Here is a 230,686-nt window from a genome sequence, read left to right as displayed (position 1 = left end):
TGATTTGTTTGATATACTATTTGTAGTAACTTGAAAGGAGGAACTTACATGAAAACAAGAGCTGAATTAAAAAGTGAAGCTAAAGGGATATTACGTAGACGTTGGAAAGATAGTGTATTGATGTGTTTGGTGCCTACATTGATTTCCATAGCAATTGGACTTCTTTTATTTTTTATATTTTTGATACCCACTATTACATTCGTTCAAAATAACTCAGATTTATTAAACAACACTGCAAGCTATGATGGCAACTCTGGTGGAGGCGGTGGAAGCTTTATTGGTGGAATCATTGGAGCATTGTTTAGCGCCGGTATCTCTTGGACATTCCTTGATCTTTTACGAGGAAAACGACAAGAAATCCGTCCATTCTCAGATGCATTTCGTGGCTTTGCCGGACCAGTTATTTTGGGTGTGATCTGTATATACTTATTAATGGCACTGTTTATTTCATTGTGGTTGCTATTATTAGTAATTCCCGGAATTATCAAAGGGTATTCTTATTCTCAAGCGTACTTTGTTTATTATGATGCTTATGAAGAAACGGGCACACGTCCAGGCTTTCTGAATTCTATTACTCGCAGTAAACATCTGATGAAAGGCTATAAAGGTCAATTATTTGTATTGGACTTAAGCTTTATCGGTTGGCATCTTTTAGCAATACTAACATTTGGGATTGGTTATTTATGGTTAACGCCATACATTACTGCGACTAAAGCAGCTTTTTATGAAAATTTACCGAAAACAACAGTGGTTTAAACAATCGATAGTACCCGTTTGGGTTACATTTATTTCCGATGTTTATTCTTACCTAGATTTGGAGCAAAAAGTGATCTTTACTTTTGCTTCAAGCTTTTTTTGTATCCTAAAAAGTTCATTTTTAATTGGTTTATAGAATTGTTTATAATTTGTTTATTTTCTCTTAAGCAGCTGTTTACATCCTCTATTTATAATAAGGGTAGCAACCAGAAGAGTTATCCAATCATAGGAGGGGAAAATTATGAACAATAAAAAAATCATTGTAGGAATTTCAAGTTCACTATTATTACTAGCAGGATGCAGTGTAGGAACACAGGAAACTCCAAAGACAAAAGAAAGTAAACAACAAACAGAACAATCCAAAGATAATAAGAAAGAAAGCAACGGTGACATAATATGATGCAGAAACAGGACGTTATGAATTTTTTGATGCACAAACAGGTGAAAGTAGAGGAGATCTTGGCACGTTTTTTATCACAAATGATAGTAAAAAAGGAATTTTGATTTCAGAAACAATCGACTATCAAGCAGTCGTGGATCTTACCGAGCTGACAACTAAAAAATTTACTTACACAAGAAAAGGTAAAGACAAAGAAGGAAATGAAGTAGATGTATTTGTTGAGCATATCCCTTATAATAAAGAGGCGTTAACGTTTACTGAAAGAGAAGAACCATTAGATACAACAACTGGAACAATCGACACTAAACAGTCAGTAACTGAACTATTAGCCCAAACTTTATGGAATGGTACAAAAGTGGTCGATGAAGCTGGCAACGATATAACAGAATTCAATCAAAATTTTATCAGTTTAGCTAAATTTGCGGCTGATACCAATAAATACGAATTTTTCAACTTAGAAACTGGCGTTAGTCGTGGTGATTTTCGGTTACTTCGATGTCTTGAATCATAACAAGATTCGAGCTCATGTATCAATCGGTCAAAATAAATATGGCACAGCACTTGAGTTAACGCAGCTTAACAACAAAAAATTTACGTATAAACGAATGGGCAAAGATGAAGCTGGCAATGATATCACCGTATTTGTTGAGCATGAACCTTACACTGGAGAATTCAACCCAGAATTTAGCTTCTAAAAAAGTTTCTAATAAAAGTGCAGCTGATTGATTTGAGCAGACCATTGTTTTCGCGTAAATAAAGCAAAGGAGAATAACATGACAAATAAAAAAACGATTTCTCATTTCATATATTGGCGGGATTGCAATTGCGTGTGTATCACCATTTTCAATCATCTGCATTGTTTTTTATGTAACAACGGGGAAAATACCTAGCCCTGGGACATTATATAAAACATTTACACAACAGCGTTCCTTAAGCCCCGAAGAAGAGTTAGCATATATCAAACTTCGTGGGGTAGCCAAATCAGATCCAGATCAGTTACTTGCACCTAGCGGAGAGTTAAAGAAAACCATTCAGCAATTTGAAGCCGAATCATTGGGCGTGGTGGTGCGTAAAGAAGAAGCAATTGCCTACTATTCACAAGACTTAGTAGAAAAATCATTGGTCGTCCATTTCCCTAAATTTGATGCGAACAACATTGAAACAAGAGGAACGATCGATAATGCTGGACGCTTGTATCGCTATATGAAATTTGATTTTTATTTTAACGATCAAGTGCCTGGCAGTTTGTTAGTTTTAAAGAAAGAAAATAACTTTCTGGAATTTATGACAAGATGGGGTGTTCTGATCATTGTGACGATTTTACTTGTCTCCATCGGTGGGTTACTTTTTTTAAATCATCTATTAAGGAAAACGATTATTCGTCCACTAGAAAATCTAGGTTCTGGGATGTCTGAGATACGGAATGGTCGCCTTGAAGTTTCAGTGACTGAACCTGTCAAACAGACGGCATTGGAAGTAAAACAACTGACTGATGACTTTGAAAAAATGCGGGAAGCTTTGGTCTCTTCAACAGAAGAACAAGCCAAACTTGAAAATAACCGTAAGGAGCTCGTTGCTAGCATCTCACATGACTTAAAAACGCCAATCACCTCAATCATTGGGTACGTAGAAGGCTTGTTAGATGGTGTAGCAGACTCTCCTGAAAAACAAGATAAATATTTACAGACGATCCATGCAAAAGCGATCTCATTGAATGAACTGATCGAAGAATTATTCCTTTGTTCTAAATTGGATGCTTCTGCGGTTTCATTTCATTTTGAGCGAATTGATATCAATGAATTTTTAAAGCATATCATCGAAGAATTTCAGTTGCAAGATAACCAAGTTTCCCTTCAATTATCTAATCAACAAGTACCATTTAGTTATGTTTTAGCAGATCGAATGCAGTTAAATCGGGTCTTTATCAATTTGATTGAAAACAGTTTGAAATTTAAACATCCAGATCGTTCACTCTCTATTCTGATCGACGTGTCTGAAACTGCAGAAATGATAACAATTCGGGTATCAGACAATGGGCAAGGGATTTCCAGAGAACAATTGCCTTATGTTTTTGATCATTTTTATCGAGGGGAAGAAGAACGTCCAACACATACTGGTGGTAGCGGCTTAGGTCTTGCAATTGTTAAGCAAATCATCGATATGCATGAAGGGAAAGTTGAGATCGAAAGTAAGCTTCACACAGGAACCACCGTTACGATTCATTTAAAAAAAGCCTGAGGAGGACAGCCGAATGTTAAACGAAGTATCACGTATTTTATTGATCGAAGATGATGCAAGTATTGCTGAGTTACAAAAAGATTATTTAGAAATCAATCATATGGAAGCTGAGATTTCAAGGGATGGGCTGGCCGGTCTGAATCGGGCATTGAATGAAGACTTTGATTTGATTGTGATCGATATTATGCTGCCCTCAATGGATGGTTTCGAGATTTGTCGTCCAATCAGAGAGAAGAAAAATATTCCGCTGATGATCGTTTCGGCCAAAAAAGAAGATATCGATAAGGTTAGAGGATTAGGTTTAGGGGCGGACGATTATATGACGAAACCTTTTAGCCCAAGTGAGTTAGTTGCCCGCGTTCAAGCGCATATCAAACGGGTATCAGTTATTGACTGGAACCGATCAAGCTAATGATACTGTCGAGAGCGGCCAAATCAAGATCGACAAGAGTGCCCGCAGAGTTTTTGTTTTAGGAGAAGAAATCATTTTCCCTACAAAAGAATTTGATTTACTACTATTCTTTATGGAACACCCAAACCGAGTTTGGATGAAAGAGCAGCTGTTTCGTCAAGTATGGGATATGGATGATCTAGATAGCGATATTTATACTGTCGTTGTTCATGTGGGACGTATTAGAGAGAAATTGAAAAAAGGAAAGCTATCAGAAATTCCAATAGAAACAATTTGGGGCAGCGGCTATCGCTTTAACACCTAAGACGCAAACAAAGGAGTAAATCTATGAAAAAAAGCCATCTCTTTGCTGTTTTTATTTTATGCAGTATAGTTGGTCTTTCAGGATGTAAACCGGATCAAAGAAAAGACGCAGAAAAATCTGATGCCGCATCCAGGCCAGCTATTTTTAATACCGCTTCATCAGAGACAGCAGCCTCAACTGAGAAAAAGACGGAAAAAACAGTTAATGATGTGACCTTTGAAAATACCTCGTATAATTATGATGTGGTTACCGGAGCGACCCAGACAACATTCGGTTCAAATCCGAAGCCTCTATACACTTACGAAGAAAAATTAAAGAAAATGTTCTGGTCAAATCAACCTCCAATAGGCTTGATGGAAGGAAATTATTTTACAAATGACGGTTATTTTGATGTTGGAAATAAAGGAATCGTCGAGATCGTTACCGATGACACGAATAAAATCATCAATGTTGAATTCAATGAATATGGTGCTGAAAATTATTATGCATCAAAATATGCAGGAGCGAACAAACGCCTTTCTGACTATGCTTTTTTTCAAGCACAAAATCCAAGAACAGATACGACATTAGTTACCGTGGTCAATGGAATCACATTTGTAGAAAAACAAATGCGTGAAGAAAATCGGATCGAAGGAAATTTTGAAACAGTCAAAGGCTCTTCCACTACAGCGAGACAAGGATTAATGGCAATTGCGACTGAACTAAAGGATGAAATCAAACAACCATCAAAAACAAAATATATCGGATATGCTGAAGATTTTGGTGACGGATTGATTGGTAGATTACAGCTGACTGTCACCGATGGGAAAATCGAGACTGCACGTTATGATGAGTATTTTGCAGATCAACCCGAAAAAATTGTTGAAGATCAGTTGAAAAAATATTATCGTCAATCAAAATATTTCTCTTTAGATTACAATGAGGAAACAAATAACGATTTTGTGGCATTTGCTGATAAATTGACCAAAGAAATTGTTGACCAACAATCACTATCAGTTGAGAATAGTGAACTGACAAATCATCTATCATTTGGCTCCTATCAAAAACTGAGCAAACATATCAAACTGTAGCATGACTCAAATGATTTTTCGACACACTTTTGACATATTTTCATTTTATAATAAGGGAAAATAAGTTAGGAGCGATTATATATGGGTTATTGTTCAAATTTTTTTAGTGGAAGCCGCAGCATGATGAGAGGAGGGGTGTTTGGTATGGGTATTCTTTGGTGGATATTGGTTGCTATTGTGGTTATCGGAGTTGTTTATTTTTTGAAAAACAGACCGAATCGACAGGTGGAAACAATCAATTAAGCTCAGGCGGAATCGTCACATCAAGCAACTCGGCTATCAGCTTTTGATCTGTTGGATGAAGAATTTGCTAAGGGAAATATCACAGAAGAAGAATATTTGCATAAAAGAGAAGTATTGAAGAAATAAGAAAAGACAAAAAGTTGACGAATGATTAGTCGTTAATTTTTTGCCTTTCTTTTCGACTTATTTTCTAGAAATAGATCTAACTTTCTATTATTATTAAGTCTATCTTTTGATTCATTCGTCTTTAATTAATTTTTTGTTCATAATATTCTCATTTCAAGCTTCATTTCTGGAAGCGAATATATTATACTTAGGAATAAAGAAGTGTTTTAATATGTTGGATATGGTTTGGAATAGAGTGACTGGATGAACTTGGGCTAACTCTTCGGAAAAAAGATAAATTATAAATGAGGCAAAAAGCACCTCAGTTATAATTTCCTATTTTTCTGACAAGGCTGAACGAGCCCATTCCGCATTTAATGTTATCTAGCTTTGCAGGCTAGCCTTTCGGAAAAAAGACAAATTATAAATGAGGCAAAGAGCACCTCAGTTATAATTTCCTATTTTTCTGACAAGGCTGAACGAGCCCATTCCGCATTTAATGTTATCTAGCTTTGCAGGCTAGCCTTTCGGAAAAAAGACAAATTATAAATGAGGCAAAGAGCACCTCAGTTATAATTTCCTATTTTTCTGTCAAGGCTGAACGAGCCTGCACGCTTTTAAATTAAGGAGGACATATGGAGAAAAATGAAACAAAGAAGACTGGGTTATTGTTAATTGCACTGTTTTTGGGTTATACCATGGTTTACATCGATAAGCTTTCCGTTGGGTATTCGCTGATTCCGATTTCAGTGGAATTTGGCTTGGAACCAGCTGCGAAAGGTATGATCATGAGTGCCTTTTTCCTTGGATATGCGATCATGCAGATTCCGATGGGGCTGGTCATCAATAAAGTCGGATCACGGGTTGTTTTGATTGGTTCAGTTTTAGGTATGGGATTATTTTCGTTCTTATTCGGCTTTGGAACGTCATTGATCATGTTTATGTCCTTGCGCTTTTTAACTGGATTACTCGCTCATTCGGGTTACGCATCATCAGCGAGTAAGGAAGTCACGATGAATTTTCCACCAGAGAAACGAACCTTCGCACAAGGGCTTTTGTTATCATCTTCTGGGGTAGCAGGTTTTATTGGACCGTTGGCTTTATCTCCGATCATTACAAATGCTGGTTGGAAAAATGCGTATATGATTTTAACTGTGTTGGCTGTAACAATTGCTATTTTTCTGATTATCGCGATTCCTAGAAATGAAAAAACAAAGGAAAAAACGGTAGCAATTGTGACAAAAACGGATAAGATCTCAATCTTAGTCATTTGGGCAGATATTCGGGTTTGGATTTTATTTTTAAGTTCATTTTTCATCAATTGTTTGTTATATGGACTTTCAAGTTGGGTACCAAGCTATCTGACTGGTGAACGTGGATTGGATTTAAATGGAGCAGCTGTGATCAGTAGTGTAGGCGGTTTGTTCATGCTGATTGGTTCAATTGGCGGTAGCTATGTTGTCGGAAAATATTTCCAGCATAAGGAAAAAACAATCGTTGCGATGACCGCTATTTTAGGTGCACTTTGCGCATTCGGTTCTTATTATATCGGCAATCTTGTTTTATTGTCGATCATAATGGGCATGGCAAACTTTTTCTTGATCATCTCATTTGTTACGATGATGAGCATTCCATTAAGGATTTTTGAAGGTGCCAAATTTGCGCCAAGTTATGGAACACTTGCGACAGGAGGAATTCTAGGTGGTTTTGTTTCACCAACTCTTATCGGAAAATTAGTTGAGCTGTCAAATGGGCAGTATATTTCGACGTTTATTTTCTTTTTAGTTGTGGGCTTGTTGACTGCTGTGACGATTATGTTTATTAAACAAAAATAGAGCAATCGTTTATTTCATTAAAATGAAGAAGCTAAAAATACTTTTAAGCCAAAGGGAGGAATTACAATGACAAACATTCAAGAACAAATGCCTCAAACAGATATGATTAAATGGAGAAGACATTTACATCGTCATCCGGAATTATCATTTCACGAAGTTGAAACAGCAAAATACATCCAAAAGGTTTTGGCTGATTTTTCGAATTTAGAAGTTAGCTCGTTAACTGAAAATAGTGTGATCGCTATTTTAAAAGGCAGTAAACCTGGCAAAACGATTGCTTTAAGAGCAGACATCGATGCATTGCCAATCATGGAAGAAGCTGATGTTGATTTTCCATCCGAAAACCCTGGCGTGATGCATGCTTGCGGACATGATACACACACTGCAATGCTGTTAGGTGCGGTCAAAGTCTTGAGCGAGATGCAAGATAAAATTGCGGGTACCGTGAAATTTATCTTCCAGCCGGCTGAAGAAGAACCGCCAGGAGGCGCAAAATTATTAGTCGAAGCGGGTGTGATGAATGATGTAGATATGGTTTTTGGTTTACATATCGCGCCGAATATTCCAGTTGGAATGGTGGGGACTAGAAAAGGCGCGGCTAGTGCAGCTTCTGATGTCTTCACATTGAAAATCCAAGGAAAAGGGTCACATGGCTCCACGCCTGATTTATCTGTTGATCCAATTATGATCGGAGTCGAGATCATCAATAATTTAAATAATATTGTCTCAAGGAATATTAGTCCTTTCGACAATGCAGTTATTTCGATCGGTGAATTTAATGCTGGGAAAACGGCTAATGTTATTCCTGATACAGCCCAAATTCAAGGAACTGTTCGTACGAATAAGAAAGAAGTTCGTGCCTTTATCAAAAAACGGATTGAAAAGATCATCGATGGAATTTGTAAAATGTACGATGCTACTTACGACTTAAATTATTTACTAGGCTATAGTGAAGTAAATAATGATAGTGATGCAACAGATATCGTTATGGCGGCGGCTGAAAAAGTGGTCGGTAAAGAACGGATGTTTGAAGCGCCTAAAATGATGGGCGGCGAAGATTTCTCAGCATATACGGATGTAAAACCAGGCTCATTCTTTATTTTAGGTGGTGGAACAGCGGCAGAAGGTTGCGGCTATATGAACCATCATCCAAAATTCAAAATCATGGAAGAATGTTTCAAGGTTGGTGCTGGGATGCATGCTCAAATTATTTTGGATATATTGGGACAAGGATAAATTTTAGAAAAAGAACTTTAACAATTGCGTTAAGGTTCTTTTTATTCACTATGAAACTCTTAACTAAACAGAATTGAAAGCTTAAAATTTAATAAACGTTAAAAGAGCGATATAATGGAATCAGATAGTAAAAATACCTAAAAAAGGATGGACTAAAATGGTAGCGAAAAAACCTAGAATTTTTACAATGTCTTTTGCAAGTGTTTACCCGCTCTATATTAAAAAGGTAGAAAAAAAGGGTAGAACGAAAGCAGAAGTCGATGAAATCATCTTTTGGCTAACGGGTTATGATGAAGCAACACTACAAAAACAAATCGAGGCCGAAGTCGATTTTCAAACGTTCTTTGACGAAGCACCAGAATTAAATCCAAATGTTTCAATGATCAAAGGTGTGATCTGTGGTTATCGTGTGGAAGAGATAGAAGATGAACTGATGCAGAAAATTAGATACATGGATAAGTTGGTCGACGAATTAGCTAAAGGAAAAGCAATGGAGAAGATACTAAGAAAATAACCAAAAATAATAAATAATTTTTAGAAACGGTCCTATCATTTTAAGCTAGAAAACTCTAGCGTTTACAGTTGATAGGGCTTTTTTTCTATTCAAATACATTGGAACTCCCAATATAAAATTCTTAAGGAATGAAAAAAACAACAAAAAAACTTAAAAAAGTGATAATAACTGAGGTAACGTAACATCGAAATTGCTTTTTAAATTAGTCTTAATATGTGATATTTAAAATAACGAAGTCAGGAGGGACAAACATGAAGGAACACTTTTTTTACGATTGTCGAGTAAATAGCTTCTTTGATGAAGGAAATGTCTCGGCAAATCAAACGGTAGAATTAGGGGTAAATGGGCTTGTTACGTAGTTTTTTATGAAATGTTATAAAGAAGTTTATACATAAAAAACGTTTTGAAGGTAGGAAGATAATTTATGGAGATTGGAAAATTATTAAAAATCTGCAGAGAACAAAAAAATTTAACGCAGCAGCAAGTTGCCGCCAAGTTTCATGTGACGAGACAAACAGTCTCACGTTGGGAAAATGACAAATCCTATCCTAATATCGATACTTTAGTTGAGCTAAGTTTCTTTTTTGATTTTTCTCTTGATGAAATTTTAAAAGGGGATGATCCGATGCATGGTGTAGGAAGTAAACATGGTGATGATTTTTAGAACATGAATAGTGTGCTAACTGTTGAAGAGTGATAGAAGAAGCTTACATGTAAAATTTTTTTATATGCAGGCTTCTTCTAGTTTAGGTTCATCTATCAATCACTCTCATATCCAGCTGGATGATTCGTATGCCATTTCCAAGCACTATCAATGATTGAATTTAAATCAGTGTATTGAGGTTTCCAACCTAAAATCGATTCGATTTTTTTACTTGAAGCAATCAAAGAATGAGGATCACCTTCTCTACGATTGCCGTATTTTACAGGGATCTTTTTCTGCGTATAGTCTTCGACTTTATTAATAATTTCCAATGTTGAAAAACCCGTCGAGCTGCCGACATTGAAAATAGTACTTTCTTTTCCTTCTAGTAAATAATTCATCGCCAATAAATGAGCATTAGCTAAATCCACCACATGGACATAATCCCTGACTGTTGTCCCATCTTTCGTATCATAATCATTTCCAAAAATGGTAATAAAGTCTCTTTTGCTTAGAGGAACTTCTAAGACGATAGGAATCAAATGGGTTTCGGGTTGATGATCTTCACCGATTGCCCCAGATAAATCAGCCCCAGCCACATTGAAATAGCGCAATACGACATAATTGATATCATAGGCAGTATGGCACCATTGAATGATCTGTTCCATCATCCGTTTACTTTCCCCGTAAGGATTCTTAGGAATGGTCTCAGTATCTTCTGTGATCACCTCTTCTGAAGTATCTCCGTAAACCGCGGCGGTGGAAGAGAAGATGATCGTTTTTACAGCAAATTCATTCATGACTTCTAAAAGAGTAATCAGACCCGAAACATTATTATCGAAATAGAGTAAAGGATCTTTCATGGATTCTTCTACAGACGAATTAGCGGCAAAATGAAACACAACATCAAAGGATGTCTCGGTGAAAAGATTTCTAAGTAAGGGTTTGTCTTTTACATTTCCTTTGATGAACATTGCTGGTTCGGTTACAGCTTTGGCGTGTCCTGTTTGTAGATTATCTAGAACGACGACTTTGTGGTTTGAGTCTATTAATTGTTTGACGATATGTGAGCCGATGTAGCCAGCTCCTCCGACGACTAAAATATTCATGGTAACCTCCTGAATTAAGAGCTAGTCCTGTATTAAAAAAATAGTTGTATCTGCTTTCATTATAAGTTATCAAAATTTATATGGATAGATTCAGCACTTGTAGTTATGAAATCATTAATAAATTCAATTAAAGAGTCTGATTCCCGATTTGGAAATCCGTCGTTTTATGGGCTGATCATAACCAAGGAATATCTTATGCTAAAATAGCAGTAAGGAATAAAAGTATAGTTCGTAAATAAAAATAAGCGAGGAAATAAAATGAACCAAACGTTGTTGGTAGTGCAAATGGAACAATCAGAAATTAAAAGTGTGTCTATAGCAATCAAGTATTGCTATAAAAAAATTATATTTGATCAAGAAAACCGACTAACATATACAAAGTATCTTGAGCAGATTCTAGAAGAGCAGACACCTAAAGAATTTTTAAATACGTTTAAACAATTACGTGCTTTTTCTTATGGTCAAAGTGACTGGAATTGGTTTGATATAAATGAATCAATAGTCCTTAGTCTATCATCTAACAACTCTGCCTCATTTTGGTCGTGGCTAGCTTGCCATCCAAATGGCTATGTCAGAGAATTTGCATTGAAAAAATTGGGTGCAGAATCCTGTTCCAATACATTACCATTTTTACTTATTACGTTAAATGACCATGTTGAAAATGTAAGAGAACTCGCAAAACAGGAAATCAGTAACAGTTTTATACAGGAAAATAAAGAAACTATTCTTTTTTCATTCCCATTAATTAAACGATTGAAATCTTTAGAACAGAAAGAAAACTTAGTAATTTATGATCAACTCAACAATTATTTATTAGATGACTTTGACTTATTGCAAAAAGCGCAAGAAAGCCAAGATATTTATATTTCTCGCTATGGATTTGAATTAAGTTTTAGAATTAAGGAACAATATAGAACGGAAGTACTAAAAAACGGCTTAAAAAAAACAGATAGAATTATTTTGAGTTGGACATTTAAAGAAATCCAAAAAGAAGAACATTGGGAAGAACAGTATTTGCCTCAGTTGTTGAATCACCCGCAAATGATTATTCGAAAACTGGCATGTGAGTGGTGCTATAATAATCGAGATAAAGAGGAACGGATGATTTCAACATTATTGGATCAAACAACATCAATCAAATATTTAGCACTGGATTATGTGGAGAAGCAATTTCCAGAAATAGATTGTAGAGAGTACTATCTACAGCATTTAAAAGAGAATCCAATCAATGCGATCCATGGATTAGCAATCTTACAGGATAAGAGAGATCAAGAGCGGATGTTGCCGCTGATCAACTCACATAAAAAGAAAATCAGAGTATCTGTGTTTAATTGGATAGGCTGTTTATCTTTTGAAGAACAACTGCCTGTATATATTGACTGTTTATCAGATCCTTCCAGAGATGTGAGAAATAAAGCAGTAGATCAGTTGATGAATCATTATTCATTGCCTATCAAGGAGCAGTTGATTCCTCTATTTAAAGAGAAAAAAGAAGCACGTTTCCAATTGAGTATCATCAAAATTCTTGGTGAGGAAAGTCGTAAGGATTATTTTTTTGACTTGGTTTCATTATATGTGTATGCGGCAGATCAGTTAGTGAAAGATAAGATTGAACAACAGCTTGTTGGATGGATGCTTAGCTGGAATCGGCGGTTCTTTTTTAGGTTTTGTTTGAAGGATAAGGTGGAGTTGGCTTTTTTGGTGAATAGGAATTATGAAGAATATTCGTCGGGTGTTTTAGATGTGATGTGGAAGGTTTTGAGAGCTAAGTAAACGGAAAAAGTATAACAGAACAATAACTGATTATAGAAGGAAAGAGCAAAATTTTACTACAATAGTATTATTTTGCTTTTTTTTATTAATTTAGTTAATGATAAGATTGTATTGTATAACTAAAAGTTAAAAGGAGTTTTTAAATGACAAAAATCAGTACGGACCAAGGAGTTGTTAGTGACATTACGAATAAATTTACCAGTAGTCTATCAGATGTTTCTTTTTCATCGAAAAAATCATTTTCCTTCTCTCAAAGTTCTGCTGCTTCTGGATTAAAGAGTAGCTTATCCTCTTTATCCTCAAGTATCAGTAATTTTGAAAGCTATGCATCTAGTGATGTGGGAAAGCTTAATACGATTCATCAAGCAATTGAAATAGCTGAAAGAGGAAAAGGATAGAGGATGACTGAAGACAAGAAAAGAACACTAAGATGGCAAGTAGAAGAAGTAGAAAATCATGTGAGAGACTTGAAAAAGAAAGAAAAATGAAACAACTCATCTTATACAGGATATTGCCCGTTTACATCAGCGACAAAGAGAAGTCTTGAATGAAATCCTATATTACAGCAAAGGAACCCATGCAGAACGTTCCGCAACGATTGATTTGGAGGATTTAGAACAAGAGCATCATTCAGCCATGCGCCATTTCGAAGAAGGGCAAGAGGAATTACATACATTAAGAAAATCAGAACAAACAAAGCAAGATCAACTAGAAGATGACCTCCTCATGCTACAGAGAAAAGAAGAGGAGGAACAAAATGTCGAAAATTGATTACAGAGAATGGACTGAATTATCAGCTGAAATCACCACACAACGACTAAAAATCGTCAGCCAGTTTAAATCATTCAATCAAGCGCAGCAACATTTCAAAGGAGCTACAGAACTATCTGGTACGGGTTGGGATTCTTCTAGAGATTACTTTGACGGTTATACAACGGTGTCAGAGGCGATTTTTAATGCACTCTATGAAGTGGATGATGCAACAACTGAATATGTCTCGGCGTTTACATCAGAAGTCGGTGCGGCTGAAAACCAGTTGGATACAGATCATTTGGAACGATTAAAATCAGAATTACGGAGTTTACAAGCTGAGAATGATATCTTAATGGAAGTAGCTGCGAAAGCTTTTGAAAATATTCCGTTTATCAATAAGTTTTTCATGGAACGAAGTATGCTTGGAAAAGCGAAAGAAATCGAAATTTTGGAAAAGTATCAAGCCTTTGAAGCAACGCACGGAAGTGATTTTGCGGAAGTCCAAAGCGTTATTTCTTCTATCGAACATGGCTTAGCACTACTTGGAAACTCTGGCAATTTTATTGGTGGTGCGAATGGTTATAAGAAAATTTCATGGAAAGAGCAAGACTGGTTTAAAATTATTCAAGCATTTAATGAAAAGAATAAAGAAGATCGTTATGAAATCGTTGTGATTCATGAAGATCATGATGGAAAACAGTTTGCGATTTATAAAAATGGAAAACTGGATGAAGGACGAACGCTTGATTATAATAAGTTGTTAGGGAAACAAGATTGGGAAATGTTGATGAAGCTTGGACCTGAAACCATAAAAATGTTACTTAATTTAGATGATGTGGAAGTTTTACTGGATGATGGATCAAGTACTGGGCAAAAAGTGAAGTCAAGTATTTTTCTTATTTTAGCAATTACACCTGCTGATAAAGTGAAAGATCTTATTAGGGCAGCGAAGTTGTTGAAAAGAGGAGACCACGTATTAGATGGTGTGAAGTTAACCGCCAAAGAGTTGGATATGTTAAGGGATTTGGAAAAATCTGGTGAACAGGTTAAGATAGTGGAGAAGGCAAGTGGACTTAAATTTGGAAATGCAGAGAAATTAGAAAGTCATTTTTTAAAACACGGCTCTGAAATGAAACATGCTTTAAACAAAAATAATTATACAGTAGTTGATTATTTAAGTGACGCAAATCATGTAATTAAGGAAGTACAATTTGTTCCTGAATGAACGGATATGTCAAACTTGTTGGTGGTGAAGGAAGTATTAAATATGCATTTGTAGGATTAGATAGAGCAACGAGTAATATTACTACCTTACATTTAAAATCTATAAAAGAGCTCGCCAAAAGAGCACCTAGTTTAGGTTGGATACCATAGGAGGAAATAAGATGATTATTGTAAAAAAAATTAACTGGATAGATGAAGACTCAGAAGAGGCAGATATTACACTTTCTGATGGAATGTATTCTATCGAATGTTTTTGTAGTGATTGTAATATATCAGAAGGTGATATATTTTCAGATATCATATACGGATTTAATGTTAAAGATATTGTTAAAAGCTTTAATAAAGAATATGAAATAGGTAAAAATGATAATGGTTATCACATTCAAGGTCAACTTGTAGATAAGGCAAGCGAAATTATGCAAATCGGGGAACTTAAAATAGATTTATCTCATGGCGATATTCCTAAGGACATTAAACAAAACGATTATATAGAAGTTGACATTTCAAGAATTGATATTTATTAAAGGAAGTAAAATTCTTTGATAAGTAAACTAGAACTATACTAATCAATTACCCAAAATATTGTGATCAAAGCAGTACGTGATAATAAGGAACATATCGATGTAAATACAGAAACTTGAACGAATAAAAAAGTTTATGTTAACAAAGACAAACTAAAAGAAGTCTATAATTTAGCATTAGATTTGAATGAAGAAAATTACAGTGTGCATTCATGGTCAGTTTTAATGATTAAACTTGCGGATGCAAAATACGTATATGATAACTTTGATGCTAGTCAACTGGATATTGATAATGCTACACTAGCATTGCAACAGGCAATTAATAACTTAGTTTAATAGCAATAAGTTAGAGGTAGTAGGCATAAAGGCTTATTATCTCTTTTTTTCAATCTAACTTACCAAAGAAGCTGATAGTTTTTTTTAACTATTGTGAGTGGTTCTTGTGTAACCCATATTAAAATGGGTTAAACGCATGAAACCTAGTCATATAATATCTAATAGGAGAGTAGATAACTATCTTGAGCAAGATAGAAAAAATGCTAAAAATGATAAGAAAATAGAACATAAAAACAGGAAATTTGTTATAATTAGATATTAAGTAAGATAATAAGTGATGTTTATGAAACTAAGGAGGAGTTAAAAAATGGGTGTTAAAAGTAGTACAACTGTTGCAGGCAGTGTATCCGCTTCATTTAGCAAATCTGCTAGTGCATTAAATAGTATTAATGCCTCTACGAGTGTGGCATCAAGAACAAATGTTGCTGGAAACGAAGTAGCAAAAACTTCTACAGTTAATTATGGAAAAGGATTAAAACAACTATCTACAAGTATTGTTTCGGCAGGTGCTGCTATTCATTCAGTCGCAAAAGACTTTGCTACTATAGACCAACAAGCTTCTCAACAATTTCAATCTAATTCTTTAGGAAGTTGGCTTAAATAAATGGAGATAGATTATCAAACAAAAATCCGTCAAATTCAAGATGAACAAGATTCAATAAGACAAAAAATTCGCTAAGTTGAACAACAACAAGAAGAATTTTTCTCCCTACAACAAGAGGAACAAGGTCTTTACTCAGAAATAGTAGAAACAAGTCCACCAGAAGAACGTCAATATTTCAAAAGTAGAGGAGAAGATAGTTTCTCTTTAGCCAAAAAAGCACAACGGCAATTGGAAGAACAAGAAGATGAACTGAAAAATACTAGAAAACAGCTGATTGATAAAGAGGAAGAATTATACATTGAACAAAGAAAAGAACAAGTGAAAGAAAAGGAGCAGTAGGATGGGGCTAAAATTTTATGTAGGAGAAATACAGCAACAAGGAAATGAAGCTTCCAGAATGAATAATCAAGCAAGTCAAGCCATTTCTTCCTTGCAAAGCAGTATTTCACAATTTTTATCTGCACCACTTTCTGGTAAAGCTTATGATTCAGCAAAAAGTTACTTTGGTACTGTGTATACACCACTTTGTCGGTCTGCTATTTTAACTGGGGAAGCTCTTGAAAATGCACATAAACGATTGTTGAGCGAATATCAAGGAATGGTCAGCAGTATAGATATGGATGAAGACCAAATTAAAAGCCAAATTCAGCGGTTTGAACAATTAAAACGAGAATTAGAAAGACAAATGCATGTGGCTAAAACCATGCGACCAGATTTGGAACGACGATACATGAACGCTTGTGATGTTATTTCCAAGAAGAGAGAACAATTGGAGAAATTCCATGCGTATAATGCTCGTTCAGCCAGTATTTTTGCGGAATATGAAGCGTGTCAGCAAGAATTTAATAATGGTTTAGCACAGGTTAAGGATTGTAAAGCTTGGAATTCAGCTTCTGGAACTTTTGACATTGGTCGGTTAAACATGACATGGGCAAGCCCTATTAATGCACGATGGCAACAACGAGAGAAAATGAAACAAGAAGCGAAGAATCGAGAAATGAAACAAACAATTGCGAGTTTAAATGGTTATACTATTATTTGTAGTACCTTAGGAACTAAAAAAACGTGGTACCTGATGAAAAATGGCAAAATTGTATCGCCAAAAGCGCATCCTAATCTTTATAATCAATTAGAAAAATGCAAAAATTATCTAGGAAAAGACCAATATAAAGTTGAAGAAGTAAAAGTAATGAGAAATGAAATGCCATTATCACCTGCTTTTGGAGGAATATTAGGAAACATTGGCAAAGTAGGTAAAGGTATTGATATAATAAGAAAAGGTGCAGGAACTATTAAAGTTGGACAATCTATTTTGGGTAAAATAAACAATGTACCTATTATAAATGCCTCTGAAAAAGAAACTGAGTGGGAAAAAGATAATAGAGTTCCTAAAGATAATGAGACTGTTTTGGGTGAGAAAGATTTTAAAAGAACGAAAAAGAAAGTAAAAGGAGCAGTCGTGTACGAGAAAGATGGGAAATTTTATCATAGGGATACCCTTCATAAAGGTAAAGGTTCTCATTTAGAAGTGTATGATAAATTAGGAAATCATTTAGGGGAAGCAGACCCCATAACAGGTGAAATTATTCCAGGAACACGAGATAAAAACAAAAAGTTACCAAAATAATTTATAGGAGTATGTTTATGGAAAAAAATATTATGAAAAATGACGTCTATATTTTGAAAACAACTCAAAATTATATAATTTTGAACGACAACTACGAAGGTTTAATAGTTTTAGATAAAAATCTTAATTTTAGTAAGAAGATATATGTTGCAGAAGATCTTTTTATTTATCAGGCATATTCTTCTGAATTAAACGATTATGTTGTAATTCAAGATGTTGAAAATGATATTCTATATTCAATTAATATTGAAACAAACGATATAAAAAAAAGGAATTGGAAAGACATCTTCTCAATATACTATTATGTTGAACAGGAGCAATTTTCACTCAATTCAAAGAAAACTAAGTATCAATTTTTTTACAATGAATTAAATGAGGTAGTGTATTTTAAAGAAGAATTAGTAAACGGGACTATACTTTCAAACTGTCAAGAAACAATATTATATAATACAAAAACAAATGAATTAAACTATAATGACAAAGTTATTCAAAGCCCTCCAACAAAAGTAGAACAGTATAAAGTAGACAAAGACTTAATACTAAGCTACTCTGAAAAATACTTATATGTGTTTTTTCAAGGAAACTGGAATCTACTTTATGAAGCGGAGGAACAATTTTCAATTAGAGAATGTTCTTTTAGTTTGGGACTCATTTATGTTCTTGTTAACAACAAAAGCAATATTGAGCAAAGTTTAGTACAAGTGATATCATTATAAAATTAGGAAACAAATAGTTGAAAATTTCAGCTTATTTCCGAAGGAGTTGCTTCTGCTCCCACCGTTTATTCGGATTCCTTGAGGCTGAGATATGACTCGTAGAGTTATGTCCCAGTCTCTTTTTATTTGGCTGAAAAAGAACCGTGCCAAAGCATAAAGAAATTCTCAATTTAAAATTATAGAAGTTACGGAAACCATAGGCATTTATCTTTAGTACTTTTATATGGTTACTCAAGCATTCTAACGGTCCGTTCGAATACGGTAAATCCAACGCATTTTTAATGCCAGTTGGTATTAATGGTCGTTTGATAATAAGCTGGAAACATTGAATAATCTTGTTCTAATAGCACCTGAAACCTTGTGTAATTTCTTGTCTGTATGGCGTAGAGAAAATCCTGATAACAGGTATAGCCAGCTTTTTGCTCATCCAACTCTCGATAATCAACTAGAAAAATGCTAAAAATTATTTAGGAAAAGACCAATATAAAGTTGAAGAAGTAAAAGTAATGAGAAATGAAATGCCATTATCACCCGCTTTTGGAGGAATATTAGGAAACATTGGTAACATAGGTAAAGGTATTGATATAATACGAAAAGGTATTGGAACAGTAAAAGTCGGTAAATCTGCGGTAGAAGCAATAAATTCTGCTAGAAGTGTTGAAGCAAGTAAACGAGTAAGAGCAGTTAATCCAGAAGATTTATTACCACAACAAGGATTAGTTACAGGTGAAGTTGAAGGTGCCCCTCCAGTAGATGCTGGTAAACAGGGAAAACATCAAGAAGGTCATAAAAATAATGAACAGTCAACAGAAGATAAATCAACATGGATTGATGGAGAAAATGGTGTAGCAGACACACAAGAGGCTTGGGAAAAAGGAGATTGGCAAAAAGGAAGAGAAGGAACTGTTAAAGAATATGATTCTGGTAGAGTAGTTGGTAGTGATGGGGTAACAACTGAAATAAAGGTTCATATTGATGGAAAAGGCAATATTCATGGCTATCCTAAAATACCTTTAGGAGATAAATAAGGGGATGATAAAATGAGTAACACTGAACATGCAATTAACTTCGTGAATAGAAGTTTAAAAGAAGGTAATTATGGTTATGTATTAAGAAAGTATGTAAAGGGGAATCAATGGGATTCTTATTTATTAAATCACATGGAGGAGATTATATTTAAACCTATGACAAGTTTTGAATATAGCCGGTGCTTTTCTTACTATTTTATGGAAGATATCCAATTATCCAAACCATTTTTTACACTTGAAGCAAAAAATGAAGTTATAAAACGTGGTTATATAGAGTTTATAAATTTACAAATTTCAGCAATAAGTCCATTTTTTATAATCGAAAAAGCACAGTATCAAAAAACTGAAGAAGGTATAACTCTTGATATAATCGATTTAACAGAATTCAAAAATAAGAAGTTGGAAAAAAAGTATACAGAACTAATAGAAGTATTAACCGAACGGAAGCTAATTTTGGTTGACAGGGAAGAATTAAAAAAAGTACTTTTAGACATTCCATTGGAAAACTATGAACCAGAAGAAGTGAATTACGCGAGTTACCTGTTTGAATAATAACAAATTGAAGAGCTTGGGACGTAAGTCCTAAGAAACATAAAATAGCAGACCGAAAATCATAAGAATGATTTTCAGTCTGCTATTTTTTAGATTATAGGGAGAATCATCCTTGGTTATCAGCTTACTTAGCCTATATTTCCTTAAATTGACCGCCATTAGCGCGAATCCAATTTCACTGTGTGTCTGCTTTTTCCCTCGAACAGAGAAAATGCTCTCCTCATGCTACAGAGAAAAGAAGAGGAGGAACAAGATGCCGAAGATTGATTATAGCGAATGGACTGAATTATCAGCTGAGATCACAACACAACGATTAAAAATCGTCAGCCAGTTTCAATCATTCAATCAAGCGCAGCAACATTTTAAAGGAGCTACATAACTATCTGGTACGGGTTGGGATTCTTCTAGAGATTACTTTGACAGTTATACAACGGTGTCAGATGCGATCTTTAATGCACTCTATGAAGTGGATGATGCAATAACTGAATATGTCTCGGCCTTTGCATCAGAAGTCGGTGCGGCTGAAAACTAGTTAGACACAGACCATCTGGAACGATTAAAATCAGAATTACGCAGTTTACAAGCTGAGAATGATATCTTAATTGTAAAGATATTCGGTCTTTTTTCTATATATTGAAATAAACTAGGATAATCATGCAAGTTTCCTTAAATTATGCTATATTTATATCGTACATAAAGTTTTTATAAAGGGTGGATATGATTTTGGCAAATTATGAAGTAAATAACATATCAGTAGAATCAATTTTAGGTTGGATTAGAGATGGAAAAGTGGCAATTCCGGAAATCCAACGTCCATTTGTTTGGAAGGCAGCGAAAGTGAGAGATTTAATTGATTCCCTTTATCGTGGATATCCGACAGGCTATATTATAACATGGAGTAATCCCGATACTAGGCTAAAAGATGGAACAATTTCTTCAGGAAAAGAAGTCATTATTGATGGTCAGCAACGAATTACAGCTTTAACGGCTGCATTAGCTGGTCAACTAGTCGTGGATAAAGACTATAAAAAGAAACGAATCAAAATTGCTTTTAATCCTATTTCTAAAAAATTTGAGGTTGCTAATCCTGCAATAGAAAAAGATAGTACTTGGATCGAAGATATCAGTACCTTGTTTGTAGAAGGTTTTAATTCTTGGCCATATATCAGTGAATATGCAACAAAAAATAATGTAGATGCCGGTGAAATTAACACTGTATTAGATCCGTTATTACAAATAAAAAAGAATAATCTAGGCATTATTGAACTATCTGATTCTCTAGAAATTGAAACGGTTACCGAAATCTTTACCCGAATCAATTCTAAAGGAGTCACACTTTCTCAAGCGGATTTTGTTATGTCTAAAATTGCTGCGAATACGGAATTAGAAGGAATCTTTATTCGAAAAACGATCGATTATTTTTGTCACTTACTTGAACGTCCACAAGACTATGAAAATATTGCGACAAATGATATAGATTTTGTTGAAACTGACTATTTCGATAAAATTAAATGGGCTGTTACTAATCAAAGTAATGTCTATGTTCCAAAGTATTCTGATATTTTACGTGTTGTATTTACGTATAAATTTCACCGTGGAAAATTGTCTGATCTAGTTCAATTATTAACGGGTCGTGACTTTAAAACACGAGGCTTTTAGAGGAAATAGCTGTGAATAGCTTTTCAGAGTTAAAGGCTGGAGTTTTGGCGTATTGCAATAAAACAAATTTTCAAGGTTATTTGATGATTCTGGAATCTGTTGGGATTGTTTCACCGAAATTAGTGCAGTCTCAAAATGCATTAAATTTTGGTTACGTTTTATATTTGTATTTAAAAGAACAAAAAACGCCATCGAAAGTGATTGAAAAATCAGTTCGTCGTTGGGTGTTGTTATCTATTTTAACACAACGTTATTCTGGTTCAGCTGAATCAAAATTTGACGAAGATATCCGGAAGTTTACGACTGCCACTTCACCACTTGAAGTAATTGATAATGAAGAGAAAGGTGTGTTATCAGATGCTTTTTGGAACAATATTTTAATTGATAAATTGACAACAGCGAAAATGAATTTTGCGTTTCATTGTTATTGGATGGCGCAAATCAAAGCGAATGATCAAGGCTTTTTATCGGATGAAATTACTGTTCGCTCAATGCAACTGAATTATGGGGATATGCACCATATCTTCCCAAAAAACTACTTGAAGAAAAATGGAATAAATAAACAAAATGACTACAACCAATTAGCAAATTATGCAATGGTACAAAAAGAAATCAACATTCAAATTAGTGATAAAGCGCCGATGAATTATTTGCAAGAATATGATAGAGATACCAAGAAAATACAAAATAATTTTAAAGAAAACGCAGTGCCGTTAGATTTATTTGAGATGGATGTCAATGATTATCAAGTCTTTTTATCTGAGAGAAGGAAATTTATGGTAGAAAAGATTCGTTCGTTTTATGAATCGTTTAAATGAAATGAGGATATCTAGAAGTGCAAAAATACAAGGTGAAGTTGGAAAGAAAAAAAGGTTGGCCAGTTTATGGTTATTTTGAAGTTGAAAATGCTGAAAAAATTGATGAAATCATAGCATTGATTAATACATACTATCAAAATGATTCTGAAGTAGATGAATTTACTATTGATGACAAAGAAGATGTTAGTGACAACCTCAAAAAATGGATTAAGAAAAAGAGAATAAGAAGTTTTAGTGACTGGAAAAGAAGAAGAAGGAAATTATTGAACTATAGTCATGAATTGAATAATATTCTTTTGCTAGTCTCACTAGGATTTAGTATCATATCAGTTAGTTTATTATTATTATTTTTCAAAAAAGAAGTAGCGAATGTTCTTTTTTCTAAAATTAGTTTATTTGAGATGACCAATATTGCATTAATAATCTGTGGAGTCGCAATCATTTTAGAAGGATTAAAGAGTATTAATTACCTCTCAGGAACTAATTTATTCTTTCTATTTGCTGCTCCGGGTTTTCTTCTCCCAGGTCTATTTATTATGAGTGAAAGTTACATGAATGTTTCTATCATTAGGTGGCTACCTGTCTATTTTATACTAACATCATTAATGTGGTTTACAATAGTAGCATCTGCTAGATTACTAGGACAAGGATATCAATTATTTCAATCTACAATTAAAGATCAAAAAACAAGACTGGAAATTTTACTTACTGTATTTGGAGTGATTATTTCATTAATTGCATTATTTAAATAGAGTTTAGCTGGAAGGAAAAAATAAGAACGGGGCTTCTTGAGGAACAATATATTTACTATGAGCGATTATTAAGTCTCCAATATTGGGCAACAAGAGAATTGAATCATAAGTTAAATAAAGGAGAATTAAGAGAAAAATTTATCAAACGATTCGTTCGTGAGAAAATTCCCAATTGTCAAATTGGGGATGGGATTATTTGTGGGTCTGAAAATTGGCAATCAACACAAATGGATTTTATAAAACTAAATACTGCTGCGACAAGGCATACCAATATCCATGAAGTTGAACATTGCTTACTAACGATTGAAATTAAGAGCAACGCAAGAAAAAGTGAGCTTGAAAAGTTGAATGAAATCTCGGAGACTTTAAAAAAGCAGAATCCTCAAATAATGACAGGAATATTTTGCTATAGAACTGAATTAGATGCTAATACTATTATTAAAAAATTTGGTATTCCGTTTGATGATGAAATTGAAGCTTATGAAGTATATAATAGAAAGAAAGATATCTTTAAGAATATTGATTTCTGTTTTTCTTTAGATATTGATGAGGAAGATTATTTTAATCCAAATCCTTTTCTAGTTCTACGTGATGCAAATAAGAAAGAATGCCAGCTTTTCAAGGGAGAAGACGGTAGAGCAATGCGATCATTTATTGAGATGTTAAAATACGAAGGAGCACAAACATGATAACAGGCGAAATTAAAAGTAAAATTGACAATATTTGGACTATTCTTTGGACAGAAGGTAGTACGAATCCATTAACAAATATAGAACAATTAACGTATCTTTTATTTATGAAAGATTTAGATAAAGCAGAGTTAGTAAATGAACGAGATAAAGCGGCGCTAGGTTTAACCTATAAGAGTGTTTTTCCAGAAGATAAGCAAATGTATCGCTGGAGTCAATTCAAACAATTAGGAAACAATGATGAGTTGTTTGAATTAATGCAACAGAAGATTTTTCCATTTATGAAGAACTTAAAAGGTGATGACGATGAAACAGCATTTTCTCGCTATATGAGAGAAGCAACGTTTCAAATTAATAAACCATCAACCTTGCAAAGAGTCATTTCGATTTTAGATGAGTTACCAACAGATGATAAAGATATGCAAGGGGATATTTACGAGTATCTGTTATCAAAATTGCAACAAGCAGGAACAAATGGACAGTTTCGTACGCCAAGACATATTATTAAGATGATTGTTGCAATGATGCAACCAAAGCCAGAAGATACAATTATTGATCCGGCGATGGGATCAGCTGGGTTTTTAGTAGCAGCGAGTGAATATATGAGAGAACATCATAATGACTTATTCATCAATGATCAGCTTTCTGAGCATTATCATAACGAAATGTTTCACGGAAATGATATGGATAGTACGATGTTGCGCATTGGTGCAATGAACATGATGCTTCATGGTGTGGACAATCCGCAAATTGCTTATCGCGATTCATTGTCCCAAGAGAATGTTGAAGCTGATAAATATTCGCTAGTATTAGCCAATCCACCATTTAAAGGCTCATTAGATTATGATTCAGTGGCAAATGATTTGTTAGCAACGGTTAAAACGAAAAAAACAGAGTTACTCTTTTTAGCTTTATTTTTACGAATTCTAAAACCTGGTGGTAGAGCTGCTGTTATTGTTCCCGATGGGGTACTTTTTGGTTCATCAAAAGCACATAAAGAAATTCGGAAAACGTTATTAGAAGAGAATCAATTGAATGCAGTTATTTCAATGCCAAGTGGTGTTTTTAAGCCGTATGCTGGGGTTTCTACGGCAATTTTGATCTTTACTAAAACAAGTTCAGCGAGTAAAACAGAAAAAGTTTGGTTTTATGATATGTTGGCAGATGGCTATAGCTTAGATGATAAACGTAGCTCGATTGAAGAATCGGATATATCAGATATTATTCAACGTTTTACTCACTTGGAAGAAGAGAACAATCGTCAACGAAAAGATAAATCATTCTTTGTATCATTTGAAGAAATTGAAAAGAATGAGTTTGATTTGAGTATTAATAAATATAAAGAGATAGATTATGACGAAATAGAATACGAGAATCCAGAGAAATTAATAAAAAAATTGAATATGCTAGAAGAACAAATAAAGTCTAATCTTAAAAAATTAGATAATATAGTAAAAGGAAATGATTAGATTGAATATACAGCCTTTGAAAAAATTACTAATATCACTTGAAACTGGGAAAAGACCTAAAGGAGGGGCACAGGGGAAGGGAGTTCCTAGTTTAGGAGCAGAGCATCTAAATAATTATGGTGGTTTTAATTTAAAGATTGAAAAAATGAAGTATATACCTTCTGATTATTTTAGCAAAATGCAAAAAGGACGAATAAAAAAAGGTGATATATTACTAGTAAAAGATGGTGCAACTACAGGAAAAGTATCTATGGTAAGCAATGATTTTCCATTTGAAGATGCATCAATAAATGAACATCTATTTTTGCTTAGATGTGACCAACAGATTATTTTACCAAGATTTCTTTTTTACTATTTATATTCTTCATATGGAAAATTAGAAATTTTGAAAGATTTCAGGGGTGCTACAATTGGAGGGATATCACGAAAATTTTCTGAAATGAAAATTTTTTATCCGTCGATGGATATACAAAAAAGAATAGTAGATACCCTAGATAATGCTCAATCTTTAATCGAAAAACGGAAAGAACAGCTAACTGAAATGGATCGATTGATTCAAAGTGTGTTTTATGAAATGTTTGGTACCTCATTTTCAACTAAATCAAATTGGAAAACAAAAAAAGTTGGCCAAATTTTTACGGTAAAATCTGGTTCAACTCCTAGCAGAAATGAAAAAAGATACTGGGAAAAAGGAACAATTCCATGGATAAAAACAAATGAGGTTAAAAATAATGTTATTTTTTCATCGGAAGAAAAAATAACTGTATCTGGAAAAGAAAATTCTAGTGTAATTTTATTTCCTAAAAATACTATATTGATTGCCATGTATGGACAAGGAAAGACAAGAGGAAGAAGTGCAATTTTAGGTATTGAAGCAACGACAAATCAAGCTTGCGCTGGTTTATTACCAACCGATAATGTAAATACACTGTTTATTTGGCATCAGTTGATGCAAAGGTATAATGAGCTGAGAGCTTTAGGACGTGGGGGAAATCAACCTAATTTAAATGCTGGGTTGATTAAAGACTTCAACTTGATTGTGCCTCCCGTTGAGCTTCAAAATAAATTCGCTACTATCGTAGAAGAAATTGAATCACAAAAGAAAGTAATGGAACAAAGCCTAATCGAAATGGAAAATAACTTCAACGCTTTACTGCAAAAAGCGTTCAAAGGGGAATTATTCCCAGAATAAAGGATGTACTAAGAAAAAAGGAGGTTGCGTATGTCAAATTTTAGTTTCTTGGAAAAAGATAAGGATTTTAAAGATTTTTCAAACGCTTGTATCGAAGCTGAAACATACATTGGAACTGATACAGTTGTTTCTGCTGTTTGGTCACGCAGAGCATTAGAGTTAGCAATCAAATGGATGTATAAATTTGATAACAGTTTAAGCGTTCCATATAAAGATAATTTAAATTCCTTAATGAATGAACCAAAGTTCAAAAAGATACTTGATCCTCGTTTGATACCATTAATAAACTTTATACGTAAACTAGGAAATGCCTCTATTCACAGCGGAAAGTCGGTAAAGAGAGATGAAGCTGTTGTTTCTTTACGAAATCTATTTGAATTTGTAAACTGGATTGATTATACCTATGGTGATGCTTATCAAAAGAGAACCTTTGCTGAAACATTATTACCAGTTACTACGCATCTAATTGTAAAATCTAAACCTGCTAAAATGCAACAAGTTCAAAAAGAAATCTCTGCAAATGATCTTTCATTAAAAGAATCACGTGAACAAGTATCTATAGAAAAACGTCAAGAAATAACCCATAAACGTGAAGTTGGTCAACGTTTTGAAGAGGTTTATCAAGTAGAGACACTTTCAGAAGAAAAAACAAGAGAGCGCTATATTGATGTTGAGTTAAAATTAGTTGGTTGGGAAATTGGCGAGAATGTTCAAGAAGAGCGCTTTGTTCAGGGGTTAAATACAACACCTTCTGGAACAGGAGAAATTGATTATGTTTTACTTGGAGAAAATGGTCAACCAATTGGTATTATTGAAGCAAAAAAAACTGCTCTAAGTCCAGAAAAAGGACGAGTACAAGCGTTAGACTATGCTCAAGGTTTAGAAAAAGAAACTGGAATTTATCCATTCATATTCTATACAAATGGTTTTGAAACATGGTTTATTGAAGCCGCATATCCTGCGAGACAAGTTGCTGGTTTCTATACGCAAAATGAATTACAACGATTGCTTATCCGTCGGAAAACAAAGAAATCATTTACTTCGGATCAAATCAACGACGCTATTACGAATCGACCGTACCAAAAAGAAGCGATTGCACATGTATGTGCTGATTTTGAAGCAAAACGTCGGAAAGTTCTTTTAGTTATGGCAACAGGTTCAGGGAAAACACGAACAGCAATTTCTTTAGTAGATGTATTAACGAAAAATAATTGGGTCAAAAATTGTTTGTTTTTAGCTGATCGCACAGCATTGGTCAGACAAGCTTACAAGAATTTTAAGCATCTATTGCCATCTGTTACACTGTGTAATTTGTTAGAAAAAAATAAATCTGCAACTCCAGAAAGTAGTCAAATGATTTTTTCCACGTATCCAACGATGATGAATGCAATCGAAACAATCAAAACAAGTGAAAATCAACCGTTGTTTACACCAGGGTATTTTGATCTAATTATCATTGATGAATCTCATCGAAGTATTTATAAAAAATATGGGGAGCTGTTTACTTACTTTGATGGTTTATTGGTTGGATTAACAGCAACACCAAGAAGTGAATTTGATAAAAATACGTATGAACTATTTGAATTAGCTGACAATATTCCTACGTTTGCTTATGACTTAGATCAAGCTGTAAATGAACATTATTTGCTTCCATATCATACAGTTGAAGCAGTATTGAAAATTCCTGAACGCGGAATTCATTATGATGAGTTACCAGAAGCAGAAAAAGAGCATTTTGAAGATGTTTTTGAAGATGATGCTGAAGAAATGAAAGATATTGACGGCGATGCAGTCAATAACTGGCTATTTAATAGCAAGACGATTGATATCGTTTTAAATCAACTAATGACTAAAGGAATTCATGATTCAAGTGGGGATGAAATAGGGAAAACAATTATCTTTGCTAAAAATCACAAACATGCAAAGATGATTAAAAAACGTTTCCGAATCCTTTATCCTGAAAAAGGAGAAAGCTATCTTGAAGTGATTGATTACCAAGAAGATAAGCGAGAATCATTGATTGACGATTTTTCTGTGAAAGAAAAAAATCCACAAATTGCTGTTTCTGTTGATATGCTAGATACAGGAATTGATGTTCCAGAAGTTGTCAATCTAGTCTTTTTCAAACGTGTTCGTTCAAAAGTGAAATTTCTTCAAATGATTGGACGTGGCACACGAACATGTGAAGATCTGTTTGGACCTGGGATTGATAAGACTCAATTCTTAATTTTTGACTATGGTGGAAATTTTGACTTCTTCCGTTTAGATAAGAAAGAAGCTGGGACATCCGTTGGTCGATCGCAAACAGAAAAAATCTTTGCCATAAAAGCTGAGATGATTCGAGAGCTAGAAAATTTGGACTATCAAACGGATGAATTAATTGCCTATCGTTCAGAATTAGTAGATGAGTGGCAAAATGAAGTTAGCCAGTTAGATGACAATTCTATTCGAGTGAAGCAGCGATTGAGATTTGTCCACAAATTTAGAAATCCCGAAATCTGGCATTCACTAACAGCTATTGCAGTTGATGAATTAAAACGTGAGTTGGCACCAATTCTTCCATCAATACAAGATAATGAGCTGGCGAAACGTTTTGATTATACCGTTTATTCAATTGAATTTGCTAAGTTAGCGGATAAGAACGGAACACGCTATATAAAACAAGTGATGGATACCGTTAAGGATTTGGAGAAAAAGGGAACCATTCGAGCAGTTCAAGAACAAAAAGAAATTATTTCAAAAGCAAAAGATGAAGCCTTTTGGCAGACGACGACAATTCCCGAGATGGAAGAAATTCGGTTGTTATTACGTAATTTAGTGCAATTTACTGATAAAGAGACAAAAAAAGATTATTACAGTCATTTTGATGATGAAATTATTGATGTGAAAGAAGATTTTGCTCCACTTTTAGATATTAATGAGTTAGATGACTACAGAGAAAAAGTTGAACATTTTCTTAAAGAAGCAGATGATATGGTCGTGTATAAATTACGACATAACCGCACATTAACGAAACAAAACGTAGCTTCACTAGAAAAAGTACTTTGGGAAGAACTAGGAACAAAAGAGCAATATATCCAAGAATTTGGTGATCAATCGGTTACTCGATTGGTTCGAAATATCGTTGGTCTAGAACCGCAAGAAGTAAATGATGTATTCTCAGAATTTTTATCTGGTAATCAGCTAAACCGTGAACAAATTACGTTTGTAAAGAAAATTATCGAGTATGTTGTTAAAAATGGGTATCTTGAAAAAGAGAAGTTTACACAAGAACCATTTAAAACAGTAGGAAGTATCACGGAATTATTCACTGATGAACAAAAAGAAATCCGTGAAAAATTACTTGAAGCAGTTGACCAAATTAATAGAAATGCTGAATTTATAAGTTAACGAACATTTATTAAGTATATTCTCTAATAGATTAAACTAGGAACACTCAACGAAGTGAACCTAGTTTATTTTTTTCTTAACACGTCACTTCTTCAAAACTTCACCCGAAACCTTCCTCTCCCCATCCAACTTCTTCACCTTCTCCTCCTCAATCGCCATCAACCGCAAAAACTCCTCAAAAAAAGCATGAAACAAATGCCCACAAGCATAATACTCCTTCACTACCTGTTTCTTATTAATCGGACCTTTCCGAAACTGAAAAAAATGATCTAACACAGCAAGCGGCTCCTCCCAAGACTGCAACCGATCCAACGTATGCTGCAAATCCGTAATATCCTGATAAGGAATCACCTTTAAACTCTGACCTTCTTTTTTCATAACCCGTTTCCTCCCTTTTTAAAGTACTCTTAAAACCAGTAACATGAAGCGCTGAACAACAACATCCAACGCCCCAATACATAACTCATTTATCTACGCATTGACCAAGGCAACAATGAAACAAACCAGTGACAAAAACGACTTCCATATGATTTCTCTAAGCCTGTCCGTATTCCTATCACTGTCTTCTCAAAGCAAAACAAAAAACGCTATTGCAGTAATCAGTGAGAAAAAGCCAGCTTTTCGACAACTTCCCAAAAATGCTTCAATACGAAAAGCGTATTGCCTCATTTTTAGTCCAGTTGCTCAAACCTTAACGACTTTTTATCATCCTAACCTAACCACCAATACCGTCATCAATCCCCTAGATAAAGCCCAACCCTCCATAAAATACAAAATCCCAACCAAAAGTTTCCAGACAGACTAGAAAATCCCAGTAAAATTAGGTACAATAAAAGAGCTAGTGCTTTTGTGCTAGTAATTGGCAACTTGTATAGATAGTTTACGCTGTCTATGCAAGGCTTCATCACCTGATTGCTGTCAGATGATGAAGTGCCTTTTTACTTTGCACCACTACGTTCCACTTCGATCTCATCAATTTCTAAGAGCTAAAGCTCTAGGAATTAAAGGACCACGACCGACCTAAGGGCAGAGTGGATGATGCAAAGTACAAGGTGAACGAAGTTGAACGTTGTTTCCTTGTCTTATATCTATCATTGATCATTTGCTTTACTTTGAACGAAACCTCCTTTGACTAAATTTGTAGAATAGAAAAAAACGATATCAGGTAACCTCACCCAATATCGTTCACAATAGTCCCAAAGAATCATCTACCACTTTTTCAGCATAACCCAAAGAGAATCCAAGAAACCTATAGAAAAATAGGCAAACTTTAGGTACAATGAAGAAGCTAGTACATGTTGCTAGCACTATTGGCAACTTGTTTGGTCAGTTTACGCTGTCTTTACAAGGCTTCAAATGCTTGGTTGCTGCCAGGCTTTGAAGTGCCAATTTATTTTTATATTCAGATTTGAACAGTTCATACCAATATGAGCTGTTTTTTATGCACATCACAGCGATTACTTGAAGAGCTGATGATGCGCAATACTTGGCGACTGAAGAGAGAGAAGTTCCCCTCGTTCTATTCTACCTCTTAAGTATAGCCGAAAAGAATACGAACACGCAACATATTTTTTCTTACGAAGGGCATTAAATAACACCAAAAATCGCTCTCTTATATATAAGAAAAAATAACAAAAAATTTTTTTTCAAAAGGCTATTTTTAGCCTCAAATGACAGCTATATAAAAGTGAAATCGTTCGTTTAAAAAGTTTAATTAGTATGATATACTTTTCATTATAGAGAAGTTATGACGGTGGCGACTTCCGAGAGGTGGTGGTGCTTATGGAGATAAGTACTGAAATTTCGGAAGAAGCAACGCTCCTAAAGTCGCCTTGTACTGTTCAACATCAGTTCATAAAACCATTCACTGTGTTTCTCAGCAAAAGGAGAAAGCCTTTTGTCAGCATTGGATACAATTAAACTAATCCTAAGCTTTGGTATGTTTACCATCGCTTTAATTCGTTTAGTTGTAGAATTGCTTAAAAACGACAAAAAGAAATAACCAGTCATTAACTTTAGCAGGTTAACTGGTTATTTCATTGCCTAAAAACTTCGCTACCGTCTTAAACGGCTCTACATAGGAGAGGTATGTTCACGCATATCTCTCTTACCACTTGCATTATAGCATAAAACATACTTTTTTTCCATATCCACTTAAAAGAGTATTTTCTAATTCTTGCTTAGAATCCGTTTATAGATGATCGGTCTATCAAACCCAAACACTCGTTTATCGCCATTAAACATTTCCTCTTTTATGACTAAAGCCTCATCAGATAGTTCTTGCTTTAAAATAAACGCTGTTTTCTTCGTAAACATACTATGTGATTCACCAGAAAACGTGCCATCATGTTCCTTATAGCGCAATGGAACAAATTTATCAGATACTGAAAGAACCGTAAAATCAATTTCTTTTAGTTCATTAAATTTAGTGTTCATTAATTCTTTTGGCACAGTAATCGATTTTAACACAACCTCACCAGATTCATCCGTTGAAAAAAGAAAAATATCTGATTTGAATTTCTCTTTGTTGTTCAACGTATAGTAGCTTTCTTCATGCAAAAACACCCCATTAAATTCTTTTGGACGATTCACAATCAAGTCATCTAAAATAGTATTAGTGTGTCTGGCAAAGGGAAAATGCTCTTGTTCTTCTTTCGATAGAGAATGAAACTGTTCACTATTATCGAAATTTCCACTTAACAGTTGAACAATTTTCTTCAAGTTTTTCATACCGCTCACTCAGCTTTCTTTTTAATTGACAGTAATAGTGCAATCGTTTTTTTCTATTTTATCAAAAAACGAAATAGAAAAAAGAGACTCAAAAACAATAATTAGCGAAACGATTAAGGTAACTGGGGGAAATAGTAAAATGAGAAAGAAATTTATACATGGACTACCAATTGTACTGCAAGAAAAGATCAAGCAGATCGTTTAGTCAGTAGTCATTTGTATATCTTTACGTTCTAATTAACTAGGAACTCTTCAATTGGAATCCCTAGTTTTTTTTTTCACAAGATAAGGTAAAAAAACTCTTTTTTCATTTAATAGAACTTAAAAAAGATTAACTAATTTAAATAGCGACGAAGTTCTTTTGATAAATTCATCCATTCTATTTCACCAGGGATTGACGAAATTTGAATTGATTTGACCTTAGAAAGATCTTCAGGAATTGCAAAATTTGCGACAACAATATCGATATTTAGAAATCGAATTAACTCTTCTGTGACAGGTTGGTTGATCACGAAATGAATTTGGACCTCTTTTGGTGATATAGATGTTGCAATATTTTTTAGGTATTCTGAGATAACAGGAGTGCTAGATAGAGCAAATAAAATAATATGATCTCTTTTTAAATTGGTTTCGGTCAATAAAGTTAATGACGTTGCTATATCCTCTTTGAAATGAAAATCAGAGTATTTTTCTAAGTAATGTACCCAATTTTTGTAGGTTTTAGGGTATTCATGGATAGCGATATTTTTTAAATCTTGCTGTTCCGTTTGAAAAAGAGAAGAAAATTTACTTAACATGTCTAAATTAGATAAATAAGATTTTAAAATCAGATTGAGTTCAACGTTTGCGGAAAAATTATAATGTAAATCCTTAAAGAAATTATCAACTATTGTATTGAAGGTTTTTAACATAGGTAACAAATCATCGAGAATATAAAAAGAATCTTTTCCGTAGATTACTGAATTTATAGCAATAATGTAAATATATATAATTTCAGAATCAGATAAATCAGTATATAGAGTATCATTTCTTGAAATCCAATCAATGGCGTTTCGAACCGTTTTAAAACCAGCATGGGTGCTATAGGTTGAAAGAAGTGAAGTGTCAAAAGAGACTCTTTTCTTTTGAGCAATTCTTTCGCGAGAAATTTTTATTAACTGAGCAAATCTATAGTAATCAACGGTCAAGACCTGCTTGTAGTTATCTCTGATATAGCCAAATAAGTTGTCTACGATTTTAAAATCTGAATCTGTAAATGTATTCATCCAATTTCTATGGTTATTGTTAAAATAATGAAAAAAGAAGTGGCGAATATCTATTTCATATCCGATAAGTTCAAATGGATTGGTATTTAACGTTAAATGATAATCAGCTAATACATCTTTCAATAAATCAATATGTTTTCTTAAGGCTGATTGAGAGATAAAATGATTCTCAGCGAACGTTGCAACTTTTTCTTTTTTTCCTTCATACAGTGAATCCACTAATATAAATATAGGATTGTGTTGTATTAAATCATACATATACGTTTGAATAGGCTTTGGTGAACCGATTCTCTTGATGGACCAATTACTAGATTTTGTTAGTTCCACATTTGAAGAAAGAGCATTTTCTATTGATAAAAAATCTTGTTGCAATGTTTTAATGGATACATCGTAAATTTTTTGTAAATCAAAAACAGATATAGATTCGTTGGAATCTGTTAATAAAGATAAAATATGTAGCCTACGTTTTAATATATTATCAAATATTAATCTTTTTTCTATCTCGTTCATTCAATTAATCACTCCTTATTCACATTATAATCCAATTTTTATATTGTATATATTTTAAAAATTCTAAATTGTAGAAGAAAATAAAGCGAATAATATGCTCAGTTATGAACGAAGAGAAGGTATTTTCTCTTAAAATCGTTCTATATCGCCCTATTATATATAGGAAGAAAATAGAAAAAAAACAGTTTTTTTTTTTTCTATTTAATCGAAAAAAAAAGAATTTAAAATAAGCTAATTTGTTGTATATTCAATAAAGACAAAAAATAAAAGTAAGGATGAATAACAATGACATATAAATCTGTTGCTATTACAGATAGAGAAGACAGTCGATTAAAAGACATACTATCTTCTTTTGACTTGTTAGATTTAAATTTTGCTACAGAAACAAGCTTAGATATTTTAAACATAGATGCAGACCTTATTATCATAGAAGAAATCAAAACAATTAACTCGATCAATATAATAAACTTATTATTTGAACTGAGAAAGAATTTTTCTGGACTAATTTGGGTACTATCAGCTAAATATGAAGAAAAAAATGAAATTTTGTATTACAAAATGGGGGTCGATGGAATTTCATATAGTGATAGGCCATCCGAGTTGATTCATTTACAACTTACAAATGCGCTTAAACGTAATTTTAAAATAAGTACAAATAGTTCTACTATCAGTAAAGGTAAAGGTCCTTCTTTGACGTTAAATCCAATAAACAGTAGCGTACATAAAGAAGACGGACAAGAAATTTCATTGACTCGAAGTGAGTACAATGTTTTGAACTTATTAATGGAAAACCTCGACAATACAGTTACTTATGAAGAAATGCTGTCTGCAATCTGGAATGATGATAAAAGAAGTAATAAGTATAGAATCAGTAATCTGATTTTTCATTTGCGAAGTAAAGTCGAGAGTGATTTAAAAAAACCTAAATATATAAAGACTGTTCGATCCAAAGGGTATAGGTTGAAAAATTCTTAAGACCACTTAATTTAAACAGAGGGGTAAAAAAGTTTAATCAGAAAGATGGTGAGAATAAAATGATAAATAAAAAAAACGTGTTGTTTTTTCTGATAGTAATGGTTAGTTTCCAGTTTATGTCTATAGATACAGAAGCCGCTGAGAATGTTGAAAGTGTTCCGCTAGACAATATTTTTAAAGTACCGCAAATGGCGAATAGTTATGTTGATGGTAATAACGTTATTATTACCGATAAAAATAAGAATCAGAAGGGTAGTATTTTTTCTACGGATGCCAACAAGCTAGATTTGACGAAAGACTTTAATGCAGAAATGTGGATCAATATAGATGGAATAGCTGATGGTGTTACTTTTGTCATGCATAACGATCCAATAAAAATGATATATTTTTTTGGAAGTGGTTCACAGTATTTGGCAGTATATGGATATGCTCTTTCATCCAATTTTGATTTTGTATCTGGAAGTTCTAACCTTAAGAATAGTTTTGCTATTGAATTTGACACTTGGCACAACGGTATAAGTGGAGATAATTTTGATGGTGATGTAGATATAAATTCTGGGAAAGGCCATATTGCGTACACTTTTCCTAACCGGCCTTCTACTTATGAGTCGGAAAGAAGTGGCGATTTTAAGATAACGAAAGTTAATCATCTTGGCGTACAGTATCCTAGTTTCTACCTTGGAGATGGGCAATGGCGATTGCTGAAAATTAAATGGAAAACTTGGGACTCAAATAATAATGGACAGCTAACGTATCAATACGGAGACCTTAATCCTGTGACAGCAACGATTCCAAGATATATTTTTGACACTGATAGTGTTTATTGGGGATTTACTGGGACTACTGGAACTACAGATGAAAAAATTGAAAAAGCAATGGTTGCTTTTAAATCTGTACCAGGATTAGTAAATTATACAGATAATCTTACATTTTCAAATGCTAATGGAGACAAGATACAAAGTATTACTCAAAATTCTGAGATAACCGTTGATTACAGTGGCGAATATACTGGTGGTAAACAAAACATGCTACAGCCAACCTATACATTTTCTTTATCTCCTTATCAAAAGTATCAATACGGCACATTTAAGTTGAACGGTGTATCTGTAACACCGACCTATACGAATAATGAATTGAGTATTCCGTTATCCAAAGACTTAACGGTAGGAGATGGCAAAGTTGATATCCAGTTTAAAGTAATAGATATCGGCGTGAGTCAAGATACTGATTTAACACTGACAGCGCATTTGAAAGCACTAAATTTCCTGTCAGATAACGATTATACTTACAAATTAAATTACGATAAAGAAGGACCAACAGGAACAGGTAAACTAACGTTTGTTGATGTTGGTGATGAACAAGTAATAGCGAATGCAACAGATTATCGTCCCTTTTTATCAGAGTATCAGGATGACTATTCATCAAAGGATAATATCAAAGTTGAATTAAAAGCTGGACAAGACATCGCTACACTAGTCAAAACAGTTGGTCCCAGTAGTGTCCAACTAACGCTTACCGATGAAAAAGGGAATGCACGTGATGTGACGGTTCCACTCTTTATTCAAAATCAGGATGTTGTCAAAAGTAGTCAGTACATTCTCTATGGGAAAGACTTTAGTGTAAATTCAAAAGATTATCCTACAACAGATGCAGCATTGCGCTCCTTGATTTTAGAACAAACAGAGTTGAAATTATGGCAGTATGACGACGTATCTGTAACGGCAATGAGTAATACGCAACTGAATCTCTCAATAGATAAACTACCTCCCACGTCCAATACTGCTCAAGCAGGCGTCTATGAAACAACCGCTTCTTATGGCAGTGGGGCAGCTAAAGTAGTTAAGCCAATTAATGTGACGGTGCTACCAAGTATTGCACCAGTAACGATCCAATTCGTTGATGAAAATAATCAACCCATTGTGAATGAAGTGACGTTTGAATCAAACGTTGGAGAATCAATTGACTTAACCCAAAATACGCAAGTCCTCGAAAAGCTTAAAGCTGCCAAAGCGTTGAACTATCTTTTGGATACGCCCCCTACAGATGAACAAAATCTGTTGGTCGAACCTGAAGGCGTCACACGGAAATATACGTTTAAAGGAACGCTGTTTATTCAATCAGCACCTAATACCATTAATTTTGGGGATCAAAATGTGAGTGCCTTTGATAAAACCTATGACAACCCAGAGTATGATCAAGATTTAATCATATGGGATAATCGTCAAACGCTAGGAACTTGGAAAATTACGTTAAAACAATCACAAGATTTTAGCATCCCAGAAGACCCATCACAGAAATTATCTGATGTGCTGAGTTATCAGACTTCCGAGGGAGAAAAAATGATTTCTATAAATGCTCAAGAAGTTTTTCGCTCCAATCACCAGTTCTCAGGGAAATATGATATTAGTGAAGAAACATGGGGACCAGAAAAACATGGGCTGCGTCTAAACGTTCCAGTCGGTTCAGTGAAACAAATAGGGAAATATGAAACGACACTGACTTGGCAAATAGAAGAAGCCTATTGATAAGTGCGCGTAAAAATAAGTTGGATAATCGTTTGAAACAGGTAGACAATCAGTTTTTATCTCTATTCACAAAATAATTTTAAATATTTAATTTTCTATAAAGTTGAAATAACAGTAGGATGGTACATCTCTTAGATTTATCCATAGTCATAAATCTTTGAATCTCTTGAATATGGATAAGTTAGAAGTAGAAAGGAGGTGAGAATAAAATGATAAATAAAAAAATGGTATTGGCTTTTCTGGTAGTAATGGTTAGCTTTCTGTGTATGCCTAAATATGTAGAAGCAGTTGAAGATGTCGCAAGTGTACCAATAGAAAATATATTTCAAGTACCTGAGTCAGGTGATAGCTACGTAGATGGAAATAATGTAATCATAACTGAGAAAAAGACGGGACAAAATGGTGGTGTTTTTTCCACAGAAGCAAATATGATAGATCTTTCAAAGGATTTTGCTGCAGACATTAATGTGAATATTGACGGGGATGGTGATGGGTTAATTTTTGCTCTTCACAATGATCCAATTAAAACTCAGCGCTATTCCGGAAATAACGGACAAAACATGGGAATCTACGGTACGAGTTTTTTTTATTCTAGTGGCAAACGTGTTGTAGATGGTGATCCCTTAAGAAGAAGCGTGGCAATTGAATTTGATACGTACTTTAACCGTACAGTTAGAGCATGGCCACAAACGCTACCTTATGGGACATGGGGTTACGATCAAAAGGTTGAGGAGAATGCAGGAAATGGGCACATTGCCTATACATTTCCTGATCAAGCTAGTAGCTACGGATTTTTAACGAGTGGAGCTACTAGTTACATTAATCATTCTGGAGTACAATATCCATCATTCAAACTTGGGGATGGTCAATGGCGCTTACTAAAAATTAAATGGACAGGATGGGATAGCTCAAATAATGGCAACCTGACCTATTCTTATGGAGGCTTAGCACCAGTTTCTGTTCCTATTTCTAGAGATACTTTTGGGACTGATACCGTATACTGGGGATTTATTGGTACAACAGCTGAAGCTGCTGAAAAGAATGTTGTTTCTTTTAAGTCTGTGCCGGGATTAGTTAATTATACAGACAATATTGAATTTAAGAATGCTGATGGTGAAAAAATCCAAAGTGCCACGCAAGATTCCGAGGTAACGGTTCATTATGCTGGTCAATACACCAGCGGAAAACAAAATATGTTACAACCAACCTATACATTCACTTTATCTCCCAATCAAAAGTATCAGTATGGCACATTTCAGCTGAATGGTGTAGCTGTAACACCAACTTTTACGAACAATGAATTGAGTATTCCATTATCAAAAGATTTAACGCTAGAAGAGGGCAAGGTTGATATCCATTTTAAAGTGAAAGATATCGGTGTGAGCCAAGATACTGATTTAACGCTAACTGCGCATGTGAAATCCCAAAATTTCCTATCAGATAACGATTACACGTACAGATTGAACTACGACAAAGAAGCACCTACTGGAACAGGAAAATTAACAATTATCAATGCTGAGGATGAACAAGCAATAGCCAACGCAACAGATTATCGTGCTTTTTTATCAGAATACCAAGATAATTATTCGCCTAAAGATAAAATTACTGTGCAATTAAAAGAAAATCAACCTATTGCAGACATTGTTAAGACTGTTGGTCCTAGTAGCTTTCAAGTGACCCTTACTGATGAAAAAGGAAATACAGGTGATGTCACGATTCCAATTTTTATTCAAAATGAAAATTGTGTCAAAAGCAGTCAATATATTATTTACGGAGATGATTTCAGCGTAGACTCAAAAAATTATCCAAAAACCGATGAGTCGTTACTGACTATGATTCGTGAAAAAGCAGGTCTTAAATTATGGCAATATGACGATTTGTCGGTAAAAGAATTGGCAAATACGCAACTAAATCTATCTGTTAAGAATTTACCACCAACTTCTACTTCTTTTGATCCTACTGAAGGAGGGGTTTATGAACTGACGGCTTCGTATGGTAGTGGAACTGAGAAAATTGATAAAAACTTGAACTTGACCGTGATTCCAACGATTACAAATGTAAAGATCGATTTTGTGGATGAACAAGGAACATCAATCGTTGAAGGAATTTCATTTCAGGCGACAGTTGGGGAATCTATTAATTTATCTAACAATTTGCAAATAAAAGAAAAAATTAATGCTGTTAAATCACTAAACTATGTATTAGACAAAGTACCAATAGGCGAGGAAAATCTTTTAGTCACTCCAAATATTAACCCAAAATATACGTTTAAAGGAACGCTATTTATTCAATCAGCACCGAGTAGCATTAATTTTGGGGATCAAAAGGTAAGTGCCTTTGACAAAACCTATACCAATCCAGAGTATGACCAAGATTTAATCATATGGGATAATCGTCAAACGTTAGGCACTTGGAAAATAACACTAAAACAATCACAAGATTTTAGTATCCCAGGAGACCCATCACAGAAATTACCTGATGCGCTAAGTTATCAGACTTCTGGGGAAGAAAAAATGATTTCCACAGATGCTCAGGAAGTTTTTCGCTCCAAACACCAGTCCTCAGGTAAATATGATATCAGCGAAGAAACATGGGGACCAGAAAAACAAGGGCTGCGTCTGAACGTTCCGGTCGGTTCAGTGAAACAAATAGGAAAATATGAAACGACACTGACTTGGCAAATAGAAGAAGCCTATTAATGGAGAGGAGACAACGATGAAAAAACAGCGAATGATTTGTTTTGTTCTAACTCCTTTGATTTTTATTGCCGTGTCTTTCGGTACGATCAATGAGGCAGCAGCTGAGGAGGGTGGACAAGTACAGACAAATGCAGGAATCGTCCTTAAAGAATCAGATTCCTCAACCGCTCAAACAAAGGAATCAACACACAATGATTCTTCAAGTAGTGAACTTCCAAACACTGGCAAGAAGCCGACAGGACGATTGCCAAATACTGGGGATTTAATAAAAGTTAGCATGCTCTTCACAGGGGGCGCACTTATCCTAATTGCGTTGATCGTCTTCTTTTGGAAGAAGCGAAAACGCGTAAAAAGGGAGTGTGGATAAGATGAAAAAAAAATTACTCATCTGCTGCTTACTATTTCTCCTTCTGTTAATGACTCCAGTGACGAGTCAAGCAGAAGAGTCGAATTACTCTGGTGAAGGAACCATCCAATTTAGTGGGAAGCAACCACTGCAAGTGATGGACCCTGAACATCCAGAAAAACCTGCTGATCCAGGGAGCAGTCCTCATACAGATAATCTATTGAGGATTGATTTTGTCCCTCAAATTACCTTTTGGGATGCAACGATTTCTGAACAGGATCAAACGTATTACGGAAATGCCCAACTTTTCAATGATGATACCGGAGCGAGAGGGAACTTTATACAAGTATCCGATTTTCGAAACGACAGCCAAGGCTGGACTTTACAGTTAAAGCAAGAAACGCAGTTCCAGAATCAATCGGCGAAAAGCAAGGAGTTAAAAGGAGCAGTGCTGTCCTTTGACAAATCATGGGCAAACTCCATAAATGACCAAACAACCGCACCTACGGTTTCAAAAGAAGTGATTCGTCTTTCGAATATTGGTGAAGTCTATAACTTAGCTGAAGCCAAGCCGAAAAAAGGTGAGGGAACCTGGGCAATTGCCTTTGGAGCATCTGTTACGAATACCAATCAACAGGCAGATACATTAAGGCCTAAATTGGGCGAACAGAATAATCCAATCGTAGATCCAGCATTTAATAATCAACCAATCTATGAGAATCAAGCAATTTCTTTATTCGTACCCGGTAAAACAGAAAAAGAGCCGGGCAACTACCAAACGGTGTTAACTTGGATTTTATCCGAGCTACCATAAATTATAAAAACTCTAGGAGGAAACACAAATGAAATTAACACACAAATTATGCGCAGCTACGCTATTAGCAGTACTAGGAGCAACAGTAGCAGTGCCAAATGCAGTACAAGCAGCAGAGGAAAACCCGCTACAAGTCAGCGGAAAAGGTTCAATCAACTTTTTAGAAGATGATGGCGTAGACACACCGACAGATCCAACTGACCCAACAAAACCAGTTGATCCAGAAAATCCAATTGTCACTCCGCCAGTCAATCCAGCAACAGGACCATTAAAAGTGATTGCAGTAACGGATTTAGATTTTGGTACAGATAATAAAGTAACGCCAGCATCTGGAAGTGGTTGGGAATATTCAGCAAAAGCTGCTCAAATTGAATACAAAGACGGTACTAAAGTTGCTAGTCCAAATTTCGTTCAGTTTAAAGATACACGTGCAGATAACAAAGCAAATAAACACACAGTAACTGCTAAAGCAACTACGTTTACAAATACAGAAAATCAAGAGCTAAAAGCAGCGCAATTGAAATTTAGCAATGTGAAATTAGTTAATGCAGCCGATCAGAATCAAGTAAATGAAGCTGGCGTTGCAGCAGCACAAACTGTTGAAACAGATGGTACAACTCCTGCAACATTTGTGACACAAGATGCAGATGATAAAGGTTTTGGTCAATTTACCTTACAATTCGGAGATACGACAGATAATACGGCAGATGATTCAGTTAAATTATGGGTTCCAGCCGAAGGAAATAAATTATCAACAAGCAGCAGCTATTCTTCAACAATCACTTGGACAATTGCTGACGCAAGATAATTCAAGTAAAAGATAAAAAGTATTGATGAAAGAGAACAAACAAGTCCGCCTGTATTAGGCGTACTTGTTCCTCTTTTTAAGAAAGGGCAATCATAATGAAAAAAACGAGTTTAATATGCTTTGCAGTTATTTTATACATAGGTTTGATAATCGGTATTTTACCTACAACAGGACAAGCAGCACAAGAAGATGGAAGTGGGTTCACATATAAAGTCATTCAGCCTGAAAATCAACACAATAAAGATGTCGGCTATTTTGATCTCCGAATGACACCAAGTCAAGAACAAACCGTTACCATTAAAATGAACAATAGTTCAGCTGAAGAAATCACAGTAGACGTAGCGCTTAACAGTGCAAAGACAAATACAAATGGTGTAATCGAATACGGCCCATCTAAATTAGAAAAAGATGATTCGCTTAAGTATGATTTTGCCGATTTGGTAAAAGGTGAAAAAACAGTTAAGATCCCTGCAAAACAAAGTGTAGAATACAAATTAAACATAAAAATGCCAGAATCCCAATATGACGGCGTGATTTCTGGTGGTATCTACATGATCCAAAAAGGGCAGACGGAAAGTCAAAAAGCGATGATCAAAAATGAATATGGCTATATGGTGGGAATGATTTTGACCGAAACAGATACTACGATGACGCCTGAGCTAAAACTCAATAAAGTTTTCGCTGATCAGCAAAATTACCGAAACGCAGTGTTCATCAATTATTCAAATACACAACCTGCCTACATCGATGATATGACCGTGGATGTTCAAGTCATGAAAAAAGGGTCGAGTGAAGTTCTTTATGATACAAAACAAAATAAAATGAGAATGGCGCCTAATTCACAAATTAATTTTCCAGTTCCAATGAATGGTGAAAAAATGGTTGCAGGTGAGTATGTGGCTCATGTTGTAATCACAACAGAAAATGATGGTAAATGGACTTGGGAACAGAACTTCGAGATCACAAATGAAGAAGCAGATAAGTTTAACCAAGAAGATGTTAGTTTATTACAGGAGAGTCGTATAAATTGGACAGTGATCATTATAGTGGTCGTTAGTGCGTTAGGGATTATATTGATTATATTCTTTGCGGTTCGTTTCTTGAGAAAAAAGAATCGAAAGAAAACAAAAAAGAAAAAGAAATCAAGTAACAAAAAAAGATAGTAGCACAAAATGGGGATTAAAAGTGAAAATGTAAGGGTATTGAAATAGAGTAAATAATTAATTATTTTTGGAGGATAGAAACATGTCGATATTAGATTGGCTATTCATTGGGATACTTTCAACGGCAATCCTCTGTATTATTTTTGCGATTGTTTTCCTAATTTCTTATTTTTTAACGAAGAAAAAGAGACTAGTATTAAAACAACGTCGAACAAAAAATAAAAAGAAACGCAGAGTTTTAAAAAAGAAAATCCATTTATTGAAGCAAAAAAGTAAAAAACAGATGCAATCAGGAGTGATTTTCTTGATTTTAGGGGTGATTTTAGCAGGAGGCGCCGCATTTTCCCGCTATCATCAAGCCACTAATCTAGGAAATCGTGACTCTGACGCTATCGTAGAAGGGTATTATTTATTAAACAAAACATCTGAGCAGTTAGGAACAATTGAAGGAACCACAAATGTTGAAAAAACAAGAAAAAATTTGCGTGAGTTAGCAGCAAAACTTTCTGGTTTTGGGGTTCGTTACGCTGATCCAAGGCTAACGGTAGACGGACAGCAACTGTTAAATAGGTATTATACGCAAATGAAAGAATTAGGTCTTAACTTGAACAATCAATCGATCGAAAGTCTACAGGAAAAAACAACCTATGACAATTATTTAGCAGATATAAAAAAAGTCAAAACAATTCAAAAAAAGGTTTTTACGTATTTTAATGTGAATGAATCAGCGTTAAGTCAAAAGAAATAACATGTTAAGAAATGGCTGTGAAGCTAAATGACGAAAAAGAAAGTAAGGACTAAGAATAAAAAAAGAAGAAAGAAACAACGACTTCTTAAAGAACTCTGTAAAGAATTAGGCATAACTTTTTTGATTGTATTGTTATGCTTATTTCTACTTTCCAAAGTTGTTTTTGCATTGCCCAAAAATGAAGGATATGGGATGAGGGAAGCGTTGAATGAAGGCGATCGTGTATATGTGGATCGACTTGGTACGCCCAAACGTTTTTCATTGATTTATTTCAAGCAACCCGATGGAAATGGGGCCTCCTTACGGCGAGTCATTGGGTTGCCAGGAGAACGAATACTCTATTCCAAGGATGAACTTTACGTCGATGGACGACTTGTTGTAGAACGTTTTTTACAGAAAAAGGTAGCGCAAGCTAAAATAGATGATGTAATGATTACCGAAGATTTTGATTCCAGTGCTATTTTAGGAACAACAGATGGCATTATTCCAAAGGGCAAATATCTTGTGCTTGGAGATAACCGTAACTACGCCACAGATAGTCGTTACTATGGTTTAGTTGATCAACGAGATGTGATTGGGATTGTAAAACTACGATTTTCACCTTTTTATCAGATAAGTATCTATTGATCTGATTAAAAAGTAAAAATAAGGTGAGTGAAATATTAAGGTAATGAAAGTTTAAATTAGAGAATATAAGTAAAGAAAACAGAGTATAAATTCTTTAAAAGGGATTTAGAATAATAAAACAGTATATCTTATTGGTTTATAAAGGTAAATAAGAGTATGATATTAAATTTGTTGAAGCCGATTGAATATTAAAAAATATTTTCACTTTCTAATAAATAAGGTATAATGAAATGTATTTTGTAGAAAGAAGGATGGAAAATGAAAAGAAAGGCACTCTCTCTATTACTTTTAAGTTTTACAGCTGTTTTAGCTGTTGGCTGTACATCAAACAAAAGTACTAGTGACGCATCTGATAAGAAAGATGCTAAAACAGAATCAACAACACATGCAAAAAAATCTGAGCATATTGATTATGATGATCAAAAAGATTGGGAATTCTCTGCTGGAAAGATGCAGTCACCTATTGATATCGTTACTAAAAAAGCTGAGGTAATGACACCAGATACTGGAACAATTACAATTGATTATGGAAAAGAAATTACAAAAGCTGAGAATAATGGTCATAGTGTTCAAATTACAGATGGTGGTACATCTGTGATCAATGGACGAAACTTTGCATTAAGTCAGTTTCATTTTCATGCAGAAAGTGAACATACCGTTGACGGCAAACATTATCCAATCGAAGCACATTTTGTAAACACTGCCCAAGATGGACGGATTGCAGTTATCGGGGTATTCTTTAAGGAAGGTACCGAAAACAAAGGGTTTCAAGAAGTTTTGGATGATGTAAATAATGATAAAAACGATCCAATTAGCGACTTAGATTACATGATTCCGTCTAATAGAAGCTATTATCATTATTTAGGTTCGTTGACTACGCCGCCACTAAATGAAAATGTGGAATGGTATGTAATGAAAGAGCCAGTCGAAGTATCTTCAGCTCAAATCGAGGACTTCAAAAAATTGTATTCACACAATAATAGAGAGGTTCAACCGTTAAATGATCGATCAATTTTAGAACATAATGAATAATTCAATTGTTCGTTATCTCGACCGCATTTAACAATTATCAGGTTTTACAACAGAATCATCTACCATTTTTTTAGTAACTTAAGAGGATTCAAGAAACCTATAGATTTTAGGGATAATGAAAGAAGCTTGTAGATGTTGCTGAATATTGATGTACTAAGTTATTTTTATAGTCTGATTTAAACAGTTCATTTCATAATGAGCTGTTTTTTAGTACAAATCACAGCAATTATTTGATGACCGAAGAGTGAAGGCTTCCTCGTTCTAGTCTACCTTCTAAGTATGCCAAAAAAAATTACGAACACGCAACATAATTTTCATACTAAGGGCATTAAATAACACCAAAAACAGCTCCCTTATATATAAGAAAAAATACAAAAAATTTTTCAAAAGACTATTTTCACCCTCGAATGACAGCTATATAAAAGTGAAATCGTTCGTTTAAAAAGCCTGATTGGCATGATATACTTGTCATTTCAGGAAAATTATGATGGTAAGATATATCTTTGCCAAAGATTGAATCTCTTTGGTTAAGTACTATCGGATATGAGACGAGGTATTGCTGGTTTTAAACTAAATCGAAGTAACAAAAAATGAAACAGAGAATATAGCAGTACGCATAACACTATATTGATTCCGCTTACATGTTATACTATATACAGACTAATATACTAAAAAATCTCAACAATAAGATGCAAATGGAGGATTTACAATGAAACATATCAAAAAAGAATTCTTACTTAATTGTGCTCCCGAAAAGGCTTGGCAGCTTGTCGTAGATCGTAGCAAATATGAACGATGGGCGGCTGCTTTTCAAGCAGGATCAACCTATTCTGGTGAGATGAAATTGAACGAAACGATTTCATTTGTTGATGAGACAGGGAATGGCTTGGTTTCTAAAGTGGTCGTTTTTGAACCAGAAAAAGAAATCAAATTCGCATTCTTAGGAGAAGTTACAGATGGTAAGTATGTGGAAGTTCCTGAATTTGCAGAAATGCTTGAGCACTATCTATTTGAGCCTGTGGGCAATCAAACGAAAATGCTCGTGGATGTTGTAATGGATGATGAGTATTATGATATGATGAATGATTTATGGGATAAAGCAGGAACGGAACTGATAAGATTAAGCAATTGATGCATGAGAAGAGTTAAAACGATAAAAATTAAGACGAAAAATAAAAAAAGTAAGACAATGATCGAAAAAAACTGATTATTGTCCTACTTTTTTCAATTTAAGAGTACACAAAGCGCACTCAAACCTGTAGAATTAAAATAAGGTTTGCAACAGAGAGCCTAATAAGAATTTTAGGTTATACAAAGAAGGGATGAAATCCACATGAAAAAGAAAATCTATTTAGTCAGCGTTTCATTACTTTTACTAATCAGTTTTGTAACATTTACTGTCTATAACAAAACAAAAGCACAGTCTCAACATAACGAAGAAACAAAACTCAAAAACCAAAAACTAGACAAAGAATCAATTGAACATTTCAAGAAAAAATTAAGTGCGAAAAAAACAGAAGCCTTTTCAATTGACCTTAAAAATGCTGACGCTGAAACGATATACAAAACATTTAACGGACCAAATACAGACGAAATTATCAATCTTGTAGAAATGGATCATGATGATTCAGATCGAATTTTAGTATCTCAAGATGGGACGATAGTAACAGGGCAAATAGGTATAGATGAGAACGGTACGAAAGTCGATTCTAATACAGATAAAAATAGTATAACGGTTAAAGAGTTTAAAGACTTAATTCTATTACACAAACAAAAGATCGATGAATTATCGGCTCAAAATAGTCCAATAGAATAGTTTAGGTTGTAAGACCTAAGCCCTTCTCACTACATTCTAAAATAATTGAAGTAAGTCTTAAAAGGAGCGTTACGAAAAAGGGTGGTAACTATATGAAAAAGAAAAACGTAAAAAAACAACTGATGATTTGTTCACTTTACATACTAGTTCCCCTAGTCTTAGGAGCCTTAGCAAGCATATGGATCAAACTATCGATTTTAACTATTACAGCTATTATCTATGGCATCATGTTAGTTTTTATGATTCCGTCAGATGTTTTTTCAGTAGCACGCTAGATTATAATATCAAATCTGTTAACCCAAGCTACAAGCATGAGACACCAGATTTTATCGGTGGCACTAGACAACAGCTGCTTCATTTTGGTGTCGTTGCGATGTCTTTCATTATTTGTTTATTGCTTAGTTTAACAATGTAATTGAAATATTGAGTAAAAAAAGTAATGTCAAGAAACCAGATTCATGTTTGATAAGACCTGAATCAACAAAAATTAGTAAGGAGGATGATTGATGGATAAAAGTTTGTATATGTTATTTTTTATTATAGCGGTATTTAGAATAGTTGTGCTTTTTATTTCCAAACGTCATGAAAAAAAATTAATTGATACAGGTGCTAAAGAGTACGGCCAAAAGGTATCAAAACTATTAGCTATTTTGCACACCTTGTTTTATTTTAGTGCTTTTTTTGAGGGGATTATCAAAGGCGTTAAGATGGATGTAATCAGCTATATTGGCATGTTTCTTTTACTTGTTTCATTTATAGCCTTAATCGTAGTCATCAAGTCTTTAGGGAAATATTGGACAGTTAAACTTGTCATTGCCGAAAATCATGAATTAAATACGAATTGGTTGTTTAAATATATCAAACACCCAAATTATTTTTTAAACATAATTCCCGAATTAGTCGGCGTAGCGTTATTATTTCATGCGTGGATCACATTCTTAGTTTTCATCGTTCCGTATAGTATTTGTTTGTATTTAAGAATCAAAGAAGAAAATAAACTATTGTCTTCACTCTAAACAAGATGACAAAACATATAAGGGTATCCCGTTTTAACTTCAGCCGCTTTCATGAAAAAAAGACCCAAGCAAAATCAACATAAGAATCCAACAATACCTGTATAATAAAATCATCGGGATATAAGGGGGATGATCATGAAAGACGGCTTGTACTATGCAACACAATTTCGAGAGAAAAAACTGAGTGTGATAGAATGGATCGATGCTCGAGCGCAACAAGTAAAGAAGCTAAATCCTGAACTAAATGCATTTGTCGATTGGGATGTAAAAGCAGCGAAAAAACAATACGAAGCTAGAGGAGCAGAAACTGGTCCTTTTTTTGGCTTACCTATTCCTTTAAAAATGCTAGGTCAAGACAAAGCAGGAATGAAATCTTCATCTGGTTCTCGTTTATTTAAAGAAAATCGTGCCGCTTCTACGGATAACTTTGTCAAAGGCTTGGAACGATTAGGCTTCATCCCTTTAGGAAAAACGAATGCTCCTGAGTTTGGTTTTAAAAATATTTCTGATCCAGCTATTTATGGACCTGCTAGAAATCCGTGGAATCTTGATCATTCACCTGGTGGCTCAAGTGGAGGTGCGGCAGCAGCAGTAGCTAGTGGTCTTTTTCCAATTGCTGGAGCAAGTGATGGCGGTGGTTCGATTCGGATTCCAGCATCTTTTAGTGGGTTGGTTGGTCTAAAACCAACACGGGGCAGTATGCCAGTTGGTCCTAATGGTTGGCGTGGTTGGCAAGGAGCTTCGATCGATTTTGCTTTAACTGTTTCTATGAGAGATACGGAGACACTATTCTATCATTTACGTGGAACAGAAAAAGCTGCACCGTATCTAGCTCCAAAAGCAGAGTGGACTCATCAATCAGCTTCAGAGAAAAAGGTATTGAAAATTGCGTTTCTAACAGAATCTCCGGTTGGGACATCTGTTTCAGCTGAGGCGATAAAAGCAATTCGTAATGCAACAACCTTTTTAGAACAACAAGGACATGAAGTAACTGAAATTCCTTATCCTGTGAACGGTCGTCAATTGATCGATAGCTATTATCTAATGAATGGCGCAGAAACGGCTGCAATGTTTGAAGAGATACAACAGGGATTTCAAAGAATGCTTACTAAGTCAGACATGGAATTGATGACTTGGGGGATTTACCAATATGGATTACGTTTACCAGCAAGCCAGTATACACGATCGCTTCAACTGTGGGATCAAGCGGCGTATAAGATGGAGCAATTATTTGATAGCTATGATTTACTATTAACACCGACCACAGCAGATATCGCCCCAAAAATCGATGCTGAGTTGCAAAGTGATCAAATCCGCAAAGACTTAGCACAGGCAGAATCCTTATCTGTATTACAGTTACAAGACTTAGTTTATGATATGTTTGAAAAGAGCTTGGCAATTACACCTTTTACCCAGCTTGCAAATTTAACAGGACAACCAGCCATTAGTTTGCCTACTCATATAGCTGAATCAGGTTTACCGCTAGGCATTCAATTTATGGCATCAAAAGGCAGAGAAGATCTCTTGTTCCAAGTTGGCAAGTTATTTGAGCAAGAACAGAAATTCTTATTACCAAAATTTTATCGTGAATCATAGGAGGTTCAAATGAAGAAGATATTTTTTAGTTTTAGTATTGTTGCATTGATTTTAGTGTTAGTCGCTTGTGGTGGACCAAAAGATAAGACGGCTGGAAAAGATGAAAGCTGGAAAAAAGTAGAGGATGCAAAGAAATTAACCGTTGCGACCTCAGGAACGCTATTCCCCTCTTCTTATTATAATGATGAAAATAAATTAACGGGGTATGATGTAGACGTGATCAAAGAAGTTGCTAAGCGTTTAGACCTCGATGTTGTGTTTAAAGAATACAATGTCGATGGGCAAATCACTTCAGTGGATAAAGGGGAATCAGATTTAGCGGCCAATGATTTTGGTTTATCGGGGGATAGAGGAAAAAAATTCATCTTATCATCTCCAATCAAGTATTCGTTTGACAGTATGATCGTTCGAAAAAGTGATGATTCTGGGATTGCTTCTCTTGAAGATTTAAAAGGCAAAAAAGCCGCTGGAGAGCCAAATACGAACTACATGAAAATAGCCGAAAAATATGGGGCAAAATTGGTATCCTACGATAATGCGACAAACGATCAATACTTAACAGATGTTGCCAATGGTCGGACGGATGTCATTTTGAACGACTATTATTTACAGAAAATGTCTGTAGGTGCGTTACCAGATATTCCAGTGAAAATTTTAGAGGATGTCTATTTTAATGCAAACTTTACTGGATTTTTAATGAAAAAAGACAGTGTAGCATTAAGCAAAAAAATTGATGGCGCATTAAAAGAGATACAAGAGGATGGAACCATGAAAAAAATCTCTGAGAAGTATTTCCAAACAGATGTTTCTGTTGAGCCGAAAGAAAAAGTGACAGAAAGTGTTTCAGCAGAATAGATGTATATACCAAAAATTGATTTTCAATTAATGATTGATTCTATTCCGTTTATTCTAACTGGTTTGCCTTATACGATTGGGATCAGCTTAGTGACGTTTTTGATGGGAAATATTCTTGGTATTCTTTTGACCGTATTAGGGATGCTGCCGTCGAAAGTGGTCAGAGGGTTTGTGCGTCTTTATATTTCCTTTTTACGAGGAGTTCCAGGTTTGGTCTTGTTGTTTCTTTTGTATTTTGGTTTGCCTTATCAATTAAGTGCATTAACGGCAGCGTGTATTTGTTTTAGTTTGACGAGCAGCGCCTTTATTGCCGAAATCTATCGAGGGTCGATCGCAGGAGTGGAAGCAGGGCAATGGGATGCGGCTTATGCGTTAGGGTTGCCGTTTGGAAAAGTGATGCGTAAAATTATTTTGCCGCAAGCATTTCGGATTTCGATTCCTGCTTTAGGAAATGTTGCGATGGATTTGTTAAAAGGCACGTCATTAGCTGCAATGATCACGATTCCTGATATTTTTCAAAAAGCAAAAATTGTTGGTGGAAGAACCTTTGACTATATGTCGATGTATATTTTGGTGGCCGTTATTTATTGGCTGCTTTGTGTGGCGATCGGCTGGGGACAAGGTTGGTTAGAGCGACATTATATCGAGCGTTATAAGGGAAAACCTGAAGTACGAGTGTAAAATATTCTGTGTAAGTAGCTAGTATTAGAGGAGCTGCTTATACAGTTTTTATTTTTGCTTGAAAGGAAAACGGGAATGACTAATTATTGTTCGTTTATTTTAAAAAAGCGAGTATAATAAACAGTATAGAAATTTAATTGAGGTAGGAATGATATTGAAATGGCTTTGATCTTATATTTATTATTAGGCATAATATTTGCGAATGGAATTCCTCATTTTGTTAAAGGGATCACGGCACAAGAGTGGGATGTACCATGGGAAAAGCCTGCAAAAGCTACGACAAATGTGTTATGGGGCGTGACGAATTGGTTGATCACAGTGCTTTTATGGGCTATTTTTGAACCAGTTTTGACTATTTTAGGCGTAATCATGTTCTTTATCGGCATGGCAATTACAGGTTATTTACTTGCATTACATTGGTCAAAAAAAGAATAGAAAGTTGGAAGAATAATGGATATGAAAGAAATAAAAGAGACAAGTCAATTTTTAGTTACGGAATATAAAGATAGTCTTATGAATGGATTTGTTGAAACACCTAGTCAGTTTATGATGCGTATGAATGTAGAGCCAAAAGTTGAAAATTACGTACGTCCTTTATTAAATCAGGTAGAAGAAGAATATAAAAACAGTCAAAAATAACTGAGCTCAAAAGTGGTTTTCATAAATTATCTGTCTTGATGTTTTAGGAAAGTACTCTTGTATTTCGAATAGTCTTAAAAGTTATAGAACCCGCTATTTTAAAGGTGCCAATTTATTTTGCTTGCTTTAGTGCAAGCTTTTTTTGCGTGATTTTTTCCTCTTTTTACGTGATAATAAATGTGAGGTGATCAAAATGACAATTGGTGAAATTTTAAAAGAAAAGAGAGAACAGCTTGGCTATACTCAAAAAGAAGTGGCTCAAAAATTATATGTATCTAGACAAACAATTTCTAATTGGGAAATTGGAAAAACGTATCCAGATATAGAAAAATTATTGAATCTAAGTGATTTTTATGATGTTTCTTTGGATGAATTAATTAAAGAGGATTACAGAATGGTTGATAAGCTAAAAAAAGATACATACGAGCAGAAAATTCGAGTATATGGCTTTTTATCAGAACAACTATCCGCTATGATCCTTGGTTCAATTCTTACTTGTATCTTTTTCGGCGTCCATTTTTCAACGACAGTTCAAATTATTCTTATTGTGATGACACTTGGTTGTTTTGTTTTTCTTTTATGGCGGACTGGACTTTTTGAAAAACTGCTAAAGTAAGAAGTTATCGACGCTGATCTGTTTGTCTTTCATTTTGGCATTGACAAAAATAAGAATGTATTTTATATTTATGATATCGATATCACACGAAGGAGAAAAAGATGGCCACAATCAAAGATGTTGCAAAAAAAGCTGGTTTATCGGTTTCGACAGTTTCTCGTTTTTTAAACCATCATCCATATATTTCTGATGATAAAAAAGAACGAATCCAAAAAGCAATGGATGAACTAAACTATGCACCGAGTGCGATAGCGACACAACTTCGCTCAAAAAAATGTACGACGATCGGTGTGCTGATTTCAAGAATCACCAATCCATTTTTTTCTTATTTAGTCGATGCAATCGAAAAGCAAGCTAAAGAACAGGGCTATCAGTTGTTGATCATGCAAACATATGATGATCCAAAAGCAGAGCTGAAAATGCTAGAGTATCTAAAACAACAAGTTGTCGCTGGTGTAATTATGACATCCATTGAAAGCGATTCACAAGTGATTGAAAACTATTCGAAATATGGTCCAATCGTATTGTGCAATGAAAAACTTGAAGGAACAAATATTCCAAACATTTCGACCAATCAAGAAGAGATCAGTTATGAAGCAACTAATTATCTCGTTCAAAAAGGCTACCGTAAAATCGCCTATTGTACTGGCGGGAATTTAACCATAGGCGGACATGGGCAGCGACGAACCAAAGGTTTTGAACGGGCACTTTCTGAACATGATTTGTCGATCAAAAATAAGTGGATCTTCAAACAAGTCCATAACATGGATGACGGTCGAAAAGTAGCGAGAGAAATACTCGCTTTACCTAAAAATGACAGACCAGATGCTGTGTTTAGTGGTAGTGATGAAGTTGGTATTGGGATCATCCAAGAAGTGCTTCAGCAAGGATTACGGGTACCAGAAGATTTGGCGGTATTAGGTTTCGATAATCAACCGAGTACGAGTATTATTGCCGTTCCTCTAACTACGATCAATCAGCCAACAACGGCATTAGGAATCGAAGCAACGAAATTAATGGTTGCTCTGATCGAAGGCGCAACCTATGAAGTAAATACAAAAGAACTTATTTTATCATTAATTGAGCGTAAATCCACGTAGGTGGATTTATTCTTATGACGATATGATATCGATACCACAATTGGTGAAAGGATGAATAAATAGTGAGTGTAGAGAACAAAGACAAAAAATGGTGGGAAAAAGAAGTGATTTATCAGATTTATCCCAAAAGTTTTAAGGATTCAAACAATGATGGAATCGGTGATATTCAAGGGATTCAAGAAAAGTTACCTTATTTAAAAGAGTTAGGGATCACAACGATTTGGATTTGCCCAATTTTTACTTCACCGATGGTCGATAATGGGTATGATATTTCTGATTTTGAAGGAATCAATCCAGAATTTGGCACAATGGCAGACTTTGATCGTTTACTAAAAGAGACCAATCAATTAGGGATAAAAGTGATTTTAGATTTAGTTATCAATCATACGTCAGATGAGCACCCGTGGTTCCAAGCCGCATTAAAAGACAAAGAAAGCCCCTATCGAGCTTATTACATTTTTAAAGAAGGAAAAACAGAACCCAATAATTGGCGGTCGATTTTTGGCGGTTCTGTTTGGGAAAAACTTCCAAACGAGGATATGTATTATTTTCACGCATTTGATAAAAAACAACCTGATCTAAACTGGGAGAATAAAGCCTTGCGCCAAGAGTTGTACGGGATGATCAATCGCTGGTTAGAAAAAGGCATTGCAGGATTTAGGATCGATTCGATTACCTTTATCAAAAAAGACCAAGACTTTGCTAGTTTACCAGCTGACGGGGTAGATGGTTTAGCATCATGTAAAAGTAAAACACGAAATCGTCCTGGTATTGAAGTATTTTTAAATGAACTGAAAAAAGAGACGTTTGAAAAATATAACTGTGTAACAGTGGGAGAAGCGCCTGGTGTCCCTTATGAAGAATACGGTGATTTTATTGGAGATGATGGTTATTTTTCAATGATTTTCGATTTTAACTATTCTGATATCGATGTTGAATCTGGTTCAGATTGGTTTAAACGGACGAATTGGACGACGAAGGAATTCAAAGAAAAATTAAAACGATCGCAAGAAGTATTACAGAAGAATGGTTGGGGGGCTAATTTTATTGAAAACCACGATCAACCACGTGCTGTCTCTAAATTTATCAAGCCTGATTATCAAACAGATGAAGCAGCGAAAGCAATAGGGATGCTGTATTTCTTTTTAAGAGGGACGCCATTTATCTATCAAGCACAAGAATTAGGAATGCAAAATGCTGAACGAAAAACGATCGATCAATTCAATGATATTTCAAGTATCGACAATTATTATCGTTCGATTCAAGAAGGATTTACACCAGAAGAAGCGATGACATTTGTGAATCAGCGTAGCCGAGATAATACACGTACGCCATTTCCTTGGGATGACAGTCAATACGGCGGTTTTTCAAAGACAACGCCATGGTTAGCGATGACAGAAGAAAATCCAAGTCGAAATGCACAGAAAAATCAGGTGCTAAATCATTATAAACAGATGATCGGACTGAGACAGTTTGGCGCAGTAAGTGAGGTTCTAACGAATGGTACTATTACTTTCCTAGAAAATGTACCAGACAATGTGATTGCGTATAAACGTACTTTAAATGAAGTAGAAGTCTACTGTTATACGAATTTAAGTGAGACGCAAGAAATGATTTCACTGGAAGGAGAGAACATTCAGATTCTTTTAAATTCTCATGATGATCTATCAAGTGAAGCAAATGAATTAGCGCTACATCCTTATCAAAGTATTTTATTTAAAAAAATCAACGAGGTGAGTGACAATGGCAATTAATTATCAACTAATCGGGGAAGAAATCATAAACGTTGTCGGGAAAGAGAACATTACAGGAATTACCCACTGTGCGACACGTTTACGCTTAGAAGTGAAAGACCGTGAAGCAATCGATGATAAAAAAATTGAAAAAATCGATCAAGTAAAAGGTGTCTTTTTCAATGCTGGACAATATCAGATTATTCTAGGTACGGGAATCGTCAATAAAGTTTATGATTCTTTGGTTCAAAACAACAATGAATTATTAGAAAAGCAGACGTCTTTAGAAGAAATGAAAAAACCAAGTAATCCAATTAAGTATGCGATTCGGACACTTTCTGATATTTTTGTACCCATTATTCCAGGAATCGTTGCAACGGGGTTATTTTTAGGACTAAAAGGGGTCTTTTTAAACGAAAGTGTTCTTTCTTTTTTTGGAACATCAACAGATAAGATCCCCGAATTTGTCTTGGTTCTTTTAAGTGTTTTGACGGATACGGTATTTGCCTTTTTACCAGCGTTGATTTGTTGGTCGGCCTTTAAGAAATTTGGTGGAACACCGATCATAGGTTTTGTGATCGGGTTGATGTTAGTGTCACCAATGTTGCCGAATGCTTATTCTGTGGCGGATATCAATAGTGGCGTTGAACCTTTGATGGCATTTGGTTTTATTCCAATCCTAGGTTACCAAGGAAGTGTGTTGACGGCATTAGTGATTGGTCTTTTAGGCGCAAAATTAGAAAAGATTCTACGTAGAAAAATGCCGAATTCTTTGGATTTGATGTTTACTCCTTTTGTGGTTATTTTGGTTATGCTGTTAACTGGGTTATTGGTATTAGGCCCAATCTTGCACTTTGTCGAAAATGGTTTGGTTTACTTGATTACTGGCTTGATCAAATTACCTTTTGGGATTGGTGGTTTGTTGATTGGATTTTTATATCCATTAGCGGTTATGACCGGAATGCATCATCTATTTATCATGATCGAAACAAGTTTACTTGCAACAACGGGGTTCAATCCATTGATTACATTGTGTGCGATGTATGGATTTGCTAATGCTGCTGTGAGTTTTGCAATCAGTGTGAAGGCGAAAGATAAGAATGTGAAAGTTATCGGAACCAGTGCAGGCGTGACACAGCTTTTAGGAGTAAGTGAGCCAGCTTTATTCGGGATAACGATTCGTTATGGTACAAAACCGTTAGGCATTATGTTAGGGTGTTCTGCATTAGGTGGAGCTGTTTTGTCTTTATTAAATGTGCAAGCGAATTCATACGGTTTAGCAGTGATTTTATCACCAGTGATGTACATTTATAGCTCGTATCAATTAGTGACCTATATTATTGTTGGCATTTGTATTTTCATCTTATCCTTTGTTTTGACGTATCTGTTTGGTGTACCCAAAGAAGTGATGATGTCAGCTGATGAGTATTTAGGAAAGAACAATGAGCTGGACAAATGAACAACGATATCGCCCAATAACAGATGCTAAAGATGAAGAATTAGAACAATTAGAAGCGGAAGTGGCAAAAAGTACCTGGCGGCAAAAGTACCATATTCAACCCAATTACGGATTACTCAATGATCCAAATGGATTTTGCTATTATAATGGAAAGTATCATTTATTTTATCAATGGTTCCCATTTGGTGCCGTTCATGGGATGAAACATTGGTATCATTTAACGAGTACTGATTTGATCGAGTGGAAAGATGAAGGCGTTGCCTTGATACCGGAATATCGACATGAATCACATGGAATTTTTTCGGGAACAGCTTTAGTAAAAGAGGATCAGCTATATTTATTTTATACGGGAAATCATCGGAATTCAGATTGGGAACGGCGATCTTCTCAATGCTTAGCGGTACTTTCAAGCGATGGTACAATAGAAAAAATGCCTGAACCGATCATTAGTGAACCGCCTAAAAAATATACACACAATTTTAGAGATCCTAAAGTTTTCAAAAAAGGGGATCGTTATTACATGTTAGTCGGTGCGCAAAGAGAGGCCTTAGAAGGTTGTTTATTATTATATATGTCAGATGATTTAAAGAAATGGCAATTTAAACAGGAACTAAAAACCAATCATGAATCATTTGGTTTTATGTGGGAATGTCCTGATTACTTTTCACTGCAAGGAAAAGATGTGTTGTTACTTTCCCCACAAGGGTTAAAGCCTCAAGGTAATGATTTTCAAAATATCTATCATTCAGGGGTTTTTATTGGTGAATTCAATGAAGAGAAAGGCGTTTTTGATACACAAGACTTTCAAGAGTTGGACAAAGGCTTTGATTTTTATGCACCGCAAACAACTCAAGCACCTGATGGTCGGCAAATTCTGATTGGGTGGATGGGCTTACCGGATACGATTTACCCCTCTGATGGGGATAGCTGGGCGAATTGTTTGACGATACCAAGAGAACTATCTATAAAAAACGGAAAAATCCAGCAAAAACCAATCCGTGAATTAAAGCAAAAACGAACGAGTGAAAATCACCAGCATCTAGAAATAGCCAATGACCGACAACGATTGACAACCCTCTTTTCTGAACCTGGGGAATACCAAATTACGATAAATTTGGAAGCTGCAACTCGAGCAGGGATTGCGTTTAGAGTTGGTGAAGAAGAGGAAACAATCTGTTTATTGGATAAAACAGCTGAATACTTTTGCTTAGATCGTACACATTCTGGACAACCTGTGGCGACTGATTATGGCACAGTTAGAAAAATTGCGTATAATCAATCAGTCATTCATCTAACTGTTTTTTTAGATCAGTCATCGCTAGAAATTTTTGTTAATGATGGCGAGGCTGTATTTTCTAGTCGGATTTTTCCAGAAAAGGACAGCCGTTTTATTGAAATATTTGCAGAAAATGGAGTAGCTCAAATCGAAATAAAACAATGGCTTTATGAGGAAGAAAATAAATGAAATAGGCGCCGTAGAATGTTTAAAAATCCCCAAAACAGCAAAGAGCGCTGCAGAACTAACAATAGTTTTGCAGTGCTCTTTAACTTTAAAAAAATATGTTTTAGGATAACAGAGTACTTCTGTTAATTAGAAACTAAAACAACTGAAGCACTAGTATTTCCTTTAATATCTTTATTAATCATGTGTAAAATAGTACCCGTTTGTTGTTTAGGAATCGTTAAACTAAAATTACCGTTGCTATCTGTAGAACTTTCTAGGATCATTTCACTATTTGCTGAAAGGATTTGAACAAGGGTTTCTGGTTCTCCCTGTCCCTTAATCAGCGTTTCTTCAGAATTATTTACGATCTCGCTTACTTTAACTTGTTCCGGGGCTGTTTTATCTGCATTTATTAGTTTTACATTGGATAAATGCATGATCGTACTTGTACGTCCAAATAGGCTGTAGTAAGTCATTTCTGAACCCAAGATGATCTTTTTTGGACCAGTAGTTTGAGGTGTAAAAGCCATTTTTTTGTTGATTATATTTTTTGATGTTTGCTTTTCTTGTTTGAGTGTTTGATCAAAACCATATTTAATTACTTGCTGACTATATTCCGTTGGATTTGGATTATAAGAGTCAAAACTCAGTTCATAAGGTTGACCTTTTAAGAGAGAGACTTCTTGTGCTACATAAGCAGCAGAACCTTTCCATTTTTTGTAGAATTTTAATCCATTATGATCTGTAGAAAGAGTCGAAATAATGTCTTTTTTATATCTGCTTAAGACAAATTCATAAGGAGTAGATTCAGTAATAGAATTAAAATTGATGCCGTCATTACTCAATTGCCAAGCATTAAAACTTGTTTGCGCTTCGTTTCGTTTGAATTCAGGATTAATCAGTAGGTTTTTATCTTCAGCAAGTTGTGGACGCAATGTTTTTATCTGACTGACTGTCCCTAAAAATGAGCGTACTTTTTCTTTATAAACAGTGCCGCCGACTTGTAAATTTAGCGAGTGACCGGCATCTGGAATTGCCAATTGTTCTTTATAACCTAAAGCAGCTGTGAATAGTTTGTCTTTAGCAACTGGTGGGATAAACCAATCTGCTGTACCGTGGATAAAAAGTTTAGGAACATTCGATTTTGAAACGGCATCAAGAGGCGAAATAGAAAATAAGTCGATTTTCAGAATAGGTTTTACAAACTCGTTATTAAGTGCGTCAATCAATTCATTTTCACAATTGTACCAATCAATTTGATTAACTAAAGGAATATATTGCAGTTTAGATGTAAGCAGGCGCATAACATCTCGTGCTTGTTGTTCTATAGAATAATAACCGCAATCTTCAATGATGGCTTCTACATTCGGATGAGGTGTTTCTTGTGACATCATAACAGTTGCGGCTCCCATTGAAACACCAAATAGCAAGAATTTTTGATTTGGTTTTGTCTCTAATTCTTGATTGATCCAAGCATTGATATCGTTTCTTTCATAAACGCCAAAAGTAATATAGCTGCCTTCACTTTTTCCATGTGAGCGAGCATCTGGAATGATGACATTGTAACCTAGCTCGTAAAGAAACTCTGCTTCCATCATGAGATTCATAGGATTAGAGCGATAGCCGTGCTGAACAACGGCTGTTTTGTCAGATTGGTTATCTATATAGTAAGAATGTAGCTTTAAATTTGTTTAAGTTGGTTCATCAAAAACTGTGAGGAATCGATCACTCTTACCAGCAACATTCTCAAACCAAGCACTTGTCTCACTAGTTCCCGTTAATCCGGCCAAATCAGAAATCATCGTATTGTCTCTTCTGATGGTAACATCGAAAACTAAAGAAGCAATCAATTTATTTAGTGTAGAGCCAAAATTACGTGCATTTGGATTTGAGTTCTTAGTTAGATATTGTTCGATTTGATCAACAATTTCCTGTTCTTTTTGCGGTAATTGTTCTCTTTCTGCTGATGTTTTTGCTTCAAAGGGTGCATTTTGTTGTTCTTGAACCATATTTCTATTCGTAAAGTTCAGCTGATTGTTCGCTTCGTCTGGCTCTCCGATAACCAGAATATTTTCGTTGGCATCTACATTAGTTGGAAATAGAAAACTAAGTAAAAGTAACCCAACAATAAATTTCGTACTCTTTTTCATTTCTCATCGTACCCTTTCTATAAATCCATAATAAGTAATAACTAATAGTATAATATACTGTACAAAAAAGTCAATAAAACATTCTGATAAAATAATTTAATAAAAAAATTATATGATATGAATTACAAGGTAGTATTTGTTTATATGGTAAAGAAAATGTTTAGTAAGGTTTGATGTTTTATAGAACGAGAAACCTCATTTTGTAAAAATATATAGACTTAAATACATTTATTCGATAGTATAAATACATATGTAATTTTATTTATAAAAAAGTATAATTTGCATATAAAGTTTTTTAATTAAGGAGGAGTTATAGGGTGAAAAAATCAGTAAAATCATCAATGATTGTGTTGGCGTTAGGTTTGGGGTTATCAATTGGAACATCTGAAGAAGTAGAAGCGATGTATGAGTCACCTTATTCCTATTTTAATGATTATGGAATAAGACAGGCAGGATTTTCTGGTGTAAACGAAATCTATTCCAATCGTTACCGAGTTGAGGTGGACAAGCTACGTGAAGATCATGAAAACGGCTTGATCACTGATGATGAATTTGATAAATTATTTGAACAACTGGACGAGGCGAATGAAAAGAATTTACTTGAAAGGGAAACATTTTTTAATACGTATGGATTACTAAAAAAAGCGGACATGAAAAATATGACCCATTTCGACACGGATTTTGAAGATTATTCTTCTCTTGCCGGATTCGAAAAAATGACAGCCTTAGAACAAATTCAAGGAGAAGGCGGGAACTTCAATAGCTTTAGAGAATTGGGAGAATTAAAAAAATTGAAAACAGTTATGTTGGAAGCGAATAACCAACTAACATTAAATAGTTTTAAAAATTTAACTGACTTGGAAACAATTATTTTGAGGTTTGATGGATTCGAAAATGATGATGAAAGTCGAATTGGAGAATATACCCAAGCGTTAACAACAGATATTTCTGCATTATCTAACTTGGATAAATTAAAAGAATTAAGAATCAGTGCTAGAGGAAGAATGGCAACGATCACTTTAAAAAAAGGGACATCATCCTATCAATTATTTGATCCAATCGTACCATCAAAACAATTTGATGGTGCCCAAATGAAGTATTATTCAAACATTACAAGTAACGAATCATTGGAATGGAACAATTTAACAGGGGCTGAAAAATACTTAAAATTTAGCTGGCGCATAGAAAAAGGAAGAGATATCTCTTATACCGGAGACGGTCAAATTCCGATTCGTTGGAAGTAGCAAAATAGGCAAGAAAAACTCACTGGAATGTTGTAGTGAGTTTTTCCATTTCATTCACTAATTCTCATAAATTTCGGTAATAATCCAAGGAATTGAGTAGTTTTACTAATGAATTAAGAGGTATAATTAAAAAAGCGACAAAAGACATAGTAACGACTCTAAAGAATTTGTCTAATGACATTAAAAGGAGCGAAAACATGATTCGAAGTGAATTAAAAAAGAAAGCCCAGGCTCATCTGCACGGTCACTACGGAAGCTGGAGTTTGATTGCACTAATCCCTTGTGCGGCTTTATTTATCTATTTTTTTTCTATAATGGTGCTTTTTCAATCATCAGCAGACATTGTAGATCAATCAAATGATTATAGATCTTGGCAAGAGGATTACTCTGAAAAATCTAACCGTTTCAATAATGACTATGAAAGTGGCTATGATGATGGTTATTCAGATGGCTATGACGACGGTTTTTATGAAGATGATTCTTATGGTAAAGACAACTACAATGAAAAAAATCTCGATTCTTTGGCAAATAGTCCAGCAGTATCGTTGAAAAATACGGAGCGGACAATTACCTATACGCAGACATCCACTATGGGAGCAGGAATTAGCGGTTTTATTGGGTTTTTAGTTGGGACGATGTTATTACTTGTTACGATTTTGTATCGTGGATTAGTTCAGTGGGCAGCCGTGGATAATGTGGAAGGACGTGCTTTTAGTCTTAAAACAGTCTTTGTCTCATTCATTAGAGAGAACGGTAAAAGAACGGTAATTGCCAACATCTTAGTGGCATTATACACCTTTTTATGGTCATTATTGTTGGTTATTCCTGGTGTTATCAAGCAGTTATCATATGGTATGACGAATTATTTATTGAAAAAAGATCCAGAACTAACACCCAAAGAAGCGATGGAACTTAGCCAAGTACTGATGAAAGGGTATAAGTTGGAGTATTTGATTTTTTCTTATTCCTTTATCTTTTGGCAGTTTGCCACATTATTTAGTTTTGGTTTAGCTAGCGTTTATGTTATTCCTTATTATGGCGTATCAGAAGTACTATTTTTTGATCAAATCATTGCGGAAAAACATCATTTATTTTCTCAAGAAAAAGAAGCAGGATTTGCCGATTTTTAATTGAATTGAATAAAAAAGTGTGAAAACCTATAAAAAGGTCTTCATACTTTTTTTATTTTATGAACCAGAGCTAACAAAAGGGCTGATCAGACCAGCTAAACCTTCGATATTTCTTGTTTGAATCATGATCGTACCTGTACCGTGGAATTCATTGACCACACCTTCGCCAGTCGTGAAACCAAAGAGTCCAGAAGCCACTTTGATCGTGTAATCTAATGATTCAGACCAAGCGACAACGTGTTGGTTATCCACAACAAATGGTTTCGTCCCATCTAAATGAATTTCGACGATATCTCCATAGCTATTGATCAGCAATGAGCCTGAACCAGCTGTTTCCATTACGAATAACCCACCCGTACCGCCAAAAATAGCGCCGCTAAGTTTTTGACGTTTCATATTATAAGACACGCTAGCATCACAAGCTAAAAATGCGCCTGTATTTAAGCGCCAATGTTCTGCTCCAACTTGAAGTTCTTTGATCGCACCTGGTGTTGCAGGAGCTAAAGCGACTTTGGCTGTGTCTGTTAAGCCGGATGCTTTTGTGATAAAGAAACTTTCACCACTAGACATTGAACGACCTAATGCTCGAATCGCACCGCCAAACCCTGACTTTCCATTGCTGTTCATTTTTCCTTCAAGATTGATCTCACCATTGTGATAAACCATTGCACCACTTTCTAATTGAATGCTTTCACCTTTACGTAAATCCACTTCTACTAATGGAAAAACGGTATTTTCTGTCATTTTATAATCCATTAAAACAACCTCCTTTGATAGTTCATATTCTAGTATACCTTATCTATAGGCTATTTTCTTCAGAATTTTTTGATTTTTGCTAATAGGCTTGTGTTATAAAACCAATTAATAGATAATTTTGGTAAGCAGGTATTTACCAAACGGAATAGAAATTAGAATTTTGTTGATTCTGTTTTTTTTTTTGAGAGAAGCTTAATTATTTTTAAGGGGATGAAGTGTATGAAAGAGGAAGCGTTTCTTGAGTATTTAACTGTGGCATTAAAAAACTTAGGGTATACTAAAGCTGGTATTTTTAACGTTGAAGGAGAAGTTAAAAGACTGCTTAAAACGTATTCACTTGAAGAAATAAAGATGAAACTAGGTCAAAATAAATAAATCTTAAATAAACGACGTACACTTATTCGTGTAGGTCGTTTATTTTTTTATCTCAATTTGTTCGGATCGCGTAAGAATCTAATAATATTCTCGCCATGATAGATAAAGGCAATCTTGAACGAACTTCATATTCTGGAAAATAAGAACCTTCCGATTTAAAACCAGTGAAGACGATTTCGGATAGCTGAGCTAAAGAACTACCTGAATTTGCGGTTAAGCTAATCGTACTAACGTCATTTTTTAAACAATTTTTCACAGCAGTAACTAATTCTGGGGTTTCACCATTCAAAGAAATCAATAGTACGATATCATTACTAGTGATTTTTTTACTCATACTGGTAATGATATTGGGATCTGCATGCATTTCACAATATTTTCCTGACAGTTGAAATTTTACCGTCATTTCTTGGGCGATCAATTCCGAAAAACCACGGGCAAAAATCACGATTTTTTGTGCTGCTTTGATTTTTTGAATCGCATCTTCAATACTTCCGCTATCAAGCATGTTGATCGTGCGGATAACTTCTCGTTCATTTTTTAGGATCGCTCGTTTGATTTCTGCATCGATTTTTTCAACACCAGAAAAGTTGATCGTTGTATTGGATTGGTCTTTTAAATGATGTTTGAAAGAAGTAAACCCTTCGTAGCCCTTCTTTTTCATCGCACGAACAATCGTTGCGGTAGAAACATTCGCTTTTTCACTTAGTTTGACGATGGAATAATTGGGGATCTCAACAAGATGCTGATCAATAAAATCCCATAAATATTTTTCTGATTCACTTAAGGCTTTTTCCATGCTGAAGACTCCTCCATTCTACTAGGTATTCCTTTGTCCATCATACCATTTTCATCCTAGAGAAATAAAGATTGTATCGTTTTTCAGTCGGTTTCCGTGATTATGAAAACATTTACATAAGAAAGTAGTCGATAATACAAGTGTGAGGAAAGGGGGAGGAAAATGGTTCAACTATATACTTGTACAATGAATTTAGCGATCGATCTATTTATCGAAATTGAAACAATGAAACCAAAAGTAGTCAATCGAACGATCGATGATGATATTCAAGCCAACGGCAAAGGGGTCAATGTATCGCTGATACTCAAAAAACTAGATATAAACAGCACGGCGATTGGTTTTAGTGGCGGTTTTACAGGTCGATACATTGAAGAGTTTCTGCTTGAAAAAGAGATTACCACACAATTTATCCATGTGCCAGAAAATACTCGAATCAATGTGTTCACTCAAGTCAATCAAGAACAAACGGAATACAAATTAGTCAATAAAGGACCTAAGATTCCTAGGGAAAAAATCAATGAACTTTTAACATTGATCGCAACGATCGAATCAGGTTCTTATCTTTGTGTGTCGGGGAGCTTGCCGCAAGGAATTTCAGAAACGATTTTGCCGGAAATCAGCAGAATCGCACAAGAGCAGAAGTTTAATTTAGTGCTGGATAGTAGTTACCACAGTGTGATGGATTGCTTAGTTTATCAGCCTTATTTACTCAAACCAAATGAAGAAGAATTAGCGAGTTGGTTCGATCAAAAAGAAATTTCTCTAGAGGAAAGTCCAACGTATTTAAAACGATTAATTAACAATGGGGCTCAAAGAGTGCTGTTGTCATTTGGCAGTAAAGGGTGTTTCTATGCAGACAAAAACAGAATTATTTACGGAAATTCACCCAAAGGAAAAGTCGTTAACACAGCTTGTGCAGGAGATACCTTATTAGGAACCTTCATTAGTGGGTTGTTAAAAGGGGAAGCGCTGGATGAAACTTTGAAACAAAGCATTGCAGCTGGCAGTTCAACAGCTTTTAGAAAAGGTTTGACTGATTTTAGTGATACGGAAGAGTTAGAAAAACAAATTGTGATCAAGACAATAGAAGGGAAGATCTAATATGACAAAGTATCAATTGATTGCAGCAACGGGTTGTCCCACAGGAATTGCACATACGTATATGGCACAAGAAGCGTTGGAACAAGCAGCGAAAGCAAAAGGTATCACGATCAAAGTGGAAACGCATGGACAAATCGGTGTCGAAAATGAATTGACGAAAGCTGAGATCGAAGCAGCTGATGCAGTCATTATAGCGGCGGATAAGGATGTTCATGCAGAACGTTTTGCAGGAAAGCGCGTCATCGAAGTTCCCGTTAGTAAAGGGATCAAGGAAGCTAGTCAGCTAATTGATGAGGCACTTGCTGGAAAAGGGAAAATTCTTGGCGGTGAGAAGCCGATCAATGTAGCTGATTTAGAAGAAAAGGAAAATGAAGTGAAAGGAATCGGTCATAGCATTTATAAGAACTTGATGAATGGTGTTTCACATATGTTGCCTTTTGTGGTAAGTGGCGGGGTACTGATTGCTATTTCATTTTTATGGGGGATTTATTCTGCAGATCCTGAAAGTACACAATTCAATCAATTTGCAGCGACGTTAAAAGAAATTGGCGGTTTGGCAATGGGGATGATGGTACCGATTCTATCTGCTTATATTGCAGAAGGAATAGCAAAACGTCCAGGTTTAGTCGTTGGATTTGTGGGTGGATTAGTCGCAAGTAATGGCGGGACTGGCTTTTTAGGTGGTATTGTTTCTGGTTTCTTGGCAGGATATGTTGTGCTGGGATTGATCAAAGTGTTTAAAGTTTTACCAAAATCTTTAGACGGTTTAAAGGCAATTTTCTTATATCCAGTTTTGGGTGTCGCAATCACGGGTTTAATCATGTTTGGTATTGCTGGACCGATGTCTGCGATCAATGAAGGAATGATGGATTTTCTCGCTGGTTTTGAAAACTCAAGTCCTTTGGTTTTAGGCATCATTGTTGGATGTATGTGTGCTTTTGATATGGGTGGACCAGTGAATAAGGCAGCTTATGTGACTGGAACAGCGCTTTTAGCCCAAGGCAATACAAGTTTTATGGCAGGCGTTTCTGCAGCTTGTATTGCACCACCGCTGATTACAGGCTTTGCGGTTTTATTTTTCCGTAACTATTTTGATACAAGTGAACAAAATGCTGGGTTGGTCAATTTTATTTTAGGCTCGACGCATATTACAGAAGGAGCTATTCCATTTGCGGCTAAAGATCCTTTGCGAGTATTGCCAACGATGATGTTAGGTTCCTCGATTGCTGCGGTTTTAACGTATATGTTTAAAGTTCAAGTGCCAGCGCCGCATGGTGGATTCTTAGTATTACCTGTTGTGACACATGGTTTGCTATGGGTATTGGCTATTTTAGCTGGCTCGATCGTGGGTGGATTTTTGCTAGGAATCATTCAAAAACGTCGAATCGAGAAGATAGAAGCAACAGTTTAAGTGATAGAAAGAGGTTGAAAACAAATGGATTTATTAAACGCACAACACGTTTTTATTGAAACATCAATTGGAACAAAGGAAACGGCCCTTCAATTTTTAGCTCAAACCGCTCAAAATTTACAGATTACGACCAATGGCGCAGATGTTTTAGCAAGTTTTAATGATCGTGAAATGCAAGGCAGTACAGGGATGATGGATGGTTTTGCTATCCCCCATGCAAAGAGTTCTGCCATCAATGAAGCAAGTATTCTGATTGTAAAAACGAAAAATCCAATTGAATGGGACAGTTTAGATGGCAAACCAACCGAAGTGATCATCGCTTTATTGATTCCTGAACAAGAAGCTGGAACTACCCATCTAAAATTATTATCCAAAGTTGCACGGCTATTAATGAAAGATGATTTTAAAACACAGTTGAAAGAATTAGAATCAGCAGCAGAAATCGCTGAATACGTGAATCAACAATTAATTGAGGAGTGAGCACTAACGATGAAAAAAATGACAGAATCTAAATTAACAGCAATGAATCAAATGTGTAATAAAGACGGAATCATTGCCGCACTTGCGATCGATCAACGAGGATCATTGAAAAAAATGATTGAAAAATCTTGTGGACACGAAGTAGATGAAGAAATGATCATCACTTTTAAAGAAATTGTCTCTCGTGAATTAACACCCTATGCTTCAGCGATCCTTTTAGATCCAGAGTACGGATTACCAGCAGCAAAAGTCAGAGATCAACAGGCAGGATTATTAGTAGCGTACGAAAAAACTGGATATGATGCTAGTGAACCAGGACGTTTGCCTGATCTTTTAAATGATTGGTCCGTTAAACGTTTAAAAGAAGCCGGTGCTGATGCAGTAAAATTTTTGCTGTATTATGATGTGGACGAAAGTAAGGCGATCAATGAACAAAAACACGTTTTTATGGAACGAATCGGTTCAGAATGTGTTGCTGAAGGGTTGCCATTTTTCCTAGAATTAGTGTCTTATGATGCACAGATCACGGATGGAGCAAGTAAAGAATATGCCAAAATCAAGCCGCACAAAGTCATTGAAATGATGAAAGAATTCAGTAAACCGCGATACAATGTTGATGTGTTGAAAGTGGAAGTTCCTGTAAATATGTCCTTTGTAGAAGGATTTGGTGAAGAAGCTTGTTATTCAAAGGAAATGGCGAAACAATTATTTAAAGAACAAAGTGAAGCAACTGAGCTGCCATATATTTTTCTAAGTGCTGGTGTTAGTAGTCAGTTATTCCAAGAAACATTGTACTTTGCAAAAGAAGCAGGTTCGACATTTAACGGTGTTTTATGTGGTCGAGCAACTTGGAAAGAAGGGGTAGCAACTTTTGCTAAAGAAGGAAAAGCAGCTGCCGAGCAATGGATGAGAACTGCTGGCAAAGAAAATATTAAATCCTTGAATCGGGTTTTAAAAGAAACAGCGACACCATGGATGAATAGATAAAACAAATCTTCATAAAAGACAATCTGCTACTATTAGGGATTGTTTTTTTTGTACATAATCAGTTGTAAATAATCAAAATTTTGATAAAGTAAAGAGTAAGAGAAACAATCGGAGGCTGAACATGAGTGTATATTTAGAACGACCAGAATTTGAAGAAAATATTCTTTTTCGAGCATTTATCAATGATGGCATGACGATCGTATATCCTCATTGGCATAAAGAAATCGAAATTATTTACTCGATACGAGGAACAGTCAATATCGGTGTAGGCGATGAAATCGTTCATGTAGCTGAAGGAGAAATTTATTTTTTCGCTAGTGGTGAACCGCACTACTTTTTAGCTTCTCCTGATAGTGAACGGATCGTTTATCAGTTTGATTTGAGTCTATTTAATGAGAAGCAGTTAAAATCTGTAGAGGATTGCTCACTGATCGAGTTGTTTGAAACAGGGGAAAAACACAGTTCAAACTGGTCGAAGTCTTTAGTTTTAGATGTGAAAAAAATATTACAACGGTTATTTGAAGAATATGAAAAAGAGAGGCAGGGGAAAAAATATGAGTTGTTTAGTTTACTGTTTCAATTGATCACAATGTTCTACCGAAGGTTACCTCAAACAAAAGTGAAAGTAAAAAAAGGTGCAAAAGCTTCCACGATTAAATACAAAGAAAACTTAGAACAGTTGGATCGCATCTTTACCTATGTTGAAAATTATTACGAAGAATCGATTACATTGGAAGAAATTGCAAAATATAGCGGTTTTAGTTCATACTATTTCACTCGCTTTTTCAAGGCTAATACTGGGACAACGTTTATGAGTTTTTTAACGGAATATCGCATCAATCAAGCAAAGTTTATTTTGGCTAATGAAAAAGTTCCAATGATCGAAGTAGCTGAAAAATCAGGTTTTGCCAGTGTGAAAACGTTTCATCATGTGTTTAAAGAACAGGTAGGTGTCTCACCGTTGAAGTATCAGAAAAAAATCTTTTAAAGTAGAATAGTAGCGTATATGTAATAAAGTGGAAGCTAATACAACAAATTAACGATTTATTAAAACAGCTCATTCTAAGGGGAGTATGTTGAATATAAAGTAGAATAATAATTAAAGCCTCTAGCAGGGCTTTTTTTAATAAATAGTACTTGCATTTTCTTATTGTTAATGTTACTATTACACCTCTTAAATAGTAAGCATTACGATTTGTGTGGAGGTGAAAGAAAACATGGCTAAAAAATCAAAAATTGCCAAAGCAAAAGAGCAACAAGTATTGATTGAAAAATACGCTGAACAACGTATTGAGTTAAAAGCGAATAAAGACTATGAAGCTTTAGCAAAATTACCAAAAGATTCCAATCCAAATCGCTTAAAAAACCGCGATTTGATCGATGGACGACCAAGAGCATATATGCGCAAATTCGGCATGTCACGAATTAATTTTAGAAAGTTAGCACATCAAGGACAAATTCCTGGTGTTCATAAAGCAAGCTGGTAAAGAAATCGAAAAATAGATGCAAAGAGGTGATTTGATGGAGAAACAAGATCTTTCAAGTGCACGTAGACGATTGAAATGTACAAACCGAAAAACAAGAAAACGAGCACTGAAAATTATTCAGCAGTATAAACGGGAACAAAGACATCGAGTGATGGCTTCTGGTAGTGTTGGCTGAGTGTATCATTTTTAAAAGTAGAGAATAAAGTTCTTCCTTTTTAGTATAGAAGGGAAGGGCTTTTTTTGTTGAGGTTATTAGGCTTGTAAAGTTTTTTTTATTTATGCTGCTCCGTTTCTATTTCTATGGTGTGATTAATTTGGCGTGATCGAAACTTCTTTCTGGTGATTGTTAAGAACTGTTTAAGACTAGTTTGGAATAAGGCGTTTGGTGATTCACAAGTAATGAAACTTCTCTTCCGTTGGTTGTTAAGAACTGTTTAAAATCAGTTTGGAATAAGGCGTTTGGTGATTCACAAGTAATGAAACTTCTCTCCCGCTGGTCGCCAAGTACTGTTCATCATCTGCTCTGGCGAAGCCAGTCGCAGTGATTCACAGCAATATCCGGGAACTTTTCAACCGAAATCTAGGAAGAAAGCTCTTTCATAATTTTGTATAGTAAGAGTGTAGAAGTGGAACCGTTTTATTTTTTCCACAAATTAATATTAGTAGATTACTGGAGGTTTTTTGATGACGTTGAAAGTAGGAATTATTGGTTGCGGCGGGATTGCTAATGGCAAACATTTACCGGCACTTGCACAAGTAAAAGAAGTAGAAATGGTTGCTTTTTGTGACTTGATCATTGAACGAGCAGAAGAAGCAAAAATGCATTATGGAACGTTGACAGCAAAAACATTTACAAATTATCAAGAGATGCTTGAAGACATGGACTTGGATGTGGTTCATGTTTGTACACCAAATAGCTCGCATGCAGAACTATCGATTGCAGCAATGGAAGCTGACTGTCATGTGATGTGTGAAAAACCAATGGCAAAAACATCTGCTGAAGCACGCAGTATGATCGAAGCAGCAAATAAAACAGGAAAAAAATTAACAATTGGCTATCAAAATCGTTTCAGGAAAGATTCAACTTATTTACATGAGGTTTGTGAAGAAGGGGAATTAGGAGATATTTACTTTGCTAAAGCTCATGCCATTCGTCGTCGTGCAGTGCCAACTTGGGGTGTTTTTCTCGATGAAGAAGCTCAAGGTGGTGGACCATTGATTGATATCGGCACGCATGCCTTGGATTTGACGTTATGGATGATGGACAATTACAAACCGAAATATGTAGTAGGAAAAGCCTATCATAAATTAGCTGAGACTAATAATGCAGCCAATGCTTGGGGCTCTTGGGACCCCAAAAAGTTCACCGTCGAAGATTCAGCATTTGGTTTTATCATGATGGAAAACGGCGCAACGATTTTTTTAGAATCTAGCTGGGCATTGAATAGTTTAGATGTAAAAGAAGCCAAAACGACTCTTCACGGTACGAAAGGTGGAGCTGATATGAATAATGGCTTAACCATTAATGGAGAAGACCACAGCACACTTTTTGAGAAAAAAATCGAATTAGAACCTGGTGGTGTTGATTTTTACGATGGCGCTGGCGACAAACCAGAAGTTTTAGAAGCACAATCATGGATCGATGCAATCATCAATGACACAGAACCGATTGTTAAATCAGAACAAGCTTTAGTTGTAACAGAAATTCTTGAAGCCATTTACAAAGCATCTGAAACGAATCAACCTGTATTTTTCAATTAAATCAAGATTATCTAGCTTCACGGGCTAGTCTCTCGGAAAAAAAATAAATTATGAATGAGGCAAAAAGCGTCTCATTCATAATTTCCTATTTTTCAGTCAAGACTAAACGAGCCCGCTACGCTTTTAAATTAGGGAGGAAAAATAATGATCCAAGTCACAGTATGGAATGAATTCCGTCATGAGAAAACAGATGAAGCTGTAAAAAAAGTATACCCAGAGGGCATTCATCAACAAATTGCTCGTTTTTTAAAAGAAGATGATTTTTCCGTTCGAACGGCAACCTTAGACGAACCAGAACATGGGTTAACAGAAGAGGTTCTAGCGAATACAGATGTTTTGATTTGGTGGGGACATGTCGCGCATCAAGAAGTATCGGATGAAATCGTTCAACGTGTCTATCAATGTGTGTTAGAAGGAATGGGATTAGTCGTACTTCATTCAGGCCATATGTCAAAGATTTTTATGAAACTAATGGGCACATCTTGCGATTTAAAATGGCGAGAAGCTGAAGAACATTGCCGCATATGGACCGTTGCGCCAAGTCATCCGATTGTCGAAGGAATCGGCGAGTACATTGAACTAGAAAAAGAAGAAATGTACGGCGAACATTTTGATATTCCAACACCAGATGACTTGATTTTTATTAGCTGGTATCCTGGCGGAGAAGTCTTCCGTAGTGGTTGTACCTATCATCGTGGCAATGGAAAAATCTTTTATTTTCAACCAGGACATGAAACGTATCCTTCTTATTATAATAAAGAAATTCAAAAAGTCATTAAAAACGGCGTTCATTGGTGTAAACCAACACAAAATGCTTATCCAAATTACGGGCATCACGAACCATTAGAATCTATTACGAACGAGAAAGGAACTAAACAATGAAATTAGGTGTATTTACTCCATTATTCAATAATTTAAGTTTTGAAGAAATGATCGATACAGTCTCAAAAGCAGGATTAGAAGCAGTTGAAATCGGAACAGGTGGTTCTCCTGGAAATGCACATTTAGATATTGATAAATTATTAGCAAGTTCTGACGCTAGAAAAGAGTATTTAGCAAAACTGGCTGATAAAGGGTTAACGATCAGTGCATTGAGCTGTCATAATAATCCGATTTCTCCATTAAAAGAAACCGCCCAAGAAGCAGACCAACTATTACAAAAAACAATCAAATTAGCTTCTTTAATGAATGTATCAGTAGTCAATGGTTTTTCTGGTGTTTCAGGAGGAAACCCAACAGATACACAAGTCAATTGGCCTGTTTTGCCTTGGCCAACTGAATATGATGATAACTACAATTACCAATGGGAAAAGAAATTGATCCCTTATTGGAAAAATATCAATACGATCGCAGAAGATGCAGGGGTGAAAATAGGGATCGAACTGCATGGCGGCTTCTTATGTCATACACCTTATACAATGTTGAAACTCCGTGAAGCAACGGGCAACGCAATCGGCTGTAATTTAGATCCAAGTCATTTATGGTGGCAAGGCATTGATCCAGTTGCAGCAGTTAAAATTTTAGGTGAAGCAGGTGCGATCCACCATTTTCACGCAAAAGATACGTATTTAGATCAAGACAACATCAATATGCACGGACTGACGGATATGCAACCATATGGAAATGTTAAAACCCGCGCATGGACGTTCCGTTCAGTTGGATGCGGTCATGATTTAAAAGTCTGGTCAGATATTATTAGTACACTTAGAATTTACGGATACGATTACGTTTTAAGTATTGAACATGAAGACCCGATCATGTCGACAGAAGAAGGTTTGAACAGAGCGATTACTAATTTGAAAAGTATTATGATCAAAGAACAACCTACGGAAATGTGGTGGGTGTAATCAAAAGCTGAACGAACTCGTTCAGCTCTTGAGCAAATTAGGAAATTTTTTCAAAGATGCTTTTTATCTTTGAAGAAAATTTGTCTATTTGCCGAAAGAGCTAGTTCGTGAAGCTGGATGTCAAAGAGAAGAATACGACAGTTTCTGACCAACTCTTTCACCACCAAAAATCAATCATCCTCAATAATAGAAAGGACTCAAAAAATGACAGCAATCAACTTTGCCGTAATCGGCTACGGCGGTATGGGTTCTTACCATATCCATAACATTATGCCTAACGAAAACGAACGAATCCACGTCGTCGGAACCTACGACATTTCCGGTGAACGTCAACAAATTTCCAGCCAACACAATCATAAAGTATACACTTCACTTGAAGACGTACTAACAGATGATACCATCGAAGCTGTTTTGATCGCTACACCCAATGACTCCCATAAAGACTTAGCGGTCCAAGCATTAAAAGCAGGAAAACACGTTGTCTGCGAAAAACCAGTCACAATGAATGTAGAAGAATTAGACGACGTATTAAAAGTAGCCAAAGAAACAAGCAAAACCTTTATGGTCCACCAAAACCGCCGTTGGGACCCAGATTTTCTAATCACTCGAGAACTCTATAAAAATCAACAAATCGGAGAATTATTCCAAATCGAAACTCGTGTACAAGGCGCTAACGGAATTCCTGGTGATTGGCGCCATGAATTAAAACATGGCGGTGGAATGCTTTTAGACTGGGGTGTCCATTTACTAGATCAGCTATTATTTTTAGTTGATAGTCGGATTGAAAAAGTATCAGCCGATTTAAGCTACATTCTTGGCGATGAAGTAGATGACGGCTTCATCACGTATATTATTTTTGAAAATGGTGTCCGCGCAATCATAGAAGTTGGAACAACGAATTATACTAAACTCCCACGCTGGTATCTAAAAGGAACACAAGGAACAGCTGTCATTCATGACTGGGATTTATCAGGTGAAATGGTCATCGAATCAGGGAAGAAAAATATCCAAGCACCAAAACCAATCCAAGCAGGGGTCGGCTTAACCAAAACAATGGCGCCACCCTCAGAAGAAGCAACGGAGACCTTACCATTACCAAAAGCTTCTGCTGAATATGACACATTCTATAAGAATTTCTATAAAGTTGTACGAGAACAAGCAGAACCAGTCGTCAAAAATGAAGAAGTTCGTAAAGTGATGGTTCTGATCGAGGAAATTTTTAAAGCAGCCAAAAGATAATCAAATGCAACGTAAAGCTTCTCAATGCAGGAGCTTTACTTTTTTGTCGTCTAAGCATAAAATATTAAGGGACGTATTAAGGAAAGAGAAAAGGGAGAATGTTGTGAAGAAAAAATTGCAGATAGTCAAGAAAAAACCAGTTAAATATACACTGATCGTGATAGGATTACTGTTGTTAGTTTTGATCAGCACTCTATATTTACAATGGTGCCAAAATGAATTATCACTGGATTTAGTAGTCAAATTTGCGTTTTCATGGCATACAGAAAAATTTATTCTAGGTAGCGTAGTCTTGCTGATATTTTTATTATTTCTATGTAGTTTGTCAGGATCGCTGGCTTTAGGAAGTGTACTTTATGCAATTACGATCGGTATTTTAGGCTTCGCTGATTATCAAAAAATGTTTTATCGCTCGGAGCCGATTTATCCTGATGATTTAAAAATGATCACTGAATTTGGTTTACTAAGAGAGATGATCGGAACGATTCCATTCTTATTTATTCTACTCGTGGCAGTCGTTGGTTTGTTCTTCTTTGGGCGAGCAATCTACAAAAGTCGGCTGCTATCGAAAAAAATGCAAATCGTCCGTATCTCAAGTTTCATTGTGACACTGCTTTTATTGATTTATGTAAGTAATTTTAATAGTCAAAATAATTTATTGAGAAAAGCCTATGATCGAACGGCACTGTGGATTCCTTATAGCCAAAAAATGAATTACTATAACACAGGATTTATGGGTGGTTTTTTATATAATTTAAAGGTAGAAGCAATGGACAAACCAGAGAATTATTCAAAAAAAACGATTGAAAAAATCACCAATAAATACACGGATAAAATAAAAGAGACAAATGCTAGCACACAAGAAGAACAACCAAACATTATTTTTGTGATGAGTGAAAGTTTTTCTGATCCGCAGAATTTAAAAGGTGTAACCGCCGATAAAGATCCTTTAAAAGACTATTATGACATAGCCAAAACGACTTATAGCGGTAAGATGTTATCACAAAATTACGGTGGTGGAACGGCTAATATTGAATTTGAAGCACTAACTAGCTTTTCAATGGAGTTGTTCAATCCGCAAATGACAACGCCTTATACTATGCTGATTCCAAAAATGACCGAAATTCCGTCGATCGTTTCACTGCTAAAGGGGCAAGACTATCAAGCAACCGCTATTCATCCTTATAATACTTCGATGTATAAGCGCAAAGATGTTTATAAAACAGTAGGTTTTGATCAATTTATCAGCGAAGATACAATGACTTATAAAGAAAAATTACAAAAGAATCCTTATATCTCGGACGAATCTGCCTACAAAGAAGTGTTGGATCTGCTAGAAAATGATGATGATCCACAATTTGTCCATTTAGTCACGATGCAAACGCATATGCCGTATAGCGATAAATATACTAAGTCAGATTATTCTTCTCAAAGTCTAGGCAATAAAACAGCAATCGATAGCTATATGCAGGATGTTGCATACAGCAGTGAAGCGTTGAAACAATTTACGACAGCTTTAAAAGATGTAAAACGGCGAACGCTAGTTGTTTTCTGGGGAGATCATTTACCAAGTATTTATTCAGATGAAATCAAAGCAGAAAACGATGAAGTCCGCATGCATGAAACGGAATTTTTGATGTATGACAATCAAGATAAGTTAAGTGAGAAAAATACCCATGATGCGCTTAGCAGTCCATTTTACTTTGCACCAACGTTGTTTGATCAAAGTGGTATGCAAATGACTGGATTCTACCAATTATTGACCGAGCTTGAAAAACAAGTTCCTGCATTTGAAAAAGGCTTCTATTATAAAGATAACCAATGGAGCAAAACATTATCATTGAATGAATCACAAAAAGAATTATATGAAGACTATCGTTTGATCCAATACGACATTGTTTCAGGTGAAAGCTATAGTTTGAACACCGATTTTTTCAAATAAATTCAGTGAGCAAAAAAGGAGTATACAATGAGTTTTAAAAAGAAAGACAATCAGACCTATTATAACCCGATTCGCCGTGCAATCTTGAATCATCAAATGATTCAGCCAGGTGATAAAGTGGCAATCGGAATGAGTGGTGGGAAAGATAGTACAAGTTTATTGTATTTTCTAGATATGATCAGTAAACAAAAGCGGTTAGGCTTTGAATTTGAAATCGTGCCGATCACCTTAGCAATGGGATTTGAGATGGATATCACACCATTACAGAAATTTGTGACAGGCTTAGGGTATGAATTGGATGTTGTGCCAACAAATATTGCGCAAGTTGTGTTTGATATTCGGGAAGAACGCTCACCTTGTTCGTTATGTGCCAAGCTACGTAGAGGAATTTTGTATAAACGAGCTAAAGAAGTTGGTTGTAATAAAGTCGCTTTAGGCCATCACTTGGATGATGCGATCGAAACGTATTTTATGAATTTTCTATTCCATGGTCAAATGGCTAGTTTTGACCCACTCAGCTATTTATCAAAAACAGATATTACACTGATCCGTCCATTACTTTACCTTGAAGAGAAACAGATTATTCAGTTTGTTCAACGAGAAGAATTGCCTGTGATTTTTAACCCCTGTCCCGTTGATAAGAAAACCAAGCGAGAAGAAATCAAACATCTGGTAAGTGGATTGGCACAAAGTTATCCTGATATCCGAGAAAAATTTATTATGGGTATGGAACAAGGTTTGCCTGACAATTTCTGGACGAAATCAATGAATCAAGAGTGAAGGTTACTTTTCTAGTAGACATCATCACACCCCGACTGCTCAGTAATATTTGGGCATTCGAGGTGTTTTACTGTTTAACTGATAAAACTATCTCCTTAAAAAAGGCAATGAAAAATGCCTTCTATCAAATAACGTAAGCCTTTTTCAAACTAAACAGAAATTTTTCTGAAAATCAATACGATTTCATTTGAAAAACACTAAAAGAACAGGTATAATTATTTTATCAATAATAGTTGGTGAAGGACTTGTCCGTCGCCAGGTTATTATTTCATGAGGGAGTAACTGGCGGCGCTAGCTGCGGCAACATCACCAACTCCGAAAGAAATTTCTGGTGTTGTCTTAAACGGTGAGACTTATGTATGTTCTATTTAGCATACAGAGGTCTATTTTTTTTCGTTTTTGTTACGAACGAATAAGTCCAAAAACGTGTTCGTTTCGTTATAATGAAGTAAAATAGATTTAAGTAGCTGCAAATTATAAGGAGGAAGAACATGTCAGAAGAGAAAAAGGTTCAATTATCTGAAGCATTTTACACGCAGTCAGATGAAGAGGTCTTGCAAAAATTTGATACGACAGTCGATGGACTATCAAATCAAGAAGCCAAGAAGAGGTTAGAAAACTATGGGGCTAATGCTTTAGATGAAGGGAAAAAGAAATCGATCGTTGTGAAATTCTTTGAACAGTTTAAAGATTTTATGATCATTGTATTACTATTTGCGGCTGTGATTTCGGCAGTCTTTTCAGGGGATTTTGTTGATTCGATTATCATTTTACTCGTAGTTATCTTAAACGCAATCTTTGGTGTAATCCAAGAAGCCAAAGCAGAACAAGCGATTGAAGCATTAAAAGAAATGTCTTCACCAAATGCGAATATTCGTCGTGATGGTCATGTGATCACGGTTAAAAGTGACGAATTAGTACCAGGAGATATCGTTTTATTAGAAGCAGGAGACGTTGTTCCTGCAGATTTACGTTTATTAGAAGCAGCTAGTCTAAAAATCGAAGAAGCAGCACTAACTGGTGAATCTGTACCAGTTGAAAAAGAAGCAATCGTTTTAGAAGGAACATCTGATGATATCGGCATTGGTGACCGTATCAATATGGCGTATTCAAACAGTAATGTCACTTATGGCCGCGGAATCGGTGTGGTCGTTGGTACAGGAATGAATACAGAAGTCGGTAAAATCGCCGGCATGTTAGCCAACGAAAAAGAAACGGAAACACCATTAAAACAAAATTTAAATCAATTAGGTAAAATGTTGACGATCGCTATATTAGTGATCGCAGCTGTGATGTTCGTTGTCGGTATGATGAATGGCCGCACATGGATCGACATGCTATTGACGTCTATCTCATTAGCCGTTGCAGCAATTCCAGAAGGATTACCAGCAATCGTAACAATCATTTTAGCATTAGGTACACAAAAAATGGCGAAGAAAAATGCGATCGTCCGCAAACTGCCTGCAGTTGAAACATTAGGTAGTACAGACATTATCTGTTCTGATAAAACTGGAACGTTAACATTAAATCAAATGACCGTTGAAGCTCTTTACACAGATAATGAAGTAAAACCTGCGACAGATGCTGTTGCAATGGACAATATGGCATTAAAAATCATGAACTATACAAATGATACAAAAATTGCACAAGATGGTACGTTGATCGGTGATCCAACCGAAACAGCTCTTGTCCAATACGGTTTAGACCACGATTTCAACGTAATCGAAAAAGTTGCAGCTGAACCTCGTGTTGCTGAAATTCCATTTGATTCAGACCGTAAATTAATGACAACTGTTCACCAATTAGCAGATGGTAAATTCCTAGTTGCTGTCAAAGGTGCACCAGATGAATTATTAAAACGTTGTAACCAAGCCTTATTAAATGGTCAAACACCAGCAATGGATGACAAACAACGTCAAGAAATTTTAACAACCAACACAAAATTAGCCAAACAAGCACTACGTGTCTTAGGAATGGCATACAAAATCGTTGAAGCAGTTCCTGCTGAAATGGATTCTGATTTAGTCGAAAAAGACTTAGTATTTGCAGGTCTTGTCGGCATGATCGATCCAGAACGTAAAGAAGCCGCAGAAGCCGTTAAAGTTGCTAAAGAAGCGGGGATTCGTCCAATCATGATCACAGGTGACCACAAAGATACAGCAGAAGCAATCGCTGCTCGTCTTTGTATCATCAAAGAAGGCGACGACGATGCTGTTATTACAGGTGCTGAACTAAACGAATTAACGGATGAAGCATTTGCCAAAGTGGTTGAACATTATTCCGTTTATGCTCGTGTTTCTCCTGAACATAAAGTTCGTATCGTTAAAGCATGGCAGCAAGAAGGTAAAGTTGTAGCCATGACAGGTGATGGTGTGAACGATGCTCCAGCATTGAAAGCAGCCGACATCGGTATTGGGATGGGGATCACTGGTACAGAAGTATCAAAAGGTGCCTCTGATATGGTCTTAGCGGATGATAACTTCTCGACAATTATCGTGGCAGTTGAAGAAGGACGAAAAGTCTTCTCAAATATCCAAAAAACGATTCAATATCTACTTTCTGCCAACTTAGGGGAAGTATTAACACTATTTATCGCAACAATGTTAGCTTGGGATACCTTACTACCAGTTCACTTATTGTGGATCAACTTAGTAACGGATACCTTCCCGGCAATCGCTTTAGGCGTAGAACCTGCTGAACGTGATGTAATGAGCCATGCTCCTCGTGGAAAGAAATCAAACTTCTTCTCTGGCGGTGTCTTGAGCAGTGTCATTTATCAAGGGATCACACAAGGTGCCTTGACTCTGATTGTCTATAAAATGGCGATCGAATTCCCTGCACATACGGCGGCAAATATGCCAAACTTATCTGCAACAGCCTTGTATGACTTACAACATGGCGATGCGTTGACAATGGCTTTTGCCACATTAGGTTTGATCCAATTGTTCCATGCATTTAACGTAAAATCTATTTACCAATCAATCTTTAAAGTTGGCTTGTTCAGAAACAAATCATTCAACTGGGCAATTTTAGTATCGTTCTTATTACTAGCAGCAACGATTCTAATTCCAGGATTCAATGACTTGTTCAGCGTAACTTCTTTAGACGGTTACCAATGGGCAATCGTTGCCGGAACATCATTTGCGATTATACCAATCGTTGAGATCGTAAAATTTGTTCAACGTAGAATGGGTAAGAGCTAAATTAAATAAGTTTAAAACAGAAATGCGTCGGAAGATGCATTTCTGTTTTTTTATAGGTGAATGCCGTAATTAAAAAAAAAAAAATTTAAGGTCAAAACAAGTCAAAAAAGTGGACAAATTTTCAGATTGCGGTATTATTAATATAGACATTTTGCTTTAAAATATGGAGGTTATCAGTTATGAACTATTTAGATGAAAATGAAGAAACAGAAGAAAAACAACAACCAAATGCGTTTATGAAAAAATTATTTGAAGAACGAACAATTTTGATCTACGGTGAAATCAATCAAGATTTGGCACGAGAAGTAACGTCTCAATTGCTTTTACTTGCAGCGATGGGTGATGAGCCGATCAAGATTTTCATTAATAGCCAAGGTGGACACGTTGAAGCAGGCGATACGATCCATGACATGATCAAATTTGTGAAACCAGAAGTCATCGTGATCGGAACTGGTTGGGTCGCAAGCGCTGGAATTACGATTTATTTAGCTGCTGAAGCGAAAAATAGATACAGCTTACCAAATACTCGTTATATGATCCATCAACCTGCTGGCGGCGTTCAAGGACAAAGCACAGAGATTCAGATCGAAGCCAAAGAAATCATCCGTATGCGTGAGCGTGTGAACCGTTTGATTGCTGAAGCGACAGGTCAGACTTATGAAAAAATCGCAAAAGATACAGATCGTAATTTCTGGATGTCAGCTGATGAAGCCAAAGATTATGGCATGATCTCTAAAATCGTCAAAACAAGTGATGAAATTAAATAAAGCTCTAAAAACTGCAGACAACAAAATGTTTGCAGTTTTTTTTGTCTTAAAAATTAGTAGAAAAATATACTTTTACAGATTCCACTTGTCATCCACCTATGAAAAAGTGTAAAATTGAGTGATTACTAAAAGAAAGTAGGAAAGATAGTGAAACCAAATTTAGGCTATTATGTTCAAAACATCAATGATATTGTAAAAGAAACAGAAGAAGTCGGCGAAAAAATGAACGACTATTACGAAGAAGTTCGTAAAGTGATCGATGAAGGGAAAACTGCTGAGTTAGCACCAGAAAGAATAGCTGAAATCAAGCGTGTCTTTGAAGATGGAACCAAAGAATATACACTCATGTTGGAAAAAGTCACTCAATTACGTCCACCAGCACGCGTTATGGGAATCCACAAAAAATTCGAACGCTCTTATATCGAATATCTAGCTGGATGCAACGAAATGATCTTATCTTTAGATCCTGAAAAAGGTATAGATGTTGATTTATTCAATAACTCAGAAGAAAAACAAGACAAAGCAACAGACGATATTTCATTCGCAATTACACGAATGAGCAACCTTTTATTGAAAAAATGAAAAAATAATCAGAAATCTGACCAAAAAAAGATGGAATCCATTTGTTTTTAATGTTATTTTTAGTAGACAAATAAAAAAATGTGTTGTATTATGTATTCATACCAACAACAACCTTTTTATTTTTCATTTTACTCTTATTGAGTAATACTCCTTTTCCATCGGCCTTTTCAGCCGATGGTTTTTTTGTAATTTATTTTCCGTAAATTTATATAATTTTAATAATATATGTTTATTATTTATATATTGTTAGTTATTTTATTTATTTAAGTATGTTTTTATTTAGTCGATTATTTTATAAATGATAAAAAGTCGGACGAATCAAACAGATAGAAAAAGGTCTAAAGCAAAACGTTTAAGTTCTGCTTTAGACCTTCAAGATCTTATTGCAATTATTTGTATCAATTTTCTACATTACGAACATAATCATCAAAATACTGAACAAGATCGGATTTGATCTTCTGATATTCCGCTTCTGTATATTCACGTTCTTCGATCGTTCCATTAAAAAATGGAATCTCCAACTCTTCGCGCAAGCGATCTAAAACTTCGCTTTGATCCATTTGGGCACCTTCTTTACCTGTTGTCTACTCTATTATAAAACATTAAAATCATTCGTCAACTGCTCAAAGGAATCTTTCATAGCCGTTAACTTATTATAAAGTAGGATGCTATCATCATCTTCAAGTAAAAAGACTTGTTTTAATTCAAAATAAAAATCTTCAAATGCTTTAAAAAAAGGGTGAACCTCTGATGCCGTAAGCTCACTGTTACTGTAGTAAAAAACACGTACACTATGATAATAGGTGAATACTTCATTGATATTCAACAGAATACGAGTATCCTCAGGACGTGGACGGCTAGTGACTAAATCATAGAGCGTTAAACTTTTGGTATGAATTTCCGAGAGATAAGATAAGAGTAGTTCCACTTTTTCATTACTTGCTGACATTAAATCGACCTCCAATTTCCCTAATTATAATAAAAAACAGTGAGAAAGAGAAATAGGACACTCAACTGTAAAGAAATATTTACGAAAAATGAAAATAAAAGAAAAAAATGTTGACAAAAAAATGAGTATGCTCTAATATTGATTTCAATAATAAAACTCATTGAAAAGAAGAGTACACAAGCAGACATTGAAATCTAGCTGATTATTTTAGCTTTAGCTAGAACAAGAGAGCTTTCGTTTGGTGAAAGAAAGCAATGAACACTTGTCGAAAATGATCTTGGAGAGGAAAAATCAGCTTGATTTTTACGGCAGCTACCGTTAACAAGGCACCAAATCAAGAAGAAATTCTGCGTTTGGGTCGAGATGGAAGTTGTTTCCAATAAAGGTGGTACCGCGATAGTCGCCCTTTACTAGCATAGGCTGGTAGAGGGCTTTTTTGTATTATTCGTGAGAAATTCTAATGAGAATAAAAATAGAAAGAGGGGATCATTGTGCAAGAAGGTGATATGTGTTTTAACAGAACAAAACGAATAAACCAACCCAATAAAAGAAAAGGAATGAAGCATAATGACAAACTCTAACTATCAATTCGAAACGATCCAAATCCACGGTGGACATACGCCAGACAAAGACACTAATTCTAGAGCAGTCCCTATTTACCAAACAACATCCTACACTTTCGACGATACACAAGATGCAGCCGAAAAATTTGCATTATCCAAAGCAGGAAATATCTACACTCGTATCACAAACCCAACAACCGCAGTGCTGGAAGATCGCTTGAATGAATTAGAAGGCGGCGTTGGTGCAGTTGCAGTCGCTTCAGGAACGGCAGCAGTCACGTACGCCATTCAAAATCTTGCCAGTACTGGTGATCATATTGTCTCAGCTTCAACCTTATACGGTGGAACATTTAATTTATTTGCCCATACATTACCAGAGTTCGGGATCACAACAACCTTTGTTGACCCAGATCGATTAGCGAATTTTGAAGAAGCCATCAAGGAAAATACCAAAGCAATCTTTGTAGAAACAATCGGCAATCCAATCACAAATGTCGCAGATTTAGAAGCGATTGCAGAAATTGCTCATAAACACGAACTTCCGTTGATCGTTGATAATACGTTTGCAACTGCCTATTTAAATCGTCCGTTTGACTATGGTGCCGATATCGTCGTTTATTCCGCAACAAAATTTATTGGAGGGCACGGTGTTGCTTTAGGGGGGATCATCATCGATTCAGGCAAGTTTAACTGGGCCAATGGCAAATTCCCTAAATTAGTTGATCCAGACCCAAGTTATCATGGATTATCTTATACAAATGATGTTGGAGCAGCAGCTTATATCACGCGCTTACGGGTTTCTTTACTAAGAGACACAGGTGCAGCGATTTCACCATTCAATAGCTTCTTATTGATTTTAGGACTAGAAACATTATCTTTACGTCTAGAACGACATGTAGAAAATGCGCAGACTGTAGCGGAATTTTTAAATAAACATCCGAAAGTTGAATGGGTCAATTATCCAGGTTTACCTGATAACAAATACCATGACTTAGCAGAAAAATATTTACCTAAAGGAGCTGGTTCAGTCTTTACTTTTGGCGTAAAAGGTGGAGCCGAAGCAGGAAAAAATTTGATTGATCATGTCGAATTATTTTCACTATTAGCAAATGTTGGAGATGCAAAATCATTGATCATTCATCCCGCTTCAACAACACATTCGCAGTTGGGTGAAGAGGAACTAAAAGCCTCAGGTACAGCGCCAGAATTGATTCGATTGTCAATTGGGATCGAGAATATAGCGGATATTTTAGCCGATTTAGAACAGGCCTTAGCTTAAACTATAATAAGAAGATGAAAGCTGAGAAGAGACTTTTTCTCAGCTTTTCTTAAAAAAATTCTCATAAAACTATTGACTTTAATTAAGAAGTTCTGTATCTTTAACACTATAGTTTGAATTATTCAAAAATTCTGACAATAAAGGATGTTGAAGAGTATGAACAAGCAGACAACGACAATTACATTCTTATTATTACTGAAGGACTCATCACACTGATTTCTAGAAACCAGCTGCAATACAGCTTTTTCTTATCAGACGTTGAGAGTCCTGTTTTCGCATTGCATGAACGGGATGACAGAACATCCCATATTCGTGGGATGTTTTTTTATTGCAAAACACAGCGACTGCTTGCAGAGCAGATGTTGCGCAATACTTGGCGAACGGAGAGAGAGAAGTTTCCTTCGTTTAAAACACAGCGACTGCTTGCAGAGCAGATGTTGCGCAATACTTGGCGAACGGAGAGAGAGAAGTTTCCTTCGTTTAAAACACAGCGACTGCTTGCAGAGCAGATGTTGCGCAATACTTGGCGAACGGAAAGAGAGAAGTTTCCTTCGTTTTACCTAACCAAAATAATGAAGAATACTATTAACTCAATTCAGAAGGGACGTATGAAAAATGAAAAATATCCAATTCTTTGACACCACTCTAAGAGACGGCGAACAAACGCCTGGCGTAAATTTCAACACCAAAGAAAAAGTCCAAATCGCCAAACAACTAGAAAAATGGGGCATTGATACGATCGAAGCGGGATTTCCAATCGCATCAGTAGGCGATTTTGAAGCAGTCAAAGCGATTGCCGAAAATGCAGAAAAAATGACTGTCGCAGGACTTGCTCGATGCCAAAAAGCCGACATTGATCGTGCTCATGAAGCCTTGCAAAATGCCAAGCACCCACAAATCCATGTATTCCTAGCAACAAGCCCAGTTCACATGGAATACAAATTAAAAATGACACCAGATGAAGTGATTGCTTCTATTAAAGAACACGTCAGCTACGCTAAAACCAAATTCGATAAAGTCCAGTTTTCACCAGAAGATGCAACGAGAACCGATAAACAATTTCTACTAAAAGCCGTTCAAACCGCCATCGATGCGGGTGCGACGATCATTAATGTCCCAGACACAGTTGGCTATTCCAACCCAACGGAATACGGTGCACTTTTTAAATTTTTAATCGAAAATAGCCAAAGTGACGAAGAAATTATTTTCTCTTCTCACTGTCACGATGATCTAGGAATGGCGACGGCCAATACCTTAGCAGCTATCGAAAATGGCGCACTTCGAGTTGAAGGAACAATTAACGGTATCGGCGAACGAGCTGGCAATACCGCGCTTGAAGAAGTCGCTTTGGCGCTATATATCAGAAAAGATTTCTACGAAGCAAAAAGCAATATCACATTAAACGAAACCAAAAGAACCAGCGATCTCGTCAGTCGACTATCTGGTGTAGCTGTACCAAGAAATAAAGCGATCATCGGAGCAAATGCCTATGCGCACGAATCAGGCATCCACCAAGACGGCGTGCTGAAAAATCCAGATACATACGAAATCATCACCCCATCACTTGTTGGGGTAAATGAAAACTCATTGCCATTAGGAAAACTTTCAGGCCGTCATGCTTTCGCTACAAAAATGGAGACTTTAGGCTACCAGCTAACAGAAGACGAACTAAAAGATGCCTTCAAGCGATTCAAATCGTTAGCTGACAAAAAGAAACAAGTCACAGAAGATGATCTGATCGCGCTAATGGTTGGACAATCACAAGAAAGCAGTGAAGATTATCGCTTAGAACGTGTCCAACTACAATACGTTTCTGACGGTAGCCAAGGAGCCATCGTTTCTATTAACACAGGAGAAGACGAAAGCAAAACAGAATCAGCGATCGGCTCTGGTAGTATCCAAGCAATCTACAACTCGATCGATAAAATATTCGTCCAAAAACCAGCGCTACAAGAGTATTACATCAAAGCCATCACAGGCGGAGAAGATGCACAAGCAGAAGTACATGTAACCTTAGCAGACACTGAAAACAACAAAAAATTCAACGGCATCGGCATCGATTTTGATGTCTTGCAAGCTTCAGCCAAAGCTTACGTCAAAGCCAGTGAACAATTTCAAAAAGAAGTGGGGAAAGCCTAATGAGTGAACGAATCGTAGCATTGCCAGGTGATGGTATCGGAGCAGAAATCATGGATAGCGCACTACAGATCTTAGCCGAAATCATGGTGCAAGATAATTTGGATTTTGATATTGAACGGTTTGCGTTTGGTGGAGCTGGTATCGATGAACAAGGCGATCCCTTACCAGAAGAAACCTTAAAAGCCTGCGAAAAAGCCGATGCGATCTTACTAGGAGCAATCGGCGGTCCAAAATGGGACAATGCGCCTAAACGTCCTGAACAAGGCTTACTTGGTTTAAGAAAAACTTTAGGCCTTTTTGCAAATATCCGTCCAATTTCTGTGCCGGATGCAGTCGTTCATTTATCTCCATTAAAAGAAGAAAATGTTCGAGGCGTTGATTTTGTAGTCGTGCGTGAACTAACAGGCGGCATCTACTTTGGTGAAAAACAATTAGGCGAAACTAAAGCTTCAGATCTATGTACGTATTCAAAAGCTGAAATCCAACGCATTATCAGAAAAGCCTTTGAAATCGCTCAAACTAGAAATAAAAAAGTCACATCCGTCGATAAAGCCAATGTGCTAGCGACTAGTAAATTATGGCGTCAAACAGCAGAAGAAGTGGCACAAGAATTTCCAGATTGTACATTAGAACACCAATTAGTCGATTCAGCGGCAATGGTCATGATCCAAAAACCAAAAGCCTTTGACGTGATCGTCACAGAAAATCTATTCGGCGATATCCTAAGTGACGAAGCATCGGTAATTCCTGGCTCACTAGGAATGATGCCAAGCGCCAGTCATAGCGAGTCAGGTCCGTCATTATACGAACCAATTCACGGTTCAGCACCAGACATCGCCAATCAAAATATCGCCAATCCAATGTCGATGATTTTATCGGCTGCGATGATGTTACGTCAATCGTTTGGCTTAGAAAACTCAGCACAGAAAATCGAAACTGCTTGTGATCGTGTCATGAATCAAGGCATCCTAACAACAGACTTAGGGGGTAAATCGACAACAACAGACTTTACCGAAGCCGTAATATCAGAATTGAGAGGTGCTTAATATGGGAAAAACACTATTTGATAAACTTTGGGAACAACATGTGGTATCAGGCGTTTCTGGAGAACCGCAACTGCTTTACGTCAATCTTCATCTAATCCATGAAGTAACGTCGCCACAAGCATTTGAAGGATTAAGAGAAGCAGACCGAAAAGTCCGCCGACCAGATAGAACCTTTGGCACGATGGATCATAACGTCCCCACACAAGATATCTTTAACATCACAGACTTGGTGGCAAAAAAGCAAATCGAAGCCTTGCAGAAAAACTGTGAAGAATTTGGCGTAACCCTTTGCGATAACGGCAGTGACCGTCAAGGAATCGTGCATATGGTCGGACCTGAAACAGGGTTGACACAACCAGGAAAAATCATCGTTTGTGGGGATTCTCATACAGCGACACATGGCGCATTCGGAGCGTTGGCATTTGGTATCGGAACAAGTGAAGTGGAGCATGTTTTTGCCACACAATGTATTTGGCAAAATAAACCAAAATCAATGGGTGTTAAAATCACTGGAAAACTAGCAAAAGGCGTGTATGCCAAAGATATTATTCTAGCCTTGATCGCAAAATACGGCGTTGATTTTGGTGTGGGACATGCGGTTGAATTTTACGGGGAAACGATCGAAAATCTAACGATGGAAGAACGCATGACCATCTGTAACATGGCCATCGAAGGCGGCGCAAAAATGGGGATGATGGCGCCAGATGAAAAAACCTTTGAGTATGTACGTGGCAGAGAATACGCGCCAGAAGATATGGAAGCGGCAATCGCTGATTGGAAAAAACTACCAAGTGACCCAGACGCAACCTACGATGTGGATCTAGAATTGAATGCGGAAGAATTGGTTCCCTTCATCACATGGGGCACCAATCCAGAAATGGGCATCCCGATCACGGGCACTTTCCCAGAAATCAAAGATATGAATGACGAACGCGCTTATAACTACATGGATCTAAAACCAGGTCAACGTCCTTCAGATATCGAAATCGGCTACGTCTTTATCGGCTCATGTACAAATGGTCGACTGTCCGATTTGGAAGAAGCGGCGCGCATCGTAAAAGGAAAAAAAGTCAAAGCAGGCATTACCGCAATCGTAGTACCAGGTTCAAGACCCGTTCGAAAAGCCGCTGAAAAAATCGGTTTGGATAAAATCTTCACCGAAGCAGGCTTTGAATGGCGTGAACCAGGCTGCTCTATGTGTTTAGGTATGAACCCAGACCAAGTACCAGCCGGTGTTCACTGTGCCTCAACATCTAACCGAAACTTTGAAGGGCGCCAAGGAAAAGGGGCCAGAACGCACCTTTGCAGCCCAGCGATGGCGGCAACTGCTGCGATCGTTGGAACATTTAGAGACATTAGAGAGGAGCTTGGTGCATAATGGAGGCATTTACACAACATACAGGAACCACGGTTCCACTAATGAATGACAATATTGATACGGATCAAATCATCCCGAAATCATTTCTAAAACGAATCGAAAAAACAGGCTTTGGTGAGTTTTTATTTGATGAATGGCGTTACTTGCCAGACCGTACACCAAATCCTGATTTTACGTTGAACGAACCACAATACAAAGAGGCGACTATTTTGATTTCTGGTGATAACTTTGGTTCTGGCTCATCGAGAGAGCATGCGGCTTGGGCGTTGGACGATTATGGGTTTAGAGCAGTTATAGCAGGAAGTTTTAGTGATATTTTTTATATGAATGCCACAAAAAATGGGTTACTGCCAATCGTGTTGAAGCATGAAGAATTGGATGTATTGGCAGGACTTGGAGCGGATGAGGCGATCATGATCGATTTACCTGCGCAACAAGTCATCACGCCGAATGGAACATATTCTTTTGAAATCGACAGTACATGGAAGCATAAATTGGTGAATGGGTTGGATGATATTGCGATCAGTTTGACACATGACGATGAGATTGCGGCTTATGAAGCGAAGATTCCGGCTTATTGGCAATAAGAAATAGTAAGAATGCTGCATCGATGAATAAATTTCGATGTAGCTTCTTTTCATTACATCATTAGGAGCGTGAAATCAATGGAATGGGATGCAAAAAAATACAATACGACACATGATTTTATTTTTAAATATGGGGCTGGTTTGTTGGGATTATTGCCGGAAGAATCGAAAAAAATATTGGATATTGGTTGCGGGACAGGCGAATTGACGAATCAAATGGCGGAACTTGGGCATGAAGTGACGGGGATCGATCAATCGGTCAATATGATCGATCAAGCAAAAGAAAGCTATCCTGATTTGATGTTTTTACAGGAGGATATCTTAAATCCTTCTGATCAAATTGGATTGTATGATGTTGCTTTTTCAAATGCAGTTTTTCATTGGATATCGGACCAAGAGTTATTATTGAAGAATATCAGCGAACATCTTAAGGCCAAGGGACAGTTGATTTGCGAGTTTGGTGCTGTTGGAAATGTTCAGGCTATTAGAGAAGCTTTCGGGCGTGAATTGCGTATGTTGGTCGTAGCTTTTGAAGAGCCGTTTTGTTTTACAGCAGTTGAAGACTATCGGGTTTTACTTGAAAAGAATCATTTTGAGGTTGTGGAGATTTTAGAATATGAACGTCCGACACCGCTTAAAGGTGGCGAATCTGGTTTGAGAGCGTGGATGGAACAGTTTTATGCTACTGAATTTGGGGAATTGACAGATGATCAGAAAGAAAAGCTACTGGCGAATATGGAGCGAGATTTGAAGCCGAAATTGTGGAAAGAGGATCATTGGGAAGCCGATTATCGGAGATTGAGGATAAATGCTGTGAAATTGTAGATAAATTTTTAAGATGAAGTACGGGGAGCAGGTATTTTGGAAAATTGCGATTTTCTAGACTACCTGTTTTTACATATGGATTAAAAACTAAAAATATAACTAAAACTTGGTTAGAAAATGTATTTTATAATTTCCTTTTAAGTAATCATACAAAACATTTGAAAATTATATATTTACATTGAGTTCTCTAAGAATTACAATTAAGTATATATACTATCATACAAATTTAGTAGCTATTAACGATAGGAGGATAAAGAATGTCAAATAATATAAACAGTAATTCCGCAGTAGCACAAGCTGTAGCTACTTCTATAGCATCATCTGTAAGCTCTCTAAATCAAGGGACAACGATCACAAAGGATACCCAAACAACGGTTGCAGGCAATAGCAATGCACAACAGGCTATCACGCAACTAACAACGTTTAACACGTCACTTGTCCAAGCCATTACGCAAGCAAGTAATAATATTCGTTCAGTTGCAGCCGAATTCGAAGCTGTGGATGAACGAATTGCTCAAATCCAATATAACCAAATGCTTCCTTAAACTGAAAGGAGGAATAAATTGTGTCTAACCTTGAAGAAATCAGACGACAGAAAATTCAAATCGAACGTGAACAAGAGGAACTTGAAGACTTAAAAAGAGACATCAATAAAACAGAAGAACATTATGAAGAATATTTTTTCTATCAAAAGCAATTATTCAATGAATTACAAGAAGAATTTGCCCAAAGCCAGACAGATATGTTGTATCAAGACATGGCCGAACAAATCAATTGGCAAAGCCGAGGTGTTCAAGACTTTTTAGAAGAACAACAGCAAGAACTAAAAAAACAAACAAGAGCGTTAGAAGATCAACAAGATGACCTACATTGGCAAGAAATAAAAACAAAAGAAGAAATGGAGGAAAAGCATGAGTATTGATATGTACCTCGGTCAAGCGAGAAGCCAAGCATCCAGTGTTAAAAGTGCATGTAGCCAATTAGCACAAGGCTATACGTCTTTGATGCAAAGCAATCAACAATTTATGAGTGCAGGTGAATTATCAAGTAAAGGCTATGACTCTGCCAAAGAATTCTTTGCGGCAGTGATCCAACCTTTAGTTCATGGTGCCGAAGTAGGCGCAGACATGACAGCAGAAGCCTGTCAAAAATTTGTGGATCAATATACGTCTGACGTTGATAGTATTGACTTGAAGTCAGATGAATTAGAACGACGAATTCAGCAGATCAATACGTCAATTCTAAATATGGAGAATATTAATCGAGGGTTGCCGAAGCTTCCGACTGGAACGAATCCTTTGGAACAAGCCAATCGGCGAATTATTGAATCGTTAGAGACGACTTAGCGGGATTTAGAGAAGAAGTTAGAGAAATTAATGACGTTTAATGGGACGTCACCGGCTATTTTTGATGGGGTGAATAGTTTTTATTCGACATTATCGCAAGGTTTGCAGCAGGCGAATAGTGGTTTTAATCCTGCGACTGGGACGTTCTCGGTTCCGAAAGGGAAAGATTTGGATTGGGCAAGAAAAGTTTCGAAGCAATATTTAGAAACTAAAATGAAAAAAATCATGGGGAAAATACCTGATATTACTTCAAGTGATTGGGAAACTATCTTAGAGTTTGCCAAAAAGAATCCAGATGCCGAAGTTCCAAAAGAGCTACAAGTATATTTGAAAGAAAATAAAGACGATATCATCTCTGATATTAGAAATGATGAGTTATCTAATTTTATTGAACAATTAGGTATGGGAATTTCAAGATTTGCTGGTTTGATTAACGTTCTAGAAGGCATAATGGGTCCGAATGCTTCTAATTCTTTTATCATGGTAAACCCAAACGGTATTGGAACTCAGATTTTGAAATACGGAAAAAATATTACTACTGCTGGTAAAGCTCTAGGCTATGGGTTTATGGCAGCTGGTTTTGGTTTAGGAATGTACAATGATATTTCTAATAATGGTAAGACATTTGGCCAAGCACTTTCACATAACGTTGTTTCCACTGGAGTTGGATTTACAGCAGGCTGGGCTGGGACTGCAGGTGTTGGTTTATTATTGACAAACCCAGGAGGCTGGGCTGTTCTAGGTGGAATAGCGGTTGGTACAGTTGCATCTGTTGGTTTAGATTATATTTACCAAAATAACATCTTAGGTGTTCAAGATAAACTAGATTGGGTAGGAAACAAAATAGATGATGGTTTAGATTGGGCTGGCGAAAAAATCAATGATGGCTTTAACTATGCAAAAGAGAAATTGGATGATGTAGGGGAAGCAATAAATGATCTAGGTGATGCAATCAATCCAATGAATTGGGCGTGGTAAGATGAAGAATAGCAATTTAAAGGCACCTTATAAAAATAATAGATATAGAGTGATATGCTCGGATTCTAAGCAGTATTTAATTGATGCTGATTCTCCATGGTTTGGATATGTCTTTTTTGGATTAAGTTGGTTAGTGCCACAGAAAGCTTATATTCTAGACGAGCGAGATGCCGATGATTTATTGGTACGTCATGTTGACATTAAAAACAATAATAAAATGAGCTTAATTTGGCTATCTTTGATAATTTTAGGTTTTAATATAATACTACCCAATTTAGTTAATACATTTTATAGGAATTCTACTATTAAATATAGCCAGATTCATCAATTTGGTGACTCAGTTACAATAATTCCATCAACTATGCATAGTTTATTATTACTGATTTTAGCATCATTTCCAGCGATAATAATTAGAATATTTTTAGCTCAGCGATCCAAAAGAGGAATAGTCAACAAAATACAATATAAAAATCTACCTTTTACTAAAATTAAGATTATTCCTGCTACGATCTCCATCGTTATAAAAAATATTGTAGTGTATTTTTTTCTTGCATTATTGGTTATAACGGCAGGATTCTTTCTTGTAATATCTGAGGGATATTGGATCATATCATTAAGTTTCACTTTATTGTTGCTATTTTTTCTATTAACGAACAATTTAGCATTGAGTAATGATAAATATAAAATACGTGAAATTAAGGAGAAATAAATGTTACCCATCGGAAGTGTTATTTATTTAAAAGAAGGAACAAAAAAGATCATGATCTTGAACAGAGGACCTTTGGTTGTTATCGATAATGAAACGAAGATGTTCGATTATTCAGGTTGCGTGTATCCTATAGGTTTAGTTCAGGATCAGGTTTTATATTTTAATCAAGAAAATATAGATAAAGTATTATTTGAAGGATTTACGGATGAAGACGAGTCACGCTTCCAAGAGCTTTATCAAGAATGGAAACAAATTAATACAGCAGAAGTAAAAAAAGGCAAAGTGGATAAACCATTATAGCGCTTTGGGGGCAAGTTAGTGTAACAATAATAAAGTCAGTAACTAATCTGTTATTGGCTTTTATTATATAGATAGCAGGTGAGAAAGCTACAATGTGGAAACGATACATTACTATTTACAATGGTGAAGCATGGAGTAAGAGTATATTTTTAGATACATTGACTAAGAAATTAATTGTTGTTGAAATTGGGATGACTTCATATAAGTCAACGTTGATTTCTGGATTTTTAGGAGTGGTCATCTATTCCTTATTTGGCAACATTCTTTTTAAAGCTTCATTGGCTCCTATTACCTTAGTAACTTTAATTCTAATTATCGGTATCTTAGGTGGAATTATATTTAATATCTTAGTGAATAAAATTGCTAATAGTGATAAAAATAAATTAGAATACTTAACTAACATTGATGAAGAGGAGCTAACAAGTTATCTGGTTAAAGGGAAGAAGCAATCACAAAATAATTTCTTTATTATTATTTTTCTCTTTGCTATGTTGTTGATCTGTTTGCTTCCAATCTATTTTAAAACTTATTCGTTGTTATTGTTATTTGCATCATTCTTTTTCACAACGCTTTTTGCTTTTTTTATAGGAGTTGTCTCACCATTAAAGAGAATAAAGGCATATAGATATATTGAAAATAATAAAAAATCGATCTTATACGATAATAAAGGAGAAACAAATTCATGAAATTTTTACCGTTAGGCAGTGTTGTAAAACTAAAAAAAGGAACACAGCTCTTAATGCTAACATCTCGATTTCCTTTGTATAATAACGAGGGAAATATAGGGTATTTTGAATATCTTGCTTGTTTATATCCAGAAGGGGTGAAAGATCAGGAAAGTTTCTTTTTTAACCATGAAGATATTGAAGAAGTCCTTTTTGAAGGTTTTAAATCAGAGCAAGAAGAAGCTTTTCAGAAAAAAATTGAAGAAGCGTTGCCTGATATAAAATATCCTAGGCTTACAATTTTGTAGATATAATGAAAGTTTATGAATCTACAAATAAAAGATACAAACTAGCTGAACTAGATACAAACTATTACTTAATAGATATGGATAGCAATATCTTGGCTTATTTTTTGCCAACTTTAGTTTGGTTCTTCCCTTTTAGAGCAGTTGAGATAGATAAAGGAGAGTTTAGTAAACTAGTGTCCAATGGTCCAAAAGAATATGGCATTATGACTAGTGTTGTTATATCAATGTTTGTTGGAAGGCCAGTTTATAAACTATCGACTATTTTTTTTCAAGAGCTTGATGTTACTTCTGAAATAGATAAACGTGCAGTCTATTTACTGATAACGTTTGGATGCTTGCTGATTTTTAGATCTATCGTTATGTTCTATAATAAGTATAAACTTAAAAAAATATTATCTGAAATAGGTTGCAATGCGATAATTGAGATTGATAAAGGGAGTATCACTACATATTACAAGAAGAACAGTATTATTCGATTGATTTTGATCCTTGTGATTGCTGTTGGGATAATCTATACAATAATTTTTTATCTGTTTGATTTAATTGTAGTTTTTATTTTAGGTGTGCTTATTTTTATATTTATGAATAGAAGTTGTTTATTTCCTTATGGTAGTCGTTTTCGTATAAAAGACTAGGATAGTAGAAAAATTAAACTTACAAAGAAGAGTCAATAACTTTATGGTTATTGACTCTTCCTCTATACAGGATGAAGACGATTGACTTCTACAAACTAAAGTAAAACAATATTAAAATGGATTGGATATGATAAAACTGAATAGCGTAATGATAAAAACACATATAAAAATAATCGTTATAGAATAATACATTATCACTCAAATTACTATTTAATTGATAAAGATAGTTCATGGTTAGGTTACTTCTTTTTCGGATTACATTGGCGGATACCACAAAAGGCTTATATCATAAATGAAAGCCAAGCTGAAGATTTGCTAGTTCATCGAGTTAAAACTAAAAAAAGAAAAGTGCTAAGCTGTATTTTAATAGTCTAATGATTTTAATTTTTAATATAGTATTCTCCAAATTGTTACCTCTTTTTATGTTTCGACTAGTACAGAAAATAGTCAACTTATTGAAATCGGAAATACATTTATGATGATGCCATCAAGACTTTACATATTTTTGATGTTGCTTATAATATTAAATCCAAAATATATTACAAGAGGTAACCGTTCAATAGTCATTGATAGAAATGTATGATAGGAAAAAAATCTTTTTTATAAGTGACATTCCACAGTGTAGAACAAGTATATCTCATTAACATGGCACTGCGATAGGCTTATTTTTGTATAATTTTGTTGCAAAATTATACAATTCTTTCCTCAAGTTCGACGCTCTTGATCAGTAAGATGTAGAGTTCAGGTACATCCTCAACATTGTTAAACGACCATTTAGCCGATCTGTATACTGTTAACCAATCCAACTATATTACTTTCTGATAGTATAATTTGATCCTTATAAAAACCCCCTTTACATTGAAGTACCTAAAGGAGGAAAAAATATCTTATTTGATGAAATCACCGTTGTCAGAGTGAGTGTTTTTCCAAAAAACATAAAATGAATATATCGAGTATGTTATCAAAACTGCAAAAAATATTTTGCTTAGATAGATCATAGAATTTCCTAAGTCATAATTGATAGAAAACTCTTTTTGCAGTTTAAATTTTTCTGCCATTGTTAAAGTTTCAGGGTCTTGAATAGGTAAAAAGTTCAATGTCAGAAAAGTTCCAACAACTTTCAAAACTATAAATAGACAACTAAGTGTAATGATTAGCAACTTATTATATTTTATGAAAACTCACCCCTGTCCTAACTTATCTTGACATAGATCTTACTATTTCGATTTTATATGGTTTTATATAGCCACGAGATTGCATAGCATAGCAATAGTTATTCCCAAAACCGACAGCAAAATTATTACTATATCCATTTGGTTCCCAAGCAAAATCAAATATATCAGTAACTTTTACAGTAGTAAAGTAATTTCCATTTGCTTGTCGTTTATAGGACACTGTATAAGACACACCTCGTAAAGCTGTGAGCAAATGTCCACTTGTGAACGTATGTGACCCTGCGAAAGTTCCTGAAGCTCTGCCTCCTCGGAAAGCTTCAGCTTTTAGACGACCGTAGTAAGAGCGCATTAAGTCTTCACTGTCTACCATTTTAGCCCAAGTATCATTAGTATTGTAATACGTTGCTGGTGTATATGCTGAGTTGACTCTATTTGCTGGAACAATAGCACGTCTCATATAATTAGCAGTCTGCCAATGCCCTCTCCGTTCTACCAGTTTAATTCCAGCAGCGTATGCTCCTAAAGCGATATCATAAGGTGTTGCGACTAAAGCTCTAGATGTTGGAGGTAAGTTGCTATCCAAAGATAAGTCAACATTTTCCTCAGCAAATTCAAGCTGATTTTCTAATTTTTCATCTTGATTATGATCGTAGTTTTTTAGCTCAACTAGAACTGAATTTAAAAATGAATTAAAATCTTCACTAGAATCATTTTCGGAAGGTACCTCATAATACATATCAATAGTGCTATTGATATAATCTGAATTTGCAGGTTCCGCTGAGGTGAGTTCCTCAATCAGATTAGTATTATTCTCACTAATTTTATACTTTTCTTGAGCCTCAACATTTGTAGCAAATCCAAAACAAACGAATAGTGAAATTCCCCATAAAACTTTTTTCATATAATTCTAATTATTCTTTCATTTATTATTTTAAGTGTATTATATTGTTCTTTTAGTGTCAATATTAATTTTATTTGTAATCATTTGTATAGTGCTGATTTTATAATACAGACATTTACTATTTAGGATTTGTAAATACATGATAGTTGATTTCTTTATTTCAGTAAAAAGGAGAAATAACCGAGAATTGGTAGCCATACTGACATACTTGTCACATTTAAAGAATGTTTTTGTGTTAAGAGGGGAGGTGCTAAAATGTGGAAACGATATGTTGCAGTATATAATAATAGTGAAGCAGGAAAAAGAGTATATTTTTGGATCAATTTAAAAACTAAAAATATAACACATAATTAAGCTGATAAATGTATTTTATAATTTCCTTTTAAGCAAGCAAACGGAACATTTGAAAATTATATATTTACATTGAGTTGTTTACGAATTACAATTAAGTATATACACTATTATAAAAACTAAGTCGTTAGACATTTACTTTTTAATTATAGGAGGAAAAAACGATGCCAAAGGATATAAACAGTAATTCCGCAGTAGCACAAGCTATCGCTACTTCTATAGCATCATCAGTGAGTTCTTTAAATCAAGGACCTATGGACTTTATACAGTCGTAATTACGTCTCTAATTTCTTTTCTATGTACTCATACAAAGTACTTAGTACGCTTAGTCTATCTACTTTGTTGATACAGATTTTCTTTATGATATTTTTCTGAACAGATAGAAATTCGAAATACACACGCTCATCTTCTAATTGATTTTCCCTTTCACGAAGTTTTCATTTGAGAAGACGAGCACCAAAAAAACTATCTTTTCCTAGGATATTTTGATTTCATAAATAAAGATTGCTTACGTTTACTTGAAAATAAAATAAGAGTACCTGAGAATTTCAGTCTATGATAAAATTATACATGACTAAAAGTTAAGTAAAGGAGTGTTACAATGGTAAATATAGCTTCAGATATTGGGGTTGCTACTGGGGCAGTTTCAGGTATAAATGCTGTATCTGTCAATAAAGGGACACAAGTATCTTTAGGAAAAAGCAATGTCAGTAGCATGAAACAAGGTTCAGAAGTAAATAATCAGTTACTTTCAGATCTATCACAATTGATTGAATGCGTGAAGGAGCAAAGCCAAAAATTCCCTAAAATCGCTGAAATAATCGCCATAGAGGATAGCAAAATTAAATTCTAAGGAGAATGTTGTGGAGAATAAAAATGATCAAGAGCGAGTAAAATACAGCCGTTTGATTACAGAAAAAGAAAACATCAACGATGAATTGAAACAAGAACAACGAAAAATAGAAGACAGTTTACGAAACTTACAAGAAGATTTACAGCGAGGCTATCGTACCTTAGCAATGATAAATGAAGAAGCAGTACATAGTAAGAACCATGAAGGTATTCGGATGCAACGAAAAAATGAAGAACAAGAAAGATATTTTGGACGCCAATTACAAGAGGCAGAAGAAACGTTATCTGATCATTATGCAGAACAACGAAAAACACTCGATAAAGAAACTGAGGATCTTTATAAAAAGAGAGGTGAAATTCCTTGGGATTAATTTATTCAAGTTCCGATTCGTCGCAATTAATGTCTGCACTAAAGCAAAATCTACAAAGCGGAAAAGAAGCCTCTGAACAGTTAAAAGCAGGAAGTCAAAAAGTAATTTCTGCTGTAGATGGTAAAACACTTTCTGGTGCAGCTTATACAGCTGGAAAAGGATTATTTAGCGAGTTAATTTTACCAACTATTAGTAAAGTAACCTCTGCCATCGATACTATTGAAAGCGAATTGCAAACTTACGTATCAGCAGATCTTTTAGTTTCATCAGAAGGAACGCTAGATGAGGACAAATTAAACCAACAAATTGCAACTAAAAAAGCAATGAAAGCTTCTGTGGATGCTTCTGCAGCAGTAGCAAGAGCATTATCTAGAAATAATCCAGTCGCTAAAGTCTTAGATGCGTTATTAAATGTTCAGTCAAGCTTGACTCGTATGTCGAATGATTTTGAAGAGGATATTCGAGAATTAGAGAAGAAGCTAGAGAAACTACAACAATTTTCTTCACAAACAAATGGACTTTTTAGCAATAGCTTGAATGATATGAAAATTTCTATGCAGGGTGTAACAGTATTGAATAATACGATAGTCAATAGTGATGGGACCTATCAATTACCTAAAGGTGTTGATCTTAGTTGGTTTAATTCTTTAAAAAATTCTAATGATATAGATAAAATGGAAAAAACGGCTTTAGAAAAGGCAATGAAAGAAATCAATGATCTGTATTCTAAAAATCCAATGGCAGCAATTGAGAAAGTAAAGAATAACAACCGTCTATTTGAGTACCTTATTACATTCTTAGATTCGGAAAAATTACCTAAAGGTATACAGGATGCTGTATTGGATATCTTCATAGCGCAAGAAAGTTGGAATAAGTTACCTAAAGATTTGGCAACAAAAATTTTAAATAATCCAAAATTTGGTCTATATTTGATTGATCAATCCATAGATGTGCAAGCTAAAGTATATGGAGTGTTGATAAATTTGAGTGATAAGGGTTGGGAGGTATTAGCACCTATCGGTCATATGACCAATCTATTATCCAAATCATCAGCGGGAGAAGCCCTTATCGCAGGAACAAAAATAGGATTCAATAAGTTTAAAAAGCTAGGAAAAGTAGCCGACTTTTTAAAGAAATACAAAGCAGTTGGAGAAGTTGTAGGGGTAGCAGGAGATGGCTTTAGTATAGGCAGCTTAGCATACAATGAATATATCAATCCTGATAGTCCAGCTTACGGAGATATTAGTAAAGCGTTGTATGGTGGTCAAAATAAATTTTTTGCATCAATTGGTCCTTTAGAAGGGGCACAATACGGATTCATTCCAGGAGCTATCTCCGGTACAATGAATTATTTTTTACAAGGTGGTGGAATATCCGATATACCTCTACTAAATAAAATACCAATAATTAAAAACAGTGATGACTGGCATACTTGGGTTAGTAAAAAGGATATTGACAAATGGATAAATGAACAATATGAAATTTATGATAGAAGACATGAAAATTTGGAAAGTGGAAATTTTGGAGCAATAAAAGAAGACTGGTTTGGGAAACAAAATGGTCGTGTTGATACTGGAGATTTTAATACAGGATTACCTAAGTGGTAAAATAAATTAAGTAGGCGGATTTATGAAAAAAATAGAGGACTATGTTAACAACATCAGTTTTGAAGAAGCGTACGTCAAAATAGATCGAAATAAAATTGACTATTTAATTAAAGGAAATTCTGATGCAAAATTTCCAATTAGATTAAAAAAGATAGGTTTTTTAGTCATAAGCTTATTTATGCCTATTATGATGATAGTGTCTTATACAAGTGCTAAAGATAACATAGTAACAACTTTATTCTCTAGAACTATAGCAGTAACAACAGCCATAAGCTTTATTTTAATAGCACTATTTTCATATTTTAAAAGTAGACACTATTTTAAAAACTATGGTTACAAAGAGTTTATATATTCTAGTTTGAAAATTTTATTTTTATCTTATATTTGTGGTTCCATAGGAACTGTAGATTCTAATTATATTATTAATTTGGTTACTATAATTATCTATGTGCCTACTTGTCTATATCTATATTATGCCGTGGAAAAGAATATGTTAATAGAGTATATTAATGTAACGTTTGAAAAAGAGTATAAAACCAATAAGAATCTTTCTCTCTTGATAAAAATAGCTGGAATAGTAATGATTTTAGGAATAGTAATTGTTCAGCTATATAGAATAAATAAAAGTTGGATAGATAAAGGCAGTATAAATGACTCAATAAATGGTTTAGGTATAAGCATGACGTTAATCGTAATTGCGGGGGCATTTTTTATGATAATTATTTCTTTGATACCTACTTATATCAGCTTCAAAGCTGATTTAAGAATTCAAAATAAATTAGTAACGAAATATTCAGAAGAATTTAGAGAAATATATGGGTATTATAAAGAAGAATGGTATGGAGAATAATGACTAAGATAATCCATTTTTAGTCCTGAAAGTGGCACAGGTGATCATATCTCAAAAATAAAAGTTTCGAGGAAAAAACTAAAATATTGGAAGAATTGAACGTGCTAAGAAGGGTTAATAACTTTATGGTTGTTGACCCTTCCTCTATACAGAGCATCAATGATTGGACTTCTCCTAAAACAAAGTTAAACAGTTTTTAAATGGGGTGGACGTGATAAAACTGAATAGTGTAACGATAAAACAAATCTATAAAAATAATCGTTATAAAATAATATGTTCTCAATCAAATTACTATTTAATTGACAAAGATAGTTCAGTGTTAGGTTTCTTCTTTTTCGGATTAAATTGGCTAATGCCACAAAAAGCTTATATCTTAAATAAAAGCCAAGCTGAAGATTTACTAGTTCATTGAGTTGAAACTAAAAATAGAAAAGTGTTAAGCAGCATTTTAATCGTACTAATGATTTTAATTTTTAATATAGTATTACCGAATTTATTAACTCTTTTTTATGCTTCATCAAGTCTAAAAAAGAGCCAAATTATTGAAATTGGAAATACAATTATGATGATTCCATCAAGTCATTACATATTTATGCTGTTACTTATATCACTATTTCCAGCCTTGATAATTCGAGTATTTTGGTCTTTTCAATCAAAGAAATCCATGCGGAAAAGAATTAAATATGATGAATTGTCTGTTACTCAAATTAAGGTGAGACCAGTTGCGTTAGTTGATACTTTAAAAAAATTAGGTGTGTACTTTATGTTTCTATCATTAGTGATTATAGCGGGATTTCTTCTTGTGATAACGGAAGGCCATTGGATTATCTCTTTATGTTTTATGATGTTGTTTTTATTATTTCTATTGACTAATCATCTATCAATAGATACAGGGAAATACAAAATATATTAAAAGAGGTAGCCGTTAAATAGTTATTGATAGATACATTTGTCGCATTTAGAGAATGTTTTCGAGTTAAGGGGTGAGTAGCTAAAATGTGGAAACGATATGTTGCTGTATATAATGGTGAAGCAGGGGAAAAGAGTATATTTTTAGATATAGTAACAAAAAAATTAGTAGTAGTTGAAATTGAGATGACTTCTTATAGATCAACGGTATTGTCAGGATTTTTAGGAGTGACTATTTATTATGTATTTGGACATGTACTTTTTAAATCTTCTTTGAGTCCTGTTACTTTAATAGCACTAATTTTAGTTATTGGTTGTTTAGGAGGTACTTTCTTTAATCTGTTAATAAATAAGATTGCTAATAGTGATAAAAATAAATTAAATTATCTAACTAACGTTAGCGAAGATGAACTAAAAGCGTATCTTATTAAAGGAAAAAAACAAATGTGGAAAAATTTTCTACTAATTATTTTTCTTTTTGTTATGTTAGTAATTTCGTTTCTTCCCATTTATTTTAAAAAGTATTCGTTGTTATTGCTTCTTACCTCAATTTTTTTTACTGTACTGTTCATATTTTTTATAGGTGTTGTCTTGCCAGTTAAGAGGATAAAGGCTTATAGATATATTGAAAAAAATAAAGTTTTAGTTATATGTACTTAGTGAAGGTGATATAAGCTAAAAGGGTATCAGTTTTTTGTGCTTATCAGGAACATCTATGAGAATTTTTCGAGAGATTAAAATAGAGTAAAATTTATCTGTAGGAAATTCCATAAAAAGGATATTATAAAATCTTAAAAATCATATATATATATACAGTGTATGTAATGAAACATCAAAAGTGGCTAAATAGAGATGAAAATTAATACGAAAATACGTTTGGTTTATTTCCCACTTTCACTTCAATTTATGTTATAATTGCCTAGTAATTTTAGTAAAGGGGAATGATTATGAGCAAAACTAAAAAAGTCATAAGTTTCTTCGCTGGAGTTGGAGGAATTGATCTTGGTTTTGAGAAATCAGGAAAGTTTGACGTGGTTTATGCAAATGAGTTTGATAAAAATGCTAAATCAACATATGAGAAAAATTTCGATTCAAAAGTAGAGTTAAAAGATATTAGAGATGTTGATGTAGAAAAAATACCCAATGCGGATGTCCTTCTTGCTGGTTTTCCTTGCCAGCCATTTAGTGTTGCTGGCTATAGAAAAGGTTTCGAAGATGATAGAGGAAGTTTGTTTTTCGAAACATTAAGAATAATTGTTCATAAAAAACCTGAAGTGGTTTTTTTAGAAAATGTAAAAAATATGGTTACGCATGACCATGGGAATACGTTTAAGGTTATTCGTGAAGGACTCGAACAAAATGGTTATTATGTTAAATGGAAAGTCTTAAATGCAAAAGATTATGGTAATATACCTCAGAATAGAGAGCGTATCTATATAGTAGGATTTCTTTCGAAAGAAGCTTATGATCGTTTTGAGTTTCCTTCAAAAATTGAATTAACCAATCCATTAACAAAATACATTGATTTTAAACTAAAAGTGGATGAAAAGTATTATTATAATAAAGAAAAAAATCCGACGTTCTATGATGAATTAGAAAAAGAGATTGTTAGTCAAGATACAGTTTATCAATGGAGAAGACAGTATGTACGAGAAAATAAAAATGGAGTTGTTCCGACACTAACTGCAAACATGGGAATGGGCGGTCATAATGTACCTTTGATTTTATCCGACACCGGTATAAGAAAACTCACGCCTCGCGAAACATTTAATATCCAAGGATATCCTGATAAATATGTGCTTCCTGAGATTGCTGATGGACAATTGTATAAACAAGCTGGAAACAGTGTAGTAGTCCCAGTCATAGAGAGAATTGCAAATAATATTGGACGAGCTATACAAGGTACAGAAGTTTTAAATGATAGAAAAAATGGTAAATTTGCTTTAATTTATACAAAAATGTATGAAAGAAGCTGGGGAGAATCATTTGTTGAAAGGTATTTCGATACCTATCAAGAAGCTGTTCAGTACACAACTAATAACTCTGAATTACCACTATTATCCGATGAAGAATATACTAGATTAGTAAAACGAAATGGACAACATGAATTTTATTCTATTAATGCAAATTTTTAATATTTATATGAAGAGGTGCTAAGGTACCTCTTTTTTTTATAAAATAAAGTGATATGATTAATTTGTATTAAATATATTAATTAAGGTGTAAAAAATAAAAGGTAGGAGATTTTTTATGAATGGAATTATTTGGAAAAACTTTTCTAAAGAAGAACAAGAAAACTATATTGAATTTCTTAAAATCTTTGGAGCTTTGTCTGGATTATTTAAAGATAACCAAGAAGGAGCTAATGCTAAAAAACCATATTTATATTATAGAAACCATGAGCAACTTTACTCTAGAGTCTTCAATGTAGAAGATTTAACTAGAAAAGATTCAGCATTTGATGCTTTAGCTAAATTTAATGGTGAAAATATAGGAGTTGGATTAAAAACATGGATACATACTCGCGATAAAACATATCAAAAAGTGGCGGAATTTAATAAATTAGCACCAATTGAAATCCGCCCCTTGATTGATCAATCATCTCCAGAAGAGGTTATACGAAAAGTATCTCAGTTGAGAAATGACAGAATATTGCTAGATAAGAGACTTTATAATACAAAACGAGACGTATATCATTACGTCACTAGAAATAATAATGAGATGAACATAGTTGAAACTAATTATGACTTAGTACAGTTAGATTCTTTAGAGTTAATTAAATCAGATGGTAAAACTTTTTCGTATACAGATGGTCTAAGAAATTATAAATTTTATGTTAGTAAAAGCGTTCTACTTGAAGAATTTGATGCATCTGCACCACAAATTATAACAAAGGTCCCGATACTTCAATTTGATGATCCTTTTGAATTGATAAAGATGATTCAACTGCCCAGTCCATTCGAACAACCACAAGTCGAAGAAACTATTTATTTGCCTATTTATTCTGATAGTGACTGGAAAGTTAATGAAAAGTCTGGATTTAATGCTTGGAATGCAGCACCTAAAAATAAAGGTTCTAATACTAACAGACCTGATTTTGAAGCTTACGTTCCGATTCCTGCTTGGATTCATCATGTATTCCCCAATTTTTTTGGATTTAATGCGCTAGATAAAGTAGAAAGAAATGATTCAGACTATTTTAATTTACATTTACCTGACGGGAAAATAATTAATGCTATCATTACCCAAGATAATGGTAAAAGTTTGCAAACTAATCCTCAGAGTATTCTAGGTAAGTGGATTCTACATGATGTATTTGACTTAAATGCTAGGCAACTCTTGACTATGGATAGATTAATCGAGTTAGGCGTGGACTCTTTAAAAATTGTAAAAATAGACAATCAAAACTTTAAAATTGAGCTAGCTGAGACAAATGCATTCGAAAATTGGAAAATTGATATCCAAGAGAAAATAGAAGATGCTTTTACTCAGAATAATTTTCAAAAGCCCAAAATAAGAAATTTACCAGATGACTTACTTTAAAAGTATTATTTAATTAAACAAAATTTATAGTTCGGGAGGTGAAAGCAAAATTGACTGATCATCTATCGAAAGAAAAGCGTAGTTGGAACATGTCTAAAATCAGAAGTACTGATAGTAAACCGGAAGAAATTGTTAGAAAATTTCTCTACTCCAATAAAATTGGCTACCGAAAAAATGTGAAAGAACTTCCAGGTAAACCAGATCTTGTTTTAAAAAAATACAATACAGTAATTTTTGTTAACGGTTGCTTTTGGCATTGCCACCAGGGGTGTTCTCGATTCAGATTACCTAAGTCAAATCAACAATATTGGTCAAAAAAATTAGCTCATAATGTTGAAAGAGACAATTAAGTTTATAAAAAACTAGAAGATTTAGGCTGGAATATATTAATTATTTGGGAATGTGAGCTAAGAAAGAAAGTTGCTGAGTCAAATCTAAAAAATATAATTCAACAATTAGAGATAAATAAATCAGGAGTTGATTTTTTCATGGATGAAGAAACACATAGACAGATTTTATTCAAATTTCAAGCGTTGAAAGGACAAGTAATTTATGGCAAAGAACAAATAAAAGGTGTTGATAAACAGAGAGTCTTACCTGATAAATATGTTGCTACCAATCATATAATGCATGATTTGATAAGAGGATTTTATAAACCTAAAGGAAAAAACTTTATGTTATCCTACCAAGCCACTGAAAAGGACGAGAACTATGGCCATCAAATTAATGGATTGAATGAAGATAAAGGCACATTTGAATCCATTAATATGCGACCTCAGAGTAGTAAGAAAGATAACAGGAAGAAAAGTGATGTAGAAGCCGCTAGATTTAATTTGAAATATAAAATTCCAATTGGGATTCTGCATAGAATAAAAAAAGGAGTAAACCAGATACTTGGTTTAGGTATGATAGTTTCGGAAAACAAAGTCGGAATCTTTGGTGTTATTCCTTATGAATTTAATGATATAGGGAATAACTTAGAATAGATTTTTTAGTATCATTTTGAGGTGAGAATTTTATTGTTTTAATTTTCATAAAGCAAAAATAATCTTAAGAGGGTCGGAACATTGTTTCCATCCTCTTAATACATATACATAAGCCTACTCAAAAATATGGATATACTTAATTTATTCAATCTGAAAGGACTGCACACTAAAATGCTAAACAACCTCATAGAAATAATGACAAAAAACGACTCCATTTTCGCCAAAAAAGAAGACGGAACAAACGTAAATTACTACATCTTTCCCGAATTCGAAATCCATCTAAACTCAGTCCCAGGAAACACAACCCAAGGATGGCACACCCATCAAAGCATCGAAGAAATACTAGTAATAACCGATGGACAAATTAGAGTTGAAACAATAGCAGACGGTAAAAAATCCCATAAAGATTGTCAAAAAGGTGATGTAATTCGCATGAATAGTAGTCTATACAGAATCCTAAATCTTCAAAATACCGAAGCAACGTTTGCTGTATTCAGATTTGTTCCTCAAGGAATGGATAACCGAGAAATAATAAAAAATGACAAAATAGAATATAGTGAAAACGAAGCAGCGACCATTTTAAACAGGGAATAAAGCAACATTCAGAGGATGGATCATCTCCATCCTCTTTTATAACATACGCAATCTATTCCAAATCCATTTTCCTAACCTCAAACCCAGTCCCAACCTTCTCAGCCCTAACCATCTCCATCACCAATTCATCCCCCAACTCAATCAACCGATTATAATCCTTATAAAAAGCATGAAACATCTGCGCCCGCGCATAATACTCCTTCACAATCCGTTCCTTATTGATCGGCCCAGACCGAAACTGAAAAAAATGATCCAAAATCGCCAAAGGCTCCTGCCAAGAAGCCATCTTCTCCATAAAATCCCGTAACTCAACAATATCCTGATACGTAACCGCCTTTAAATTCTGTCCTTGTTTATCCATTCTCCTGATCTCCTTCAAATAAGGCGGAGAAAAGCCGATAAGCGCCAAACGAAACCCAAGCCCAAACCCAACTTCTCCCACCAGTTTTCCCGCTGAATTTCGTGCTTCAGCGACTCTTTCTCTATATACGCATTGACGAGGCAAACCCATAACCCAGAGCTAAAAACGACTTTCAAAGCCTTGCGGTATTTATAACGCCTTCTCCCAGAGTAAAACAAAAAACGATACCGAACCAGTCAATACCGTCATCAATCAGCCAAACCCAACCCACAATTCACTCCTAAACAACCATCAATCCCAAGAAATTCCCAAAACCAACTAGAATTTCAAAAGAAAATTAGGTACAATAAAGAAGCTAGTGCTTCGGTACTAGCAAATTGGCAACTTGTGTAGACATGCTTTGGGTGTCTATTCAAGGCTTCATCATTCGGTTGCCGCCAAATGGTGAAGTGCCTTTTTGTTTTATCCAGTTTTTCATCGATTCTTAAAATATTCCTCCTTTCAAAAATAGTTGTAGGACAGAAAAAAACGGCATTGAGCAGATGCCCAATACCGTCGACAATAGTCTAATCTCATATACACAACAACCAATCATCACCGAAAAAAGCAAAGATTCCCTAGAAATCCCAACCTATTTTAGGTACAATAAAGAAGCTAGTACATGTTGCTAGCGCTATTGGAAACTTGTTTGGACAGCTTTGGGCGTCTTAACAAGGCTTCGATCGTAAGGTTGCCGCCGAACGATTGAAGTGCCAATTTTTATTTATCTTTCTAAATCCATTGACCTCAAACGATCAACGATCTTTATTTCTATCCTACACATTTTATTATACCGAAAGACACCACCCACCGCAACGAAATTCGGCATTTCCACCCATTAAATAACATCAAAAACAGCTCCCTTATATATAAGATAAAATAACAAAACTTTTTTTGACCCTCTCCACGAAATGTCAATAAATTCATTCTTTTTCTACCCACCCAAAAATGATACGATAAAAGAGGTACAAATAAAGAAAAAAGGAGAAAATAAATGGAGTTGGGAAGGTTATATTCTAATGCGTATCGCAGAGGAAACATGTTGGGCGTGTTCTTTTTATTTCCAGTCGCACTGTGTTTTGGATTGATTATTTTTGCCGATGTCGATCGACTTGGCATGCAGATGGGGTTGATCGGTGGCGCGTTTTTTACAGTATTAGCAATTTTTCAATTTGTCTTTGGAAAAGATGGGCTGTATTTGTATGAGAACGGCTTGGAGCTGGTTCATTTTAATCGAAAGAAAGTCCTGATATATGAAGATATCCGCTATTTTACGATCACTAGCAACTGGAATCTAGCTAGGATCAGTACAAGTTTTATCTCATTCAAAAAATCACCGCATATCGTCATTCGACTAAAGAATGAAAAAATGACCAAATTATTTTTTGAAGCAAATCAGTTTGCAGCAAGCGAGTTGGCAAATAAAGTAACATATGTAAAATCGTAGTATAGCTAAGAGCTTGTCAGGATTTTTGACAGGTTTTTTTAGTCTAATCGAAAATAATTAGTAAAGTGAAGCGTTTATGTTTTTAGAAAATGACAAGTACAAGTCCTAGTTATGCAATTTTTTACGTCACAATGAAACAATGGGAATTAGTTTGTAAAAAGAAAATCGAAGAAGAAGTGGAAAATAGGATATGCCCAGATAGTTAGTGCTTAAGTATGAAGTTAAAAGTAAATCATTGAGGCTGTATAAAGTTTATACGGATAAAAAAAACTAAAAATGAGCGGCAAGCTAAAAATCTGCTGTTCGTTTTTTATTTTTAACAACGTATAGAAATTTAATTTCAAACGAAGTTCTATATTTTTAATGTAATTCCGTTAATTAGTATGAATAAATGAACTTTATCCGATTTATTCTCAAGTTTTTTGAAATTTTATTTCGTTTTTTATATAAAAATGTTGAAAAAAAAGTTCTTTAACTGTATGATGGGGTTGTCGACGAGAAGAAAATCTGATTATCGACGTGTTTTGAGTACGAAACGAACAGTAAAAACGGAAAATGAAAAAATAGGAGGGAAATAGCATTAAAGCTGTTTAAATAAATTCGTAATTATTGTTTCGTTTAGTGAATCAAATAAAGAGGAAATGCATTCATGCAATTATGTGGTTATTCAAGTGTTAGTTTTAATTTGTATTTTGTAAGGGCTTTTATAAATACTTTAAATGTAAAATAGGAGATGAATACATTGAAAAAGTTTACTGAGTTTATTGAAGAGCATTTAGCAGGTCCAATGGCAAAATTGGCGAATCAGCGCCATTTACGTGCGATCAGAGATGGGATCATCGCGACATTGCCATTGATTATTATTGGTTCGTTTTTCTTGATCATTGCCTTTCCGCCACTTCCGGCAGATTGGGGTGTTACACAATTTTTAACGTCAAATGCAGCGACGATTTTATTGCCGTACCGTATGACGATGTACATCATGACTCTTTACGCAACGTTTGGTATTGGGGCAAGTTTATCTAAAACATATAATTTAGACGTTATTTCAGGTGGTATTTTAGCAACGATTGCCTTTCTTTTGACATTTGTGCCAGTGAATATTCCCGCAGAAGCATTAGATGCGGCTGGTACTGCTGGGTTTGTATTGCCGATGGCTAACTTAGGTGGCGGTGGTATGTTTGTTGGGATCATTACATCGATTTTGGCTGTGGAAATTTATCGTATCACGGATAAATCAAGGTTCAAAATCACGATGCCAGAACAAGTACCACCAGCTGTGGCGAGATCTTTTGAAACATTGACTCCGACATTGATCGTTATTTTAGGAATTTCTACACTAACGTACTTTATTGGGTTTGATTGGCATTCAACGATTTCTAAAATTGTAAGCCCTTTAGTAAGTGCGGCAGATAGTTTACCAAGTGTGTTATTACTGATTTTCATGATTACGTTCTTTTGGTCTTTTGGGATTCATGGTGTATCGATCGTAGGTTCTTTAGCTCGACCATTATGGTTGCAATTATTAGATGGAAATACTGCGGCGATGGCAGCTGGCAAAGAGTTACCGAATATTGCAGCTGAACCTTTTTATCAATGGTTTATCTGGATCGGTGGGTCAGGTTGTACGATTGGTTTGGCGTTATTATTAGCCTTTAAAACAAAATCTCAATTTGCATCAAAACTTGGTAAAGCGACTTTAGCACCAGCGATTTTCAATATCAATGAACCGTTGATTTTCGGAACACCGATCGTGCTGAATCCGATTTTAATTATTCCATTTATTTTAACACCGATGGTTACAGCAACGATTGCTTGGTTTGCGACGCAACTTGGCTTAGTGAATCGTGTGATCTTTACCGCTCCTTGGACATTGCCTGGGCCGATTGGCGCATATTTAGCTACAGGTGGAGATTGGCGGGCCGCTGTGTTAAACGTTGTTTTGATCATTATTTCAGTGGTGATTTATTATCCATTTGTCATGATTTATGATAATAATGAATTAGAAAAAGAGCACGCTATCGCAAAATAGTTTGAGTTGTTCAGATAGAAAACGATTGGAACGAGAAGGTCATTTAATGGATTTTCGTTCCATCGTTTCTTTTAAAGTACAAGTTAGGAGGCTAAAAAAATGACCAAAATCGTGTTTTTGACAGCAAGTATTTTATTTATCATCATCGGTTTGTTACTGACACATTATCTAAAAAAGAAGAACCTACTGCCTAATCGCTGGCTGATCGGTTGTTCCGTTTTTTTGATTGCGTTAGTTCCAAGCTTATTATTTCCAACGATGCCAGAAATAATCAAACAAACAATTTATGGCATCAGCGGTTTATTAGCTGTTGTCTTTTTTGAAAGTAGCCGTTTACTCGTAGAACAAAATAGAATGGAGCAGAATCAATGAGAAAATTAGGCATTTCAGTTTACCCAAATCATAGCAGTGTAGCCGAGATCAAAGCCTATATGGACTTAGCGGCGAAATATAATTTTAAACGTGTTTTTACTTGTTTGCTATCTGTTGATGAAGACAAAGAGCAGATCGTAAAAGAATTTACAGAAACGATTTTTTATGGAAAAGCGTTAGGTATGGAAGTGATTGCCGATGTTAGCCCTAAGGTTTTCGGCGAATTAGGGATTAGTTATGATGATCTCTCATTTTTTAAAGAAATCGGAGCGGATGGGATTCGTTTAGATATGGGCTTTACTGGAAATGAAGAATCGATCATGACATTCAATCAACAAGGCTTGGAAATTGAGTTAAACATCAGCTCTGGAACACGCTACTTAGAAAATATTCTAAGCTATCAAGCAAATCCAGATAAACTATTAGGCTGCCATAATTTTTATCCACATCGTTATACAGGATTAAGCTACGATCATTTCTTTGCGACGACCGAAGTGTATAAAGAACATGGCATTCGCACTGCAGCATTTGTTAATTCTCCCACAGCAACGATTGGTCCGTGGCCAGTAGAAGAAGGGCTGTGTACATTAGAAATGCATCGAACATGGCCAATCACAACACAAGCCAAACATTTATGGGCAACAAACGTGATTGATGATGTGATCATTGCCAATGCATTTGCTTCAGACGAGGAGTTAAAAGCTTTGAGCGAAATCGATCCTTATCGTTTAACGTTTGATTGTGTGATTGAGCCTGAAACGCCAGAAGTGGAAAGAAAAATTATTTTAGAGGAGTTCCACTTTAATCGTGGAGACATCTCTGATTATGTTGTACGTTCAACGCAAAGCCGAGTAAAATACAAAGGACATGAATTTACGCCTTTTAATACTGTCAACATGGAAACAGGAGATATTATCGTAGAAACATCGTTATATGCCCATTATGCAGGGGAGTTACAAGTGGCATTATTACCGATGGAAAACTCTGGCAAATCAAATGTTGTAGGCAAAATCACAGAGTCGGACAGAGTATTGTTACCTTATTTAAGACCATGGCAGAAATTTGCTTTTCATGAAGTTGAACAATAATAGAGTAGAGGTGGGAAAACATGGTTTATGCAGTTGGATTAATGTCAGGTACCTCTCTAGATGGAATTGATGCGGCATTGGTGGAAATCTCAGTCAAAAATGAAGCAACATCTGTTAAACTAATCGACTTTTTAACGGTGCCTTTTAGTGAAGGGACGCTACAAAGAATTCGAGAAGCTTTGTCGTTAGAAAGCTCAGATGTAGAAAAAATTTGTTCGCTGAATATTGAATTAGGTGAGAACTTTGCAAAAGCTGCATTAGATGTTTGTGCGAAAGCAAAAATTACTTTGGAGGACCTAGCCTTTATCGGCAGTCACGGTCAAACGCTATTTCATATCCCTTTTGCTCGGAATGATTTTTACGCATCGACGTTGCAAATTGGTGATGCGGCAGTTATTTGCGAGCGGACGAAAACAACGGTCGTCTCGAACTTCAGAGAACGGGATATGGCAGTTGGTGGTCAAGGGGCACCCATTGTTCCTTACTCAGAATATGTACTCTATCAAAAGCCTGAAACGACAAGATTGCTCCAAAATATTGGCGGGATCGGTAACGTCACGGTGATTCCTAAATCTGGAAAAATAACAGATATGATCGCTTTTGATACAGGACCAGGCAATGTGATTATGAATGAACTATGTTTGTATTTCTACAATCAAGAGTATGATAAAAATGGTGAGTACGCTAGTCAAGGGAAAGTAAATCAAGCGTTGCTAGAAGATTTGATGGCGCATCCTTATATTCAAAAACCTTATCCAAAAACAACTGGACGTGAGGATTTTGGCAAACAATTTATGACAGCACTATTAGAAAAATGGTCACTTGAGCCAAAAGATCTAATCGCCACCGCAACAAAGTTTACCGCTAAATCGATCGCCAAAGCAGTTCAACCGTTCATCCATGGTGAAACAGAACTGATCGTTGGAGGTGGTGGAAGCTATAATCAAACCTTGATTACAATGATCAAAGCTGAGCATCCAGAAGTTGTTGTGCTGATTCAAGAGGAAATTGGTTTTTCCTCAGAAGCCAAAGAAGCAATCGCGATGGCTGTTTTAGCCAATCAAACTTTACAGCATTGTCCAGGTAATGTACCAAGTGCAACTGGGGCTAAAAAGTCAGTACCATTAGGAAGTATTACCTATTATTAAAGTGTGGTTGAAATTAGTCTTTGTCTCAACTACTCACAATTGGATTGTCAAAATGTAACAATAATACGCTTTGCAAACACTACACAAGATTCAGGAGTCAAAGGCAGAAGTTAGGAAATATGAGAATGAAAAAAGTGACGCAAAAACTTAATAGTTTTGCGTCACTTTTTTCATTGTTCTATTTAAAATAAACACACACGCATTCTGGTGCGTAAACATCTTTTTGAATCATCTCTAAAAGACCAGTTTTTTCATCACGACGATAAAGCGTTAAATTATCTGTATTTTGATTCGCTGCAACTACAAATTTTCCAGTTGGATCCAAATCAAAATCTCTTGGAATGTCGCCTTCTGTAGAAATCAATTGTACACGTTCCACTTTACGACCATCTTCTGATGTGGCGAAAACGGCAATCGAATCATGACCACGGTTTGATGCGTAGACAAAACGGCCATCAGCCGAAATACGAATCGCGGCACCACCATTAAATTCATTAAATCCATCAGGTAAAGTCGATACTTTTTGAACTTGTTCAAATGAACCATCGGCTGCATTATAAGCTAAAACAGTCACTGTACTGTCTAATTCACCAAACAGATAAGCAAATTGATTATTGGGATGGAAAACTAAGTGACGAGGACCGGTTCCAGGTTCTGCAACATATTGAGCAACCTCAGATAATTTACCATCTTCGCTAACATCATACGTATAAACTCGATCCGTTCCAAGATCACAAACCGCTAAACGGCGATCTGGAGTTAAATCAGTGTAATGAACATGCGCGTTGTCTTGATTTTCATGAGGACCAGTTGCTTCATCATGGACGATCTTATCTGTATCTTCTAAATGTCCATCAGCTAAAATGCGATAAACATGAACGATTCCTTGATGATAATTCGCACCAAAAACCAGTTGTTTTTCTTCGTCAATCGCTACATAACATGGAGGAGCGCCAGCTTCGGTTACTTTATTGATCAAATCAAAGTGTCCGTCGTTGTTTTTGTAAGCAGCCATGCCACCTTCACCATCAACAGAGGTAACATTGAATAAGTCACCTTTTTGATCGATCGCTAAGTATGTCGGGCTAGTTTCTTCTACTAATAAAGTTGCGTCAGTAAGTGTTTCTTTCTCAGTATCTAGTGTAATCTGATAAATTCCTTTACTTTCTCTACGTGTATAAGTCCCTAATAAAATTTGTTCCAGCATGAAATTCCCTCCATTTTTTACTGCTGATTTCAAAGAAGCAGCAATTGATTTTCATCTTTTAGTATACCATAAGAATTCATTTAATTATCAAATCTTTTCAAATCCAATGTTCGCATTTTCACTTGATTTATGCTATCATATCTTAAGACTGTAACGACAGTCATTTTTAATTTTAGAGGGGTGACACGCATGTACGATAACACAAATAGCAACAATGGTGCAGTTCGCTGTTCATTCTGTGGTAAAACACAAGAAGAAGTGAAAAAAATCGTTGCTGGACCGGGTGTCTATATTTGTAATGAATGTATCGACTTATGTAAAGAGATTATTGATGAAGAATTTTACGACGAAGCCGTACGTGAACTAACGGATGTCCCAAAACCCCAAGAAATTTTGGAAGCCTTAAACGAATATGTAATTGGACAAGATCAGGCTAAGCGCTCATTAGCAGTTGCGGTCTATAATCACTATAAACGTGTAAATCAATCAGAAAATTCAAGCTCTGAAGAAGTGGAACTACAAAAGAGCAATATTTGTTTAATTGGATCAACGGGTTCTGGGAAAACATTTTTAGCTCAAACATTAGCTAAAACATTGAATGTACCATTTGCGATTGCAGATGCAACTAGTTTAACAGAAGCAGGATATGTGGGAGAAGATGTAGAGAATATTCTATTGAAGCTATTACAATCTGCTGATTTTAACGTAGAACGTGCTGAAAAAGGGATCATTTACATCGATGAGATCGACAAAATCGCCCGCAAGAGCGAAAATGTATCGATCACAAGAGATGTGTCTGGTGAAGGGGTTCAACAAGCTTTGCTTAAAATCTTGGAAGGAACAGTTGCCAGCGTGCCACCGCAAGGCGGACGCAAACATCCTCATCAAGAATTTATCCAAATCGACACAACCAATGTCTTATTTATTGTCGGCGGAGCTTTCGATGGTATCGAAAATATGGTCAAAAATCGTCTAGGCGAAAAAACGATCGGTTTCGGTCCGAAAAATAGCAAGCTGAATGAAGACGAAAGCGTTATGCAGCAAATTATTCCGGAAGATTTATTGAAATTCGGTTTGATTCCTGAGTTTATTGGGCGCTTACCAGTCACAGCGGCTTTAGAGAAGTTGACGACAGATGATTTGGTTCGTATCTTGACTGAACCAAAAAATGCATTAGTGAAACAATACCAAAAACTATTATCTTTAGATGATACAGAATTAGAATTTGAGCCAGAAGCATTGCTTGCGATCGCCAATAAAGCAATCGAGCGTAATACAGGAGCTCGTGGATTACGTTCGATCATTGAAGAAATCATGATGGATGTTATGTTTGATGTGCCATCTGATAACACGATCGAAAAAGTCATCATTACAGAAATGGCTGTTGAAGGCACTGGCAAACCAGCAATCGTTTATAATAAAAAAGACAAAAAAGCTGGTTAATTTTAAAAGACTAAAAAGTAGAGATGCGTCTCTACTTTTTTACTGATTTTATGAAATAAAGGTATCTAGTTGTTCGGGCTAGCCACTAGGCTCGGCTTCGATTGCCTCAATTCCTAAGAGCTAAAGTTCTAAGGATTGAAGGTCTCAGTCACGTTTTCCTGTTGTGGCTGAATGAGCTTGTTCAGCTGTTAAACTTAGGAGGTTAGTAAAATGAATGTTCATAACGCAGAAATTATTATTAGTGCTGTTTCACCAAAACAATATCCTGAGACCGAACTTCCCGAAATTGCTTTGGCAGGTCGTTCAAACGTTGGTAAATCATCATTTATCAATACATTGATCAATCGTAAAAATCTGGCTAGAACGTCTGGCAAACCAGGGAAGACGCAAACTCTGAATTTTTACCTGATCGAAGATGCGTTGCATTTTGTCGATGTTCCTGGATATGGATATGCAAAAGTTTCAAAAACGGAACGAGCTAAATGGGGCGAGATGATCGAAACCTATATGACGACAAGGGAACAATTGAAAGCTGTCGTTTCGTTGGTAGATTTACGTCATGCACCAACACAAGAAGATATTCAAATGTATGAGTTTTTAAAATACTATGAAATCCCAGTAATTGTTGTTGCAACTAAAAAAGATAAAATCCCTCGTGGTAAATGGAACAAACATGAAAGTGTCATCAAAAAAGCGCTTAATTTTGATAAATCAGACGACTTCATTCTTTTTTCTTCACAAACAAAAGAAGGAAAAGAAGAAGCATGGCAAGCCATTGAGAAGTATTTATAATAAAAAATAGCTTTGACATCTCTTTAGAGGTGTCAAAGCTATTTTTTTATTTTTCTTTTTTCTTCTTTTCTTTTTGTTGCGCTTTTTCTGCTTGTTTTTCTAGTTCTTCTTTTGGCATTTCTACTTTTTTAGGATCTAACGCAAAAGAATCGAATAATTTATCTAAGTCATTTGTACTTTCAAATTTTAAGCCCATTGTTTACATGCTCCATTTCGTTTTAGATTGAGTAGAAGTCGTGTTGTACAACCTCTTTTCTCTAGTTTAGCACCCTTTTAGAAATTTGAATAGTTTTCTTTTTCAACTGTTACTAATTTTTATAAAAATAGTTTTACTTTCAATTTGTAAGCTTGCATTCGATTACAAAACAAGGTATAGTTTTTTCGGATAGAGAAAAGAGGGACGAAATGGCAGGAAATATTTTTATCGGAATGGTTCGTGGGTATCAGCGTTTCATTTCACCAGGCCTTCCAGCTAGTTGCCGCTATCACCCAACGTGTTCACAATATATGATCGATGCCATCCAGACACACGGCAGCATCAAAGGAATAACAATGGGAACGGCGAGATTTTTACGGTGTCATCCACTAACAAAAGGCGGGATCGATTATGTGCCGCTGAAGTTTAGTTTAAAAAGAAATCCGGATCAGGAATATCATGGTCCCTATAATTATAGAAGAAACAAGCATAATAAATAGATGAAGGTGGGCTTAAGGGATGGCGATTTTAGCATTTGATTTTGGGGGTTCAGCAGTAAAATATGGGATTTGGAACGGTCAAGAAATAACCGACAAAGGAAAATTTACAACACCGAAAACATGGGACGAAATGAAAGCGTCTTTATTTTCCGTATATGAAGGAATCAATCAAAAAGTAGAAGGTGTAGCTTTTAGTGCACCAGGTGTAGTAGACGTTCAAAAACAAATGATCAACGGAATTTCAGCGATTCCTTATATCCATAAATTCAATATATTTAAAGAATTAGAAGAGCTATTTAATCTTCCTGTCGCAATCGAAAATGATGCGAATTGTGCAGGAATAGCGGAAATTTACGAAGGTGCTGCTAAGGGCAAAAAAGAAGTGGCGTTCGTTGTTGTGGGGACTGGAATTGGTGGTGCGATTTTCCATAATGGGCAAATTACTAAAGGCGCTCACCTTTATGGCGGTGAATTTGGCTTGATGTATCTAAGTGAAGGTGAAACGTTTAGCAAACTTGGAACAGCAGTCCAAATGGCTTGGCGTTATTGTGAACGAAAAGGTGTAGAGAAAGAGACTTTTTCTGGGGAAGACGTGTTTGCGTTTGCTGAATCTGGTGATGAATTGGCTATAGAAGAGGTCAATAATTTTTACGAGTATTTGACACAAGGACTATTTAGCATTCAATTTTCACTTGATCCAGAGATGATCGTTTTAGGTGGCGGTGTGTCTGCTAAAAAAGGCTTGATCGATGAAATCAACCAACGTATGAAAGAAAAACTAGATCATTTTGACTTACATGATTTTATTCCGAAAATCGTGACATGTGAGTTTAAGAATGATGCCAATTTGATCGGAGCGGCTGCTAATTTTTTGGCAAACCAAAATTAAAAATAAGCACTAAATGAAAACGTCAATTGCAGCTTGCAAGGAGGCGTTTTTTTACGTAAAGAAACCGAATAATCCAACTGTATAAGTAACGAACGATTTTTAATAATTTGAATTATAGAAATTTTCTGAAAATTCATTGACATTTCATCTATTTTTGATTATATTTGTATACATACTTCTTTAATAATTATATATGCGAAGAAAATTATCTGGCTTTACGAATTCGTTCAGCTTTAAAATCATCTAGCTTTTGTGCTAGCTCTTCAGGAAAAAGATAAAAACTGATTGTGGTAAAAAGCACCACATTCTGTTTTTCCTATTTTCCAGTCAGAGCTGACCCGCACAACAAGCTTTAAAATCAAGGGGGAAACAAAATGAAAAAATTCAGTTTTTTATTTGCTAGTCTATTCTTATTAGCAGCATGTGGTCCAGCAGCTGGCGGAGGCGCAAGCGGTGGTGGAAATAAGGTTGAGGGCGACACGATCAAAATTGGCATGAATATGGAACTTTCCGGAGATGTTTCAGCTTACGGGAATGCTGAAAAAGAAGGAATTACCTTAGCTGTTGAAGAAATCAACGAAGCCGGTGGCGTTCTTGGCAAGAAATTAGAATTGATCGAAAAAGACAACAAATCAGAAAACGGTGAAGCAACTTCTGTTGCGGCCAATCTGACAGCAAAAGACAAAGTAGTTGCAGTCGTGGGTCCAGCAACATCTGGTGCAACGAAAGCGACAATTCCAAATATGACAAAAGCAGCGGTTCCTGTGATCACACCTTCAGGTACTGACGACAGTATTACGGTTGTAAACGATAAAGTGCAAGAATATATTTTCAGAGCCTGTTTCCAAGATACTTTCCAAGGAGTTATCTTAGCGAATTTTGCACAAGACAACTTAAAAGCTAAAAATGTTGTGATCATCGGTGATAATTCAAGTGATTACGCGATTGGTTTGACAAAATCATTTAAAGACACATTTAAAGGCAAAATCGCCAAAGAAGAAACATTTACAGCTGGAGACAAAGATTTCCAAGCTATCTTAACGAAAATCAAAGACCTTGATTATGATGCCATCTATATTCCAGGTTACTATGCAGAAGCAGGATTGATCATCAAACAAGCACGTGAAATGGGTATCGACAAACCAATTCTTGGCGCTGACGGATTTGGCGATGAAAAATTAGTTGAAATCGCTGGAGCAAAAAATGTTTCTGAGGTTTATTACACAGGACACTTCTCAGAAAAAGCACCAGCTACAGATAAAGTAAAACCATTTGTAGAAGCATTCAAGAAAAAATATAATAAACAACCGTCTGCATTCAACGCATTAGGTTATGATTCAGTTTATATGTTGAAACAAGCGATGGAAGAAGAAGATTCAGCTGATTCAAAAGACATCACAGAAGGATTAGCTTCATTGAAAGACTTTGTCGGTGTTACTGGAAAAATGACGATGGATAAAGACCACAATCCTGAAAAATCAGCTGTAGTATTAGGCTTAACTGAAGGAAAAGAAACGTCTGCGGACGCTGTCAATCCTTAAAATAACCATTATGTATACGTAATTTAAAGAGGGTGAGACAAGGTTCCACGTTTTGTCCATCCTCTTTTTTCTTTAATCAAACAGCAATTATTCTAAAATATTGGAAGTGATAATCATGGAAGTAGTGATCCAACAACTAGTAAATGGGCTTTTTCTAGGTAGTATTTATGCTTTATTAGCATTAGGGTATACAATGGTTTATGGCATTATTAAATTGATCAACTTCGCCCATGGAGAAATCTATATGTTAGGCGGATTTATGGGGTATTTCTTTATCAACAAATTAAGTTTAGGTTTTTTCCCAGCGTTGATTTTATCTATGGCAGGGGCTGCTGTGATCGGTGTAATTATTGAGTTTTTAGCTTATCGACCGCTAAGAAAATCTACAAGGATCGCCGCTTTGATTACAGCAATCGGTGTTTCGTTTTTACTGCAAAACGGGATGATTTATTGGTTAGGACCAGAAAAAAAATCATTTCCACAAGCAATAGAATTTAAAAATTATCAATTAGGTTTTATTCAGATCTCAAATATTCAAGTACTTATTTTAGTTATCTCATTAGTGTTGATGATTGCATTACAATTGATCGTTAAAAAGACAAAAATGGGAAAAGCGATGCGAGCCGTTTCTGTTGATGCTGATGCAGCACAATTGATGGGGATCAATGTCAATCGTACAATTTCATTTACGTTTGCTTTAGGTTCTGCTTTAGCAGCAGCAGCAGGTATGCTGATTGGATTGTATTATAATTCCATCGATCCAATGATGGGGGTTGTTCCAGGACTTAAATCATTCGTTGCGGCAGTCTTAGGTGGCATTGGAATCATACCAGGAGCGGCCCTTGGAGGTTTTGTCATCGGCTTATTAGAAACAATCACGATTGCGCTTGGTTTTTCAGATTATAAAGATGCGGTGGTTTACGCATTGTTGATTATTATTTTATTGATTCGTCCTGCTGGCATTCTCGGCAAGAACATCAAAGAGAAAGTGTAGGTGGCAAACATGAAAAAGAATTTAAAATATAATCTTATTTGGCTTCTAATTGCCGCTTTAGCTTATGCTTTTATTTACGTATTATATGTAACAGGTGTGATTACACCGTTTACTGAATATACCCTGATTACGATTGGGATCAATATTATGCTAGCGTTGGGATTGAATTTGATTATTGGTTTTTCAGGTCAGTTTTCTTTAGGACATGCTGGATTTATGGCGATCGGTGCATATAGTGCGGCAATTATGTCTGTTAAGTATCCTACAATGGGCGGTTTTTTAAGTGGAATTTTACTTGGGATCGTGTTATCAGGAATCGTAGCATTATTAGTTGGTATTCCAACCTTGAGATTAAAAGGGGATTACTTGGCGATTGCAACACTGGGGATTTCAGAAATCATTCGGATCATTATTATCAATATGAAAGAGATAACGAATGGTCCAGCTGGAATTTTTGGAATTCCGCCAATGGTCAACTGGTCGATGGTATTTGGCTTTGTGGTTATTGTAACCTTGATCATTGTTAATTTTATTCATAGCGGACCAGGGCGTGCGACAATGGCTATACGGGAAGATGAGATTGCAGCGGAATCAATGGGTGTGAATACAACCAAATATAAAGTAATTGCGTTTATCATCGGTGCTGTTACTGCAAGTGTGGCAGGGGCGATTTATTCAAGTTATGTTCAAACGATTGCACCAAAAGATTTTGGCTTTATGAAATCGATCGATATTTTGATCATCGTCGTTTTTGGCGGGATCGGTAGTGTTACAGGAACGTTTATTTCAGCAATTGTGCTGGGGATTTTGAATATGTTCTTGCAAGATGCAGGTGCGCTTAGAATGATCATTTATGCACTAGCCTTGATCATTATCATGATTTTCAAACCTGGTGGACTGCTTGGAACATGGGAATTTTCCGTAAAAAAATTATTCAATAAAAAGGAGGACAAATCAAATGCCTCTATTGAACGTTAGTAATTTAACGAAGAACTTCGGTGGACTTGCAGCTGTTTCTAATGTCAATCTTTCTTTAGAAACAAATGAGTTGATTGGACTAATTGGGCCAAATGGTGCTGGTAAAACAACCTTATTTAACCTATTAACTGGTGTTTATGAACCTAGTGAAGGTGAAGTTACATTAGATATTCTAGGCAAAGAACATGTATTGAATGGCATGAAACCTTATAAAATTGCAGATATGGGTTTAAGTAGAACCTTCCAAAACATTCGTTTGTTCAAAGATTTAACCGTGATGGATAATGTTCTAATCGCGATGAACAGTAAAAATAAAGAAGGCATTCTTTCTAGTATTTTACGCTTACCAGCTTTTTATAAGAAAGAAGCTGAGATGGAAAAAAAAGTATTAGAGCTACTTGCAATTTTTGGCCTAGAAAATAAAGTTCAGACATTAGCGAAAAATCTTCCTTACGGGGAACAAAGACGCTTGGAAATCGTTCGTGCTTTAGCGACTCAGCCAAAAGTTTTATTTTTAGATGAACCAGCAGCTGGAATGAATCCACAAGAAACCGCAAATTTAACGGAACTAATTAGAAAAATTCAAAAAGAATTTCAAATCACGATCGTATTGATCGAACATGATATGAGTTTGGTCATGGATGTTTGTCAAAGAATTTATGTTTTAGAGTATGGCAGAATAATTGCAGAAGGCAAACCAGAAGCAATTAAGAATGATCCTCGTGTGATCGAAGCCTATCTTGGAGGTGAACTATAATGTTAACAATTGAAAATTTGTCCGTTCATTATGGTGTGATACAAGCAGTTCGGGATGTGAGTTTTCATGTAGAACAAGGAGAAATCGTATCTCTGATTGGAGCAAATGGCGCCGGTAAAACCACGATCTTAAGAACAATCTCTGGGTTGAATCGTCCGTCAAGTGGTAGTATTACGTTTGAAGGGCAGCAAATCCATAAAATGGTTCCCCAAAAAATCGTAGCGTCAGGGCTATGCCAAGTACCAGAAGGCCGACATGTTTTTGCTGGCTTAACTGTTCAAGAAAACCTAGAGATGGGGGCATTTTTACGCAAAGATGGCGACCTGAAAAAAGATTACGATATGATTTTTGATCGATTCCCTATATTAAAAGAACGTAAAAATCAAGATGCTTCAACTCTATCTGGTGGAGAACAACAGATGCTTGCGATGGGCAGAGCGCTTATGTCTAAACCAAAATTGCTATTATTAGATGAACCCTCTATGGGACTAGCACCAATTTTTATTCAAGAAATTTTCAATATCATTCAAGAAATCAATAAGCAAGGAACAACGGTGTTATTGATCGAGCAAAATGCAAAAATGGCGTTGTCGATTGCGGATCGTGGCTATGTTTTAGAGACGGGTGAAGTGGTTTTGAGCGGTCCGGGCAAGGAATTATTAGAAAGTGAAGAAGTGAAAAAAGCATATCTAGGAGGCTAATAGCATGAGTGTAAGTGATTTTATGACAAAAAATTTAGTCGTGGCTCAACCAGAAATGAAAATTTTTGATGCGGTCGATTTGATGAAAAAAAATAATATTCATCGTTTGCCTGTAGTTAAAGGAGAGCAAGTCATTGGGTTGATCACAGAAGGAACGATTCAATTAGCGATGCCGTCAAAAGCTACAAGTTTAAGCGTTTATGAGGTGAATTATTTACTTAACAAGACGACTGTAGCAGATATAATGGTAAAAGAGGTTCAAATAATTAAGCCAGAAGCCTCTTTGGAGGATGGTATTTTCAAAATGCGCCAAAATAATATTGGTGTTTTACCTGTTGTTGATGTAAATAAAACACTTGTGGGTATTATAACAAATAATGACATTTTTGATGCTTTTCTAAAAATTACTGGATATAATGATGGCGGGACTAGAATTCAACTACGTATCCCAGAAGATCATAAAGGGATTCTAGCGGATATTACCAAATTGTTGGCTGACAATGATTTTAGTATTTTAACTGTTATCGTAAACCGAAAAGAGCTGGAAACAATTATTGAGATTCAGATCGAAAGTCGTGAAACACAACAAATTGAGAAAATTTTAAAAGAAGCGAATTATGATGTTTTTGAAGCGACGTTTATATCTAAAAAAATTCCAAAAAGTGAATAATAACAAGAGATAGACGGATTTTTTTACTGAAAAAGAATTTGACTATTATAAGAGCATATGATAGTTTTATATAGTGAAGTAAATAATTTATCTTCTTATGTAGGGGTATTAAAGTATTTTGTTTCTTTGATATCTTTTCATTATGTCCTAAAACCATTAGGGGTGTTGTTGTTGGTATAACCATTACAGATATTCTGTAATTGATTATAAATATTTAAGATAGGAGGAAAAAAAATGAAAAAAGTTATTGGATTTATCATTGCTGTGATAGCAACTGTAAGCTTTGCAACTAATGCTTCAGCTGATGGTGCTATTTCAACAGCAGAGCAGTCTATTCTGAATGAATTGAATGCTGGCGCAACAATCGGCGGCAAAAAATTTAATTTTGATGCGGCTGAGACAAACGCAGCAGCAAATCACTTGAAACGTGTTGATTTAACACAAGCTCAAGCAGATGAAGCTGTAAAAAATATCCAAGCAGCACGCGGATTAGTTGAAGGAGTATCTGTTAATACTTCAAACGCTAATTCACTTGCAAGTGCAATTAAATTATTGCCGGCTAATGTAATTTCTCAAGTACAAAATTACGCGGTTGCTGCCGGAAATGCCGTTGGCGTAAAAATCACTTTTGGTAGCGGAAGCTACTCTGCAGTGATGATTACAGATGCTAATGGTGCGCCTGTTTATACAGCTGGAACGCCAGTTAAAAATACAGGATCAAATTACGCGTTAAGCGGAATTACTTTTGGCTCATTGATCGTCGCTGCAGCAGGTGCAGTATTCGTGAGCAGAAAGAACAAATTAGCATAATATGAAACAACTAAAAAGAGTAGGGGCATTTATTTACGTGCCTCTTCTCTTTATGTTTTTTGGCTATCTCATTATTTACATAATTGGTGCACCTGTCATTAACTTCGCTTCTTCTGCAGTTGAATTGATCTCATTGAATGATGCTCCATCTTTTGATCAAAAAGGAACAAATCTTTTTGAAAAAAGAAATGATAATAAAGAGCAAGTTTCATCAGACGAGACTACAGATAAAATCGATAAACAGACAACTGATGTATCAGATAAAAAGTCGACTAAAGCAGTTGCGGCTGGAATGGAAGTGTCTGAAAAAGGAGAGTTATCCTCTTCGAATATGGTCTATCCAGTAGGAGGAGATCAGTTTGGTGAGGTAGTGATCGATAAAGTCGGAATTAATGAACCATTATATTACGGAGATAGCGAAGAAATTTTGCGTTTAGGCGCAGGACAATACATCGGCAGTATGATTCCAGGTGATCTTGGAACAACATTGATTGGTGGGCATAATCTGCCTTCCTTTGGAAAGATTTATTACTTAGAACCTGGAGATAAAATCAATATTCATACTCATTATGGTGATTATACGTATCAAGTAACAGAAGTAAAAGTTGCTGATTACAAAGATCCAGCCGTGAATACAAAATTAGGCGACCGCACGAAAAGATCACTGATCCTTTATACTTGTTACCCATTAGATGCGATTGGTTTAACACCAGAACGTGTTTTTGTTTCAGCAGATTATGTATCTGGACCAATCATCGATGAAAAGTCATAAAGGAGGAGAATTAGTCAGGTGAAAAATCATGGTCGTTTAATGAAAGTAATTTCTCGCTTTTTTATTGCTTTTTTATCCTCTGTATTTTTATTTGCATTTTTGATTCTATTGACATTAAGACTCACTCTGTTTAGTGAGAATTATATTGCAAAACAAGCAGCTAAAGCAGATTATTATTCAGAATTAACTGAAGAAATCAATCGTCAAGTCGAAAATAGTGCTTTGGGGAGTAACATTCCAGAAGGTGTTTTAAATCAATCAATCAAAAAAGAGTTAGTGAAGACGGATGTAAATGCATATTTTGAAGCAATGTACAATACAGGGACAAAATATTCTATTTCTAATGAAAAAGAAATCCATGATGCTGTTTCTAAAGCAATCACAGATTATATGAAAGAAAAGAATATCCAGACAACACCAGAATCAGAGCTGGCTGTAACGAAACTTTCTGACAATGCTGTAACGATCTATAAAGGTTATATCGAGTTGCCTTTTCTAGTTTCTTATGGACGCAAAGTTATGAATTATAAATCAAAATTGGTCATTTTTATGGTTGTCTGCGGTGTTTTATGGGCCGTATTAAGTTTCTCTCTCTATTCTTCATTAAGAGGCTATTTTCATCGCTTATTGAGATACTGGTCCTATATTTGGGTGGGCAGTGGCTTGATGATGGTAGTCGTTCCTGCAATCATTTTAATGCAAGGCTTTTTAAAGAAGCTAGGAATTCAATCGAAAGCAATGTATGATTTTATTCAAACCTATTTATCGAGTTTTTTATGGTTGTTTATTATTATAGGCATGATTTCTATTTTGGCAGGCATTATTTTCGGAATACTTAGCGAGGTCAAGAGGAAACAATTATTTAGTACGTAAGTAGATAGAAGGAATTTTATGAACTTGGGATAAAAGTGCGTGATGTTCCTTTGAAAAGAAGCTAAAGTGGAGCAAAACTTAGTAGGTTTTGCCCCACTTTCTTTTTTTCACGTAACGTGATAACATAGATGTTTGGAGGGATGAAGATGTCAAAGAAAAATAAAGATATAGAAGTAAAAATTGAAGAAGCAGAAAAAAAAGTAAATGGTGAAACAATCACTGTAAGCACCTTAACGATTGGCAAAAAAGAAATTGGTCAAGTCTTAGCACAAGACACCAAAAAATTTGCTGTCGTAATCGATAGCCGTAATGAAGCGACTGTAAAAACGCTAGATGAAGCGATCGAATACATTATTCGCCAGTGGAATTTAAACGACTAAAATAAATAACAACTTTTTTTCGAAAAAGGCTTGCATTTTATTCAAAAGTTTTGTATTATAACTAAGTCAGGTTTTTTACTAAAACCTTTTGGAGGAATAGCGAAGTGGCTAAACGCGACGGACTGTAAATCCGTTCCTTAGGGTTCAGTGGTTCGAATCCACTTTCCTCCATTTTAACCTTTGGGGTATAGCCAAGCGGTAAGGCAACAGGTTTTGATCCTGTCATGCGTTGGTTCGAATCCAGCTACCCCAGTTTTTTATTAGAACAACTCAGATGGAGTTGTTCTTTTTTTGACTAAAAAAAAAGATAGTAACTTTTGTTCTCTTTTTTTGAATTATGTGATAAAGTGAATGAAAAAGTAGGAGGAGTGAGCCAAATGAATATCAAAGAGAAAATAACTGAAACAGCTGAAAAAGTCTACGACTTAGCGCGTGAAGGTAAATATGATGTTAAAGTAAATCTTTTTTCTAAAGAGAAAAATAAAGACAAAGCAAAGGGCATTCAAATTGTGTCTGCCAGAGACACTGCTCATACAAAAAAATGGCGTGCGAAGAACCGCTAAATCATTTTAAAATAGCCTACAACAACATCGTCTATATGTTGTTGTAGGCTATTTTCCTTTAGGTAGGTCTTATTTATCGATTTCAAGTCCTAGAACTGTCAGATGACCATTTCCAACGAGTTTAATAACCAGCCTAGCTAAATGATTAGGAGACATGTCTGTGTCACTTGTGATCCACCAATGAAGCGTTCCGATAAATATAGAGGTCATATACTCAATAATAAAATCAATCGGCACTTCAATGTCATTCTCCGTGATTTTTAGCTTAGAAAAGATATCTGCATATTTTTCATAAATAATATCTGCTAACTTCTTCCGCAACAGTTCATTTGAACTACCATCCATGATCGTCAGAAAAAAATTTTTATTTTTTTGAATATTAATGTAGATATTTGTCAGTAGAAATTCAATCTGTTTTACCTTGATCCGATTGCTGACAATAATCTGTTCCGTATCGATAACAGATGTAAAAGCATTGATCGCAAAATCGAAAATTTGTTCATAAAGGTCTTGTTTGTCTTTGAAATGAGCATAGAACGTCGCACGGTTGATCATTGCTTCATCTGCAATGTCTTGGATCGTTATACAATCATATCCTTTTTCATCTACTAAATGAAAGAAAGCTTCAATAATCATTTTGTGTGTCCGCATTACCCGAAGGTCGGTTTTCTTTGACATAAAAAATTCCTTTCGAAATAATCAACAGTTTTCAAAAGTTTGTTGCTTATCTCACAAATTTGGGTGTTTTGCTTGTTGCAATTAAATTAGAATCTTTCTAAAATATACATAAGTATTATATCAGACACCTTGTAGGATAATCAACAAAGTGTTGTGAAATAAAAGGGTATGTAATTTAAGGAGATAAAACTTATGACATTAAGAGCAGGAATAGACGTCGGTTCGACAACTGTGAAATTAGTAATTATTGACGAAGAAAATCATAAAAAATTCGCGAAATACGAACGACATTACTCAGATGTAAAAGCCGCAACCGAAAAAGTTTTGAATGAAGCGATGCTTGATTTAGGTGAAGAAACACCGATCACAATGACGATTACAGGTTCTGGCGGCATGGGGCTGGCAGATGTTTTGAATATTTCTTTTGTTCAAGAAGTGATCGCCTGTACAAAAACAGTAGAAGAAATCATTCCAGAAACAGATGTAGCGATTGAACTGGGTGGTGAAGATGCAAAGATCACCTTTTTTGAAGGTGCATTAGAACAGCGAATGAATGGGAGCTGTGCTGGAGGAACTGGCGCTTTTATCGACCAAATGGCGGTTTTGTTAAAAACAGATGCTAACGGGGTCAATGAATTGGCTAAAAATTACCAAACAATTTATCCAATTGCTTCAAGATGTGGTGTTTTCGCTAAGACAGATGTTCAGCCTTTGATCAACGAAGGAGCTGCCAAAGAGGATATTTCAGCGAGTATTTTTCAGGCAGTAGTTAACCAAACTATTGCAGGGCTTGCCGCAGGTCGGAAAATCAAAGGTAAAATCGCTTTTTTAGGCGGCCCACTTTTCTTTATGTCAGAACTTAGAAAACGATTCATTGAAACCTTAGATGTGAAACCAGAGGATGTGATTTTTCCAGAAAATCCGCAATTATTTGTAGCGATGGGGGCTGCAATTTATTCGGAAGGTGCTAATCCAACAACCTTAGTAAATTTGATTCACCGTTTGACAAAAGGAGATCAAGAACAATTAAAGCCAACAGATACACTAGAACCGTTATTTCAAGATGAAGCTGATTTAAAAGAATTTAGAGCGCGGCACGCAAAAGCCCAAGCACAAGAAAAAGCGTTAGCTGATCATCATGGTGTAGCCTTTTTAGGGATCGATGCAGGATCTACGACCACAAAAGTTACCTTGATCGATGAAGAAGGCAATCTATTATTTTCATTTTATGGAAACAATCAAGGGCAGCCCTTGGAAACCACAATGCGTGTTTTGAAAGATTTATATCAACAATTACCAAAAGATGTATTTATCGGAAAATCCGCCGTTACAGGATATGGAGAACATTTGATCAAAAATGCATTGAAGGTCGATATTGGAGAAGTCGAAACTATGGCTCATTACAAAGCGGCAGATCATTTTCAGCCAGGTGTTGATTTTATTTTAGATATCGGTGGTCAAGATATGAAAGCGATGACCATCAAAGATGGCGTATTGTCTTCGATCCAATTGAATGAAGCCTGTTCCTCAGGGTGCGGTTCGTTTATCGAAACATTTGCCAAATCATTGAATTTTGATGTAAAAGACTTCGCACTCGAAGCGCTAAGTTCTAAAGCACCTGTTGATTTAGGCTCTCGTTGTACCGTATTCATGAATTCAAAAGTCAAACAAGTTCAAAAAGAAGGCGCATCAGTTGGGGATATTTCCGCGGGATTATCTTACTCTGTAATTAAAAATGCGATTTACAAAGTAATCAAAGTTCGACGTCCCGAAGAATTAGGGAAAAAAATTGTTTGCCAAGGCGGAACTTTTTATAATGAAGCTGTTTTGCGTGCGTTTGAAATGATCAGTGAACGAGAAGTTGTCCGTCCTTCTATTGCTGGGTTGATGGGCGCATATGGCGCTGCCTTGATTGCGTTAGAAAATTATGAGCTAGGACAAGAAACAACCATCCTCGGTTTTGAAGAGCTAGATACTTTTGCAGCAGATAAAGAGTTTACTCACTGTGGTTTATGTGAAAATAATTGTATGATGACCGTTACGATTTTTTCTGACGGACGTCAATTTGTTACAGGAAATCGTTGTGAGCGCGGTGCCAGAATCAAGGTAAAAAAAGAAGACCGCAGAGTCAATCTGGTTGACTATAAATACCGAAAATTGTTTAAATATCGTCCACTGAAAGAAAAAGATGCAGTCCATGGCAGAATCGGGATTCCTCGTGTTTTGAATATGTATGAAAACTATCCACTGTGGCATACGTTCTTCACTGATTTAGGTTTTAGAGTTGAGTTATCACCACGGTCGAATAAAGAGTTGTACGAACAAGGGATGGAAACGATTCCTAGTGATACAGCCTGTTATCCAGCAAAAATTTCTCATGGCCATATTCAAGCATTGATCGATTCACAAGTACCGATGATTTTTTACCCAGGTGTGGTTTTTGAACGTCAAGAATCGGCAGAAGCAGATAATCATTTTAACTGTCCAATCGTGCAAAGTTATCCTGATGTTATTCGTAATAATGTAGATGACATTCGTGATGGTAAAGTTGATTACCGTAATCCGTATATTAATTTAGCCAATGAAGCATCAGTTGCCAAAGTTTTAAGCGAAACATTTGCGGATCTAGGAATCTCGGTAGAGCAAGTGACTCAAGCATTGCGCCATGGATATGAAGAATTAGATGCATTCAAAGAGGATGTCCGTAAAAAAGGGGAAGAAACCCTCGTGATGCTGAATCAAAAAGGGGAAAAGGGAATCGTTTTATCCGGTCGTCCTTATCATCTAGATCCAGAAATCAATCATGGTATTGCTGATGTTATAACGCAAGAAGGCTTCCATGTATTGACAGAAGATTGTGTCTCTCATTTAAGTGATGTCGGAAATTTACGTGTTGTCAATCAATGGGTTTATCATTCGCGTTTATATGCAGCAGCGCGTGTTGTAGCGAAATCGAAGAATCTTGAATTAGTTCAGCTGAATTCATTTGGTTGTGGTTTAGATGCTGTTACGACGGATCAAGTGGAAGAAATCATGGATCAATATGGAAAAATCTATACTGTCTTGAAAATCGATGAAGGTTCGAATTTAGGTGCGATCCGTATTCGTTTACGTTCCTTGAAAGCAGCCGTTGGTGAGCGAGAAAAAATGAATTTTGAGCCAAAACTGCAGCATGAAGAGCCAGAGAAAATCATCTTTACCAAAGAAATGAGAAAGACACATACCTTATTATTACCGATGCTTAGCCCCATTCATCAATCTGGTTTAGTGGATGTTGCTTTAAAAGCTTCCGGCTATAATGTGGTTTGTTTACCAGCAGACGATCGAGAAGCTGTAAATGTCGGTCTGAAATATGTGAATAACGATGCGTGTTATCCAGCGATTATTTCAATCGGCCAATTAGTTGAAGCGCTAGAAAGCGGGGAATACGATTTAGATCATGTTAGTGTGATGATGACACAAACAGGCGGTGGTTGTCGTGCAACGAATTATATCCCATTGCTTAGAAAAGCCTTGAACGATGCTGGATTCCCACAAGTTCCTGTGGTTTCAGTTTCGATGGGAAATAAAGGGGTTGAGTCTAATCCAGGCTTTAAATTTACACTACCGATGTTGAAACGTGTCGCTGTAGCCTTTTTATATGGAGATTTATTCGAACGAGTTGTTTATCGCACTCGACCTTATGAAACTAAAGTCGGTGTGATTGATGCACTTCATGCTAAATGGCTAAAACAAATCGAGAAAAATGTCCGCAATGGTTCATTGACCTTATTCAATCGAAATATGAAAAAAATCATCAAAGAATTTGATGAAATCCCATTGAATGAAGTCAAGAAACCGAAAGTTGGGATCGTTGGCGAAATCTTGGTGAAATACTCACCAACTGCCAATAATGATATCGTTCGTTTGCTTGAAGCGGAAGGGGCAGAAGCTGTTGTGCCGGATATTGTTGGATTTATGAATTACTCTTTGTACAATCAAATTTGGAAATACGACAATATGGGGATGTCTAAACAAAGTAAAACCTTAGCTCAATTTGCGATCCGGATCATTGAATATGTTGAAAAACCAATGGACAAGGCCTTGAGAAATTCTAAACGGTTTGAAGGCCTGAGCTCTATTCATGAATTAGCAGAAGATGCTGGGAAAATTCTTTCAATTGGAAATCATACTGGCGAAGGTTGGTTTTTAACAGGGGAAATGATCGAATTGTTGAAATCAGATGTGAATAATATCGTGTGCATGCAGCCTTTCGGATGTCTACCAAACCATGTTGTGGGTAAAGGTGTAACGAAAGAGTTGCGTCGTCAATATCCTAAAGCCAATATTGCGCCAATCGATTATGATCCAGGTGTGTCGTTGGTGAATCAACTGAATCGGATTCGCTTGATGATGGCAACAGCACATAAAATGATGGATGAAGAAAAAGTCCGTTCGTAGGTTGATGTGATCAAAGGAGCCAAATTTTTCGCTATTTACTTGGATTTTGAGTGTGAAACGAAACTTATTTTTAGTTTTGTTTCACACTCTATTTTTATATAAGCAAAGTCTCAAGCAAAGAAATTTTTAATTTTGTTAATTTTTCTTTCTTTTTGTCCGTACTTCGTTATACAATAAACATAATAACTAAAATATTTTCTTATTTAAAACAGCTTTGATTTTTACCTGAAGCATACCAAATTGTTTCTATAAACGTTTGCATAGCTATATTTTGGAACTTTTGGTTGTTTATGAGGTATATACCAGTTATAATGGAAGGGAATAAAAAGGAGGAAATAAGATGGTTTCAAGCTTACCAGTTTATATTCAAATCCACGATAAAATTAAAGATGACATTGAACATGGCGTTTGGAAGATTGGAGACCGGCTTCCATCAGAACGTGAGCTGGCGATCCAGTTCAGTGTTAGCCGAATGACGTTGAGACAGGCGATCCAAACACTTGCTGATGAGGGGATTTTGGAACGGAAAATCGGTTCAGGGACCTATGTTGCCCGTAAAAAAGTGCAAGAAAAAATGACGGGAACAACTAGTTTTACAGATATCATGCTTTCCCAAAATCGAGTACCTTCTAGTCGTACCATCTCCTATTATGTAGCTAAACCAAGTTCCAGTGAGATGGAAAAGTTAAATTTGAAAGAAAATGAACAAATCGTACGCATGGAGCGAGTTCGGTTTGCAGATGATTTACCAATCTGTTTTGAAGTTGCAAGTGTTCCGTATTCATTAGTTGATCAATATAGCAAAACGGAAATCACAAATTCTTTTTATAAAACATTAGAAGAAAAAGGCGGCAACAAAATCGGCCATGCGAATCAAACGATTTCAGCTATGCAAGCTTCAGAACAAATTGCAGATTATTTAAAAATCAAACGTGGAGATGCTATTCTTCGTTTACGCCAGATCTCCTATTTTGAAAATGGCACCCCTTTTGAATATGTAAGAACACAATATGTAGGAAACCGTTTTGAATTTTATTTAGAAAAATAAACGAAAAAGGAAATGAAAGCTTTCAGCCCTTCTATAATGAAGAGTCGCCAGTTTTCATTTCCCTTTTTTATTTCGTTAAATCGATTTTTTCACTGATCCAGTAAATTAAAATACCGCCAACGGTCATAGATAACAGTTCACCAATAGCAACTGTCAACCATGTATAGAAAAACGGCAGATGATAAAAATAAGCCAATTGTCCAGCCACCGTAAACATTGAAAGTGAACAAATAATTGCTGTTAGGATCATTTTTTTGATTGGGCTTTTTAGCCGTTTTGTTCCATAATAAGATAAAAGTAAAACGACAAACGTCGATAAGCTGCCGATAACGATATCAACAAGACCTAATGGTGAAGCCACATTTGAGATGGCTACTCCTAAAGTCACAGCTAGAATGTAGCGTTTGTTAAAGAGCGGTAAATAGTTAAATAACTCTGAAAACCTGAGTTGAACTGCACCAAAACTAAAAGGTGCCAAAAAAATAGTGACAACGACATAGAGTGCCGTGATCAAAGCCATTTTCGTCAAAGCAATGACCGACCAGGCTTTAGTCTGTGAGTTTGGGTTATTCATTTGTGTTCTCCTTTGTAAAACAGATTTTCTGTTTTAGTAATAACTATGACCAAAGGAAGTGACAGGAAAATTCTGCCAGCTGAAGTGTCATAGTGTGAATTACTTCACTGTTTTTTATGGTATCGAAAATTGTGGCATTTGTAAAGTAGGCTGTGGCATTTCAATACAATATTATTTTTCCAACCAGCCACCATCGATCGTCATTACAGTTCCATGAATATAATCTGCCTGCTCACTTGCCATAAAAAGAGTCAATGAAGCAACTTCTTCTGGTTTGGCCCAGCGTCCAGCAGGGGTCTCGTTAGCGACCCACTCAGCAATTTTGCCATCACCAGCAAAGTCAGCAGCATTCATAGGTGTTTGAATTGCGCCAGGAGCAATCGAATTTGCTCGTATACCTTGTTTGATATAATCATGATCTAACTGTTTGGTATAACCGATAATAGCATGTTTTGATGCTGTATAAGCCGCGCCGCCTCCACCGGCAACCATACCTGCAATTGAAGCCATATTGACAATTACACCATGTTTTTGTGCTAACATTTGCGGTAGAATTTGATTGGTTACTAAAAAAGTTCCTTTTAAATTAACGGATAAAACGCGATCCCACATTGCCTCAGTCGTTTCTAAAGTCGGTGTGTAATCATCCAAAATGCCAGCTGTGTTCAATAAAATATGGATCGGGCCAAATAAGTTGTTTGCTTGTTCAACTGCTGCGGTGATATCACTTTTTTTTGTAACGCCACCAATACAAGAAGAAAATTTTCCAGCAGAACTTTTTGTTTTTTCAATCGTTGCAGCCAATCCTCTTTCATCAAGATCCAATCCAAATACATGGGCACCTTGTTGTGCAAAAGCGATTGCTTGGGCCTGTCCTATACCAGAAGCTGCTCCCGTTATAAAAATCGTTTTTCCTTTGTATTCATCGAAATGCATACGTGTTCCTCTTTTCTTGATTCTATAAAAAAAGCTAGAGCGACTTGTTTTAAGTGTTCTAGCTTTGTATAGAATCTTAATCTGTAGTTACGATTTTCCAATCTTCTGCCAAAACATCACACGGTGTTGGTGAAAACATACTATATCCTTCATCAGAAGTCTTGATCAAAAAGTAGGGCGTAACTTGGAGGAAAGTCCCATCGGATGTGCCGATTTCATCTCTGAGTTCAATGTACAATTCAAAACCGCCCCAACCTTCTCTTACAGCTTTTGCCCCTTTTTTTATATGAGGTAATATTTCTTCAAATGTCATCTTCTTGCTCCTTTTTTTTGATTGGTAGTTCATGATAAGAACATTCACCTTCTTCAAATGTAACTTGTCCATTTAATAGTTCAACGATTTCTGCCATAAATTGTTCAGATTTCGCTTCATCTACAAGGCAAATAACGTCAACATGTTCTCCATAAATCGTGTCTTTTAGTGTGTAGTGTTTGTTTTCTAGGAAATTTTGAACATTTCCTAAATTAGGATAACTGATCGTTAAACGAATTTCCTGTTGTAATTTTCCTTCGACCAATCCGATGTCACTTAATGCATGAGAAACAGCATGGCTATATGCTCGAATCAAGCCGCCAGCGCCAAGCTTAGTTCCGCCAAAATAGCGAGTAACAACAGCTGCCACATTGATCAATTCTTGTTTTTTCAAAACCTCCAGCATAGGAACGCCAGCTGTTCCACTTGGTTCTCCATCATCGTTGCTGCGCTGAATATCACTTTTTTCACCGATCACAAAAGCACTGCAATTATGATTGGCTTTCCAATGCTCTTTTTTCTTTTGAGCAATAAAATCTTTTGCTTCATTTTCTGAATAGACTCGTTTTAGAGAACAGATAAAACGGGATTTTTTGATCTCGATTTCACTTTCTCCATCAGAGCGAATGGTAAAATAATGATCAAGCATTTGCTCAGTCCTTTACTACATAATGCTTTAAGTATAAAAAAAATAAAGGTGAGAAGCAACTATTCTCTTTAAATTAGATAAGAGACCTTCATTTGCTTCTTCAACTTTTTATGAGATAATCATTAAAAGGAAGAATAAATTTAAAAAAGTAGTTCGTTATAAGCAAAGCGATAATAAAAATAAGGGAGTGAATGATTTGGCAAAAGAGCGTCAAAAGAAATATGATAGCGTTACCCATTATTTAACGACCAATGGTGGTTCACAAGTAACTTTAACGTTTACTCAATTTGACGAGTTACTTTTTCCACATTCAGGACTTCCTAAAACGGCATGCACAGATATCGATTGGTGGGCAAACGATCTTAAGCATCCTGAAAAAGGCGCATATGGTTGGCTCAATGCTAGTTATCAAGTTGTACAAGTCAATATTGAAAAGGAATATGTGGTTTTTAATAAACTGCTTAAATCTAAATGGCTTTTTTAAACAACTAAATTAAGATAGCTCACAAGCGGGAAGCGTTGACAAAAGTCAGTTTTTTACTATACTAAAGTTAAAGAGAATATAAAATGTGTTATGTTATTAGTTAAAAAAAAGGAGATGGCTACCATGGCTAAAAAAACAATTATGCTTGTATGTTCTGCTGGAATGAGTACAAGTTTGCTCGTAACAAAAATGCAAAAAGCTGCTGATGCACAAGGCTTGGATACGGATATTTTTGCAGTATCAGCTTCAGATGCAGATAACAATTTAGAGAGTAAACCTGTAGACGTGTTATTATTGGGTCCTCAAGTTAGATTTATGAAAAGCGATTTTGAAAAACGTTTAGAACCTAAAGGAATTCCTTTAGAAGTAATCAATATGGCAGATTATGGCATGATGAATGGGGAAAAAGTGCTACAACAAGCATTGAATTTGATTGGAAATAACTAATACAATAAGTGAGTCAAAACATGATGTAAGTTTTGACTCACTTTTTTTGTTCTCTTGAAAATGAAGAAAGATTTTAGAATCTATGCATACTAAATGAAAGCTCGACTAATTTACTGAAACGGTAAATTAGTCGAGCTTTTTATGATGTTCTAAACAACGATAGAACAAATAAAGAAAAAATAGTGAATAGAAATTGCGTAATTTAATTATGGAGGGGACAAATGCAAGAATTATGGGGAAGAAAAGTCTTGAAAAAAGAAATTGAGAATATTGAAGCAGCAGAAGAACAGAGTCAAAAGCTATTGACGATGCAGGAAGTGAATGAAAAAACAATTCAATGTTTACGCTGTGGACAGGTTCAGAATAAGAGTATCGTTCAATTGGTCAATGGTCATTATTTTTGTCCAGAGTGTATTCAATTAGGCAGAGTGGATACCAGTCAGGATTTTTACCATTTACCTGAACCAAATCCTGTCAAAAGAACAGTCGATTTTGCTTGGAAAGGGCAACTCACTGATGGGCAACAGGCAGTATCAAATGATTTAGTAGCTTCAGTCAAGAAAGGCGAATCTAGAATGATTTGGGCGGTTACGGGTGCGGGTAAGACAGAAATGCTGTTTAAAGCGATTCATCATTCTTTAGAATCTGGCTATCGAGTGGCTATTGCTTCACCTAGAGTTGATGTTTGTCTGGAACTGTACCCTAGAATCCAAGCCGTTTTTCCAGATGAACCAGCGATTCTTCTTCATGGTAAGATGGAAGAACGCTATCGTTATACTAAACTTTTAGTATGCACAACCCACCAGTTATTACGCTTTTTTCAAGCATTTGATGTATTGATTATCGACGAAGTAGATGCTTTTCCTTTTGTCGATAATCCCCTGCTGCAGTATGGTGTAAATCAAGCAATCAAGAAAAATAGTTCACTTGTTTATCTCACCGCAACACCAACCAAAGAGTTAACTAAAAAAACAGCTCAAAATCAATTAAAGACTAGCATTTTACCAGCGCGTTACCATAGAAGAATCCTACCTGTTCCTAAGATGAAATGGTGTTCTCGATGGCATGAGAAAATTAAAAAAGGCAACAGTCCTAAAACGTTAGTAACCAAAATTCGTACACTAGTGACTAAAAATGATGTTTTGATTTTTTGCCCCAGTATTTCTTTGATGGAAAAGTTAAAGGAAGCAGTAGAAAAAAAATTTCCAAAAGTACCTTTAGCCTGCGTTCATTCTCAGGATCCAGAGCGGTTAGAAAAGGTCTTGAAGATGAGAAATAAGGAGTATCGAATTCTTATGACGTCGACCATACTAGAACGAGGTGTAACATTTGATGGTGTTTCCGTGATCGTTTTAGGAGCAAATCATGCTGTTTTTGCAACCTCAGCTCTTGTTCAAATTGCTGGTAGGGTCGACCGAAGAAAAGAATATACTGCAGGAGAAGTCTGGTTTTTGCATGATGGCTGTACGAAGTCTATGAAAGAAGCGATCAAGCAGATTAAAAAAATGAATACTTTAGGGATAGAACGGGGATTGATAGATGAAATGTAATTATTGTAGTCAAACGATCAGTAGAAATTTAACAATTCAGGAAATTTTTTTGCCGAAAAAAATAGTATCTGAACAATTATGTTCCAACTGTGCCAAAGAATTTCAATTACTGGAAAAAAAAGAGTGCTGTTATGGCTGTCAGCGTCCGTCAAATAGTCTGTATTGTGGGGACTGTGTGAAATGGCAACAATGTTATCCAAATTATGATTTTCATCATGAAGCTCTTTTTACCTACAATCAAGCGATGCAAGAATGGTTTGAGGAATATAAATTCAAAGGGAATTATAGACTTAGATATAGTTTCATGGATTTTTTACAGACGTACTTTAAGCAAAAAAAGAACTTTTTAGTGATTCCAATGCCGATTTCAACTGAACGAATGAAGGTCAGAGGTTTTAATCAAGTTGAAGGATTGTTGGCAGCTGCAAATATTCCATATCAGCCCTATCTTGTGCGTTTTGCAGATGGCATATCTCAAGTACAAAAAACAAGAAAAGATCGAATGAATTTAAAGCAACCTTTCAAATTAACATTAGAAGGGCAAAAAGCTGTCTTAAATCAAGACATTCTTTTAGTGGATGATATTTATACAACAGGTCGAACGATTTTCCATGCAGCCCAAGTTATTTTGGAAAATGCTCCTTCAAAACTGTATACGTTTTCTGTCGCGAGATAAAAGAATAATTAAAATAAAAAATCGACCGCAATTCTGTTGGCAAAAGTAATATAATTCGTTATAATAGAATTAAGAAGAAGGATAACAGAGTGGTCCTTTTATTCCTTCTTTAGTGGCAGATGAAAGGGGTAATCGTTATGTTTAGATATAATGTGCGTGGAGAAAACATCGAAGTTACTGAAGCAATCCGAGACTATGTAGAGAAAAAAGTTGGTAAACTAGAACGTTATTTCAGTGATTCACCTGAAGCGACTGTTCATGTAAACTTAAAAGTCTACACTGAAAAAACAGCAAAAGTCGAGGTTACTATTCCTCTACCTTATTTAGTTTTACGTGCTGAAGAAACATCACCTGATTTATATGCAAGTGTTGATTTAGTTGTAGATAAATTAGAACGACAAATTCGTAAATTTAAAACAAAAATTAACCGTAAATCTCGTGAAACTGGGATGAATACTGCTAAAGCAGCTATTTTCTTAAATGGTGAAGAAACACCTGATGAAACGCCAGAATTAGACATTGTTCGTACAAAACGTCTTTCATTAAAACCAATGGATAGTGAAGAAGCTGTTTTACAAATGAACATGTTAGGACATAACTTCTTTATCTTTGAAGATTCAGAAACAAACGGAACCAGCATTGTTTACCGTCGTAAAGATGGCAAATATGGTTTAATCGAAACAGACTAAGTTAAATGACTGAGTAAATTGTCCTTTATTTAACGAAGAATAGCTAAAAATCTCTAGTTGCTTTATGGCAATAGAGATTTTTAACAGAATTGTTATCAAAGGTCAGTTACTTTCGAATAGTCGATTTTTAAGAGACTGAAGCAGGACGGCATACGTTTTGCCGAAGTCTCTTTTACTTGTTTTAAGCATATGTACATAAAAGATGATATAATATATTATTAATATTAAGAGAAGTTATTTCCTTTCTTAGCAACTAGTGATAAAATAGAAAGGATGATTGTGCATTTAGTGCAAAAAATAAATAGAGTTTATTGAAAGGAACACTTAAAAACATGGCTAATTTTTTAAAAAAGATGATCGAAAATGATAAAAAGGAACTAAAACGCTTGGATGGTATTGCTGGACAAGTGGAATCTCACGCTTCAGCTATTGCAGCATTGAGCGATGAAGAATTAAAGGCAAAGACAGATGAGTTTAAAGCTCGCTACCAAAAAGGTGAAACGCTAGATCAATTATTACCAGAAGCTTTTGCGGTTGTCCGTGAAGCGGCGAAACGTGTCTTAGGATTGTATCCATACCGCGTTCAATTAATGGGTGGTATTGTCTTACATGATGGGAATATCCCTGAAATGAGAACTGGTGAAGGTAAAACCTTGACAGCTACAATGCCGGTTTATTTAAATGCATTGACTGGCGAAGGGGTTCATGTTGTAACGGTCAATGAATATTTAGCAACTCGTGACTCTGATGAGATGGGTGAATTGTATAATTTCTTAGGCTTAACGGTAGGTCTGAATATCAACTCAAAAACGTCAGAAGAAAAGCGTGATGCCTATAATTGTGATATTACCTATAGTACAAATAACGAATTAGGCTTTGATTATTTACGTGATAACATGGTTGTTTACCGTAACCAAATGGTACAACGTCCATTGAATTATGCGATTGTGGATGAGGTCGATTCAATCCTAATCGATGAAGCGCGTACACCGTTGATCATTTCTGGACAAGCAGAAAAATCAACTGCGCTTTATACACGTACAGATAATTTTGTTAAACGTTTAAAAGAAGAAGAAGATTACAAAATCGATGTTCAATCTAAAACAATTAGTTTAACAGAAGCGGGTATCGAAAAAGCAGAAGAAAACTTTGGTTTAGAAAACCTCTATGATATTGAAAATACAGCTTTGACTCACCATATGGATCAAGCCTTACGTGCGAATTTTATCATGCTTAGAGATATTGATTACGTTGTTCAAGAAGGTAAAGTATTGATCGTTGACCAATTTACTGGTCGTATCATGGATGGTCGCCGTTACTCAGATGGTTTACACCAAGCGATCGAAGCCAAAGAGGGCGTAGAAATCGAAGATGAAACAAAAACAATGGCAACAATTACATTCCAGAACTATTTCCGTATGTATAAGAAATTAGCTGGGATGACTGGTACTGCTAAAACGGAAGAAGAAGAATTCCGTGAAATCTACAATATTCAAGTTTTCCAAATTCCAACAAACCGTCCAATCATTCGTGATGACCGTGCAGATTTACTTTATCCAACACTGCAAAGTAAATTTAAAGCTGTTGTCCAAGACATTAAAGAACGTTACCATAATGGTCAACCAGTCTTAGTTGGTACAGTTGCTGTTGAAACTTCAGAGTTATTATCAGAGTTATTAAATAAAGAAAAAGTACCTCATGAAGTATTGAACGCCAAAAATCACTTTAAAGAAGCTGAAATCATTATGAATGCTGGTCAAAAGGGTGCGGTTACGATTGCTACTAATATGGCTGGTCGTGGTACTGATATCAAGCTTGGTCTTGGTGTTGTCGAACTAGGTGGTTTAGCTGTAATCGGTACTGAGCGTCATGAATCACGCCGTATCGATAATCAATTGCGTGGACGTGCAGGTCGTCAGGGAGATCCTGGGGTTTCTCAATTCTATCTATCACTTGAAGATGATTTGATGAAACGTTTTGGTTCAGAACGAATCAAAGCATTCTTGGATCGCATGAATATTGAAGAATCAGATGCTGTAATCCAAAGCAAAATGTTAAGTAAACAAGTAGAATCAGCTCAAAAACGTGTTGAAGGAAATAACTATGATACACGTAAGAATGTCTTGCAATATGATGATGTAATGCGTGAGCAACGTGAAGTTATCTATGCACAACGCCAAGAAGTCATCATGGAAGATACAGAGTTGACTGAAACATTACTAAATATGGTAAAACGTACAATCACTCGCGTTGTTGATAGCCATACTCAATTAGAAAAAGAAAATTGGAATCTTGATGGTATCGTTGATTTCGCTTCTTCAACATTAGTTCATGAAGACTCTATTTCTAAAGCAGATTTAGACGGCAAATCACCAGAAGAAATCAAAGAGTATTTAGTAAAACGTGCGCAAGAAGTCTATGATGTCAAAGTAGAACAATTAAATGGTCCAGAACAAATTTTGGAATTCCAAAAAGTTGTTATTCTACGTGTAGTAGATACAAAATGGACAGATCATATTGATGCAATGGATCAATTACGTCAATCAGTGGGCTTACGTGCTTACGGACAAAATAATCCATTAGTTGAATATCAAACAGAGGGCTACAATATGTTTGAAGAAATGATCGGAGCAATCGAATACGAAGTAACTCGTCTATTCATGAAATCAGAAATTCGTCAAAATGTTCAACGTGAACAAGTAGCGCAAGGGGAAGCCGTTCATCCATCAGATGAAGAAGAACCTCAAAGCAATACAAGTGCTAAAAAGCAACCAATTCATGTTGATGAAAAAATAGGCCGTAATGATCCTTGTCCATGCGGCAGTGGTAAGAAATACAAAAATTGCCACGGTAAAGGTCTTTAAAAATTGATGAAGGTGAGGCGTTCGCCTCGCCTTCATTTGTTGTGTTACAAAGTATTGAAAATGGAAGGAAGAAAATATCATGGAAAATGCTGAAATCCGAACTATTTTAGATGAAATGAATCAATCGATCACAAGCTTCAGGGGGTCTCTTTGACTTAGATCAGTTAGAAGAAGACATTGCAGAAGCTGAAAACAGAATGGCAGAGCCTGGTTTTTGGGATAATTCAGAAACGGCACAACAATTGATCAACGAAACCAATTCCTATAAAGAAAAATATCAGCAATTTCATCAATTTGCAGATGAACTAGAAGAATTGGAAATCATGAGTGAGATGCAGCAAGAAGAATACGATTCAGATACGCAAGAAGAATTGGAAGAACGTTTACTAGCTTTAAAAGAAAAGCTAAGTATTTATGAACTTTCCTTATTGTTAAACGAGCCTTATGACAAAAATAATGTTATCATGGAACTTCATCCAGGCGCTGGGGGTACTGAATCACAAGATTGGGGCAGTATGTTGCTTCGAATGTATACACGCTGGGCTGAAAGTCACGGGTTTCAAGTAGAAACATTAGATTATCAATCAGGAGACGAAGCAGGCATTAAAAGTGTTACGCTTTTAATTAAAGGATATAATGCGTATGGGTATTTAAAATCTGAAAAAGGTGTTCATCGTTTAGTACGGATTTCACCATTTGATTCAGCCAAACGTCGTCACACTTCTTTTTGTTCAGTTGATATCATGCCTGAATTGGATGGAACTGTTGAGATCGATATCAATACAGATGATTTAAAAGTTGATACCTATCGTGCCAGTGGCGCTGGGGGACAACATATTAATAAGACAGAATCAGCTGTTCGAATCACCCACATACCTACTGGAACGGTTGTTGCCAGTCAAGCGCAACGTTCACAATTAAAAAACCGAGAGCAAGCGATGGGAATGCTTAAAGCAAAACTTTATCAATTAGAAATGGATAAAAAAGCGCAGGAGGCAGCAGCTTTACGCGGTGAACAGTTGGAGATCGGCTGGGGTTCGCAAATTCGTTCGTATGTTTTCCACCCTTATTCAATGGTCAAAGACCATCGTACTAATTACGAAACGGGAAATGTACAGGCAGTAATGGATGGAGACTTAGATGGCTTCATTGATGCTTATTTGAAACAAAAATTAAATTGATCTATTCACAGAAATGAAACAAAATTGTAAACTGTTGAAAGAGCCTTGAAACAAAGTCATGTTATAATGATTGATAGTCTAGAAAACAGAGATGGAGAGAATACGCCATGATTGAAATGAAAGATGTAATGAAGAAATATTCGAATGGTACAACTGCTATCCGAAATATTTCAGTAGAAATAAAACAAGGTGAATTCGTTTATGTTGTTGGGCCTTCCGGAGCCGGAAAATCAACATTCATTAAATTGATGTACCGTGAAGAAAAAGCAACTAAGGGACGTTTAAAAGTTGCAAGTCATGATTTAATGAAAATAAAAAATGCAGAAGTTCCTTACCTTAGAAGAGAGATCGGTATTGTCTTTCAAGATTATAAATTATTAACGAAGAAGACTGTATATGAAAATGTTGCTTACGCTATGCAAGTTGTTGGACGTAAGCCAAGAGATATCAAGAAAAGAGTAATGGAAGTTCTTGATCTTGTTGGTTTAAAACATAAAGTTCGAGTGTTTCCAAGTGAACTGTCTGGTGGCGAACAACAACGTGTTTCGATTGCTCGTGCAATCGTAAATACACCTAAAGTTCTAATCGCTGATGAACCAACAGGAAATCTTGATCCAGAAAACTCATGGGAAATCATGAAACTTTTAGACCGGATCAATGCACAAGGAACAACCGTTGTTATGGCAACACATAACAGCACGATTGTAAACACGATCCGTCATCGCGTAATCGCCATCGAAAATGGCCGAATTATTCGAGACCAAGCGGAAGGAGAATATGGCTACGATGATTAGAACGTTCTTTTCTCATGTCCTAGAAAGTATCAAAAGTTTAAAACGTAATGGGTGGATGACAATTGCTTCAGCCAGTGCTGTTACGATTACTTTAGTCCTTGTTGGGATTTTTATGGCAGTAATTTTTAATGCAACAAAATTAGCAAAAGACATCGAAGAAAACGTAACAGTTTCGGTTTTCGTTGACATCGGTACAACACCAGATGAAATGCAAAAACTAGAAAAAGAACTAAACAAAATAGACAATGTTGAAACAATTTCATATTCAAACAAAGATAAGCAATTAAAGAAAATCCAAAAACAAATGGGTGAAGCTTGGAACTTATTTGAAGGTGACAGTAATCCATTGTACGATGTGTATTATGTAAGTGCAAAAGAACCATCAGATACAAAGGAAATCTCAGCGAAAGCCGCAAAACTGCCGAATGTATTTAAAGCAGATTATGGTGGTGTTTCTTCAGATAAGATTTTCAGTATTGCAGGTAAAGTTAGAACATGGGGATTGGGTGCCGCAATTTTACTATTGTTTGTCGCAGTTTTCTTGATTTCTAACACGATTCGTATTACGATTCTTTCTCGTCAAAGAGAAATTCAAATCATGCGTTTGGTAGGAGCAAAAAATGGGTATATTCGTTGGCCATTCTTTATAGAAGGTGCTTGGATTGGTTTAATAGGATCAATTATTCCAATTTTAGTGTTAACGTTTGGTTATCAAAAATTCTATACCTTGTTCAACCCGCAGTTGCTAAGTTCAAATTATTCACTATTAAAACCTGAATCTTTTGTTTGGCAAATCGATTTACTAATGATCGTTATTGGAATGACGATAGGATCACTTGGATCGATCATCTCAATGCGTCGTTTCTTAAAAATTTAGTGAAGCCAAAGCAGACATTTTTGTCTGCTTTTTCTTTACTTATTTTCATAAGTTGGTTATGCTTTACTGGGGATGTATGAGTGAAGTGATTGGGGTGCGTAAATGAAATTTTTATATGATAATTTATTTGTTATTATTTTTATTGCTAATATGCTATTATCGTTAGTTATTGTTTTTCGAGAACGGAAACAAACAGCTCAGACATGGTCTTGGCTTTTGGTATTGATGTTTATTCCTGTTTTGGGCTTTATCCTTTATATTTTCTTAGGTCGAGGTATCTCAAAAGATAAGATATTTGATATGAAAATGCAGGCTAAAATCGGGATGAATGCTGAAATAGAATTTGAGAAACAATCATTATTAAGAGGGTTATTTCCCCATCCACCAACAGGAGAAGTGGATTCAAAGCAGTTGATTTATATGTTGACCATTTTTGAAAGCTCATTATATACAACAAATAATGAGGTACGTTTGTATACAGATGGACGGGAGAAATTTGACGGCTTAATCGAAGACATTCGACAAGCTAAAGATCATGTTCATATGGAATATTACATTTATCGTGGCGATACTTTAGGAAAAGAAATTCGACAAGAATTGATCAATGCCGTGAAAAGGGGCGTAAAAGTTCGCTTGCTTTTAGATGCTTGGGGTTCAACACAAGTAAATATGAAATTTTTTGAAGAACTAAAGAAAATTGGTGGAGAAATTGCGTTTTTCTTTCCATTATTTGTTCCCTATTTAAATCCAAGAATCAATTATCGGAATCACCGAAAAATTGTGGTGATTGATGGGAAAATTGGCTATACAGGTGGATTTAATGTTGGAAATGAATATCTTGGTCAAGTTAAAAAATTTGGTTATTGGCGAGACAATCATTTACGGATTCATGGCGAGGCTGTTTATAGCCTACAAAATCGTTTTTTGATGGATTGGAATTCGCAACATCGAAAAGAATTAAGCTACGATGCTGCTTATTTTCCACCCATTTATTCTGATGGAAAAAAAGCAGTTCAAGTGGTGACTAGCGGTCCAGATTCAGAGCATGAACAAATCAAGATGACGTATTTAAAGATGATTTCAATTGCCAAAAAAGAAATATTAATCCAAACGCCATATTATATACCGGATGCCTCAATTCATGAAGCGTTAAAATTAGCCTTATTATCAGGTGTAAAAGTGCGAATGCAAATACCCAATAAACCAGATCATATGCTTGTCTATTGGGCGACATACTCATTTTCAGCGGAACTATTAGAGTATGGCGCGATTATCGAAACCTATGAACATGGATTTATTCATGCTAAAACAATGATCATAGATGGTGGAATTGTGTCTGTCGGGTCAGCAAATATTGACGTTCGTTCGTTTCGACTTGATTTTGAAGTCAATACAATTATTTATGATCAAAAATTTTCAAAAGAAGTGCGAAATGCTTTTTACGAGGATTCTAAAGTATCTGAACTGTTAACAGAAGAAAAATACCGCAATCGTGGTGTACTCATCAAATTGAAAGAAGGCTTAGCTCGTCTAATTTCACCATTATTATAAATTAGTGCAAAAAGTGCAATCTGGAGAATCAGTTGTACTTTTTGCTTTGTCTTTTTTTGCTTTTTAAGAGTTCAATCTGTTATTTTATTCTAAAAAAATACCGATTGCAGAAACTTATAATTTTCAACTGAAACAGTTAATGTTAAAATGAATTGATTGAATTGAGTTTGGAGGATTATCAGATAAATGAAAAAGAAAATGCTATTATTTTTTAGTCTAATTGGAGTACTAACTTTATCAGGTTGCGCTAAGTGGATCGATCGAGGTGAATCGATCACAGCAGTCGGCTCATCAGCATTACAACCTTTAGTTGAAACTGCGGCTGAGGAGTTTCAAAATCAAAATCCAGGACGTTTCGTTAATGTTCAAGGAGGCGGAAGCGGTACAGGGTTGAGCCAAGTTCAGTCTGGTGCAGTGGATATTGGAAACTCGGATTTGTTTGCCGAAGAGAAAAAGGGAATTGACGCATCTAAATTGACAGATCATAAGGTTGCTGTAGCAGGAATTACACCAATCGTTAACAAGAATGTTGGCGTATCAGATATTTCATTAGAAAATCTTAGAAAAATCTTTCTAGGTGAAATAACGAACTGGAAAGAAATCGGTGGAAAAGATATTCCTATCGTTATGCTGAATCGTGCTGCAGGAAGTGGTACACGTGTGACTTTCGAACGTTGGGTATTAGATGGTAAAACTGCGATCCAAGCCCAAGAGCAAGACTCAAGTGGAATGGTACGCTCCATTGTTGCTGATACGCCAGGAGCAATTAGTTATACTGCTTTTTCTTATGTTAATGACGAAGTTAACACATTAAGTATTGATGGTGTAAAACCAACTGACGACAATGTTATAACGAATAAATGGACAATTTGGTCATATGAACATATGTATACATTAGGAAAACCAAAGCAATTGACGGATGAATTTTTGGAATTTATGTTATCAGATGATGTTCAGGAAAAAATCATCGCTCAATTAGGGTATATTCCTGTTTCTAAAATGGAAGTAGAACGGGATTGGCAGGGAAATCTTATCAAATAATCGACCTTTACACAAAATTTACAAAGTTAACATAAGATTTACATGTTATTAAACACAAATTTATGTTAAAAAGTTACACTGATTTTATTATGGAAAGTGTTGAGCATGTTGCGGATTTATTTGGGGAAGATAGAATATGAAATTGGTCATAATTGCCATCCTCATATTTTCCTAGCAGAGCTAAGTGAACATAATGCTGTCTAGCTGCACGAGCTCGTTACGCTTTTAATGCTATCTAGCTTCACGGGCTAGCTCTTCGGAAAAAAGATAAAAATAGAATGTGACAAAAAGCGTCACAGTCTATTTTTCCTATTTTTCTGTCAGAGCTTAGCGAGCCCGTTACGCTTTTAATGCTATCTAGCTTCGCAGGCTAGCTCTTCGGGAAAAAGATAAAAACTGAGTGAGGTAAAAAGCACCTCAATCATTTTTCCTATTTTCCTGTCAGAACTGAACGAGCCTGCTGCGCTTTTAAAATAAGGAGGAATTTTCTTGGAAGATGTGCAGAAGAAATTGTTAACAAAATCAAAGCGCGCAAAAATGGAACAACGAGGAAAATTTATTAGTTTTCTTTGTATCGCTTTGATTGTTTTGGTTGTTTTATCGATCTTTTATTTTGTGGCAAGTAAAGGTTTAGCGACTTTTTTTACAAATAAAATTAAAGTATCCGACTTTTTATTCGGGACAAATTGGAATCCAAGTGAAACAGGAACAGATGGTAAACCAATGGTAGGCGCTTTGCCAATGATTGCGGGCTCTTTTATCGTAACATTCTTATCTGCAATCATCGCAACACCTTTTGCGATTGGTGCAGCTGTGTTTATGACAGAGATTTCACCTAAAAAAGGTTCAAAAATTTTACAACCAGTTATTGAACTATTAGTTGGGATTCCATCAGTTGTTTATGGTTTTATTGGATTATCTGTGATCGTACCTTTTATTCGTTCGATTTTTGGTGGTACAGGTTTTGGGATATTGGCTGGGACATTTGTCCTATTTGTCATGATCTTACCAACCGTTACAACGATGACAGTGGATGCGTTAAAGTCAGTTCCTCGTCATTATCGTGAAGCATCGTTAGCACTAGGTGCGACGCGCTGGCAAACAATTTACAAAGTTGTTTTACGAGCTGCGGTGCCTGGGATTTTAACAGCGGTCGTTTTTGGAATGGCACGTGCCTTCGGTGAAGCTTTAGCGATTCAAATGGTTATCGGAAATGCAGCAATCATGCCATCAAGTTTAACGACTCCAGCATCAACGTTAACAAGTATTTTAACGATGGGGATCGGAAATACAATTATGGGAACAGTCGAAAACAATGTGCTGTGGTCACTGGCGTTGATCCTATTGTTGATGTCATTATTCTTTAATATTATTATTCGAATCATTGGTAGGAAAGGGGCCTTGAAATAATGAATGCAAAAAAAGCAGATAAATTTGCAACAGGCGTCTTATATGCTATTTCAGGCGTGATTGTCTTGATTTTGGCAGCACTGCTCCTTTATATTTTAATTCGTGGTATTCCGCATATTTCTTGGGACTTTTTAACAAAACCTTCCAAAGCCTACCAAGCAGGCGGCGGTATCGGCATTCAATTATTTAACTCGCTATACTTATTATTGATCACGATGCTGATTAGTTTTCCTATTTCGTTGGGTGCAGGTATTTATTTATCTGAGTATGCGAAGAAAAACTGGGTAACAGATGTAATCCGCACTTCCATCGAAATTTTAAGCTCACTTCCGTCAGTAGTCGTTGGTTTGTTTGGTTTCTTGATTTTTGTAGTGCAGCTTGGTTATGGTTTTTCAATTATTTCAGGAGCACTGGCATTAACATTTTTCAATCTGCCTTTATTGACAAGAAATGTTGAAGAATCGTTAAAAGCCGTTCATTATACACAACGAGAAGCAGGCTTGTCTTTAGGCTTATCTCGTTGGGAAACGGTATTAAAAGTAGTTGTTCCAGAAGCTTTACCAGGTATTTTAACAGGAGTGATCTTGAGTTCAGGAAGAATTTTCGGTGAAGCGGCTGCTTTGATTTATACTGCAGGACAAAGTGCACCAGCATTAGATTTCAGTAATTGGAATCCGCTAAGTGTATCAAGTCCAATCAGTATTTTCCGTCAAGCTGAAACGTTAGCTGTTCATATTTGGAAAATCAATACAGAAGGCACAATGCCAGATGGTGCTGCTGTTTCTGCGGGTGCTTCTGCTGTTCTGATTTTAGTCGTTTTACTCTTTAATTTCGGCGCACGTTTTATCGGAAACAGATTATATAAAAGAATGACATCAGCCTAATGTTAGGGGAATCAGAATGAAAGAATATAATTTAAACGACACAAATATCATAAAACTACCAGAACCAATTGCTTTGCATACCGATGATCTACATGTTTGGTATGGTGATAATGAAGCCATCAAAGGTGTGGATCTAGAGTTTGAGAAAAATAAAATCACTGCCTTGATCGGACCATCTGGTTGCGGCAAATCGACGTATTTACGTTCTTTGAATCGGATGAACGATGGGATCGCTAATACCAAAGTAACTGGGAATATCATGTATAAGGATGTAAATGTGAATACCAAAGAAGTCGATGTTTATGAAATGCGTAAACGAATCGGTATGGTATTTCAACGTCCTAATCCATTCAGTAAATCGATCTATGAGAATATCACATTTGCTTTAAAACAACATGGTGAAAAAGATAAGAAAAAGCTAGATGAAATTGTTGAAACGAGTTTAAAACAAGCAGCGCTTTGGGAACAAGTCAAAGATAATTTAGACAAAAGTGCATTAGCGTTGTCTGGTGGTCAACAGCAGCGTTTATGCATTGCCAGAGCTATCGCCATGAAGCCGGATATTTTACTTTTAGATGAACCAGCTAGTGCTTTAGATCCGATTTCAACTGGGAAAGTCGAAGAAACATTAGTGAATTTAAAAGATGATTATACGATCATTATCGTAACCCATAATATGCAGCAAGCTGCCCGTATCAGTGATTACACCGCCTTTTTCTACTTAGGTAAAGTGATCGAATACGATGAAACAAGAAAAATCTTTACACGACCAAAAATTCAAGCGACAGAAGACTACGTTTCTGGACATTTTGGTTAGGAGGAGCAAGATGACAAAAGAAATTATTTCATCAAAAGATTTGCATTTATATTACGGTAAAAAAGAAGCCTTAAAGGGGATCGACTTGAGCATCAATCAAGGGGAAATCACTGCTATGATCGGACCATCTGGTTGTGGGAAATCGACGTATCTACGTTCATTGAATCGAATGAATGATTTGATTCCAGGCGTGACAATCACAGGAAGTGTGGTATACAAAGGCAAAGATATTTATGGTCCGAAAACAGATATCGTAGATTTACGTAAAGAAATCGGTATGGTATTTCAACAACCAAATCCTTTCCCATTTTCAATCTATGAAAATGTGATTTATGGCTTACGTTTAAAAGGTGAGAAGGATAAACAAGTTCTAGATGAAGCGGTAGAAAACAGTTTAAAAGCAGCGTCTGTTTGGGAAGATGTGAAAGATAAACTGCATAAAAGTGCCTTGTCTTTATCAGGCGGACAACAACAACGTGTCTGTATCGCTCGTGTTTTGGCGGTTGATCCTGAAATTATTTTATTGGATGAACCTACAAGTGCACTTGATCCAGTTTCAAGTGGTAAAATCGAGAATATGCTTTTAACACTGAAAGAAAAGTATACGATGATCATGGTGACCCACAATATGTCTCAAGCTTCACGGATTTCTGATAAAACAGCTTTCTTTTTGCAAGGCGAATTGATAGAATTTAATGATACGAAGAAGATATTCCTGAATCCTAAAGAAAAACAAACAGAAGATTATATTTCTGGAAAATTTGGTTAAAAAAAAGGAGGAACACACATGTTGCGCAGTCAATTTGAAGAAGAACTATTAAATCTTCATAATCAATTTTATGAAATGGGCATGATGGTAAGTAATGTGGTACATAAATCTGTACGTGCTTATATCAATCACGATAAAAAAATAGCTCAAGAAGTTATTGATTACGATGTAGAAATCAATGATATGGAAGTCAAACTGGAAAAGAAAAGCTTTGAAATGATCGCTTTACAACAGCCGGTAACGACTGATTTAAGAATGATTATCACCGTTATGAAAGCTAGTTCTGATTTAGAAAGAATGGCAGATCATGCTGTATCGATCGCAAAATCAACGATTCGACTAAAGGGTGAGACAAGAATTCCTGAAATTGAAAAAGAAATTTCTGACATGTCTGACTACGTGAAGAAAATGGTAGATAATGTGCTGATTGCATACGTAAAAACTGATCAAAAAGATGCTAGAATGATCGCTAAAATGGATACTCGTGTGAATGAGTACTTTGACAGTATTTATAGCCACTCAATCAAGGCAATGCAGTCAAATCCAGAAACTGTTATTAGCGGAACGGATTATCTTCATGTGGCAACATATTTAGAACGTATTGGGGATTATGTGACAAATATCTGTGAATGGATTGTCTATCTTGCAACAGGTAAAATCACAGAATTAAACAGTAATCACGATGAATAAAAAGTAAAAAAGTACCTTCGATAAATTGTCGAGGGTATTTTTTTATAAAAAAGCTGGAAAACAAAGATCATCATTTTGAACAAAATTTCATTAATGTATTTACATTATTTCATACAAGATGTATCATACAATTATATTGGAAAGCGCTAACCATTATAATTATTTTGTTTGAGGTGAAAAATTTGGAAGAAATAAATAGTCAAGTGGGTAATACAAATCAGCTAACGATCGCTGAACAAAGAAAAAGATGGTTTAAAGAATTTATGAAACCGTTCTTAGTTGTAGTAGTTATCTACATCACGATGTATATGATACGAAATAACTTTAAGGCAGCTCAGCCATTATTGAAAAGTCAACTAGGTCTTACGACAACAGATCTAGGGTACATTGGTTTTGTGTTTTCGATTGTTTATGGATTTGGTAAATTTATTGTTGGTTACATTGTAGATGGTAAAAACACAAAGAAAATCTTGTCCATCTTGTTGTTATTATCTTCGATCACTGTTTTATGTTTGGGATTATTATTTACGATGAATAATGTGCCAATGGGGTGGATCATTGTTTTATGGTCGTTAAATGGATTATCTCAATGTGTAGGCGGACCAAGTAGTGCTTCTGTTATCACACAATGGACAACAAGAAATAATCGTGGGAGATATATTGGTTTATGGAATGCTTCTCACAATATCGGTGGTGGTTTTGCAGGGATTTTTGCAGTTTGGTGTGCAACGACATTCTTCAAAGGACAAGTCGCAGGGATGTTTATTATTCCAGCAATCGTCGCAGCAATCGTTGCTGTAGTGACATTTTTTATCGGTAAAAACAGACCAGAAGATCTGGGCTGGAATTCAAGTGAAGAGATTTTTGGTGAACCGATTGAAGAGGCAAATGTGGATGCTGAAAATTTAACGAAATGGGAAATTTTTAAAAAGTATTTATTAACGAATCCGTATATTTGGATTTTATGTGTAGCAAACGTTTTTCGTCTATATTGTTCGCATTGGGATCGATAATTGGGCACCATTATACGTGACAGAACATCTTAACTTTTCACAAGAAGCAGCAGCTCAAACGATTTTCTATTTTGAAATGGGTGCTTTAGTTGGTTGCTTAGCTTGGGGGTATATCTCTGATCTACTTAAAGGACGTCCAGCTTTGGTCGCTACAATCAGCACTTTTTTATTGCCAATTGGTATTATTGGTTACCAACTTGGTACGACAGAACTTGTGATCAATGTCTCACTATTTATGTTAGGTATGATGGTTTTTGGTCCACAACTATTGATCAATTTATCTATGTTAGGATTTGTGCCAAAAAAAGCAACGGTTGTTTCAGGAGGATTGTTGGGCGCCTTTGCCTATTTATTCGGTGATTCAATGGCCAAAATTTTATTAGCTAAAATTTCTGATCCGTCTAAAAATGGTGTGAATTTCTTTGGTCACGTGCTGCATGGTTGGAACGATACATTTATTATTTTCTATATTTCAATTGTAATTATTGTGGTTCTTTTGGGAAGTGTAGCATTGGCAGAAGAAAAAAGAAGAAAAAAAGTAAACGGATAAAGGTGGAATAACTATATGAATACACAAATTACGAATTTTAGAGATTTAGGCGGCATTAAAAATAAAGAAGGAAAAACAGTTAAACCAAAGAGATTACTACGTTCAGGTCATTTAGTCAATTTAAACAAAAAAACACAAACAAAATTGATCGATACTTTTAATTTAACAAGAATCATTGATTTTAGACGTGAGTTTGAAATCAGTGAGTCACCAGACACACCAATCGAGGATGTGGAATATATCAATTTAGATTTACTTGGGAAAATGAACGCTAAAAATTCGAGTTTAGCTGATTTTTCTAAGTTAAAGTCGATTGAAGCTGTTGATAAGCATATGCTAGGTGTTTATGAAGATTTAATTTTAAATCCAGGCGCACAAGAAGGCTTTACAGAATTTATGGACTATATCTTAGCGAATAAAAACGGATCAACGATTTTCCACTGTTTTGCTGGGAAAGACCGTACAGGCTACGCTTCAGCTTTATTATTATTATTGCTAGATGTAGAAAAAGAAGAGATTTATAAAGATTTCCTAGTAACAAATACAGAAAGAAAAAAAGCAAATGATGAACTGATTCAGAACTATAGAGAGCAAGGCTTTAGTGAAGAACACTTGGAATCTTTAGCAACAGCGCTTTATGTAAAAGAAGATTATTTGGATCATGCATTCCATTTAATTGAGAAACATTTTGGTACCGCAGAAAAGTATGCAGCGGAATGTTTAAACTTTGACAAAGAAAAAGTTGAAGAATTTAGACGTATTTATTTAATTAACTAACGTAGTGTGGTTTGTTTTCCTAATTTTTTCTTGCTATAATTGAAGAAAATGAAAAGAACGGACTATAAATATGGATAAACAAAAACAACAACTTAGTATTGAAGCGGCTAGATTGTATTATCAATCCGGTCTAGGTCAGCAGGAAATTGCAAAAAAATTAGAGCTTTCCCGTCCAACCATTTCTAGATTGCTGAATTATGCTAAGGAAAAGGGCTTTGTCCAGATTACGATCTCAGATCCTTTTTCCGATTTGTTTGAGCTTGAAAAACAACTCAAAGAAAAATATGACTTGTTAGAAGTACATGTTGTATTTTCACCTGAAACAAATTATCAGGTAATCACAGAGTATCTGACGTCTTATGCAGCTGAGTATCTGGAAGAAACGATTAAAAATGGTGATATTTTGGGCGTTAGTTGGGGAACGACGATGTATGAAGTGGCAAGAAAACTTAACACTCAGGAAAGAGTTGGCGTAGAAATTGTTCAACTGAAGGGTGGAATCAGCCATTCTAATGTGAATACATACGCCAACGAAACGTTGACGTTATTTGAAAAAGCCTTTCAGACTGTTGCCGTGCAACTACCGTTACCAGTTATTTTTGACAATGCAGAAGTTAAAAAAATGGTGGAACAAGATCGCCATATCCAAAAAATCATCACAAAAGGGAAAGAAGCCAATATTGCGCTATTTACAGTGGGAACTGTTAGAGATGAAGCGTTGTTATTTCGTTTAGGTTATTTTAGTGATGAGGAGGAAGAGCTTCTTAAAGAACAAGCAGTTGGTGATATTTGTTCTCGTTTTTTTGACAGTAATGGTGAAATTTGCAGCCAGAAGATCAACGAACGGACGATTGGCATCGAATTATCTGATCTAAGAGAAAAAGAAAAAGCGATTTTAGTTGCTGGTGGTTCTCGAAAAATCGAAGCGATTGATGGCGCTTTGGCAGGAAAGTATGCCAATTTATTAATCATTGATCAAACTGCTGCTGAAGGATTATTGAAACTATAAAAAGTAATGAAAAAAGATGAGGCTGGGATGTGACTTGTAGAGTTATGTCCTAGCTTCATCTTATTTTTATCTGAAAATGAACATAATTTCATGATAGTGTTTACAAATGTTCTTGTCGAGTGTATAATACATTTATCAAAACTAAAGGAGAGTTATAATGACTATTGAAAAAATGATTGACCATACAGCATTAAAACCTGAAACGACAAAGGATATGATTGTAAAACTTTGTCAAGAAGCAAAAGAATATCAATTTGCTTCCGTTTGTGTGAATCCGTATTGGGTTAAATTATCTAGTACTGAATTAAAAGGATCTGGCGTCGATGTTTGTACCGTGATTGGATTTCCTTTAGGAGCAAATACTTCTGAAACTAAGGCTTTTGAAACAAAAAATGCTATTGCTAATGGTGCTACAGAAGTTGACATGGTAATCAATGTAGGTGCCTTGAAATCTGGTGATTTAGAGACAGTTGAAGCAGATATCCGCGCAGTTGTAGAAGCATCAGGAAATGTTCTTGTAAAAGTGATTCTAGAAACATGTTTGCTTACAAAAGAAGAAATCGTAACAGTTTCTGAATTGTCAGTCAAAGCAGGCGCAGATTTTGTTAAAACATCAACTGGTTTTTCAACTGGTGGCGCAACAACAGAAGATATTGCCTTAATGAGAAAAACAGTAGGACCTGATGTTGGGGTTAAAGCTTCTGGTGGTGTTCGTACAAAAGAAGAAGTATTAGCAATGATCGAAGCAGGTGCGTCAAGAATTGGTGCAAGTGCAGGCGTTTCAATCGTTTCTGGCGACACATCAGATCAAGGTAACGGCTACTAAAAGTAAATAAAGTAAGCAATATGCTTACTTTTACAAGTTAATGTAAACGAGTTCAATTGGAGGATAAGGATGAAATATTTAATTGGTTGTCTAGGTTTGTTGTTTTTTATTGGATTGGCATGGTTAACGAGTAATGATCGCAAGAAGGTTAAATTTAGGCCGATTATCATTATGTTGGCTTTGCAATTTATTTTAGGGTTTGTATTGTTAAATACAAGTGTTGGTAATTTCGTTATAGAAGGAATTGCCAAAGGATTTGATAATTTACTACAATACGCGGCTGAAGGTGTGAATTTTGTTTTTGGAGGTTTGATTAACCCAGATGAAACTTCATTTTTTATTGGTGTTTTATTACCGATCGTTTTCATTTCTGCGTTGATTGGAATTTTACAATACTTTAAAATTCTTCCTTTTATTGTGAAGTACATCGGTCTTGCTTTAAGTAAGGTAAACGGCATGGGGAAATTAGAATCATATAATGCGGTTGCCTCAGCCATTTTAGGTCAATCAGAAGTATTTATTTCTGTGAAAAAACAACTAGGTCTGTTACCAAAACATCGATTATATACTTTATGCGCATCAGCGATGTCAACTGTATCTATGGCGATTATAGGTTCATATATGTTTCTATTAAAACCACAATACGTCGTGACAGCTATCGTTTTAAATCTATTCGGAGGATTTATCATCACATCTGTGATCAATCCGTATGAAGTAACAGAAGAAGAAGATGTTTTAGAAGTAAAAGATGAAAAAGAGCAATCCTTTTTTGAAATGTTAGGTGAATACATCATGGATGGATTCCACGTAGCGATTACAGTTGCTGCGATGTTGATTGGATTTGTGGCAGTTATTACGATGATCAACGCAATTTTTAAAGGAATTTTTGGAATTTCATTCCAAGATATTATCGGCTATTTAGTGGCGCCATTTGCATTCTTAATGGGTATACCAGCAAATGAGATCGTAGATGCTGGAAGTATTATGGCGACTAAACTAGTTTCAAATGAGTTTGTCGCAATGACGAACTTAACATCAAGTTCGATAGAATTCACTGGTAGAACAACCGCAATTATTTCCGTTTTCTTGGTTTCTTTTGCAAACTTTTCTTCAATCGGTATCATATCAGGTGCTGTAAAAAGCCTGAACGAAGAACAAGGAAATGTTGTCGCACGTTTTGGTATAAAATTATTATTCGGCGCAACGTTAGTGAGTTGTTTAACAGCGACGATCATCGGATTACTTTATTAATTTTTTAAGTTTAACTGATGAGGTGAAAAGAAATGAAAGAATTTAAAAGGATACATGTTGTTGTAATGGACTCAGTAGGAATAGATGAAGCACCTGATGCAAATGACTTTGATGATTTTGATGTAGATACGCTAGGCCATATTGCTAGAGAGGTGAATGGGCTGAACTTGCCAAACATGGAAGCTTTAGGTTTGTCTAACATTAAAGAGATTGCTGGTGTAGAAAAAGTAAAAGTGCCTATGGGCTATCATACGAAAATGCAAGAAACGTCTGCTGGAAAAGACACAATGACTGGTCACTGGGAACTTATGGGATTGTATATTGATAAACCCTTTAGAGTTTTTCCAGATGGATTTCCAGATGAGCTTCTTGAAAAGATTAAAATGTTCTCTAAAAGAGACATTATCGGCAACAAAGCCGCAAGCGGGACAGAAATCCTTGAAGAACTAGGCGAAGAACAACTTAAGACAGGTGCGTTGATTGTTTATACTTCTGCAGATTCTGTTTTACAAATTGCAGCAAATGAAGAAATTATTCCGCTGGAAGAATTGTACCGTATTTGTGAATACGCTCGGGAAATTACGAGAGACGAGCCATATATGCTTGGTCGTATTATCGCTAGACCTTTTGTAGGCACATCTAAAGAAACGTTTAAACGTACGGCTAACCGCCATGATTATGCCTTAAAGCCTTTTGATAAAACTGTGATGGATACACTAAAAGAGAGTGGCTTAGATTCAATCGCTCTAGGAAAAATATCCGACATTTTTGATGGTGAAGGGGTTACTCAAAGTATTCGTACAGTTTCAAATATGGATGGTATGGATAAATTTATAGAATTACTGGATAAAGAATTCCGTGGCATGAGTTTTTTAAACCTAGTCGATTTCGACGCAGTGTTTGGGCATCGCAGAGATCCTTTAGGCTATGGACAAGCATTGCAGGAATTTGATCAACGTTTGCCGGAGGTTTTTGCTAAGTTAAAAGAGGATGATTTATTAATTATTACAGCAGATCATGGAAATGATCCTACGTACAAAGGAACAGATCATACTAGGGAGTTTGTACCATTATTAGTCTATTCTAAGCGTTTCGCACATGGAAGTGAATTAAGTATAAGAAAAACATTTTCTGATATTGGTGCAACAGTTGCGGATAATTTCAAGGTAGGCATGCCAGAATATGGTACCAGTTTCTTAGGAGATTTAAAATAAAAAAAAGGAATGGTGAAGAGAATGAGAATGGTCGACGTTATTGAAAAGAAACAAAATGGATTTGAATTAACAAAAGACGAAATTAAATTTTTTATTGATGGTTACACTGCAGGAACAATTCCAGATTATCAAGCAAGTGCATTATTAATGGCTATTTATTTCCAAGATATGACAGATGAAGAGCTTGCCAACTTAACTTTAGCGATGGTTGATTCAGGTGATGTGATTGATTTATCAGGGATTGAAGGCGTAAAAGTGGATAAACATTCTACGGGCGGTGTTGGCGATACAACAACATTAGTTTTGGCTCAACTCATTGCAGCGTTAGATATTCCTTTTGCGAAAATGTCAGGTCGTGGCTTAGGTCATACAGGTGGAACGTTAGACAAATTAGAATCATTTGACGGGTTCCATATTGAAATCAGCGATGAAGAATTCATTAATATTGTCAATAAAGATAAAATCGCTGTTATCGGACAATCTGGAAATCTAACACCGGCAGATAAAAAAATCTATGCATTACGCGATGTGACAGGAACTGTAAGTTCTATTCCTTTAATTGCTGGATCTATTATGAGTAAGAAGATTGCAGCAGGTGCAGATGCAATTGTTTTAGATGTGAAAACAGGTGCTGGAGCATTTATGAAAACAGAAGAAGATGCTGAAAAATTAGCTGAGGCAATGGTTCGTATCGGAAATCTTGTTGGCAGAAAAACAATGGCAATCATCTCTGATATGTCTCAACCTTTAGGTGCGGCAATTGGTAATTCTTTAGAAATTAAAGAGGCAATCGATACGCTAAAAGGAAATGGACCGGAAGATCTAACTGAGCTAGTCCTAACTTTAGGTAGTCAAATGGTTGTTTTAGCAGAAAAAACAGATTCTTTAGACGAAGCACGTAAGATGTTGTTAGGTGTGATCGAAGATGGTTCAGCTCTAGATAAATTTGCAGTATTCGTTAAAAATCAAGGTGGGAACCCAGAATGGGTGAAAAATCCTGATTTACTTCCTCGAGCTGAATATACATTTGAAGTAACGGCAGATAAAGAGGGTGTTGTATCTGAGATTGTTGCGGATGCTATTGGTGTTGCAGCGATGAAACTAGGTGCCGGTAGAGCAACCAAAGAAGATGAAATTGATTTGGCTGTTGGTCTAGTATTGAACAAAAAAATTGGTGATAATGTTAAAGTTGGCGATTCTCTTGTAACGATTCATGCAAACAAAAAAGATGTTGCAGAAGTAGAAGCGATGATCAAAGAAAATATCCAAATTGGCGGCAAAGTAAATGCGCCTAAATTAATTTACAAACAAATTTCTTAAAAATAATCGATTATTTACTATTACTATAGAAGCTTTCAGAATAATTGACTGTTTAGTGTAGTACATTTAAAGGAAGAGGATAACACTCAAAGTGAGCGATCTTCTTCCTTTTTTGACTTTTATATAATTATTTTTTGATACCGTACGGAAGTACAGGTTAAAATTCATTCTAAAGTCCTATGACAAACAACTAAAAAGAATGCATAATAGGTACATAAGGAAAACACCCTCGGGTGAAAAATTTGCTAAGGAGGCAATTTCCATGAAAGAAAGAGAAAGAGTATTAGACTTAGTTAAAAAAGGTATCCTATCTTCAGAGGAAGCTTTAGTATTATTAGAAAACATGGCGACAGAAAAAGATGAAAAACAAATCAAAAAAGCTGCTGACCAAGTAAATGTAACGAATCCAACTGTTGGCACAAAAGAGAATGATAAAGTCGTAGATTTATTAAATAAGTTAGAAAATCAAAAGGAAGAAGACGTAGTCGAACCTGAAATTTCTGATGAAGATATTAAAGCAAAAGAAGCGGAAGATCATGAACGCTTAGAAAAAATTCTAGATAATCTAGCAACAGAAGCGAATCGTGCCTCTGTTGAGTTAGACGAAATCAATGCTGAAATTGCAGGTGTTAAAGAAGAAATCAAAGAAGCGCAAGAAAAATTGATGGAACTAAACACTAAAGAAGAATTAAGCGAATTAACAAACGAAGATTTAGAGTTAAGAGCATCTCTAGAAGCTGAGATCAAATCATTAGAAGATTCTTTAGATGAACGAATTCAAGAGAAAATCGCTCTCGAAGCTGAATTGAAAAATATTCGTAAAGAACAATGGTCTGGTGCGAAAGATCGTGTCGCTTCAAAATTTGATATTCCTGATGATTGGAAAGATCAAGCAACAGATACAATCAATCAAGTTGGAGAAAAAATGAGTGAAGCGGGTTCTCAATTAGGTTCATTCCTTAAAAAAACGTTTAGCACATTCTCAGAAACAATGAATGATAACATGGAATGGAAAGATGTTAGTTTTAAAGTTCCTGGTGTTGCTACAACGAAATTTGAGCATGAATTTAATTACCCAGCACCACTTGCAAGTTTGATCGATGTTAAAGTTGCAAATGGAAATATTGTATTCAAAACATGGGATCAACCAGATGTGAAAGTAGAAGGAAAAATCAAACTTTATGGTAAAATGGATGCTGAAACACCTCTTGAAGCCTTTTTAGAAAGAAGTCAGATCGATGTAGATGATGAAGTGATTTCATTCCAAATTCCAAATAAACGCGTTCGCGCAGACTTAATTTTCTACTTACCTGAACGGACATTTGATCACGTATCAATCAAATTATTAAACGGAAATGTCACAGTTGAATCATTGAAGGCAAAAGATGTTTATACTAAATCAACAAATGGCTCAATCACATTTAATAAAATCGATGCAACAATGCTTGAAATCGAAGGTGTAAATGGGGACATTAAAGTCTTAGATGGTGAAATTTTAGATAATATCATCGAAACTATTAATGGAACCGTAACGATTGCTGCAACGCCTCAAACGATCGGTGTTTCATTGATCAATGGTGATGTTCGTATCACTGCGAAAGAAAAGACACTACGTAAAGTAGAAGCAAGTTCTGTAAATGGCAATGTCAAAATCGCATTACCGAACGAACTAGGTGTCGAAGGAACAGTAAAAACAAGCTTAGGTAGTATCAATAGTCGCTTAAGTGATTACGAAGTTATTCGTGAAAAGAAAGAAAGAACCAACCAATTGCTACAATTTAGACGATTAAATGATGATGATATGGCGCAAATCAATGCTTCTACAACAACAGGAAACATTTATTTAAAAGACACAGATAAATAAATGTGTAGAACAGTGAATCTATAAAACGTGTCTATTCCTCGAACAAAAGTTAAGAGAAAAACTCTTAGCTTTTGATCAGGAAAAATTAAAAAAAGAATGGTCAAAAAGGCAACAATTCAGTTTTTTTTTAAAGAAAAAACTTTTGTCTCAGTATCCATTTTAGTGTATAATTTTAAAGATGAGAGGTGAAAAGAGATGAAAAAACAATTAACAAAATCTCCTAATAATGTGGTATTAACAGGAAGCTTAGCAGGTATTGCTGAGTGGATCGGTGTCGATCCTACCATCGTACGAGTGATTTATGTTATTCTTGCTATTTTCTCTGCAGGTTTTCCAGGATTCTTGCTTTACATTGCGTTAGCTGTATTGCTTCCATCTGGTAGAAGTAGAAATTACGATAATTATGGAAATAAAAATCCGTATAATAGAAATACTCGTAATCCCAACCCATATGCAAATGAACACAAACAAAGAAAACAAGCGGAAAAAGTCAACGATGATGACTGGAGTGACTTCTAATGACATACTTTCAACGTCTGATCGTTAATACGTTGACATTTGTTTCACTCTCAGTAATTTTTCCGAATATGATTTATGTGAGAAGTATCTGGATGGCGGTCATTGCAGCATTTGTGCTTTCCATATTGAATATGCTAGTAAAACCTGTGTTGACGATTTTGTCGCTTCCGTTTACGTTACTTACGTTTGGTTTGTTTAGCTTCATTGTGAATGCTGCGATTTTAAAAATGACATCGTCTTTTGTTGGAGAGATGAATTTTGGTTTTTCCAGTTTTGGAGCAGCGATTTTAATGGCAGTGATCATGTCTTTAGTAAATATGATCGTTAGTGAACGTAATTTAGATAAATATAGTGAAAAAGGATAAAACCCGAACGTTTAGTTGGGTTTTATCCTTTTTTTATGCAAATAGGTCAGTAAGTTCGACTAGTTGGCATTCTTTGTGTCGATTAATATAACTATATAAAATATTGATAAAATCGACTTGGTCTTTGGAAAACTGCTGTCTATTTTCAGGTTTATTTTTAGGAAGTATCTTTTTTGCGAGTTCACTAGGTGTATATTTAGTAAAGGTTCGTTTCGTCAGTATTCGGCTATTTATAACAAGACCTTGATAAATCAGATAATATTTCATTTTTGATCCAATCGGAAGAGATAAAAGTTGCCAATTGGTTTGAGATGCTAGAATCAATTTTTTATTTTGATTGAAAAAGCGTGTTAGAAATTGCCAATCTTCGCGTAACATTGCTGCTTTTTCGAATGATTGATTTTCTGAAGCTAAAATCATTTTTGTTTCTAAACGATTTTGGGGGAGTTGATTGTTCAGAGTAAATGCACCAAGTAATTCTGCAACAGCAGTTTCACGATCTAATGGAGGCATGGTACTTTCAGAGAAAGACTGTTGCCAATAATTTTTTTGATTTAAGCCATATAGGTTTTCTAAAATCCGTTTTAGTTCTGAAAGTCTTCTATTGATAGAAAAAGGACCAAAACAATTTTTTTTCGTTGGAACAGTGCATATGTTAATCGAAAGTTCTTCTTTTTCGGTATTGATTTCAATATATTTATATTTTTCAAAAGAGTTCATCTGCCGATTATAGATTGGACGATATTCTTGGATCAATTGACATTCTAGTAAAAAGGCATCAAGCTCAGAAGCTACTTGAATAACGTCGAAATCAGTTAGTTGTTGAATCATCCGAATGTTTTTACTTGAATGCTGTTTGTTTTTAACAAAGTAGCTACTGACACGTTCCCTAAGCTTTTTTGCTTTGCCTACATAAATGATTGTTCCGTGTTTATCTTTCATTAAATAAACACCTGGACTTAAAGGCAGTTTTCTTGCCTGTTCTTTTAAATTATTTTTCATGAGAAACACATCCAATTGATTATTTTTGACTGGATACAGTGATACAAATTAAGTATACAAATTAATTTAGGATAGTCAATGTTTAACTGGTAATTAGTGGGCGGAAACCTATTTCTTAATAAAAGGAGGATAGTGAGAAAAATTAATCACTGAGAACACAAACAAAACAAGAACAATCTTCCTAATAGCTAGAAACTTGCCACCTGAAATGATAAAATGGAACGAGTAGAGATCTGGAAAGGAATGAATGATAAAGATGGAAGAAGTTGTAAAAATTCATCAACTGGTAGAAAAGCTTTCTTTAGAAGTCGTTTATGGCGATGAAGAAAGTTTAAATAGAGAAATCACAACAGGAGATATTTCTCGTCCTGGACTGGAATTGACTGGGTATTTTAATTATTATCCCCACAATCGCTTACAATTATTCGGTAGTAAGGAGATTACATTTTCTGAACGAATGATACCTGAAGAACGTTTGATGGTGATGCGTCGTTTATGTGAGAAGGATACGCCGGCTTTTATTATCTCTAGAGGATTAGAAGCACCTGAAGAAATGGTACAAGCGGCGAAAGAAAAAGGATTAGCCGTTTTACGCTCACCGATTTCTACATCGAGATTGTTAGGAGAATTATCAAGTTATTTAGATAGTCGTTTAGCAGCAAGAACTAGTGTACATGGTGTTTTAGTTGATGTTTATGGACTTGGTGTCTTGATTCAAGGCGACAGCGGTATCGGTAAAAGTGAGACAGCGTTAGAGTTGATCAAGCGTGGTCACCGATTGATCGCAGATGACCGAGTAGACGTTTATCAGCAAGATGAATTGACAGTTGTTGGTGAACCACCTAAGATTTTGCAGCATTTGATCGAGATTCGTGGGATCGGGATCATTGATGTAATGAATCTATTTGGCGCAAGTGCAGTTCGTGGTTTCATGCAAGTCCAACTTGTTGTTTATTTAGAAGCTTGGGAAAAAGATAAGAAATATGATCGTTTAGGATCAGATGATGCAATGGTTGAAATTGCTAGTGTTGATGTTCCCCAAATTCGCATTCCTGTCAAAACTGGGCGTAACGTGGCGATTATTATTGAAGTTGCTGCAATGAATTTCCGTGCGAAGACTATGGGATATGATGCAACGAAGTCCTTTGAAGAACGTTTGACTCGATTAATTGAGGAAAATTCAGGGGTTATCTAGCTGCAAGAGCTAGTCTCTCGGAAAAAAGATAAATTATGAAAGAGGCAAAGAACACCTCAGTCATAATTTCCTATTTTTCAGTCGAGACAAAACGAGCTCATTCAGCTTTTAAATTAGGAGGAAGCCAAATGTTAGGACAAGTAAACCCAGTAGCGTTTAATCTTTTTGGAATATCCGTTTACTGGTATGCAGTTATTATCGTTTCAGGAATCGTGCTAGCTGTTTGGCTAAGTAGTAGAGAAGCAGTTAGAGTCGGTTTGAAAGAAGATGATGTGATCGACTTTATGTTATGGGGCTTACCAAGTGCTATTATTGGAGCTCGCTTGTACTATGTGATTTTTCAATGGCAGGATTATGTTGATAATCCAATCGAAATTATTTTAACTAGAAATGGTGGTCTGGCGATTTATGGTGGTCTGATTGGTGGAGGACTTGCATTATTTTTCTTCACAAGACATCGTTTTATTTCGACTTGGACATTTTTAGATATCGCAGCGCCGAGTGTTATTTTAGCACAAGCAATTGGACGTTGGGGTAATTTTATGAATCATGAAGCATATGGTCCGGCAACAACACGGACATTTTTAGAAGGATTACATTTACCCAGATTTATTATCGACAATATGAATATTGATGGAACGTATCATCAACCAACTTTCTTATATGAATCTATTTGGAACGTCTTAGGATTTATTGTATTGATCATTTTGAGGAAAAAGAAAAATTTCTTAAAAGAAGGCGAAGTCTTTTTAGGCTATATCATCTGGTATTCTTTCGGGCGTTTCTTTATTGAAGGAATGAGAACAGACAGTTTATATGCATTTGGAAGTATTCGAGTGTCACAACTCGTTTCTCTTGTGTTATTTTTCGGGGCAATCATGCTTGTGATTATTCGTCGTAAAAAAGGAACAGTAAAATTTTATGACCGCGACAAAGGAACTCTCAAAAAGGCCATGTAGAACTGCCCATTTCAGCTAAGCTATGGTAAAATGTTAGGTGGGTATGAAAGTTATAAAATTAGACATTTAATTTGGTTATTTAAAGAAATAAGAAGATGAATAGTGGAAAGATTTATAGAAGTGTTTTGATCTAGCTTACCAAACTAGCTCTTCGGGAAGAAGATAAAAATTGAAGGAGTCAAAGAGCGACTCAATCAATTTTTCCTATCTTTTTCAGAGCTGGCGAGTTTGTTCAGCTTTTCTATGATCTAGCCTCATCGAATCAGCTCTAAGTAAAATAGACAATCTTTACATTGAACAAAAAGAGTTCAATATTCAGATTCCTAATTTTCAATAGCGCTAAACGATTCGTTCAGCTTTTCTTATTTTGAAAGGAGATTTTCACCAATGAAACAAAAAGTTGCTGTTTTAGGTCCGGGTTCATGGGGAACTGCATTGGCACAGGTTTTAGCAGAAAATGGTCATGAGGTTCGTATATGGGGACATAATAAAGCACAAATTGATGAAATCAATATGCACCACACGAATCATCATTATCTACCTGATCTGGTTATTCCAGAATCAATTCAAGGCATGATGTCATTAGAGGAATGTATTCAAGATGCAGATGCGGTCTTGTTTGTTGTTCCAACAAAAGCGATTCGAGCGGTTGCAAAAGAATTTACAGCGAAATGTACGAATCAGCCATTGATCATTCATGCAAGTAAAGGGTTGGAGCAAGGCAGTCATAAACGAATATCTGAAGTTTTGATGGAAGAAATTCCAGCAGAAAAAAGACGTGGTGTGGTTGTTTTATCTGGTCCGAGTCATGCTGAAGAAGTGGCAGTTCATGATATTACAACAATTACTGCTGCTAGTGAAACAATAGCTGCGGCGACATATGTTCAATCGCTATTTATGAATGATTATTTTAGAATTTATACAAATGATGATGTAATTGGAGTTGAAACGGGTGCTGCTTTGAAAAATATCATTGCCTTAGGAGCAGGTGCAATTCATGGTTTAGGTTTTGGCGATGATGCGAAAGCTGCGATCATGACGCGCGGTTTAGCTGAAATTAGCCGTTTAGGTGTGGCGATGGGCGCAAATCCTTTAACCTTTATCGGTTTGAGCGGAGTTGGTGATTTAATCGTTACATGTACCAGTGTTCACTCACGTAACTGGCGAGCCGGAAATCTCTTAGGAAAAGGGCATAGCTTAGACGAAGTTCTCGAAAATATGGGGATGATCGTTGAAGGTGTTTCAACAACAAAAGCGGCATACGAGCTATCTCAACAGTTAGATGTTGACATGCCAATTACAGAAGCAATATACAAGGTGTTGTATGAAGGTCAAGATGTAAAACAAGCGGCAAAAGAAATTATGCTGCGTGATGGTAAAACAGAAAACGAATTTTCTATATAATTTTAGGAGGCCAATTGGCATGAAAGTAAAAAAAGCAGTTATTCCAGCAGCTGGACTGGGAACAAGATTCTTACCCGCAACAAAAGCAATGGCAAAAGAAATGCTACCTATCGTCGATAAACCAACAATTCAATTTATCGTTGAAGAAGCATTAGCATCAGGAATTGAAGATATTTTGATTGTTACAGGAAAAGCAAAACGTCCTATCGAAGACCATTTTGATGCGAACTTTGAATTAGAAAGTAATCTTCGTGAGAAAAACAAAACGGATTTATTAAAATTAGTAGAAGAAACAACTGATGTCAATCTTCACTTTATTCGTCAATCTCATCCAAAAGGATTAGGTCATGCTGTGTTACAAGCAAAAGCATTTGTTGGCAATGAACCGTTTGTTGTTATGCTAGGCGATGATATTATGGAAGATAAGATCCCATTGTCAAAACAATTGATGAATGATTATGATGAAACACATGCATCAACGATTGCAGTAATGAAGGTTCCTCATGAAGAAACTTCGAAATATGGAATCATAAATCCAGAGGCTGAAGTTGCTAAAGGGTTGTATAACGTAAATAATTTTGTTGAAAAACCAACACCAGAAGAAGCACCGAGTGATCTAGCGATTATCGGTCGCTACTTGCTAACGCCAGAAATTTTCCATGTATTGGAATCTCAAGAACCAGGAGCTGGTGGTGAAATCCAATTAACAGATGCCATCGATACATTGAACAAAACGCAACGCGTATTTGCTAGAGAATTTACTGGTAAACGTTATGATGTAGGCGATAAGTTTGGTTTTATGAAAACAAGTATTGAATATGGCTTAGTTCACCCAGAAGTAAAAGAAAACTTACGTGAGTATATTATTGAATTGGGCGCTGAGCTTGCTAAAGAAGATGCACCTAAAAAGAAATAAACTAAACGTTTTATAGGATTATTTCATTTTAAGACAGAACAAAATTTGCTCTGTCTTTTTTCTATAAAATCTAGAGACTCAGGGTATAAATTGCTATAATTAAGATAACAAAGCTAACTGAATAATTTGTGAAAAATACCAGTTGGTGTTATTCTAAGAATATGGAATAATTGATGGAAGGAGCAAGAAGATGACAGGTGGAGAGGTTGCAGCGATTATTGCTGCAGTGGCGTTTGCTGTATTAGTAGTATTTATTGTTTTAGTATTGATGAAAATCAGTAAAACAGTAGATAAAGTGACTACCACAGTAGATGAAGCAAATAAAACGATTGAGGTCGTAACAAAGGATGTCGATATTTTATCTAGACAAGTAGAGGGACTTTTAGTAAAAAGTAACGAGTTGCTAGATGATGTCAATAAAAAAGTAGCAACAATCGATCCGTTATTTGAAGCAGTTGCAGAGCTAAGTGAAAGTGTTTCTGAGTTGAATTACTCTAGCAGAAATTTACTTGGCAAGGTCGGAGCAGTTGGAAAGACAACAGCTAAAGCAGGCGTTGTTAGTAAAGTTGGCGGAGCGGCTTTTAGAGCATTTCGTCCAAAAAAATCACCAAAAACAAGTGGAACAACTAAATAAAAAAAGATAATGGAGGAATCAACATGGCGAAAAAAGGCGGATTTTTTTTAGGAGCAATTATTGGTGGAACAGCAGCTGCAGTCGCAGCACTTTTATTAGCACCAAAATCAGGTAAAGAATTGCGTGAAGACTTAGCAAATCAAGCAGATGATTTTAAAGATAAAGCAACGGATTATACAGATTACGCTGTGCAAAAAGGGTCTGAATTGTCATCTATTGCTAAAGAAAAAGCAAGTGTGTTAGGCGAACAAGCGGGTGATTTAGCTGGAAATGTTAAAGATAAAACGAAAGATTCATTAGACAAAGCACAAGGCGTGTCTGATACAGTTCTAGAATCGTTCAAGAAACAAACAGATGATTTATCTGATCGATTTAAAAAGACTGCTCAAGATGTAAATGATCAAGTTGATGAATTAGGTGATATCGCAGAAGATGCTTCCGATGATATTTTTATAGATGTCAAAGAATCAGCGAAAAAAGCGAAAGCAACGGTTTCAGAAGGCGTTGCTGAAGCAAAAGAAGTAACAAAAGACGTACCAGAAAAAGCTGAAGAAGCAAAAAAGGATACAAAGAAAGCTGTCAAAGAAACAGTAGAAGATGTTAAAGGTAAATAATAAAAGCAATTAAAAAACAAAGCCAACATTCTAAGAAGAATGCTGGCTTTGTTTTTTAATCAATAATTTTTAATTCTTTTGGTGTTTTTGTAAAAGCTTCACAACCGGTTTTCGTCACATGTAAACAATCTTCGATCCGTACACCCACTTTTTCTGGAATATAGATACCAGGCTCGATAGAGAAGCACATACCTTCTTCAATAACCAGATCATTTCCAGTTACTAGAGAAGGATATTCATGAACGGTAGTCCCGATACCATGACCTAGACGGTGATTAAAGTATTCACCATAGCCGTAACTGCTGATAACACCGCGAGCAACTTCATCTAATTCTCCAGCGGTAACACCTGGTTTTACCGCATCCATCGCTTTTAATTGTGCTTCTAAAACGATTGAATAGATTTCTTTTTGAAAATCTGTTGGCTCTTTATAAGCGACAGTTCGTGTAACGTCGCTGCAATAACCATTGTAAACAACGCCTAAGTCAAATAAAACTAAGTCTTGTTTCGCAACAGCCGTGTTCCCGGGATTACCGTGCGGACTTGCGGCATTTTTTCCAGTTAGAACTAAAGTATCGAAGCTCATCGAACGAATGCCTTGACGTTTTAGTTGGTATTCGATTTCGGCCAGTATTTCTTGCTCTTTAGCACCTTCTTTAATCGCTTTGAAACCAATCTCTAAAGCAACATCCGCCCAATCTCCAGCTTCCATCAATTTAGCCACTTCAGATGGTGTCTTTAGCAATTGCAATTTTTCAATGACTGGGGTGACATTGGCTGAAAAATCGCTATTTGGAAAATAATTATTTAAAATATCAAAACGAGCAACCGTTAAGGAGTCTTTTTCAGTAGCAATCTTACTTGGAATACTATTTTTTTTGATAAGTTGGGCGATCTTTTCCCAAGGATTTTCGCTATCAAGATAGCCATAGACAGGATATGCCCATGAACTTTTTTCAGCATCTTCAACTTCTAAAGCTGGGGTAAATAAAAAAGGGTCATGATTTAATGAGATAAATAAAGCTAAAACCCGTTCGTGAGGATCGCTTTTGTAGCCGGAAAAATAGGCAATGTGCCCGGGATCACTAATATAAGTGAGATCGATATTTTCGCTTTCCATCCATTTTTTTAGTTCATTCATTTTTTCTTGATTCATAAATATCCTTCTTTCTTTTAGAGCTGGTTACTGTAAAACTTATCTTTATCATACCACGAAATGCCGTAAAGCGCTTTTTGAAATATGGAGTAAATTTTCATGAAAATAGGATAAAACGGTTGCAATAATAAAAAAACTCTGCTATTCTTAGTGAGAAATGTAAACAGCGTTTTCAGAAAATGAAAACAAATATAAATATTTAGGAGAATTAACATGGAAAAACAAACAATTACTATTTATGATGTTGCGCGTGAAGCAAATGTATCCATGGCGACAGTATCTCGCGTAGTCAATGGCAATCCGAATGTGAAGCCTGCTACACGGAAAAAAGTGTTAGAAGTAATTGACCGCTTAGATTATCGCCCCAATGCTGTAGCCCGTGGCTTAGCAAGCAAAAAAACAACGACTGTAGGGGTTATTATCCCTGACGTTAGTAATATCTTTTTTGCCTCTTTAGCTCGAGGGATCGATGATGTTGCAACAATGTACAAATACAACATTATTTTAGCGAATTCTGACAGCAACGATCAAAAAGAAGTCAATGTATTAAACAATCTTTTGGCAAAACAAGTCGATGGAATCATCTTTATGGGTCACCATATCACAGATGAGATTCGTGGCGAGTTTTCTCGTTCTAAAACACCTGTTGTTTTAGCTGGTTCGATCGATCCTGATGAACAAGTAGGTAGTGTAAACATTGATTATAAAGAAGCAACAAAAGATGCAACAAATTTATTAGCTAAAAATGGCAATAAAAAAATTGCCTTTGTCAGTGGTGCATTGATTGATCCTATCAATGGTCAAAACCGCATCAAGGGTTATAAAGAAGCGTTAGCTGATAATGGCTTATCTTATAATGAAGGCTTGATTTTTGAGTCTGAGTATAAGTTTAAAGCTGGTATCTCTTTAGCTGATCGTATTCGCAATAGTGGTGCCACAGCGGCTTATGTGACAGATGATGAACTAGCAATTGGTTTGTTGGATGGCATGATCGATGCTGGTGTGAAAGTACCTGAAGAATTCGAAATCATTACAAGTAATAACTCATTACTAACAGAAGTTTCTCGTCCACGTCTATCAAGTGTAACACAACCGTTATATGACATTGGTGCTGTAGCAATGCGTTTATTGACAAAATTAATGAACAAAGAAGAAATTGAAGATAAGACAGTTATCTTGCCTTATGGTATGGATCAAAAAGGTTCAACTAAATAAATAACTGAAAGTATTGATTGCTTATCAAAGGTACTCCCTATAGAATAGAGACTAGATAAAACTAGTATCTATTCTATAGGGAGTATTTTTAGACTAAAAATCACGATTGATTTATATCATATAATTGAAAAAGGAGTATGGCAAATGAATATGAGAGAACGAATAATTGCTGGTAAGCTATTTTTAGATGGTTGTGAAGGATTACCTGAGGAGCGAAAAAAGGCAAAAAAAAGAATGATAGCGTTTAATCAAACGTTACCAGATGAATTAGAAGAAAGATTTCAGCTTTTAGACGAAATTTTTGGATCGAAAGTAAACGCATGGATCGAACCACCTTTTTATTTTTGCTATGGGTATAATATTCAGCTTGGTGAAGAATGTTACCTAAACGTGGGCTGTACCTTCATTGACGATGCTAAAATAAGCATTGGAAATAAGGTTGCTTTTGGCCCAGGAGTCACTATTGCAACTGTAGGTCATCCTATTCATCCTGACTATCGACGGTTGATGTATGGAAATCCAGTAACGATTGAAGAAAATTGTTGGATTGGAGCGAATACAACAATTTGTCCAGGTGTAACGATCGGTAAAAATAGTGTGATTGGTGCGGGTAGTATAGTGACAAAAGATATTCCAAAAAATTCCGTTGCTGTGGGAAATCCTTGTAAGGTGATACGTGAAATCAGTGAAGAAGACCGTCAATTTTACTATAAAGACCAGCCTTTTTTGAAAGAAGATTTAGTAGAAGTTTATCGATTAAACGATGTATAATGTAGCTGAAGAGCAATTGATAAAAAGTTTTTGATTCAAAACTAAGCTGTAATATAAAACAAAGTGCCACCCAAAATTGTAATTTTGGGTGGCACTTTAAAATTAAAGAAAGGTTTAGGTGTTTAGTTATTACTTCCACTTGACGTCGGTGTAGTATTTTCTTTCTTATTATCTTCTTTTTTCTTTTCTTCTTTTTTCTCAGAAGAAGAGGGAGTTGTTGAACCAGAGTTTGAAGGGGAAGACGTTGCATAACGGCCCCAATAAGCACTGTAGTTAGCATCTGATCCACCGTATCCAAATTTATATTGGCTTTTTGGAGCGCCATCTTTTGCATAGAACGATTCGACATTTGGTCCTGGAGCCGTGTAAGTTCCACCGTTATAGGTGAAAGTACCCGGTTTCTCTCCTGTAAAGCTTGAGACATTTGATTTGATCACGTCTTTAGAAAGGGTGAATTTTTCACCAGCACCGAATAGATCAGGTCTGACTGAATAGATTGCATTTGCCAGATTTGCTAAGTAGGCACTATTTTGATCCCCGCTATTTGGACTCATTGCTGTTGGATTATCATAACCTGTCCATGAACCCAATGTAATAGTTGGTGTCGAAACGACTAACCAAGCATCTTTGTAGGAATCTGTTGTTCCTGTTTTACCAATCCAATCGACATTTCCAAAGGCTGGATTTAGTCCATTTATCATGTTTTTGAACGGAGTCGTTATTTTTGAATCTAAGACAGAACGCATCATATCATTCATGATCGAAGCGGTTGCTTCAGAGTATACTTGAACAGGTGCTTCTTTATGTTCGTAAATAACTTTTCCACTATTGTCTGTGATCTTATCGATCATATAGCCTTTTTGATATTGTCCTTTATTGGCCAGCGCTTGAAAACCGTTCGTTTGAGTTAGAACAGTTGCTTCTACAGAACCTAAAGGGGCAGATTGATAAGCCCAAGCTTCACTAGCAGGGTAATTCATCTTACTTAAATAGTTATTGTAAGAGAAATTATCATCGCCCATCTTTGCTTTCATCGCTTCATTTAGATGATAAACTGGAATATTATATGACCATTCTAATGAATGACGGACAGTGTCAAAGGTATTTGTTCCTGAATTTGTCGCATTTGTCAGCTCACCACCACCAGTGTAAGAGGTAGGATAGTTGGCTAAGCGACTTTCTGAACCAATCATTCCTTGGTCGATAGCAGGTCCATAAACTGAAATTGGTTTGATCGTAGAACCAACTTGGCGGATTGTATCTAATGCATGATTACTTTGGCTGACATTAAAGTCACGACCTGCGACAAAGCCGATAATCCTGCCCGTTTTATTGTCCATCAAAACATTTCCAGTTTCAACAAGTCCAGCACCATAGCCATCATCTAGCATGTATCCGAAGTTTGCGACAGCATTTTGCATGGTATCATAAACTGTTTGATCGATTGTTGATTGAATCGTATAACCGCGATTTTGGATTTCTTTTCGTGCTTGATCTTTGTATTGAGAAAGTCCTAAATCATCAAGTGTTTCTTTTTTGACACCAGACTTTTCTATGTTAATATCCATCACTGCATTGGTTGCTTGTTCCAATACAGCATTGTAGAGATAGCTTTCGGTGTTTTGGTTTGATTCTTGTTGCGGTTGGAAATCTTGTTTTAAATCATAACTTTTAGCTGCTTCATATTCTTCTTTCGTGATGGCTTTTTCACGATACATACTGAATAAAACAAAATCTTTTCGCTTCATTCCGTAAGCTAAATTTTCATCAGCTTTCAAGGCCCCTGTATTGCTATAAGGGGTGTAAATGATTGGACTTTGCGGAAGTCCAGCGATAAAGGCTGCTTGTGGAAGAGTTAAGTCATTGGCACTTTTGCCGAATAGTCCTTTGGCTGCTTCTTCAACACCGGCAATATTTTCACCTTTGTTATTACGGCCAAAGGGTGAAACATTTAGATAAGTTGTCACAATCTCATCTTTTGAAAAGTACTTCTCAATACGATAAGCCAGCAAAATTTCATTGGCTTTCCGCTTGAATGTTGTTTCATCTGTCAAGATTTGTTGCTTCACTAACTGTTGTGTTAGTGTCGAGCCACCAGATGAACCACCCATCCCTGTTGCATCTGAAACAAGTGCTCGGATGACTGCTTTTGGAACAACACCTTTGTGTTCCTCAAAGTATTCATCCTCGGTAGAAATAATCGCTTTTTTCAAAAGAGGAGAGATGTGTTCACTGTCAACTCTCGTTCTGACCAAATCAGATTTGATCATTGCGATATTTGTGCCATCAGCGTAAGTCATTCGAGAAACTTCAGTGATATCACTGATTTCTGTTTGGAGCTCTTCTTTTGTCGGTGGTTGTGTATCTTCAACTAGAAAAGCAAAATACCCCATACCGATCCCAAGACCTAAAGCACCACCTAATAGTAGAATAACAACTGCAAAGACAAATAATGATTGCAGTACACGAATCACTACATTTATAATCAAAAAAATCTTTTTCTTTTCTGGTCCGTTATTAGAATGTTGTTCCGTTTTACGGGAATTATTCTGATTGTCCAAAAGCTTCACCTCAATATAATGATACATTCCGTGATATTATAGCAAAAAAAATCTATAATGAACAGTTGTTCAGGTATTTCTGGGTATTTAATCAAAAAAACTTAATATAAATGGGTAGAAAAGGTTAGTTATCGTTTTGTTTGATTCGTGTGGAAATCATGACTATTTTTTCCGTTTTCTTCTAATCTAAATAATACAATGTTTTTGATTAAGTCTATTGGTAACTCATGATCGAGAGGAAATTGAATGGCGCCTTTACTCGTTTTAAATTCTGTCAGTTCTTGTTTGAATGCTTCAATAGCTGCTGGGGTTGGATAAAACCCAATATGATGTTTAGCATTAGCGAAGTGAACTAAGTTTTCATTTAAATAGAAGGTCGGCATACCGTAAGACATTTTTTCTGTTGCATCAGGGATAAGTTGTTTGATAGTTTTATAGAGTTGTTGTAGTTTACCTTGGCGATCTTCTGGAATAGTTGAGATGTAATCTTCAATAACAGTCATATTATTTACCTACTTTCTTATCTGATAATATATTCAGTATAGCATGGTGTATAGAGAGATGGATTTATTTTAATTTAAAAAAAATAGAGAGTGAAAGCAGTAACCGTTTTATGTTACACTATCATTGCATTGTAGAGCAACGTGGAAGTCTGAAAATTATAGAGAAGTAAGATCGTAAATTAAGATTGGACTAAAAAAGATTGATTAAGATATGGAGGGTATTTATGAACGAGGTTCTAGAATATGTAGAGAGCATCGATGCAAAATGGCAGGATTCTTATCAACGATTAGCGAAAGTTATTGCTGAAAATATACCTGAGGGATTTGTCTTACGTTTGCAATACGGAATGCCAACTTATGTTGTTCCTTTAAATGTTTTTCCGGAGGGCTATTTAGGTAGACGATATGAACCGTTACCGTTTATCAGTTTAGCTGCTCAGAAAAAGCACTTATCCTTTTATCATATGGGAATCATGGGGAATAAAGAATTGTTGACTTGGTTTGAAGAAGAATATCAAAAGGTAGTTCCAATGAAGTTGAATATGGGGAAAAGTTGTATTCGGTTCAGTAATCCGAAAAATATTCCTTACAAGTTAATTGGGGAATTAGTTGGTAAGATTTCGATGGAAGAATGGGTCGCTAGCTATACTCGTTTTGCAGAAAAAAATAAGAAGTAGCTACAGCTTTGTTAAAGAAGCAAAAAGATTGTTTTTTCTGATGGTTTCACGTACTCTTTTAAAGGATGCTGAATTTAGCAGAGGTTTTATGAGTATATAGGTAGTTAGTTAAGAAGTGGACTAGTTTTTCAGCTTCTTCTCTGAAACGCAATGAACAAAATGAATTGATTTGAAAAGTACAAGGTGTAGCAAAGCAGAACAATGTTACCATATAGTATCTAGCTATGCTTTTAAAATTATCTAGCTTCACGGGCTAGCTCCTAGGGAAAAAGATAAAAAATGAATGAGACAAAAAGCTTCTCAGTCATTTTTTCCTATTTTCCAGTCGGAGCTGAACGAGCCCGCTATGCTTTTAAAATTATCTAGCTTCACGGGCTAACTCCTCGGAAAAAAAATAAAATCCGATTGTGACAAAAAGCGTCACCCTCTGATTTTTCTATTTTTCAGTCGGAGCTGAGCGAGCCCGTTACGCTTTTAAAATTAGGAGGATCATTATGTTATTAGGTTCACATGTTAGTATGAGTGGTAAAAAAATGTTATTAGGTTCAGCCGAAGAGGCTGCGAGTTACGATGCGACGACGTTTATGATCTACACTGGGGCGCCGCAAAATACACGTCGTAAACCGATTGAAGAGATGAATATCGATGCAGGTCAAAAGTATATGACTGAGCATAATTTAAGCAATATCGTTGTGCATGCTCCTTATATTATTAATTTAGGTAATACGATTAAATTAGAGAATTTTGGATTTGCTACTTCTTTTTTACGCCAGGAAATTGAACGTGCTCATGCATTAGGTGCAACACAAATCACACTTCATCCAGGTGCTCACGTAGGAGCTGGCGTGGATGCAGGTCTGAAACAAATCATCAAAGGTCTTGACGAAGTTTTATGGAAAGAGCAAGTTCCACAAATTGCACTTGAAACAATGGCAGGTAAAGGAACTGAATTAGGTCGTACATTTGAAGAGTTGGCCACGATCATCGAAGGCGTTAAGTTAAATGAAAAATTGTCTGTTACAATGGACACATGTCATATCAATGATGCTGGTTATAATGTAAAAGATGATTTTGACGGTGTTTTAGAAGAATTTGATAAAATCATTGGGTTAGAACGTCTGAAAGTTGTTCATGTCAATGATTCTAAAAATCCAATGGGCTCTCATAAAGATCGCCATGCCAATATTGGTTTTGGAACGATTGGTTTTGACGCTTTAAATAAAGTAGTTCATCATGAAAAATTGAAGGAACTACCTAAAATTTTAGAAACACCTTATGTGGGTGCCGATAAAAAGACAAGCAAAGCGCCTTATGGCTATGAAATTGCGATGTTAAAATCACAAAAATTCGATCCAGATTTATTGGAAAAAATCGAAGCGCAACAATAAGAACAGAAATGAAATGGTCTTTCGTAAATTTCTTGTGAGGAATATGACAAAAGACCTTTTCTTTTTGGTCTGTTTCTAGTAAAATGATTTCTTGAGAGCAATTTATAAAATAGGGTTAAATAATCCTATTAAAAATGAGAAACGGTAGGTTAGATAAGAATAGTGACTGCATAACAAACCCGCAGAAGTTCTTGTCCAGCTTTTCTAATAGAAAGGAGAGGTTTATATGTCAACAGGTTTAGTAGTATTGATCGCGATTATCGCTTTATTAGCAGGTGCAGCAGGTGGATTTTTCCTTGCGCGCAAATATATGCAAGATTATTTTAAAAAGAATCCTCCCGTTAATGAGGAAATGTTACGAATGATGATGATGTCTATGGGACAAAAGCCTTCTGAGAAGAAGATTCGTCAAATGATGCAGCAAATGAAGAACCAAGGAGACAAATAAGGTTTTTTCATTGCTATTCAGAATTCAAGAGCAAACGGGCCGATTTTTTGGCCCGTTTTTTTGCACTTTTTTTTAATAAATGAAAGGAGTTGTATTGAAATGGGCAAACAACAAATGAAAGATGTGAGCGCACAGTAGTCAATTTAGAAGAGGAGAATGTACATGTCTATATTTAAAAAATTAGGGTGGTTTTTCAAACAAGAGAAAAAAAGTTATATTATTGGGGTATTTTCATTGGTAATGGTGGCGCTTGTACAATTAGTTCCGCCAAAAGTTATTGGAATCGTTGTGGATGAAATCGCTGCAAAAAATTTGACGATCAAACCTATTTTGTTTTGGGTCAGTATTCTTTTAGCAGCAGCTTTAGCACAATATATTTTTCGTTATATTTGGCGGACGCATATATGGGGAAGTGCTGCAGGATTAGAAAAAGATTTAAGACGGCAATTATTCCATCATTTCACAAAAATGGATAATGATTTTTATCAGAAATATCGAACAGGAGATTTGATGGCGCACGCAACCAATGATTTGAATGCGATTCAAAACGTTGCAGGAGCGGGTATTTTAACCTTTGCGGACTCATTGATCACAGGGGGCGCTACGATAGTTGCCATGATTTTGTTTGTGGATTGGCGTTTAACACTGATTGCGTTGATTCCATTGCCTTTATTAGCTGTAACTTCAAGAGTTCTAGGGTCAAAATTACATGATGCTTTCCGAGACTCACAAGCAGCGTTTTCTACGATCAATGATAAAACGCAAGAAAGTATCACAGGTATAAAAGTAATCAAAACATTTGGTCAGGAAAAAGAAGATATTCAGGATTTTACAGAGAAAATCGATGATGCTATTGTTAAAAACAAAAGAGTTAACTTTCTAGATGCTTTATTTGATCCATTTATTACGTTGATCATTGGGATTTCTTATGTTCTGACCATCATTATGGGTGGACGTTTTATTATGGAAGGCACGATCACGATCGGGCAGTTGATTTCATTTATAAGTTATATTGGGATGCTTGTTTGGCCGATGTTTGCGATTGGTCGTTTGTTTAATGTACTGGAGCGAGGCAATGCAAGTTATGATCGTGTGAATGAGTTGCTCCATGAAAAGACACATATCATTGAGAAAAAAGATGCGATCCAAACACCTGCTAAAGGTCAGTTGTCAATGGAAATTGCTCAGTTCACCTATCCAAAAGATGATAATGCAACCTTGGAACAAATCAAATTTACAGTTGGTGTAGGAGAAACGCTAGGAATCGTTGGAAAAACTGGAGCTGGGAAAACGACGATTTTAAAATTATTGATGCGTGAATATGATCATTATCAAGGTCGCGTAACATTTGGTGGTCATGATATCAAAGACTATTCATTGGATGCGTTGATGAATTCGATGGGCTATGTTCCTCAAGATCATTTTCTATTTTCAATGACAGTACGGGATAATATTCGTTTTGCTAATCCTGATTTTACCGAAGCAGAAGTAGAACAAGCAGCTGAAATGGCGTTTATCAATAATGAAATCAAAGCGTTTCCTAAAGGCTATGAGACGTTGGTTGGAGAACGCGGCGTTTCTTTATCAGGTGGTCAAAAACAACGGATTTCAATTGCTAGAGCGTTGATCGTCGATCCTGAATTACTGATTTTAGACGACGCTTTATCAGCAGTCGATGCGAAAACGGAAGAAGCAATTCTTTCTAATTTAAAAGAAGCAAGAAAAGAAAAAACAACAATCATTGCAGCTCATCGATTAAGTAGTGTGATGCATGCAAAGGAAATCATTGTTTTAGATGAAGGAAAAATCGTTGAACGTGGAACACATCAAGAGCTGTTAAGACTTGCTGGATGGTATAAACGGATGTGGGATAAACAACAATTAGAAGCGAAGATTGAAGGGAGTGAAGCATAATGGAAGAAAAATATGAATCAGAATGGACAAAATCAGTTCCATTAAAAGAACAAGTTTCGATCGTTAAACGATTGCTGAAATTTGCACGACCATTTCGCCGTACTTTTTTAACAGCAATTTTGTTTGCTCTGATCCTGTCAATTATCAATATTCTTTTACCAAGGATCATTCAAACCTTTATGGATGATTATTTAACACCGAAAACGGCTACCAATCAAGTCATTCTATTTTTTGCTGGGTTGTATCTCTTCGGCGTGATCGTTAAAAGTATCGTTTGGTTTTTCCAATGGTTTTTATACTCAACTGCTTCACTCAAAACCTATCAATATATTCGTGTGAAGTTGTTTGAAAAACTGCAAACATTAGGTATGCGTTATTTTGATCAAACGCCAGCTGGATCGATCGTTTCTCGTGTAACAAACGATACGGAAACCTTATTTGAATTCTGGTATGTCTTTTTGATGGTTTTAACAGGTATTTTTGCTGTGGTTTCTTCCTTTATTGCGATGTTTCAAATCAGTGGGAAAATTGCGTTGTATAATTTGATTTTCTTACCTATTTTGCTGATCGTGATTTGGTACTATCAAAAATTCAGTTCTAGAATCTATAGAAGTATGCGTGAAAAACTAAGTCAGCTGAATACAAAGCTAAATGAATACATTTCAGGTATGCAAATCATTCAGCAGTTTAGGCAAGAACATCGTTTAGAAAAAGAATTTGAAGAAACGAATAATGACTATTTACGAACCCGGTTTTTAATGATCAAGACCAATTCATTGTTATTAGGACCAATCATTAATTTTCTTTATACATTAGCGATTGGTTTGACCTTGACCTTATTTGGGTATGATGCTCTGCATTCTCCTGTTGAAGTCGGAATGATTTATGCTTTTGTGACATATGTCCAAGCATTTTTTAATCCGATGACGCAGATGATGGACTTTCTAAGTGTCTTTACAGATGGGATGGTTGCTGGTAGCCGTATTTTGAAAATCTTTGATAACGAAGAATTGACACCGCAGCAAAACATTGGGGCCAATGCAGAAATCATTCGGGGGAAAATCGAATTTCGTAATGTTAGTTTTTCTTACGATGGAGAGAATAATGTCTTGAATAATATCAGCTTTATTGCCAATCCTGGTGAAACTGTCGCCTTGATTGGGCATACTGGTAGCGGTAAGAGTTCGATCATTAATGTTTTGATGCGTTTTTACGAATTTTATGAAGGTGAAATTTTAATCGATGATCGTGATATTCGTGAGTATCCATTGCCAGAATTAAGGAAAAAATTAGGCTTAGTTTTACAAGATGCGTTTATGTTTTATGGTGATATTGCTGGGAATATTCGGATGTTGAATCCAGAAATCACAGATGAACAAATCAAAGCCGCAGCGGAATTTGTTCAGGCAGATAAATTTATAGAAACCTTGCCAAAAAAATACCATGCAAAAGTCATCGAACGAGGAGCCAGTTATTCAAGCGGCCAGCGTCAGCTGATTTCATTTGCTAGAACGATTGTAACGGATCCAAAAATCCTTGTGCTGGATGAAGCAACAGCGAATATCGACACGGAAACAGAAGGCTTGATTCAAGAAGGTTTAGCAAATATGCGTCAAGGTAGAACAACCATTGCGATTGCTCACCGTCTATCTACCATTCGTGACGCGGATCTGATTTTAGTATTGGATAAAGGCCGAATCGTTGAACGAGGCAATCATGACCATTTATTAGCTCAAAAGGGTCTGTATGCAGATATGTATAAATTACAAAATAGTGAAGGGTAAAAGAAGAGTCTGAGGCAAGAGCTTCTTTTTCTCGATATTTATTCAGATTCACTGCGTGGAGCAAAACTGATTTTAGTTTTGCTCCACGTTTTTTTCTTATTAAAAGTAAGTATAAAAGAGATGATATCGAGAAAAAAGCATGATATAATGGGAAACGGAAATAAACGACTCAAAATAAATTTGTATGAGCAGATACTATCACTGGGCAGAAAGATAGACAATCAATTCGTTAAGTTGTAAAGTAAATGTACTTGAAAAATTCGGAGGGTGAAAAACTTATGTATGATGTAATTATTATTGGAGCAGGGCCTGCAGGAATGACTGCAGCGCTATATGCGTCACGTTCTAATCTTTCAGTATTGATGATCGAACGCGGTGCGCCAGGCGGACAAATGAATAATACAGCTGAAGTAGAAAACTATCCAGGTTTTGATTCGATCATGGGACCTGAGTTAGCTTATAAAATGTACGAAAACGTTGAAAAATTTGGTACTGAAAATGCCTATGGTATTGTGATGGATATCAAAGATCAAGGTGCTTATAAAGAGGTCATTTGTGATGATAAAACCTATCAAGCCAAAACAGTGATCATAGCAACAGGCTGTGAACACCGTAAATTAGGTGTGAAAGGGGAAGAAGAATTTGCAGGCCGTGGTGTGTCTTATTGTGCAGTTTGTGATGGTGCCTTTTTCCGTAACAAAAAACTTTTAGTGATTGGTGGCGGCGATTCAGCTGTTGAAGAAGCAATCTACTTAACACAATTTGCTTCAGAAGTTGTGATCGTGCATCGTCGTGATGAGCTACGTGCACAAAAAATCATCCAAGATCGTGCGTTTGCCAATGAAAAAATTTCTTTTGAGTGGAATACTGTCTTAGAAGAAATCGTTGGAAATGATATGGTTGTAACTGGTGGGCAATTAAGAAATATCTTGACGGATGAAGTCAAAGAAATCGAAGCTGACGGTGTCTTCATCTACGTTGGACTTGATCCGCTAACAGAACCGTTCAAAAAAGCTGGCTTGACGAATGCTGAAGGCTGGATCGAAACGGATCAAGATATGAAAACAAGTATGCCAGGCGTATTTGCGATTGGGGATGTTCGTGAAAAAACATTACGTCAAATCACAACAGCTGTTGGCGAGGGCGGAATTGCTGGACAACAAGTCTACAAATATATTGAAGATATGGCAGAAGTTGAAGAAGTTAAATAATCAATCATTTTGTTGAAGGACTACTATAATTTTGAATGACCAAGATCTGGGTCAAAGCTTGATAAGTTTTGACTTAGATCTATTTTTATACGGTTAAGGGGAGTGAAACCAATGAGTCTCAATTTAAAAGCAATTGAAGAAATTGTGAATAATGAAAAAAATGCAGGCGGATTTTCCGAGTTGATTCGCGATTTTAAAAAGATTGGCGTTAAAAAATATGATTATTTAGTGGGCGCTGGTATGTATCGCTACTATGATGAGACATCATACATTGAAATCCGACTGAATGGAACACCTAAAAATGTTGGTATGAAAGAATCTTCGACAGCAATAAAAAAAGCAGTTTTAAAAGCGCAAGCGGGTGACATTACTTTTGAAGAATTCACAGAGCTTGCTGGAGCTGCAGGAGTAGCTTATTGGCGGACTGACTTAGCGGCTATGCAGGTGGATTATTTTGGTCAAAGTGGCGAAATTTTGTTAAGTGAACCAATTCCAGAAGTGTAAACTGAAACCTTCGAATTAGGAAAGCGATTATGTTAATAGTAACTGAACAGAAGGTACTAATTAGACGTTACTCGTCTATTTTAAAAATGTGACATTACTTTCCTTTCACGATCTAACTTTTCGATTTTGGCTTGTTCTGCTTCCATCCAACGGATAAATTCTGTAAAAAAAGCGTGGAACAAGTGGCCGATTGCGTAGTATTCTTTGATGACTTTTTTCTTGTTGATCGGCCCCGTTCGGAATTGGAAGAAATGATCTAATACAGCAAGAGGTTCTTGCCAAGAGTATAATATGAAAAGAATGCGAACACGCAACCTAATTTTCCCCACAAACCTCATTAAATAACACGAAAAACTGCTCCCTTATATATAAGATAAAATAACAGAAAAAAATATTTTTATTATGCAAATTGTAAGTCATCGACTTACGATTTTTTTTTGTAAAAAGGAATTTAAGTTAGAGGTATTTTTTAATATGTGATTTACTTCCATTTTTTATTAAGATATACTTGATATTAAGGTTGAAAAAATATAAAGGAGTATGAAAAAATGATTGATATTAATGCTGGAGAAATTCAAAATCAGGCCACCAAGATTGGTCAAGCCAACGATAAATTAACAATTTCCCAAACTGTGACCTTTTCTTCTGGAACAACGGTGCCAGGAAATAGTTTAGCAAATAGTACCTTTGAAAAACTAAAAAGCTCTTCCTCAACCATTCAACAACTATTAAACCGTGATACTGCCAATATCCAAAGTGCAGTTGCGGCCTTTAAACGAGCGGATACACAAGTTCAACAATTGATTAAATCACCTTTATAACATGTTTTAGATGAACGAGTGTACCCAGTTTTTATACGAGGAGGAAACAATGAAAGAGGAAGAGATTCGAAAAAGACGAATAGAGAATGAAGAAAAACAAGAAGAAAACACCGAAGTAACGATGTTATTAGAGCGAAAAATAGAGGATTGCGGTCAATTATATGCAAGTGAACGTCATCATAATGAACGAGTGATGGCTTATTTTTACCGACAAAAAGAAGGGTCTTTTTTGAAGAAATCATTGAAGATGCCCGAATCGAAGAACGTCGATTTTTTGAGGAAATGACTGACGGACAAGAAACGTTAGCCAAGAACAAAAGACAATTAGAAGAGCAGTCCGAAACCCTGTATGAAGCAGAATTACAAGCGCTCAGAGAGGAGGAAGATGCCCATGGTCAAAATGGTGATTGGTGAAGTTCAAACCCAAACAGAACAAATCAAAGCATTTGGTAAAACCTATAGCCAGGCACTGGAATCTGTCTCAAGCACAACCCAAGGTATTCTCTTAGTTGTTGGCATGAGTGGACAAGGAATGGATAGTATAAAAAACTATATTTCAAGCACGTATCCAGCTTTGTGTAAGGCCGTTATCCTCCACATTGAAGCAACAGTCCAAGCCAATGAGCAATATCTAGAGGGATATACGTCGCAATGCGGCAGTGAAGATCTAGATTCAGAGGAATTACAAGATCAAATCAACGAAGCAGATAGATTAATTCAAGGCTTTCAATCTTCAAAAGATAGCTTTGCTCAAGCGAAACGAGGGTTATCAGAAGACAGCTCAAAATTGATGGGGATGATTTTCCAAGCCGCAATCAATAATATGGATGCAGGAATTACCCGAAATCAAGCGAAAAAAGCAAGAATAGAAGAAAAACTCCGTAAATTTTTGGCATTTTGTGATAAGTCTCCGAGCTACTTCGATGGGCTGAAAAGTTCAGAAGAATTAATGACAAGAGGGATGCAGGCGCTAGGCGTTGACGGTTCGGGAAATGTTGGCGCTGGAAGTTGGAATGGCAAAGGATTTTCTTTAAAAGATACCGCTTGGATCAAGGATGTAAATAAGAATTGGAATGATCGCGTTGAAAGACGGGATAAACAACTATTAGATGGTTGTAAGATTATTCATGTTTTTGACGAAAAATATGGCAAAGACGTTTACATGTTTGAAAAAGATGGGTATCATTACGCATTGAATGAGGACGATTTATCAGCAGATTTAAAGAAATTGATCAAAAAATACGGCTTAGATGTGTTAGAATTAAGTCCAACAGAGATGTCAAAACGAGTGAATGATTTCCAGAAAAGTGGACGAGATTATTTTAGTGGTGATAAAGTAGGAATGCCAGGCTTTGGTGCTTTAGCACACGGACAAGATTTTATGGGGAAAATGCAAGAATCAGGTTTGTGGGATGCAATGTGGGCGCTTGGATTGACAGGAGCTGCGGTGAGGAATGCGCAGATTTATGATAAGAAAGTTAGAGGGGCGGATATAGGAGTTGTTCAAACGAGAATTAATGCAGCCAATGGACAAACTCGATTTACGCCACTCAGAAAATCAGGAGAACCTGTTTCTGCTGGATTTGATCACGTTTTTGAAGGTCATTTCGATAGACCGTTAGCAAATAGTCGATCTATTTTTTCTACTTCATCTGAAAATTTGAAACAGATTTTAAAATCGCCAAATGTTGTAAAATCACCTGTTATAGAAATACCTGGTGGACAATATAAAAGAATTGTTGATACAGGAGAAATAATTGGGAATACTGCATTAAAACATGGTGGTAAACCAACTAGTTGGATTGAGATATATACTGATAAAGCAGGAAATTTGATTACCACATATCCGATTCCTAAACCATAAATTTGTGAGGAGGAAATTTGAAATGACAGAAAATATATTAGATAGAGAACTAGTCAAGGAATTTCGTGAAATTTCTCGGTGTGACAATAATTTAAAAAGTTATGAGGACTATTATCAAGCTTATGTAAAGTTCATAAATGAAAATAGGAATTATTTCACAGATTTAATTATAGAAAAATGGGGATTAGATGTTTTAATTTCTATTGACAGTGAAGAATACATTGTTCCGACCCCAGATTTGTCTTTAAGTATGGAAAAGGAAAGATTAAGTAAAGGTGAATATGAAGATATTGATACACTGGCAATGTCAATTCGAGATACCCTATGGGATATGGTCACAGTATATTCTGGGAAAGATTGTCCTATAACACCAAACGATGAACTGAGATATATAAAAGTAGTTTATAAAGATAAGTCTAATAAGATACTTTTAGAATGTGCAGGGTGTGGTTGGACAGAAGATATTAGGGGAGAAGAATACACAGAAGATTTTGGAAAAGTATTTCCTGTAAATGAAAAAGAAATTCGAGAGTATATCAAGTAGAAATGTCATTTTAGTATTTGATTGCAGTCAAGCTATAAAGCCCTGATTAGTAAGTCATAAATCGCTACTCTAGTTGCCAATAGCTAACAAATACTAGCTGTTTTTGCTTTACTAAATTAAAAAATATAAAATATTTAAACGGTGCTAGTGCAAAATTGCTAGTACCGTTTTTTCATAGTATGAAGCAGAATTACAAGCGCTCAGAGAGGAGGAAGATGCCCATGGTCAAAATGGTGATTGGTGAAGTTCAAACCCAAACAGAACAAATCAAAGCATTTGGTAAAACCTATAGTCAGGCACTGGAATCTGTCTCAAGCGCAACTCAAGGTATTCTCTTGGTTGTTGGTATGAACGGTCAAGGAATGGCTAGTATAAAAAACTATATTTCAAGCACGTATCCAGCTTTGTGTAAAGCCGTTATCCTCCACAGCGAAGCAACAGTCCAAGCCAATGAGCAATATCTAGAGGGATACACGTCGCAATGCGGCAGTGAAGATTAGAAAATGATGAGCTGAGACTTGCTTACTATTTTTAATGACAATCGCAAAAGGAGTGGAATAAAAATGATGGGATATGAAAAAGATTGGTTTATGAGGCAAGTAAAATCTGCTGTATTTAATCCTTTTAAAAAAGCAGCAGAAGTTCAAGGAATGCTAATGATTCAAGTGACAGATGAAGGAACTGGAGAAAATTATTCTGTTCCATTCCAAAGCTATCTTTCAGAACTGGTTTTGGCATTAGAAGTAAACCAAGCTGAAAATATATTATTTTCAGAATCGAAAAAAATGACAGATGAACAGTTTTTGGAATTAGGTAATTGGTTTTATGATCTGCTCAATAATTTATCGGATGAAGAATTAAAAAAAGCAAACTTTTCAAGAACAGAAATCTGTCAGGGTAGAGAAGAGTTAGAACGATCAGCGTAACTAAAAATGGTTATTTTTTGTTTATTTCTTTTTCTTTTGACAATTGTAAAATTATGAACTATGATGATTATGGATTAAGAACTGAATAATTGTTAGGTGAGGCTCCTATTTGGACACATGCTGCTGCCGCGAAAGAATCGAGAGACTCTTAGTTGGTTGAACAGGAATGATCGTTAAGGTCATTCATAACGTAGCTGATAAGAAATTATCTACGCCCTATAGTGCTAAAGCTCAACGATAGAGAAACTTTTATTTAAGTTGCTATTTCACGCACACTCTATTGTTGAGTGTGCGTTTTTGCTGTGAATCACAGCGACTGGCTTCGCCAGAGCTGATGATGAACAGTACTTGGCGACCAAAGGGAGCGAAGTTCCGCAAAAACAAACAAACATCTAAAAGCAAAACAAGAGCTAGGTCTCAAAAGCTCTAAGACATGAAGAAACAACTGGCTTCGCCAGAGCTGATGATGAACAGTACTTGGCGACCAAAGGGAGCGAAGTTCCGCAAAAACAAACAAACATCTAAAAGCAAAACAAGAGCTAGGTCTCAAAAGCTCTAAGACATGAAGAAACAACTGTCTTCGTCAGAGCTGATGATGAACAGTACTTGGCGACCAAAGGGAGCGAAGATCCGCAAAAACAAACAAACATCTAAAAGCAAAACAAGAGCTAGGTCTCAAAAGCTCTAAGACATGAAGAAACAACTGTCTTCGCCAGAGCTGATGATGAACAGTACTTGGCGACCAAAGAGAGCGAAGTTCCGCCAAAAGAAGCAAACAGCCAGATATCAAAATGCTAACCAAACAATTAAAAAATCCATCGTTCCAAAATAATCAAAAGAGAGGAAGAGCCACATGGAAGACCCCAGTCAGTCGAGCAATAAACTAAATGTCCCCTTCATCTTAGAAACGATGGAATTGAAATAATAATTCTTTCCCCTTCTATATTGGATGAAGCAAAAGGAGGAAAAGATAATGATGAACAAAAAAATAGCCGATATCAAGAAAACAACAAAAGACCAAGAATTAAGAAAATTAGCAATGTTATCTGAACGTGAATTGATGATGGAACTTCGTACCTCAGAAAAGGGGTTATCCGAAGAAGATGCCAAAAATCGTTTAGAAGAGTATGGACCAAATGAAGTGTCCGCACAAAAACCAACACCAGCAATTATTATGTTTTTAGAAGCATTTAAAGATCCATTTGTTTATGTATTAGCTTTATTGATGGTCGTTTCAGCTGCAACAAAAGATTTTGAAGCAGCACTTGTAATGGGAATCATGATTTTAGCTAGTGTTATTATTGCCTTTATTCAAGAGTATCGTTCCCAAAAAGCAAGTTTAAATCTAAAAGAACTCATCGAAAATACAACAGCAGTAACACGTGGGGGGCAAACGAAAGAAATTCCAATGGACGAAGTTGTCCCAGGAGATATTGTAACGCTTGCCACAGGTGATATGATCCCAGCGGATGCTGTGCTGATTTGGACAAAGGATCTATTTATCAACCAATCTTCTTTGACTGGTGAATCAATGCCAGTAGAAAAATTTGTTGATGCGGGTATTGATAAAAATTCTGAATCTGTTTCTGCTTTAGATATGCAGGATTTGATTTTTATGGGAACCGATGTATTGAGTGGGCAAGGAAAAGCGATTATCTTGAAGACTGGACAAAATACGTTCTTCGGAGATATTGCCAAAAATGCGACAACACAACGCGGAAAAACCTCTTTTGATATTGGTTTAACAAAAGTCAGTAAATTTCTACTAAGAATGGTTATGATTCTTTTTCCAATCGTATTTTTGATCAATGGTATCACGAAAGGCGAATGGGGCGAAGCGTTTTTCTTTGCGATTGCTGTGGCAGTTGGCTTAACGCCTGAAATGCTTCCGATGATCGTAACCAGTAACTTGGCGAAAGGTGCATTAAGTTTATCCAAACATAAGGTGATCGTAAAAGAATTACCTTCTATTCAAAATTTAGGTAGTATGGATATTCTGTGTACAGATAAAACAGGAACGATTACAGAAGATAGAGTCGTTTTAGTACAACATCTGGATCCATTAGGTGAAGTCAATGATCAAGTTCTAGATATGGCTTTTTTGAATTCTCATTATCAAACAGGCTGGAAAAATTTAATGGATATTGCTGTGATCAATTTTTACGAAGAAAATCACAATCAAAGCCCGTATCATTCGGTGACAAAATTAGATGAAATTCCGTTTGACTTTTCCCGTCGTCGTTTAACTGTGGTCGTCAATGCAGATGGTCATCAATTTATGATCACTAAAGGTGCCGTTGAAGAGATGGAAGCCGTTTGTACACATGCTGAAATCAATGGCGAAATCGTACCATTAACACCCGAATTGCAAAAAAGAATGCGTGAAGTCAATATTCGGATGAATGAACAAGGTATGCGAGCTTTAGCAGTTGCCGTTAAAAAAGATGTTCACAACGAAGCCATTTATAGTGTGGAAGATGAACAAGGAATGACGCTGATCGGTTTTATGGGCTTTTTGGATCCAGCAAAAAAATCAGCAATCACCGCAATCAAGTCGTTACATCAACATGGTGTTAATGTAAAAGTTTTAACTGGTGATAATGATATTGTTGCTAAAAAAGTTTGTAGCGATGTAGGAATAGAAGTGTCACATGTTGTACTTGGATCTGATATCGATAATATGTCTGATGAACAAATGAAAGAAGAAGTCGAAAAAACTAATTTATTTGCTAAATTGAATCCGATGCAAAAGTCTCGAATCATTGAAACACTGCAAGGAAATGGTCACACAGTTGGTTTCATGGGAGATGGAATCAATGATGCACCAGCCCTTCGTAAAGCAGATGTTGGAATTTCCGTTGATACAGCGGCTGATATTACAAAAGATGCCAGCTCAATCATTTTACTAGAAAAAAGCTTGAATGTTCTAGAAGATGGTGTGATCGAAGGTCGAAAAGTTTTTAGTAATATGATGAAGTATATTAAAATCACGATCAGTTCTAACTTTGGGAATGTTTTCTCAATACTGATCGCAAGTGCTTTTTTACCATTCCTACCAATGCTTTCGATTCAATTATTGATTCAAAACTTGATTTATGATATCGCGCAATTGGCCATTCCTTGGGATAATGTGGATGAAGAAGATTTATTAAAACCTGTTCGTTGGGAAACAAATGGCTTGATGAAATTTACCTTATGCATTGGACCGGTAAGTAGTATCTTTGATATTATGACTTATCTCGTGATGTGGTTTGTCTTCAGCGCTAATACGATTGGCAGTCAACATTTGTTCCAAACAGGTTGGTTTGTGGTTGGCTTAGTTAGTCAAACCTTAGTTGTTCAAATGGTTCGGACTAGAAAATTACCATTTATTCAAAGTATTGCATCACCAGCTGTAATTCTTTCCAGTTTAGGAGCAGTCGTTTTAGGATTATTGATTGTCTTGACACCAATTCGGGAGGTTTTCGACTTTGTGAAACTTCCAGCTAATTATTGGGGCTGGTTCATTTTGATCATTGTACTATATTTAATTACAGTAGAAGTTGCGAAACGACTTTATATTCATATCACAAAAGAGTGGATTTGATTTAGAAAAAGAAGATTTCGAATTTTTATTCGATAGACGATTTGATGAAATTAAATAGTTGGTCCATTTTTTCAAAAACGATTATTTAGAAGAAATAACGAAAAATTTCTTTTTAGTTGAATCTGTTATTCGGAAAGAGTGGAGAAAAGTTATTTTTTGATTATTAATATTCGTTTTTTAGAGAACAAAGGCAAAATGCAAAATTTTTGTCTTTGTTCTTTTTCTTGTATTCGAAAAAAGTCTGTTCAATTTTTAGCAAAGAATTTCTAACTTGTGAATCTGCTGTAGCATAACAATGATCATAGGGACTATAACAGATGATTGTCAAAAGATACGATTGTGGAGGCTTTTTGTAAAACGGTTTCTTGTTTGTGATTTTAATCACTAACCTTTGATACGAAAGGTTTCGGGTATTTTAATCAAATTTAAAGAAATGCTCACTTTTTACTTGCTCTTTTATCTGTTTAGTGATAATTTGTAAGTGTAGTCGATAAAAAGTAATACAGTTTTTAACGCTGTTTTATTTTTTACGAAAAAAAGAAACGTAACAGAGAGGATTGTGTGACAAAATGGCAAAAGCAAAGAAACAAAAACCTATTGACTTTAAAGCACTTATGGAAAAAGTCGACGCTGATTTCCCAACATTTCAAATTTTAGATAAAGATGGGAAAATCGTAAATGAAGATGCTGTACCGGATTTATCAGATGACGAATTAGTAGAATTAATGACTCGTATGGTTTGGTCACGTGTATTAGACCAACGCTCAACTGCTTTGAACCGTCAAGGTCGTCTAGGCTTCTTCGCACCAACAGCTGGACAAGAAGCAAGCCAATTAGCAAGTCAATTTGCTATGGAAAAAGAAGATTACCTATTACCAGGTTACCGTGATGTACCTCAATTAGTTCAACACGGCTTACCATTAACAGAAGCTTTTCTTTGGTCTCGTGGACATGTAGCAGGTAACCACTACGCACCAGAATTAAATGCTCTACCACCACAAATCATTATTGGTGCGCAATACATTCAAGCAGCTGGTGTTGCTTTAGGAATGAAAAAACGCGGAAAGAAAAACGTTGTCTTCACTTATACAGGTGATGGCGGTTCTTCACAAGGTGATTTCTATGAAGCAATCAACTTTGCAGGTGCTTATCATGCAAACGGCGTGTTTATCATCCAAAACAATGGTTTTGCGATTTCAACACCACGTGAAAAACAAACAGCAGCTAAAACATTAGCACAAAAAGCTGTAGCAGCAGGAATTCCAGGTATCGTCGTTGACGGAATGGACCCATTAGCAGTGTATGCAATTGCAAAAGAAGCACGCGAATGGTCTGCAAACGGAAACGGCCCTGTATTGATTGAAACGTTAACTTACCGTTATGGTCCACATACATTATCAGGTGACGATCCAACTCGTTACCGTTCAAAAGACATGGATGACGAATGGGTACAAAAAGATCCATTAGTTCGTTTCCGTAAATATCTAGAAGACAAAGGCTTATGGTCTGAAGAAAAAGAAAACGAAGTAATCGAAAAAACAAAAGAAGAAATCAAAGTAGCAATTGCAGAAGCAGATAAAGTTCCAAAACAAAAAGTATCTGATTTCTTGAAAAATATGTTTGAAGTTCAACCTCAAAACATTAAAGAACAAATTGCATTCTACGAAGCGAAGGAGTCGAAATAATCATGGCACAAAAAACAATGATCCAAGCAATTACAGATGCCTTAGCTCTTGAAATAGAGAAAGACGAAAATGTATTAGTATTCGGTGAAGACGTTGGTAAAAACGGCGGAGTTTTCCGTGCAACTGAAGGCTTACAAGAAAAATTTGGCGAAGACCGTGTCTTCGATACTCCTTTAGCAGAATCTGGAATCGGTGGTTTAGCTTTCGGTTTAGCGTTAGAAGGCTACCGTCCAGTTCCTGAAATCCAATTCTTTGGATTCGTATTTGAAGTATTTGATGAAATCGTAGGTCAAATGGCTCGTACTCGTTACCGTATGGGTGGAACACGTAATATGCCTATTACTGTTCGTGCGCCTTTTGGTGGTGGTGTGCATACACCAGAACTTCACTCAGATAACTTAGAAGGTTTGATTGCTCAATCCCCTGGTATCCGTGTTGTTATCCCATCAAATCCATATGATGCAAAAGGACTATTGATTTCTGCAATAAGAAGCAATGACCCTGTTGTTTACCTAGAGCACATGAAACTATACCGTTCATTCCGTGAGGAAGTGCCGGATGAGTCTTATGAAGTGCCTTTAGATAAAGCAGCTGTTACTCGTGAGGGTACAGATGTTTCTATCATCACTTACGGTGCAATGGTTCGTGAAGCAATCAAAGCTGCTGACAACTTAGCGAAAGACAACATTTCTGTTGAAATCATTGACTTACGTACTGTAGCTCCTTTAGATGTTGAAACAATCATTAAATCAGTTGAAAAAACTGGTCGCGTAGTCGTTGTTCAAGAAGCTCAAAAACAAGCAGGCGTTGGTGCTATGGTTGTTTCTGAAATTTCTGAACGTGCAGTATTATCATTAGAAGCGCCAATTGGCCGTGTATCTGCTCCAGATACAATCTTCCCATTTGGACAAGCAGAAAACATTTGGTTGCCAAATGCTAAAGATATCGAAGCGAAAGCTAGAGAAATCGCAGAATTTTAATTAAATAGTCGAGCAGAATAACTGAACCTTGAGCAATAAGACTGAACTTTCACTGATTTTTTATCATGAGAAAGTTTGGACTTATTGTTGCCAAGGTTATCTTGTGAAGTTAGACGTAAAAGAAAGGGAAGACTAAAAAATGGCTTATCAGTTTAAATTACCAGATATTGGTGAAGGTATTGCAGAAGGCGAAATCGTAAAATGGTTCGTTAAAGCAGGAGACACCATCAATGAAGACGATACACTATTAGAAGTTCAAAACGATAAATCTGTAGAAGAGATTCCATCTCCAGTTACAGGAACAGTTAAATCAATCGTAGTACCTGAAGGCACAGTAGCAAATGTTGGAGATGTATTGATCGAAATCGATGCACCAGGACATCCTGAAAATGATGCAGCACCTACAGCCGCTCCAGCTCAAGAACAAACACCTGCACAACCAGCAGCAGTTCCAGAAGCACCAGCAGCGGACAATGGCGGCGGCGTTTTCCAATTTAAATTACCAGATATCGGTGAAGGTATTGCAGAAGGCGAAATCGTAAAATGGTTCGTTAAATCAGGCGATACAATCAATGAAGATGATACTTTATTGGAAGTTCAAAACGACAAATCTGTTGAAGAAATTCCTTCACCAGTTACAGGTACAGTTAAAAACATCGTTGTTCCAGAAGGTACAGTAGCAAATGTTGGGGATGTATTGATCGAAATCGATGCACCAGGGCATAACGCTGCACCAAGTTCAGCTCCAGTAGCAAGTGCTCCTGCTCAAACAGAACAAGCAGCACCAGCACCTGCAGCATCAACAGGTGTAGTAGCAGCTGCTGATCCAAATAAACGTGTTTTGGCTATGCCATCAGTACGTCAATTTGCTCGTGAAAAAGATGTTGATATTACACAAATTGCACCAACTGGAAAAGGCGGACGTGTCACAAAATCAGATATTGAAAGCTTTATCTCAGGTGGCGGACAAGCAGCAGCGCCAGCACAAGCTGAACAAACTGCAGCAACTCCACAAGCAACAGCTACGACTGAAACAGCAGCGCCAAAAGCTCCTGCTAAACCTTTTGTTTCTGATTTAGGTAAAGCGGAAACTCGTGAGAAAATGACACCAACTCGTAAAGCAATTGCTAAAGCGATGGTTAACAGTAAACACACTGCACCTCACGTTACATTGCATGACGAAGTTGAAGTATCTAAATTATGGGATCACCGTAAGAAATTTAAAGATGTTGCAGCAGCAAATGGTACAAAATTAACATTCTTACCATATGTTGTTAAAGCGTTAACTGCAACAGTTCAAAAATTCCCAATCTTGAATGCATCAATTGATGACGCAGCACAAGAAATCGTTTATAAAAACTACTATAACATTGGTATCGCAACAGATACTGATCATGGTTTATATGTACCAAACGTTAAAAATGCGAACACTAAGAGCATGTTTGCGATCGCTGATGAAATCAACGAAAAAGCAGCTCTTGCAATTGAAGGCAAATTAACTGGTGCGGATATGCGTGATGGCTCTATCACAATCAGTAATATTGGTTCAGTTGGCGGCGGCTGGTTTACACCAGTTATCAACTACCCTGAAGTTGCAATTTTAGGTGTTGGTACAATCGCTACACAACCTGTTGTAAATGCAGACGGTGAAATCGTTGTTGGACGTGTCATGAAACTTTCAATGAGTTTTGACCACCGTATCGTTGATGGCGCGACTGCTCAAAAAGCAATGAACAACATCAAGCGTTTATTAGCTGATCCAGAATTATTATTAATGGAAGGATGATTATCACATGGTAGTAGGAGATTTCGCCATTGAATTAGATACAGTCGTAATTGGTTCAGGCCCTGGAGGATATGTTGCAGCAATTCGTGCTGCTGAAATGGGTCAAAAAGTTGCGATCATTGAACGTGAGTTTATCGGCGGTGTATGTTTGAACGTTGGATGTATTCCTTCTAAAGCATTGATCGCAGCTGGACATCACTATCAAGAATCATTAGATTCAACTATGTTTGGTGTAACAGCTAAAGATGTTGAGTTAGACTTTACAAAAACACAAGAATGGAAAGACAACAAAGTTGTTAATACTTTGACAAGTGGTGTTGGTTTCCTTCTTAAAAAACATAAAATCGAAATTATTGAAGGAGAAGCTTTCTTCGTTGATGAAAACACATTACGTGTTATTCATCCGGATTCAGCTCAAACTTACTCATTCAATAATGCAATCGTAGCAACAGGTTCTCGTCCAATCGAAATCCCTGGATTTAAATTTGGCGGACGTGTTTTAGATTCAACAGGTGGTTTGAACTTGAAAGAAGTACCTAAGAAATTTGTTATCATCGGTGGCGGTGTTATCGGTGCAGAATTAGGCGGAGCATATGCGAACCTTGGTTCTGAAGTAACGATTTTAGAAGGTAGCCCTTCAATCTTACCAACTTATGAAAAAGACATGGTTAAACTAGTTACAGATGACTTCAAGAAGAAAAATGTAACAGTTGTAACCAAAGCGATGGCTAAAGAAGCAATCGACAACGGCGACAGCGTAACTGTAAAATATGAAGTAGACGGCAAAGAAGAATCAGTCACTGCTGACTATGTAATGGTAACAGTTGGACGTCGTCCAAACACGGATGATCTTGGTTTAGAACAAGCCGGTGTTGAAGTTGGCGAACGTGGTTTAGTTAAAGTTGACAAACAAGGTAGAACAAACGTATCAAACATCTTCGCTATTGGTGATATCGTACCAGGTGCTGCTCTTGCTCATAAAGCAAGCTACGAAGCTAAAATTGCAGCAGAAGCAATTTCTGGTAAAAAAGTAGAAGTAGACTACAAAGCAATGCCTGCTGTAGCCTTTACTGATCCAGAATTAGCAAGTGTTGGTATGACAATTGCTGAGGCCAAAGAAGCGGAATTAGAAGCAACTGCTTACAAATTCCCATTCGCTGGTAACGGCCGTGCTATTTCTTTAGGTAAAACTGAAGGATTCGTACGTTTGGTAACAACAAACGAAGACAATGTAATTATCGGAGCACAAATCGGCGGAGTTGGCGCAAGTGATATGATTTCTGAATTATCATTAGCGGTTGAATCTGGCATGAATGCTGAAGATATAGCATTAACGATCCATCCACACCCATCTTTAGGGGAAATTACTATGGATGCTTCTGAGTTGGCTTTAGGTTTGCCAATTCATATTTAAATAGCATATTTGTCACACAAAGAAAGACCGAGCTAGCCAAGCTCGGTCTTTTGTTTTATTTAAAAATTCAAAAAATAACTCTTTTTATCGATGGAGATCTCTATCATCTTGTTCATCGATTCTATGAACCATTTCAAGCAATCCGCCGTTTCCTTCATCTATAATTCTTTTAACTCTAGAAATCGTTGTAGTGCTGCTGCCAGTGGCTTCAGCAATATCAGTATAGGTTTTATTTAGGACTAACAACTTTGCGACCTCAAATCGTTGGATCATTGAATCTAGTTCTTTTAGTGTCATCAAGTCATCAAAATAATTATAACAATCTTCCAATGTTTCCAGAGCTAACAGAGAACGGAAAAACTCATCACCGTGACCGTCTTGTATCTTATCGATTTTCATAAGTTCCTCCTAATTTAAAAGCGTAGCGGACTCGTTTAACTCTGAATGAAAAATAGGAAAAATTGACTGTGACGCTCTTTGTCACATTCTATTTTTATCTTTTTTTCGAGGAGTTAGTCCGCGAAGCTAGATAATATAAAAGCCTAATGGGCTCGTTCAGCTCAGACTGAAAAATAGGCAAATATGAGAGTGGCGTTTTTTTCCACAATCAGATTTTATCTTTTTTCCGAAGAGCAAGCCCACGAAGCTAGATAATACATAGCGATAATGGTTCTTTTAATCACTATATACTTCTTAGCAAGCATTTTTTATTATAAAACTTTTTTGTATTTTGTCCAGTAAATTGAATGGATACGTGTAAAAAATCAAACAAAGAAAGGTGAAGCAAAACTAAATTAGTTTTGCTTCACCTTTTAAAAGTAGCGTCATTCTTGTTTACTTAGAAATTAATTTCACTAAAGTGTATTGTTTTTTACCTTTTCTCACAATAATGAATTTTCCGTCAAAGCTGTGCTCTGCTGTAACGACAAAGTCCAATTCTTTAATACGGTCACCATTGATTGAAATTGCACCATTTGTGATATCTTCTCTCGCTTGGCGTTTAGAAGGTTCGATTCCTAGTTCGATCAACCAGTCTACAAGAGTTTGATCAAGTGTTTCTGTTTCAATAGTAGGCATGTTTTTAAAGCCTTCTTCAATTTGTTTAGAAGTTAGATTCTTTACATTACCTGAGAATAATGCTTCTGAAATGGCTAGTGCATCATTTAAATCAGCTTCACTATGAACAAATTTTGTCATTTCGGCAGCTAATACGCGTTGCGCTTCACGTAAATGTGGTTCTGTTTGGACTTTGACTTCTAAGGCATCGATTTCTTCTTTTGTTAAGAAAGTAAAGAATTTCAAGTATTTGATTACGTCACGGTCGTCTTGGTTTACCCAGAATTGGTAGAACTCGTAAGGTGTTGTTTTTTCTGGATCAAGCCAAACGGCGCCGCCAGCTGTTTTACCAAATTTTGTTCCATCTGCTTTTAGCATTAATGGAATTGTTAAACCAAAGGCTTTTGCATCAGCGCCTTCTTTTTTACGAATCAAGTCTAGCCCCGCTGTAATATTGCCCCATTGATCTGCTCCACCAATTTGCATGCGAACATTATTGTTTTGGAATAAGTGTAAAAAGTCCATTGATTGTAGGATTTGGTACGTAAATTCTGTAAACGAAATCCCTGTTTCTAAACGGCTTGCTACGATATCTTTGGCAAGCATTGTATTGATGTTGAAGAATTTACCGTAATCTCTTAGAAAATCTAAAAGAGTAAGGTTGTGTGTCCAGTCGTAGTTATTTACGAGTGTTAATGTGTTGTCAGTATCTACAGCAAATAGTTTTTCCATTTGTCTTGTTAAAGAATCAACATTGTGTTGAACAGTTTCCATTGTTTGCAATTGACGTTCTGTCGTGCGTCCACTTGGATCTCCAATCGTTCCCGTTGCGCCACCGATCAAAATAAATGGATGGTGTCCGAAAGCCTGGAATCTTTTTAGCATCATAAAAGGAATCAAGTGCCCGATATGCATGCTATCTCCTGTAGGGTCAACACCGCAATATAGTGAAATGCTTTCAGTTTCAACGTATTCACGTAAACCTTCGCTATCTGTTTGTTGGTTGATGGCGCCGCGCCATTCTAATTCATCAATAATGTTTGTCATGTTTCTTCTTCCTTTCCTAAATAAAATAAAAAACGTCCCATAGGCTATTAGCCTATGGGACGAACTCCGCCGTGTTACCACCCAAATTGTATATGAAAAATCATATACCTCTCAAATCTGTATCGTAGATAGACGCCTACTTACGGTAGGAAACTAAAAGTGTAATTCACAAAAAATGTATATGCCAACTCGCACTAAATGTTGACTCTCTGAAATAGGGACATTCTTGCTACTTCGCTTTATTAAAGTTTGATATGTTATTTTGTAGCAATTCTACGACAAATAAGCCAACTTGTCAAATACTTCTTTTTTCCTTTTATTATTTTTAAATGAGGTATTTCTCATATAACTCGATTTTTGTTTAATCTAGGTTTTTTTGAAAGTATATAAAGACAAATATAATTTCTAACAATTGCGAACGACCTTTTTACAATTAGATGTTTTATGTTATTTTTTTCACACAAAAGCTTTAGTGCAGTGGAGCGCTGACGCGCTGTATAGAGTAGATAAATGTTAAATAACGGCCTTTTTTTTAATTCTGCTCTTTTTGACCTGAGGCTTAAAGCTACCTATACTTTGGGAGTGATTTCACATGTGGGAAACAAAAAATAAATTTAATCAGGAGGTCAAATAGAAACATGAATAAGAAATTATCATTATTTGGATTAATTGGAATTACCATGGCCTTTTTTGGAACGGTTCGTAGTGTTCCAACATTAGCATCAACAGGATGGGCACAAATTTTTTATATGTTGATCGCAGCATGCTGCTTTGCTTTACCAATTGCTTTGATTTCAGCTGAGTTATCAACTGGCTGGCCAGAAGAAGGCGGCCCTCAAGTGTGGGTACGTAATGCTTTTGGAGAAAAATGGGGTTTCGTTACTTCATGGTTATTATGGGTACAAATGTTTTTCGGAATGGTGATGGTTGCTTCAACCGTAGGAGTATTACTAGGTTATGTGATCGATCGCCCAGATTTAGGACACAATAATTTATTCATTTTTATCATGATATTGGTTTCTTATTGGGGCATTACATTGCTGAATTTGAAATTTGACATGGTAAAAATTGCAGGTGACTGGGGCGCTGTGATCGGTGTTTATATTCCTTTTGTGGCATTAGTTATTTTAGGCATGATGTACATGGCTAAACATGGGATCAACCAAGATAGTTATTTAGGTCATTTTGAAGCGAGCAAGTTATTACCTGATTTTAGCGATTTAGGTAGCTTACCGACATTAACAGGAATTATCTTCATTTTTGCTGGAGTAGAAATTTCATCTGTCCATGCAAACAATATCGATAATCCAAAACGTAATTATCCAATCGCTGTGATTGCTTCTGTTTTACTATTAGTTGTATACAACTTAGCAGCTGGTTTGAGTGTGGCAGATAGTGTGCCAGCTGGAAAAATGGAACTTGCTAATATCACTTAACCATTTGTGATCATGACACAAGATTTAGGAATTCCAGCAATTTTCAATCATATTATTTCCTTGATGATTTTAATCGGTGTTTTAGTTCAATTGAGTGCTTGGGTTTTAGGTCCAAGTAAATCAATGATCAAAGTAGCAGAAGAAGGGAACTTACCACCATTCTTCCAAAAACGTAACGCAAAAGGAATTCCAATTGTTTTTGTTATGATCCAAGCGATTGTTATTTCACTAGTGTCATTCTTATATGTTGTTGTGCCAGATATCAGTGCAGCATTTTTAATCATCACGATCACAACGACGATTCTTTATTGTGTAGTGTATCTATTGATTTCACTTTCAGCGATTAAGTTGCGTTACAGTATGCCGAATGTGAAACGTCCATTTAGATTAGGAAGTAAAGGCAATGGCTTGATGTGGTTTGTCTCTGTTTTAGCGATCGTTAGTGTGGTTGTTACAATTCTAGTCAGCTTGATTCCGCCAACCTCTGTTCCTCAAAGTGGGCATGTAGCATATATTATTTTCCAAGTGGCAGCAACTGTTATTATGATCGGTATTGCATTGATCATTTATAAGAAAAAGAAACCAGAATGGAAGAAAACAGATAAATAAGAAATAACGATAAAAAATAGAGTTTTCAGCATGATCAATCATGAAACTATTGGAGGAAAATATCATGAAAAATTTCAATACTGACGATACAAATTTAAAAGCATTATTTATAGGTGATAAAGGTGAAAATGTTGATTTATTCAAAGAACTGTTAAACAAAATGATCGATGAGCACGTTGGCTGGAGACAAAATTACATGCCGCAAGATTTACCAGTTATTTCACCACAAGATAGAAGTTCTAAAAGTTTCCAAGAAACAGCGGACAATATGAGAAGTGTCTTCAATGTTTTATCTTCACGTTTACGCACTGAATCACTTCCTTGGCACTCAGCAGGCCGTTTTTGGGGTCATATGAACGCCGAAACATTAATGCCATCAATTATTGCCTATACAACTGCAATGCTTTGGAACGGCAATAACGTGGCTTATGAGTCATCACCAGCAACTTCACAAATGGAAGAAGAAGTTGGAATGGAATTTGCTACATTGATGGGGTATGAAGATGGTTGGGGTCACATCGCAGCTGATGGTTCGATTGCTAACTTAGAAGGTTTATGGTATGCCCGCAATATGAAATCATTACCGTTTGCTATTCAAGCTGTTGTGCCAGAAATGGTTGCAGGTAAAACGGACTGGGAATTGTTGAACATGTCTACAACAGAAGTTTTAGATATTTTGGATCAAGTGCAAGATAACTTTGACGAGATCAAAGCGCAATCAGCTCGTAGTGGTAAAAACTTAGATAAATTAGGTAAATGGATCGTGCCGCAAACAAAACATTATTCATGGTTAAAAGCGGCTGACATCATCGGAATTGGGTTAGACCAAGTGATTGCTGGTGAAGTAAATAGTGAATACCGTATGGATATTGATAAATTAGAAGCGCAAATTCGTGATCTAGCAGCACAAGGCATTCCGACTCTTGGAGTTGTTGGTGTGGTTGGTTCGACAGAAGAAGGTCAAGTCGATCGTATCGATCAAATCATCGCTTTACGTGATAAATTAGCTAAAGAAGGTATCTACTTCTATGTACATGTCGATGCAGCTTACGGCGGTTATGGACGGTCAATTTTCTTAGATGAAAATGATCAATTTATCGAATGGGATAAAATTGAAGAAACTTATGCCAAACATAACATCTTCCAAGAAAAAAATGATTGGTTGACAAGAGAAGTTTATGAATCATTCAAAGCAATCGAACAAGCTGAATCTGTAACGATCGATCCACATAAAATGGGCTACATTCCATATTCTGCTGGTGGTGTTGTCATCAAAGATATCCGTATGCGTGACGTGATTTCTTACTTTGCAACGTATGTATTTGAAAAAGGGGCAGATATTCCAGCCTTATTAGGAGCTTACATTCTTGAAGGATCTAAAGCTGGTGCAACGGCTGCTGCTGTTTGGACGGCTCATAAAGTATTACCACTTAACGTAACAGGTTACGGTAAATTAATGGGTGCAAGTATTGAAGGGGCTTATCATTTCTATCACTTTATCGATGGTTTAGAATTTAAAGTTGGCGATAAAACGATTGAAATCCATGCGTTAACAAAACCTGATTTTAATATGGTTGATTATGTATTTAATGAAAAAGGCAATACAGATCTTGTGAAAATGAATAAATTAAACCATGATTTCTACGACTATGCATCTTATGCAAAAGGTGGATTATATAACAATGAATTCATTACTTCACATACTGATTTTGCCATCGAAGAATATGGTCACAGCCCATTTGAATTTGTAAACAGCTTAGGGTTCTCCCGCGCTGAATGGGAACGTGCAGATAAATTAACGATTTTACGTGCTGCAGGTATGTCTCCGTATATGAATGATAAAGAAGTTTTCGATGAATATGCTGAAAAAATTAAACAAGCAATCCAAGAAAAATTAGAAGCAATTTACGCTGAATAAATGATCGTAAGTTGAAATACTGTGGGTGTGGCAAAGCGCTAAATCAGCTTTGCCATAGCTGCAGCTTTTCTATAAAAAATAATGAGAGAAAATGAATAAGAGCATTCATCGACTTTCTAAAAAAATGTGGGGAACAATGTATGAAAACATATCAAGTGAATTTTAACGAAGCAGTTTTCTTATTAATAACATTACTGTTGATGATTGGTACCAGTATTATTGGTTTCGGTATTCCTGCTCATGTTGCTATTTTGATTGCAATCGGTTATTTGCTTTTATTTGCGGTATATAAGAAATTTTCTTGGGATTTTATTCATGATGCATTGATCGATGGGGTTTCTTCTGGTATTATCCCGATGTTGATTTTCATTTTGATTGGTGCTTTGATCAGTGTTTGGATTGCAGCGGGAACGATTCCGACGATCATGGTTTTAGGTTTTTCTTTTTTGTCTGTGAAATATTTTATTCCGACTGTTTTTATTGTTTGCGGTATTGTAGGGGGAGCGGTTGGTAGCTCTTTTACCACGATTTCAACGATCGGGATTGCATTTTTAGGAATGGGTAGCTTGATTGGGGTTGATCCTGCATTAACAACAGGTGCAATTGTGTCAGGTGCATTTTTTGGAAATTCGATTTCGCCACTTTCAGATACAGTGAACTTAGCTGCGGCAATTTCAGAAGTCGATTTATTTGAACATTTGAAAAATACATATAAAACTGCGATTCCAGCAGCTGTGCTTTCATTCGGTTATTTTTTAGTCATGGGATTGCACTATGATGGCGCTTTGGACAGTACAAGTGTGCACGATATTGTGAATACGCTAAGTGACCATTTTACGATATCTTTTGTTGAGCTGATTCCGTTGGTGATTTTATTCGTTTGTGCCTGGAAGAAGATTCCTGCAATTCCAACATTGCTGTTGAGTATTTGTACATCATTGGTTTTGATGTTCGTGATGAATACCCATTTTTCATTTGTAGATACAGCCGATATGATCCAAAATGGTTTTGTTTCTCAGACTGGTAACCCACAAGTGGATGAACTGCTTTCCAGAGGTGGAATCCAAAGCATGATATGGTCGGTATCGTTGATTATTTTAGCATTGGCTTTGGGTGGACTATTAGTAAAAATGGAAATTATTGAATGTTTGCTTCATCGGTTTGAAACAGTGATCAATTCTCGTCAAAAGCTGATTTTTATTACGATGATGAGTTCGATCGGCATCAATGTGCTGATTGGCGAACAGTATCTGTCGATCATTTTACCAGGAAAATCATTTATCAATAAATTTAAAGAAAAAAATGTTCCATTGACCTTGTTGTCTAGAGGATTGAATGATGCAGGTTCAGTCGTGAATCCTCTGATTCCTTGGGGAGTGAGCGGTGTTTTTATTTCGGCAACGTTAGGGATTGCAACAGTAAATTATTTGCCGTATGCAGTATTTTGCTATATTTTACCGTTATTGTCATTTTTAGTCACGATTATTGGTAAAAAAGAAGCTAAAAAATAATAAAATAAAATAAAAAAGACAACACTATTCTTTATTTTAGAATAGGTTGTTTTTTTAATGAGCATAACATTCGGTTATTCACCAAATGTTTTAAGATTTTCGTTATACAAATAATCATCGATTTCTGGAATAGACAATCCATGTGAGATGCCATAAATAACTACAGCGTCCCAAGGATGTTTCGGATAAAGTTGAGCATAGCCTGTTTTTTTCATTAGTTCATTGGTTTCTTCCAAGGTTAGTTCTAAGCCGATCGCCAAGGCAATGACTTTTTCTCTGGAAGGATTTCGTTTACCATCAAAGTATTGATAACCAGTCGCTTCTGCAATACCAGCCTTTTTTAACACAGTGCTTTTAGAGAGTTGTTTATCATTCAACCAATAAGCTAAATAGTTTTTCAGCGTTTGATCAATGACATATTGGCGAGTCTCAGAAAAAATTGTTTGAAAATCTTCGGCTTGTTTTAGTGAGTGTACTAGTTTATCTGTATCTTTCTCGTGCATGTTCATTATCCCCTATTAGTAAAGCTAAATTATATTGTGTCCATTATACATCGATTTTAACAAAGATAGATCCTATTACAACTATTTCTTTGCTATAATTAAAAAGTAAATCAAATAAATGGAGTGTAATCATGGAAAAGATCAATAATGAGACGACATTTTTTTATAAAGAAATCGAACCTCTAACAGATAAAACAAATGGACCAATTCTTGTTCGAAAAATGGATACCAAAGAATTTTTTGTGAAAAAATGCTACCCATTATATTTAGAAGAGCATTTAGCTACACTTCGAAATATCAAACAGGCCCATTTACCTAAAATTCAAGAGCTTGTTGTTCAAGATGGAAAACTGTGGCTGTATGAAGAATTTATTCAAGGAAAAACGTTGACGGAAGTGATTCAGTCATCTGGAATTTTAGAAACAGAACAAATTTTAACGATAGCAATGTCTGTTTTAGAGGCATTAGGTGCCTTGCATAAGAAAGGCTTAGTGCATCGAGATGTAAAACCTGGAAATATTATGATGACGAATGAGGGGACGGTCAAGCTGATTGATTTTGATGCAGTTCGGGCTGTTGATGGGGAGAAAGAAAGCGATACTGTTCAGTTAGGGACAATGGGATTCGCTTCACCAGAACAGTTTGGATTTGCGGAATCAGATGAGCGGAGTGACCTGTATTCATTAGGGATTGTGATGAATATTTGTTCGGTAAAAGAGTATCCCAAAAAACGTTTAACGGAAGATCAGGCATTAAGAGGGATTATTCGAAAAGCAACAAAATTGGAGCCTGCTGAACGGTATCAATCGGCTTTGGAAATGCATTTAGCACTTAGACAGCAGAGAGCACAGCAAACAAATACTGTTAAACAAGCGAAGGCTCAAGCTGTAGTTTTGGAAAAAAGACCAATCAGAACCTATACAAATACTAGCCCCATTACAAACGTATGGGCCACAAACAAATACGTTAGGCGGGTTTCTACCTTAGGTCGTCGTTGGATAGAAGTGATTGCGAGCTTTTTCAGGAAGTATATTCCAGGTTTTCGAACGGAAATGCTGTGGAAGCGAACGGTTGCGTTGTTTTGGTATTCCATTTTGTTTGTAGGGATAGTAGGAAATGTATTGGACCAGCCAACAGAAAGTTTGAAAATTAGAGAATTTGTTGACTATCTTTTGATTTTTGCTTTACCAGCTGTTTTATTTACTAATTTTTTAGATTATCAAAGAAAATTACCTTTACTCTCTTCTGAAAATAAAATTTACCGTTCTATCGGTTATGGATTATTGTTTTTATTTTGGCTTTTGATCACAAAAGGTGCTTTAGAGCTGAATTCGTTTATATACAGACGTTTCAACTAGTAAAAAAGCTTATTCTGCCACGAATCGCTATGCTTCGTATGACAGAATAAGCTTTTTTGTTATCAGACTATGCAAAATGCATAAGATTATTCTTTGTTTATTGAGTAATATCAAGGTGTACCAACGGACTAAATAACAAAGGAGACAAAAAAATGAACGTGAAAAAAATTGTTTTGATCGGGGTCGGTGTTTTAGTAGTAGGCGGAGTTCTAGTGAATATGGGGTCTGATTCTAAAGAAGAAAAGGCTAAAAAAGAGCCAACGACAGGGACGGTTATAAAGAGCCAAGAATCGGAAGCTGAACCAACTGCGACCGATGCTGGTGATTTAGGCGATTATCATGTTGTGATCAAAGAGTTGACCTTTGCCAAAGACTACAAAGGAGAAGATGTAGCTGTGATCGATTATGAATTTACGAACAACAGCGACAAAAATGCGATGTTTTTAACATCAATCTCAACCAAAGCCTTTCAAAATGGGATTGCTTTAGACTCAGCGATAATGGGCGAAGAAGGCTATGTAGATTCAATGACTGAAATTCAGCCAAATGCCACATTGAATTTAAAAGTGCCTTACAAATTGGCAGATATGACAACGCCAGTATCTGTTGAGGCAACGAAACTATTCAGTGATAAAGTGAAATTGACGAAAGAGTTTGTCTTACAGTAAAGAGTTTAATGAAAAAAGGGTTGTAAACGGTGGTTCAGCTAGTTTTTTCTTGGATTAAAGAAGAGCTAGTTTTTAGCTTCAAAAGGAGCAAAGGAAAATGGATTTTCCTTATATATGGCCGTGTATTGGGGTATCGATCAGGTAGCTGTTAAGAGCTAGTTATTTGGTCCGAAATCAATTAGTCTTTGCTGCCTGACTGATTTTCCAAATACAAAAACTGCCAAAACCACAAAGAAAGTGAATGATTGGAGTAAATCCAAACGTTCACTTTCTTTTTTTATTAGAGCTTTTCCGTATCGTTAGGGATTTTTTCAGTAACAGAATGAATGGGTTTGACCTTTAAAATATCTAAAAAGAAAGTGAAAATCGGGATACCGACAATCAGTCCCCACACTCCAAATAATCGTTCACTGATCAGTAAAATAACGAACGTATAAAAAATCGGTAAATCTGTTTTGCTAGACATAAATTTTGGGTTTAATACGTAAGATTCAAATAAATGAACTACGATGATCACCACTAAAATGTAAATAACATCATTGATTCCACCCTCTGAATAAGCGATAAAACTTAATGGAATGCACGAGATGATCACACCAGCAACGGGAATCAAACTCAAAATAAAAATCATGATCGCTAAACTTGGTAATTGATGAAAGCCGATCAAAGCCAAACAAATCGTTGTGATACTGGTATTAACGACAGCAATAAAAAATTGAGCTTCCATTACGACGCCAAAGGTATTTACAAATTTATCGGCAAAGAAATAAATATCTTGAAAGAACCAGTCAAAATCGCTCTTTAAAAATAACTTAGAAAACTCTGCCATTTGTTTTTTCTCGATCATAAAAAAGAAACTTAGGATGAACGAAAGGACAAAGGCAAGTCCGATAGAACCAATGTCTTGAATATAACGCAAGATCGTACTAGCACCATTTTGGATTTGAGACATTAAATTGGATTTCTCCAGATAATCATCGATGACCATCAATAACTGATTATGATTGTCTCCCGGATTTTGGTAAAAATGAACAACCGAATTATACATTTGAACGGTTTGGTGAATAAGAACCGGGACATACTTTGTAATAGCTAAATAGACCAAGAAAACAATCAAAGAATAGGTTGCTAAAACGAGTATGAGGGATGGGATTTTAAAAAAATGCTGAACAAATTTCACGAAATGAAGCGCCAAAAACGTAAAAATGAATGTTAATAAAATCATTGTAATCATGCTTCTCGCTAAAAATAAAATGAAAATAACTACAGCTAAAACAAAAAAACGTCTTAAACGCTCGTTTTGAATAAATTTTTCATAAATCGACACAAATATCACTCCTTTTAATCATTAACTTTATTACATATAAGATAACTATAATGCTTTTTCACTTTTTAAGATAGCAGTTTAATCAATAATTCGAAAAATTTTTTTCTCCTATCTAAATTTAAAAAGTTGTTCCCCTTTACAAAAAGAACGTATGTTCGTATAATTGATTATGAAATAAAACAAGGAGAGGAACGCTATGTTTTTTGATTATGAAAAAGAGCCCAGAAGAGTTATTTTTTGTATAGATGTAAAATCTTTTTACGCTTCAGTCGAATGTGTCGCTAGAGATTTTGATCCACTTGAAAAAATGCTGGTCGTGATGAGCCATGCGGAAAATAGCGGCGGTCTCGTTCTAGCTTCTTCTCCAAAAGCGAAGGAAGTTCTTGGTATCACTAATGTAACACGCAAATATGATGTACCAAATCACCCAGAGCTAGTGATCGTTCCGCCGCGAATGAACGAATATATCAAGGAGAACATGAAAATCAACGATATCTATAAGGAATATGTAGCAGAAGAAGATTTACATATTTATTCGATCGATGAATCATTTTTAGATGTGACAGCCAGCTGGAAATTATTTGGACAAACGCCGATAGAATTAGCACAGATCATCCAGCAAAGAATCAAAAAAGAGACAGGATTAGCGATCACAGTCGGTATTGGGGACAATCCCTTACTAGCAAAATTAGCGATGGATATTGAAGCCAAGCATAATAATGAACGCTTAGCTGAATGGCATTATGAGGATGTATCTGAAAAAATTTGGGCAATTGAACCGATGACTGATATGTGGGGAATCGGCCGTCGATTAGCGAAACGATTAAATAATTTAGGGATTCGTTCTGTTTATGATTTGGCTCATGCGGATTTGAATAGTTTGAAACGAAATTTAGGGATCATCGGTGAACAGCTTTATGCCCATGCACACGGCATCGACCGTAGCCGTTTATCTGAAAAATACATACCGGAAGAACGCTCTTATAATAATTCTCAGATTTTGATGCGGGATTATTTAAGACAGGACGAAATCGAAGTTGTGATTCGGGAAATGGCGGAACAAGTGGCAGCCAGACTTAGAAAAGCTCATTGTCAGACCGAATGCGTCCATCTATCCATCGGTTTTTCAAGAGCTGGTAAGTCAGGTGGATCAGGTTTTTCAAGGCAAATGAAGGTGCCGCTAACGAATAGTAGCAAGATGTTGATTGATTATTGTCTAATGATTTTTAGACAGCATTGGCATGGAGAAGAAGTACGACATATTGGAATTACCTATTCCAAACTGAATTATAATACTTATGTACAGCTGGATTTGTTTCATGAACCGGATGAGCAGATGAAAGAACTAAAATTAGATCAGCTGATCGATGAGATCCGTCAACGTTTTGGCTATGTTTCTCTAGTTCATGCAAGTTCAGTGTCGTCTGGCGGTACAGCAATTTCAAGAGCGTCATTAGTAGGTGGACATGCTGGGGGAATGGAGGGCTTGCAATGAGCAAGGAACGGGATTATTATTTTGAACAATATCAAGATCGAAAAATGAAAAAATGGGCAGGTTTTTATTTATCCGAACATACTGCAATCATTGAACAAGAGAAAAAAAGACAGCCAGCTGAAAAGAAAATCCAAATGAGTTGGATGGAAATCGATGAAATTTTAGTTCAAGCTTTTCAAAATCAAGTTGAAGTGATGATCCAAAAAGAAGAATTAGATTGTGAAGGGAATTATGGAGCGGATATTATAGGGATGATTCAAGGTCATGATGAGCTAGGGATTTATGTCGAGGGTCATAAGATTGGCTATGACGAAATCCGCCATGTCCAGTTTCATTAAAAAAAGCAACCTCTAATGTTAAAGAAGACTCTAATGTTAGAGGTTGCTGTTATTTTATTGGCGAGAGACTAGAAAGAATTGAATTAATGCTAAGAAGATCATCATCAAAGCGATTAGACCACATATAATTAAGTGGCGACGTTTGTGCATCATTACGATTGCAATGAACTCTCTTAAAAAAGCATTTGGTAGAAAGTAAAACGCTGTTTTCGCTCCAATTCCGTCTGCTTTCAAATTGGCCATTTTTGCAAAAAGACCTGCGCGAAACAAATGAAAATTATTGGTAGTGAAGATCGCATGAAAATCAGTTCCACCAAAAGTTGTTTCCATGATTTCTTTAGAAAATTTCATGTTTTCTAACGTGTTTGTTGAATTTGTTTCAACTAAAATGTCTTCTTCTGGAATCCCTTTTTCAAGAGCGTAATTTTTCATCGCAAGACTTTCAGCGATATGCTCATCATCACCCTTACCGCCAGACATAAGAATTTTAGGTGGATTTAAAGTAGCATGGGATTGAGCTTTGTAAAACTGAATCGCTTTTTCGATCCGTTTTCCTAAAAGTGGCGGCACTGTTTTTCCATCAATTAAGCCTGAACCTAAAACGATGATAAAGTCTTGATTATATTTAGGCTGATTGAATTGATAAATGACTGAAATCGTTAAAAAATTATAAAAAACAATGGAAAAATAAAGCATAGATAACGGTAAAATTCCGAATAATAAAGAAGCCCACTCTGACAAAATTCGTGTTGAATAATGATTGAAAATCAGAAAAGCTGTCAAACCAATCGCTAAAAGCAATGTCAATAAGTTTGCTAAGGAATGACCTTCTTTACGCATCACAACAATCGCATTCCAATACAAGAAAACAAGTAAAGCATAAAGTCCAATCAATATAAGCAGAAATAAGACAACCAGTGTGATTCCTGCTAAAACAATCAATAGTGGATTGTAGGTCCTAACAAGCAAGGAGCCCAGATATGTCATACCAACGACTAGAAACAAGTTAAATAATAGCCCGTTTACCAATCTACGTTTCTCCTTAAAATAACTAAAAAGAAAAAGGAGTAAAAAGCTTGAGGGAATCAAAAAATAATAAGTGTGAAGCTGTGTTTCCAAATAAATGACATAGACAATAAAGCAAGTGGAAAACCAAAGTAATTCATAAAATTTCCAATCTTGATTCACCTTTTTTTGTCGCCATTTTGGGATTGTGAATACACCAATAAGGTAAATGATACCAATGATAATACTAAAATAATTGACCATAATAGAACTCCTTCAATGAATGATTTCCATATTAGTATAACGAAAAATGAGAGAAAAAAATACTACAACGTTTGTTTTATAATACTTAGAAATGATTGGATAAAAATAAATAGCTTCAAATTAATAAAACAGATGACTGAAACAAAACTCTTTGCGTTAGTTCAATGCTATCTAAAACCGGAATAAGCGAAATGAAAAAATCAGTTGTTTTATTCTTTTTGATGGAATAAAATAACTACTTGATCTTTAAAAACCGCATAATGCATCTCCAGCATTGTTCGGTTTTTAGTCTAATTATTTACATGAATGAACTGGAAACGTGACAAAGAAGCTGGTTCCTGAACCTTCTTTTGAATCTAGTGAAAGATGCCATTCGTATTTATTGACGATCGAGGTCACTGCAAACAAGCCAAGTCCCGTCCCTTCGTCAGAAGATTTCGTTGTGAAGAAGGGTTCAAATATTTTTTCTTTTAACGCTGACGGAATTCCAGGACCGTTGTCAGAGATTTCCAATGTGACAAAATTGTCAACATGATTCATTCGGTGATTGTCAGTTTTCAATAAATCAGCTAACTCTTTTGTAGCAGGAGCAACTGCTACTTGAATCTTTTGTGGTTTGTTTCTGTTATCTTTTGTTGCTTGATAGGCGTTGGTGATCAAGTTATAGATCAAATTCTGTAAATCTATTTCTTCTAATTTAGTAGTTCCTAAATTTTCTTGGATAGATAGAGTCAGTTGAACTTTTTTAGGAATGATTTCTCCAATCAAATGAGTAGCTACACCGATAGCAGCAGAGATATCCATCCATTCCTGAACGCTTTTTTGAGGTTTAGAAAACCGCAATACATTTGAAGAAAGTTGTTTGCCTTTTTGAGCAGAGTGCAAAATTTCTTCTAGATCTGCTTCCAATACGGGATCTTCTCCATGTTCCTCTAATAACAATTGTGTATTGCCGATAATTGGTGTTAAAAAATTGTTCATATCATGAACGATCGAGGTAGTTAATAAGCCGACGGTTTCCATTTTATTTCGCTGATAGAGCTCTAGTTCAAGTTGATGCTGCATTTTTTGTTGTTTTTGTTTTTCGATCAATTGGCGATTTTCAGCTTCGATGGTTTCTTTTTTTCTAAAATTATGAATAAAGAGCGAGCAGATGATGATCAATAGTAATAATAGGACTAAAAGAAAAGATAAGACGATTACAAAATTTATGATATCATCATTTCGTTCATTATAATCTGCATTGATTGCAACAACCCAATGTGCGAGACCAACATCGATCCATTCAAATGCACTGATTTTTAAGACTTCTGTAGGCGTATCTTCATCCCACCAATAAGATTTGTAGGTTAATTTTCCAGAAGAATGGTTTAGCTGATATTTTTCCAAGCGTTTTAGATCAGAATAATCAAAGTCAGGGTAAAGTTTTTCTCGGTCGTTGATAATATCCAAACCGACTTGTTGCTTTACAGGATGCATGACAACGGTCATTGACCGATCTTTGATCATCGGGTAACCTTTATAGTCTACTTCAAAATCTTGTAGAAAATTCTTATAGAAGGCTTCTAAATTTAGCGGTAAAATAAGATAACCGTCGATAACACCAGAAGAAGTTTTGATTTCTTGGTAAAAATTGACATAGGCCTTTTTATCGATAAAATACGAATCGCCATTTTGAGCAGTCGGTTTAGCCAACAGCTGGTTCAAGGATAAGTCGTGACTAATAAATGGGCGAATAGTTTGAATATCAGCGATCGATACTTGTTTTTTCTTAGAATCCCAGTGAAAAGCATATAAAGGTGTTCCGTCTGGTTCCATGTAAAAAAGTGCGTCTGCTTCATTATTTAGTGATTCAAAAAATGTATTCAGCGAAGACGAGCTGTTTTTTAAGTAGGTTGCTGGATCATCACTATTTTTTAAATTTCCATCGATCGCCAGATAATTGAGTGCTTGGTGTCGATTTTTCATAGAGAGCTGGATCACTTTTCCAACATATTCTGTCGACTGCAGCAAAAAATCTTGTCCACTGGCGGTCGTTGTTTTGCGAATAACAGAAAACCCCCGAATTGCAAAGAAAACGGATACAACAATAAAGACGATCATTGCTGCAATCATGATGTTTACAATTCTATTTGTTCGTTTCATTGGTCTAGCTCCTTTTTAAAGTTTGTTCATATCATAACAAGTTCATGTTGAAATTTAAAGATAATTCCGCTATTGTATAGATAATGTAAAAAGAATAATGAGGTGTGCATGTTGCGTAACGAAAAAATTTTAGTGGTAGATGATGACCCTGCAATTCGCCGATTGATTTGGAAGTCGCTGCAGTCAACGGGATTATTGGTATACCAAAGTGATACGATTGAAAAAACATTAGATATCATGAATCGAGTGGAGTTTCAATTATTTTTATTAGATGTAAGTTTAGAGAATGAAAATGATGGGTATCATTTGGCTCAATTGATTCGGGAACGTCAGCCTTTGACACCGATTATATTTGTTAGTGGAAAAAAAAGCGAGCAAGATATTATCAGTGGTCTAGAGTCTGGAGGCGATGTTTATCTTTCTAAACCATTTGCACCAGATGTTTTACGAGCACAAGTCATCAGCACATTAAATCGAACAGAGCAATTACTGACACTTAGCCAGCAGCATGAAGAAACCATGTTGCGGGAAGGTATTTTTTCTTTTGATAAAAATCAGTATCAGTTTAGTAAAAATGGTGAAATTATCAATATGACCTCGAAAGAAATCATGATGATCTTATTTTTCATGGAAAACCCTTATCAAGTATTCAGTAAAGAACAGATTTATGCGAGTGTCTGGAGTGATGGAGACATGGATAAAAATCTGATCACGGTATATATGAATTACCTCAGAAATAAAATCGAAGATGATCCTAAAAAGCCAAAATATTTACAAACCGTTTGGGGCATTGGTTATCTTTTTAATCCAGAAGGCAAAGAGGCTGGAGCAAATATTTAACCTTAGAAATTTATAGTTGTAAAACAGCTGATTATCAATAATGGTCATCAGCTGTTTGTGAATTGCCTACTATGTAAAACTTAAAATAGACCTTCTAACCGACCAAAAAAGAAACTTAACGCTAATAAATCAGCTGATCCGCCTGGACTAAGATTCTCTTTGATTAGCTGTTGATCAAAACGAATCAAAGCATCTTCTAGATCCTTTTCTAAGCTGCCAATGGAAAAAGTTTGCAACAAATCAGAAGCTTGTTTTTTGACGTTTTGCCAAGCCAAGATTCCGCCACGATTGATTACATTGGAATCTTCAGTCGTAGCCATTAAATGCAGTAGTAATAGTAAAAATAGGATTCTTTGCTCCCTTTTTCGGTGCTGTCTTAAAAAAGGCAATGCGATAGTTTTAAGTACAGGATAGCCTAATTCTGCTTCGCCTCTAATTCCAACGATTCCGTGTTCTAAATAAAGCTTCTCTCCGTAACTCAGTTGTTTTTTTTGAGCTAAACTGGCAAAGTCTTTTGAAAGCAATCCTTGTGTCATTTGCTTTACATAGTTGAAAACAGCTGTTGTATTTTGCTCTGAAAAGGGAATTTTTAGTTGTTGCTCACTCATTATTTTTCCTACGGCACTCAAAAGTAAGGCAAAAGAAAAGTTTGCTCCTTTATGAGTATTGACACCTTCTGTTTGGTTTAGCATTGCAATTTCAGCTTGCTGTCCGAGTGCCCGAACTTTTTCAAATAATTCTAAAGGGGTTCCGTTATGAATCAAGCCTAAATGAACATACTCAATGAGAAATGGAGCAAGAGCCGTGCTACTATCAATAAAAGTAAAATAATTCATGTCTGCATGTGCGCCGCAACTTTTAGGATCGACTAGACCTGGCTTAGGATAAAGGGCGGCTTCATATAACAAAGCCTGCAAAGCAAATTCACCAATCACTTGAGAACTTGCTTCTTTATGTTGTTGTTTCATTTAAATGTTTTTCCATTTCTTTAAGAATAAATGTTTGAGAATAATCTAAATGCTCTGTAATCAATAATGCCAATTGTTCTTCTTCCTGATTTATCATACATTTATAAATCAGCCAATGTTCATTCAGTGCTTTGTCTCGACGATCTTTAGAGCGAATCGAGATATCTCGAAAATAGACTAGGTATTCACGTAATTTCATGACGATCGATTTTAACCGTAGCATCTTGCTTTTTTCGTAAATCAATTCATTAAAATCAGAAAATTTTTGCAGAACCTGATCGATTTCATTTGTCTCATTTAAACGTTCTGTTTCTTCCAGTAATGTTTTCAGTTCATCAAAATCTTCAACTGTCATTTCTTTCATGGCCGTGATCGTGGCTAAAACATCCAATGACTTTCTAATAGCGTAAATCTCGTTAGCATCATTGAGTGAAATTCCTTGAACGATGATTCCCACACCGCGAAAATGATCAACTAATCCTTCTTCAACTAATTTTTGCAAAGCATAGCGGATTGGTGTCCGGCTGATATTCATCACTTCTGAAAACTCTTTTTCATTTATTCTTTGTCCAGCCGAAATCTCACCCAAAATGATTGTTTTTCGGAAGGCTTTATAAACAAGTTCTTTCAACGGTTCATTGATGCTTAAATCCAAATTTTTTCCAACTGCTTCTGATATTGTACTCATCTGATTACTCCTTTGCAGATTAATAGTAAGAAAATAACTAAATATTCCTATTGGGTATCGCTAAGAATAAGATAAAAAATATAAGAAAATCTTCTTTTTAACAGAAAATCGCACAACCTATTGTACAGATTATGCGATTTTCAAGGATTAAGTTTTTTATTGTGGAATGTATAGTGGCATATGACCAGTTAAGATGATCGTTACAACAAAGATAACGAAGATTCCCAATGCCCATTTCGCTGATTCTTTTTGCCATTGCCCCATATCTAAACCAGTTAAGCGAAGTAATAGATAGATGAAGGCAACTAGGGGACTTAACAAGTGGAATGCTTGTCCCATCAATGAAGCCAATGCCATTTGCATATCGGTAAAGCCATATGCACGCCCAGCTTCTGCTAAAACAGGTAAAACGCCAAAGTAGAAACCATCATTTGAAATAAAGAAGGTACCTGGAGCCGAAATCAGCGCAATCACTAATCCCCAGAAACCGGCTAATTGATTTGGAATTATTTTTGTGAAACTTTGAGCTAATGCTTCTGCCATACCAGTCCCTTGGAAAAGTCCCATGAAGACGCCGGCTGCAAAGACTAAAATAACGACTTGAACAGCGTCGCCACCGTTTGCGCCAATACGTGAAGACTGATCTTTTAAGACAGGGTAGTTTACCATCAATGCAATCACTGTACCTGTAAGGAACAAGAATAATGGCGGCAAACCAAGACCAACAAATGAATCAGTTACTAATAAAACAATCAATAAAATAGTCAAAAATGCATTGAATAACCAAATTTTTGGTCGGCGGATCGCCAATGTTTCTTCATCTGTTACAGTGGTCATTACATCGATTTCTTCATCTGTCAGTTGTTTGATCCCAAGACGGGCACGTTCTTTTCTACCCATAGAAGGCGCAACGATGAAAATCACATAAAGTAACGCAATGATCATTCCTGGAATTAGGTAAGCTAAAATTTCAGCACCAACATTCAATACGCTCATCGCACGAGCTGTTGGACCGCCCCAAGGCAGTAAGTTCATGATCGTGTTTTGCAAAATAACAATGACCGCTAAGTTCATCAGCTTCATATCCAGTTTTTTATAAATAGGAATAAAAGCAGAACAGCAAATCAACGTAGTTGTCGTACCATCTCCATTAAGAGAAACGGCCGCTGCAACAACAGCTGTAGCGATCAGTACTTTCATCGGATCGCCTTTTGCAATGTGGATCATCTTTTTTGTGATTGGGTCAAATAACCCAGCATCCAGCATGATTGAAAAATAAAGAATGGCAAACAATAACATGATACCCGTGGTGGATGTTGTTTTGATTCCCTCCATAACAAAGTCTCCAATAGAGCCTTTCTTAGAAACACCCGCAAACATTGCGATCAGGGCAAAAATCAGTGGAATCAAAACCAAAGCTGTAAACGGTGACATTTTCTTTTTCATGATGACAAACATAAAGACGATGATCATCACATAGGACAAAACAGTTAATAACATTTTTTTCTCTCCTTCAACACTAAATTCGTTTTCCGAAACAATCGGGCGTCTCTTTGTGGTGTTGGGTCTATAGAAAAATAACAGTAAGGTAGATTTAGAAAGCCCTTTCTTGTTTCGTTAACAATGCTAAGTTTAATCTAAGCAAGTTTAGATAAATAGACGAGAAGAGGAAAAAGAACACCAAAAAAACAAGAATGAGAGCGGTTTCTTAAAGAGATGTTAATAAGATGTTAATAAAACCTTAAATGCGTAAAAACGTTTATATATCAGTGTTTTTATGTGTTTTAGAAGTTTTCACATGAAGAGGAACAGCGAAAGAACAATTTGAGGTTGATGATTTCATTTTTTTGTAATCGTTTTTACCTATAATGAATTCATAAACAGAAAGGATGTGAGTTCATGGGTCTATTTGAACGACTGTTTAATAAAGAAAAAGTAGAAATGAGAACGGATAAGCAACTACTTTCTTCTATTGTAGAGGAAAAAGATGAGTGGCAAGAAATTGCTGGATATATCCCAGTAGAAAGTACAGAACATCAATTTGTTTCGTTAATTGCAACCGCAATTGCTGCCGGAGATCAACCAGAAAGCGAGTTTGTTATTAAACGCGTTTCAAAAAGAAATCCAGAAGCGCAACTGGTTTCTGTGATTGCCACCAGTATTGCATCGGCTGATCATGCAGAGAGTCAGTTTGTCATTCGTTCAATCAAGGAAAAAAAAGCAAATTAGTTTTTTTGATTACTTGAGGGGACGGTTAGTTCTTCGGAAAAAAGATAAAAATTGAATGAGGCAAAAAGCACCTCAGTTATCATTTATTATTTTTCGTCGAGCCTGAACGAGCCCCATTACAATTTTAATTTTAGGAGGAAGAAAAATGTTACGTAAGTTCAAAATCTCAATTGATGGAAAAGAGTATTTAGTAGAAATGGAAGAAATTGGGGGAGTACCGCAAGCACCAATTACACCACCACCAGCAGTTGCAGCACAAGCAGCACCAACTCCTGCACCAGTTGAGGAAGCAGCGCCTGTAGCAAGCACTCCAGCTGGAAATGATGCAATGTTGTCACCTATGCCAGGAACTATCTTGAAACTCTTGGTAAATATTGGTGATACTGTAAAGGAAAATCAGCCGTTAATCATTCTTGAAGCTATGAAAATGGAAAATGAAATCGTAGCTGGCAAAGCTGGCACAGTTACAGGAATTCATGTTCAACAAGGCGATATGGTCAACCCAGGAGAACCATTAATTACAATCGGTTAAATAGAAAAAGTAGTTTAATTTAAAAAGAGGAAGTGACGTTTGTGGAGACATTAATTGAAGGCGTAGTGGGAATGGGACAGGAGCCTGGTCGCATTGTAATGATGGTGATCGGAGGCATCCTGATGTACTTGGGGATCAAAAAAGAGTATGAACCTACCTTACTCGTTCCAATGGGATTAGGAACTATTTTAGTCAATTTTCCCAATTCAGGTGTACTAAGTGCCGGTGGAGAAGCAGGTCCGTTTCAAGTGTTGTTTGATATAGGAATTTCGACAGAGTTATTTCCATTGTTATTATTTATCGGAATTGGTGCTATGATCGATTTCGGGCCATTATTACAAAATCCATTTTTATTATTGTTCGGAGCAGCCGCGCAATTTGGGATTTTCTTTACGATTATTGCGGCCGTTTTATTAGGTTTTGATTTAAATGATGCGGCTTCTATCGGGATTATCGGAGCAGCTGATGGTCCAACGTCCATCTTTGTTGCGAATACATTGAATTCGAAATACATGGGTGCGATCATGGTGGCAGCGTATTCTTACATGGCTTTAGTTCCTATTATTCAACCAGTGGCGATCAAAGCTGTTACAACGAAAAAAGAACGCCAAATCCGTATGAACTATCGAGCGGGTGAAGTATCACAAACAGCGAAGATTTTATTCCCTATCGTGATTACAGTTGTTGCTGGATTGGTAGCACCGGTTTCTCTTCCGCTAGTTGGATTCTTAATGTTTGGGAACTTACTACGTGAATGTGGCGTCTTGGATCGTTTATCTGTGACAGCGCAAAATGAGTTGGTAAACATAATCAGTATTGTGCTAGGATTAGCGATTTCAGTGAAAATGCAGTACGAAGAATTCTTACAAGTGGATACTTTAATGGTCATTGGCCTAGGGTTAGTTGCTTTTGTAATGGATTCAGTTGGTGGTGTCTTGTTTGCAAAATTATTAAATCTGTTTAGAAAAGAAAAAATCAATCCGATGATTGGTGCGGCAGGTATTTCAGCGTTTCCAATGTCCAGTCGGGTGATTCAAAAAATGGCAACGGATGAAGATCCACAGAACTTTATTTTAATGCATGCAGCAGGTGCAAATGTATCTGGACAGATCGCATCTGTTATTGCGGGCGGCTTATTATTGGCGTTGCTTGCGTAGAATTTTGATTAGAAGAAATGGAAAGGAGTTTGGCTTATGTCAGCTGATTTACTAAAATCATTGGAGCTATTGATTTTTGGGTGGGGTGGCGTATTTGTTGTCATTTTCGTGATTTACTTTGCGTCTTTTATGTTAAATAAATTATTTCCACCGAAGAAGTAGGAAGTGATCGTAATGAATATCAGAAGAATTTGGCTTGATCGCGATCAGGGTGGGAAAAAGCAGTGGGCAGATTTTCTGACTGCCGCTGATTTAATACCTGATGATCAGTTAGACTATACGATCGGCATCTACGATCAGGACAAGCTTGTTGGAACAGGGTCGATTTTTAGGAATATTTTAAAATGTGTTGCAATTGACCTTTCTTATCAAAACGAAAACCTGCTTTCTAAAATTGTTCAAACATTACGAGAAAGGCTGCAAGAAATAGGCTATCAGCATTATTTTTTGTATACAAAACCAGAAACCAGTAAGTTGTTTCGCTCTTTAGGATTTACTGAAATTGCGGCAACGACCGAACTGGTTTTTATGGAGCAGGGTTTTCCTGATTTTGAAGACTATTTAGCGGTACTCAAAAAGTATCAACGAATGACAAAGCAAAATGCAGCAATTGTAATGAATGCAAATCCATTTACGAAGGGACATTTATATTTAGTTACAGAAGCAACTAAATGTGCCGAAACAGTTTATCTCTTTGTTTTGTCTGAGGAAGGCTCACTATTTGATGCAAAGACACGTTTTGAACTGGTAAAAGAAGGAATCAGTCATTTATCAAATGTAGTGGTTTTGCCAACAAGAGAATATATCGTTTCAAGTGCAACATTTCCTTCATATTTTTTAAAAAACCAAGCAAAAGTCAATGTTGCAAAAGTTCAAGCAGAATTGGATGCATTACTTTTTAAAGAGAGGATTGCTCCAACTTTAAATATCATGACAAGGTTTGTTGGAGAAGAGCCGCTGTCGCCTGTGACAAACATTTATAATCAAGCAATGAAAACGGTATTTTCTTCCTCTTTGAATCTGATTATTTTGCCTAGAAAAAAAGCGAATGATGAAGTGATTAGTGCTTCAAGAGTCCGTTCTTTAATGAAAAAACAAGCTTATGAAGAAATAAAATTACTTGTTCCCGATAGTACATTTAAAGAAATAATGAATCAAAAAAAAGAATAAGAGGTGTCTAGTTTGGAAATTAAACAAAATGCATCCGCTGGTACAACTGAATCAAGTGACATTTTGATCACACTCGCTCAAAATGATGCTAACGGTATTCAAATCGATTTAGATAGTAGTGTTGAAAAACAATTTGGTCGTCAGATTAGAGCTAAAATACAAGAAATATTGGAAAAATTAGAGGTAACGAGTGTGAAAGTCAATGCAGTAGATAAAGGGGCGTTAGATTGTACGATTGAAGCGCGGACTATTGCAGCAGTTTATCGTGCGGCTGGTGAAGAAAATATTGATTGGCAGGTGATTCAGTCATGGAACGCTTAAGAAGAACGATGATGTTTGTGCCAGGAGCCAATGCATCAATGCTTAGAGATGCAACTTTATATGGTGCGGATTCGTTGATGTTTGACTTAGAAGATGCTGTTTCTTTAAAGGAAAAAGATAGTGCCCGTTTACTTGTTTATAATGCCTTGAGGACCTTTGATTATTCGAGTGTGGAAACTGTTGTACGAATCAATGGACTAGACACAGTCGGCCGTCAGGATGTTGAAGCGATGGTTTTAGCTGGTGTTGATGTCATTCGTTTGCCAAAAACTGAAACAGCTCAAGATATTGTTGATGTGGCTGCGGTAATCACAGAAATGGAAACAAAGTATGAAATCACTGTTGGTACAACAAAAATGATGGCAGCAATCGAATCTGCTGAAGGTGTTTTAAATGCTCGCGAAATCGCTCAAGCAAGTGATCGGTTGATCGGAATTGCGCTTGGTGCTGAAGATTATGTAACAAATATGAAAACACATCGCTATCCAAATGGACAAGAATTATTTTTTGCCCGTAGTTTTATTCTGCACTCAGCTAGAGCAGCTGGGATTGCCGCAATCGATACGGTGTATTCAGATGTAGATAATACGGAAGGATTTCTTGCAGAAGTTGAGCTGATCGAGCAATTAGGTTTTGACGGTAAATCAGTTATTAATCCACGTCAAATTCCTTTAGTAAATAGTGTATATGAGCCGACTGAAAAAGAAATTCAAAATGCGAAAGAAGTGATCTGGGGCATTCGTGAAGCAGAAGCGAAAGGTTCAGGCGTGATTTCGGTCAATGGAAAAATGGTGGATAAACCAATTGTTGAACGAGCAGAGCGAGTGATTGCTTTAGCCATTGCAGCAAAATTAATTTCTGAGGAGGAAGTCTAAAATGAAAAATAATGTAGGCAAAGAAATTCCAGATAATTATGCTGAACAATACGGTTTATTTAAAGGTGAGCTAGCGAATATTAGTGAATACAAGGAAGCAAGCCGCACGATCAATCCAGTTAGACCAAGAGATACAAAATTATTAGGTAGTTTAAGAGAAGCAATTGAAAAAACAGGTTTGAAGGGCGGTATGACGATTTCCTTCCATCATCATTTTCGTGAAGGCGATTTTGTTATGAATATGGTTTTAAACGAAATTGCAGCGATGGGAATCAAAAATTTATCGATTGCACCTAGCTCAATCGCAAATGTTCATGAACCGTTGATCGATCATATTAAAAATGGCGTTGTGACCAATATTACTTCTAGTGGGTTACGTGATAATGTCGGCGCTGCTATTTCTGAAGGAATCATGGAAAACCCAGTTGTGATTCGTTCTCATGGAGGACGTGCCAGAGCGATTGCTGCAGGAGATATCCATATCGATGTGGCGTTTCTTGGTGCACCAAGTTCGGATGCATACGGCAATGTAAATGGAACTAAAGGCAAAGCAACTTGCGGCTCATTAGGCTATGCGATGATCGATGCGAAATATGCAGATCAAGTAGTGATCATCACGGATAGTTTGATGCCCTATCCAAATACACCAATCAGTATTCCACAAACAGATGTTGATTTTGTTGTAGAAGTTGATGCAATCGGTGATCCTGATGGGATTGCGAAAGGCGCTACGCGTTTTACAAAAAATCCGAAAGAGCTATTAATTGCAGAATATGCAGCAAAAGTTATCACGCATTCACCTTATTATAAAAATGGTTTCTCTTTCCAAACAGGAACTGGTGGAGCAGCCTTAGCTGTTTCTAGATTTTTGAAAGAAGCAATGATCAAAGATGGTATCACAGCAAGCTTTGCTTTAGGTGGTATCACGAACGCAATGGTTGAATTATTGGAAGTAGGACTAGTCGAAAAAATCATCGATGTTCAAGATTTTGACCATCCATCTGCTGTTTCATTAGGCAAAAATGACAATCACTACGAAATCGATGCAAATATGTACGCTTCGCCATTAAGCAAGGGTTCTGTGATTAATCAATTAGATACAGCAATCCTTTCCGCACTTGAAATCGATACGAATTTCAATGTCAACGTTATTACGGGATCAGATGGAGTTATTCGAGGGGCATCCGGCGGACATTCGGATACTAGTGCTGCGTGCAAGATGAGTTTGGTGATCGCACCATTGATCAGAGGGAGAATTCCAACAATCGTTGAAGAAGTCAATACAGTCGTAACACCAGGCAGCAGTATTGATGTTGTGGTGACAGAAGTCGGTATAGCCATTAATCCAGAACGCGAAGATTTAATCGAACATTTTAAAGCATTGGATGTTCCACAGTTGACGATGAAAGAACTACAAGAAAAAGCATATAGTATCGTGGGTAAACCAGATGAGATCAAATATGGTAATAAAGTCGTTGCATTGATCGAATATCGTGATGGTTCAATTATCGATGTGGTAAAAAATGTCTAAAGCCTATTTAAAGGGAGAAACAGTTACTTTACCAGACATGCTGAATGCTCGGGAAAAGCGAGTGGACATTCAGAAAGAACTTTTACAAAAGCATCCTACATGTGCTTTATTAAGCGCTACGATGAATATTCCAGGACCTATCAAGACCAACGAGCAGCTACGACACGCATTTTTAACTGTCATTAAAGAGATCGATTCTCTTTTTCCTCCTGAAAAAATAGCCGCTCGTAAATATCAAGAGTTAAAAACAGGTTCTGAATATTATCTAGCCCTTAATGAAACACCTGAAGCATTGAAAAAACAGTTGATTCAGATCGAAGAAACTCATGATTATGGACGCTTGATGGATTTAGATGTGATTGCCTTAAAGGATGATCAGCTATATTCAATCAGCCGCACGGAATTAAAGCATACGCCAAGAACCTGTTTTATCTGCGAAGAAGAAGCAAAAGTCTGCGGTAGACAAAGACGTCATAGTGTAGAAGAAATGCAAGATGCAATCAGTCAACTTATTGAGAAAGGAAGGATGAAATGACAAAAAAAATCCTTTTTACCGAAACCGTGCTACGTGATGGACAACAAAGCCAAATCGCCACACGAATGCCGACAAGTGATATGCTGCCGATTATTCAAACCTTGGATGAAGCAGGTTATCACGCCTTAGAAATGTGGGGCGGAGCAACGTTTGACGCCTGTATTCGTTTTTTGAACGAAGATCCTTGGGAACGTTTAAGAACCATTCGTAAAGCAGTGAAAAATACCAAACTACAAATGCTTTTACGAGGTCAAAATTTACTTGGCTATAAAAACTATGCCGATGATGTGGTAGAAGCCTTTGTACAAAAATCAATCGAAAATGGCATTGATATTATTCGTGTTTTTGATGCGCTAAACGATACAAGAAATTTGCAAACCTCAATCGAAGCGACAAAGAAATTTGGAGGACATTGTCAGCCAGCGATTTCATATACGACGAGTGATTTTCATACGATCGATTATTTTGTTGGTTTGACCACAGAATTAGAAAAAATGGGTGCCGATTCTATTTGTATTAAAGATATGGCAGGAATTCTCACACCTGATGATGCTTATCGTTTAGTAACAGAAATCAAGAATAAAATCCAAGTACCATTAGAAGTTCATACACATGCAACTAGTGGGATTTCTGAAATGACATATTTAAAAGCTATTGAAGCTGGTGCGGACATTATTGATACGGCAATTTCTTCTTTTTCTGGAGGGACGAGTCAGCCAGCCACAGAATCAATGGCGCTTGCGTTAGAAAATTTAGGTTACGATACTCATTTAGACATGAAAAAAGTGGCAGAAGCTGCAGATTATTTTAATCCGATTCGTGATAAATTTAGAGAAGAAGGCTTGTTGAATCCTAAAGTAAAAGATACAGAGCCGAAAACATTGATCTACAAAGTACCTGGGGGCATGTTATCAAATTTATTGAGTCAGCTGACAGAACAAGGCCTAGCAGATAAATACGAAGAAGTGTTAAGAGAAGTGCCAAAAGTTCGTGCCGATCTAGGCTATCCACCGCTGGTAACACCACTATCTCAAATGGTAGGAACCCAAGCAGTTATGAATGTGATCAGTGGAGAACGTTATAAAATGGTACCAAAGGAAATCAAAGATTATGTCAAAGGCTTGTATGGAAAACCGCCTGTGGCAATTTCAGAAGAAATGACGAAATTGATCATTGGGGAAGAAGAAGTGATTACGGTCAGACCAGCTGACTTATTGACACCGGAACTTCCGCAGTACGAACAAGAAATCGCAGAATATGCAAAATCAACAGAAGATGTGTTGATGTATGCTTTATTCCCGCAACAAGGAAAAGATTTCTTAGGAAGAAGAGAAGATCGATTTTACGATGTTCCTCTGCAAGAAGTAAACGTGACATTAGATATTTAGAAAGATGAGTTTTAAAGAAAATAACGAATGAATTTATTTCCAGCATTGTCTGTTTAGAAATAAGTTCATTCGTTTTTTATATGAATTCTAAGTAAATTTAATGTTTTCTTATTGTTTTTAATAATAATGAATAAATACATTTTTTAATTACAGATAAGGCTATTTCACACCGATAGGTTCAGAGAATTCTATTGTTAATTCTATTTTTAATTATAAATGATTACAGTTAATTAAAGTATGTTTTGTTATTTTATTAGGGATATTTTACCTGAATTGACCGAGCGTATAGCTTTTTTTATACTAAGATAGAAATAATTTTTTTAAGAAAAAGGAGATGGGAAAATGGGAAAGAAAAAGAGTTGGGTTCAGTTATTTTTAGTGTGGATCATGTTATTTCAATATGGTTCATCGGCGATTTATGCAGTAGCGATGGAAGAAAATCAATCGTTAAATCAGACAATGCATGTGATTAAGGTTTCTGAAGAAAAGAATAGCGATAGAAGACAAGTAGAAACTTTGATAGAGGAATCAGGAATAGAAAAAGATTCTTATACGATTCAAGAACCAATAGCGTTATTTTCGGTGACACAAGAGGGACTGACTGAAGAGCATTATTATCCAGTGCTGAGTCAAAAAAATTAGCTGCACTGATTCGTTATGCACCAAAGACTGAAAGTTATGTATTAGAAGCAGAACAAGTAGTCAAAAAACTAGCTGATTATCAAGGGGAGACAAAGAATACTGCGCCCTTAGTTTTATTGGAAGTTGAACAGCAGATAATCGGGAAAGATGAGAAGAGTGTTTATAATTTTTCAACACCTGAAATGTCTGAGAGTGAAACAGAGCAATTGTTTTTACAAGCAGATATATCGAAAATAAATTTATCGAATACGATGGATTTGTATGAAGAAAAGGAAGAGCAGACGGAGAATTCTAGGGAAGATGCTACTCAAGTAACGGAAGAAACATCTATTCTAGATTCATCTGTGGAAGAAAGTGAAACATCGGCAACAAGGGAGGTATCGGAAGAAAGCTGGACGTCAGAAACTAGTAGCGAAGTAACGCAAGAACAGTCAGTGACTGAAAAGAAAACAGATGATTCAAAAGCGGAAAATAAAAAGACAACTGAAAAAGAAAGTAAGTCTGAATTAAGGAATATGCCACTTCCGTTAGAACCGTCGAGACTAAGACAAAACAATTCAATGTTTGCACAAAGTATACCGCTACAGTTGAATCAATCATCTTCTGGAAATATTTCATTAATTGGTGAGAAAAAATATTACCAATTCAAAGTGCCAGAACGCCAAGCAGGAACGATCTATGATAAATATACAATGTATACCACGAGTAATTTTGATAGTTACGGGACATTATATGATAGCGAAGGAAAAGTAATAGAAAGCAACGATGATGGAAATGGCAATAGAGATTTCAAAATAATCAAAGAAGACTTACAATCTGGGATATATTATTTAGAAGTACGAGAGCTTAGCAATACAAGAACGGGTTCATATGTGGTTCGAGTAGATAGAGAGTTAGGACAAGATGAGAATTACGATCATGGAACAGCGGTACCTCTACCAATAAACAAAGATTATTCAGAAGGAATCGACTTTAAAGGAGACAAAGATTATTACA

The 230,686-nt window shown here is 35.8% G+C and carries 227 protein-coding genes, 2 tRNA genes, 4 pseudogenes, 1 riboswitch and 2 other annotated features (1 of these 236 cut by a window edge); of the genes and pseudogenes, 199 read left to right on the top strand and 34 right to left on the bottom strand.

The window, feature by feature from the left end; genetic code table 11:
- The first annotated feature begins 48 nt into the window (after positions 1-48).
- The 9 genes and pseudogenes from IGL98_RS12405 to IGL98_RS12365 all read left to right on the top strand — a co-directional run bounded on the left by IGL98_RS12405 (position 49) and on the right by IGL98_RS12365 (position 9,777).
- On the top strand, positions 49-756 hold the full coding sequence (locus IGL98_RS12405) for a DUF975 family protein (protein ID WP_206913287.1): 708 nt from the start codon (positions 49-51) through the stop codon (positions 754-756).
- A gap of 241 nt (positions 757-997) precedes the next feature.
- Positions 998-1,851, top strand: a pseudogene (locus IGL98_RS12400) (DUF4822 domain-containing protein).
- Positions 1,852-2,215: 364 nt separating this feature from the next.
- On the top strand, positions 2,216-3,394 hold the full coding sequence (locus tag IGL98_RS12395; RefSeq protein ID WP_339099644.1) for a sensor histidine kinase: 1,179 nt from the start codon (positions 2,216-2,218) through the stop codon (positions 3,392-3,394).
- A gap of 13 nt (positions 3,395-3,407) precedes the next feature.
- Positions 3,408-4,110, top strand: a pseudogene (locus IGL98_RS12390) (response regulator transcription factor).
- 23 nt (positions 4,111-4,133) lie between these two features.
- Positions 4,134-5,180, top strand: coding sequence for a hypothetical protein (locus IGL98_RS12385; protein WP_206913289.1), 1,047 nt, complete (start codon positions 4,134-4,136; stop codon positions 5,178-5,180).
- A gap of 983 nt (positions 5,181-6,163) precedes the next feature.
- A complete protein-coding gene (locus IGL98_RS12380) occupies positions 6,164-7,363 on the top strand; it encodes an MFS transporter (RefSeq protein WP_206842582.1) in 1,200 nt (399 codons plus the stop codon).
- A gap of 66 nt (positions 7,364-7,429) precedes the next feature.
- Positions 7,430-8,599, top strand: coding sequence for an amidohydrolase (locus tag IGL98_RS12375; protein ID WP_206911741.1), 1,170 nt, complete (start codon positions 7,430-7,432; stop codon positions 8,597-8,599).
- A gap of 157 nt (positions 8,600-8,756) precedes the next feature.
- Positions 8,757-9,113 (top strand): DUF2200 domain-containing protein, encoded by a 357-nt coding sequence (locus IGL98_RS12370; RefSeq protein WP_206842585.1) that lies wholly within the window; start codon positions 8,757-8,759, stop codon positions 9,111-9,113.
- A 424-nt stretch (positions 9,114-9,537) separates the two neighbouring features.
- Complete coding sequence (locus IGL98_RS12365; RefSeq protein WP_206842587.1) at positions 9,538-9,777, top strand: helix-turn-helix transcriptional regulator; 240 nt, start codon at positions 9,538-9,540, stop codon at positions 9,775-9,777.
- A 95-nt stretch (positions 9,778-9,872) separates the two neighbouring features.
- Here IGL98_RS12365 and galE read toward each other — a convergent pair whose 3' ends face one another.
- Positions 9,873-10,865 carry a UDP-glucose 4-epimerase GalE gene (galE, locus tag IGL98_RS12360; protein ID WP_206911740.1) on the bottom strand — a complete coding sequence of 331 codons (993 nt, stop codon included), beginning with the start codon at positions 10,863-10,865 and terminating at the stop codon, positions 9,873-9,875.
- 258 nt (positions 10,866-11,123) lie between these two features.
- Here galE and IGL98_RS12355 point away from each other — a divergent pair, with 258 nt between their 5' ends.
- The 9 genes from IGL98_RS12355 to IGL98_RS12315 all read left to right on the top strand — a co-directional run bounded on the left by IGL98_RS12355 (position 11,124) and on the right by IGL98_RS12315 (position 18,419).
- Positions 11,124-12,638: a HEAT repeat domain-containing protein gene (locus IGL98_RS12355; protein ID WP_206911739.1), complete on the top strand. Its 1,515-nt coding sequence runs from the start codon at positions 11,124-11,126 to the stop codon at positions 12,636-12,638.
- A 143-nt stretch (positions 12,639-12,781) separates the two neighbouring features.
- Positions 12,782-13,036, top strand: coding sequence for a DUF3130 domain-containing protein (locus tag IGL98_RS12350; protein WP_206842593.1), 255 nt, complete (start codon positions 12,782-12,784; stop codon positions 13,034-13,036).
- Between the two features lie 145 nt (positions 13,037-13,181).
- Positions 13,182-13,409, top strand: coding sequence for a hypothetical protein (locus tag IGL98_RS12345; protein ID WP_206911738.1), 228 nt, complete (start codon positions 13,182-13,184; stop codon positions 13,407-13,409).
- Positions 13,396-14,616, top strand: a complete 1,221-nt coding sequence (locus IGL98_RS12340; RefSeq protein WP_242590114.1) for a T7SS effector LXG polymorphic toxin — start codon at positions 13,396-13,398, stop codon at positions 14,614-14,616. The genes IGL98_RS12345 and IGL98_RS12340 overlap by 14 nt, the downstream gene beginning before the upstream one ends.
- Before the next feature lie 160 nt (positions 14,617-14,776).
- A complete protein-coding gene (locus IGL98_RS12335) occupies positions 14,777-15,139 on the top strand; it encodes a hypothetical protein (protein ID WP_206911736.1) in 363 nt (120 codons plus the stop codon).
- A gap of 201 nt (positions 15,140-15,340) precedes the next feature.
- On the top strand, positions 15,341-15,472 hold the full coding sequence (locus tag IGL98_RS12330; protein ID WP_277989046.1) for a hypothetical protein: 132 nt from the start codon (positions 15,341-15,343) through the stop codon (positions 15,470-15,472).
- A gap of 307 nt (positions 15,473-15,779) precedes the next feature.
- Positions 15,780-16,076, top strand: a complete 297-nt coding sequence (locus tag IGL98_RS12325) for a TIGR04197 family type VII secretion effector (protein WP_206911735.1) — start codon at positions 15,780-15,782, stop codon at positions 16,074-16,076.
- 340 nt (positions 16,077-16,416) lie between these two features.
- On the top strand, positions 16,417-17,703 hold the full coding sequence (locus IGL98_RS12320) for a T7SS effector LXG polymorphic toxin (RefSeq protein WP_277989045.1): 1,287 nt from the start codon (positions 16,417-16,419) through the stop codon (positions 17,701-17,703).
- Between the two features lie 17 nt (positions 17,704-17,720).
- The gene (locus IGL98_RS12315; protein WP_206911733.1) at positions 17,721-18,419 is read left to right on the top strand and encodes a hypothetical protein; all 699 of its coding nucleotides are present in this window, start codon (positions 17,721-17,723) and stop codon (positions 18,417-18,419) included.
- 160 nt (positions 18,420-18,579) lie between these two features.
- Here the strand turns inward: IGL98_RS12315 and IGL98_RS12310 are convergent.
- Positions 18,580-18,702 (bottom strand): annotated as a pseudogene (locus IGL98_RS12310) (transposase); the annotation flags it as partial.
- A 223-nt stretch (positions 18,703-18,925) separates the two neighbouring features.
- Here IGL98_RS12310 and IGL98_RS12305 point away from each other — a divergent pair.
- From IGL98_RS12305 to IGL98_RS12260, 10 genes are all read left to right on the top strand, one after another.
- The gene (locus IGL98_RS12305; protein WP_206911732.1) at positions 18,926-19,447 is read left to right on the top strand and encodes a hypothetical protein; all 522 of its coding nucleotides are present in this window, start codon (positions 18,926-18,928) and stop codon (positions 19,445-19,447) included.
- Positions 19,448-19,459: 12 nt separating this feature from the next.
- Positions 19,460-19,999 (top strand): hypothetical protein, encoded by a 540-nt coding sequence (locus IGL98_RS12300; RefSeq protein WP_206911731.1) that lies wholly within the window; start codon positions 19,460-19,462, stop codon positions 19,997-19,999.
- Between the two features lie 253 nt (positions 20,000-20,252).
- Positions 20,253-20,378, top strand: a complete 126-nt coding sequence (locus tag IGL98_RS12295; RefSeq protein ID WP_277989044.1) for a hypothetical protein — start codon at positions 20,253-20,255, stop codon at positions 20,376-20,378.
- A gap of 344 nt (positions 20,379-20,722) precedes the next feature.
- A complete protein-coding gene (locus IGL98_RS12290) occupies positions 20,723-21,658 on the top strand; it encodes a DUF262 domain-containing protein (protein ID WP_206911730.1) in 936 nt (311 codons plus the stop codon).
- 11 nt (positions 21,659-21,669) lie between these two features.
- Positions 21,670-22,476, top strand: a complete 807-nt coding sequence (locus tag IGL98_RS12285) for a hypothetical protein (RefSeq protein WP_206911729.1) — start codon at positions 21,670-21,672, stop codon at positions 22,474-22,476.
- Between the two features lie 17 nt (positions 22,477-22,493).
- A complete protein-coding gene (locus IGL98_RS12280; RefSeq protein ID WP_206911728.1) occupies positions 22,494-23,228 on the top strand; it encodes a hypothetical protein in 735 nt (244 codons plus the stop codon).
- A gap of 98 nt (positions 23,229-23,326) precedes the next feature.
- Positions 23,327-23,917, top strand: coding sequence for a DUF6602 domain-containing protein (locus IGL98_RS12275; RefSeq protein WP_206911727.1), 591 nt, complete (start codon positions 23,327-23,329; stop codon positions 23,915-23,917).
- Complete coding sequence (locus IGL98_RS12270; RefSeq protein ID WP_206911726.1) at positions 23,914-25,386, top strand: type I restriction-modification system subunit M; 1,473 nt, start codon at positions 23,914-23,916, stop codon at positions 25,384-25,386. Before IGL98_RS12275 ends, IGL98_RS12270 begins: the two co-directional genes overlap by 4 nt.
- A gap of 1 nt (position 25,387) precedes the next feature.
- Positions 25,388-26,578: a restriction endonuclease subunit S gene (locus tag IGL98_RS12265; protein WP_206911725.1), complete on the top strand. Its 1,191-nt coding sequence runs from the start codon at positions 25,388-25,390 to the stop codon at positions 26,576-26,578.
- A gap of 30 nt (positions 26,579-26,608) precedes the next feature.
- On the top strand, positions 26,609-29,968 hold the full coding sequence (locus tag IGL98_RS12260; protein WP_206911724.1) for a DEAD/DEAH box helicase family protein: 3,360 nt from the start codon (positions 26,609-26,611) through the stop codon (positions 29,966-29,968).
- An 84-nt stretch (positions 29,969-30,052) separates the two neighbouring features.
- Here the strand turns inward: IGL98_RS12260 and IGL98_RS12255 are convergent, their stop codons facing one another.
- Positions 30,053-30,346: a hypothetical protein gene (locus IGL98_RS12255; RefSeq protein ID WP_206842607.1), complete on the bottom strand. Its 294-nt coding sequence runs from the start codon at positions 30,344-30,346 to the stop codon at positions 30,053-30,055.
- 1,489 nt (positions 30,347-31,835) lie between these two features.
- On the opposite strand from IGL98_RS12255, the gene IGL98_RS12250 reads away from it, so the two are divergent.
- Positions 31,836-31,970 carry a putative holin-like toxin gene (locus IGL98_RS12250; protein ID WP_111247693.1) on the top strand — a complete coding sequence of 45 codons (135 nt, stop codon included), beginning with the start codon at positions 31,836-31,838 and terminating at the stop codon, positions 31,968-31,970.
- Positions 31,971-32,137: 167 nt separating this feature from the next.
- Here IGL98_RS12250 and IGL98_RS12245 read toward each other — a convergent pair whose 3' ends face one another.
- Positions 32,138-32,698, bottom strand: coding sequence for a hypothetical protein (locus IGL98_RS12245; protein WP_206842608.1), 561 nt, complete (start codon positions 32,696-32,698; stop codon positions 32,138-32,140).
- 335 nt (positions 32,699-33,033) lie between these two features.
- A complete protein-coding gene (locus IGL98_RS12240; protein ID WP_206842609.1) occupies positions 33,034-34,473 on the bottom strand; it encodes a helix-turn-helix domain-containing protein in 1,440 nt (479 codons plus the stop codon).
- A gap of 285 nt (positions 34,474-34,758) precedes the next feature.
- On the opposite strand from IGL98_RS12240, the gene IGL98_RS12235 reads away from it, so the two are divergent.
- The 24 genes from IGL98_RS12235 to IGL98_RS12120 all read left to right on the top strand — a co-directional run bounded on the left by IGL98_RS12235 (position 34,759) and on the right by IGL98_RS12120 (position 59,186).
- Complete coding sequence (locus IGL98_RS12235) at positions 34,759-35,448, top strand: winged helix-turn-helix domain-containing protein (RefSeq protein WP_206911723.1); 690 nt, start codon at positions 34,759-34,761, stop codon at positions 35,446-35,448.
- Between the two features lie 59 nt (positions 35,449-35,507).
- Positions 35,508-37,973 carry a lectin-like domain-containing protein gene (locus IGL98_RS12230; RefSeq protein WP_206911722.1) on the top strand — a complete coding sequence of 822 codons (2,466 nt, stop codon included), beginning with the start codon at positions 35,508-35,510 and terminating at the stop codon, positions 37,971-37,973.
- Positions 37,974-38,182: 209 nt separating this feature from the next.
- Positions 38,183-40,672: a WxL domain-containing protein gene (locus tag IGL98_RS12225; RefSeq protein WP_206911721.1), complete on the top strand. Its 2,490-nt coding sequence runs from the start codon at positions 38,183-38,185 to the stop codon at positions 40,670-40,672.
- Between the two features lie 16 nt (positions 40,673-40,688).
- The gene (locus IGL98_RS12220; RefSeq protein WP_206846569.1) at positions 40,689-41,039 is read left to right on the top strand and encodes an LPXTG cell wall anchor domain-containing protein; all 351 of its coding nucleotides are present in this window, start codon (positions 40,689-40,691) and stop codon (positions 41,037-41,039) included.
- A 1-nt stretch (position 41,040) separates the two neighbouring features.
- The gene (locus IGL98_RS12215; RefSeq protein WP_206846566.1) at positions 41,041-41,832 is read left to right on the top strand and encodes a WxL domain-containing protein; all 792 of its coding nucleotides are present in this window, start codon (positions 41,041-41,043) and stop codon (positions 41,830-41,832) included.
- Positions 41,833-41,860: 28 nt separating this feature from the next.
- The gene (locus IGL98_RS12210) at positions 41,861-42,640 is read left to right on the top strand and encodes a WxL domain-containing protein (RefSeq protein ID WP_206846565.1); all 780 of its coding nucleotides are present in this window, start codon (positions 41,861-41,863) and stop codon (positions 42,638-42,640) included.
- A 95-nt stretch (positions 42,641-42,735) separates the two neighbouring features.
- Positions 42,736-43,803: a DUF916 and DUF3324 domain-containing protein gene (locus IGL98_RS12205; protein ID WP_206846564.1), complete on the top strand. Its 1,068-nt coding sequence runs from the start codon at positions 42,736-42,738 to the stop codon at positions 43,801-43,803.
- A gap of 82 nt (positions 43,804-43,885) precedes the next feature.
- Positions 43,886-44,551, top strand: a complete 666-nt coding sequence (locus IGL98_RS12200) for a hypothetical protein (RefSeq protein ID WP_206846563.1) — start codon at positions 43,886-43,888, stop codon at positions 44,549-44,551.
- Between the two features lie 27 nt (positions 44,552-44,578).
- Positions 44,579-45,178: a signal peptidase I gene (gene lepB, locus IGL98_RS12195; RefSeq protein WP_206911720.1), complete on the top strand. Its 600-nt coding sequence runs from the start codon at positions 44,579-44,581 to the stop codon at positions 45,176-45,178.
- 258 nt (positions 45,179-45,436) lie between these two features.
- Positions 45,437-46,210: a carbonic anhydrase gene (locus IGL98_RS12190; protein ID WP_206911719.1), complete on the top strand. Its 774-nt coding sequence runs from the start codon at positions 45,437-45,439 to the stop codon at positions 46,208-46,210.
- Positions 46,211-46,919: 709 nt separating this feature from the next.
- Positions 46,920-47,342 (top strand): SRPBCC family protein, encoded by a 423-nt coding sequence (locus tag IGL98_RS12185; RefSeq protein WP_206846560.1) that lies wholly within the window; start codon positions 46,920-46,922, stop codon positions 47,340-47,342.
- A gap of 201 nt (positions 47,343-47,543) precedes the next feature.
- Positions 47,544-48,026 carry a hypothetical protein gene (locus IGL98_RS12180; protein WP_206846558.1) on the top strand — a complete coding sequence of 161 codons (483 nt, stop codon included), beginning with the start codon at positions 47,544-47,546 and terminating at the stop codon, positions 48,024-48,026.
- Positions 48,027-48,204: 178 nt separating this feature from the next.
- Positions 48,205-48,441, top strand: coding sequence for a hypothetical protein (locus IGL98_RS12175; protein WP_206846557.1), 237 nt, complete (start codon positions 48,205-48,207; stop codon positions 48,439-48,441).
- A 91-nt stretch (positions 48,442-48,532) separates the two neighbouring features.
- Positions 48,533-49,042, top strand: a complete 510-nt coding sequence (locus IGL98_RS12170; protein ID WP_206846556.1) for an isoprenylcysteine carboxyl methyltransferase family protein — start codon at positions 48,533-48,535, stop codon at positions 49,040-49,042.
- 135 nt (positions 49,043-49,177) lie between these two features.
- On the top strand, positions 49,178-50,638 hold the full coding sequence (locus IGL98_RS12165) for an amidase (RefSeq protein ID WP_206911718.1): 1,461 nt from the start codon (positions 49,178-49,180) through the stop codon (positions 50,636-50,638).
- A 9-nt stretch (positions 50,639-50,647) separates the two neighbouring features.
- Positions 50,648-51,493 (top strand): transporter substrate-binding domain-containing protein, encoded by an 846-nt coding sequence (locus IGL98_RS12160; RefSeq protein ID WP_206911717.1) that lies wholly within the window; start codon positions 50,648-50,650, stop codon positions 51,491-51,493.
- Positions 51,494-52,174, top strand: a complete 681-nt coding sequence (locus IGL98_RS12155) for an amino acid ABC transporter permease (RefSeq protein WP_206846553.1) — start codon at positions 51,494-51,496, stop codon at positions 52,172-52,174.
- 159 nt (positions 52,175-52,333) lie between these two features.
- A complete protein-coding gene (locus IGL98_RS12150) occupies positions 52,334-52,609 on the top strand; it encodes a hypothetical protein (RefSeq protein WP_206846552.1) in 276 nt (91 codons plus the stop codon).
- Between the two features lie 15 nt (positions 52,610-52,624).
- A complete protein-coding gene (locus IGL98_RS12145) occupies positions 52,625-52,813 on the top strand; it encodes a hypothetical protein (protein WP_206846551.1) in 189 nt (62 codons plus the stop codon).
- Positions 52,814-53,006: 193 nt separating this feature from the next.
- Complete coding sequence (locus tag IGL98_RS12140; RefSeq protein ID WP_206846550.1) at positions 53,007-53,429, top strand: helix-turn-helix domain-containing protein; 423 nt, start codon at positions 53,007-53,009, stop codon at positions 53,427-53,429.
- Between the two features lie 101 nt (positions 53,430-53,530).
- A complete protein-coding gene (locus tag IGL98_RS12135; RefSeq protein ID WP_206846548.1) occupies positions 53,531-54,529 on the top strand; it encodes a LacI family DNA-binding transcriptional regulator in 999 nt (332 codons plus the stop codon).
- Positions 54,530-54,591: 62 nt separating this feature from the next.
- Entirely contained in the window at positions 54,592-56,283 is a 1,692-nt protein-coding gene (locus IGL98_RS12130) for an alpha-amylase family glycosyl hydrolase (RefSeq protein WP_206846547.1), read from the top strand.
- On the top strand, positions 56,273-57,721 hold the full coding sequence (locus IGL98_RS12125; RefSeq protein WP_206911716.1) for a PTS transporter subunit EIIC: 1,449 nt from the start codon (positions 56,273-56,275) through the stop codon (positions 57,719-57,721). The genes IGL98_RS12130 and IGL98_RS12125 overlap by 11 nt, the downstream gene beginning before the upstream one ends.
- Positions 57,705-59,186 (top strand): glycoside hydrolase family 32 protein, encoded by a 1,482-nt coding sequence (locus IGL98_RS12120; protein ID WP_206846545.1) that lies wholly within the window; start codon positions 57,705-57,707, stop codon positions 59,184-59,186. The genes IGL98_RS12125 and IGL98_RS12120 overlap by 17 nt, the downstream gene beginning before the upstream one ends.
- 122 nt (positions 59,187-59,308) lie before the next feature.
- On the opposite strand, the gene IGL98_RS12115 is transcribed toward IGL98_RS12120, so the two are convergent.
- Both IGL98_RS12115 and IGL98_RS12110 read right to left on the bottom strand, forming a co-directional pair.
- Entirely contained in the window at positions 59,309-60,829 is a 1,521-nt protein-coding gene (locus IGL98_RS12115) for an alpha/beta fold hydrolase (RefSeq protein WP_430605065.1), read from the bottom strand.
- Between the two features lie 27 nt (positions 60,830-60,856).
- Positions 60,857-61,315 carry a hypothetical protein gene (locus tag IGL98_RS12110; RefSeq protein WP_206911714.1) on the bottom strand — a complete coding sequence of 153 codons (459 nt, stop codon included), beginning with the start codon at positions 61,313-61,315 and terminating at the stop codon, positions 60,857-60,859.
- Positions 61,316-61,632: 317 nt separating this feature from the next.
- Here IGL98_RS12110 and IGL98_RS12105 point away from each other — a divergent pair, with 317 nt between their 5' ends.
- Entirely contained in the window at positions 61,633-62,559 is a 927-nt protein-coding gene (locus IGL98_RS12105; RefSeq protein ID WP_206911713.1) for a hypothetical protein, read from the top strand.
- A 197-nt stretch (positions 62,560-62,756) separates the two neighbouring features.
- On the top strand, positions 62,757-63,689 hold the full coding sequence (locus IGL98_RS12100; RefSeq protein ID WP_206911712.1) for a DUF975 family protein: 933 nt from the start codon (positions 62,757-62,759) through the stop codon (positions 63,687-63,689).
- Between the two features lie 57 nt (positions 63,690-63,746).
- Here the strand turns inward: IGL98_RS12100 and IGL98_RS12095 are convergent, their stop codons facing one another.
- Positions 63,747-64,445 (bottom strand): TIGR00266 family protein, encoded by a 699-nt coding sequence (locus tag IGL98_RS12095; RefSeq protein WP_206911711.1) that lies wholly within the window; start codon positions 64,443-64,445, stop codon positions 63,747-63,749.
- 219 nt (positions 64,446-64,664) lie between these two features.
- Here IGL98_RS12095 and IGL98_RS12090 point away from each other — a divergent pair, with 219 nt between their 5' ends.
- Entirely contained in the window at positions 64,665-64,820 is a 156-nt protein-coding gene (locus IGL98_RS12090; protein ID WP_206846538.1) for a hypothetical protein, read from the top strand.
- 52 nt (positions 64,821-64,872) lie between these two features.
- Here IGL98_RS12090 and IGL98_RS12085 read toward each other — a convergent pair whose 3' ends face one another.
- The gene (locus IGL98_RS12085) at positions 64,873-65,616 is read right to left on the bottom strand and encodes a MurR/RpiR family transcriptional regulator (protein WP_206911710.1); all 744 of its coding nucleotides are present in this window, start codon (positions 65,614-65,616) and stop codon (positions 64,873-64,875) included.
- 162 nt (positions 65,617-65,778) lie between these two features.
- Between IGL98_RS12085 and pfkB the strand changes: the two genes are divergently transcribed.
- The 16 genes from pfkB to IGL98_RS12005 all read left to right on the top strand — a co-directional run bounded on the left by pfkB (position 65,779) and on the right by IGL98_RS12005 (position 83,203).
- Positions 65,779-66,717 (top strand): 1-phosphofructokinase, encoded by a 939-nt coding sequence (pfkB, locus tag IGL98_RS12080; RefSeq protein WP_206911709.1) that lies wholly within the window; start codon positions 65,779-65,781, stop codon positions 66,715-66,717.
- A 1-nt stretch (position 66,718) separates the two neighbouring features.
- Positions 66,719-68,128, top strand: a complete 1,410-nt coding sequence (locus IGL98_RS12075) for a PTS fructose transporter subunit IIC (protein WP_206911708.1) — start codon at positions 66,719-66,721, stop codon at positions 68,126-68,128.
- A gap of 24 nt (positions 68,129-68,152) precedes the next feature.
- Positions 68,153-68,608, top strand: coding sequence for a PTS sugar transporter subunit IIA (locus tag IGL98_RS12070; protein WP_069646788.1), 456 nt, complete (start codon positions 68,153-68,155; stop codon positions 68,606-68,608).
- Between the two features lie 9 nt (positions 68,609-68,617).
- A complete protein-coding gene (gene lacD / locus IGL98_RS12065; protein ID WP_206911707.1) occupies positions 68,618-69,595 on the top strand; it encodes a tagatose-bisphosphate aldolase in 978 nt (325 codons plus the stop codon).
- A 121-nt stretch (positions 69,596-69,716) separates the two neighbouring features.
- Positions 69,717-70,583 carry an AraC family transcriptional regulator gene (locus IGL98_RS12060; RefSeq protein ID WP_206846533.1) on the top strand — a complete coding sequence of 289 codons (867 nt, stop codon included), beginning with the start codon at positions 69,717-69,719 and terminating at the stop codon, positions 70,581-70,583.
- A 229-nt stretch (positions 70,584-70,812) separates the two neighbouring features.
- The gene (gene rpsN / locus IGL98_RS12055) at positions 70,813-71,082 is read left to right on the top strand and encodes a 30S ribosomal protein S14 (RefSeq protein ID WP_206846532.1); all 270 of its coding nucleotides are present in this window, start codon (positions 70,813-70,815) and stop codon (positions 71,080-71,082) included.
- A 34-nt stretch (positions 71,083-71,116) separates the two neighbouring features.
- A complete protein-coding gene (locus tag IGL98_RS12050; RefSeq protein WP_167351787.1) occupies positions 71,117-71,257 on the top strand; it encodes a putative metal homeostasis protein in 141 nt (46 codons plus the stop codon).
- A gap of 509 nt (positions 71,258-71,766) precedes the next feature.
- Entirely contained in the window at positions 71,767-72,843 is a 1,077-nt protein-coding gene (locus tag IGL98_RS12045) for a Gfo/Idh/MocA family protein (protein WP_206846531.1), read from the top strand.
- A 144-nt stretch (positions 72,844-72,987) separates the two neighbouring features.
- Positions 72,988-73,725, top strand: coding sequence for a ThuA domain-containing protein (locus IGL98_RS12040; protein ID WP_206846530.1), 738 nt, complete (start codon positions 72,988-72,990; stop codon positions 73,723-73,725).
- Positions 73,722-74,690, top strand: coding sequence for a sugar phosphate isomerase/epimerase family protein (locus IGL98_RS12035; RefSeq protein WP_206846528.1), 969 nt, complete (start codon positions 73,722-73,724; stop codon positions 74,688-74,690). The genes IGL98_RS12040 and IGL98_RS12035 overlap by 4 nt, the downstream gene beginning before the upstream one ends.
- Positions 74,691-74,894: 204 nt before the next feature.
- Positions 74,895-75,929: a Gfo/Idh/MocA family protein gene (locus tag IGL98_RS12030; protein WP_206846526.1), complete on the top strand. Its 1,035-nt coding sequence runs from the start codon at positions 74,895-74,897 to the stop codon at positions 75,927-75,929.
- 103 nt (positions 75,930-76,032) lie between these two features.
- A complete protein-coding gene (locus tag IGL98_RS12025) occupies positions 76,033-77,871 on the top strand; it encodes an LTA synthase family protein (protein ID WP_206911706.1) in 1,839 nt (612 codons plus the stop codon).
- A 27-nt stretch (positions 77,872-77,898) separates the two neighbouring features.
- Positions 77,899-78,651 carry a tRNA 2-thiocytidine biosynthesis TtcA family protein gene (locus IGL98_RS12020; protein WP_206911705.1) on the top strand — a complete coding sequence of 251 codons (753 nt, stop codon included), beginning with the start codon at positions 77,899-77,901 and terminating at the stop codon, positions 78,649-78,651.
- 491 nt (positions 78,652-79,142) lie between these two features.
- Positions 79,143-81,854 (top strand): cation-translocating P-type ATPase, encoded by a 2,712-nt coding sequence (locus tag IGL98_RS12015; protein WP_206911704.1) that lies wholly within the window; start codon positions 79,143-79,145, stop codon positions 81,852-81,854.
- Positions 81,855-82,033: 179 nt separating this feature from the next.
- Positions 82,034-82,621, top strand: a complete 588-nt coding sequence (locus tag IGL98_RS12010) for an ATP-dependent Clp protease proteolytic subunit (RefSeq protein WP_206846518.1) — start codon at positions 82,034-82,036, stop codon at positions 82,619-82,621.
- A gap of 147 nt (positions 82,622-82,768) precedes the next feature.
- Positions 82,769-83,203, top strand: coding sequence for a hypothetical protein (locus tag IGL98_RS12005; protein WP_206846516.1), 435 nt, complete (start codon positions 82,769-82,771; stop codon positions 83,201-83,203).
- Between the two features lie 398 nt (positions 83,204-83,601).
- Here IGL98_RS12005 and IGL98_RS12000 read toward each other — a convergent pair whose 3' ends face one another.
- Complete coding sequence (locus tag IGL98_RS12000; protein WP_167351785.1) at positions 83,602-83,763, bottom strand: hypothetical protein; 162 nt, start codon at positions 83,761-83,763, stop codon at positions 83,602-83,604.
- A gap of 32 nt (positions 83,764-83,795) precedes the next feature.
- Positions 83,796-84,152 (bottom strand): hypothetical protein, encoded by a 357-nt coding sequence (locus IGL98_RS11995; protein ID WP_069646759.1) that lies wholly within the window; start codon positions 84,150-84,152, stop codon positions 83,796-83,798.
- Between the two features lie 151 nt (positions 84,153-84,303).
- Positions 84,304-84,563 (top strand) — a binding site (T-box leader).
- A gap of 156 nt (positions 84,564-84,719) precedes the next feature.
- On the opposite strand from IGL98_RS11995, the gene IGL98_RS11990 reads away from it, so the two are divergent.
- The 17 genes from IGL98_RS11990 to IGL98_RS11910 all read left to right on the top strand — a co-directional run bounded on the left by IGL98_RS11990 (position 84,720) and on the right by IGL98_RS11910 (position 97,285).
- Positions 84,720-85,994, top strand: a complete 1,275-nt coding sequence (locus tag IGL98_RS11990; protein ID WP_206911703.1) for an O-acetylhomoserine aminocarboxypropyltransferase/cysteine synthase family protein — start codon at positions 84,720-84,722, stop codon at positions 85,992-85,994.
- A gap of 113 nt (positions 85,995-86,107) precedes the next feature.
- Positions 86,108-86,632, top strand: coding sequence for a hypothetical protein (locus tag IGL98_RS11985; RefSeq protein ID WP_206911702.1), 525 nt, complete (start codon positions 86,108-86,110; stop codon positions 86,630-86,632).
- Positions 86,610-88,133, top strand: a complete 1,524-nt coding sequence (locus tag IGL98_RS11980; protein WP_206846512.1) for a 2-isopropylmalate synthase — start codon at positions 86,610-86,612, stop codon at positions 88,131-88,133. The genes IGL98_RS11985 and IGL98_RS11980 overlap by 23 nt, the downstream gene beginning before the upstream one ends.
- Positions 88,133-89,179 carry a 3-isopropylmalate dehydrogenase gene (gene leuB / locus IGL98_RS11975; RefSeq protein WP_206911701.1) on the top strand — a complete coding sequence of 349 codons (1,047 nt, stop codon included), beginning with the start codon at positions 88,133-88,135 and terminating at the stop codon, positions 89,177-89,179. The genes IGL98_RS11980 and leuB overlap by 1 nt, the downstream gene beginning before the upstream one ends.
- A 1-nt stretch (position 89,180) precedes the next feature.
- Positions 89,181-90,557, top strand: a complete 1,377-nt coding sequence (gene leuC / locus IGL98_RS11970; protein ID WP_206911700.1) for a 3-isopropylmalate dehydratase large subunit — start codon at positions 89,181-89,183, stop codon at positions 90,555-90,557.
- Positions 90,557-91,144, top strand: a complete 588-nt coding sequence (gene leuD / locus IGL98_RS11965) for a 3-isopropylmalate dehydratase small subunit (protein ID WP_206846508.1) — start codon at positions 90,557-90,559, stop codon at positions 91,142-91,144. The genes leuC and leuD overlap by 1 nt, the downstream gene beginning before the upstream one ends.
- Before the next feature lie 78 nt (positions 91,145-91,222).
- On the top strand, positions 91,223-91,969 hold the full coding sequence (locus tag IGL98_RS11960) for a class I SAM-dependent methyltransferase (protein ID WP_206846506.1): 747 nt from the start codon (positions 91,223-91,225) through the stop codon (positions 91,967-91,969).
- Between the two features lie 257 nt (positions 91,970-92,226).
- Positions 92,227-92,514 (top strand): TIGR04197 family type VII secretion effector, encoded by a 288-nt coding sequence (locus IGL98_RS11955; RefSeq protein ID WP_206846504.1) that lies wholly within the window; start codon positions 92,227-92,229, stop codon positions 92,512-92,514.
- Positions 92,515-92,534: 20 nt separating this feature from the next.
- Entirely contained in the window at positions 92,535-92,891 is a 357-nt protein-coding gene (locus IGL98_RS11950) for a DUF3958 family protein (protein WP_206847344.1), read from the top strand.
- On the top strand, positions 92,881-93,315 hold the full coding sequence (locus IGL98_RS11945) for a hypothetical protein (protein WP_206911699.1): 435 nt from the start codon (positions 92,881-92,883) through the stop codon (positions 93,313-93,315). Before IGL98_RS11950 ends, IGL98_RS11945 begins: the two co-directional genes overlap by 11 nt.
- A gap of 30 nt (positions 93,316-93,345) precedes the next feature.
- Entirely contained in the window at positions 93,346-94,293 is a 948-nt protein-coding gene (locus IGL98_RS11940; protein ID WP_206911698.1) for a hypothetical protein, read from the top strand.
- Between the two features lies 1 nt (position 94,294).
- A complete protein-coding gene (locus IGL98_RS11935; protein ID WP_086312301.1) occupies positions 94,295-95,002 on the top strand; it encodes a DUF443 family protein in 708 nt (235 codons plus the stop codon).
- Entirely contained in the window at positions 95,003-95,302 is a 300-nt protein-coding gene (locus tag IGL98_RS11930) for a DUF4176 domain-containing protein (protein WP_206847338.1), read from the top strand.
- A 92-nt stretch (positions 95,303-95,394) separates the two neighbouring features.
- Positions 95,395-95,988 carry a hypothetical protein gene (locus IGL98_RS11925; RefSeq protein WP_206847336.1) on the top strand — a complete coding sequence of 198 codons (594 nt, stop codon included), beginning with the start codon at positions 95,395-95,397 and terminating at the stop codon, positions 95,986-95,988.
- Positions 95,985-96,275 carry a DUF4176 domain-containing protein gene (locus tag IGL98_RS11920; protein WP_206911697.1) on the top strand — a complete coding sequence of 97 codons (291 nt, stop codon included), beginning with the start codon at positions 95,985-95,987 and terminating at the stop codon, positions 96,273-96,275. Before IGL98_RS11925 ends, IGL98_RS11920 begins: the two co-directional genes overlap by 4 nt.
- 5 nt (positions 96,276-96,280) lie before the next feature.
- Positions 96,281-96,910, top strand: coding sequence for a DUF443 family protein (locus tag IGL98_RS11915; protein WP_206911696.1), 630 nt, complete (start codon positions 96,281-96,283; stop codon positions 96,908-96,910).
- 183 nt (positions 96,911-97,093) lie between these two features.
- Positions 97,094-97,285 carry a DUF443 family protein gene (locus tag IGL98_RS11910; RefSeq protein WP_430605064.1) on the top strand — a complete coding sequence of 64 codons (192 nt, stop codon included), beginning with the start codon at positions 97,094-97,096 and terminating at the stop codon, positions 97,283-97,285.
- 822 nt (positions 97,286-98,107) lie between these two features.
- On the opposite strand, the gene IGL98_RS11905 is transcribed toward IGL98_RS11910, so the two are convergent.
- A complete protein-coding gene (locus IGL98_RS11905) occupies positions 98,108-98,986 on the bottom strand; it encodes a hypothetical protein (protein ID WP_206911695.1) in 879 nt (292 codons plus the stop codon).
- 952 nt (positions 98,987-99,938) lie between these two features.
- Between IGL98_RS11905 and IGL98_RS11900 the strand changes: the two genes are divergently transcribed.
- The 12 genes from IGL98_RS11900 (at position 99,939) to IGL98_RS11845 (ending at position 109,049) form a co-directional block, all read left to right on the top strand.
- A complete protein-coding gene (locus tag IGL98_RS11900; protein WP_069646752.1) occupies positions 99,939-100,190 on the top strand; it encodes a hypothetical protein in 252 nt (83 codons plus the stop codon).
- Between the two features lie 10 nt (positions 100,191-100,200).
- On the top strand, positions 100,201-100,560 hold the full coding sequence (locus IGL98_RS11895; protein ID WP_206911694.1) for a hypothetical protein: 360 nt from the start codon (positions 100,201-100,203) through the stop codon (positions 100,558-100,560).
- The gene (locus IGL98_RS11890; protein WP_206911693.1) at positions 100,551-102,167 is read left to right on the top strand and encodes a T7SS effector LXG polymorphic toxin; all 1,617 of its coding nucleotides are present in this window, start codon (positions 100,551-100,553) and stop codon (positions 102,165-102,167) included. Before IGL98_RS11895 ends, IGL98_RS11890 begins: the two co-directional genes overlap by 10 nt.
- Positions 102,168-102,189: 22 nt before the next feature.
- Entirely contained in the window at positions 102,190-103,017 is an 828-nt protein-coding gene (locus IGL98_RS11885; protein WP_206911692.1) for a hypothetical protein, read from the top strand.
- Positions 103,018-103,222: 205 nt separating this feature from the next.
- On the top strand, positions 103,223-103,429 hold the full coding sequence (locus tag IGL98_RS11880) for a DUF443 family protein (RefSeq protein WP_430604720.1): 207 nt from the start codon (positions 103,223-103,225) through the stop codon (positions 103,427-103,429).
- A gap of 48 nt (positions 103,430-103,477) precedes the next feature.
- Positions 103,478-103,930 (top strand): DUF443 family protein, encoded by a 453-nt coding sequence (locus IGL98_RS11875; RefSeq protein ID WP_430604718.1) that lies wholly within the window; start codon positions 103,478-103,480, stop codon positions 103,928-103,930.
- 83 nt (positions 103,931-104,013) lie between these two features.
- The gene (locus IGL98_RS11870) at positions 104,014-104,586 is read left to right on the top strand and encodes a hypothetical protein (RefSeq protein ID WP_206911691.1); all 573 of its coding nucleotides are present in this window, start codon (positions 104,014-104,016) and stop codon (positions 104,584-104,586) included.
- A gap of 281 nt (positions 104,587-104,867) precedes the next feature.
- Positions 104,868-106,061 (top strand): DNA cytosine methyltransferase, encoded by a 1,194-nt coding sequence (locus IGL98_RS11865; protein ID WP_206911690.1) that lies wholly within the window; start codon positions 104,868-104,870, stop codon positions 106,059-106,061.
- A 115-nt stretch (positions 106,062-106,176) separates the two neighbouring features.
- Positions 106,177-107,469: a restriction endonuclease PLD domain-containing protein gene (locus IGL98_RS11860; protein WP_206911689.1), complete on the top strand. Its 1,293-nt coding sequence runs from the start codon at positions 106,177-106,179 to the stop codon at positions 107,467-107,469.
- Positions 107,470-107,519: 50 nt separating this feature from the next.
- Positions 107,520-107,819 (top strand): very short patch repair endonuclease, encoded by a 300-nt coding sequence (locus IGL98_RS11855; RefSeq protein WP_206911688.1) that lies wholly within the window; start codon positions 107,520-107,522, stop codon positions 107,817-107,819.
- 138 nt (positions 107,820-107,957) lie between these two features.
- The gene (locus tag IGL98_RS11850) at positions 107,958-108,455 is read left to right on the top strand and encodes a hypothetical protein (RefSeq protein WP_206911687.1); all 498 of its coding nucleotides are present in this window, start codon (positions 107,958-107,960) and stop codon (positions 108,453-108,455) included.
- Between the two features lie 171 nt (positions 108,456-108,626).
- The gene (locus IGL98_RS11845) at positions 108,627-109,049 is read left to right on the top strand and encodes a cupin domain-containing protein (protein ID WP_206911686.1); all 423 of its coding nucleotides are present in this window, start codon (positions 108,627-108,629) and stop codon (positions 109,047-109,049) included.
- 52 nt (positions 109,050-109,101) lie between these two features.
- On the opposite strand, the gene IGL98_RS11840 is transcribed toward IGL98_RS11845, so the two are convergent.
- The gene (locus tag IGL98_RS11840; protein WP_206911685.1) at positions 109,102-109,410 is read right to left on the bottom strand and encodes a hypothetical protein; all 309 of its coding nucleotides are present in this window, start codon (positions 109,408-109,410) and stop codon (positions 109,102-109,104) included.
- Between the two features lie 1,033 nt (positions 109,411-110,443).
- Here IGL98_RS11840 and IGL98_RS11835 point away from each other — a divergent pair.
- The 5 genes from IGL98_RS11835 (at position 110,444) to anmK (ending at position 115,536) form a co-directional block, all read left to right on the top strand.
- Positions 110,444-110,896: a hypothetical protein gene (locus IGL98_RS11835; protein WP_206911684.1), complete on the top strand. Its 453-nt coding sequence runs from the start codon at positions 110,444-110,446 to the stop codon at positions 110,894-110,896.
- A 787-nt stretch (positions 110,897-111,683) separates the two neighbouring features.
- Positions 111,684-112,928 carry a PTS sugar transporter subunit IIC gene (locus IGL98_RS11830; protein WP_242590115.1) on the top strand — a complete coding sequence of 415 codons (1,245 nt, stop codon included), beginning with the start codon at positions 111,684-111,686 and terminating at the stop codon, positions 112,926-112,928.
- Positions 112,929-113,027: 99 nt separating this feature from the next.
- Positions 113,028-113,300: a hypothetical protein gene (locus IGL98_RS11825; protein ID WP_206846390.1), complete on the top strand. Its 273-nt coding sequence runs from the start codon at positions 113,028-113,030 to the stop codon at positions 113,298-113,300.
- Positions 113,297-114,388, top strand: coding sequence for a DUF871 domain-containing protein (locus IGL98_RS11820; RefSeq protein WP_206911683.1), 1,092 nt, complete (start codon positions 113,297-113,299; stop codon positions 114,386-114,388). Before IGL98_RS11825 ends, IGL98_RS11820 begins: the two co-directional genes overlap by 4 nt.
- Before the next feature lie 20 nt (positions 114,389-114,408).
- Positions 114,409-115,536 carry an anhydro-N-acetylmuramic acid kinase AnmK gene (gene anmK / locus IGL98_RS11815; protein WP_206911682.1) on the top strand — a complete coding sequence of 376 codons (1,128 nt, stop codon included), beginning with the start codon at positions 114,409-114,411 and terminating at the stop codon, positions 115,534-115,536.
- A 178-nt stretch (positions 115,537-115,714) separates the two neighbouring features.
- Here anmK and IGL98_RS11810 read toward each other — a convergent pair whose 3' ends face one another.
- Positions 115,715-116,743 carry a lactonase family protein gene (locus IGL98_RS11810; protein ID WP_206843240.1) on the bottom strand — a complete coding sequence of 343 codons (1,029 nt, stop codon included), beginning with the start codon at positions 116,741-116,743 and terminating at the stop codon, positions 115,715-115,717.
- 189 nt (positions 116,744-116,932) lie between these two features.
- Here IGL98_RS11810 and clpX point away from each other — a divergent pair, with 189 nt between their 5' ends.
- Positions 116,933-118,186: an ATP-dependent Clp protease ATP-binding subunit ClpX gene (gene clpX, locus IGL98_RS11805; protein WP_206843241.1), complete on the top strand. Its 1,254-nt coding sequence runs from the start codon at positions 116,933-116,935 to the stop codon at positions 118,184-118,186.
- A 210-nt stretch (positions 118,187-118,396) separates the two neighbouring features.
- On the top strand, positions 118,397-118,978 hold the full coding sequence (yihA, locus tag IGL98_RS11800; RefSeq protein ID WP_206843242.1) for a ribosome biogenesis GTP-binding protein YihA/YsxC: 582 nt from the start codon (positions 118,397-118,399) through the stop codon (positions 118,976-118,978).
- Between the two features lie 46 nt (positions 118,979-119,024).
- Here yihA and IGL98_RS11795 read toward each other — a convergent pair whose 3' ends face one another.
- The gene (locus IGL98_RS11795; protein ID WP_167351784.1) at positions 119,025-119,174 is read right to left on the bottom strand and encodes an SPJ_0845 family protein; all 150 of its coding nucleotides are present in this window, start codon (positions 119,172-119,174) and stop codon (positions 119,025-119,027) included.
- A gap of 209 nt (positions 119,175-119,383) precedes the next feature.
- Between IGL98_RS11795 and yidD the strand changes: the two genes are divergently transcribed.
- The 15 genes from yidD to IGL98_RS11720 all read left to right on the top strand — a co-directional run bounded on the left by yidD (position 119,384) and on the right by IGL98_RS11720 (position 129,602).
- Entirely contained in the window at positions 119,384-119,674 is a 291-nt protein-coding gene (yidD, locus tag IGL98_RS11790) for a membrane protein insertion efficiency factor YidD (RefSeq protein WP_069646722.1), read from the top strand.
- Positions 119,675-119,693: 19 nt separating this feature from the next.
- The gene (locus IGL98_RS11785; RefSeq protein ID WP_206911441.1) at positions 119,694-120,563 is read left to right on the top strand and encodes an ROK family protein; all 870 of its coding nucleotides are present in this window, start codon (positions 119,694-119,696) and stop codon (positions 120,561-120,563) included.
- Positions 120,564-120,937: 374 nt separating this feature from the next.
- Complete coding sequence (locus IGL98_RS11780) at positions 120,938-122,104, top strand: ABC transporter substrate-binding protein (protein ID WP_206843244.1); 1,167 nt, start codon at positions 120,938-120,940, stop codon at positions 122,102-122,104.
- Between the two features lie 115 nt (positions 122,105-122,219).
- Positions 122,220-123,098 carry a branched-chain amino acid ABC transporter permease gene (locus IGL98_RS11775; protein ID WP_069646719.1) on the top strand — a complete coding sequence of 293 codons (879 nt, stop codon included), beginning with the start codon at positions 122,220-122,222 and terminating at the stop codon, positions 123,096-123,098.
- Positions 123,099-123,107: 9 nt separating this feature from the next.
- The gene (locus tag IGL98_RS11770) at positions 123,108-124,076 is read left to right on the top strand and encodes a branched-chain amino acid ABC transporter permease (RefSeq protein WP_206843245.1); all 969 of its coding nucleotides are present in this window, start codon (positions 123,108-123,110) and stop codon (positions 124,074-124,076) included.
- Positions 124,057-124,833, top strand: coding sequence for an ABC transporter ATP-binding protein (locus tag IGL98_RS11765; protein WP_206843247.1), 777 nt, complete (start codon positions 124,057-124,059; stop codon positions 124,831-124,833). Before IGL98_RS11770 ends, IGL98_RS11765 begins: the two co-directional genes overlap by 20 nt.
- Positions 124,833-125,534 carry an ABC transporter ATP-binding protein gene (locus tag IGL98_RS11760; protein WP_206843249.1) on the top strand — a complete coding sequence of 234 codons (702 nt, stop codon included), beginning with the start codon at positions 124,833-124,835 and terminating at the stop codon, positions 125,532-125,534. The genes IGL98_RS11765 and IGL98_RS11760 overlap by 1 nt, the downstream gene beginning before the upstream one ends.
- A 4-nt stretch (positions 125,535-125,538) precedes the next feature.
- On the top strand, positions 125,539-126,204 hold the full coding sequence (locus tag IGL98_RS11755) for a CBS domain-containing protein (protein WP_206843251.1): 666 nt from the start codon (positions 125,539-125,541) through the stop codon (positions 126,202-126,204).
- Positions 126,205-126,438: 234 nt separating this feature from the next.
- Positions 126,439-127,014 (top strand): hypothetical protein, encoded by a 576-nt coding sequence (locus tag IGL98_RS11750; RefSeq protein ID WP_206843253.1) that lies wholly within the window; start codon positions 126,439-126,441, stop codon positions 127,012-127,014.
- A gap of 1 nt (position 127,015) precedes the next feature.
- Positions 127,016-127,786 (top strand): class D sortase, encoded by a 771-nt coding sequence (locus IGL98_RS11745; RefSeq protein ID WP_206843255.1) that lies wholly within the window; start codon positions 127,016-127,018, stop codon positions 127,784-127,786.
- An 18-nt stretch (positions 127,787-127,804) separates the two neighbouring features.
- The gene (locus IGL98_RS11740) at positions 127,805-128,659 is read left to right on the top strand and encodes a hypothetical protein (protein ID WP_206843256.1); all 855 of its coding nucleotides are present in this window, start codon (positions 127,805-127,807) and stop codon (positions 128,657-128,659) included.
- 146 nt (positions 128,660-128,805) lie between these two features.
- Positions 128,806-129,039: a DUF2969 domain-containing protein gene (locus IGL98_RS11735; RefSeq protein ID WP_206843257.1), complete on the top strand. Its 234-nt coding sequence runs from the start codon at positions 128,806-128,808 to the stop codon at positions 129,037-129,039.
- Positions 129,040-129,129: 90 nt separating this feature from the next.
- A tRNA-Tyr gene (locus IGL98_RS11730) sits at positions 129,130-129,210 on the top strand.
- 10 nt (positions 129,211-129,220) lie between these two features.
- Positions 129,221-129,292: transfer RNA gene (locus IGL98_RS11725), tRNA-Gln, on the top strand.
- A gap of 124 nt (positions 129,293-129,416) precedes the next feature.
- Positions 129,417-129,602, top strand: a complete 186-nt coding sequence (locus IGL98_RS11720; protein WP_206843258.1) for a hypothetical protein — start codon at positions 129,417-129,419, stop codon at positions 129,600-129,602.
- A 69-nt stretch (positions 129,603-129,671) separates the two neighbouring features.
- On the opposite strand, the gene IGL98_RS11715 is transcribed toward IGL98_RS11720, so the two are convergent.
- A complete protein-coding gene (locus tag IGL98_RS11715; protein WP_069646711.1) occupies positions 129,672-130,280 on the bottom strand; it encodes a TetR/AcrR family transcriptional regulator in 609 nt (202 codons plus the stop codon).
- A gap of 192 nt (positions 130,281-130,472) precedes the next feature.
- Between IGL98_RS11715 and IGL98_RS11710 the strand changes: the two genes are divergently transcribed.
- Both IGL98_RS11710 and IGL98_RS11705 read left to right on the top strand, forming a co-directional pair.
- Entirely contained in the window at positions 130,473-134,720 is a 4,248-nt protein-coding gene (locus IGL98_RS11710; RefSeq protein ID WP_206843259.1) for a 2-hydroxyacyl-CoA dehydratase, read from the top strand.
- 340 nt (positions 134,721-135,060) lie between these two features.
- Entirely contained in the window at positions 135,061-135,768 is a 708-nt protein-coding gene (locus tag IGL98_RS11705; RefSeq protein WP_206843260.1) for a GntR family transcriptional regulator, read from the top strand.
- Positions 135,769-135,835: 67 nt separating this feature from the next.
- Here IGL98_RS11705 and IGL98_RS11700 read toward each other — a convergent pair whose 3' ends face one another.
- From IGL98_RS11700 to IGL98_RS11685, 4 genes are all read right to left on the bottom strand, one after another.
- The gene (locus tag IGL98_RS11700) at positions 135,836-136,342 is read right to left on the bottom strand and encodes a QueT transporter family protein (RefSeq protein ID WP_206843261.1); all 507 of its coding nucleotides are present in this window, start codon (positions 136,340-136,342) and stop codon (positions 135,836-135,838) included.
- 171 nt (positions 136,343-136,513) lie between these two features.
- The gene (locus tag IGL98_RS11695; protein ID WP_206843262.1) at positions 136,514-137,278 is read right to left on the bottom strand and encodes a 3-oxoacyl-ACP reductase; all 765 of its coding nucleotides are present in this window, start codon (positions 137,276-137,278) and stop codon (positions 136,514-136,516) included.
- Positions 137,279-137,354: 76 nt separating this feature from the next.
- Positions 137,355-137,591, bottom strand: a complete 237-nt coding sequence (locus tag IGL98_RS11690) for a DUF2829 domain-containing protein (RefSeq protein WP_069646706.1) — start codon at positions 137,589-137,591, stop codon at positions 137,355-137,357.
- Positions 137,581-138,240 carry a YigZ family protein gene (locus tag IGL98_RS11685; protein WP_206843265.1) on the bottom strand — a complete coding sequence of 220 codons (660 nt, stop codon included), beginning with the start codon at positions 138,238-138,240 and terminating at the stop codon, positions 137,581-137,583. Before IGL98_RS11685 ends, IGL98_RS11690 begins: the two co-directional genes overlap by 11 nt.
- 196 nt (positions 138,241-138,436) lie before the next feature.
- On the opposite strand from IGL98_RS11685, the gene IGL98_RS11680 reads away from it, so the two are divergent.
- The 27 genes from IGL98_RS11680 to IGL98_RS11550 all read left to right on the top strand — a co-directional run bounded on the left by IGL98_RS11680 (position 138,437) and on the right by IGL98_RS11550 (position 165,672).
- The gene (locus IGL98_RS11680) at positions 138,437-138,724 is read left to right on the top strand and encodes a DUF7662 domain-containing protein (protein ID WP_206843267.1); all 288 of its coding nucleotides are present in this window, start codon (positions 138,437-138,439) and stop codon (positions 138,722-138,724) included.
- Positions 138,725-138,847: 123 nt separating this feature from the next.
- Positions 138,848-139,171: a PTS sugar transporter subunit IIB gene (locus IGL98_RS11675; RefSeq protein WP_069646703.1), complete on the top strand. Its 324-nt coding sequence runs from the start codon at positions 138,848-138,850 to the stop codon at positions 139,169-139,171.
- A 221-nt stretch (positions 139,172-139,392) separates the two neighbouring features.
- Positions 139,393-140,721, top strand: a complete 1,329-nt coding sequence (locus IGL98_RS11670; RefSeq protein ID WP_206843268.1) for a DEAD/DEAH box helicase — start codon at positions 139,393-139,395, stop codon at positions 140,719-140,721.
- Entirely contained in the window at positions 140,711-141,397 is a 687-nt protein-coding gene (locus IGL98_RS11665) for a ComF family protein (protein ID WP_206843269.1), read from the top strand. Before IGL98_RS11670 ends, IGL98_RS11665 begins: the two co-directional genes overlap by 11 nt.
- A 137-nt stretch (positions 141,398-141,534) precedes the next feature.
- The gene (hpf, locus tag IGL98_RS11660) at positions 141,535-142,086 is read left to right on the top strand and encodes a ribosome hibernation-promoting factor, HPF/YfiA family (protein WP_010760772.1); all 552 of its coding nucleotides are present in this window, start codon (positions 141,535-141,537) and stop codon (positions 142,084-142,086) included.
- Between the two features lie 332 nt (positions 142,087-142,418).
- Positions 142,419-144,950: a preprotein translocase subunit SecA gene (secA, locus tag IGL98_RS11655; protein WP_206843273.1), complete on the top strand. Its 2,532-nt coding sequence runs from the start codon at positions 142,419-142,421 to the stop codon at positions 144,948-144,950.
- A 79-nt stretch (positions 144,951-145,029) separates the two neighbouring features.
- Positions 145,030-146,131 (top strand): peptide chain release factor 2 gene (gene prfB, locus IGL98_RS11650; RefSeq protein WP_206843275.1). Its coding sequence is split into 2 segments (ribosomal slippage): positions 145,030-145,101 and positions 145,103-146,131, totalling 1,101 coding nucleotides; the frame shifts between segments, so codons are not numbered across the junction.
- Between the two features lie 107 nt (positions 146,132-146,238).
- On the top strand, positions 146,239-146,925 hold the full coding sequence (ftsE, locus tag IGL98_RS11645; protein ID WP_010760775.1) for a cell division ATP-binding protein FtsE: 687 nt from the start codon (positions 146,239-146,241) through the stop codon (positions 146,923-146,925).
- Complete coding sequence (gene ftsX / locus IGL98_RS11640; RefSeq protein ID WP_069646698.1) at positions 146,918-147,802, top strand: permease-like cell division protein FtsX; 885 nt, start codon at positions 146,918-146,920, stop codon at positions 147,800-147,802. The genes ftsE and ftsX overlap by 8 nt, the downstream gene beginning before the upstream one ends.
- 102 nt (positions 147,803-147,904) lie before the next feature.
- Complete coding sequence (gene cls / locus IGL98_RS11635; protein WP_206843277.1) at positions 147,905-149,353, top strand: cardiolipin synthase; 1,449 nt, start codon at positions 147,905-147,907, stop codon at positions 149,351-149,353.
- 186 nt (positions 149,354-149,539) lie between these two features.
- Positions 149,540-150,394: a phosphate ABC transporter substrate-binding protein PstS gene (locus IGL98_RS11630; RefSeq protein WP_206911442.1), complete on the top strand. Its 855-nt coding sequence runs from the start codon at positions 149,540-149,542 to the stop codon at positions 150,392-150,394.
- A gap of 489 nt (positions 150,395-150,883) precedes the next feature.
- Positions 150,884-151,804: a phosphate ABC transporter permease subunit PstC gene (pstC, locus tag IGL98_RS11625; protein WP_206843283.1), complete on the top strand. Its 921-nt coding sequence runs from the start codon at positions 150,884-150,886 to the stop codon at positions 151,802-151,804.
- Entirely contained in the window at positions 151,804-152,688 is an 885-nt protein-coding gene (pstA, locus tag IGL98_RS11620; protein WP_206843284.1) for a phosphate ABC transporter permease PstA, read from the top strand. Before pstC ends, pstA begins: the two co-directional genes overlap by 1 nt.
- Positions 152,689-152,704: 16 nt before the next feature.
- On the top strand, positions 152,705-153,505 hold the full coding sequence (gene pstB / locus IGL98_RS11615) for a phosphate ABC transporter ATP-binding protein PstB (protein ID WP_069646693.1): 801 nt from the start codon (positions 152,705-152,707) through the stop codon (positions 153,503-153,505).
- A gap of 10 nt (positions 153,506-153,515) precedes the next feature.
- Positions 153,516-154,274 carry a phosphate ABC transporter ATP-binding protein PstB gene (gene pstB, locus IGL98_RS11610; protein ID WP_010760782.1) on the top strand — a complete coding sequence of 253 codons (759 nt, stop codon included), beginning with the start codon at positions 153,516-153,518 and terminating at the stop codon, positions 154,272-154,274.
- 18 nt (positions 154,275-154,292) lie between these two features.
- A complete protein-coding gene (gene phoU, locus IGL98_RS11605; protein WP_206843285.1) occupies positions 154,293-154,964 on the top strand; it encodes a phosphate signaling complex protein PhoU in 672 nt (223 codons plus the stop codon).
- A gap of 182 nt (positions 154,965-155,146) precedes the next feature.
- The gene (locus IGL98_RS11600) at positions 155,147-155,977 is read left to right on the top strand and encodes an MFS transporter (protein WP_242590050.1); all 831 of its coding nucleotides are present in this window, start codon (positions 155,147-155,149) and stop codon (positions 155,975-155,977) included.
- A 16-nt stretch (positions 155,978-155,993) separates the two neighbouring features.
- Positions 155,994-156,527, top strand: a complete 534-nt coding sequence (locus IGL98_RS11595) for a hypothetical protein (RefSeq protein ID WP_242590051.1) — start codon at positions 155,994-155,996, stop codon at positions 156,525-156,527.
- Between the two features lie 15 nt (positions 156,528-156,542).
- Positions 156,543-157,304: a tyrosine-protein phosphatase gene (locus tag IGL98_RS11590; protein ID WP_206843287.1), complete on the top strand. Its 762-nt coding sequence runs from the start codon at positions 156,543-156,545 to the stop codon at positions 157,302-157,304.
- 70 nt (positions 157,305-157,374) lie between these two features.
- Positions 157,375-158,313 (top strand): sugar-binding transcriptional regulator, encoded by a 939-nt coding sequence (locus IGL98_RS11585; RefSeq protein WP_206911443.1) that lies wholly within the window; start codon positions 157,375-157,377, stop codon positions 158,311-158,313.
- Positions 158,314-158,470: 157 nt separating this feature from the next.
- Positions 158,471-159,139: a deoxyribose-phosphate aldolase gene (gene deoC / locus IGL98_RS11580; protein ID WP_206911444.1), complete on the top strand. Its 669-nt coding sequence runs from the start codon at positions 158,471-158,473 to the stop codon at positions 159,137-159,139.
- Between the two features lie 69 nt (positions 159,140-159,208).
- A complete protein-coding gene (locus IGL98_RS11575; RefSeq protein ID WP_206911445.1) occupies positions 159,209-160,390 on the top strand; it encodes a NupC/NupG family nucleoside CNT transporter in 1,182 nt (393 codons plus the stop codon).
- Between the two features lie 32 nt (positions 160,391-160,422).
- The gene (deoB, locus tag IGL98_RS11570) at positions 160,423-161,604 is read left to right on the top strand and encodes a phosphopentomutase (protein WP_206911446.1); all 1,182 of its coding nucleotides are present in this window, start codon (positions 160,423-160,425) and stop codon (positions 161,602-161,604) included.
- A gap of 21 nt (positions 161,605-161,625) precedes the next feature.
- Complete coding sequence (locus IGL98_RS11565; RefSeq protein WP_206843292.1) at positions 161,626-162,924, top strand: pyrimidine-nucleoside phosphorylase; 1,299 nt, start codon at positions 161,626-161,628, stop codon at positions 162,922-162,924.
- A gap of 262 nt (positions 162,925-163,186) precedes the next feature.
- Positions 163,187-164,788 carry a daptomycin-sensing surface protein LiaX gene (gene liaX / locus IGL98_RS11560; protein ID WP_206911447.1) on the top strand — a complete coding sequence of 534 codons (1,602 nt, stop codon included), beginning with the start codon at positions 163,187-163,189 and terminating at the stop codon, positions 164,786-164,788.
- Positions 164,789-164,983: 195 nt separating this feature from the next.
- Entirely contained in the window at positions 164,984-165,307 is a 324-nt protein-coding gene (locus IGL98_RS11555; protein ID WP_206843294.1) for a PspC domain-containing protein, read from the top strand.
- The gene (locus IGL98_RS11550; protein WP_069646682.1) at positions 165,307-165,672 is read left to right on the top strand and encodes a phage holin family protein; all 366 of its coding nucleotides are present in this window, start codon (positions 165,307-165,309) and stop codon (positions 165,670-165,672) included. The genes IGL98_RS11555 and IGL98_RS11550 overlap by 1 nt, the downstream gene beginning before the upstream one ends.
- 33 nt (positions 165,673-165,705) lie before the next feature.
- On the opposite strand, the gene IGL98_RS11545 is transcribed toward IGL98_RS11550, so the two are convergent.
- Positions 165,706-166,674 (bottom strand): GIY-YIG nuclease family protein, encoded by a 969-nt coding sequence (locus IGL98_RS11545; protein WP_206843295.1) that lies wholly within the window; start codon positions 166,672-166,674, stop codon positions 165,706-165,708.
- A gap of 256 nt (positions 166,675-166,930) precedes the next feature.
- Between IGL98_RS11545 and hprK the strand changes: the two genes are divergently transcribed.
- The 6 genes from hprK (at position 166,931) to IGL98_RS11515 (ending at position 172,396) form a co-directional block, all read left to right on the top strand.
- Positions 166,931-167,869 (top strand): HPr(Ser) kinase/phosphatase, encoded by a 939-nt coding sequence (hprK, locus tag IGL98_RS11540; RefSeq protein ID WP_206843451.1) that lies wholly within the window; start codon positions 166,931-166,933, stop codon positions 167,867-167,869.
- A gap of 128 nt (positions 167,870-167,997) precedes the next feature.
- The gene (lgt, locus tag IGL98_RS11535; RefSeq protein ID WP_206843296.1) at positions 167,998-168,828 is read left to right on the top strand and encodes a prolipoprotein diacylglyceryl transferase; all 831 of its coding nucleotides are present in this window, start codon (positions 167,998-168,000) and stop codon (positions 168,826-168,828) included.
- 387 nt (positions 168,829-169,215) lie between these two features.
- Positions 169,216-170,232: an NAD(P)H-dependent glycerol-3-phosphate dehydrogenase gene (locus IGL98_RS11530; RefSeq protein ID WP_206843297.1), complete on the top strand. Its 1,017-nt coding sequence runs from the start codon at positions 169,216-169,218 to the stop codon at positions 170,230-170,232.
- 19 nt (positions 170,233-170,251) lie between these two features.
- A complete protein-coding gene (gene galU, locus IGL98_RS11525) occupies positions 170,252-171,148 on the top strand; it encodes a UTP--glucose-1-phosphate uridylyltransferase GalU (RefSeq protein ID WP_206843298.1) in 897 nt (298 codons plus the stop codon).
- A 190-nt stretch (positions 171,149-171,338) separates the two neighbouring features.
- Positions 171,339-171,782 (top strand): DUF948 domain-containing protein, encoded by a 444-nt coding sequence (locus IGL98_RS11520; RefSeq protein ID WP_069646676.1) that lies wholly within the window; start codon positions 171,339-171,341, stop codon positions 171,780-171,782.
- Positions 171,783-171,805: 23 nt separating this feature from the next.
- Positions 171,806-172,396 carry a YtxH domain-containing protein gene (locus IGL98_RS11515; RefSeq protein ID WP_069646675.1) on the top strand — a complete coding sequence of 197 codons (591 nt, stop codon included), beginning with the start codon at positions 171,806-171,808 and terminating at the stop codon, positions 172,394-172,396.
- Between the two features lie 55 nt (positions 172,397-172,451).
- Here IGL98_RS11515 and IGL98_RS11510 read toward each other — a convergent pair whose 3' ends face one another.
- Positions 172,452-173,552 (bottom strand): aminopeptidase P family protein, encoded by a 1,101-nt coding sequence (locus tag IGL98_RS11510; RefSeq protein WP_206911448.1) that lies wholly within the window; start codon positions 173,550-173,552, stop codon positions 172,452-172,454.
- Positions 173,553-173,765: 213 nt separating this feature from the next.
- Between IGL98_RS11510 and ccpA the strand changes: the two genes are divergently transcribed.
- Together ccpA and IGL98_RS11500 are read left to right on the top strand one after the other, a co-directional pair.
- A complete protein-coding gene (gene ccpA / locus IGL98_RS11505) occupies positions 173,766-174,767 on the top strand; it encodes a catabolite control protein A (RefSeq protein WP_206843302.1) in 1,002 nt (333 codons plus the stop codon).
- A gap of 144 nt (positions 174,768-174,911) precedes the next feature.
- Entirely contained in the window at positions 174,912-175,538 is a 627-nt protein-coding gene (locus tag IGL98_RS11500) for a sugar O-acetyltransferase (RefSeq protein ID WP_206911449.1), read from the top strand.
- Between the two features lie 122 nt (positions 175,539-175,660).
- On the opposite strand, the gene IGL98_RS11495 is transcribed toward IGL98_RS11500, so the two are convergent.
- Both IGL98_RS11495 and IGL98_RS11490 read right to left on the bottom strand, forming a co-directional pair.
- Positions 175,661-178,126: a transglycosylase domain-containing protein gene (locus IGL98_RS11495; RefSeq protein WP_206911450.1), complete on the bottom strand. Its 2,466-nt coding sequence runs from the start codon at positions 178,124-178,126 to the stop codon at positions 175,661-175,663.
- Between the two features lie 101 nt (positions 178,127-178,227).
- On the bottom strand, positions 178,228-178,602 hold the full coding sequence (locus IGL98_RS11490; protein WP_206911451.1) for an iron chaperone: 375 nt from the start codon (positions 178,600-178,602) through the stop codon (positions 178,228-178,230).
- A 224-nt stretch (positions 178,603-178,826) separates the two neighbouring features.
- On the opposite strand from IGL98_RS11490, the gene IGL98_RS11485 reads away from it, so the two are divergent.
- The 7 genes from IGL98_RS11485 (at position 178,827) to IGL98_RS11455 (ending at position 186,528) form a co-directional block, all read left to right on the top strand.
- The gene (locus tag IGL98_RS11485; RefSeq protein ID WP_206911452.1) at positions 178,827-179,279 is read left to right on the top strand and encodes a DUF1801 domain-containing protein; all 453 of its coding nucleotides are present in this window, start codon (positions 178,827-178,829) and stop codon (positions 179,277-179,279) included.
- Between the two features lie 494 nt (positions 179,280-179,773).
- Entirely contained in the window at positions 179,774-180,667 is an 894-nt protein-coding gene (locus IGL98_RS11480) for a deoxyribonuclease IV (RefSeq protein WP_206843312.1), read from the top strand.
- 226 nt (positions 180,668-180,893) lie between these two features.
- On the top strand, positions 180,894-181,115 hold the full coding sequence (locus tag IGL98_RS11475; protein ID WP_010760812.1) for a YneF family protein: 222 nt from the start codon (positions 180,894-180,896) through the stop codon (positions 181,113-181,115).
- Positions 181,116-181,277: 162 nt separating this feature from the next.
- The gene (locus tag IGL98_RS11470) at positions 181,278-183,029 is read left to right on the top strand and encodes an ABC transporter ATP-binding protein (protein ID WP_206911453.1); all 1,752 of its coding nucleotides are present in this window, start codon (positions 181,278-181,280) and stop codon (positions 183,027-183,029) included.
- The gene (locus IGL98_RS11465; RefSeq protein WP_206843315.1) at positions 183,029-184,813 is read left to right on the top strand and encodes an ABC transporter ATP-binding protein; all 1,785 of its coding nucleotides are present in this window, start codon (positions 183,029-183,031) and stop codon (positions 184,811-184,813) included. The genes IGL98_RS11470 and IGL98_RS11465 overlap by 1 nt, the downstream gene beginning before the upstream one ends.
- Positions 184,814-185,091: 278 nt before the next feature.
- Positions 185,092-186,024, top strand: coding sequence for a thioredoxin-disulfide reductase (gene trxB, locus IGL98_RS11460; RefSeq protein WP_206843317.1), 933 nt, complete (start codon positions 185,092-185,094; stop codon positions 186,022-186,024).
- Positions 186,025-186,135: 111 nt separating this feature from the next.
- Positions 186,136-186,528, top strand: a complete 393-nt coding sequence (locus IGL98_RS11455; protein ID WP_206843319.1) for a DUF1398 family protein — start codon at positions 186,136-186,138, stop codon at positions 186,526-186,528.
- A gap of 80 nt (positions 186,529-186,608) precedes the next feature.
- On the opposite strand, the gene IGL98_RS11450 is transcribed toward IGL98_RS11455, so the two are convergent.
- Positions 186,609-186,842, bottom strand: coding sequence for a hypothetical protein (locus IGL98_RS11450; protein WP_242590052.1), 234 nt, complete (start codon positions 186,840-186,842; stop codon positions 186,609-186,611).
- Between the two features lie 234 nt (positions 186,843-187,076).
- On the opposite strand from IGL98_RS11450, the gene IGL98_RS11445 reads away from it, so the two are divergent.
- The 12 genes from IGL98_RS11445 (at position 187,077) to lpdA (ending at position 200,134) form a co-directional block, all read left to right on the top strand.
- A complete protein-coding gene (locus IGL98_RS11445; protein WP_206843322.1) occupies positions 187,077-187,349 on the top strand; it encodes a TIGR04197 family type VII secretion effector in 273 nt (90 codons plus the stop codon).
- A gap of 49 nt (positions 187,350-187,398) precedes the next feature.
- Positions 187,399-187,635 (top strand): hypothetical protein, encoded by a 237-nt coding sequence (locus tag IGL98_RS11440; RefSeq protein WP_206843323.1) that lies wholly within the window; start codon positions 187,399-187,401, stop codon positions 187,633-187,635.
- Positions 187,632-187,763 carry a hypothetical protein gene (locus IGL98_RS11435; protein ID WP_277989040.1) on the top strand — a complete coding sequence of 44 codons (132 nt, stop codon included), beginning with the start codon at positions 187,632-187,634 and terminating at the stop codon, positions 187,761-187,763. Before IGL98_RS11440 ends, IGL98_RS11435 begins: the two co-directional genes overlap by 4 nt.
- On the top strand, positions 187,735-189,213 hold the full coding sequence (locus IGL98_RS11430) for a T7SS effector LXG polymorphic toxin (protein ID WP_430604701.1): 1,479 nt from the start codon (positions 187,735-187,737) through the stop codon (positions 189,211-189,213). Before IGL98_RS11435 ends, IGL98_RS11430 begins: the two co-directional genes overlap by 29 nt.
- 22 nt (positions 189,214-189,235) lie before the next feature.
- Positions 189,236-189,757 (top strand): hypothetical protein, encoded by a 522-nt coding sequence (locus tag IGL98_RS11425; RefSeq protein ID WP_206843325.1) that lies wholly within the window; start codon positions 189,236-189,238, stop codon positions 189,755-189,757.
- 215 nt (positions 189,758-189,972) lie between these two features.
- On the top strand, positions 189,973-190,257 hold the full coding sequence (locus tag IGL98_RS11420) for a hypothetical protein (RefSeq protein ID WP_430604699.1): 285 nt from the start codon (positions 189,973-189,975) through the stop codon (positions 190,255-190,257).
- 63 nt (positions 190,258-190,320) lie between these two features.
- A complete protein-coding gene (locus tag IGL98_RS11415; protein ID WP_206843327.1) occupies positions 190,321-190,683 on the top strand; it encodes a DUF6483 family protein in 363 nt (120 codons plus the stop codon).
- A gap of 81 nt (positions 190,684-190,764) precedes the next feature.
- Positions 190,765-190,933: riboswitch (M-box (ykoK) riboswitch) on the top strand.
- 723 nt (positions 190,934-191,656) lie between these two features.
- Positions 191,657-194,269, top strand: a complete 2,613-nt coding sequence (mgtA, locus tag IGL98_RS11410; RefSeq protein WP_206843328.1) for a magnesium-translocating P-type ATPase — start codon at positions 191,657-191,659, stop codon at positions 194,267-194,269.
- A gap of 569 nt (positions 194,270-194,838) precedes the next feature.
- On the top strand, positions 194,839-195,954 hold the full coding sequence (gene pdhA, locus IGL98_RS11405) for a pyruvate dehydrogenase (acetyl-transferring) E1 component subunit alpha (RefSeq protein ID WP_025869280.1): 1,116 nt from the start codon (positions 194,839-194,841) through the stop codon (positions 195,952-195,954).
- A gap of 2 nt (positions 195,955-195,956) precedes the next feature.
- Positions 195,957-196,934 (top strand): alpha-ketoacid dehydrogenase subunit beta, encoded by a 978-nt coding sequence (locus IGL98_RS11400; RefSeq protein WP_069646661.1) that lies wholly within the window; start codon positions 195,957-195,959, stop codon positions 196,932-196,934.
- 139 nt (positions 196,935-197,073) lie between these two features.
- Positions 197,074-198,720 (top strand): dihydrolipoyllysine-residue acetyltransferase, encoded by a 1,647-nt coding sequence (locus tag IGL98_RS11395; RefSeq protein ID WP_206911455.1) that lies wholly within the window; start codon positions 197,074-197,076, stop codon positions 198,718-198,720.
- Between the two features lie 7 nt (positions 198,721-198,727).
- Positions 198,728-200,134 (top strand): dihydrolipoyl dehydrogenase, encoded by a 1,407-nt coding sequence (lpdA, locus tag IGL98_RS11390; protein WP_206911456.1) that lies wholly within the window; start codon positions 198,728-198,730, stop codon positions 200,132-200,134.
- Positions 200,135-200,218: 84 nt separating this feature from the next.
- On the opposite strand, the gene IGL98_RS11385 is transcribed toward lpdA, so the two are convergent.
- Both IGL98_RS11385 and tyrS read right to left on the bottom strand, forming a co-directional pair.
- Positions 200,219-200,533 carry a YerC/YecD family TrpR-related protein gene (locus IGL98_RS11385; protein ID WP_206843330.1) on the bottom strand — a complete coding sequence of 105 codons (315 nt, stop codon included), beginning with the start codon at positions 200,531-200,533 and terminating at the stop codon, positions 200,219-200,221.
- A 435-nt stretch (positions 200,534-200,968) separates the two neighbouring features.
- The gene (gene tyrS / locus IGL98_RS11380; RefSeq protein ID WP_206843331.1) at positions 200,969-202,237 is read right to left on the bottom strand and encodes a tyrosine--tRNA ligase; all 1,269 of its coding nucleotides are present in this window, start codon (positions 202,235-202,237) and stop codon (positions 200,969-200,971) included.
- A gap of 52 nt (positions 202,238-202,289) precedes the next feature.
- Positions 202,290-202,492 (bottom strand) — a binding site (T-box leader).
- A 383-nt stretch (positions 202,493-202,875) separates the two neighbouring features.
- On the opposite strand from tyrS, the pseudogene tyrP reads away from it, so the two are divergent.
- The 3 genes and pseudogenes from tyrP (at position 202,876) to nhaC (ending at position 207,711) form a co-directional block, all read left to right on the top strand.
- Positions 202,876-204,282, top strand: a pseudogene (gene tyrP, locus IGL98_RS11375) (tyrosine-tyramine antiporter).
- Positions 204,283-204,346: 64 nt separating this feature from the next.
- Positions 204,347-206,200 carry a tyrosine decarboxylase gene (gene tdc, locus IGL98_RS11370; RefSeq protein WP_206911457.1) on the top strand — a complete coding sequence of 618 codons (1,854 nt, stop codon included), beginning with the start codon at positions 204,347-204,349 and terminating at the stop codon, positions 206,198-206,200.
- Between the two features lie 140 nt (positions 206,201-206,340).
- Positions 206,341-207,711 carry a Na+/H+ antiporter NhaC gene (gene nhaC / locus IGL98_RS11365; RefSeq protein ID WP_206911458.1) on the top strand — a complete coding sequence of 457 codons (1,371 nt, stop codon included), beginning with the start codon at positions 206,341-206,343 and terminating at the stop codon, positions 207,709-207,711.
- Positions 207,712-207,785: 74 nt separating this feature from the next.
- On the opposite strand, the gene IGL98_RS11360 is transcribed toward nhaC, so the two are convergent.
- The gene (locus tag IGL98_RS11360) at positions 207,786-208,214 is read right to left on the bottom strand and encodes a helix-turn-helix domain-containing protein (RefSeq protein WP_206843336.1); all 429 of its coding nucleotides are present in this window, start codon (positions 208,212-208,214) and stop codon (positions 207,786-207,788) included.
- 131 nt (positions 208,215-208,345) lie between these two features.
- Between IGL98_RS11360 and IGL98_RS11355 the strand changes: the two genes are divergently transcribed.
- Complete coding sequence (locus IGL98_RS11355) at positions 208,346-209,572, top strand: serine/threonine protein kinase (protein ID WP_206911459.1); 1,227 nt, start codon at positions 208,346-208,348, stop codon at positions 209,570-209,572.
- A 152-nt stretch (positions 209,573-209,724) separates the two neighbouring features.
- Positions 209,725-210,240, top strand: a complete 516-nt coding sequence (locus tag IGL98_RS11350; protein ID WP_206843338.1) for a DUF5067 domain-containing protein — start codon at positions 209,725-209,727, stop codon at positions 210,238-210,240.
- 280 nt (positions 210,241-210,520) lie between these two features.
- Here the strand turns inward: IGL98_RS11350 and IGL98_RS11345 are convergent, their stop codons facing one another.
- On the bottom strand, positions 210,521-211,567 hold the full coding sequence (locus IGL98_RS11345) for an AI-2E family transporter (protein ID WP_206911460.1): 1,047 nt from the start codon (positions 211,565-211,567) through the stop codon (positions 210,521-210,523).
- A 196-nt stretch (positions 211,568-211,763) separates the two neighbouring features.
- Here IGL98_RS11345 and IGL98_RS11340 point away from each other — a divergent pair, with 196 nt between their 5' ends.
- Both IGL98_RS11340 and IGL98_RS11335 read left to right on the top strand, forming a co-directional pair.
- A complete protein-coding gene (locus tag IGL98_RS11340; RefSeq protein WP_206911461.1) occupies positions 211,764-213,062 on the top strand; it encodes a Y-family DNA polymerase in 1,299 nt (432 codons plus the stop codon).
- On the top strand, positions 213,059-213,400 hold the full coding sequence (locus tag IGL98_RS11335; protein WP_206911462.1) for a hypothetical protein: 342 nt from the start codon (positions 213,059-213,061) through the stop codon (positions 213,398-213,400). The genes IGL98_RS11340 and IGL98_RS11335 overlap by 4 nt, the downstream gene beginning before the upstream one ends.
- Positions 213,401-213,454: 54 nt before the next feature.
- On the opposite strand, the gene IGL98_RS11330 is transcribed toward IGL98_RS11335, so the two are convergent.
- Both IGL98_RS11330 and IGL98_RS11325 read right to left on the bottom strand, forming a co-directional pair.
- The gene (locus tag IGL98_RS11330) at positions 213,455-214,669 is read right to left on the bottom strand and encodes a YdcF family protein (RefSeq protein ID WP_206843341.1); all 1,215 of its coding nucleotides are present in this window, start codon (positions 214,667-214,669) and stop codon (positions 213,455-213,457) included.
- A gap of 294 nt (positions 214,670-214,963) precedes the next feature.
- Positions 214,964-216,814 (bottom strand): sensor histidine kinase, encoded by a 1,851-nt coding sequence (locus IGL98_RS11325; protein WP_206911463.1) that lies wholly within the window; start codon positions 216,812-216,814, stop codon positions 214,964-214,966.
- A gap of 111 nt (positions 216,815-216,925) precedes the next feature.
- Between IGL98_RS11325 and IGL98_RS11320 the strand changes: the two genes are divergently transcribed.
- Positions 216,926-217,654: a response regulator transcription factor gene (locus IGL98_RS11320; RefSeq protein WP_206911535.1), complete on the top strand. Its 729-nt coding sequence runs from the start codon at positions 216,926-216,928 to the stop codon at positions 217,652-217,654.
- A gap of 80 nt (positions 217,655-217,734) precedes the next feature.
- Here IGL98_RS11320 and citG read toward each other — a convergent pair whose 3' ends face one another.
- From citG to IGL98_RS11305, 3 genes are all read right to left on the bottom strand, one after another.
- On the bottom strand, positions 217,735-218,622 hold the full coding sequence (gene citG, locus IGL98_RS11315; RefSeq protein ID WP_206911464.1) for a triphosphoribosyl-dephospho-CoA synthase CitG: 888 nt from the start codon (positions 218,620-218,622) through the stop codon (positions 217,735-217,737).
- Entirely contained in the window at positions 218,606-219,310 is a 705-nt protein-coding gene (locus IGL98_RS11310) for a GntR family transcriptional regulator (protein ID WP_206911465.1), read from the bottom strand. The genes citG and IGL98_RS11310 overlap by 17 nt, the downstream gene beginning before the upstream one ends.
- A gap of 156 nt (positions 219,311-219,466) precedes the next feature.
- Positions 219,467-220,810: a CitMHS family transporter gene (locus IGL98_RS11305; protein ID WP_206843346.1), complete on the bottom strand. Its 1,344-nt coding sequence runs from the start codon at positions 220,808-220,810 to the stop codon at positions 219,467-219,469.
- Between the two features lie 399 nt (positions 220,811-221,209).
- Here IGL98_RS11305 and IGL98_RS11300 point away from each other — a divergent pair, with 399 nt between their 5' ends.
- The 12 genes from IGL98_RS11300 to IGL98_RS11245 all read left to right on the top strand — a co-directional run.
- Positions 221,210-221,539: a hypothetical protein gene (locus IGL98_RS11300; RefSeq protein WP_206843348.1), complete on the top strand. Its 330-nt coding sequence runs from the start codon at positions 221,210-221,212 to the stop codon at positions 221,537-221,539.
- 145 nt (positions 221,540-221,684) lie between these two features.
- Positions 221,685-222,071: an acetyl-CoA carboxylase biotin carboxyl carrier protein subunit gene (locus IGL98_RS11295; RefSeq protein WP_206911466.1), complete on the top strand. Its 387-nt coding sequence runs from the start codon at positions 221,685-221,687 to the stop codon at positions 222,069-222,071.
- Between the two features lie 41 nt (positions 222,072-222,112).
- Complete coding sequence (locus IGL98_RS11290) at positions 222,113-223,228, top strand: sodium ion-translocating decarboxylase subunit beta (protein WP_069646640.1); 1,116 nt, start codon at positions 222,113-222,115, stop codon at positions 223,226-223,228.
- Between the two features lie 36 nt (positions 223,229-223,264).
- Complete coding sequence (locus tag IGL98_RS11285) at positions 223,265-223,390, top strand: OadG-related small transporter subunit (protein ID WP_276204494.1); 126 nt, start codon at positions 223,265-223,267, stop codon at positions 223,388-223,390.
- 12 nt (positions 223,391-223,402) lie between these two features.
- On the top strand, positions 223,403-224,398 hold the full coding sequence (citC, locus tag IGL98_RS11280; RefSeq protein WP_206911467.1) for a [citrate (pro-3S)-lyase] ligase: 996 nt from the start codon (positions 223,403-223,405) through the stop codon (positions 224,396-224,398).
- A 12-nt stretch (positions 224,399-224,410) separates the two neighbouring features.
- Positions 224,411-224,719, top strand: coding sequence for a citrate lyase acyl carrier protein (citD, locus tag IGL98_RS11275; RefSeq protein ID WP_206911468.1), 309 nt, complete (start codon positions 224,411-224,413; stop codon positions 224,717-224,719).
- Complete coding sequence (gene citE / locus IGL98_RS11270) at positions 224,707-225,594, top strand: citrate (pro-3S)-lyase subunit beta (RefSeq protein ID WP_206911469.1); 888 nt, start codon at positions 224,707-224,709, stop codon at positions 225,592-225,594. The genes citD and citE overlap by 13 nt, the downstream gene beginning before the upstream one ends.
- Before the next feature lies 1 nt (position 225,595).
- The gene (gene citF, locus IGL98_RS11265) at positions 225,596-227,125 is read left to right on the top strand and encodes a citrate lyase subunit alpha (RefSeq protein ID WP_206911470.1); all 1,530 of its coding nucleotides are present in this window, start codon (positions 225,596-225,598) and stop codon (positions 227,123-227,125) included.
- Positions 227,118-227,660, top strand: coding sequence for a citrate lyase holo-[acyl-carrier protein] synthase (citX, locus tag IGL98_RS11260; protein ID WP_206911471.1), 543 nt, complete (start codon positions 227,118-227,120; stop codon positions 227,658-227,660). The genes citF and citX overlap by 8 nt, the downstream gene beginning before the upstream one ends.
- Positions 227,657-229,048 (top strand): oxaloacetate decarboxylase subunit alpha, encoded by a 1,392-nt coding sequence (locus tag IGL98_RS11255; RefSeq protein ID WP_206911472.1) that lies wholly within the window; start codon positions 227,657-227,659, stop codon positions 229,046-229,048. The genes citX and IGL98_RS11255 overlap by 4 nt, the downstream gene beginning before the upstream one ends.
- A 342-nt stretch (positions 229,049-229,390) precedes the next feature.
- Positions 229,391-229,690 (top strand): hypothetical protein, encoded by a 300-nt coding sequence (locus IGL98_RS11250; protein ID WP_206911473.1) that lies wholly within the window; start codon positions 229,391-229,393, stop codon positions 229,688-229,690.
- A gap of 116 nt (positions 229,691-229,806) precedes the next feature.
- Positions 229,807-230,686, top strand: the 5' end (the start) of a protein-coding gene (locus IGL98_RS11245) for a hypothetical protein (protein WP_206911474.1). 1,898 nt of this gene lie beyond the right edge of the window; only the first 880 of its 2,778 coding nucleotides appear in the window; it begins with the start codon at positions 229,807-229,809; the stop codon falls past the right edge of the window.

Source organism: Enterococcus sp. DIV0840, from assembly GCF_050527835.1.
Taxonomy (GTDB): Bacteria; Bacillota; Bacilli; order Lactobacillales; family Enterococcaceae; genus Enterococcus_L; species Enterococcus_L ureasiticus.
This window is presented reverse-complemented; position numbering and strand designations above follow the sequence as displayed.

Excerpts from the sequence above, each read along its gene's own strand:
- IGL98_RS12405 (WP_206913287.1), top strand. The coding sequence starts at position 49 with ATGAAAACAAGAGCTGAATTAAAAAGTGAAGCTAAAGGGATATTACGT.
- IGL98_RS12385 (WP_206913289.1), top strand. The coding sequence starts at position 4,134 with ATGAAAAAAAGCCATCTCTTTGCTGTTTTTATTTTATGCAGTATAGTT.
- IGL98_RS12380 (WP_206842582.1), top strand. The coding sequence starts at position 6,164 with ATGGAGAAAAATGAAACAAAGAAGACTGGGTTATTGTTAATTGCACTG.
- IGL98_RS12375 (WP_206911741.1), top strand. The coding sequence starts at position 7,430 with ATGACAAACATTCAAGAACAAATGCCTCAAACAGATATGATTAAATGG.
- IGL98_RS12370 (WP_206842585.1), top strand. The coding sequence starts at position 8,757 with ATGGTAGCGAAAAAACCTAGAATTTTTACAATGTCTTTTGCAAGTGTT.
- IGL98_RS12365 (WP_206842587.1), top strand. The coding sequence starts at position 9,538 with ATGGAGATTGGAAAATTATTAAAAATCTGCAGAGAACAAAAAAATTTA.
- galE (WP_206911740.1), bottom strand. The coding sequence starts at position 10,865 with ATGAATATTTTAGTCGTCGGAGGAGCTGGCTACATCGGCTCACATATC.
- IGL98_RS12355 (WP_206911739.1), top strand. The coding sequence starts at position 11,124 with ATGAACCAAACGTTGTTGGTAGTGCAAATGGAACAATCAGAAATTAAA.
- IGL98_RS12350 (WP_206842593.1), top strand. The coding sequence starts at position 12,782 with ATGACAAAAATCAGTACGGACCAAGGAGTTGTTAGTGACATTACGAAT.
- IGL98_RS12340 (WP_242590114.1), top strand. The coding sequence starts at position 13,396 with ATGTCGAAAATTGATTACAGAGAATGGACTGAATTATCAGCTGAAATC.
- IGL98_RS12335 (WP_206911736.1), top strand. The coding sequence starts at position 14,777 with ATGATTATTGTAAAAAAAATTAACTGGATAGATGAAGACTCAGAAGAG.
- IGL98_RS12325 (WP_206911735.1), top strand. The coding sequence starts at position 15,780 with ATGGGTGTTAAAAGTAGTACAACTGTTGCAGGCAGTGTATCCGCTTCA.
- IGL98_RS12320 (WP_277989045.1), top strand. The coding sequence starts at position 16,417 with ATGGGGCTAAAATTTTATGTAGGAGAAATACAGCAACAAGGAAATGAA.
- IGL98_RS12315 (WP_206911733.1), top strand. The coding sequence starts at position 17,721 with ATGGAAAAAAATATTATGAAAAATGACGTCTATATTTTGAAAACAACT.
- IGL98_RS12305 (WP_206911732.1), top strand. The coding sequence starts at position 18,926 with ATGAGAAATGAAATGCCATTATCACCCGCTTTTGGAGGAATATTAGGA.
- IGL98_RS12300 (WP_206911731.1), top strand. The coding sequence starts at position 19,460 with ATGAGTAACACTGAACATGCAATTAACTTCGTGAATAGAAGTTTAAAA.
- IGL98_RS12295 (WP_277989044.1), top strand. The coding sequence starts at position 20,253 with ATGCCGAAGATTGATTATAGCGAATGGACTGAATTATCAGCTGAGATC.
- IGL98_RS12270 (WP_206911726.1), top strand. The coding sequence starts at position 23,914 with ATGATAACAGGCGAAATTAAAAGTAAAATTGACAATATTTGGACTATT.
- IGL98_RS12260 (WP_206911724.1), top strand. The coding sequence starts at position 26,609 with ATGTCAAATTTTAGTTTCTTGGAAAAAGATAAGGATTTTAAAGATTTT.
- IGL98_RS12255 (WP_206842607.1), bottom strand. The coding sequence starts at position 30,346 with ATGAAAAAAGAAGGTCAGAGTTTAAAGGTGATTCCTTATCAGGATATT.
- IGL98_RS12245 (WP_206842608.1), bottom strand. The coding sequence starts at position 32,698 with ATGAAAAACTTGAAGAAAATTGTTCAACTGTTAAGTGGAAATTTCGAT.
- IGL98_RS12240 (WP_206842609.1), bottom strand. The coding sequence starts at position 34,473 with ATGAACGAGATAGAAAAAAGATTAATATTTGATAATATATTAAAACGT.
- IGL98_RS12235 (WP_206911723.1), top strand. The coding sequence starts at position 34,759 with ATGACATATAAATCTGTTGCTATTACAGATAGAGAAGACAGTCGATTA.
- IGL98_RS12230 (WP_206911722.1), top strand. The coding sequence starts at position 35,508 with ATGATAAATAAAAAAAACGTGTTGTTTTTTCTGATAGTAATGGTTAGT.
- IGL98_RS12225 (WP_206911721.1), top strand. The coding sequence starts at position 38,183 with ATGATAAATAAAAAAATGGTATTGGCTTTTCTGGTAGTAATGGTTAGC.
- IGL98_RS12220 (WP_206846569.1), top strand. The coding sequence starts at position 40,689 with ATGAAAAAACAGCGAATGATTTGTTTTGTTCTAACTCCTTTGATTTTT.
- IGL98_RS12215 (WP_206846566.1), top strand. The coding sequence starts at position 41,041 with ATGAAAAAAAAATTACTCATCTGCTGCTTACTATTTCTCCTTCTGTTA.
- IGL98_RS12210 (WP_206846565.1), top strand. The coding sequence starts at position 41,861 with ATGAAATTAACACACAAATTATGCGCAGCTACGCTATTAGCAGTACTA.
- IGL98_RS12205 (WP_206846564.1), top strand. The coding sequence starts at position 42,736 with ATGAAAAAAACGAGTTTAATATGCTTTGCAGTTATTTTATACATAGGT.
- IGL98_RS12200 (WP_206846563.1), top strand. The coding sequence starts at position 43,886 with ATGTCGATATTAGATTGGCTATTCATTGGGATACTTTCAACGGCAATC.
- lepB (WP_206911720.1), top strand. The coding sequence starts at position 44,579 with ATGACGAAAAAGAAAGTAAGGACTAAGAATAAAAAAAGAAGAAAGAAA.
- IGL98_RS12190 (WP_206911719.1), top strand. The coding sequence starts at position 45,437 with ATGAAAAGAAAGGCACTCTCTCTATTACTTTTAAGTTTTACAGCTGTT.
- IGL98_RS12185 (WP_206846560.1), top strand. The coding sequence starts at position 46,920 with ATGAAACATATCAAAAAAGAATTCTTACTTAATTGTGCTCCCGAAAAG.
- IGL98_RS12180 (WP_206846558.1), top strand. The coding sequence starts at position 47,544 with ATGAAAAAGAAAATCTATTTAGTCAGCGTTTCATTACTTTTACTAATC.
- IGL98_RS12175 (WP_206846557.1), top strand. The coding sequence starts at position 48,205 with ATGGATCAAACTATCGATTTTAACTATTACAGCTATTATCTATGGCAT.
- IGL98_RS12170 (WP_206846556.1), top strand. The coding sequence starts at position 48,533 with ATGGATAAAAGTTTGTATATGTTATTTTTTATTATAGCGGTATTTAGA.
- IGL98_RS12165 (WP_206911718.1), top strand. The coding sequence starts at position 49,178 with ATGAAAGACGGCTTGTACTATGCAACACAATTTCGAGAGAAAAAACTG.
- IGL98_RS12160 (WP_206911717.1), top strand. The coding sequence starts at position 50,648 with ATGAAGAAGATATTTTTTAGTTTTAGTATTGTTGCATTGATTTTAGTG.
- IGL98_RS12155 (WP_206846553.1), top strand. The coding sequence starts at position 51,494 with ATGTATATACCAAAAATTGATTTTCAATTAATGATTGATTCTATTCCG.
- IGL98_RS12150 (WP_206846552.1), top strand. The coding sequence starts at position 52,334 with ATGGCTTTGATCTTATATTTATTATTAGGCATAATATTTGCGAATGGA.
- IGL98_RS12145 (WP_206846551.1), top strand. The coding sequence starts at position 52,625 with ATGGATATGAAAGAAATAAAAGAGACAAGTCAATTTTTAGTTACGGAA.
- IGL98_RS12140 (WP_206846550.1), top strand. The coding sequence starts at position 53,007 with ATGACAATTGGTGAAATTTTAAAAGAAAAGAGAGAACAGCTTGGCTAT.
- IGL98_RS12135 (WP_206846548.1), top strand. The coding sequence starts at position 53,531 with ATGGCCACAATCAAAGATGTTGCAAAAAAAGCTGGTTTATCGGTTTCG.
- IGL98_RS12125 (WP_206911716.1), top strand. The coding sequence starts at position 56,273 with ATGGCAATTAATTATCAACTAATCGGGGAAGAAATCATAAACGTTGTC.
- IGL98_RS12120 (WP_206846545.1), top strand. The coding sequence starts at position 57,705 with ATGAGCTGGACAAATGAACAACGATATCGCCCAATAACAGATGCTAAA.
- IGL98_RS12110 (WP_206911714.1), bottom strand. The coding sequence starts at position 61,315 with ATGAAAAAGAGTACGAAATTTATTGTTGGGTTACTTTTACTTAGTTTT.
- IGL98_RS12100 (WP_206911712.1), top strand. The coding sequence starts at position 62,757 with ATGATTCGAAGTGAATTAAAAAAGAAAGCCCAGGCTCATCTGCACGGT.
- IGL98_RS12095 (WP_206911711.1), bottom strand. The coding sequence starts at position 64,445 with ATGGATTATAAAATGACAGAAAATACCGTTTTTCCATTAGTAGAAGTG.
- IGL98_RS12090 (WP_206846538.1), top strand. The coding sequence starts at position 64,665 with ATGAAAGAGGAAGCGTTTCTTGAGTATTTAACTGTGGCATTAAAAAAC.
- IGL98_RS12085 (WP_206911710.1), bottom strand. The coding sequence starts at position 65,616 with ATGGAAAAAGCCTTAAGTGAATCAGAAAAATATTTATGGGATTTTATT.
- pfkB (WP_206911709.1), top strand. The coding sequence starts at position 65,779 with ATGGTTCAACTATATACTTGTACAATGAATTTAGCGATCGATCTATTT.
- IGL98_RS12075 (WP_206911708.1), top strand. The coding sequence starts at position 66,719 with ATGACAAAGTATCAATTGATTGCAGCAACGGGTTGTCCCACAGGAATT.
- IGL98_RS12070 (WP_069646788.1), top strand. The coding sequence starts at position 68,153 with ATGGATTTATTAAACGCACAACACGTTTTTATTGAAACATCAATTGGA.
- lacD (WP_206911707.1), top strand. The coding sequence starts at position 68,618 with ATGAAAAAAATGACAGAATCTAAATTAACAGCAATGAATCAAATGTGT.
- IGL98_RS12060 (WP_206846533.1), top strand. The coding sequence starts at position 69,717 with ATGAGTGTATATTTAGAACGACCAGAATTTGAAGAAAATATTCTTTTT.
- rpsN (WP_206846532.1), top strand. The coding sequence starts at position 70,813 with ATGGCTAAAAAATCAAAAATTGCCAAAGCAAAAGAGCAACAAGTATTG.
- IGL98_RS12050 (WP_167351787.1), top strand. The coding sequence starts at position 71,117 with ATGGAGAAACAAGATCTTTCAAGTGCACGTAGACGATTGAAATGTACA.
- IGL98_RS12045 (WP_206846531.1), top strand. The coding sequence starts at position 71,767 with ATGACGTTGAAAGTAGGAATTATTGGTTGCGGCGGGATTGCTAATGGC.
- IGL98_RS12040 (WP_206846530.1), top strand. The coding sequence starts at position 72,988 with ATGATCCAAGTCACAGTATGGAATGAATTCCGTCATGAGAAAACAGAT.
- IGL98_RS12035 (WP_206846528.1), top strand. The coding sequence starts at position 73,722 with ATGAAATTAGGTGTATTTACTCCATTATTCAATAATTTAAGTTTTGAA.
- IGL98_RS12030 (WP_206846526.1), top strand. The coding sequence starts at position 74,895 with ATGACAGCAATCAACTTTGCCGTAATCGGCTACGGCGGTATGGGTTCT.
- IGL98_RS12020 (WP_206911705.1), top strand. The coding sequence starts at position 77,899 with ATGAGTTTTAAAAAGAAAGACAATCAGACCTATTATAACCCGATTCGC.
- IGL98_RS12015 (WP_206911704.1), top strand. The coding sequence starts at position 79,143 with ATGTCAGAAGAGAAAAAGGTTCAATTATCTGAAGCATTTTACACGCAG.
- IGL98_RS12010 (WP_206846518.1), top strand. The coding sequence starts at position 82,034 with ATGAACTATTTAGATGAAAATGAAGAAACAGAAGAAAAACAACAACCA.
- IGL98_RS12000 (WP_167351785.1), bottom strand. The coding sequence starts at position 83,763 with ATGGATCAAAGCGAAGTTTTAGATCGCTTGCGCGAAGAGTTGGAGATT.
- IGL98_RS11995 (WP_069646759.1), bottom strand. The coding sequence starts at position 84,152 with ATGTCAGCAAGTAATGAAAAAGTGGAACTACTCTTATCTTATCTCTCG.
- IGL98_RS11990 (WP_206911703.1), top strand. The coding sequence starts at position 84,720 with ATGACAAACTCTAACTATCAATTCGAAACGATCCAAATCCACGGTGGA.
- IGL98_RS11980 (WP_206846512.1), top strand. The coding sequence starts at position 86,610 with ATGAAAAATATCCAATTCTTTGACACCACTCTAAGAGACGGCGAACAA.
- leuB (WP_206911701.1), top strand. The coding sequence starts at position 88,133 with ATGAGTGAACGAATCGTAGCATTGCCAGGTGATGGTATCGGAGCAGAA.
- leuC (WP_206911700.1), top strand. The coding sequence starts at position 89,181 with ATGGGAAAAACACTATTTGATAAACTTTGGGAACAACATGTGGTATCA.
- leuD (WP_206846508.1), top strand. The coding sequence starts at position 90,557 with ATGGAGGCATTTACACAACATACAGGAACCACGGTTCCACTAATGAAT.
- IGL98_RS11960 (WP_206846506.1), top strand. The coding sequence starts at position 91,223 with ATGGAATGGGATGCAAAAAAATACAATACGACACATGATTTTATTTTT.
- IGL98_RS11955 (WP_206846504.1), top strand. The coding sequence starts at position 92,227 with ATGTCAAATAATATAAACAGTAATTCCGCAGTAGCACAAGCTGTAGCT.
- IGL98_RS11945 (WP_206911699.1), top strand. The coding sequence starts at position 92,881 with ATGAGTATTGATATGTACCTCGGTCAAGCGAGAAGCCAAGCATCCAGT.
- IGL98_RS11940 (WP_206911698.1), top strand. The coding sequence starts at position 93,346 with ATGACGTTTAATGGGACGTCACCGGCTATTTTTGATGGGGTGAATAGT.
- IGL98_RS11935 (WP_086312301.1), top strand. The coding sequence starts at position 94,295 with ATGAAGAATAGCAATTTAAAGGCACCTTATAAAAATAATAGATATAGA.
- IGL98_RS11930 (WP_206847338.1), top strand. The coding sequence starts at position 95,003 with ATGTTACCCATCGGAAGTGTTATTTATTTAAAAGAAGGAACAAAAAAG.
- IGL98_RS11925 (WP_206847336.1), top strand. The coding sequence starts at position 95,395 with ATGTGGAAACGATACATTACTATTTACAATGGTGAAGCATGGAGTAAG.
- IGL98_RS11920 (WP_206911697.1), top strand. The coding sequence starts at position 95,985 with ATGAAATTTTTACCGTTAGGCAGTGTTGTAAAACTAAAAAAAGGAACA.
- IGL98_RS11915 (WP_206911696.1), top strand. The coding sequence starts at position 96,281 with ATGAAAGTTTATGAATCTACAAATAAAAGATACAAACTAGCTGAACTA.
- IGL98_RS11905 (WP_206911695.1), bottom strand. The coding sequence starts at position 98,986 with ATGAAAAAAGTTTTATGGGGAATTTCACTATTCGTTTGTTTTGGATTT.
- IGL98_RS11900 (WP_069646752.1), top strand. The coding sequence starts at position 99,939 with ATGGTAAATATAGCTTCAGATATTGGGGTTGCTACTGGGGCAGTTTCA.
- IGL98_RS11885 (WP_206911692.1), top strand. The coding sequence starts at position 102,190 with ATGAAAAAAATAGAGGACTATGTTAACAACATCAGTTTTGAAGAAGCG.
- IGL98_RS11875 (WP_430604718.1), top strand. The coding sequence starts at position 103,478 with ATGATTTTAATTTTTAATATAGTATTACCGAATTTATTAACTCTTTTT.
- IGL98_RS11870 (WP_206911691.1), top strand. The coding sequence starts at position 104,014 with ATGTGGAAACGATATGTTGCTGTATATAATGGTGAAGCAGGGGAAAAG.
- IGL98_RS11865 (WP_206911690.1), top strand. The coding sequence starts at position 104,868 with ATGATTATGAGCAAAACTAAAAAAGTCATAAGTTTCTTCGCTGGAGTT.
- IGL98_RS11860 (WP_206911689.1), top strand. The coding sequence starts at position 106,177 with ATGAATGGAATTATTTGGAAAAACTTTTCTAAAGAAGAACAAGAAAAC.
- IGL98_RS11850 (WP_206911687.1), top strand. The coding sequence starts at position 107,958 with ATGGATGAAGAAACACATAGACAGATTTTATTCAAATTTCAAGCGTTG.
- IGL98_RS11845 (WP_206911686.1), top strand. The coding sequence starts at position 108,627 with ATGCTAAACAACCTCATAGAAATAATGACAAAAAACGACTCCATTTTC.
- IGL98_RS11840 (WP_206911685.1), bottom strand. The coding sequence starts at position 109,410 with ATGGATAAACAAGGACAGAATTTAAAGGCGGTTACGTATCAGGATATT.
- IGL98_RS11835 (WP_206911684.1), top strand. The coding sequence starts at position 110,444 with ATGGAGTTGGGAAGGTTATATTCTAATGCGTATCGCAGAGGAAACATG.
- IGL98_RS11830 (WP_242590115.1), top strand. The coding sequence starts at position 111,684 with ATGGCAAAATTGGCGAATCAGCGCCATTTACGTGCGATCAGAGATGGG.
- IGL98_RS11825 (WP_206846390.1), top strand. The coding sequence starts at position 113,028 with ATGACCAAAATCGTGTTTTTGACAGCAAGTATTTTATTTATCATCATC.
- IGL98_RS11820 (WP_206911683.1), top strand. The coding sequence starts at position 113,297 with ATGAGAAAATTAGGCATTTCAGTTTACCCAAATCATAGCAGTGTAGCC.
- anmK (WP_206911682.1), top strand. The coding sequence starts at position 114,409 with ATGGTTTATGCAGTTGGATTAATGTCAGGTACCTCTCTAGATGGAATT.
- IGL98_RS11810 (WP_206843240.1), bottom strand. The coding sequence starts at position 116,743 with ATGCTGGAACAAATTTTATTAGGGACTTATACACGTAGAGAAAGTAAA.
- clpX (WP_206843241.1), top strand. The coding sequence starts at position 116,933 with ATGTACGATAACACAAATAGCAACAATGGTGCAGTTCGCTGTTCATTC.
- yihA (WP_206843242.1), top strand. The coding sequence starts at position 118,397 with ATGAATGTTCATAACGCAGAAATTATTATTAGTGCTGTTTCACCAAAA.
- IGL98_RS11795 (WP_167351784.1), bottom strand. The coding sequence starts at position 119,174 with ATGGGCTTAAAATTTGAAAGTACAAATGACTTAGATAAATTATTCGAT.
- yidD (WP_069646722.1), top strand. The coding sequence starts at position 119,384 with ATGGCAGGAAATATTTTTATCGGAATGGTTCGTGGGTATCAGCGTTTC.
- IGL98_RS11785 (WP_206911441.1), top strand. The coding sequence starts at position 119,694 with ATGGCGATTTTAGCATTTGATTTTGGGGGTTCAGCAGTAAAATATGGG.
- IGL98_RS11780 (WP_206843244.1), top strand. The coding sequence starts at position 120,938 with ATGAAAAAATTCAGTTTTTTATTTGCTAGTCTATTCTTATTAGCAGCA.
- IGL98_RS11775 (WP_069646719.1), top strand. The coding sequence starts at position 122,220 with ATGGAAGTAGTGATCCAACAACTAGTAAATGGGCTTTTTCTAGGTAGT.
- IGL98_RS11770 (WP_206843245.1), top strand. The coding sequence starts at position 123,108 with ATGAAAAAGAATTTAAAATATAATCTTATTTGGCTTCTAATTGCCGCT.
- IGL98_RS11765 (WP_206843247.1), top strand. The coding sequence starts at position 124,057 with ATGCCTCTATTGAACGTTAGTAATTTAACGAAGAACTTCGGTGGACTT.
- IGL98_RS11760 (WP_206843249.1), top strand. The coding sequence starts at position 124,833 with ATGTTAACAATTGAAAATTTGTCCGTTCATTATGGTGTGATACAAGCA.
- IGL98_RS11755 (WP_206843251.1), top strand. The coding sequence starts at position 125,539 with ATGAGTGTAAGTGATTTTATGACAAAAAATTTAGTCGTGGCTCAACCA.
- IGL98_RS11750 (WP_206843253.1), top strand. The coding sequence starts at position 126,439 with ATGAAAAAAGTTATTGGATTTATCATTGCTGTGATAGCAACTGTAAGC.
- IGL98_RS11745 (WP_206843255.1), top strand. The coding sequence starts at position 127,016 with ATGAAACAACTAAAAAGAGTAGGGGCATTTATTTACGTGCCTCTTCTC.
- IGL98_RS11735 (WP_206843257.1), top strand. The coding sequence starts at position 128,806 with ATGTCAAAGAAAAATAAAGATATAGAAGTAAAAATTGAAGAAGCAGAA.
- IGL98_RS11720 (WP_206843258.1), top strand. The coding sequence starts at position 129,417 with ATGAATATCAAAGAGAAAATAACTGAAACAGCTGAAAAAGTCTACGAC.
- IGL98_RS11715 (WP_069646711.1), bottom strand. The coding sequence starts at position 130,280 with ATGTCAAAGAAAACCGACCTTCGGGTAATGCGGACACACAAAATGATT.
- IGL98_RS11710 (WP_206843259.1), top strand. The coding sequence starts at position 130,473 with ATGACATTAAGAGCAGGAATAGACGTCGGTTCGACAACTGTGAAATTA.
- IGL98_RS11705 (WP_206843260.1), top strand. The coding sequence starts at position 135,061 with ATGGTTTCAAGCTTACCAGTTTATATTCAAATCCACGATAAAATTAAA.
- IGL98_RS11700 (WP_206843261.1), bottom strand. The coding sequence starts at position 136,342 with ATGAATAACCCAAACTCACAGACTAAAGCCTGGTCGGTCATTGCTTTG.
- IGL98_RS11695 (WP_206843262.1), bottom strand. The coding sequence starts at position 137,278 with ATGCATTTCGATGAATACAAAGGAAAAACGATTTTTATAACGGGAGCA.
- IGL98_RS11690 (WP_069646706.1), bottom strand. The coding sequence starts at position 137,591 with ATGACATTTGAAGAAATATTACCTCATATAAAAAAAGGGGCAAAAGCT.
- IGL98_RS11685 (WP_206843265.1), bottom strand. The coding sequence starts at position 138,240 with ATGCTTGATCATTATTTTACCATTCGCTCTGATGGAGAAAGTGAAATC.
- IGL98_RS11675 (WP_069646703.1), top strand. The coding sequence starts at position 138,848 with ATGGCTAAAAAAACAATTATGCTTGTATGTTCTGCTGGAATGAGTACA.
- IGL98_RS11670 (WP_206843268.1), top strand. The coding sequence starts at position 139,393 with ATGCAAGAATTATGGGGAAGAAAAGTCTTGAAAAAAGAAATTGAGAAT.
- IGL98_RS11665 (WP_206843269.1), top strand. The coding sequence starts at position 140,711 with ATGAAATGTAATTATTGTAGTCAAACGATCAGTAGAAATTTAACAATT.
- hpf (WP_010760772.1), top strand. The coding sequence starts at position 141,535 with ATGTTTAGATATAATGTGCGTGGAGAAAACATCGAAGTTACTGAAGCA.
- secA (WP_206843273.1), top strand. The coding sequence starts at position 142,419 with ATGGCTAATTTTTTAAAAAAGATGATCGAAAATGATAAAAAGGAACTA.
- ftsE (WP_010760775.1), top strand. The coding sequence starts at position 146,239 with ATGATTGAAATGAAAGATGTAATGAAGAAATATTCGAATGGTACAACT.
- ftsX (WP_069646698.1), top strand. The coding sequence starts at position 146,918 with ATGATTAGAACGTTCTTTTCTCATGTCCTAGAAAGTATCAAAAGTTTA.
- cls (WP_206843277.1), top strand. The coding sequence starts at position 147,905 with ATGAAATTTTTATATGATAATTTATTTGTTATTATTTTTATTGCTAAT.
- IGL98_RS11630 (WP_206911442.1), top strand. The coding sequence starts at position 149,540 with ATGAAAAAGAAAATGCTATTATTTTTTAGTCTAATTGGAGTACTAACT.
- pstA (WP_206843284.1), top strand. The coding sequence starts at position 151,804 with ATGAATGCAAAAAAAGCAGATAAATTTGCAACAGGCGTCTTATATGCT.
- pstB (WP_069646693.1), top strand. The coding sequence starts at position 152,705 with ATGAAAGAATATAATTTAAACGACACAAATATCATAAAACTACCAGAA.
- pstB (WP_010760782.1), top strand. The coding sequence starts at position 153,516 with ATGACAAAAGAAATTATTTCATCAAAAGATTTGCATTTATATTACGGT.
- phoU (WP_206843285.1), top strand. The coding sequence starts at position 154,293 with ATGTTGCGCAGTCAATTTGAAGAAGAACTATTAAATCTTCATAATCAA.
- IGL98_RS11590 (WP_206843287.1), top strand. The coding sequence starts at position 156,543 with ATGAATACACAAATTACGAATTTTAGAGATTTAGGCGGCATTAAAAAT.
- IGL98_RS11585 (WP_206911443.1), top strand. The coding sequence starts at position 157,375 with ATGGATAAACAAAAACAACAACTTAGTATTGAAGCGGCTAGATTGTAT.
- deoC (WP_206911444.1), top strand. The coding sequence starts at position 158,471 with ATGACTATTGAAAAAATGATTGACCATACAGCATTAAAACCTGAAACG.
- IGL98_RS11575 (WP_206911445.1), top strand. The coding sequence starts at position 159,209 with ATGAAATATTTAATTGGTTGTCTAGGTTTGTTGTTTTTTATTGGATTG.
- deoB (WP_206911446.1), top strand. The coding sequence starts at position 160,423 with ATGAAAGAATTTAAAAGGATACATGTTGTTGTAATGGACTCAGTAGGA.
- IGL98_RS11565 (WP_206843292.1), top strand. The coding sequence starts at position 161,626 with ATGAGAATGGTCGACGTTATTGAAAAGAAACAAAATGGATTTGAATTA.
- liaX (WP_206911447.1), top strand. The coding sequence starts at position 163,187 with ATGAAAGAAAGAGAAAGAGTATTAGACTTAGTTAAAAAAGGTATCCTA.
- IGL98_RS11555 (WP_206843294.1), top strand. The coding sequence starts at position 164,984 with ATGAAAAAACAATTAACAAAATCTCCTAATAATGTGGTATTAACAGGA.
- IGL98_RS11550 (WP_069646682.1), top strand. The coding sequence starts at position 165,307 with ATGACATACTTTCAACGTCTGATCGTTAATACGTTGACATTTGTTTCA.
- IGL98_RS11545 (WP_206843295.1), bottom strand. The coding sequence starts at position 166,674 with ATGAAAAATAATTTAAAAGAACAGGCAAGAAAACTGCCTTTAAGTCCA.
- hprK (WP_206843451.1), top strand. The coding sequence starts at position 166,931 with ATGGAAGAAGTTGTAAAAATTCATCAACTGGTAGAAAAGCTTTCTTTA.
- lgt (WP_206843296.1), top strand. The coding sequence starts at position 167,998 with ATGTTAGGACAAGTAAACCCAGTAGCGTTTAATCTTTTTGGAATATCC.
- IGL98_RS11530 (WP_206843297.1), top strand. The coding sequence starts at position 169,216 with ATGAAACAAAAAGTTGCTGTTTTAGGTCCGGGTTCATGGGGAACTGCA.
- galU (WP_206843298.1), top strand. The coding sequence starts at position 170,252 with ATGAAAGTAAAAAAAGCAGTTATTCCAGCAGCTGGACTGGGAACAAGA.
- IGL98_RS11520 (WP_069646676.1), top strand. The coding sequence starts at position 171,339 with ATGACAGGTGGAGAGGTTGCAGCGATTATTGCTGCAGTGGCGTTTGCT.
- IGL98_RS11515 (WP_069646675.1), top strand. The coding sequence starts at position 171,806 with ATGGCGAAAAAAGGCGGATTTTTTTTAGGAGCAATTATTGGTGGAACA.
- IGL98_RS11510 (WP_206911448.1), bottom strand. The coding sequence starts at position 173,552 with ATGAATCAAGAAAAAATGAATGAACTAAAAAAATGGATGGAAAGCGAA.
- ccpA (WP_206843302.1), top strand. The coding sequence starts at position 173,766 with ATGGAAAAACAAACAATTACTATTTATGATGTTGCGCGTGAAGCAAAT.
- IGL98_RS11500 (WP_206911449.1), top strand. The coding sequence starts at position 174,912 with ATGAATATGAGAGAACGAATAATTGCTGGTAAGCTATTTTTAGATGGT.
- IGL98_RS11495 (WP_206911450.1), bottom strand. The coding sequence starts at position 178,126 with ATGTATCATTATATTGAGGTGAAGCTTTTGGACAATCAGAATAATTCC.
- IGL98_RS11490 (WP_206911451.1), bottom strand. The coding sequence starts at position 178,602 with ATGACTGTTATTGAAGATTACATCTCAACTATTCCAGAAGATCGCCAA.
- IGL98_RS11485 (WP_206911452.1), top strand. The coding sequence starts at position 178,827 with ATGAACGAGGTTCTAGAATATGTAGAGAGCATCGATGCAAAATGGCAG.
- IGL98_RS11480 (WP_206843312.1), top strand. The coding sequence starts at position 179,774 with ATGTTATTAGGTTCACATGTTAGTATGAGTGGTAAAAAAATGTTATTA.
- IGL98_RS11475 (WP_010760812.1), top strand. The coding sequence starts at position 180,894 with ATGTCAACAGGTTTAGTAGTATTGATCGCGATTATCGCTTTATTAGCA.
- IGL98_RS11470 (WP_206911453.1), top strand. The coding sequence starts at position 181,278 with ATGTCTATATTTAAAAAATTAGGGTGGTTTTTCAAACAAGAGAAAAAA.
- IGL98_RS11465 (WP_206843315.1), top strand. The coding sequence starts at position 183,029 with ATGGAAGAAAAATATGAATCAGAATGGACAAAATCAGTTCCATTAAAA.
- trxB (WP_206843317.1), top strand. The coding sequence starts at position 185,092 with ATGTATGATGTAATTATTATTGGAGCAGGGCCTGCAGGAATGACTGCA.
- IGL98_RS11455 (WP_206843319.1), top strand. The coding sequence starts at position 186,136 with ATGAGTCTCAATTTAAAAGCAATTGAAGAAATTGTGAATAATGAAAAA.
- IGL98_RS11445 (WP_206843322.1), top strand. The coding sequence starts at position 187,077 with ATGATTGATATTAATGCTGGAGAAATTCAAAATCAGGCCACCAAGATT.
- IGL98_RS11440 (WP_206843323.1), top strand. The coding sequence starts at position 187,399 with ATGAAAGAGGAAGAGATTCGAAAAAGACGAATAGAGAATGAAGAAAAA.
- IGL98_RS11435 (WP_277989040.1), top strand. The coding sequence starts at position 187,632 with ATGACTGACGGACAAGAAACGTTAGCCAAGAACAAAAGACAATTAGAA.
- IGL98_RS11430 (WP_430604701.1), top strand. The coding sequence starts at position 187,735 with ATGCCCATGGTCAAAATGGTGATTGGTGAAGTTCAAACCCAAACAGAA.
- IGL98_RS11425 (WP_206843325.1), top strand. The coding sequence starts at position 189,236 with ATGACAGAAAATATATTAGATAGAGAACTAGTCAAGGAATTTCGTGAA.
- IGL98_RS11420 (WP_430604699.1), top strand. The coding sequence starts at position 189,973 with ATGCCCATGGTCAAAATGGTGATTGGTGAAGTTCAAACCCAAACAGAA.
- IGL98_RS11415 (WP_206843327.1), top strand. The coding sequence starts at position 190,321 with ATGATGGGATATGAAAAAGATTGGTTTATGAGGCAAGTAAAATCTGCT.
- mgtA (WP_206843328.1), top strand. The coding sequence starts at position 191,657 with ATGATGAACAAAAAAATAGCCGATATCAAGAAAACAACAAAAGACCAA.
- pdhA (WP_025869280.1), top strand. The coding sequence starts at position 194,839 with ATGGCAAAAGCAAAGAAACAAAAACCTATTGACTTTAAAGCACTTATG.
- IGL98_RS11400 (WP_069646661.1), top strand. The coding sequence starts at position 195,957 with ATGGCACAAAAAACAATGATCCAAGCAATTACAGATGCCTTAGCTCTT.
- IGL98_RS11395 (WP_206911455.1), top strand. The coding sequence starts at position 197,074 with ATGGCTTATCAGTTTAAATTACCAGATATTGGTGAAGGTATTGCAGAA.
- lpdA (WP_206911456.1), top strand. The coding sequence starts at position 198,728 with ATGGTAGTAGGAGATTTCGCCATTGAATTAGATACAGTCGTAATTGGT.
- IGL98_RS11385 (WP_206843330.1), bottom strand. The coding sequence starts at position 200,533 with ATGAAAATCGATAAGATACAAGACGGTCACGGTGATGAGTTTTTCCGT.
- tyrS (WP_206843331.1), bottom strand. The coding sequence starts at position 202,237 with ATGACAAACATTATTGATGAATTAGAATGGCGCGGCGCCATCAACCAA.
- tdc (WP_206911457.1), top strand. The coding sequence starts at position 204,347 with ATGAAAAATTTCAATACTGACGATACAAATTTAAAAGCATTATTTATA.
- nhaC (WP_206911458.1), top strand. The coding sequence starts at position 206,341 with ATGAAAACATATCAAGTGAATTTTAACGAAGCAGTTTTCTTATTAATA.
- IGL98_RS11360 (WP_206843336.1), bottom strand. The coding sequence starts at position 208,214 with ATGCACGAGAAAGATACAGATAAACTAGTACACTCACTAAAACAAGCC.
- IGL98_RS11355 (WP_206911459.1), top strand. The coding sequence starts at position 208,346 with ATGGAAAAGATCAATAATGAGACGACATTTTTTTATAAAGAAATCGAA.
- IGL98_RS11350 (WP_206843338.1), top strand. The coding sequence starts at position 209,725 with ATGAACGTGAAAAAAATTGTTTTGATCGGGGTCGGTGTTTTAGTAGTA.
- IGL98_RS11340 (WP_206911461.1), top strand. The coding sequence starts at position 211,764 with ATGTTTTTTGATTATGAAAAAGAGCCCAGAAGAGTTATTTTTTGTATA.
- IGL98_RS11335 (WP_206911462.1), top strand. The coding sequence starts at position 213,059 with ATGAGCAAGGAACGGGATTATTATTTTGAACAATATCAAGATCGAAAA.
- IGL98_RS11330 (WP_206843341.1), bottom strand. The coding sequence starts at position 214,669 with ATGGTCAATTATTTTAGTATTATCATTGGTATCATTTACCTTATTGGT.
- IGL98_RS11325 (WP_206911463.1), bottom strand. The coding sequence starts at position 216,814 with ATGAAACGAACAAATAGAATTGTAAACATCATGATTGCAGCAATGATC.
- citG (WP_206911464.1), bottom strand. The coding sequence starts at position 218,622 with ATGAAACAACAACATAAAGAAGCAAGTTCTCAAGTGATTGGTGAATTT.
- IGL98_RS11310 (WP_206911465.1), bottom strand. The coding sequence starts at position 219,310 with ATGAGTACAATATCAGAAGCAGTTGGAAAAAATTTGGATTTAAGCATC.
- IGL98_RS11305 (WP_206843346.1), bottom strand. The coding sequence starts at position 220,810 with ATGTTATTAACTGTTTTGTCCTATGTGATGATCATCGTCTTTATGTTT.
- IGL98_RS11300 (WP_206843348.1), top strand. The coding sequence starts at position 221,210 with ATGGGTCTATTTGAACGACTGTTTAATAAAGAAAAAGTAGAAATGAGA.
- IGL98_RS11295 (WP_206911466.1), top strand. The coding sequence starts at position 221,685 with ATGTTACGTAAGTTCAAAATCTCAATTGATGGAAAAGAGTATTTAGTA.
- IGL98_RS11285 (WP_276204494.1), top strand. The coding sequence starts at position 223,265 with ATGTCAGCTGATTTACTAAAATCATTGGAGCTATTGATTTTTGGGTGG.
- citC (WP_206911467.1), top strand. The coding sequence starts at position 223,403 with ATGAATATCAGAAGAATTTGGCTTGATCGCGATCAGGGTGGGAAAAAG.
- citE (WP_206911469.1), top strand. The coding sequence starts at position 224,707 with ATGGAACGCTTAAGAAGAACGATGATGTTTGTGCCAGGAGCCAATGCA.
- citF (WP_206911470.1), top strand. The coding sequence starts at position 225,596 with ATGAAAAATAATGTAGGCAAAGAAATTCCAGATAATTATGCTGAACAA.
- citX (WP_206911471.1), top strand. The coding sequence starts at position 227,118 with ATGTCTAAAGCCTATTTAAAGGGAGAAACAGTTACTTTACCAGACATG.
- IGL98_RS11255 (WP_206911472.1), top strand. The coding sequence starts at position 227,657 with ATGACAAAAAAAATCCTTTTTACCGAAACCGTGCTACGTGATGGACAA.
- IGL98_RS11250 (WP_206911473.1), top strand. The coding sequence starts at position 229,391 with ATGGGAAAGAAAAAGAGTTGGGTTCAGTTATTTTTAGTGTGGATCATG.